This is a genomic window from Gemmata palustris, from assembly GCF_017939745.1.
Classification (GTDB): domain Bacteria; phylum Planctomycetota; class Planctomycetia; order Gemmatales; family Gemmataceae; genus Gemmata; species Gemmata palustris.
This window is the reverse complement of the sequence record NZ_JAGKQQ010000001.1, coordinates 2,412,897-2,642,931: the sequence shown is the minus strand read 5'-3', so window position 1 is coordinate 2,642,931 and position 230,035 is coordinate 2,412,897. Positions and strand designations below refer to the sequence as shown.

General features: G+C 65.5%; 209 protein-coding genes, 1 tRNA gene and 4 pseudogenes (2 of these 214 only partly in view). 119 read left to right on the top strand and 95 right to left on the bottom strand.

Annotated features, from left to right (window positions below):
- The 4 genes from J8F10_RS10815 to J8F10_RS10800 form a co-directional block, all read right to left on the bottom strand.
- Positions 1-948: the 5' portion of a glycoside hydrolase family 130 protein gene (locus J8F10_RS10815; protein ID WP_210653834.1), read on the bottom strand. It extends 504 nt beyond the left edge of the window; 948 of the gene's 1,452 nt are visible here — the first part of the coding sequence; the start codon lies at positions 946-948; its stop codon lies off the left edge, out of view.
- 139 nt (positions 949-1,087) lie between these two features.
- Positions 1,088-3,364, bottom strand: a complete 2,277-nt coding sequence (locus tag J8F10_RS10810) for a glycosyltransferase family 4 protein (protein WP_210653833.1) — start codon at positions 3,362-3,364, stop codon at positions 1,088-1,090.
- A gap of 228 nt (positions 3,365-3,592) precedes the next feature.
- Positions 3,593-3,880: a hypothetical protein gene (locus J8F10_RS10805; RefSeq protein WP_210653832.1), complete on the bottom strand. Its 288-nt coding sequence runs from the start codon at positions 3,878-3,880 to the stop codon at positions 3,593-3,595.
- Positions 3,873-4,133 (bottom strand): hypothetical protein, encoded by a 261-nt coding sequence (locus J8F10_RS10800; RefSeq protein ID WP_210653831.1) that lies wholly within the window; start codon positions 4,131-4,133, stop codon positions 3,873-3,875. Before J8F10_RS10800 ends, J8F10_RS10805 begins: the two co-directional genes overlap by 8 nt.
- 415 nt (positions 4,134-4,548) lie before the next feature.
- Between J8F10_RS10800 and J8F10_RS10795 the strand changes: the two genes are divergently transcribed.
- A complete protein-coding gene (locus J8F10_RS10795) occupies positions 4,549-4,923 on the top strand; it encodes a DUF2171 domain-containing protein (protein WP_210653830.1) in 375 nt (124 codons plus the stop codon).
- A 155-nt stretch (positions 4,924-5,078) separates the two neighbouring features.
- The gene (locus tag J8F10_RS10790) at positions 5,079-5,651 is read left to right on the top strand and encodes a histidine phosphatase family protein (protein ID WP_210653829.1); all 573 of its coding nucleotides are present in this window, start codon (positions 5,079-5,081) and stop codon (positions 5,649-5,651) included.
- A 34-nt stretch (positions 5,652-5,685) separates the two neighbouring features.
- Here J8F10_RS10790 and fhcD read toward each other — a convergent pair whose 3' ends face one another.
- On the bottom strand, positions 5,686-6,588 hold the full coding sequence (gene fhcD / locus J8F10_RS10785; protein ID WP_390891135.1) for a formylmethanofuran--tetrahydromethanopterin N-formyltransferase: 903 nt from the start codon (positions 6,586-6,588) through the stop codon (positions 5,686-5,688).
- 648 nt (positions 6,589-7,236) lie between these two features.
- Between fhcD and J8F10_RS10780 the strand changes: the two genes are divergently transcribed.
- The 3 genes from J8F10_RS10780 (at position 7,237) to J8F10_RS10770 (ending at position 9,758) form a co-directional block, all read left to right on the top strand.
- Positions 7,237-8,172, top strand: coding sequence for a DUF1559 domain-containing protein (locus J8F10_RS10780; protein WP_210653827.1), 936 nt, complete (start codon positions 7,237-7,239; stop codon positions 8,170-8,172).
- Positions 8,172-9,350, top strand: coding sequence for a cytochrome-c peroxidase (locus tag J8F10_RS10775; protein ID WP_210653826.1), 1,179 nt, complete (start codon positions 8,172-8,174; stop codon positions 9,348-9,350). The genes J8F10_RS10780 and J8F10_RS10775 overlap by 1 nt, the downstream gene beginning before the upstream one ends.
- A 162-nt stretch (positions 9,351-9,512) precedes the next feature.
- A complete protein-coding gene (locus tag J8F10_RS10770) occupies positions 9,513-9,758 on the top strand; it encodes a hypothetical protein (protein ID WP_210653825.1) in 246 nt (81 codons plus the stop codon).
- 2 nt (positions 9,759-9,760) lie between these two features.
- Here the strand turns inward: J8F10_RS10770 and J8F10_RS10765 are convergent, their stop codons facing one another.
- Complete coding sequence (locus J8F10_RS10765; RefSeq protein ID WP_210653824.1) at positions 9,761-10,093, bottom strand: HNH endonuclease; 333 nt, start codon at positions 10,091-10,093, stop codon at positions 9,761-9,763.
- A gap of 29 nt (positions 10,094-10,122) precedes the next feature.
- Positions 10,123-10,494 carry a hypothetical protein gene (locus tag J8F10_RS10760; protein WP_210653823.1) on the bottom strand — a complete coding sequence of 124 codons (372 nt, stop codon included), beginning with the start codon at positions 10,492-10,494 and terminating at the stop codon, positions 10,123-10,125.
- 255 nt (positions 10,495-10,749) lie between these two features.
- Here J8F10_RS10760 and J8F10_RS10755 point away from each other — a divergent pair, with 255 nt between their 5' ends.
- Positions 10,750-12,672: a DUF1549 domain-containing protein gene (locus J8F10_RS10755; RefSeq protein WP_210653822.1), complete on the top strand. Its 1,923-nt coding sequence runs from the start codon at positions 10,750-10,752 to the stop codon at positions 12,670-12,672.
- Between the two features lie 87 nt (positions 12,673-12,759).
- Here the strand turns inward: J8F10_RS10755 and J8F10_RS10750 are convergent, their stop codons facing one another.
- The gene (locus J8F10_RS10750) at positions 12,760-14,013 is read right to left on the bottom strand and encodes an SH3 domain-containing protein (protein WP_210653821.1); all 1,254 of its coding nucleotides are present in this window, start codon (positions 14,011-14,013) and stop codon (positions 12,760-12,762) included.
- Positions 14,014-14,644: 631 nt separating this feature from the next.
- Here J8F10_RS10750 and deoC point away from each other — a divergent pair.
- Entirely contained in the window at positions 14,645-15,298 is a 654-nt protein-coding gene (gene deoC / locus J8F10_RS10745) for a deoxyribose-phosphate aldolase (RefSeq protein WP_246524149.1), read from the top strand.
- A 51-nt stretch (positions 15,299-15,349) separates the two neighbouring features.
- On the opposite strand, the gene J8F10_RS10740 is transcribed toward deoC, so the two are convergent.
- Positions 15,350-15,553, bottom strand: a complete 204-nt coding sequence (locus J8F10_RS10740; protein ID WP_210653819.1) for a hypothetical protein — start codon at positions 15,551-15,553, stop codon at positions 15,350-15,352.
- Positions 15,554-15,731: 178 nt separating this feature from the next.
- Positions 15,732-16,286: a dual specificity protein phosphatase family protein gene (locus tag J8F10_RS10735; protein WP_210653818.1), complete on the bottom strand. Its 555-nt coding sequence runs from the start codon at positions 16,284-16,286 to the stop codon at positions 15,732-15,734.
- 312 nt (positions 16,287-16,598) lie between these two features.
- Between J8F10_RS10735 and rpmG the strand changes: the two genes are divergently transcribed.
- The 5 genes from rpmG (at position 16,599) to pdxH (ending at position 20,794) form a co-directional block, all read left to right on the top strand.
- Complete coding sequence (gene rpmG / locus J8F10_RS10730; RefSeq protein WP_052560921.1) at positions 16,599-16,769, top strand: 50S ribosomal protein L33; 171 nt, start codon at positions 16,599-16,601, stop codon at positions 16,767-16,769.
- Between the two features lie 176 nt (positions 16,770-16,945).
- Positions 16,946-18,517: a shikimate dehydrogenase gene (gene aroE / locus J8F10_RS10725; RefSeq protein ID WP_210653817.1), complete on the top strand. Its 1,572-nt coding sequence runs from the start codon at positions 16,946-16,948 to the stop codon at positions 18,515-18,517.
- A gap of 18 nt (positions 18,518-18,535) precedes the next feature.
- Positions 18,536-19,093, top strand: a complete 558-nt coding sequence (locus J8F10_RS10720) for a shikimate kinase (protein WP_210653816.1) — start codon at positions 18,536-18,538, stop codon at positions 19,091-19,093.
- Between the two features lie 204 nt (positions 19,094-19,297).
- Positions 19,298-20,005 (top strand): hypothetical protein, encoded by a 708-nt coding sequence (locus J8F10_RS38670; protein ID WP_246523162.1) that lies wholly within the window; start codon positions 19,298-19,300, stop codon positions 20,003-20,005.
- Between the two features lie 150 nt (positions 20,006-20,155).
- Positions 20,156-20,794: a pyridoxamine 5'-phosphate oxidase gene (gene pdxH / locus J8F10_RS10710; protein ID WP_315854103.1), complete on the top strand. Its 639-nt coding sequence runs from the start codon at positions 20,156-20,158 to the stop codon at positions 20,792-20,794.
- Positions 20,795-21,044: 250 nt separating this feature from the next.
- Here pdxH and J8F10_RS10705 read toward each other — a convergent pair whose 3' ends face one another.
- Positions 21,045-22,247, bottom strand: a complete 1,203-nt coding sequence (locus J8F10_RS10705; protein WP_210653815.1) for a protein kinase domain-containing protein — start codon at positions 22,245-22,247, stop codon at positions 21,045-21,047.
- 343 nt (positions 22,248-22,590) lie between these two features.
- On the opposite strand from J8F10_RS10705, the gene J8F10_RS10700 reads away from it, so the two are divergent.
- From J8F10_RS10700 to J8F10_RS10655, 10 genes are all read left to right on the top strand, one after another.
- Positions 22,591-23,892, top strand: coding sequence for a hypothetical protein (locus tag J8F10_RS10700; protein WP_210653814.1), 1,302 nt, complete (start codon positions 22,591-22,593; stop codon positions 23,890-23,892).
- Positions 23,893-24,111: 219 nt separating this feature from the next.
- Entirely contained in the window at positions 24,112-25,056 is a 945-nt protein-coding gene (locus tag J8F10_RS10695; RefSeq protein ID WP_210652302.1) for an IS110 family transposase, read from the top strand.
- Positions 25,057-25,508: 452 nt separating this feature from the next.
- Positions 25,509-26,855, top strand: coding sequence for a hypothetical protein (locus tag J8F10_RS10690; RefSeq protein ID WP_210653813.1), 1,347 nt, complete (start codon positions 25,509-25,511; stop codon positions 26,853-26,855).
- Between the two features lie 498 nt (positions 26,856-27,353).
- Positions 27,354-28,817, top strand: a complete 1,464-nt coding sequence (locus J8F10_RS10685; RefSeq protein WP_210653812.1) for a DUF1800 domain-containing protein — start codon at positions 27,354-27,356, stop codon at positions 28,815-28,817.
- A 379-nt stretch (positions 28,818-29,196) separates the two neighbouring features.
- The gene (locus J8F10_RS10680) at positions 29,197-30,426 is read left to right on the top strand and encodes a DUF1501 domain-containing protein (protein ID WP_210653811.1); all 1,230 of its coding nucleotides are present in this window, start codon (positions 29,197-29,199) and stop codon (positions 30,424-30,426) included.
- 153 nt (positions 30,427-30,579) lie between these two features.
- Positions 30,580-32,196 (top strand): sigma-70 family RNA polymerase sigma factor, encoded by a 1,617-nt coding sequence (locus J8F10_RS10675; RefSeq protein WP_210653810.1) that lies wholly within the window; start codon positions 30,580-30,582, stop codon positions 32,194-32,196.
- 421 nt (positions 32,197-32,617) lie between these two features.
- A complete protein-coding gene (locus J8F10_RS10670) occupies positions 32,618-32,770 on the top strand; it encodes a hypothetical protein (RefSeq protein WP_210653809.1) in 153 nt (50 codons plus the stop codon).
- A gap of 388 nt (positions 32,771-33,158) precedes the next feature.
- A complete protein-coding gene (locus J8F10_RS10665) occupies positions 33,159-33,746 on the top strand; it encodes an RNA polymerase sigma factor (protein WP_210653808.1) in 588 nt (195 codons plus the stop codon).
- A gap of 31 nt (positions 33,747-33,777) precedes the next feature.
- Positions 33,778-37,092 carry a protein kinase domain-containing protein gene (locus J8F10_RS10660; protein WP_210653807.1) on the top strand — a complete coding sequence of 1,105 codons (3,315 nt, stop codon included), beginning with the start codon at positions 33,778-33,780 and terminating at the stop codon, positions 37,090-37,092.
- A 196-nt stretch (positions 37,093-37,288) separates the two neighbouring features.
- Entirely contained in the window at positions 37,289-39,274 is a 1,986-nt protein-coding gene (locus J8F10_RS10655) for a matrixin family metalloprotease (protein ID WP_210653806.1), read from the top strand.
- Positions 39,275-39,445: 171 nt separating this feature from the next.
- On the opposite strand, the gene J8F10_RS10650 is transcribed toward J8F10_RS10655, so the two are convergent.
- The 4 genes from J8F10_RS10650 to J8F10_RS10635 all read right to left on the bottom strand — a co-directional run bounded on the left by J8F10_RS10650 (position 39,446) and on the right by J8F10_RS10635 (position 43,454).
- Positions 39,446-40,633 carry a nucleoside monophosphate kinase gene (locus tag J8F10_RS10650; RefSeq protein WP_315854102.1) on the bottom strand — a complete coding sequence of 396 codons (1,188 nt, stop codon included), beginning with the start codon at positions 40,631-40,633 and terminating at the stop codon, positions 39,446-39,448.
- A gap of 229 nt (positions 40,634-40,862) precedes the next feature.
- Positions 40,863-41,348, bottom strand: a complete 486-nt coding sequence (locus tag J8F10_RS10645; RefSeq protein ID WP_210653804.1) for a chemotaxis protein CheW — start codon at positions 41,346-41,348, stop codon at positions 40,863-40,865.
- Between the two features lie 565 nt (positions 41,349-41,913).
- The gene (locus tag J8F10_RS10640) at positions 41,914-43,287 is read right to left on the bottom strand and encodes an aspartate aminotransferase family protein (protein WP_210653803.1); all 1,374 of its coding nucleotides are present in this window, start codon (positions 43,285-43,287) and stop codon (positions 41,914-41,916) included.
- 29 nt (positions 43,288-43,316) lie between these two features.
- Positions 43,317-43,454: a hypothetical protein gene (locus J8F10_RS10635; RefSeq protein ID WP_210653802.1), complete on the bottom strand. Its 138-nt coding sequence runs from the start codon at positions 43,452-43,454 to the stop codon at positions 43,317-43,319.
- Positions 43,455-43,516: 62 nt separating this feature from the next.
- On the opposite strand from J8F10_RS10635, the gene J8F10_RS10630 reads away from it, so the two are divergent.
- The 4 genes from J8F10_RS10630 (at position 43,517) to lptE (ending at position 47,083) form a co-directional block, all read left to right on the top strand.
- Entirely contained in the window at positions 43,517-43,786 is a 270-nt protein-coding gene (locus tag J8F10_RS10630; RefSeq protein ID WP_210653801.1) for a hypothetical protein, read from the top strand.
- 161 nt (positions 43,787-43,947) lie between these two features.
- A complete protein-coding gene (gene recO, locus J8F10_RS10625; RefSeq protein ID WP_210653800.1) occupies positions 43,948-44,907 on the top strand; it encodes a DNA repair protein RecO in 960 nt (319 codons plus the stop codon).
- Between the two features lie 64 nt (positions 44,908-44,971).
- Positions 44,972-46,216, top strand: coding sequence for a tetratricopeptide repeat protein (locus tag J8F10_RS10620; RefSeq protein ID WP_210653799.1), 1,245 nt, complete (start codon positions 44,972-44,974; stop codon positions 46,214-46,216).
- 177 nt (positions 46,217-46,393) lie between these two features.
- Positions 46,394-47,083 carry an LPS assembly lipoprotein LptE gene (lptE, locus tag J8F10_RS10615; RefSeq protein ID WP_210653798.1) on the top strand — a complete coding sequence of 230 codons (690 nt, stop codon included), beginning with the start codon at positions 46,394-46,396 and terminating at the stop codon, positions 47,081-47,083.
- A 575-nt stretch (positions 47,084-47,658) separates the two neighbouring features.
- On the opposite strand, the gene tuf is transcribed toward lptE, so the two are convergent.
- Entirely contained in the window at positions 47,659-48,834 is a 1,176-nt protein-coding gene (tuf, locus tag J8F10_RS10610) for an elongation factor Tu (RefSeq protein ID WP_210653797.1), read from the bottom strand.
- A gap of 252 nt (positions 48,835-49,086) precedes the next feature.
- Between tuf and J8F10_RS10605 the strand changes: the two genes are divergently transcribed.
- A complete protein-coding gene (locus tag J8F10_RS10605) occupies positions 49,087-49,608 on the top strand; it encodes a hypothetical protein (RefSeq protein WP_157469816.1) in 522 nt (173 codons plus the stop codon).
- A gap of 111 nt (positions 49,609-49,719) precedes the next feature.
- Positions 49,720-50,160 carry a DUF433 domain-containing protein gene (locus tag J8F10_RS10600; RefSeq protein ID WP_210653796.1) on the top strand — a complete coding sequence of 147 codons (441 nt, stop codon included), beginning with the start codon at positions 49,720-49,722 and terminating at the stop codon, positions 50,158-50,160.
- A 12-nt stretch (positions 50,161-50,172) separates the two neighbouring features.
- Here the strand turns inward: J8F10_RS10600 and J8F10_RS10595 are convergent, their stop codons facing one another.
- Complete coding sequence (locus tag J8F10_RS10595) at positions 50,173-51,207, bottom strand: zinc-dependent alcohol dehydrogenase (protein ID WP_210653795.1); 1,035 nt, start codon at positions 51,205-51,207, stop codon at positions 50,173-50,175.
- 264 nt (positions 51,208-51,471) lie between these two features.
- Here J8F10_RS10595 and J8F10_RS10590 point away from each other — a divergent pair, with 264 nt between their 5' ends.
- Positions 51,472-53,250, top strand: a complete 1,779-nt coding sequence (locus J8F10_RS10590; protein ID WP_210653794.1) for a hypothetical protein — start codon at positions 51,472-51,474, stop codon at positions 53,248-53,250.
- A gap of 197 nt (positions 53,251-53,447) precedes the next feature.
- Positions 53,448-54,746 carry a PQQ-binding-like beta-propeller repeat protein gene (locus tag J8F10_RS10585; protein WP_210653793.1) on the top strand — a complete coding sequence of 433 codons (1,299 nt, stop codon included), beginning with the start codon at positions 53,448-53,450 and terminating at the stop codon, positions 54,744-54,746.
- A 212-nt stretch (positions 54,747-54,958) separates the two neighbouring features.
- On the opposite strand, the gene coaD is transcribed toward J8F10_RS10585, so the two are convergent.
- Positions 54,959-55,480: a pantetheine-phosphate adenylyltransferase gene (coaD, locus tag J8F10_RS10580; RefSeq protein WP_210653792.1), complete on the bottom strand. Its 522-nt coding sequence runs from the start codon at positions 55,478-55,480 to the stop codon at positions 54,959-54,961.
- A 12-nt stretch (positions 55,481-55,492) separates the two neighbouring features.
- Entirely contained in the window at positions 55,493-56,614 is a 1,122-nt protein-coding gene (locus J8F10_RS10575; RefSeq protein WP_210653791.1) for an aminotransferase class V-fold PLP-dependent enzyme, read from the bottom strand.
- A gap of 103 nt (positions 56,615-56,717) precedes the next feature.
- Between J8F10_RS10575 and J8F10_RS10570 the strand changes: the two genes are divergently transcribed.
- Positions 56,718-57,494: a site-2 protease family protein gene (locus J8F10_RS10570; RefSeq protein WP_210653790.1), complete on the top strand. Its 777-nt coding sequence runs from the start codon at positions 56,718-56,720 to the stop codon at positions 57,492-57,494.
- Positions 57,495-57,539: 45 nt separating this feature from the next.
- Here J8F10_RS10570 and J8F10_RS10565 read toward each other — a convergent pair whose 3' ends face one another.
- The 4 genes from J8F10_RS10565 to J8F10_RS10550 form a co-directional block, all read right to left on the bottom strand.
- Positions 57,540-58,742: a hypothetical protein gene (locus J8F10_RS10565; RefSeq protein WP_210653789.1), complete on the bottom strand. Its 1,203-nt coding sequence runs from the start codon at positions 58,740-58,742 to the stop codon at positions 57,540-57,542.
- Positions 58,699-59,631 (bottom strand): HesA/MoeB/ThiF family protein, encoded by a 933-nt coding sequence (locus tag J8F10_RS10560; protein WP_210653788.1) that lies wholly within the window; start codon positions 59,629-59,631, stop codon positions 58,699-58,701. Before J8F10_RS10560 ends, J8F10_RS10565 begins: the two co-directional genes overlap by 44 nt.
- A 48-nt stretch (positions 59,632-59,679) precedes the next feature.
- On the bottom strand, positions 59,680-60,066 hold the full coding sequence (locus J8F10_RS10555; protein WP_246523160.1) for a hypothetical protein: 387 nt from the start codon (positions 60,064-60,066) through the stop codon (positions 59,680-59,682).
- 147 nt (positions 60,067-60,213) lie between these two features.
- A complete protein-coding gene (locus J8F10_RS10550) occupies positions 60,214-60,396 on the bottom strand; it encodes a hypothetical protein (RefSeq protein WP_210653786.1) in 183 nt (60 codons plus the stop codon).
- Between the two features lie 320 nt (positions 60,397-60,716).
- Between J8F10_RS10550 and J8F10_RS10545 the strand changes: the two genes are divergently transcribed.
- From J8F10_RS10545 to hpnC, 3 genes are all read left to right on the top strand, one after another.
- Complete coding sequence (locus J8F10_RS10545) at positions 60,717-61,484, top strand: alpha/beta hydrolase (protein ID WP_210653785.1); 768 nt, start codon at positions 60,717-60,719, stop codon at positions 61,482-61,484.
- A 23-nt stretch (positions 61,485-61,507) separates the two neighbouring features.
- A complete protein-coding gene (locus J8F10_RS10540) occupies positions 61,508-62,836 on the top strand; it encodes a PhoPQ-activated pathogenicity-related family protein (RefSeq protein ID WP_210653784.1) in 1,329 nt (442 codons plus the stop codon).
- Between the two features lie 77 nt (positions 62,837-62,913).
- A complete protein-coding gene (gene hpnC / locus J8F10_RS10535) occupies positions 62,914-63,777 on the top strand; it encodes a squalene synthase HpnC (RefSeq protein WP_246523158.1) in 864 nt (287 codons plus the stop codon).
- Between the two features lie 421 nt (positions 63,778-64,198).
- Here hpnC and J8F10_RS40760 read toward each other — a convergent pair whose 3' ends face one another.
- Together J8F10_RS40760 and J8F10_RS10530 are read right to left on the bottom strand one after the other, a co-directional pair.
- On the bottom strand, positions 64,199-64,516 hold the full coding sequence (locus J8F10_RS40760; RefSeq protein WP_390891105.1) for a DUF6968 family protein: 318 nt from the start codon (positions 64,514-64,516) through the stop codon (positions 64,199-64,201).
- 52 nt (positions 64,517-64,568) lie between these two features.
- Positions 64,569-64,979: a putative quinol monooxygenase gene (locus tag J8F10_RS10530; protein WP_210653782.1), complete on the bottom strand. Its 411-nt coding sequence runs from the start codon at positions 64,977-64,979 to the stop codon at positions 64,569-64,571.
- A 136-nt stretch (positions 64,980-65,115) separates the two neighbouring features.
- On the opposite strand from J8F10_RS10530, the gene J8F10_RS10525 reads away from it, so the two are divergent.
- Positions 65,116-66,372, top strand: a complete 1,257-nt coding sequence (locus J8F10_RS10525) for a glycosyltransferase family 4 protein (protein ID WP_210653781.1) — start codon at positions 65,116-65,118, stop codon at positions 66,370-66,372.
- Between the two features lie 163 nt (positions 66,373-66,535).
- Complete coding sequence (locus tag J8F10_RS10520) at positions 66,536-68,722, top strand: DUF4139 domain-containing protein (protein ID WP_210653780.1); 2,187 nt, start codon at positions 66,536-66,538, stop codon at positions 68,720-68,722.
- A 67-nt stretch (positions 68,723-68,789) separates the two neighbouring features.
- Here the strand turns inward: J8F10_RS10520 and J8F10_RS10515 are convergent, their stop codons facing one another.
- Positions 68,790-69,974: an N-acetylglucosamine-6-phosphate deacetylase gene (locus tag J8F10_RS10515; protein ID WP_210653779.1), complete on the bottom strand. Its 1,185-nt coding sequence runs from the start codon at positions 69,972-69,974 to the stop codon at positions 68,790-68,792.
- Positions 69,975-70,073: 99 nt separating this feature from the next.
- Between J8F10_RS10515 and J8F10_RS10510 the strand changes: the two genes are divergently transcribed.
- Entirely contained in the window at positions 70,074-70,925 is an 852-nt protein-coding gene (locus J8F10_RS10510; RefSeq protein WP_210653778.1) for an SDR family NAD(P)-dependent oxidoreductase, read from the top strand.
- 103 nt (positions 70,926-71,028) lie between these two features.
- Here J8F10_RS10510 and J8F10_RS10505 read toward each other — a convergent pair whose 3' ends face one another.
- A complete protein-coding gene (locus tag J8F10_RS10505; RefSeq protein ID WP_210653777.1) occupies positions 71,029-72,390 on the bottom strand; it encodes a hypothetical protein in 1,362 nt (453 codons plus the stop codon).
- A 237-nt stretch (positions 72,391-72,627) separates the two neighbouring features.
- Between J8F10_RS10505 and J8F10_RS10500 the strand changes: the two genes are divergently transcribed.
- Positions 72,628-73,494: a hypothetical protein gene (locus tag J8F10_RS10500; protein WP_210653776.1), complete on the top strand. Its 867-nt coding sequence runs from the start codon at positions 72,628-72,630 to the stop codon at positions 73,492-73,494.
- Between the two features lie 15 nt (positions 73,495-73,509).
- Here the strand turns inward: J8F10_RS10500 and J8F10_RS10495 are convergent, their stop codons facing one another.
- Both J8F10_RS10495 and J8F10_RS10490 read right to left on the bottom strand, forming a co-directional pair.
- Positions 73,510-74,808, bottom strand: coding sequence for an RNA polymerase sigma factor (locus J8F10_RS10495; RefSeq protein WP_210653775.1), 1,299 nt, complete (start codon positions 74,806-74,808; stop codon positions 73,510-73,512).
- Positions 74,809-75,093: 285 nt separating this feature from the next.
- Positions 75,094-75,435, bottom strand: coding sequence for a (2Fe-2S)-binding protein (locus tag J8F10_RS10490; protein WP_210653774.1), 342 nt, complete (start codon positions 75,433-75,435; stop codon positions 75,094-75,096).
- Positions 75,436-75,526: 91 nt separating this feature from the next.
- Between J8F10_RS10490 and J8F10_RS10485 the strand changes: the two genes are divergently transcribed.
- Entirely contained in the window at positions 75,527-77,443 is a 1,917-nt protein-coding gene (locus J8F10_RS10485; protein ID WP_210653773.1) for a potassium channel family protein, read from the top strand.
- A 137-nt stretch (positions 77,444-77,580) separates the two neighbouring features.
- Here J8F10_RS10485 and recN read toward each other — a convergent pair whose 3' ends face one another.
- Positions 77,581-79,290 (bottom strand): DNA repair protein RecN, encoded by a 1,710-nt coding sequence (recN, locus tag J8F10_RS10480; RefSeq protein ID WP_210653772.1) that lies wholly within the window; start codon positions 79,288-79,290, stop codon positions 77,581-77,583.
- Between the two features lie 550 nt (positions 79,291-79,840).
- On the opposite strand from recN, the gene J8F10_RS10475 reads away from it, so the two are divergent.
- The 4 genes from J8F10_RS10475 to J8F10_RS10460 all read left to right on the top strand — a co-directional run bounded on the left by J8F10_RS10475 (position 79,841) and on the right by J8F10_RS10460 (position 88,944).
- Entirely contained in the window at positions 79,841-82,915 is a 3,075-nt protein-coding gene (locus J8F10_RS10475) for a DUF1553 domain-containing protein (RefSeq protein ID WP_210653771.1), read from the top strand.
- Positions 82,916-82,920: 5 nt separating this feature from the next.
- On the top strand, positions 82,921-84,321 hold the full coding sequence (locus J8F10_RS10470) for a DUF1501 domain-containing protein (protein ID WP_210653770.1): 1,401 nt from the start codon (positions 82,921-82,923) through the stop codon (positions 84,319-84,321).
- Positions 84,322-84,406: 85 nt separating this feature from the next.
- Entirely contained in the window at positions 84,407-87,490 is a 3,084-nt protein-coding gene (locus J8F10_RS10465) for a DUF1553 domain-containing protein (protein ID WP_210653769.1), read from the top strand.
- Positions 87,491-87,519: 29 nt separating this feature from the next.
- The gene (locus tag J8F10_RS10460) at positions 87,520-88,944 is read left to right on the top strand and encodes a DUF1501 domain-containing protein (RefSeq protein WP_210653768.1); all 1,425 of its coding nucleotides are present in this window, start codon (positions 87,520-87,522) and stop codon (positions 88,942-88,944) included.
- A 171-nt stretch (positions 88,945-89,115) separates the two neighbouring features.
- Here J8F10_RS10460 and J8F10_RS10455 read toward each other — a convergent pair whose 3' ends face one another.
- Positions 89,116-89,853, bottom strand: coding sequence for an SDR family NAD(P)-dependent oxidoreductase (locus tag J8F10_RS10455; protein WP_246524138.1), 738 nt, complete (start codon positions 89,851-89,853; stop codon positions 89,116-89,118).
- Positions 89,854-90,144: 291 nt separating this feature from the next.
- On the opposite strand from J8F10_RS10455, the gene J8F10_RS10450 reads away from it, so the two are divergent.
- Together J8F10_RS10450 and J8F10_RS10445 are read left to right on the top strand one after the other, a co-directional pair.
- Complete coding sequence (locus tag J8F10_RS10450; RefSeq protein WP_210653766.1) at positions 90,145-91,695, top strand: NYN domain-containing protein; 1,551 nt, start codon at positions 90,145-90,147, stop codon at positions 91,693-91,695.
- 143 nt (positions 91,696-91,838) lie between these two features.
- Positions 91,839-94,418 carry a c-type cytochrome gene (locus J8F10_RS10445; protein ID WP_210653765.1) on the top strand — a complete coding sequence of 860 codons (2,580 nt, stop codon included), beginning with the start codon at positions 91,839-91,841 and terminating at the stop codon, positions 94,416-94,418.
- Positions 94,419-94,503: 85 nt separating this feature from the next.
- Here J8F10_RS10445 and J8F10_RS10440 read toward each other — a convergent pair whose 3' ends face one another.
- A complete protein-coding gene (locus J8F10_RS10440; protein ID WP_210653764.1) occupies positions 94,504-94,773 on the bottom strand; it encodes a hypothetical protein in 270 nt (89 codons plus the stop codon).
- A 195-nt stretch (positions 94,774-94,968) separates the two neighbouring features.
- Between J8F10_RS10440 and J8F10_RS10435 the strand changes: the two genes are divergently transcribed.
- Positions 94,969-95,406 carry a hypothetical protein gene (locus J8F10_RS10435; protein WP_210653763.1) on the top strand — a complete coding sequence of 146 codons (438 nt, stop codon included), beginning with the start codon at positions 94,969-94,971 and terminating at the stop codon, positions 95,404-95,406.
- A 522-nt stretch (positions 95,407-95,928) separates the two neighbouring features.
- Here the strand turns inward: J8F10_RS10435 and J8F10_RS10430 are convergent.
- The 5 genes from J8F10_RS10430 to J8F10_RS10410 form a co-directional block, all read right to left on the bottom strand.
- The gene (locus J8F10_RS10430; protein WP_210653762.1) at positions 95,929-96,249 is read right to left on the bottom strand and encodes a hypothetical protein; all 321 of its coding nucleotides are present in this window, start codon (positions 96,247-96,249) and stop codon (positions 95,929-95,931) included.
- A gap of 144 nt (positions 96,250-96,393) precedes the next feature.
- Positions 96,394-97,410: a sulfate ABC transporter substrate-binding protein gene (locus J8F10_RS10425; RefSeq protein WP_210653761.1), complete on the bottom strand. Its 1,017-nt coding sequence runs from the start codon at positions 97,408-97,410 to the stop codon at positions 96,394-96,396.
- Between the two features lie 75 nt (positions 97,411-97,485).
- Entirely contained in the window at positions 97,486-98,151 is a 666-nt protein-coding gene (gene scpB / locus J8F10_RS10420) for an SMC-Scp complex subunit ScpB (RefSeq protein ID WP_210653760.1), read from the bottom strand.
- A 95-nt stretch (positions 98,152-98,246) separates the two neighbouring features.
- Positions 98,247-99,770 (bottom strand): hypothetical protein, encoded by a 1,524-nt coding sequence (locus tag J8F10_RS10415; RefSeq protein ID WP_210653759.1) that lies wholly within the window; start codon positions 99,768-99,770, stop codon positions 98,247-98,249.
- Complete coding sequence (locus tag J8F10_RS10410) at positions 99,767-101,083, bottom strand: glycosyltransferase family 87 protein (RefSeq protein ID WP_210653758.1); 1,317 nt, start codon at positions 101,081-101,083, stop codon at positions 99,767-99,769. The genes J8F10_RS10415 and J8F10_RS10410 overlap by 4 nt, the downstream gene beginning before the upstream one ends.
- Before the next feature lie 327 nt (positions 101,084-101,410).
- Here J8F10_RS10410 and J8F10_RS10405 point away from each other — a divergent pair, with 327 nt between their 5' ends.
- Positions 101,411-101,875, top strand: coding sequence for a hypothetical protein (locus tag J8F10_RS10405; RefSeq protein WP_210653757.1), 465 nt, complete (start codon positions 101,411-101,413; stop codon positions 101,873-101,875).
- 223 nt (positions 101,876-102,098) lie between these two features.
- Here J8F10_RS10405 and J8F10_RS10400 read toward each other — a convergent pair whose 3' ends face one another.
- The 5 genes from J8F10_RS10400 to J8F10_RS40755 form a co-directional block, all read right to left on the bottom strand.
- Positions 102,099-103,274 (bottom strand): Lpg1974 family pore-forming outer membrane protein, encoded by a 1,176-nt coding sequence (locus tag J8F10_RS10400; RefSeq protein ID WP_210653756.1) that lies wholly within the window; start codon positions 103,272-103,274, stop codon positions 102,099-102,101.
- 846 nt (positions 103,275-104,120) lie between these two features.
- Positions 104,121-104,447, bottom strand: coding sequence for a hypothetical protein (locus tag J8F10_RS10395; protein ID WP_210653755.1), 327 nt, complete (start codon positions 104,445-104,447; stop codon positions 104,121-104,123).
- A 55-nt stretch (positions 104,448-104,502) separates the two neighbouring features.
- Entirely contained in the window at positions 104,503-104,745 is a 243-nt protein-coding gene (locus J8F10_RS10390; protein WP_210653754.1) for a hypothetical protein, read from the bottom strand.
- A 540-nt stretch (positions 104,746-105,285) separates the two neighbouring features.
- Positions 105,286-105,414, bottom strand: a complete 129-nt coding sequence (locus J8F10_RS39810; RefSeq protein WP_261363054.1) for a hypothetical protein — start codon at positions 105,412-105,414, stop codon at positions 105,286-105,288.
- Between the two features lie 46 nt (positions 105,415-105,460).
- Positions 105,461-105,904 carry a hypothetical protein gene (locus J8F10_RS40755; protein ID WP_210653753.1) on the bottom strand — a complete coding sequence of 148 codons (444 nt, stop codon included), beginning with the start codon at positions 105,902-105,904 and terminating at the stop codon, positions 105,461-105,463.
- A gap of 281 nt (positions 105,905-106,185) precedes the next feature.
- On the opposite strand from J8F10_RS40755, the gene J8F10_RS10380 reads away from it, so the two are divergent.
- Positions 106,186-106,536: a hypothetical protein gene (locus J8F10_RS10380; RefSeq protein WP_210653752.1), complete on the top strand. Its 351-nt coding sequence runs from the start codon at positions 106,186-106,188 to the stop codon at positions 106,534-106,536.
- Positions 106,517-106,753, top strand: a complete 237-nt coding sequence (locus J8F10_RS10375) for a hypothetical protein (RefSeq protein ID WP_210653751.1) — start codon at positions 106,517-106,519, stop codon at positions 106,751-106,753. The genes J8F10_RS10380 and J8F10_RS10375 overlap by 20 nt, the downstream gene beginning before the upstream one ends.
- A 32-nt stretch (positions 106,754-106,785) precedes the next feature.
- On the opposite strand, the gene J8F10_RS10370 is transcribed toward J8F10_RS10375, so the two are convergent.
- On the bottom strand, positions 106,786-107,268 hold the full coding sequence (locus J8F10_RS10370) for a hypothetical protein (RefSeq protein WP_210653750.1): 483 nt from the start codon (positions 107,266-107,268) through the stop codon (positions 106,786-106,788).
- Between the two features lie 245 nt (positions 107,269-107,513).
- Between J8F10_RS10370 and J8F10_RS10365 the strand changes: the two genes are divergently transcribed.
- Positions 107,514-107,975, top strand: coding sequence for a hypothetical protein (locus J8F10_RS10365; RefSeq protein WP_210653749.1), 462 nt, complete (start codon positions 107,514-107,516; stop codon positions 107,973-107,975).
- Here J8F10_RS10365 and J8F10_RS40750 read toward each other — a convergent pair.
- Together J8F10_RS40750 and J8F10_RS10355 are read right to left on the bottom strand one after the other, a co-directional pair.
- On the bottom strand, positions 107,941-108,336 hold the full coding sequence (locus J8F10_RS40750) for a transposase (RefSeq protein ID WP_210653748.1): 396 nt from the start codon (positions 108,334-108,336) through the stop codon (positions 107,941-107,943). The genes J8F10_RS10365 and J8F10_RS40750 overlap by 35 nt on opposite strands.
- Before the next feature lie 214 nt (positions 108,337-108,550).
- On the bottom strand, positions 108,551-108,835 hold the full coding sequence (locus J8F10_RS10355; RefSeq protein WP_210653747.1) for a helix-turn-helix domain-containing protein: 285 nt from the start codon (positions 108,833-108,835) through the stop codon (positions 108,551-108,553).
- 645 nt (positions 108,836-109,480) lie between these two features.
- Here J8F10_RS10355 and J8F10_RS10350 point away from each other — a divergent pair.
- Positions 109,481-109,906, top strand: a complete 426-nt coding sequence (locus tag J8F10_RS10350; RefSeq protein WP_210653746.1) for a response regulator — start codon at positions 109,481-109,483, stop codon at positions 109,904-109,906.
- Positions 109,907-110,535: 629 nt separating this feature from the next.
- On the opposite strand, the gene J8F10_RS10345 is transcribed toward J8F10_RS10350, so the two are convergent.
- Both J8F10_RS10345 and J8F10_RS10340 read right to left on the bottom strand, forming a co-directional pair.
- Entirely contained in the window at positions 110,536-110,895 is a 360-nt protein-coding gene (locus tag J8F10_RS10345) for a GatB/YqeY domain-containing protein (protein ID WP_210653745.1), read from the bottom strand.
- A 534-nt stretch (positions 110,896-111,429) separates the two neighbouring features.
- On the bottom strand, positions 111,430-111,597 hold the full coding sequence (locus J8F10_RS10340; protein ID WP_210653744.1) for a hypothetical protein: 168 nt from the start codon (positions 111,595-111,597) through the stop codon (positions 111,430-111,432).
- Between the two features lie 144 nt (positions 111,598-111,741).
- Between J8F10_RS10340 and J8F10_RS10335 the strand changes: the two genes are divergently transcribed.
- Positions 111,742-112,263 carry a hypothetical protein gene (locus J8F10_RS10335; protein ID WP_210653743.1) on the top strand — a complete coding sequence of 174 codons (522 nt, stop codon included), beginning with the start codon at positions 111,742-111,744 and terminating at the stop codon, positions 112,261-112,263.
- Between the two features lie 182 nt (positions 112,264-112,445).
- Here the strand turns inward: J8F10_RS10335 and J8F10_RS10330 are convergent, their stop codons facing one another.
- Positions 112,446-113,528 (bottom strand): sulfite oxidase, encoded by a 1,083-nt coding sequence (locus J8F10_RS10330; protein ID WP_210653742.1) that lies wholly within the window; start codon positions 113,526-113,528, stop codon positions 112,446-112,448.
- Positions 113,529-114,028: 500 nt separating this feature from the next.
- Positions 114,029-115,150, bottom strand: coding sequence for an FAD-dependent oxidoreductase (locus tag J8F10_RS10325; protein WP_210653741.1), 1,122 nt, complete (start codon positions 115,148-115,150; stop codon positions 114,029-114,031).
- A 112-nt stretch (positions 115,151-115,262) separates the two neighbouring features.
- Between J8F10_RS10325 and J8F10_RS10320 the strand changes: the two genes are divergently transcribed.
- The 4 genes from J8F10_RS10320 (at position 115,263) to J8F10_RS10305 (ending at position 118,331) form a co-directional block, all read left to right on the top strand.
- Positions 115,263-116,066 carry an AraC family transcriptional regulator gene (locus tag J8F10_RS10320; protein ID WP_210653740.1) on the top strand — a complete coding sequence of 268 codons (804 nt, stop codon included), beginning with the start codon at positions 115,263-115,265 and terminating at the stop codon, positions 116,064-116,066.
- A 17-nt stretch (positions 116,067-116,083) separates the two neighbouring features.
- Positions 116,084-116,737 (top strand): hypothetical protein, encoded by a 654-nt coding sequence (locus J8F10_RS38655; protein ID WP_246523156.1) that lies wholly within the window; start codon positions 116,084-116,086, stop codon positions 116,735-116,737.
- A gap of 72 nt (positions 116,738-116,809) precedes the next feature.
- Positions 116,810-117,175, top strand: coding sequence for a hypothetical protein (locus J8F10_RS10310; protein WP_210653739.1), 366 nt, complete (start codon positions 116,810-116,812; stop codon positions 117,173-117,175).
- 727 nt (positions 117,176-117,902) lie between these two features.
- Positions 117,903-118,331 (top strand): hypothetical protein, encoded by a 429-nt coding sequence (locus J8F10_RS10305; RefSeq protein WP_210653738.1) that lies wholly within the window; start codon positions 117,903-117,905, stop codon positions 118,329-118,331.
- On the opposite strand, the gene J8F10_RS10300 is transcribed toward J8F10_RS10305, so the two are convergent.
- Positions 118,273-118,662: a hypothetical protein gene (locus J8F10_RS10300; protein WP_210653737.1), complete on the bottom strand. Its 390-nt coding sequence runs from the start codon at positions 118,660-118,662 to the stop codon at positions 118,273-118,275. The genes J8F10_RS10305 and J8F10_RS10300 overlap by 59 nt on opposite strands.
- A gap of 152 nt (positions 118,663-118,814) precedes the next feature.
- Here J8F10_RS10300 and J8F10_RS10295 point away from each other — a divergent pair, with 152 nt between their 5' ends.
- Positions 118,815-119,909: an IS630 family transposase gene (locus J8F10_RS10295; RefSeq protein WP_210653416.1), complete on the top strand. Its 1,095-nt coding sequence runs from the start codon at positions 118,815-118,817 to the stop codon at positions 119,907-119,909.
- Between the two features lie 569 nt (positions 119,910-120,478).
- Here J8F10_RS10295 and J8F10_RS10290 read toward each other — a convergent pair.
- Entirely contained in the window at positions 120,479-121,063 is a 585-nt protein-coding gene (locus tag J8F10_RS10290; protein WP_210653736.1) for a TetR/AcrR family transcriptional regulator, read from the bottom strand.
- Positions 121,064-121,404: 341 nt separating this feature from the next.
- On the opposite strand from J8F10_RS10290, the gene J8F10_RS10285 reads away from it, so the two are divergent.
- The 4 genes from J8F10_RS10285 (at position 121,405) to J8F10_RS10275 (ending at position 123,970) form a co-directional block, all read left to right on the top strand.
- Positions 121,405-122,118, top strand: coding sequence for a sigma-70 family RNA polymerase sigma factor (locus J8F10_RS10285; protein WP_210653735.1), 714 nt, complete (start codon positions 121,405-121,407; stop codon positions 122,116-122,118).
- Between the two features lie 352 nt (positions 122,119-122,470).
- Positions 122,471-122,596 carry a hypothetical protein gene (locus J8F10_RS39805; protein ID WP_261363053.1) on the top strand — a complete coding sequence of 42 codons (126 nt, stop codon included), beginning with the start codon at positions 122,471-122,473 and terminating at the stop codon, positions 122,594-122,596.
- A gap of 238 nt (positions 122,597-122,834) precedes the next feature.
- Positions 122,835-123,023, top strand: a complete 189-nt coding sequence (locus J8F10_RS10280) for a Flp family type IVb pilin (protein WP_210653734.1) — start codon at positions 122,835-122,837, stop codon at positions 123,021-123,023.
- Between the two features lie 266 nt (positions 123,024-123,289).
- The gene (locus tag J8F10_RS10275) at positions 123,290-123,970 is read left to right on the top strand and encodes a hypothetical protein (protein WP_210653733.1); all 681 of its coding nucleotides are present in this window, start codon (positions 123,290-123,292) and stop codon (positions 123,968-123,970) included.
- A 72-nt stretch (positions 123,971-124,042) separates the two neighbouring features.
- Here J8F10_RS10275 and J8F10_RS10270 read toward each other — a convergent pair whose 3' ends face one another.
- Both J8F10_RS10270 and J8F10_RS10265 read right to left on the bottom strand, forming a co-directional pair.
- Positions 124,043-124,576: a hypothetical protein gene (locus tag J8F10_RS10270; RefSeq protein ID WP_210653732.1), complete on the bottom strand. Its 534-nt coding sequence runs from the start codon at positions 124,574-124,576 to the stop codon at positions 124,043-124,045.
- 15 nt (positions 124,577-124,591) lie between these two features.
- Positions 124,592-124,738: a hypothetical protein gene (locus tag J8F10_RS10265; RefSeq protein ID WP_210653731.1), complete on the bottom strand. Its 147-nt coding sequence runs from the start codon at positions 124,736-124,738 to the stop codon at positions 124,592-124,594.
- A 425-nt stretch (positions 124,739-125,163) separates the two neighbouring features.
- On the opposite strand from J8F10_RS10265, the pseudogene J8F10_RS10260 reads away from it, so the two are divergent.
- A pseudogene (locus tag J8F10_RS10260) lies at positions 125,164-125,388 on the top strand (ISAzo13-like element transposase-related protein); the annotation flags it as partial.
- On the opposite strand, the gene J8F10_RS10255 reads toward J8F10_RS10260, so the two are convergent.
- A complete protein-coding gene (locus J8F10_RS10255) occupies positions 125,389-125,820 on the bottom strand; it encodes a response regulator (RefSeq protein WP_210653729.1) in 432 nt (143 codons plus the stop codon). It abuts the pseudogene before it with no gap.
- Positions 125,821-125,944: 124 nt separating this feature from the next.
- Positions 125,945-126,739 (bottom strand): sensor histidine kinase, encoded by a 795-nt coding sequence (locus tag J8F10_RS10250; protein WP_210653728.1) that lies wholly within the window; start codon positions 126,737-126,739, stop codon positions 125,945-125,947.
- A 666-nt stretch (positions 126,740-127,405) separates the two neighbouring features.
- Between J8F10_RS10250 and J8F10_RS10245 the strand changes: the two genes are divergently transcribed.
- Positions 127,406-128,362: an LCCL domain-containing protein gene (locus tag J8F10_RS10245; RefSeq protein ID WP_210653727.1), complete on the top strand. Its 957-nt coding sequence runs from the start codon at positions 127,406-127,408 to the stop codon at positions 128,360-128,362.
- A 75-nt stretch (positions 128,363-128,437) separates the two neighbouring features.
- Here J8F10_RS10245 and J8F10_RS10240 read toward each other — a convergent pair whose 3' ends face one another.
- From J8F10_RS10240 to J8F10_RS10200, 9 genes are all read right to left on the bottom strand, one after another.
- Positions 128,438-129,286: an IS630 family transposase gene (locus tag J8F10_RS10240; RefSeq protein WP_210653726.1), complete on the bottom strand. Its 849-nt coding sequence runs from the start codon at positions 129,284-129,286 to the stop codon at positions 128,438-128,440.
- Positions 129,258-129,572 carry a helix-turn-helix domain-containing protein gene (locus tag J8F10_RS40745; RefSeq protein WP_210653725.1) on the bottom strand — a complete coding sequence of 105 codons (315 nt, stop codon included), beginning with the start codon at positions 129,570-129,572 and terminating at the stop codon, positions 129,258-129,260. Before J8F10_RS40745 ends, J8F10_RS10240 begins: the two co-directional genes overlap by 29 nt.
- 1,507 nt (positions 129,573-131,079) lie before the next feature.
- On the bottom strand, positions 131,080-131,427 hold the full coding sequence (locus J8F10_RS10230) for a hypothetical protein (RefSeq protein ID WP_210653724.1): 348 nt from the start codon (positions 131,425-131,427) through the stop codon (positions 131,080-131,082).
- A 128-nt stretch (positions 131,428-131,555) separates the two neighbouring features.
- Positions 131,556-131,957, bottom strand: coding sequence for a hypothetical protein (locus tag J8F10_RS10225; protein WP_210653723.1), 402 nt, complete (start codon positions 131,955-131,957; stop codon positions 131,556-131,558).
- 173 nt (positions 131,958-132,130) lie between these two features.
- Positions 132,131-132,337 (bottom strand): hypothetical protein, encoded by a 207-nt coding sequence (locus tag J8F10_RS10220; protein WP_210653722.1) that lies wholly within the window; start codon positions 132,335-132,337, stop codon positions 132,131-132,133.
- A gap of 884 nt (positions 132,338-133,221) precedes the next feature.
- Positions 133,222-133,428, bottom strand: coding sequence for a hypothetical protein (locus J8F10_RS10215; protein ID WP_210653721.1), 207 nt, complete (start codon positions 133,426-133,428; stop codon positions 133,222-133,224).
- Positions 133,429-133,756: 328 nt separating this feature from the next.
- Entirely contained in the window at positions 133,757-133,981 is a 225-nt protein-coding gene (locus J8F10_RS10210) for a hypothetical protein (RefSeq protein ID WP_210653720.1), read from the bottom strand.
- Positions 133,982-134,406: 425 nt separating this feature from the next.
- Positions 134,407-134,814: an IS1 family transposase gene (locus J8F10_RS10205; protein ID WP_210652489.1), complete on the bottom strand. Its 408-nt coding sequence runs from the start codon at positions 134,812-134,814 to the stop codon at positions 134,407-134,409.
- Complete coding sequence (locus J8F10_RS10200) at positions 134,811-135,080, bottom strand: IS1 family transposase (RefSeq protein ID WP_210652490.1); 270 nt, start codon at positions 135,078-135,080, stop codon at positions 134,811-134,813. The genes J8F10_RS10205 and J8F10_RS10200 overlap by 4 nt, the downstream gene beginning before the upstream one ends.
- A gap of 282 nt (positions 135,081-135,362) precedes the next feature.
- On the opposite strand from J8F10_RS10200, the gene J8F10_RS10195 reads away from it, so the two are divergent.
- The 4 genes from J8F10_RS10195 (at position 135,363) to J8F10_RS10180 (ending at position 140,096) form a co-directional block, all read left to right on the top strand.
- Positions 135,363-137,153 carry a serine/threonine-protein kinase gene (locus J8F10_RS10195; protein WP_210653719.1) on the top strand — a complete coding sequence of 597 codons (1,791 nt, stop codon included), beginning with the start codon at positions 135,363-135,365 and terminating at the stop codon, positions 137,151-137,153.
- A 485-nt stretch (positions 137,154-137,638) separates the two neighbouring features.
- The gene (locus tag J8F10_RS10190) at positions 137,639-138,634 is read left to right on the top strand and encodes an aldo/keto reductase (RefSeq protein WP_390891134.1); all 996 of its coding nucleotides are present in this window, start codon (positions 137,639-137,641) and stop codon (positions 138,632-138,634) included.
- 176 nt (positions 138,635-138,810) lie between these two features.
- The gene (locus tag J8F10_RS10185) at positions 138,811-139,338 is read left to right on the top strand and encodes a hypothetical protein (RefSeq protein ID WP_210653718.1); all 528 of its coding nucleotides are present in this window, start codon (positions 138,811-138,813) and stop codon (positions 139,336-139,338) included.
- A gap of 152 nt (positions 139,339-139,490) precedes the next feature.
- Entirely contained in the window at positions 139,491-140,096 is a 606-nt protein-coding gene (locus tag J8F10_RS10180) for a YciE/YciF ferroxidase family protein (protein WP_210653717.1), read from the top strand.
- Between the two features lie 62 nt (positions 140,097-140,158).
- Here the strand turns inward: J8F10_RS10180 and J8F10_RS10175 are convergent, their stop codons facing one another.
- Both J8F10_RS10175 and J8F10_RS10170 read right to left on the bottom strand, forming a co-directional pair.
- A complete protein-coding gene (locus tag J8F10_RS10175) occupies positions 140,159-140,605 on the bottom strand; it encodes a hypothetical protein (protein ID WP_210653716.1) in 447 nt (148 codons plus the stop codon).
- Between the two features lie 11 nt (positions 140,606-140,616).
- Positions 140,617-141,489 carry an SDR family oxidoreductase gene (locus tag J8F10_RS10170; RefSeq protein WP_210653715.1) on the bottom strand — a complete coding sequence of 291 codons (873 nt, stop codon included), beginning with the start codon at positions 141,487-141,489 and terminating at the stop codon, positions 140,617-140,619.
- Between the two features lie 107 nt (positions 141,490-141,596).
- On the opposite strand from J8F10_RS10170, the gene J8F10_RS10165 reads away from it, so the two are divergent.
- Positions 141,597-142,133, top strand: coding sequence for a pyridoxamine 5'-phosphate oxidase family protein (locus J8F10_RS10165; RefSeq protein ID WP_210653714.1), 537 nt, complete (start codon positions 141,597-141,599; stop codon positions 142,131-142,133).
- Between the two features lie 57 nt (positions 142,134-142,190).
- Here the strand turns inward: J8F10_RS10165 and J8F10_RS10160 are convergent, their stop codons facing one another.
- The gene (locus J8F10_RS10160; RefSeq protein WP_210662339.1) at positions 142,191-142,571 is read right to left on the bottom strand and encodes a hypothetical protein; all 381 of its coding nucleotides are present in this window, start codon (positions 142,569-142,571) and stop codon (positions 142,191-142,193) included.
- A gap of 55 nt (positions 142,572-142,626) precedes the next feature.
- Here J8F10_RS10160 and J8F10_RS10155 point away from each other — a divergent pair, with 55 nt between their 5' ends.
- Positions 142,627-142,839: a hypothetical protein gene (locus tag J8F10_RS10155; protein ID WP_246523152.1), complete on the top strand. Its 213-nt coding sequence runs from the start codon at positions 142,627-142,629 to the stop codon at positions 142,837-142,839.
- A gap of 10 nt (positions 142,840-142,849) precedes the next feature.
- Entirely contained in the window at positions 142,850-143,134 is a 285-nt protein-coding gene (locus tag J8F10_RS10150; protein ID WP_210653713.1) for a hypothetical protein, read from the top strand.
- 52 nt (positions 143,135-143,186) lie between these two features.
- Here J8F10_RS10150 and J8F10_RS39800 read toward each other — a convergent pair whose 3' ends face one another.
- On the bottom strand, positions 143,187-144,086 hold the full coding sequence (locus J8F10_RS39800) for an AI-2E family transporter (RefSeq protein WP_210653712.1): 900 nt from the start codon (positions 144,084-144,086) through the stop codon (positions 143,187-143,189).
- Positions 144,087-144,088: 2 nt separating this feature from the next.
- Positions 144,089-145,000 carry an AI-2E family transporter gene (locus J8F10_RS39795; RefSeq protein WP_210653711.1) on the bottom strand — a complete coding sequence of 304 codons (912 nt, stop codon included), beginning with the start codon at positions 144,998-145,000 and terminating at the stop codon, positions 144,089-144,091.
- Positions 145,001-145,166: 166 nt separating this feature from the next.
- On the opposite strand from J8F10_RS39795, the gene J8F10_RS10135 reads away from it, so the two are divergent.
- On the top strand, positions 145,167-145,706 hold the full coding sequence (locus tag J8F10_RS10135) for a DUF1003 domain-containing protein (RefSeq protein ID WP_210653710.1): 540 nt from the start codon (positions 145,167-145,169) through the stop codon (positions 145,704-145,706).
- Positions 145,707-145,766: 60 nt separating this feature from the next.
- Here J8F10_RS10135 and J8F10_RS10130 read toward each other — a convergent pair whose 3' ends face one another.
- Entirely contained in the window at positions 145,767-146,282 is a 516-nt protein-coding gene (locus J8F10_RS10130; RefSeq protein WP_210653709.1) for a hypothetical protein, read from the bottom strand.
- Between the two features lie 428 nt (positions 146,283-146,710).
- Here J8F10_RS10130 and J8F10_RS10125 point away from each other — a divergent pair, with 428 nt between their 5' ends.
- From J8F10_RS10125 to J8F10_RS39785, 33 genes and pseudogenes are all read left to right on the top strand, one after another.
- Positions 146,711-147,169: a PRC-barrel domain-containing protein gene (locus J8F10_RS10125; RefSeq protein ID WP_210653708.1), complete on the top strand. Its 459-nt coding sequence runs from the start codon at positions 146,711-146,713 to the stop codon at positions 147,167-147,169.
- A 170-nt stretch (positions 147,170-147,339) separates the two neighbouring features.
- Entirely contained in the window at positions 147,340-147,486 is a 147-nt protein-coding gene (locus tag J8F10_RS10120) for a hypothetical protein (protein WP_210653707.1), read from the top strand.
- 241 nt (positions 147,487-147,727) lie between these two features.
- A complete protein-coding gene (katE, locus tag J8F10_RS10115) occupies positions 147,728-149,815 on the top strand; it encodes a catalase (RefSeq protein ID WP_210653706.1) in 2,088 nt (695 codons plus the stop codon).
- Positions 149,816-149,894: 79 nt separating this feature from the next.
- The gene (locus J8F10_RS10110) at positions 149,895-150,410 is read left to right on the top strand and encodes a hypothetical protein (RefSeq protein WP_210653705.1); all 516 of its coding nucleotides are present in this window, start codon (positions 149,895-149,897) and stop codon (positions 150,408-150,410) included.
- A gap of 38 nt (positions 150,411-150,448) precedes the next feature.
- Complete coding sequence (locus tag J8F10_RS10105) at positions 150,449-151,621, top strand: zinc-dependent alcohol dehydrogenase (RefSeq protein ID WP_210653704.1); 1,173 nt, start codon at positions 150,449-150,451, stop codon at positions 151,619-151,621.
- Positions 151,622-151,777: 156 nt separating this feature from the next.
- Positions 151,778-152,191, top strand: coding sequence for a response regulator (locus J8F10_RS10100; protein ID WP_210653703.1), 414 nt, complete (start codon positions 151,778-151,780; stop codon positions 152,189-152,191).
- Between the two features lie 217 nt (positions 152,192-152,408).
- Complete coding sequence (locus J8F10_RS10095; RefSeq protein ID WP_315854100.1) at positions 152,409-152,894, top strand: response regulator; 486 nt, start codon at positions 152,409-152,411, stop codon at positions 152,892-152,894.
- A gap of 162 nt (positions 152,895-153,056) precedes the next feature.
- Positions 153,057-153,230 carry a hypothetical protein gene (locus J8F10_RS10090; RefSeq protein ID WP_210653702.1) on the top strand — a complete coding sequence of 58 codons (174 nt, stop codon included), beginning with the start codon at positions 153,057-153,059 and terminating at the stop codon, positions 153,228-153,230.
- 103 nt (positions 153,231-153,333) lie between these two features.
- Complete coding sequence (gene trhA / locus J8F10_RS10085; protein ID WP_210653701.1) at positions 153,334-154,113, top strand: PAQR family membrane homeostasis protein TrhA; 780 nt, start codon at positions 153,334-153,336, stop codon at positions 154,111-154,113.
- Positions 154,113-154,271 (top strand): hypothetical protein, encoded by a 159-nt coding sequence (locus J8F10_RS10080; RefSeq protein WP_210653700.1) that lies wholly within the window; start codon positions 154,113-154,115, stop codon positions 154,269-154,271. Before trhA ends, J8F10_RS10080 begins: the two co-directional genes overlap by 1 nt.
- Before the next feature lie 104 nt (positions 154,272-154,375).
- Positions 154,376-154,666: a hypothetical protein gene (locus J8F10_RS10075; protein WP_210653699.1), complete on the top strand. Its 291-nt coding sequence runs from the start codon at positions 154,376-154,378 to the stop codon at positions 154,664-154,666.
- A 56-nt stretch (positions 154,667-154,722) separates the two neighbouring features.
- The gene (locus J8F10_RS10070) at positions 154,723-155,514 is read left to right on the top strand and encodes a class I SAM-dependent methyltransferase (protein WP_210653698.1); all 792 of its coding nucleotides are present in this window, start codon (positions 154,723-154,725) and stop codon (positions 155,512-155,514) included.
- Between the two features lie 733 nt (positions 155,515-156,247).
- Positions 156,248-157,294 carry a ligase-associated DNA damage response exonuclease gene (locus J8F10_RS10065; protein WP_390891133.1) on the top strand — a complete coding sequence of 349 codons (1,047 nt, stop codon included), beginning with the start codon at positions 156,248-156,250 and terminating at the stop codon, positions 157,292-157,294.
- Positions 157,291-158,895, top strand: a complete 1,605-nt coding sequence (locus J8F10_RS10060; protein ID WP_210653696.1) for an ATP-dependent DNA ligase — start codon at positions 157,291-157,293, stop codon at positions 158,893-158,895. The genes J8F10_RS10065 and J8F10_RS10060 overlap by 4 nt, the downstream gene beginning before the upstream one ends.
- A complete protein-coding gene (locus J8F10_RS10055; RefSeq protein ID WP_210653695.1) occupies positions 158,892-161,390 on the top strand; it encodes a ligase-associated DNA damage response DEXH box helicase in 2,499 nt (832 codons plus the stop codon). The genes J8F10_RS10060 and J8F10_RS10055 overlap by 4 nt, the downstream gene beginning before the upstream one ends.
- Complete coding sequence (gene pdeM, locus J8F10_RS10050; RefSeq protein WP_210653694.1) at positions 161,387-162,022, top strand: ligase-associated DNA damage response endonuclease PdeM; 636 nt, start codon at positions 161,387-161,389, stop codon at positions 162,020-162,022. Before J8F10_RS10055 ends, pdeM begins: the two co-directional genes overlap by 4 nt.
- Before the next feature lie 240 nt (positions 162,023-162,262).
- Positions 162,263-164,071 (top strand): malto-oligosyltrehalose trehalohydrolase, encoded by a 1,809-nt coding sequence (gene treZ, locus J8F10_RS10045; protein WP_210653693.1) that lies wholly within the window; start codon positions 162,263-162,265, stop codon positions 164,069-164,071.
- Positions 164,072-164,152: 81 nt separating this feature from the next.
- Complete coding sequence (locus tag J8F10_RS10040; protein WP_210653692.1) at positions 164,153-165,376, top strand: putative DNA modification/repair radical SAM protein; 1,224 nt, start codon at positions 164,153-164,155, stop codon at positions 165,374-165,376.
- Positions 165,373-166,755 (top strand): TIGR03915 family putative DNA repair protein, encoded by a 1,383-nt coding sequence (locus J8F10_RS10035; protein ID WP_210653691.1) that lies wholly within the window; start codon positions 165,373-165,375, stop codon positions 166,753-166,755. Before J8F10_RS10040 ends, J8F10_RS10035 begins: the two co-directional genes overlap by 4 nt.
- 417 nt (positions 166,756-167,172) lie before the next feature.
- Entirely contained in the window at positions 167,173-170,160 is a 2,988-nt protein-coding gene (locus J8F10_RS10030) for a sigma-70 family RNA polymerase sigma factor (RefSeq protein ID WP_210653690.1), read from the top strand.
- 526 nt (positions 170,161-170,686) lie between these two features.
- Entirely contained in the window at positions 170,687-172,294 is a 1,608-nt protein-coding gene (gene istA, locus J8F10_RS10025) for an IS21 family transposase (protein ID WP_210653689.1), read from the top strand.
- Entirely contained in the window at positions 172,194-172,979 is a 786-nt protein-coding gene (istB, locus tag J8F10_RS10020; protein WP_449267458.1) for an IS21-like element helper ATPase IstB, read from the top strand. The genes istA and istB overlap by 101 nt, the downstream gene beginning before the upstream one ends.
- A gap of 72 nt (positions 172,980-173,051) precedes the next feature.
- Positions 173,052-173,855: pseudogene (locus J8F10_RS10015) on the top strand (alpha/beta fold hydrolase); the annotation flags it as partial.
- 23 nt (positions 173,856-173,878) lie between these two features.
- Positions 173,879-174,976: an NADH:flavin oxidoreductase/NADH oxidase gene (locus J8F10_RS10010; protein ID WP_390891104.1), complete on the top strand. Its 1,098-nt coding sequence runs from the start codon at positions 173,879-173,881 to the stop codon at positions 174,974-174,976.
- A gap of 94 nt (positions 174,977-175,070) precedes the next feature.
- Complete coding sequence (locus tag J8F10_RS10005; protein ID WP_210653686.1) at positions 175,071-175,916, top strand: VOC family protein; 846 nt, start codon at positions 175,071-175,073, stop codon at positions 175,914-175,916.
- Positions 175,917-175,970: 54 nt separating this feature from the next.
- Positions 175,971-176,687, top strand: coding sequence for a DUF1295 domain-containing protein (locus J8F10_RS10000; protein ID WP_210653685.1), 717 nt, complete (start codon positions 175,971-175,973; stop codon positions 176,685-176,687).
- Positions 176,688-176,807: 120 nt separating this feature from the next.
- Positions 176,808-177,407, top strand: coding sequence for a sigma-70 family RNA polymerase sigma factor (locus J8F10_RS09995; protein WP_210653684.1), 600 nt, complete (start codon positions 176,808-176,810; stop codon positions 177,405-177,407).
- Positions 177,408-177,465: 58 nt separating this feature from the next.
- Positions 177,466-180,801 (top strand): serine/threonine-protein kinase, encoded by a 3,336-nt coding sequence (locus tag J8F10_RS09990; protein ID WP_210653683.1) that lies wholly within the window; start codon positions 177,466-177,468, stop codon positions 180,799-180,801.
- A gap of 9 nt (positions 180,802-180,810) precedes the next feature.
- A pseudogene (locus J8F10_RS40740) lies at positions 180,811-181,180 on the top strand (aldo/keto reductase); the annotation flags it as partial.
- A 68-nt stretch (positions 181,181-181,248) separates the two neighbouring features.
- The gene (locus J8F10_RS09985) at positions 181,249-181,908 is read left to right on the top strand and encodes a 2Fe-2S iron-sulfur cluster-binding protein (protein ID WP_210653682.1); all 660 of its coding nucleotides are present in this window, start codon (positions 181,249-181,251) and stop codon (positions 181,906-181,908) included.
- Positions 181,908-182,300: an FAD binding domain-containing protein gene (locus J8F10_RS09980; RefSeq protein ID WP_210653681.1), complete on the top strand. Its 393-nt coding sequence runs from the start codon at positions 181,908-181,910 to the stop codon at positions 182,298-182,300. Before J8F10_RS09985 ends, J8F10_RS09980 begins: the two co-directional genes overlap by 1 nt.
- Before the next feature lie 39 nt (positions 182,301-182,339).
- Positions 182,340-183,038, top strand: coding sequence for an ISAs1 family transposase (locus J8F10_RS39790; RefSeq protein WP_210653680.1), 699 nt, complete (start codon positions 182,340-182,342; stop codon positions 183,036-183,038).
- A gap of 1 nt (position 183,039) precedes the next feature.
- The gene (locus J8F10_RS39785; RefSeq protein WP_210653679.1) at positions 183,040-183,486 is read left to right on the top strand and encodes an ISAs1 family transposase; all 447 of its coding nucleotides are present in this window, start codon (positions 183,040-183,042) and stop codon (positions 183,484-183,486) included.
- Here J8F10_RS39785 and J8F10_RS09965 read toward each other — a convergent pair.
- From J8F10_RS09965 to J8F10_RS41105, 4 genes and pseudogenes are all read right to left on the bottom strand, one after another.
- The gene (locus tag J8F10_RS09965; RefSeq protein WP_210653678.1) at positions 183,458-184,378 is read right to left on the bottom strand and encodes a hypothetical protein; all 921 of its coding nucleotides are present in this window, start codon (positions 184,376-184,378) and stop codon (positions 183,458-183,460) included. The two genes, J8F10_RS39785 and J8F10_RS09965, sit on opposite strands and share 29 nt — an antisense overlap.
- A tRNA-Arg gene (locus J8F10_RS09960) sits at positions 184,370-184,443 on the bottom strand. Before J8F10_RS09960 ends, J8F10_RS09965 begins: the two co-directional genes overlap by 9 nt.
- 443 nt (positions 184,444-184,886) lie before the next feature.
- Positions 184,887-185,727 (bottom strand): IS5 family transposase gene (locus J8F10_RS09955; RefSeq protein ID WP_210653677.1). Its coding sequence is split into 2 segments (ribosomal slippage): positions 184,887-185,372 and positions 185,374-185,727, totalling 840 coding nucleotides; the frame shifts between segments, so codons are not numbered across the junction.
- 69 nt (positions 185,728-185,796) lie between these two features.
- Positions 185,797-185,940 (bottom strand): annotated as a pseudogene (locus J8F10_RS41105) (IS3 family transposase); the annotation flags it as partial.
- Positions 185,941-186,419: 479 nt separating this feature from the next.
- Here J8F10_RS41105 and J8F10_RS09950 point away from each other — a divergent pair.
- On the top strand, positions 186,420-188,333 hold the full coding sequence (locus J8F10_RS09950) for an adenylate/guanylate cyclase domain-containing protein (RefSeq protein WP_210653676.1): 1,914 nt from the start codon (positions 186,420-186,422) through the stop codon (positions 188,331-188,333).
- 460 nt (positions 188,334-188,793) lie between these two features.
- On the opposite strand, the gene J8F10_RS09945 is transcribed toward J8F10_RS09950, so the two are convergent.
- From J8F10_RS09945 to J8F10_RS09925, 5 genes are all read right to left on the bottom strand, one after another.
- A complete protein-coding gene (locus tag J8F10_RS09945; protein ID WP_210653675.1) occupies positions 188,794-189,219 on the bottom strand; it encodes a hypothetical protein in 426 nt (141 codons plus the stop codon).
- A 151-nt stretch (positions 189,220-189,370) separates the two neighbouring features.
- Positions 189,371-190,135, bottom strand: coding sequence for an SDR family NAD(P)-dependent oxidoreductase (locus J8F10_RS09940; protein WP_210653674.1), 765 nt, complete (start codon positions 190,133-190,135; stop codon positions 189,371-189,373).
- Between the two features lie 198 nt (positions 190,136-190,333).
- Positions 190,334-191,305, bottom strand: a complete 972-nt coding sequence (locus tag J8F10_RS09935) for a peptidylprolyl isomerase (RefSeq protein WP_210653673.1) — start codon at positions 191,303-191,305, stop codon at positions 190,334-190,336.
- 358 nt (positions 191,306-191,663) lie between these two features.
- The gene (locus J8F10_RS09930) at positions 191,664-195,779 is read right to left on the bottom strand and encodes an amidohydrolase family protein (protein ID WP_210653672.1); all 4,116 of its coding nucleotides are present in this window, start codon (positions 195,777-195,779) and stop codon (positions 191,664-191,666) included.
- Between the two features lie 131 nt (positions 195,780-195,910).
- Entirely contained in the window at positions 195,911-198,607 is a 2,697-nt protein-coding gene (locus J8F10_RS09925; protein ID WP_210653671.1) for a PAS domain S-box protein, read from the bottom strand.
- Between the two features lie 1,414 nt (positions 198,608-200,021).
- Between J8F10_RS09925 and J8F10_RS09920 the strand changes: the two genes are divergently transcribed.
- From J8F10_RS09920 to J8F10_RS09905, 4 genes are all read left to right on the top strand, one after another.
- The gene (locus J8F10_RS09920) at positions 200,022-200,639 is read left to right on the top strand and encodes a response regulator transcription factor (protein WP_210653670.1); all 618 of its coding nucleotides are present in this window, start codon (positions 200,022-200,024) and stop codon (positions 200,637-200,639) included.
- 322 nt (positions 200,640-200,961) lie between these two features.
- The gene (locus J8F10_RS09915) at positions 200,962-201,435 is read left to right on the top strand and encodes a hypothetical protein (protein WP_210653669.1); all 474 of its coding nucleotides are present in this window, start codon (positions 200,962-200,964) and stop codon (positions 201,433-201,435) included.
- Between the two features lie 135 nt (positions 201,436-201,570).
- The gene (locus tag J8F10_RS09910; RefSeq protein WP_210653668.1) at positions 201,571-203,901 is read left to right on the top strand and encodes a methyl-accepting chemotaxis protein; all 2,331 of its coding nucleotides are present in this window, start codon (positions 201,571-201,573) and stop codon (positions 203,899-203,901) included.
- 319 nt (positions 203,902-204,220) lie between these two features.
- Positions 204,221-205,618 carry a neutral/alkaline non-lysosomal ceramidase N-terminal domain-containing protein gene (locus J8F10_RS09905; protein WP_210653667.1) on the top strand — a complete coding sequence of 466 codons (1,398 nt, stop codon included), beginning with the start codon at positions 204,221-204,223 and terminating at the stop codon, positions 205,616-205,618.
- Between the two features lie 276 nt (positions 205,619-205,894).
- Here J8F10_RS09905 and J8F10_RS09900 read toward each other — a convergent pair whose 3' ends face one another.
- From J8F10_RS09900 to J8F10_RS09890, 3 genes are all read right to left on the bottom strand, one after another.
- Positions 205,895-206,911 carry a hypothetical protein gene (locus J8F10_RS09900; protein WP_210653666.1) on the bottom strand — a complete coding sequence of 339 codons (1,017 nt, stop codon included), beginning with the start codon at positions 206,909-206,911 and terminating at the stop codon, positions 205,895-205,897.
- Between the two features lie 82 nt (positions 206,912-206,993).
- Positions 206,994-209,459 (bottom strand): WD40 repeat domain-containing protein, encoded by a 2,466-nt coding sequence (locus J8F10_RS09895; protein ID WP_210653665.1) that lies wholly within the window; start codon positions 209,457-209,459, stop codon positions 206,994-206,996.
- 213 nt (positions 209,460-209,672) lie between these two features.
- Entirely contained in the window at positions 209,673-209,945 is a 273-nt protein-coding gene (locus J8F10_RS09890; protein WP_210653664.1) for a hypothetical protein, read from the bottom strand.
- A 245-nt stretch (positions 209,946-210,190) separates the two neighbouring features.
- Here J8F10_RS09890 and J8F10_RS09885 point away from each other — a divergent pair, with 245 nt between their 5' ends.
- From J8F10_RS09885 to J8F10_RS09875, 3 genes are all read left to right on the top strand, one after another.
- Positions 210,191-211,159: an EamA family transporter gene (locus J8F10_RS09885; protein WP_210653663.1), complete on the top strand. Its 969-nt coding sequence runs from the start codon at positions 210,191-210,193 to the stop codon at positions 211,157-211,159.
- A 274-nt stretch (positions 211,160-211,433) separates the two neighbouring features.
- Positions 211,434-211,778: an ArsR/SmtB family transcription factor gene (locus J8F10_RS09880; protein ID WP_210653662.1), complete on the top strand. Its 345-nt coding sequence runs from the start codon at positions 211,434-211,436 to the stop codon at positions 211,776-211,778.
- Between the two features lie 10 nt (positions 211,779-211,788).
- Positions 211,789-212,277, top strand: a complete 489-nt coding sequence (locus tag J8F10_RS09875) for an SRPBCC family protein (RefSeq protein ID WP_210653661.1) — start codon at positions 211,789-211,791, stop codon at positions 212,275-212,277.
- A 119-nt stretch (positions 212,278-212,396) separates the two neighbouring features.
- Here the strand turns inward: J8F10_RS09875 and J8F10_RS09870 are convergent, their stop codons facing one another.
- From J8F10_RS09870 to J8F10_RS09860, 3 genes are all read right to left on the bottom strand, one after another.
- Complete coding sequence (locus J8F10_RS09870) at positions 212,397-213,581, bottom strand: glycosyltransferase family 4 protein (RefSeq protein WP_315854231.1); 1,185 nt, start codon at positions 213,579-213,581, stop codon at positions 212,397-212,399.
- A 77-nt stretch (positions 213,582-213,658) separates the two neighbouring features.
- The gene (locus J8F10_RS09865; protein ID WP_210653659.1) at positions 213,659-214,450 is read right to left on the bottom strand and encodes an ABC transporter ATP-binding protein; all 792 of its coding nucleotides are present in this window, start codon (positions 214,448-214,450) and stop codon (positions 213,659-213,661) included.
- Between the two features lie 84 nt (positions 214,451-214,534).
- The gene (locus J8F10_RS09860) at positions 214,535-215,338 is read right to left on the bottom strand and encodes an ABC transporter permease (RefSeq protein ID WP_210653658.1); all 804 of its coding nucleotides are present in this window, start codon (positions 215,336-215,338) and stop codon (positions 214,535-214,537) included.
- A gap of 285 nt (positions 215,339-215,623) precedes the next feature.
- Between J8F10_RS09860 and J8F10_RS09855 the strand changes: the two genes are divergently transcribed.
- A complete protein-coding gene (locus J8F10_RS09855; protein ID WP_210653657.1) occupies positions 215,624-216,469 on the top strand; it encodes a DNA-methyltransferase in 846 nt (281 codons plus the stop codon).
- 103 nt (positions 216,470-216,572) lie between these two features.
- On the opposite strand, the gene J8F10_RS09850 is transcribed toward J8F10_RS09855, so the two are convergent.
- The 9 genes from J8F10_RS09850 to J8F10_RS09810 form a co-directional block, all read right to left on the bottom strand.
- Positions 216,573-217,514 (bottom strand): hypothetical protein, encoded by a 942-nt coding sequence (locus tag J8F10_RS09850; protein WP_210653656.1) that lies wholly within the window; start codon positions 217,512-217,514, stop codon positions 216,573-216,575.
- A gap of 218 nt (positions 217,515-217,732) precedes the next feature.
- The gene (locus J8F10_RS09845) at positions 217,733-218,764 is read right to left on the bottom strand and encodes a hypothetical protein (protein WP_210653655.1); all 1,032 of its coding nucleotides are present in this window, start codon (positions 218,762-218,764) and stop codon (positions 217,733-217,735) included.
- A gap of 195 nt (positions 218,765-218,959) precedes the next feature.
- Positions 218,960-219,550, bottom strand: a complete 591-nt coding sequence (locus tag J8F10_RS09840) for a hypothetical protein (protein WP_210653654.1) — start codon at positions 219,548-219,550, stop codon at positions 218,960-218,962.
- Positions 219,551-219,719: 169 nt separating this feature from the next.
- A complete protein-coding gene (locus J8F10_RS09835) occupies positions 219,720-220,379 on the bottom strand; it encodes a sulfite oxidase-like oxidoreductase (RefSeq protein ID WP_210653653.1) in 660 nt (219 codons plus the stop codon).
- A 148-nt stretch (positions 220,380-220,527) separates the two neighbouring features.
- Positions 220,528-221,028, bottom strand: a complete 501-nt coding sequence (locus tag J8F10_RS09830) for a flavin reductase family protein (RefSeq protein WP_210653652.1) — start codon at positions 221,026-221,028, stop codon at positions 220,528-220,530.
- A 125-nt stretch (positions 221,029-221,153) separates the two neighbouring features.
- Positions 221,154-222,167, bottom strand: a complete 1,014-nt coding sequence (locus J8F10_RS09825) for a class I SAM-dependent methyltransferase (protein WP_210653651.1) — start codon at positions 222,165-222,167, stop codon at positions 221,154-221,156.
- Positions 222,168-222,288: 121 nt separating this feature from the next.
- A complete protein-coding gene (locus tag J8F10_RS09820) occupies positions 222,289-223,038 on the bottom strand; it encodes an SDR family NAD(P)-dependent oxidoreductase (RefSeq protein WP_210653650.1) in 750 nt (249 codons plus the stop codon).
- Between the two features lie 661 nt (positions 223,039-223,699).
- Complete coding sequence (locus J8F10_RS09815) at positions 223,700-223,840, bottom strand: hypothetical protein (RefSeq protein ID WP_210653649.1); 141 nt, start codon at positions 223,838-223,840, stop codon at positions 223,700-223,702.
- A 346-nt stretch (positions 223,841-224,186) separates the two neighbouring features.
- Positions 224,187-224,588 (bottom strand): hypothetical protein, encoded by a 402-nt coding sequence (locus J8F10_RS09810; RefSeq protein WP_210653648.1) that lies wholly within the window; start codon positions 224,586-224,588, stop codon positions 224,187-224,189.
- Between the two features lie 486 nt (positions 224,589-225,074).
- Here J8F10_RS09810 and J8F10_RS09805 point away from each other — a divergent pair, with 486 nt between their 5' ends.
- The 6 genes from J8F10_RS09805 to J8F10_RS09780 all read left to right on the top strand — a co-directional run bounded on the left by J8F10_RS09805 (position 225,075) and on the right by J8F10_RS09780 (position 229,975).
- Complete coding sequence (locus tag J8F10_RS09805) at positions 225,075-225,623, top strand: DUF255 domain-containing protein (RefSeq protein WP_210653647.1); 549 nt, start codon at positions 225,075-225,077, stop codon at positions 225,621-225,623.
- Positions 225,624-225,776: 153 nt separating this feature from the next.
- Complete coding sequence (locus J8F10_RS09800) at positions 225,777-226,199, top strand: Rrf2 family transcriptional regulator (RefSeq protein WP_210653646.1); 423 nt, start codon at positions 225,777-225,779, stop codon at positions 226,197-226,199.
- Between the two features lie 51 nt (positions 226,200-226,250).
- The gene (locus J8F10_RS09795) at positions 226,251-226,889 is read left to right on the top strand and encodes an NAD(P)-dependent oxidoreductase (RefSeq protein ID WP_210653645.1); all 639 of its coding nucleotides are present in this window, start codon (positions 226,251-226,253) and stop codon (positions 226,887-226,889) included.
- Between the two features lie 158 nt (positions 226,890-227,047).
- Positions 227,048-227,926, top strand: coding sequence for an alpha/beta hydrolase (locus tag J8F10_RS09790; protein ID WP_210653644.1), 879 nt, complete (start codon positions 227,048-227,050; stop codon positions 227,924-227,926).
- A gap of 9 nt (positions 227,927-227,935) precedes the next feature.
- The gene (locus J8F10_RS09785) at positions 227,936-228,691 is read left to right on the top strand and encodes an SDR family oxidoreductase (protein WP_210653643.1); all 756 of its coding nucleotides are present in this window, start codon (positions 227,936-227,938) and stop codon (positions 228,689-228,691) included.
- 33 nt (positions 228,692-228,724) lie between these two features.
- Complete coding sequence (locus J8F10_RS09780; protein ID WP_210653642.1) at positions 228,725-229,975, top strand: mandelate racemase/muconate lactonizing enzyme family protein; 1,251 nt, start codon at positions 228,725-228,727, stop codon at positions 229,973-229,975.
- On the opposite strand, the gene J8F10_RS09775 is transcribed toward J8F10_RS09780, so the two are convergent.
- Positions 229,972-230,035, bottom strand: the 3' end of a protein-coding gene (locus J8F10_RS09775; protein WP_210653641.1) for an aminotransferase class V-fold PLP-dependent enzyme. The gene runs 1,070 nt beyond the window's last position; 64 of the gene's 1,134 nt are visible here — the last part of the coding sequence; its start codon lies beyond the right edge, outside the window; it ends in the stop codon at positions 229,972-229,974. The two genes, J8F10_RS09780 and J8F10_RS09775, sit on opposite strands and share 4 nt — an antisense overlap.

The following is a 230,035-nucleotide window of genomic DNA, read 5'->3' as shown; positions in this document are numbered from 1 at the left end:
TGTGCTCACTTTGAAGTGCAGGAAGTCTTCGGTTTCGAGCATCTGCGGGAGCGTCACCCGGCCGTCGTAAGCGGTGTAGGTGGCGTAGTAACAGGCGCGCCCGTCGGGGTGCGTGAACCGCACGAACCGCGCGTCCTCGATGCCGTTGGTCTCGGTCGGCGACGACGGGAAGATGATCCGCTCCGACACGTTCAACCGCGCGTCGAAGCGGACCTCGTAGTTGGCCCGCGCCAGCACCACCATCGTCTGCGCGATCGGCTCGAACTCGTGCTGCCGCGCCCGGTTGTGGCGCAACACGTTCCGCACCGCGCGGCTCAGGTCGTCGAGCGGGAACGTCTCGCCCAGCGCGGCCATGACCAGATCGGTGAACGGCCCATCGATCCCCAGTTCGGTCAATTTGCGGTAGAATAGGGGTTTTTCGTAGAGGACGTTCGGGACCAGGTCCGGGGCCACCACGAACCGCGTCGGCTCGTCGATCTTGATCTGGTTCGCGGAGTCGATCACACCGGACCGAAACGTGATCGACGAGATGTGCCCCTCACCGGTCGCCCGCAGGCTGACAATGAACCGGCGGCTCCCCACGGGCAGGCCCGACTGATCGGGGTGCCACACCATCGACGGGTTGAACAGCGCCGCCGATTCCAGCGCGTACTCCAGTGTGAAGTACGAGCCGATGAGCAGGCGCCGGTTCTCGCTGAGCGGTTGGTCGGTCAGCAGGTGTTTGCGGACCTGCTCGAACCGGTGCAGGAAGAACTCGCGGGTGCGCTGGTGGCGCAGGCGGAAGTCCTGCATCACGCCCTCCAGCAGCCGCTCGACGTCCGCCTCGGCGAGCGCCGCGACGCGGGCGATGATCTTCTCGACGCGGTTGTCGTTCGGTACCTCGAACGGCCGGATCACGACGCGGGAATTGGTGGGCCGGAGGGTGACCCCGGTGCGCTTGACGTCCATATTTCTAAAGCTGAAAGACGGAGGATGAAGGATGAAATAGAGTGCCAGACAACCGGTCCGTGATCCGCGGACCGGTCCCGTGCCCACTCGACCAGGGGCCGAAGGGCGTTTCGTCCTTCATCCTTCCCGGTGTGGCACCCTACCGCGCCTGACGGAACGCCGCCAGTGAGCTTTCCAGCAGGTTCATCTCGGCGAGGGAGAGCAGGAACGCGAGCGTCGATTCGGCCCCCTGGTTCCGGTTGATCCGGTCCTCCTGGAGCCCGTCGCCGCACCCGCCGGTCCGCGGGTCGTACAGTTCTTGGCCCAGGTCGTTGCGCCCCAGGAACCACTCGAACGCGGAGCGGGCCTCGTTCAGCCAGTTCGCGTCCGCGGTAACGCGGTACGCCTCCAGGCACGCGGAGACCGTCGCACACGCCTCGACCGGCTGCTGGTCGAAGCGTGCGGGGGCGTGCCCCTTGCGGTAGAACCCGTTGGAGCCGATCGCCCGGAAGTGCTCCTGCGGAGCGGTCTGGACCTTGACCAGCCAGGTCAGGGCTTGCAGGCCCACCTCCACCGCGCGGGCGTTCCCGCTCTCGTGACCACTGGCGATCAATGCTTGAGGCAACCGGGCGACGTCGTAACTGAGGATCTCTTCAAACCACGGCCACTCGGGGGTGGTCGTCCGGTCGTAAATGTCGAGCAGCCGCGCGACGAGGGTGTCCCGGGCCTGCGCCGCGAGCCGGTCCCCACCGAGCCGGCGGAGGTACTCGCGGATACCGAGGAGGCTGAACGCCCAGGCCCGGGGCGAGGTCGTCTCCAGGATCGCCGGTAGCGCGCGCTCGAAGTGCCCGGCCGCCCACGCGGGCAGATCGGGGCGCCGCGACCGGCCCACGCAGGTGCCCAGCGCCCAGAGCGCGCGCCCGTGCGAGTCGTCCGACCCGACCTCTTCGAGCCAGCGCCGGTCGAACCCCAGGAAGTTGCGGAACCGTTTCGTCGCCGGGTTAAACGCCGCCTGGAGGAACGCGGCGTACCGCGTCGCCAGGCGCTCGATCTCCGGCCCGCCCTGCCCGAGTTCGTCCAGGAGCACCGTCAGCAACAGGGCGCGGGCGTTGTCGTCGGTGCAGTACCCCTCGTCGAAGTTGGGAATGGTGTGCGTCGCGTGCTGGAGCATCCCGGTGGCGTCGGACATCCGCACGAGGTGATCGAGCCGCCAGTCGGGTAAGTCGGCGTGCTGCTCGGCGAGCGTTCGCACGGCGAGCGGCTTACACGGCTGGTGCTGGCGCCCGAGGCGCGTCAACTGGAACGACTCCATGTAGTGGCGCGCCGACTGCTCCCAGATCATCTCCCGGCCCAAGCGGTACGCCCGTTCGCACATTGCCGTGCGGCGCGGTTCGTCACCGAGCAGTCCGCGGATCGCGCGCGCGAGCGCTCCCGGGTCGGCGAAGGGAACGATTTCGCCGCGCCCGTCGGCCAGCAGCTCTTCCGCGTGCCAGTAGGGGGTCGAGACGACCGCCTTGCCGCACCCGAATGCGTAGGCCAGTGTGCCCGAGGTGATCTGCGCCGCGTTCAGGTACGGGGTCACGTAAACGTCGGCGGTCCGGATGAACTCGGTCAGCTCCTGCAGTTCGACGAACCGGTTGTAGAAGATCACGTGCTTGCCGATTCCCAGGTTCCGCGCGAGCCGCTCCAAGCTCAGGCGGTACCGCTCGCCCTGCTCTCGAACCAGGGCCGGGTGTGTCGCGCCCAGCACGATGTAGACGAAGTTGGGGAACGATTTAACGATCTCCGGTATCGCCCGGAGCACGTGCTCGATGCCCTTGTTCGGCGAAAGCAGCCCGAACGTGAGCGCCACCAAGCGCCCCTCGACCCCGAACTGCTCTTTGAACGGGTTCGGATCGACGAACGGCGTGTCCGGGATGCCGTGTGCGATCAGGTCGATCTTCGCTTCGGGAACGTCGTAGATCTCGCGCAGAAATGACCGCGCGCGTTCGGTCATGACCACGACGCGCGCGGACAAGGTGGCGAGTTCCGTGAGCACGCGCTTTTGATCGTCGTTCGGTTCGCGCAGCACGGTGTGAAGGGTCGTGACGACCGGCATGCGGAGGTCGCGAACGAGACCGAGGACGTGACTGCCCGAGGTGCCGCCGTAGATCCCGTACTCGTGTTGGAGGCAGACGACGTCGGTGTTCGCGAAGTTCAGGAAGTCGGCCGTTCGGAGGTAACTGTCCAGATTCTGTTCTTCGATCTCGAACCGAACCTCCGGCGGGTAGTCGTACCCCTCGGGGCGGTCGTTGACCGGAACCACGAAGCACTCGGCATCGGGGTAGCGGGCGGCGACCGAGGCGTGCATGTCGTGCGTGAACGTGGCGATCCCACACTTCCGCGGCAGGTAGTCGCCGACGAAAGCGATCTTGCGAATCTCGGAACGGCGCGTCACCGGGAACTCCGTGCGAATCAAACCGGATCTCCGTAGGAACAGGGCGTGGGGAAAATCGTGCCAGCGGCGCCGGGGCACGCGGGCGGGACCGGAAGAGCCGCGCCCGGTTCTCGACCGCGGGAAAGTCGTCTGTCGGTGTCGCACGGTTGGCGCGGCGCGAGGGGTGCTTACCCGACCCAGCGAAGCCGACCGCAACCGAACGGCCGCGCGCTTCACACGATCCCGAAGTTAGCTGTCGAAGAACGCGCGGTCGTAGCTGATTGGGGCGCCCGGGACGTCCCGCCAGATGATCGCGATGCAGCGGTGCAGAATCTGGTTCGCGCCGCCCGCTCTCTTTTCACCGAGATCGTTTTCGCGGAGCATTTGGTAGATCGCCCGCAACTGTCCTTGATACGCGCCGGGCCACCGGGGGATGTGCTCCAGTTCTGTCGCCACCTGCTCGAGCGCGCCCACCTCTTTCGTGATCTGCTCGTGGGAGCGACCACTCGAGCGCTTCCGGGGAATCTCGTTAGTCATAACTTCGTGCTCCGATCATCCCGCACGGTCCGCCCGGCCGGGGATCGAGGCGGGTCGGTCCGAGCGGGATCGTGAGGCGATCAACCGTCCCGTTCCAGAACCAGACCTCACCGTCCATCGGCCGGGTCGCATCGGCCCGGTCCACGAACACCGCGGCCCGCACCGGTGTTGACTGCGTCGCGAACACGGGAGCGGAACACGCCGTTACCAACCCGCACGCCGTCAGACTTGCCACCAGCACGTTCCGTCGCATGAATGCGCTCCGCAATGGATTCCGTTCCCTGTGCCCCTCGGGAGATCCCGACATCCGGGCACTGACATGATATACATCGGCGGAAATTTAATATTATAATTGCAAAAATATCAATTCTTCCCGGTGTCAGCCGATTGAATTCGGCTCGCCTGCAGTGAGCGACTCGGTGGTGCACGGGGAACTCAGGGGCGCTCATTGGCGTTGGAACCCGTTTCAGGGTGCATTTCGTGCTCCACGCCGTCCGTGAGATCGTTAAAGGCGATCGGCGAACTACTGGACCCCAAGAATTCACGTGGAGCTTTCTCCGCACCTCCCGGCGGCACGTCGATTGCACTTTCACGAGTCCACTCGCGGGGCACTTACAGCCGCGAACTCGGCAGTCAATGCCGTTAACATTCATGAAGGAGAACCCGTCATGGCCAATAGCACCCAAGAGAAACTGCAAGAAGTCGGGAACCGGATCGCCGAGAACGTCGGCAACGCGGCCGACTGGGTGAAGGAGAAGACGGGCGTGGGTCCGGGCCGCGCCGAAGGGTCGGACGCCGGCATCGAGGGCATCCGCCAACACATGGACGTGATCGCGTCGTGTGGCAAGAAGGTCGGTGTCGTAGACAAGGTCGAGGGCGGCGCGATCAAGTTGACGAAGGACAGTTGTTCCGACGGTCAGCACCACTTTCTACCGACCTCAATGGTCGATCACGTGGACCGACACGTTCACCTCAACAAGAACTCAGAAGAGGCGATGAAGTGGGCCACCACGGATGCCTCGACCTGTGGGCTTTGTGGTTAATGTGCGAGCCAAGTTCAAACACCGGCGGCCCGGCGCGACACCAATCGCGCCGGGCCGTTCGCGTTGGGCACGTTCCTGCGCGATCGAGGAACGTGCGATCGTCATTATTGTTCCGCCGCTTCTGTTAAACTGGCTACACGGTTGGGGGGACGGCTATGCTCATCCGATTCGTCGCCTTCGTTGCTGCATGTATTGCAGTTCCGGGTTGCGCGGGTGCGAAGCCGGTCTATCCGGCGCGGGTCATCATCATCCGACACGCGGAGAAGCCGGACGACGAGAACGCGCGCGACCTGAGCGCGACGGGGAAGAGGCGCGCTGAGGCGCTCGCCGAACTGTTTCAGAAATCGGACACCCGTCCCGACCCGCTCCCGACGCCGGACTTCATCTTCGCGACGAAAGCGTCCAAGCGCAGTGACCGCCCGGTTGAAACGGTTGCGCCGCTCGCGAAGAAATTGAAACTCGACATCGATTCCCGGTATGCCAACGACGACTACGCCAAACTTGCCACGGAAATGCTGTCGAACCCGAAATACGAAGGCAAGACGGTGCTGATCTGCTGGCACCACGGAAATATCCCGGAACTGGCGGGGAGTCTCAAAGTAGGAGACGTTCCAGACAAGTGGAAGGATTCGGTGTTCGACCGCGCGTGGGTGGTGACCTACGAGGGAGGGAAGGGGAGGCTCACCAAGCGCCCCCAAACATTGTTACCGGGAGATGCGGAGAAGTAGCCCGCGCAGAGCCGTGCGGTTCACGCGCAATAAATCACTTGTTGCCTTGAAAGAGCTTTGACAGGTAAATGTGGTGCGGCCCGAGCTTCCCCCCGTAGTTGCCCGCGGTGATCTGTTTCACCCCGGGACACCGGGTGGCGGCCAGCATCCCTTCCCACGTCGCGCGCTCGACCGTAGCGAGATCCAAACCGTCGAAGACGAGTTCGTACACCGCGTTCACGCCCTCGGGCAGCGCGGACGCGACCGCCCCGCGGAGCGTGGGACAGTAGGCGTCGTTGGTGCTCGCTTTTAATCCCTTGTACTTGCTCCCGACCTTGCTCCCTGAGCGCACGATTCCACCTGGAAAGGGCAGAATCACACCGGGCAATTGGCGGATCGCAGTAACTGCAGCTTCCGCGGCCGCGAGTGTTTGTGCCTGTGTTTCACCGAGAATGAGGAAGTTCCCGCCGCCGACGCCCTTCACCGTGCCGAACACATCTTCGCACAGGAACTCGCCGTCCATTGTCGGCATGCGCCAGTAGCGTTTCCCGTCTAGCAGTTTGCTGATTTGCCGCCCGTCGCCGAAGTAGCGCAGCGTTCCGCCCACGCGGATCGTTTTGCCCGGGTCGCCCACCAGTCCGTTAAAGCACGCGGTCGTTGCGCACGTGAGTACGCACTGTGCGACGCGGTTCACCACGGCCTTCTGCAGAGCGTCGCGGCTGAAGCCGAAGAACAGCAGCGAAACGCCGGGCCGTCCGTCCGGCGTTTCGCTCGCGGACAGCTCGCGCTCGATCCCGGCTTCGGCGTCGCAGCCGATCACGCTCGCGGCGTACCCGGTCGCGGTCTGGCCGGCGACGCGCGCCCAACCGATCGTTTCCGCCGTGACCAGCACGCGGGTGGCCGTCATGGGGAACGCTTCGGCGAACGTGTCTTCGATGGCGACGGAGTTGAGCGTCAACAAGGTGCGGGGTCTCCGGCGTGGGAATAGTGAATCGTGTATTCGCTCGGGCCAGTCGGTGCAACCGGGAACGTGCGGGGCACTCGGGTATTTTGAGCAGTAACGTTTTCCGCTTCGGGAGTGAACTGAATTGCTCGTGCGCGTGCAGTGAACCGTTGCGGTAGAAGGGGTTCAAAACGTTTGTATTCTTGTGTTCACTGCGATATCATTCAACAGCAAGTGGACTGAAGTGCAGTTTGCATGCTGCCGCAGAACTTACCGTATTCGTTTCCTCGTGGTGGCGGCTCAATTGTTGTGGTCCGGGCGGCAGGATATTGGCAATTGTTAGCCGTTTCAGAGAGGCGTGTGGAGGAGCGTAATGCCCAAGTGATTACGATATCAGGAGTTGATGTGTTCTTGCTCGTCTTGGCCACTCCCACGGCCCCAAAATGTTAGCAATTGTTAGTCAGGCCCGAGTGAGGCACACGGATTGGAGCCACCTTGTTCCCTTGACTCAACTCCGAAAGGCTCTAACGTAATCGTAATAGATGAGATTCAATCTCAATCTGCTCCCGCCCCGCCGAGATTGTACCGCCACTGTTCGGGATGCGGCTCTGCTGCTCACCTCTCGCGCGTCAAGCTTTCGGCCGCCAATACCCGGAGACGTTCATGCGCCGCACGCGCCGACGCGGTTTTACGCTCATTGAGTTACTGGTGGTAATTGCGATCATCGCGATCCTCATCGGACTGCTGCTCCCCGCGGTGCAAAAGGTCCGCGAAGCCGCGGCCCGGATGAAGTGCCAAAACAACCTCAAACAACTTGGACTCGCGTTCCACAACTTCGAGTCCGCTCAGGGCGGCTTCCCGTGCGCCAAACAGAGCATTAACGGGGTTCTCAGTTACTGGGGCGTGCAACTTCTACCGTACATCGAGCAAGACAACGTCCGCAGCCTGTACCGGTTCGACCAGAAGTACAACCACTCGACGAACAAGGGCGTGTTGGCCACGCCGATCAAGATCATGGTGTGCCCGTCGGCCCCGGCGGACCGCACCGGGCAGACGAACTCGGCCGACGAGAGCGGGGTCAAGTACCCGACCGCGGCCTCCGATTACGGCGGTCACTACGGCCCGAGCAGTCTCTTCTACGTGACCCGAGCAAACGGGAGCGCGGGGAAGGGGTTCATCCCCGGAACCGCGCCGGCGAATACCGACGGGGTAATTGGGTCCGACACCAATCAGTACGTGAGGGTAACGGCCGTCCTCGACGGCACCTCGAACTCGATCGTGCTGGTCGAAGCGGCCGGGCGCCCGCAATTTTGGAAGGCCGGGAAACTCGACGCGGCAACGACCCCGACGGCCGCGAACTGTGGCTGGGCGGTGCCGAATATGTTTGTAATCAATGGGTTCGATGCGAGTGGGGTGGGGGACGGGAGTTGTTTCGTAAACTGCAATAACAATAACGGGATCTATGCTTTCCATCCCAGTGCGGCGAATGTGCTGTTCGCCGACGGGTCGGTTCGATCCATCAACCAATCGATCCGGCCCGAGGTGATCGCCGCACTCCTCACTCGCGAAGGCGGGGAAGTGGTTTCAGGGGACTATTGATGCGCGTCGGTGTGGTTCTTGTCCTTCTGTCAGCCGGGATCGCGCTTTGCCAAGACCCCGCTCCCGCAAGGCTCCCGCCCCGGCCGGAGCCGACCGCGGAGCAAGCGAAGGCACGCGCGACCGAACTCCGCGTCGCGTACACCAAGGCGCCCGCGGAGTGGCCGAAACCGACCCTCGACCCCGGCGCCGAACACCGGGAACTCGGACTGCTCTCAGCTCCGGTCCACCCGAAGGACAACCCGCACTCCAAGGACAAGGAAGAGCTCGGTCGGGCGCTGTTCTTCGACGGCCGGTTGTCGGGCACCCGTCAGGCGGCCTGTGCCAGTTGCCACGACCCGGACCTTGCGTGGGCGGACGGACGAACGACCTCGTTCGGTCACGACCGCAAACCGCTCAAGCGGAACGCCCCGGCCATTACCAATGCCGCGTTCGGAAAGGCGTACTTCTGGGACGGGCGGTCCGATTCCCTGGAATCTCAGGTGAAGGCGGTACTCGCCAACCCGGACGAGATGCGCGCGGATGAAAAGGCCCTTGTCGGGCGCCTGGAAAAAGTGGCCGGGTACCCGGTCCTGTTCGAGAAGGTGTTCGGAGAGAAGGCGATCACCCTGGATCGGGTGGCGCAGGCGGTCGCGTGCTTCGAGCGGACCGTGGTCGGCGGGCGCAGCCGGTTCGATGCCTTCCTTAAAGGGAAGAGCGAGGTGCTGTCCGATTCCGAAGTTCGGGGGCTGCACCTGTTTCGGACGGACGCCCGGTGCCTGCATTGCCACAATGGGCCGACCCTATCGGACGGGAAGTTCCACAACGTCGGACTGAGCTACTACGGCCGGGAGTTCGAGGATCTAGGGCGGTTCCGCGTTACGAAAGAGAAAGCGGACGTCGGGGCGTTCAAAACTCCGTCACTGCGCGACATCGGTCGAACGGCGCCGTACATGCACAACGGGCTCTTCGACCTGGACGGGGTGCTGCGGATGTACAACGCCGGGATGCCCACCCTGCGCCGCACCGAGAAACACAAGGACGATCCGAACTTCCCGACCAAATCGGCACTGCTGAAGCCCCTGGGGTTAAACAAGCAGGATTTGGCCGACCTGGAGGCGTTCTTGCGGTCGCTGGATGAACCGGCCCGCCGCGTGCGCCCGCCCGCGATCAGTCTGCCGGAAACCGAACCGAAGGGCTAACCTCTACGTGATCGGGTGACGGGGAAGGCTCCCGTTCGTCGCCTTCTCGCGAAATGGGAAGAGTGAGTTAAGGCTTTGCACCGGCTCGCCCTTCCCGCTTCGCACCGCGCGCCCTATCGTAATAAATCTTGAAATACCCGCGACCGATTGTGGAGTCGAAGCATGGCCGAACGTATGTCAACCCGCATCCGGTACGACCGGATTCGCGATAAGAGCGCGATTTCTCGTACCGTCAACGGGCACCTCAAGCGGAAGGAACGCGCCAACCGCGACGCCCGCATGAAGAAGCTCATTACGGGCGGTAAGTTCCCGTACACGCCGGCCATTCAGAGCTGGCTCAGCGAGCAGCTCAACGTCCGGTTCTCGGAAGTGACCGAGACCGCGGCTAAGGAAGTCGCTGCCAAGTAAAGTCATTCGCCGAGCCGCTCGGATGCGGCCCGCGCTTCGTCCTCGCTCGAACCAATCAGTGCATACAGATCCGCCGGCGTGAACCCCGGCGGAATCGGCTCGCCGCGGTGAAAGGCTTCCGCTTTCTCGTGGCACGGCGCGCACAAACTGATGCCATTTTCAGCGACATATCCCCCATTCGGCATCTCATTTCGGTCCGTGATGTGGTGCGCGTCGAGTTCATTCTCGGCGGATTCCGGCGCGGAAAAGAACCCGCACGTGCGGCAAGTAAAGTTGTCCCGGTGGAACACCGCGTCGCGAAACTTCTGCCGGATCTGCTTTTTCCGCTGCGACATCTGGAGCACCGGGAGTGAGAGGTGTTCTCTCAAGACTCAGTGCCCGGTTCGGGGTTCGCCTTTGATGCGGGTTGGTGGAACGAGCAAAAGTAAAACGTGCGGCGGAACACCGGGAGCCAGCCGTAAGTTCTGTGCCAGCCGCGACGCTGATAGACGGCGGGGCGGTCGCACCGCTCGCACCGCTGGGCGGTCCCGTCCGGGAGCATGATCGCGGTCGCTCGCTGTTTGGCGTCGTAGTCCGCGATTTGGGCGCGGGTGACGCGGCGCCGGTCCAGTTCGCCTTCCATCAGATCGAGCGCGGCCGGTTCCATCCCTTCGCGGTAAACCGTGACGCGGTCGAGCAATTCTTCCGTCGGCGCCGAGCGAATGTACTGGGCGATTTCTCTGAGCGGGAACCGCATTTCGTGACTCCAGACGGAACTCGGGGCGGTTTCGTGGGGTTCAAACGCACGCACAAGGGGAAGTTTGGGAACTCTGTGGGCGCCCCCCGCGTCCGAATATGGTGGGGCGATAAGCCCGGTTTAAAGTGAAAAACGTTAGACCGGCCCTGCGCCACTGGTCTACACTACCAAAACGCACACCAAACACAGTTTACCAGCCCCGGACCGCGCCGGAGGCGGCTTTCACGACAGGCGAACCCTCAAAGGGGAACTCGGATGATCCGCTCTCTGCTCCTTCTCGGCGCCCTGTGCGCTGCGGCTCAAACATCGGCCGCCGCCGACGACCCGAAGCCCACTCCTCCCCCCGTCCCCACGGTTCCCCCAACGGCCGGCATCTCGCCGCAGACGCAGAAAATCAACGAACTGATCGCCAAGAACTGGGAGGCCGCCGGCATCAAGAAGCCGGCCGAGCGGGCCACCGATAACGAGTACATGCGCCGGGTGTTCATCGATCTGGTCGGTCGCATCCCGACCGTCGAAGAGATCCTGGACTTCGAGCAGGACCGGGCCGCGAACAAGCGCGTGCGCCTCGTGCAGCGGTTGCTGAACGAGAGGAAGTTCACCCCGAAGGTGAACGGCAAGGCCGTGACCGCGGTCTCGGGGCTCGCGAAGGTTCCGATCGACTACTCGGCGGCCTACGCCCGCAACTTCGCGGAAATCTGGTCCGTGTGGCTGCTCACCCGCAGCGGGGTGGACGCGATCTACCGCGAACAGCTCATGATGTGGCTGGAGGACCAACTCGACAACAACGCCCCGTACCGCGAGTTCGTAACCGGCCTCGTCACCGCGACCGGCAAGAGCAACGAGAACGGCGCGGTCCACTTCGTGTTCCGGCACCTCGGCGACGCGATCCAGGCCGACGCGAAGGGCCAGCGCGTCGACCTCGAAGAGTTCGGCAAGTACGACAACGTACCGGTCACCTCGCGCGTCACCAAGCTGTTCCTCGGGATTCAGACGCAGTGTACCCAATGCCACGACCACCCGCAGGCGAAGGAGTGGTTGCAGGCCGACTTCTGGGGCGTGAACGCCTTCTTCCGCCAGACCGAAAAGGTCGGGCTCCAGAACAACATGCAAAAGAAGGCTATGCAGGCGCAGAACTTCGTCGAACTCCGCGAGATGCCGAACTGGAACAAGAAGGGCATGGTGCTGTACGAGCGCCGTGACGGTCAGCGCCGCGCCAGTTATCCGGTGATGCTCAAGGATCTCGTACAGGCTGAGAAGGAGGAAAAGTCCTCGAAGAACCTGGTCTCGACTCCGGTGGGTACCAAAACCCGGCGCCAGATCTTGGCCGAGTGGGTGACCCAGCACGACAACTTCGAGCGGGCCTACGTGAACCGGCTGTGGGGCCACCTGTTCGGGCGCGGGCTGCAGAAGGACGCGACCGTTGACGACTTCAAGAGCGACAACGAGGTGGTTCACCCGGAACTGCTCGCGTACCTCGGCGAACAGTTCAAACAGTACAACCACGACACGAAGAAGCTGCTCGAGTGGCTCTGCACCAGCGACGTGTACCAACTGAGCCACGTCACCGGGAAGGAGAAGGTCGGAGGAAAGTCGCTGACCCATTCCGACTTCGACCCGTACTTCGCCCGGATGCCGCTGAAGGCGATGTCGCCGGAAGTCCTGTTCGACTCGCTCTCGCTCGCCACGCGCGCCGAGGGGCGGCTCAAAGAGGCCGAGTACAAGGCCCTGAAGGCCAGTTGGACCGGGAAGCTGGTTCGCAACTTCGGTGACGACGAGGGCAACGAACTGAGCTTCAACGGGACCGTGGTTCAGGCGCTGCTGCTGATGAACGGCAAGGATCTGAACGATCAGGTCGGTACCGCGCGGGATAAGGGTGTGGTCGCTGACGTCGTGAAGAAGCACCGGGGCGCCCCGAGCGCCATCTACGGCGAACTGTTCCTGATGACCGTGAGCCGCCACCCGTCGCGCGAAGAGATCGCGAAGCTCGAACAGGTCCGCAACGGTCGGGCAACGATCAACCTCAGCGCCCCGGCACCGAAGGGCACGGGCACGACGCCGAAGCCGTCCACCAGCGGCATCACGGCCGTTCCGGGCGCGTTGCCGGACGACGTCACCTTCTACCAGGACGTGTTCTGGGCGCTGCTCAACACGAACGAGTTCATGCTGAACCACTGATCGGTCGCGATCTGACGTAACGCCAAACGCCCGCGGACTCGTGTCCGCGGGCGTTTGTGTTTGAATTCACTTCCCGTTGCTGGCACATCACGGCGCCAAGTCGATGCTCGTCGCGACGAGGCACGGCCGTTTGAGGCCGTAGGCCGTGGTTGTGGAACCAGTTACTTCAACACGTCGGCCGAGGTGTTGCGCCAAATTGACACCCGGAGCCGAGGTCACGTACATCTTCGGCTCACCCGAAGGCGATTCCAGGATGTACAGTTGGCGGTTCAGACCCGGGGGGGTGAGGTTGGAACGCGCTAGTGTTCCGCTCTGTGTTTCCACGCGCTCGTCTTTCGCGCCGTTAGTATTTGCCGCTGGGGGAAGTGGTTCCGGCGTGCCCGGCCGAACGGCGCGGTCTTCCTTCGTCGGTGGTTTGAGCAAGCTCGTTGGCATTGTGGGCGCGGTGGTGCTTCCGCGGGCCGAGTCCCGTTGCTTGCCGCGGATGTCGTGAACGCGGCTGAAGCACTGGTTCGCGATCTCGTGATCGCCGCCGGTCCGGTTGATCTCACCCGCGAGTTGGAAGTACAGGTCCACCGCGTCCTTGAGTCGGTTCTCGCGTTCGGCGGCTTCAGCCTTTTCCCACAGTGGGTGGTTCACCGCGGGCTTGCTCGCCGTTGTGCCGGCCGTGGGAGTAACGCCCGGACCCGGGATCGCCGCGAGCGGCCCGCCCGCGGGTGTTGCAGGAACCACAGACGGACTCCCGCTTCCGCCCGGCGGAATCGGCGTCACGTTCTCGTTTACCCGGACGGTGATTCCTGCATTCACGGCTTTCTCGAACTGCACGGCCGTCTTCGGTATGTAGCGTACATCCCCGTGAGGGGGAGTAATCGGGTACCAGCTCTTCCCGGCGAACGATGCTTTCTGCCCAATCACCACGAGTTCCGTTCCTGGAGGGAGCTTAACGCGGCGGATGTCGAACGGTTCATCCGAACCGACTTTACCCGTCGCAATGGTGATCTCGCCATCGGTTTCCACGAACACGTTTCGCGGCGTTTTGGGCGGTAATTTGAGTTGCTCGTCCGTGAGTTGCTCGCGGCTGTAGTCGTTGATGAACTGAGCCTGCACCCAACTGATCGACCCTTGCGGTGCGGTAACGGCGAGCCAGCCGTTTTCCGCTTCTCTTTCGACAATTACCGGGGTGCCCTGGCGTAGTGTGCCGGTGTCCGGGAACTGATCGCTTGCTCCGGCTCGCAGTTTCACCTCGGGGGCGACGACGGTGGCCTTGTATACGGCCGGTTGTGCGGTCGCGTGTGCTGCGAACAGGGCGACGGTCAGCCCGGCGAGCGCGGCACGAAGCATGGGGGAATCTCCGGGACCGTGGGGGATATTTGAGAGTTCCTCCACGCATACCATGCCCCCAAATGGGGTCAAGGTCGGTCACTACCGAACGCACGCGGGGCTGGTGAGCCAATCCGCGCCAGTCGGCTTGACCCGGAGCGCAGCGAGGAACCTCCGCAGTCTTCCGTACTCGCCCCGGTGGGGGCGTTTTCTCTCAACGGGGTGTCCGTTTCCGCCCGCACGATCGGCCCGGCTAACATTTGCTAACATTTTGGGCCGGCGCGGGTGTGGGCCGGGGTGCCACCGCACAGACCCACAGCATTTCAAGGCTTTTGGCCCCTTTGCCTTCCGTGGAGACCTGGATCGGAGACTAACATTCACTGATAAATCGCTCGTATCGTGCGGGTTTTGGGCACCATTCCCACCGAATGTTGGTCGCGCTTCGTGTGTCTCGAAGGAGCACACTCTCGACTCTTCGACCGGACGCCAAACCATGTGTATATTATAGTGTACGAAATTTCAAAAAGCAACGAGTAAAGACGTCCGGAGCGCATCTGGGTTCATGGCGAATCGCCGGTATCCTAACCCCAATCGCTCGTTTCTCTCTCACCGGTGCATCGTGACCAATCCGACAATTGCCGACCTCGCCCGGATGTTCGACCACTCGCTGCTCCAGCCCAACCTCACGGACGCGGACCTCGAGCGCGGGTGCCTCCTCGCGCGCGAACTCGGCGCCGCGTCGGTGTGCATCAAGCCCTACGCGGTGCGGCTCGCGGCGAAGCTCCTGGCGGGCAGCACGGTGCAGGCCAGCACGGTCATCGGCTTCCCACACGGCGGGCACCTCACGGCCGTGAAGGTTTTTGAGGCCGAACGCGCAATGGACGACGGCGCGACCGAACTCGACATGGTGGTCAACGTCGGCAAGGTGCTGAGCGGCGAATGGAACTTCGTGGCCGACGACATTGCGGCGGTGGTGCGGGCGGCTCACGCGCGCGTCGCGAAGGTGAAGGTGATTTTCGAGAACGCATATCTCAAAGACGAGCACAAACGGGAACTGTGCCGCATTTGCGGTGACGTGCGCGCGGACTGGGTGAAAACCAGCACCGGCTACGCGGAGACGGGGGCCACGATCGAGGACCTGAAACTGATGCGCGAGCACAGCCCGGCGTGGGTGCAGGTGAAGGCCGCGGGCGGCGTCCGCACGTTCGAGAAGTTGATGGAAGTGCGCGCGATCGGCGTGACCCGCGTGGGCGCCACCGCGACCAAGGCGATTCTCGACGACGCGAAGGCGAAGCTGGGCGCGTGATGGGTGATCTGCCGTCGGGCATTCGCGCTGCTGCTCCCGTGGAGCGCCGGATTAGGCGCGCTTGTCGGTCAATGGTTCCAACCGTTCGGCCAGTGCCGTAAGCGTGGCGGCGATGGCCCGCGCATCATCGGCCGTCAGCTCCACTGGGTCACCGAACCGGGTAGTGGCTTTGAGCATGATCGACGACTCTGCCTCCAACCAGCAATACACGTCTTCGGTTGGTCGAGCAACTTCTGGTTTGTCCGTGTCGGCCACCTCGTGTCCTCCTGTGCTCGAACTGACCCTCACCGAAACGGCGAGTGATCCAGCGATTTACTGAGAGCGACGGCTCTCTACATCGTTCGCTTACGTCCAGGGAAATTGCTGGTGAATATGATCGGACAATTTTTGGACTGCGGTGCCGCGGGAAATGATCTACCATCAGCGGGTAGAATCAGGGGCCGCAGATACGATTTGAGGCTCCTTGCGCTTCCAGTGCCTCGAATTCCTTCTCCATTTCGTCGTAGTAGTCGGACAATTGGACGTGTGCGTGGCGCCTGTGCCAATCATCGAACGAATCGAGTACGTAGAGCGCGTCGAGGAGCGTGTCACCAAGGCTAATCACAAGTCGATTGGGCCGGTGCCGCGTCGGATCGAGAAGTTTGAGGGCCTCTGTAACCCCGCGCTCGCGGCAGCAGATGAGGTAGGCCAGAGCGACACTGCGCCCGCGCCCGGCCCGACAACTCACGAGCAGTTTGTCTTTTCCTTGAGCGAATTCGATCGCCTGTGCGATTTGGGCTCTCGTAGGTGTTTGCTTGTCCGCTCGCGGTTCCTCAATGTCATCAAAGCGGAGATAGAGGTGTGACGGGGTGTGTTCTTGAACGAAGTTGGTAGCTTGCTTGTTGGAATCGAGCAGCACGAGTGCGTGCCACTGTTTCAGCTCGCGCTCGAGGAGCAGACTGGCCGCTGTGTAACCAGCGATCCGTATCTCGGTGTTTTTGGGCTCCATCCAGTTACCCCAAGTTTGGTTGGTGGCGGAACGCAGCACGCGCGTGCGGCCTCGAGGCGCGTCGGGACGCGCCCACGGCTTCAACCGCACTACCGTTTAACTTCGTCCGCGTAATTTACCACACTGCGGGATGAGTCACTCGCGTCGTTGCCAACTCACCCCACAACTATTCCCAGGCGATCCGCACCCTTCACCCCGCGCACGCAGAGTTCGTCACGCACCCTCCCCGATTCCCCTCCCGGGTGCTATCATTCCTGTATATCCCGGCTGCAGCCGGATTACGTACCAAACTCCCTTACTAAAGGGCCGGACATGGCGAAGTCGAAAGAAGCGCGCAGCACCATCAAGCTGAAGAGCGAGGCCAGCGACCACTGCTACTTCACGCAGAAGAACCGGAACAACACCAAGGAGCGCATCTCGCTCCGCAAGTTCGACCCGGTCGTCCGCCGGCACGTCATGTACAAGGAAGCCAGCAAGGTGTGACCCTGTCGGGGCCAGGGAAATCCACAAGAACGCGAAAACCCAGGCCCGGTGGCCTGGGTTTCACATTTTTGCGGCCGCTTCACACTCACCCCGCTCGCGGGTTGCGTGTATTTTGGTGATTGGGGCCGTTGAATTCCGAGTTTGCTCCGTTCGCATTTCCCCGTTGAGGGAGCGCTATGTCGTCGGACCGGGTGCTGGTGGTGATCGGCCGGACGCGCCACAAAATGGTGGTGGCCGAGCTACAAGAAGCGGTGAAGCGCGGGGCCAAGTTCATCGAACTGCGGCTCGACTTCCTCGCGAAAGCCGTGGACTTCAAGCGCCTCGCGCCGCTCAAGCAGTGCCCCTGGGTCGCCACGCTCCGCCGGCCCTCGGACGGCGGCCGGTTCCCGGGTAACGAGCAAGAGCGGATGATGATCCTGCGCCAGGCGATCGTCTCCGGCGCGTTCGAGTGGGTCGATCTGGAAACGGACATCGCCGGTACGGTCCCGCGGTTCGGCCCGGTGAAGCGGATCGTGAGTTACCACAACACCACCGAGACGCCCGCGAACCTGGACGAAATCTACGCGGAGATGCTGAAGCAGGACGCGGACGTGTACAAGCTCGCGGTCGCGGCACAATCGCCCGAAGATGTGGGCCGCGTGCTCCAGCTCCAGCGCACCGCGCCGAAGCCCACAGTCGCGTTCTGCATGGGCGACATCGGCCAGCCGACGCGGTTCCTCGCGCTCAAGTTCGGCGCGCCGTGGATCTACGCGGCGTTCAACAAGGAGCGCGGGATCGCGCCCGGGCTGCCGAGCTTCGACGAGTTCCGCACCACGTACCCGGTCCAGAACGTCAACGCGGACACGCAGGTGTTCGGCGTCCTCGGCGACCCGGTCGGGCACAGCCTCAGCCCGCTGCTCCACAACCACATGTACAAGAAACTCGGGGTGAACGCGCTGTACCTGCCGTTCCGCGTCCCCCGGGGGCAACTGCCGCTGGCCCTGGAGTCCTACGACCAGATCCCGGTGCGCGGGTACAGCGTGACCATTCCGCACAAGGAGGCTGCGGCGAGCCTCGCACGCGAGAGCGAACCGAACGTACAGGTGACCGCGTCGGCCAACACGCTCGTGCGGCGCGATGATGGGAAGTTCACCGCGGCCAACACCGACTTCGCGGCGGCCGCCGATTCGCTCAAGGGGTTCCTCGCGGAACGCGCGAAAGAGGGGCCGAACACGCAACTGAGCCAGCTCTCGATCCTGATCCTCGGCGCGGGCGGCGCGGCGCGGTCCATCGCCTACGCCTTCCACCGCGAGGGCGCGCAGATCACCATCGCGGCCCGCACCTACGAGCGCGCCCAGAAGCTCGCCGAGGACGTGAAGTGCAAGGCCGTGGACTGGCACGCGCGCCACAGCGTCTCGTTCGACGTGCTCATCAATTGCACGCCCGTCGGGATGCACCCGAACGTGGACGAGTCCCCGTGCCACTTCAGCGTCCTGAAGCCGGGCACGATCGTGTTCGACACGATCTACACACCGGAGACGACGCTCCTGATCCGCGAGGCCCGCGCGCGCGGGTGCGATACGATCACCGGTGTGGACATGTTCGTCCGGCAGGCCGCGCGACAAATCGAGCTCTTCACCGGCCTCGTGCCCGACACCGAAGTGATGCGGCTCATCATGCGCAAGGCGCTCTCCCCGCTCACGAAGGCGTTCGACGAGGAGACCGAACCGAAGGACCAGCCGACCGCACCCGAAAGTACCGAGGAGTGAGGCTCCCACCGAACCGATATGGCCCAGAACATCATCCTTGTTGGTTACCGCTGCACCGGGAAAACGACCGTCGGGAAACTCCTCGCGGAACGGCTCGCCCGGCCGTTCGCCGATGTGGACGATCTCGTGGAAGCACACGCGGCGAAGTCGATCAAAGACATCTTCGCGGCCGAAAGCGAAGCCGGGTTCCGCGACCGCGAGTCAGTTGCGCTCCAGGAACTGTGCGCGCGGTCCACGAGCGTCATCTCGACGGGGGGCGGAGCGGTCCTGCGTGAAGCGAACCGTGCGCTCCTGAAGGCGAACGGCTTCGTGGTGTGGCTGACCGCGACCCCCGAGACCGTGTGGGCGCGGCTCCAAACGGACCCAACAACCGCGGCGCGCAGACCGAACCTGACTTCGACCGGTGGCGAAGAAGAGGTACGCGCGCTGATCGCGGCGCGCGAGCAACTCTACCGCGAAGTCGCGGATTGCGCGGTCGCGTGTGACACTTTACCACCCGCGGGCGTCGCGGACGTCATTCTCACCGCATGGACAGCAGCACAAACCGAGCGCTCTGCTTTACGCGACCAGCAATGAGCACTGGGGAACGTCTGGGCATTTTCGGCGCGAAGTCTCCTCTCAAAATCGCACGTCTGTGAGCCAAAGGCCGCAAAGGGTTTCGGCGTCATGAATTGAGGAATTCGCAGAAATCCTGTTTCTGCCCGGGACGAAACAGCTTCGTCAGGACTTGGCACCGGCACCCCGATCGGTCATGCTGGGAGCGGTTCCAGGGGGTGACCGATGACCGAAAAGCAATGGCTGAAGTGTGCGGAACCGGAGTTGATGTCGGAGTTGCTCAAGACGCAATTGAGTGAGCGCAAGAGCCGGCTTTTGGCGTGTGCGATTTGCAGAGACATGGGGCGAGAGATCAAAGACCAGCGATTCTCGCGAATGATCGTTACTGGTGAACGCTGGGCCGACGAGGGTATTGAACCGCCTGAAGCCGACGAGGTTAGCAATGATGGCGACACCCTACACGACGAGGCTTGGGCGGCTGGTAATCTCGGCACCTCCATTGCAGCTCTCAGCACGCAGTTTTGCATAATGCCGGTCCCTTTACACTCATTTTTCCCGCCCCCGAAGCCCAAACTGCAAGGCTGGCGGCGAGTTCTAGAAATCAGTTCCAAAGTTCTGGATCGCGTGCTCGGCAATGAAAATGAGGCGCAAGCACATTTCCGAGAGGAGAGGCGAACTCGGTGTTACTACGCGCGTGAAGTTCTTGGCAATCCCTTTCGCCCCGTAACTTTCGCCCCCGACTGGCGCACCTCTACCGCTCTCGCACTCGCGGCGCAGATGTACAGGTCGCGGGACTTCAGCGCGATGCCCATTCTCGCCGATGCACTGCAAGACGCGGGCTGCGAGAATACCGACATCCTGAATCACTGCCGCGGCCCCGGACCGCACGTTCGCGGGTGCTGGGGCGTGGACTTGGTGCTTGAAAAGGAATAAACACCGCTGGCGCTCAGAGCGCGGGTACCTTCGCGTGGTACACCGTGCGGTGCGAAGAACGTTGGACATCGTTCCATGATCGGGACGACTGGGACATGACTATTCGAGCGGCGATTGTCACGTTACACCTCGAGCGGAGCCAGAAGACACGTGCCTTCATTAGCTGATCTGCGCAAAGAGTATTCCGCCGGTGGGTTGTCGGAGGCGGACGCGGGCACCGACCCGTTCGCGCTGTTCCACCACTGGTTCGCGCAAGCGGTCGGGACCGAGATGACCGACCCCAACGCGATGATTCTGGCCACCTGTGCCGCCGACGGCCAACCGTCCGCGCGCGCGGTGCTGCTGAAGGCGCTCGACGCCCGCGGGTTCACGTTCTTCACGAACTACGACAGTCGCAAGGGCAACGAGATGGCCGCGAACCCGCGCGTCGCGCTGGTGTTCCTGTGGCACCCGCTCGAACGGCAGGTCCGCGTGGAGGGCACGGTCGAGGTCGTGACCGCGGCGGAGTCCGACGAGTATTACGTCAAGCGCCCGCTCGGGAGCCGGCTCGGGGCGTGGGCGTCGCCGCAAAGTGCCGTGATCGTCGGGCGCGAGGTGTTGGAGCAGGCGCACGCCGAACTGATGGCGAAGTTCCCGGATGGGAACCCGCCGCGCCCGCCGAATTGGGGCGGGTACCGCGTGCTGCCCGCGGTGATCGAGTTCTGGCAGGGCCGGCCGAGCCGATTGCACGACCGGATTGTGTTCCGGCGCACCGCCACTGGGTGGGCGCGCGAGCGGCTGGCACCCTGAGTGCAATGCGAACTTGAGCGCTACCGCACGAGGTGGGAATTCGTTGTTTCGGTTCTGGGGTGCGTGGAGCCGAGACCAAGTTTCGGTCGCGGCTTCCGCGTGCATTGGTTCTGGATCGTGTTGATCTTGCTAATCCTGTCAAAACTCTTCGTTCGATTTCAGATCACACCGGCCGGCTGACACCGGCCGTTCGCCTGAAACACACCCCGAACTATTAGGCACTCGACCGAGCCCCGTGTCCGACTGTGTTTCAGCCGACGTCGCTTTGTGGGCGCTTCGGGGGCGGGGTGATGATCGTCGGCGTCGCGCTGGAGGACGCGGTATCGGGGTCGGGCGAGGTGCGCGTCGTGAGCCCTTCGAGCGCGAGCTTCCACTCGGCCGCGTCCGCCGGGCGCCGGGACGGGTTGTGCGCGACGCTGTGGACCAGGAGCGACACGAGGCTCCGCGGGAGCCCGAGCGTGCGCAGGTCGTCGGCCATGTCCGGGCCGGGCCAGAGCGTGAGGTCGCCGAGCAGCATCTGGAACGCCAGGACGCCGAGCGCGTACACGTCGTCGCGCGGGTCGGGCGATTCGCCGTTGCGCTGTTGCGGGCTGGCGTACCCGAAACTCCCGGCCGCGCGGAGCAGCGTGGGCACGCGGCCGCTGTTCGTGAGCAGGCCGTGGGTCTGCCCGTCCACCAGGTGCGCGACCGCGGCGCCGCCGATGCCGAAGTCCGTCACGCGCAGCGCGCCTGTTTCGTCGCGCAACACGTTGGCGGGCTTCAGGTCGCGGTGAACGATGGGCGTCGCGAGCCGGTGGCAGTGCGCGATCGCGGCGCCGATCGAGAGGAGCGCGCGGACCGCGCGCCGGATGCGCTTCGGCTGGGACCGGGTGTTCCACTCGCGCACCGCGTCGGCGAGCGTCCCGCCCGGGACGTACTCGTACATGAGCCACGGGATCTCGCCGTCGAGGTTGCACTCCACGAGCGGGACGATGTTCGGGTGGTCGCCCGCGTGCTTCATCACGCGCACGAGCACCTTTTTCTCGTGCGTGACGAGCCGGTGGCGCGCGTCCGGGTGGGTGAAGAACTTGACCGCGCGGCGCACGGCCTTCCACTCGTGGCGCACGAGCCACACTTCCCCGAACCCGCCGACCCCGATCTGGCGCTCGAGCACCCAGCTCGACAGCCCGGGGACCGGGTCGCCGTTCTCGAACACGAGGCGGATCGGTTCCACGACCTGGACTCCGGTCCCGAGGCGCGCGCGGTCCGCGCTGTCCTGAGCGCGCGTGTCCGGCGGCCCGTCGGGGTTACTGGTCGGCGCGGGGCGGAACGGGGTCGCACCGGGGTAGGGCGAACCGGCGACGAAACGGAACCCGCACTTCGGGCACGTCACGGCTTTACCGCTCGGTACCCGCAGGGGCGTCCGGAGGGACGCCCCGCAGTTCGGGCTCGGGCAGACATACGAAACGGGCATTCGGCACTCCCGCGTCACTGCGGTGCCTGGGCGCACTTGCGAAGTTGGACGACGTGATGGAAGTATGCTACCAGAGCGACCCGGAATTGGGAATCTGGATGTGTCCGGGGGGCGAATGGTACAGATTTGTTGTCGAGAAAGCCGTCACTTTGCGCCGGGCGAAAGGTCGGTTAGCGCCTGTAGCACCCGGAGCGTAGAGCGCGTTCGCGCGTGGGGGGAACCGGGTCCCCGCAACTTCTCCATTTTTCGCGGAATTCTTCCGGGCCGCTGTCGTCTCTGGCGGTGACGAACGCGGGTTCCAGCCGGGCGCGATTCCGCGCCGGCCGTTCGGCGGAGGTTCACTGTGACCGAAACGCTCGTCTCGTGTGCGGTGCTGATCGCGTCCGCGTTCGTTTCGCAGTCCCCCCGCGCGCAGCCCGAAACACTGATCCGGCTCACGGTCGATGCGACGCCCGCTCCGCGGCCGGCACTCAAGTACATGCTCCTGCCCGAAATCAAGGAGATGACGCAGGGCAACCCGATCCCGAACTACCTGAAGTGCATACTCGACGAAGAAGCGACGGGAACGAACGAGCCCCTCAATCGGCTCGGGCTCAAACAGGTGGACCGCGCCGCGCGGATGGACAAACCCGACTGGCAGATCTTACCCAAACTGAAAACCGACGGCGTCGGGCTGTTGCTCCCGGACCTCCAGAAGATGCGGCAACTGGCGAGCGAACTGAACGACCGGTTCCGCGGCGAGGTCGCGCTCCGCCGGTTCGACGACGCCAACGTGACGGCGAAGACGATGTTCGCCCTCGCGCGGCACATGGGCGAACACCCCACGCTCATCGGCGACTTGGTCGCGATCGCGATCGCCACGGTCGCGATCGGCCCCTTCGAGGAAATGCTGGGCCAGCCCGGGTGCCCGAACTACTACTGGGCGCTCACCGCCCTGCCGCACCCGTTCGTCACGCTGGATAGGGGACTGGAGGGCGAGCGGGTGTTCGTTAGTGCGGAACTGCGTGACCTGGACGACACGAACCCGATGACCTCGGCGCAGCTCCGGAAGCTCATCGCGCACCTCGATACCATCCGCGAAATTCAGAGGAACGAGAAGAAAACCGGTGAGTGGCTCGCGGACCGGGCGAAGGATGAAAAGAACCTCACCGCGGCCCGGGCGCGGCTCCGCGAACAGGGGCTCCGCGCGGACCGGCTCGCGCTCTTCTCGCCGTACCAGGTGCTGCTCCTGGAAGCGAAGATGGACTACGAGATCCAGCGCGACGAAGAGATGAAGTTGGTGTACCTGCCCACCTGGGAGGCGGTGGCGCGCCTCAAGGATTACCCGAGGCCGAAAGAACAACCGCTCTTCAACTCTTTCCTCTCCGCGCTTTACAAGGTGCGATTGGCGCAGGGCCGTCTGGAGCAGCGCATCGCGCTCCTGCGTCACGTCGAGGCCGTGCGCCTGCACGCCGCCACGCACGGAGGAAAGGCGCCCGCAAAGTTGTCCGACGTGACGGTCCCGCTCCCGGTCGATCCGTTCAGCGGGAAGGCGTTCCGCTACGAGGTGATTGACGGCGTGGCCCACATCCGCGGTACCCCGCCGGAGGGCCAGGAGAACGTCGCCGTTTACAACCTCCATTATGAAATCATCATCCGCAAGTAAGCTGGTACACAGGGCTTCCGCCCTGTGCTACGTCAGACGGCCCCTTGTATGTTTCGTAAACCGAAGAGTGGTGGGGTAGGCCGCACGCCCCTTGGGAGTGAAATCCCGTCCCGGAGCAAGGACCACCCCACGACTCTCGCACCCTCGCAGCCCGAACAGGCGCGTGGACCCCAACCGGATTCGCAAGGCCGGGCCGAACGGGTGCATCGGGGCACCACCATGACGACCGCATGTTTCGTGGGGATCGATGTCTCCAAGGATCATCTCGACCTCCACGCGCGGCCCGACGGATCGGCCGCGCGCTACACCAACGACCCGACCGGTATTGCGGCCCTACTCGCGCGCGTGGGCGAACGGGCGCCCGAGCGCATCGTCCTCGAAGCCACCGGGGGGTTCGAGGGCGCGGTGGCCGCGGCCCTCGCCGCGGCCGGGCACCCCGTGGCCGTCGTCAACCCGCGCCAGGTACGGGACTTCGCCCGGGCCACCGGCAAGTTCGCCAAGACCGACGCCATCGACGCCGCGGTACTGGCCCATTTCGCCGAGGCCATCCGACCCGAGGTCCGGGCGCTCCCCGGTGCCGAGGCCGTGGCCCTCGCGGGTCTCGTGGACCGGCGCCGCCAGCTGTTGGAGATGCGCACCGCGGAGGCCAACCGCCTGGCCCTGGCGACCGCGCGCGTGGCGACGAGCGTGCGGGCCCACATCGCGTGGCTCTCGAAGCAACTGGACCAGGTCGACAAGGAACTGGCCGAGCTCATTGAAGCGCGTCCGGTGTGGCGCGCCAAGGACGACCTGCTCCAAGGGGTTCCGGGCATCGGACCGGTCGTGAGCCGGGTGCTGGTGAGCGAGCTCCCGGAGCTGGGAACGCTCTCGAACAAGCGGATCGCGTCGCTCGTGGGCGTGGCCCCGATGAGCCGCGACAGTGGCCGGATGTCGGGCACCCGTTCGATCGCCGGCGGGCGCGCGGGCGTTCGGAGCGGCCTGTACATGGCGATCCTCTCGGCCGTGCGGTACAACGAGCCGATCCGCGCGTTCTATCAGAAGCGGCGAAAGGCGGGTAAAGCGATCAAGGTCGCGCAGGTGGCGGCGATGCGCAAGCTCCTCGTCATCCTTAATGCCATGATCCGCGACAACAAACCGTGGACCCCGAACGTCGCCACCGCCTAATCGCGTGTTTTTCCCTTGACCTTCAACACAGGCGCTCCGGGGCGAAGAGAAGCCCAATACCCGGAATGCGTTACCGCCGCAGAGGGGCCGCAGACACAGGCACACAGGGTGGCGGAAGCACATGAGCGCACAGGGCTCCCGCCCTGTGCTACGAACGCCGGCCCCTCCGGGGCGAAGAGAAGACCAATACCCGGAATGCGTTACCGCCGCAGAGGGGCCGCAGACACAGGCGCACAGGGTGGCGGAAGCACATAAGCGCACAGGGCTTCCGCCCTGTGCTACGAACGCCGGCCCCTCCGGGGCGAAGAGAAGACCAATACCCGGAATGCGTTACCGCCCTCCGGGGCGAAGACCCGTACCCCGAATGTCTTTCCGCCCCGGAGGGGCCGGCGTTCGTAGCACAGGGCGGGAGCCCTGTGATTTGTGTGTACTCCAACAGGAACCCGTTCGCGATGACTGCCATTATTCTGGCCGCCGCAGCGCTGGCCGCTCCCGTTGCGGCGCCGACCGTGCGCGTGACCGTCCACCCGGTGGCCGTGCCGAAGCTCGCGCTCAAGTACCAGCTCCTGCCCGAAATTCGGGAACTGAGGGCCGGGAACGCGGCGCAGTGGTACCTCCGGTGCTTCATGGAGCAGCGGAACTTCTTCTTTGGCAAAGATGGGGTCGCACAGCGCGTGCGGTACCAGTCGATGACGCTGAAGGAACTCGTGAAGGAGCCGCTCAGTAACTACGGTGGGTCCGCACTGTCGCAAGCGGATTGGGCAGCGCGGCTCGATACGGTCGATTGGCAGGTGCTCGATCGCGTGCAGACCGAAGGCCCGGACCTGCGGTTGCCCGAACTCGGCCCGCTCCAGTTGCTCGGGGCCTCGCTCCAGATCCGGTTCCGCGGGGAAGTCGCACGCGGGGACTTCGACGACGCGATCCGCACCGCGAAGACGATGTTCGCGCTCGCCCGGCACCTGAGCGACTACCCCACCTCCGCTGCGAACCGCACCGGGATCGCCATCGCGGACATGGCCCTCGACACGCTCTGGGAATTGATTCAACAACCGGGGTGCCCGAACTTATACTGGGCGCTGACCGATCTGCCGTGCCCGCTCGTGGAACTGCGGAAGGGCGTTCAGGGCGACCGCGCGCTGGCGGATAACGACCTGCGCGCGTTCCGCGACGATTCCGCGCTGAGTAGCACCGAAGTCGAAGACCTCGTGAGCCGGTTGTCCGGGCGCGCGGGTTACATTCGCGAGCAGGCGGGGCTCCCGCCGCGGAACTTGCGGGCGGTACTCGCGGCACGGGCCAAAGACGCGGCCGGTGTTCGCGCGGCCCGGGGCCGGCTCATCGAAACGGGTATGAGCAAGAACGCAGTTGAGGGGTTCGATCCGGTCCACATTGTGTTGTTGGACGATAAGCGCGATTACGAAGTTCGCCGCGACGAGGAGATTCGTCTACTCGGTGTGAAGGCGTGGGAGATGGACGCGCTCCCGGGCACGAAGAGGAGGGGGGCGGACGGGTTGTTCACGGACTTGGTGCCGCGCGTCGCTGACGTGCGCCGGACGCAAACTCGGTTCGAGCAACGGGTCGCGCTGTTACGGGTCGTGGAAGCGCTCCGCACGTTCGCCGCGGCCCACGACGGGAAACTCCCCAACAAACTCGACGACGTTGGCGTTCCACTCTCGGTGGACCCGTTTTCGGGCAAGCCCTTCGAGTACGCCCTCGAAGGCGGCGTTGCCAAGCTCCGCGGATCGGCGCCGAAGGGCGAGGAACGCACCCTCGGTTACGAAGTGGCCGTTCAGAAAAAGTAGCGCGGTATTGATGTGATTATTTTTCTGTAGCCGGCCTCTGTCAACAGATTGCAAACGTGGGTTGTAGATCGGCTTGGTGTTATGCCCTCTCCCCTTGCGGGAGAGGGTGGTGAGGCTTTGCGAACCGGGTGCGGGGTGGCCGCCACACCCACGAAGCAACCCCTCACCCCGCCGCGAAGCGCGACGACCCTCTCCCGCAAGGGGAGAGGGCACAACCAAAACACTGGTTCACGGCCCGGTGCTATTCGCGTTTGCAATCCGTTGTGTGAGGCTGGGGAGCCACAAGCGGTGGGCGTCCCAGTCTCACAGAGACCGGCTACAGAAGATGGCAATCAGTAGGGCGCCCATTTGTTTCCCAGGGTGCGCGTCCGCGCCGCGACCCTGGGCTGAGGAATCTAACCCCTTCGGGGTATAAACCGGACCCCGGGATGCACACGCACCCGGGTTACGAGCGCGGCCGGAACTCTGGAACTCTGGAACTCATGCAGGAGGTCGGTCGTGGCCGCTCCGCTCCCGTTGGACAAGCTCGATCCCGTTGAGGCGTGGAAGCCGTGGGCGCCCTCCGCGTCCGATCCGTGGGACCGCAAGTGGGCCGCGCACCTCTACCGCCGGGCCGCCTTCGGCGCGAGCGCGGTGGAACTCGAACGGGCCGTGAAGGACGGTCCGGCCAAGACGCTGGAACTGCTCCTCGGGGGGCAGCCCAACGCGGCGGAAATGGTACCCACGCTCACGGACGTGGGTCGGGTCGCGGCCACGCGCGACGCCGACGGCACGCAGCTCCGCGGGTGGTGGTTGTACTGCATGTTGCAGGGCGGTCACCCGCTGCGCGAGAAGCTGGCGCTGTTCTGGCACAACCACTTTGCGACCAGCATGGTGAAGGTGCGCGACCCGAACCTCATGTTCCAACAGAACGGCCTGTTCCGCACCCACGCGCTGGGGCAGTTCGGCCCGCTATTGCACGCGGTCACGCGCGACGGGGCCATGCTCGTGTGGCTCGACTCGAACAGCAACGTGAAGGGCAAGGCGAACGAGAACTACGCCCGCGAGTTGATGGAACTGTTCAGCCTCGGTGTGGGCAATTACACCGAAAAGGACGTGCGCGAAGCGGCCCGGGCCTTCACCGGCTGGCACACCGATGGCAAGGGGTTCCAGTTCAACGACGCCCAGCACGATATGGGCGACAAGACCGTTCTGGGCAAGACCGGCCCCTGGCGCGGCGACGATATCGTGAAGATCGTGCTAGAGCAATCGGCCGCGGCGCGGTTCCTGGTGCGCAAACTGTACACGTTCTTCGTCAGCGAGATCGCACCGCCGCAAAGTCTCCTGGAGCCGCTCTGCGAGGCGTTCCGCAAGAGCGAGTACGACACCGCGGCGCTCGTGAAGACGATGCTGGCGTCGCGCCACTTCTATTCGGATCACGCTTTCCGCAAGCGCATCAAAAGCCCCATCGAGTACGCGCTCGGCGCGGTGCTGGCGACCTATCAGCGCTTCGATGAGGGCGACCCGTACTACCGGCCGCTCGCGCACCAGTCACTCGTTAAGTGGCTGAACGGGATGGGGCAGGCGCTCTTTGCACCGCCGAACGTGAAGGGCTGGCCGGGCGGTCGGACGTGGTTGAACACCGCGACCGTACTCGAGCGGAACAACTTCGCCGCGGAACTCGCGTCGGGAACGGTGTGGGCACCGCCACCGGAAACCGCGCCGTTTGTCGTAGCCAGCGATCTGCCGCCGCCGAAGGCGCTCGACCCGGCGCGGGCGATCGAGGACGCGCACGCGACGAAGCCCGGGGACGTGGTTAATGCGCTCATCGAGATGTACGCGCCCGGTGGGGTGCGCGCGGAGGCGCGCGCGAAGCTCGTCGCGTTCGTCGCCGAGGACAACCCCACGGGCCTGATCCTCGCGCGCCGGGCGCGCGAAGCCGCACACGCGATTCTGACGATGCCGGAAACTCAGTTGGCGTAACGGGAATCGCGATGCCGTGGTGGGCGTTGTTGTTGCTCCTCTTCGTTGCTTGGTGCTTTGGATTGTTGGCTGGCGCGGCGCATCTGGCAGTTGAAGACGCTCGTGCGGGTGTCCCGGAGGGGCAACGGCGCGGGACGAGTTGTATGCCCGGCATTCCGCTGGGACCGCTTGTGATGTGGGGCGCGGCGGCACTGATCGACCTTATCGCCGAGTCTTGGGGTACTGTGATCGTCGGGTCGCTTCACGCCATTTGGTTGGTCGTTTCAGTCGGGTTGGTAGTGCGTGCCATTTGGCGCCTCCGAGCGCTGGAGCGGAACAAATAACCACGCCCGCAAATGCGTGGCGTTGAAACCGGGCCGGTTCCCAAACGGAGAAACCCATGTTCAACCGTCGGCAGTTTCTGACCAGCGCGTTGCGCGGGTCGTCGCTCGTGGCCCTCGGGTCCGTGGTGCCGCAATTCGTCGCGCAGACCGCGCGCGCGGCCGCGCCGGGTAAGGACACTATTCTCGTTGTTGTCGAACTGACCGGCGGAAACGACGGCATCAACACCGTCATCCCCTACGCCGACGACCTGTACCACAAGGCGCGCCCCACGCTGCGCCAGACGAAACAGCAGGTCGTCGTGTTAGACGACCACGTCGGGCTGCACTCGGGCATGCAGGGGTTGAAGCCCCTTTGGGACGCCGGGAACCTCGCGGTGGTGCAGGGCGTCGGGTACCCGAACCCGGACCGGTCGCACTTTGAAGCGATGGACATCTGGCACACCGCCGACCCGAAGCGCGCGGCCACGACCGGCTGGCTCGGGCGCGCGTCCGGCGAAATGGAGAACCGTTCCGGCGGCGTGCCCATCCTCCACGTCGGGACCGGTAAGGCGCCACTCGCGGCCACCGGCGCCCAGGGGCGCGGGGCGGTGAGCGTGGGCGATCAGAACTCGTTCCGGCTCGAACTCGGTGGCGGCGACCGGAAGGATTCGCGCCGGAAACTGCTCGAAGAGGTGTCCGCGCCCGCGTCGAGCACGGACGACGATGACCCGCTGTCGTTCGTCCAGCGGCGCCAAGTGCAGACGCTCACCGCGGTCGAGAATTTGCGCGAGCTGATCGAAGGCCCGCGGGCGATCCGCGGGTTCGGCGGCGGGCTCCAGCAGAAGTTCCAGCTCATCGCGGGGCTGATCGCGCGCGGGTTCGGGACGCGCATTTTCTACGTGAGCCTCGACGGGTTCGACACGCACGCCGACCAAGCGCCCGCGCACCAGCAACTCCTCACGCAACTCGCAACGGGCATCGGTGAGCTCTTCCGCGAACTGAAAGAGACCGGGCACGACACGCGCACGCGGGTGCTGACGTTCTCGGAGTTCGGGCGCCGGGTGACCGAGAACGGCAGTCGCGGGACCGACCACGGCGCGGCCGCGTGCGTGCTCCTGGCCGGCGGGGGCGTGAAGGGCGGGGTGGTGGGCAAGCACCCGAGCTTGTCGGACCTCGACGCGGACGATCTGAAGTACCACACCGACTTCCGCAGCCTGTACGCCACGCTGCTCGATAATTGGCTGAACTGCGACAGCAAGTCCGTCCTCGGCGCGAAGTGGGACCACGTCAAGGGGCTGCTGTCTTAGGCGGCGGGGTAAAGCAGAGTGTGGAAGGGAAAACGACGGGCCGAACCCAACGTTGGGTTCGGCCCGTCGTTTTCCGAATTTAGGCGTATGGATCGGGGCCGTTCCGGGATCATGTTAGGAGGAAGAGTGACGGTCCCGGGGATTTGACGTCTTATGTTGCGCCGATTCACTCGTTTGTTGGCCGCGACAGTTGAGGCCGGGGACACGGTCCCGGATGCCGAACTCCTGCGCCAGTTCGCGCAAGACCGAAACGCGGCCGCGTTCGAGCTGCTCGTTCGCCGACACGCCGACACCGTCTGGACACCGTGCCGGCGCATCGTCCGCTCGGACGTCGATGCCGAGGACGCTTTTCAGGCCACGTTCCTCATCTTCGCTCGTAAAGCCGCGGCCATTCGCGGGGCGTGTGTCGGCGGGTGGTTGCACCGGGTGGCCGTCCGCGTCGCACTGAAGTCGCGCGCGCGAGCCGCTCGAGATCCCGTCGCCACCTCGGACCACCTGAGCACCGTCCCGGCCCCGGAAGGCCCCGACCCGGAACTCGCCGGGATCGTTCAGGAGGAACTGGCGCGGCTCCCGGACCGGTACCGGCTGCCGGTCGTGTTGTGCGATCTGGAAGGGCGCACCCACGTCGAAGCCGCGGTCACACTGCGGTGCCCGGTCGGGACCGTGGCCGGGCGCCTCAGCCGTGCCCGAGCCCTGCTGCGCGATCGGCTCGCCCGGCGCGGCGTGGCCCCCGTTCTGATACTGTCCGCGTCGACCACGCCGGCCGGTGTGGTTCGCGCGGCGGCGGCCCTCGCGGGCGGTGGCTCGGCCGTTCGCCCCGTCGTGTCATCCCTTACCGAAGGAGTTCTCCACGCCATGAGTACCGCCAAATGGAAGATGGTCGCGGGCGCGACCGCGGGTCTGCTCGGACTGGCCGGGGCCGCGATTACCGCGTATGGCTCGCTGCAACCGGCCCCGGCACCGCCGATGCCCGCACCCGCGGCCCCGCCCCAAAAAGTCGAGCCCGCTCCGAAGGCCAAAACGAACGCGGAGTTACTCCAGGAGGCGAAGGACCGCTTCGCCGAATTCGAGCAGCTCTGGTCGGTAATCTCCGAGGCCGAACTGCTCAAACACCGTAGGGACATCAACGCCGCCGGGCAACCGGGCAAGGAAGACGCGGTCGCGCTGACCAAGAAAGTGGCCGAACTGGAGCGGCAAATCGAAAACCTGAAGCCCCGGCTGAAATACTACTCCGACGGATTCGGGCTCTCGTCTCCCTCAAAGCTTCCGCAGGTAATCAAGCTCCTCAAGGACGTGTTGGATAGGCAGGATAAATTGGATAGTTTTGAGAGGCGGGATGGGGTGGGAGGCTCGAAGTCGCCCGACCTCAAACCCGTAGCGGCCGATGACCTTAAACGGCTCACCGGGGACTGGAAGGTTGTGTCCCTGGAAGCCAACGGGAAGAAGGCCCCGGCTGCGGAACTCGAGGGGATGCGCTGGTCGTTCTCGGGCACGGAGGTCCGGTTCACGGACCCCGGCGAGGAACCGGGCGGGAAGACGTCTGTAAAACTGGACCCGACCCAATCCCCGAAGCACATTGATCTGGTCACCCTGGAAGGGAAGAGCAAGGGCACGACGAGCCAGGGCATCTACAAGCTGGAAAAGGACCGACTCGTCATTTGCCTGCGCGACCCGAGTAGCGCCGAGAAGGGGCGCCCCACAACCTTCGTGCCCGGGGCGCTGAGCGAGTTGGGTTTAATAACCCTGGAGCGAGTCCAGGACAAGAAGTAGACTCGTACCCGCCGCGACGGTTTCCGCTACGATTCAAAGTCGCTCGGGCGGGTTGGTCCGCTGAGCTTGAGCGTTCTGCGAACGGAGGGCACGCGGGTGGAGTTCACGCCGGCCACACAAGACGACCTGGCCGGGGTAGATCAGGCGGCCGCCGAGTTCTGCGCCCTCTGGGAGTCTCTGCGGTCGATGCCGTGGCTCGGCGAGCCGTTCGGCGGCGGCCTCGGAGACATTCGTGCGCTGGACTACTTGGACTACGAAGGGATCGGCTACCCGCCCGGCGGGGTGGCTGCGGCAGCACTGGTGTGGGGTCGGGTGCTGGCCCGACAGACCGGCCTGGAATGGGCGCGTTGCAGCCTCGGCGGCCTGTGGCTGTGGTCGGACACGTCGAACGGGGGGGCTGGCCGTCTGGCCGCTGGCCCGCGTGGGAGAAGCCAAGGCCCGGTTCTTTCCGCAGTTCGGCAAGTATGCGGCACTCACCGGGCGGGTGCTGACCGAGTGCCTGGAAGTATATTCCGGCTCCGGCGAGATCGAAGGACGACTGGAGCGGCTGCGGGCGGAGCTGGTCGGCGAGTAAAGGCACGCCCATCCGACCCGTGCGGTCATGCGGGCGAGTCGCCCGCGCTCCGCAGAGCGCATCCATCACGATTCCGTCTGTACCCCGAAGGGGTTAGGTTCCTCAGCCCAGGGTCGCGGCGCAGACGCGCACCCTGGGAAGCTGTTACAGATTCGCGTCCGGCTCGCACATTCCATCTCGTCCCGCGCGATTTCATCATTTTAACAACGGCGCGGTTTGTTAATGACGCTCCTTTCAGTTGTGATCTATTGTCGCAGCAGAACCCCGGTATTCTGCAAAATCCATTTGTGTGCCTGCAACCGCGTCCTACGGTTCAACCGCGGAATAGGCGAACGGAACGCGCCATTCCGTGGTCACACTTGAAGAAGCGCGAGACAGGAGATCGCCCATGCCCGGGTTGCCCGACGGCCCGCCCGTGGCCGCAGCCGGCACCGACGCCGCACTGCTACTACGGTACCAGGGCGGCGACGACGCCGCGGCCACCGACATCTACTCGCGCTACGCCAATCGCCTCCGCGCACTCGCGCGCCAGTACTGCACCCCCAATTATGCCGGCCGGTTCGACGCGGACGACGTGCTCCAGTCCGTGTTCCGCGCGTTCTTCCACGGCGCGCGGCACCGCGCCTACGAGGTGCCCCCCGAGGGCGAACTGTGGGGGCTGCTCATGGTGCTGGCGGTGAACAAGGTTCGCGCGCTGGTCGGGCACCACGAGGCCAACAAGCGCGCGGTGCGCCAGACCGCGTCCGTGCCGGACCTCGACTCCCACCCCGCGCTGGCCGCCGACGATTCCGCCGCCGCGTTCCTGCGGATGGTGATGGACGAGCAACTGGCCGCACTTCCCGAATCGAACCGCGCCATCATACGCTTGCGCACCGAGGGCTACGAGGTCGGGGAGATCGCCCGCGAAACCGGGCGCTCGCGCCGCACCGTCGAGCGCGTCCTGCAAGACTTCCGCGCGCGCCTGTCGCGCGCCTGAGAGTGAACCCGCCCACCGCTCCGGAGTTGTTGTGAACGCGCCCACCGCCGTTGTCGCACCGTCAATGTCCGCCGAACTCGCGCACCGCGTCGAGGCGTTCGAGGCGGCCCTGGAAGTCGATCCGGGCGCGGACTTCGCGCGCCACCTCCCGGCCCCCGGGCACCCGCTCTACCCGGCCGTACTGGGCGAACTGGTTCGCATCGACCTGGAGCACGCCTGGACCCGGGGCCGGCGCAAGCGCGTGGCCGATTACACCGCGCGCTTCCCCGTCGTGCTCACGAACTCGGTCCTGCTCGCCGCGGTCGCGTTCGAGGAGTACCGCCAGCGGATCCGGGCCGGCGATTCGGTTCACCCGGACGAGTACCGGAACAAGTACGGCGTGAACACGTCCGATTGGGGCTCCTTCGGACCGGGGTCGTCTCTCGCACCCGGACCGGACGAGGACATCGCGCGCACGAACGCGCTCCCCGAGTTCACGCCCCCGCCCCCCGACGACGCTCGCACCGCGGCCATTCCGGACGCGCGACACACCCAGCACCGCAACAACTGGCAACCCCCGCGTCAGACGGCCCGGGCGCGCGTGCTGTCCGCGGCGGATGAACTTTCGGACTGGCAAGACGTCGCCGCATCACTCCCGGACGCGGGCACGGAGTTCGTCGGGTTCCACCTGACCAAAGAACTCGGGCGCGGTGCGTTCGGGCGCGTGTACCTCGCGCGCCAGGGCGATCTCGCGGGCCGGTTCGTGGCGCTCAAAGTCGCGAGCGGCTTGGCGGGCGAATCGAACACGCTCGCGCAGCTCCAGCACCCGAACATCGTACCCATTTACTCGTACCACAAGGCCGGGCCGTTCCAGGCCGTGTGCATGCCGTTCCTGGGCGGTACCACGCTCGCACAAGTGGTGCAGCACCTGAGTTCGCGCCCGAACGTTCCCACTTCCGGGCGCGAACTTCGGAGCACGCTGACCCGCGGGAACCTCGAGACCTCCGTTAAAACGAACTCGGGTCAGGCTCCGGGAGCCGGTTCCGAGGTGGCACTCGCGCCATCCGATGTCGCGTCCGCGGTGGCCCCGGGCGCGGAACCGCCGCTCCCGGCCGAGGCCCCGGAGGGCTGGGCGCGCCTGGACGGGCTGCCGTATGTCGATGCCGTACTCGCGCTCGGCGGGCAACTCGCGGACGGGCTGGCACACGCCCACAGCCGCGGGATTCTGCACCGCGACCTGAAGCCCGCGAACGTGCTGCTCACGGACGAGGGGCGCCCGATGCTCCTCGACTTCAACCTCGCCGAAGACATGAAGCTCCGCGGGTCGGCGGAGCGGGCGATGATCGGCGGCACGCTGCCGTACATGGCCCCGGAACACATGCAGGCGTTCCGCTCCGCGTCGGGCGTGCTCGACGGCCGGTGCGACCTGTACGGGCTCGGCGTCATCCTGTTCGAGTTGCTCACCGGGAAGCACCCGTTCCCGGTCCGGCGCGGATCGCCGCGCGTCACCGTTCCGCACATGGTCGAGGACCGGGCGGCCCCGCCGTCCCCGCGGGCGCTGAACCCGGCCGTCTCGCCGGGCGCGGACGCGATTATCCGCAAGTGCCTCGCGCCCGAACCTGGGGACCGGTACCAGCGCGCCGAGGACCTGCGCGAAGACATCGACCGGCACCTCGCCAACAGGCGTTTGAAATTCGCCCCGGACCGGTCCGCGCGCGAGCGCGCTCGTAAGTGGGCGCGGCGGCACCCGCGGCTCGCGTCGTCCGGTGCGGTCGCCGCGCTCGCGGTGGTGCTCCTGACCGGCACGGTCGGCGCGGCGGCGTACACCCGCGAGCGCACCCGCGACCTCGAAGCGCGCGGCCGGTTCGCCGACCACCAGACCGCGTTCCGGGACGCCCAGACGTTCCTCGACGACCGCACGCGGTCCCGTTCGCGGCTCGATGAGGGGCTGGAGAAGCTGCGCGCCGTGCTCACCGGGTACGGCATCCCCGAAGACACCAGCGGGGATTCGTGGCAGTCCGAACCGGTCCTGCAGTACCTCCCCGCGGCCGACCGGGAGCGGGTGCGCGGGGACGTTGGTGAAACGTTCTTCCTCATGGCCCAGGTCGCACTGCTCAAGGCATCGGGGGCCACGGACGAACAGGAACGCGGGGAACAGATCGGGCGCGCGACCAAGTGGAACGAACTCGCGGAGCGCTACGGGAACGATCGGTTGCCCCGCGCGGTGCGCGAGCAGCGGGCGCGCGTGGCGGACCTCAGTGGGAGCCGCGCCGAGGCCGAACGGCTCCGCGCCGAATCGGAACTCGCGCCGCTCGAATTGCCGCGCGACCTGTACCTCGCGGGGAGCCAGCAGACGCGCGACGGCCGGCACCGCGACGCGCTCCGGCACCTCCAGCGCGCGACGCTGCTCGACCCGGAGAACTTTTCCGCGTGGTTCCTCCGCGGTACCGCACACCTCGCACTCGAGCAGAACGAACTCGCCGCGATGTGCTTCAGCGCGTGCGTTTCGCTCCGCCCGGACTTCGCCCCGGCGTGGATGAACCGCGGGTTCGCGTTCTTCCGCACGCGGCTCTACTCCGACGCGCGCGACGACTACGACCGGGCGCTGAAGCTCGATGCGAAGTTGGCCGAAGCCTACGTCCAGCGCGGCCAGTTGCGCGAAGCAACGGATGATACCCCCGGCGCGATTGAGGACTACACCCGCGCCCTCGCGACCGGTATCGCGCCGGCCCGGGCGTACTTCAAGCGGGCCACTGCGAAGTTCCTCAAGAACGACCTCGAGGGCGCGAAAGCGGACCGCGAGGCGGGGTTCAAGATCACCCCGACGGACGAACTGAGTTGGGTCGCGCGGGCCGAGAACCAGATCCGGTTCGCCAACGACCCGAGGGCCGCGCTCGCGGACGCGGACGAGGCTCTCAAGATCAATCCGTGGTCGGTGTTCGCCCTGGAGCTGAAGGCGTACCTCCTGTCCGAGCACCTGAACCGCGCCGCCGACGCGATCGCGGTCCTGGACCGCGCGGTCCAGTTGCACCCGGACTACGTCGCCGCCCGCGCCGGGCGCGGGGTGCTGCTCGCCCGCGCCGGGAAGCGCGCGGAGGCCCTGAGCGACGCCCAGGACGCGGTCCGGCGCGACACCCGCGCCCCGAACTTGTACCAGGTCGGGTGCATTTACGCTCTGACCGCCAAGACCCACCCCGAGGACAAGCGCGCCGCACTGAACTTGATCTGGGACGGCCTCAAGACCGGATTCGCACTCGACATCGTGGACACCGATGCGGACCTCGACGCGCTCCGGAACGACCCGGATTTCAAGAACGCGGTGCGGGACGCAAAGGCTCTCAACGCGCCCCGGTCCGAGAAAAAGTAGCCCGGCCAGTGAACCCCGCCCGCAAGGGCGGTGGGTGTCACACAAAAGGCGCCCGTCGGGGTGCTTCGTGAAAAAAACGACAAAGCGTGGCGGGTCGGACCCGCCTATCAACTTTCTCCGAGTACGCCGAGTTCGTCCTGCCACAAGATCGCCCATTAAACTGTTCGCCCGCTGAACCGCCCATAGTGAGATCCCGATGAAGTTCGCCCGCCTCGGTTCCGCTTTTGAAGCTCTCGAAGATCGCAGCCTGCCGACCACGTTCGGTGTGCCGTGGGCCGACCCGGAACACCTGACTTTTAGCTTCGTTGCCGACGGCACGCAAACGCCGCTCGGGACCAGTAGCCTCAGCCAAGTTCTCAACTCCGCCGGCACGAGCGCGCAGTGGAAGCTCGAGATCCTCCGCGCGTTCCAGACGTGGGCGGTGAACGCGAACATCAACATCGGCCTCGTGACCGACGGCGGGCAGGTGCTCGGCGCGGTCGGCGCGGTGCAGGGCGACGCGCGCTTCGGCGACATCCGGGTCGCCGCGGTCGGGCTCTCGCCGGACGTGCTGGCGAGCACGTCCCCGTTCAGTTGGACCGGCACCACCCTGAGCGGGGACATGGTGCTGAACGCCAGCGCCCCGTTCGGGATCGGCTCCGCCTACGACCTGTACTCGGTCGCGCTCCACGAGGCCGGGCACGCATTCGGCCTGGACCACGATCACGATCACGACGAGGCTTCGGCGATCCACTCGGGGTACGAGTACCAGACGGGCCTGAGCGCGAGCGACATCGCGCACCTGCAGGCGCTCTACGGCGCGCGGCGCGCGGACGCCTACGACCTGGCCGGCGGGAATGACACCGTCGCGCGGGCCAGTGCGATGCCGCGCAACTCGGTCACGCAGCTCCTCGTGAGCGGCGACCTCACGACGATGTCCGACGTCGATTACTACAAATTCACCGCGCCCGCGATCACGGCGATGCTCAGCAACGTGACCGTGCGGCTGAAGACCGAGGGCCTGAGCCTCCTCACCGCGCGCGTGACCGTGTACGACTCCGCCGGGCGCGTGGTCGCGAGCGGCGCGAGCGCCGACCCGCTGAACAACGACCTCGTGCTCACCTTCAAGCCGGGTCTGTTCGGCGGGAACTACACGATCAAGGTCGAGGGGGCGCGCAACGACGTGTTCGACATCGGCGGGTACAAACTCGCGGTGGATTTCCTCTCGGTCACCGGGCTGCTCAGCCCGATCACGACGACGCTGACCGGCGTTCTCGACGGCCACACGGACGATATCCTCGCGACCGCGCTCGGCGTTCAGACGAACACGGGCACCGACGCCCGGTTCGACGCCGTTTACCGCGGGGTACTCGAAGACTCCTACGACGTGGACAGCTACCGCGTGCGGACGGACCGGTACGCTCCCGGCACGTCGGTCACCCTGAACGTGATGGTGTGGGGGCTGGACGCGAACCCGGTGGACGCCCGCGTGCGGGTGTTCGACGCGAATGGCACCGCGGTCGCGTTCCAGGTGCTCTCGAACGACCGCGGGCTGTTCAGCGTGCAGGTGCTGAACGCGGTTTCGGGTAAGGACTACTACGTGCAGGTTTCCGCCCGCGAGGGCGCGACGAAGGCGACCGGCGGCTACTTCTTCGCGGCCGACTTCAACCAGATCGCGCCGCTCGTGTTCGACAACGTCGCGAACGGAACCGTGGCCGCGGGTAAGACCACGACGGCCGATACGGTCTCACTCAGCGAAGCCGGCGTGTACCAGTTCGCGCTCGGCGCACAGGGGCAGAAAGCGGGCGATTCGGTCACGATGACGGTTTACGACGGGGACGGCAACGTCGTGTTCACGCTGACCTCGGTCGCGGGTCGCCCGCCGGTTACGTCTAGCCAGTATCTGAAGGCCGGTACTTACACTGTGAAGTACGCGGGTGCGAAGACGAATTCCTCCGCGACCGGGTACGGGCTGTTCATGACCCAGTTGAGCGAGGGCGTCGGGCCGTATGCGACGAGCACGGCCACCCCGCCGACGAGCGCTGCGCCGCCGGCGTCGCCCCCCCCGCCGTCGCAATCACCGCCCGCATCACCCCCGCCATCGCAATCGCCGCCGACTTCGCCTCCCGCATCGCCCCCGCCGTCGTACTCCTATAATGGCTCAACGGGCTCAAATTCGTCCGGGTATTACTACTCTTACTGAGCCGAAACGGATTTTAGACCTCTCGCCGCGCGTAACTCGCGCGGCTGAGCGGTCTTGCACTTCCTATTTCCCTTTGCGCAATGGTCTCGGGCGCTTGAGGAGCCGTTCCCGTCGCGGTGAACGCGACGGTCCGTGGCGCGCCCTCTGTCGCCGCCCGCGGAGGGGCGCGCGTTAGTGCCCGCGGCGGATGTCCGACGGCGGGTACCGGATCTCGATCCGGAACACCTTCTTCGTCCGGCACGTGATCTCCCACGTCTGCGGGTCGACGCGCGCGGGGATCTCCACCCGGTGGAGGTCCACGGTCACGTGGAACCCGCGCTCCGAGAACACGTCGATCATCATCCGCAGCGCCACCGGATCGTCGAGCAGCGCCTCTTCGCTGTTGATTTGTGTGTGCCCGGACATGGCGTGCGCCTGGACGATCGGGAGCAGCTTCGACTCGATCAGCGCCACCACGCCCCGGAACACGTCCGGGGCGTCCCGCTCGTACTGCTCCAACCGGCGCACCAGTTCCTGCCGCGCGTGCCGGGAGAGCTCGGTGGCGATCGGGATGTTCTGGATCAGCGCGAACACCTCGGGACTCAGCTCCAGCGAGCTCTGGTACGCGAACTCCCGAACGATGTTGCGCTGCACCTCGGGCAGGTCGCCCTCCGCGTCGATGAAGTGGAAGTGGAAGATCTGGCGCAGCGACTGGAGCGCGTCGAAGGTGGTGTCCTTGAACCCCTTGTACCGCTTCCGGCACAGGCCCGGGTCCAGGTCGGTGACGCGCTCCTCGAGGAGCTCCCCGATCCCGGACTCGCGCACCTGGGCGTTGTGCTCCCGGATCACCCGGCCGCGCTTCAACTGGCGCGCGACGCTCACCTCCTCGGTGACGAACAGCAGGGCGATGCGGAACATGGGCTTGTGCGCGCCCCGGGCCCCGGCGCCGAGCATCGCGTGGTAGAAGAGCTTCAGGAACTCGACCTGGACCTTGGTGCGCGGGAACCCGTCGATGACGACCCCGTCCCGGTACCGTGGGTCGAGCAGCTCCTCGAGCAGCAGGCCGATGACCTCCCGGTCCCCGACCATCTGGCCCGCGTTCTTGAGCGCGACCGCTTGCGGGGCGGTGAGCAGGTCGCTGATAACGATGGGCGGGGCGGTGATGTCGCGCGCCCGGGCGATGAACGGGGTGTTGGTGCCCTTGCCGGCCCCGGGGGCGCCGCCGAGCCAGATGAACTCGTTCGGGAACCGCACGTCCCCCGGGTGGCGCTCCAGGAGGTCGGCCCAGACCGCCGAGAAGATGAGGTGCGCGTCCTTGATTTCCAGGTCGGCGCTCGGCGCGGCCGCGCGCGGCGCGGGGGGCGGGACGGGGTCGCTCACGGGAACTCCGGGGCGGGCGGGCGGGCTCTGATACGCAACGGACATCCGGCCGTGGTCAGCGCGGCGGCACCGGGTTCAGTGTAGTGCCGCGGGGCCGCGGGAGCCAACGACGAGAGCCCCACGGGCGACTCATTTCGATAGTTCGCCCCTGCGCGGTCGCGCCCGCGGTTCGCGCGTGATCCTGCCCCTGGAGTGAGAGCGCCCGAGAGTTGAGGAAGTGGTGCCCGGGTTACGCGGTGAGTGCCGGGGTTCCGGTGTTGCCAACGAGCCGGTCCACGTTGAGGAGGGACACGAGGCGCTCGCCGGTGCGCGCGATGCCGTTGAGGAACGAGGTGTCCACGCCCGCGCCCAGGTCCGGGGTCGGGACCATTTCTTTGGCCTCGACGTTGAGCACGTCGGACACCGCGTCCACGACGAGCCCGACGATCTTGGCGCCCACGGTGACCACGATGATGACGGTGAACCGGGTGTACTCGGCCTCGCGCAACCCCAATCGGACGCGCAGGTCGATGATCGGGACCACGGTCCCGCGCAGGTTCATCACGCCCTTCACTTCCCGGGGCGAATTGGGCAGCGGGGTGATCTTCGAGTACCCCCTGATTTCCTGCACGCGCAGGATCTCCAGCCCGTACTCTTCGTCCTGTAGCAGGAACGTCAGGAACTGGTTCTCGTGGGCCGCGAGGTCGGCCGGGGGGTGCTTATCGGATGCACTCACAAACGCGCTCCAATGGTACCGACGGGGCCGAGGAGACGGGTTCCCGCGTCGGCGCTCGGTCCGACCCGGGCGCACGACTGGTAGATTCGTGGGGCCGGGTCCGAACGTGCTACGCGCGGGCGCCCGCCGACCGCCCGCGCGTGCCGCGCACGCCGGAGTCGCTCGGTCGAGGGTGCAATACCGATATTATTATCGAGCCTAATGGAAATAATTTTCGTCTAAAAATTGAATATTATATCGTTGCGCGCATGAGGGCGCCGGAACCGGGGGCAGGCGGAAGTGCAATTCCCTGGGTGCGGGCCGCCCCGCGGTCCCGCGCTACTCCTTGCCCAACATCAGGCCCACGACCCCGCACCCGCGAACGTGCGGACCCGGACCGAGCGCTTCGGGCTTCACGCTGAGACCGCGATGCGCGCTTCGTCTGTGAGACCCGGACGTTCTCCACGTGCCCCAGGAATCACCTCGGGGCCTTGTGGTACTTCATCCGACTGTACAACCACTCCCGACCGTAGGGCCACTACCCGTTTATCCGCGTGATCCGTGGCCCTTGCCCCCGGCACGGCTCCTACGCCATTCCCTCGGCGGTCAGCGCCTCCAGGCTCGCCTCGAACGCGGTCAGGGTGTGGTCGACGACCGCGTCGGTGTGGTCGCAGCACGTCATGCCCGCGAAGCCCCACCAGTCCACGCCGTTGAGCAACATGGCCTGGCGCATCGCGTGGTACAGCTTCATGTTCTTCGGGCCGTCGAGCGCGTTCACGTCACCACCGAACGGCACGAACCCGTCGTTGACACCGGCCGCCGTGCTCGGGCGCGGGCCGGTGTACCCCGGCACCACGCGGACCATGCTGAAGTCCCCATACGCGACCCACGGCCACTCGCGGGCCGCGAACAGTTCGTTGAGCTTGTTGCGGAGCCGGGTCGCGGCGCGGTTGGCCCGTTCGGTCGGCTCACCCGTCGCGACGCGCTTCAGCGCGGCAATTCCCGCGGCCGCCGAGAGCGGGTTCGCGTTGTAGGTGCCGGGGTGCTTCATCTTGGGTTTGCCCGCGCGCGGCTCGATGTACGCCAGCACGTCCGCGCGCCCGCCCACGCACCCGCCCGGCAACCCGCCCGCGAGGATCTTCGCCAGCGCCGTGAGATCGGGCGTGACGCCGTAGAACGCTTGCGCCCCGCCCGGGGATACGCGGAAGCCGGTAATCACTTCGTCGAAGATCAGGAGCCGATTGTGTCGCGTGCAGACCTCGCGCAGCCCCTTCAGGAACTCCCCGCGAATCGGCACCGCGCCCCAGTGCCCGCCGGTCGGTTCCAAAATCACCGCGCCGATTTGCGGATCGGCCTTGAGCGCGTCTTCCACCCGATTGAGATCGTTCGGCGGTACCGCGACGCAGTGCGCCGCGACGTCGTCCGGCACCCCCGGCACGCCGGGCGCGTCGTAGGGGAAATCGGCCGAAACGGTGACGTAATCGTGCCACCCGTGGAAGTGCCCGTGGAACTTGAGGAACTTACCTTTTCCCGTGTAGAGGCGCGACAGCCGCAGCGCCATCAGGGTCGCTTCGGTTCCACTTCCGGTGAACCGCACGCGCTCCGCGCTGGGGACCAACTTGCGGACGAGCTGCCCCCACTCGATTTCCGCATCGTGGCAGGCGCCGTGGTGCGTACCGAGTGCCATCTGGTCCTGCACCGCCTTCACCACATCGGCCGGGCCGTGGCCGAGCAGGTGCGAGCCGTGCCCGACGAAGTAATCGGTGAGCTGGTGGCCGTCCACGTCCCACTTGTGGGCGCCCTTCGCGTGCGTGATGTAGACCGGGAACGGGTCCATCATGCGGGCGTCGTGCGTCACGCCGGTGGGGAAAACGCCTTTCGCGGTCTCGAACCGCTGTTTCGATCCGGCGAACGCCGCGGTGTACCGGTCGGCGAGAGTTCGTGTCGCGGTCGCGGGCATGAAATGGTCCCTCAAATTCGTAAGGCCGATCAGGGCGCTGGTAAGAACGCGGCGGCCCACGCATCATCATCGGGCGCCGGGCGCGGTTCCGGCGGTCCCGAGTAAATGTAGTTACCGTACCGGCCGCCGTCGTAATACACCCGATCGATTACGGTTTTCAGGTTCAAGATCGCCTCTGATGCCGAATCCGATTGATCCGTAACCCGCTCCAATGTGGTGAGGGTTTGCCGTGACGCGACCGGCTGTTGTTCCCCTCTCAACACACGCGGAGATCGGCCGGCGCTACCGGAGTGGCTCGGGCACGGCCGAGAAGACCCTGTGCCACGTCCCGCGGCTGGTCACGCGCCCGGACCGGCCGGTCTCGGCTACGATGAGGGCACTGTTGGTCGGGTTCAACCCGCCTGGGGCCGCGCGATCCTCAAACGATTACTGCCGCGTCGTTGTCGCGCCCGCGCCCGCCGAGCGGAACGGATTTCTCGTCGGCGGGCGCGTACCATGAACCGGTGCCCGCACGGAACCACGGGCCGCTACTGCGTCTTGCCATTGCCGGATACTCCGGCGACGCTATTCACTGCACCCGGGCGTCCGGCACCGGATTCGCGGCCCGTCACTGGGTAGGAACCGCGCTCGAAAAGCCCCTTAATTCGCAGATGCCCTCACATGCCAGCCGAGAAAGCGCTCGCGATCGTGGTCCGCGGTACCGACTGGAGCGAGACCAGTCGCATCGCCACGCTGTTCACGCGCGAGTTCGGCAAGGTGCGCGCTCTGGCGAAGGGCGGGCGCCGGCTCAAGTCGAACTTCGACGTCGCGTTCGACCTGCTCACCGTGTGCGAGATCGTGTTCATTCGCAAAGCGAGCGGACTGGACCTCCTCACCGAAGCGCGGATGAACGAGCAGTTCCCGGCGCTGCGGCAAAACCTCCCGGCACTGTACGCGGGGTACTACATCGCCGAGCTCCTCGCCGACGGCACCCAGGACTACGACCCGCACGCCCCGCTCTTCGACGCCGCGATCCAAACGCTGCGCTCGTTGGGGAAAGAAAAGCAACCGCCCCCTCTGTCCCCGCTCCCTGAAGGGAAGGGGGAGCAGACTGGCGGTGGGCTCGAACACAATACGCGCGCCGACGAGTTTCTGGGTTCCCCCCCATTCCTCTCAGGGAGCGGGGGCGGTCTCCCCGCGACCGCCGATCGCTCTTCCTTGTTAGAGAAAGGCGCTGGGGGGATGGGCTCGTCCCGGGTCGGGGGCGCGGGCTCCGCGGCGCTCGCGGCGAGCGTGTCCGCGTTTGAGCTTGTTTGGCTCCACGAGCTGGGATATAGCCCGCGACTCGAAGCGTGTGCCACTTGTGGACGAGAGCGGCTGAACCCAACGGCGCGGGCGTTCTTTAGCCCCACCGCCGGAGGGGTCCTGTGCCCGGAGTGCGGGCCGCAGGTCGCGGACCGGCGCATGGTTTCGGGGGAATCGCTCGAAGCCCTTCGCGCCCTGAGCGTCACGAGTGCCGGGGGCGCGGCGCCGGAACTTCCGCCGGGGGCGCGGGCCGAAGTGAGACACGTTCTGGGGTACGCGGTGAGCTGCGTACTGGGCCGGCGCCCGCGCCTGCTCAGTTTCGTGGACGGGCGCTGACGAACGGTTGACGGTTGGTGGTAGGTGTAGGGGTTCGGGAGTGGGGACGAAGGGGAACGTTAGGATGCCGAAGCCAGCCGACAGGGGGTTCCGACCGGGTCGCACCGGTGCGCTGGTCGCGGCAGCCGTGTTGCTGTGCGCCCCGGGGTGCCACACCGCGCGCAACTTCAAGGAGCGCGTCGTCAGCGCGACCGGGCCGCTCTTCAATTCGCACTACGACGACCCGCGGGCCCAAGAGAAACTGGACGCGGCCGAACAGCTCTACCAGGCCAAAGATTACGAGAAGGCCCGCGGCGAGTTCCGCACGCTCGCGGACAACCAGAGCAACCCCGCGGTCCTCGCGGAGCGCGCCCGGTTCATGCAGGCCGAGTGCCGGTACATGCTCGGCCAGTACCCGGAGGCCGCCGACACCTACCACAAGGTGCTCCTCGACTTCCCGACGGGCACCTACCGGCGCGACTGCTGCGCCCGGATCTTCGCGATCTGCGACTACTGGCTCGACGACTTCCGCGCGGAGAAGGACCGGCGCGTCGCCGCGGGCGAAAAGGGCGTGCTCCGCTGGCACCCGAGTTGGTCCAAGCCGCTGGACCGCAGCCGCCCCGCGATCGACCAGGAGGGGCGCACGCTGGAGGCGCTCGAGCGCGTCCACACGCACGACATCACCGGCCCGACCGCGGACAAGGCGATCTTCTGGTGCGGGTACGTGAACTTCATTCGCGGGAACTTCAGCGAGGCCGACCAGTTCTTCAGCCAACTGGTCGAACTGCACTCCGACAGCCCGCTCCGCCCGCAGGCCCTCGCGTTCGCGATCCAGGCGAAGAACAACGCGACCGGCGGCGCGAGCTACGACGGCCGCAAGTGCGCCGAAGCGCTGCACCTGGTCCAGGTCGCCGAGGCCACGGTGCCGGAACTGGTGAACGACCCGGCGATGGCCGAGAAGCTGACGCGGGCCAAGTTCGCCATCCGCTCGCAGCAGGCCGAGAAGGACTTCTTGACGGCCGAATACTACGAGCGCACCGGGCACCCGGGCTCCGCGGTCTTCTACTACGAACTCGTCCGCCGGAGGTACGCGGGCACGCGGTACTCCGACCTCGCCACCGAGAAGAAAGAGCGCCTGGTCCGGCTCATGCAGGACGGGCGCCCGGAACCGGGTAACGACCCGTTCGCGATCGCCAAGGCGAAGTGGAACGAGGTGTTCGGCAAGCCCCAGTCCGTGACCGATGAAAAGGACCGCGCGCGCGTCGACCCCGGCCTGGTGCCCGCGGGCGGAACGCCCCCGACGGACGGCACGGGTAACACGCGGCCCTAGTCTCGTTTCGGGCTCGTCACAGCGGGTCGGACGAGCCGCGACCGCAAGGGAGCGGGAGCGCCTCCGCTCCCTTGCGGTCGCGGCTCGCTACAGGGAGCCTGAAACCGGCCTAGCGTCGAGCGCGGCGCGGTCCCGGACCGCTAACTCCGAACACCAAACTCAACCCCCCGGACACGAATGGCCCGTACCAGTCGCCGCCAGTTCCTCGCGTTCGGTGCAGCCGCGCTCGCCGCGCTCGCGACCGGGTGCCAGAACGGGTTCAAGATCTTCGGCTACCGCGCCGGCGCGGACGCGCTCTACGACCCGAACATCAAAACTGTGTACGTCCCGACGTTTAACAACCGGGCGTTCCAAACGACCCCGTACCGCGGGTTCGAGGTCGATGTGACGCAAGCGGTGATCCGCGAGATCGGCAAGACGACGCCGTTCCGCGTCACGTCCGACGTGAACAAGGCCGATACCGAACTGCTCGGCAACATCGTCTCGATCTCGAAAACGCTGCTCAACCGGAACCAGCAGAACCAGATCCGCGAGGGCGAGATCGCGGTGAGCGTGGACGTGGTGTGGCGCGACCTGCGCGACGGCACCATTCTCTCGAACCCGCGCCGCACCCCGCGCGCCGGCGAGCTCAACCCGCAACTCGACGGGCCGCCGATCCCGTTCGACCCGAACGTTCCGGTGCCCCCCCAAGTGAAGGAGCGCGAAGACCTGCGGCCCGCCCCCATCCTCGCGACCGGGCGCCTGCTCCCGGAACTGGGCGAAACCAACGCCTCGGCCACGAAGCGCATCCAGGAACAGATCGCGGTACAAATCGTATCTATGATGGAACGGAAGTGGGAGCGCACGGAAAACGCGGACAAGAAGTGACCCGCCGACCGCACGACGACCCACATCATTCGAGTCGGCTCGAATGGCACTGCGAATGCGTGAGCGTTTTCCGCGCCGTTAGGTTTCAAGCAGCGAGTAAGGTCCGGTCGTCATCCCACTGTGCCTTCTCGCTTCGGAACAAGGCGCAGAGCTGGCACACGGCACACGGTACCCGCGCCGGCTTCGCCCCAACACATCCCCTGCAACTGCGCGCGCACCACATCGCTGCCGTCGTGTTTCAAACGGTGGCACCACGCCTTCGCAACGTCCTGTTCCGGAGTGGTCAGAGCAGAAGGGACCGTGTCTCTGGCGTTACGACGTAATCGATGAGGTTTGGGCGCCGTTCGGGATGTTCGTTCATCGCGTTCTCGTTAGTAGCGGAGAAGTTTGGGAGATACCACTCGACGACGTGTTCGTAGCGAGGTGGCGGCACCCGAAACCATGTCCTCATCGCCAATCGGTTTCTGAGGCGCGCGAGGTGAATTGCCTAAACGCGACCGTAAAAGACCGGTCACAACACGTTCTAAAAGTGAATTGATGCGGGACCGAGAGCGCGCTCTCGGTCCCGCGAAGTGTTACTCCAGAACCTCACTCACGACCCCCGAGCCGACGGTCTTCCCGCCCTCGCGGATCGCGAACCGGCTCCCCGCCTCCAGCACGATCGGCCGGTCGAGGTTCACTTCGATGCGGGCGTTGTCGCCCGGCATCACCATTTCGACGTCCTCCGGCACAGTCACCACCCCGGTTACGTCCGTGGTGCGGACGTAGAACTGAGGTTTGTACCCGTTGAAGAACGGCGTGTGGCGCCCGCCCTCGTCCTTGCGCAGCGCGTACACCTCGGCCCGGAACCGCGCACGCGGGCGGATCGACTTCGGCGCGACGAGCACTTGCCCGCGCTGCACCTGATCGGCCTTCACGCCGCGCAGCCGCACGCCGACGTTCTGCCCCGCGACGCCCACCGCGAGCGGCTCGTGGAACGCCTCGACCCCGGTGACAACCGACTCGATGGCCTCGCCGTAGCCGAGCACTTCCACCTTATCGCCCGTGGCGACCCGACCCTGCTCGATCAGGCCCGTGACGACCGTGCCCAAACCCTCGATCGAGTACACGCCTTCGACCGCGAGGAGGAAGGGCTTGTCCACCTTCCGCACTGGGGCCGGGACGTGCGCGTCGAGCGCCGCGAGCAGGTTGTCGATGCACCCGGCGAACTCCGGGTCGCCGGGGTGATCGAGCGCGCCCTTCGCGTTGCCGCGAACGAACGGCACCGTGTCCCCGTCGAACCCGTAGCGCGTGAGCAGGTCGCGCGTTTCGAGTTCGATGAGGTCGAGCAGTTCCGGATCGGACACGAGGTCCACCTTGTTGATGAACACCACCAGGTGCGGCACGCCCACTTGCCGTGCGAGCAGCACGTGCTCGCGCGTCTGTGGCATGGGGCCGTCCACGGCGGAGATCAGCAGCACCGCGCCGTCCATCTGCGCCGCCCCCGTAATCATGTTCTTCACATAATCCGCGTGGCCGGGACAGTCGGTGTGGGCGTAGTGCCGCGCGGCCGTCTCGTAATGGACGTGCGCCGAATTAATGGTGACCGTCTTGGTCTCGTCGCGCTTGGTGCCGCCCTTGGCGATGGCGTCGTAGCGCTTCGCCTCGGCCAGACCCTTTTGGGCCTGGACCGCGAGGATGGCGGCCGTCAGGGTTGTCTTGCCGTGGTCGATGTGGCCGATGGTGCCGACGTTGACGTGAACCTTGTGCATGGGGATCGAGTCTCCCAGATCGCGCCGAGCGATCGCGGGTTTGGCCGGTCTTCCGCGCCCGACCGTGGATACGGTCTTTTTTTCGCGACGAGCGAATCCAGGGCAGGTCGGTCCGGCAAAGTGCCACTTGGCGACAGTTAGACACAGAAGATGGGTGAAGGGTTCAGGGCGCGGGACGTGAGGGCCGTTGCTGTGTGCGAAGGAAAGGGGTAGCATCGAATTCTGAAGCGGTGGTGCGGAGGAGGCTACTCGATGTGGCGGTTATTTTGCTTCGTCGGGCCGCTATTCCTCTATGGGTGCCAACCCGCCCCGCGGCTCGATCCAAGTAAACCGTGGCAGATCGAATTCGGTCGAGGAAGTGGTTTGGAAGGGTTGGATACCATCAAACTCAATCAGAATGGTAAGGCGATCCTACACCGTAGGAAATCTGAGTTGCGGGGAGATGTAACCGTTGATTCTTGGGAAACAACCACCGTCGTTCTTTCGCCGGAAAAGGTCGCCAAGATACTCGACGCGGTCGCCGAGAATCGCCTGCTGGAACTGAGCAAGGCTTACCACTCCCGCATGCACGACGGCACCCAGTGGGTGCTCTGGGTTCGTCAGGGTGAGTGGGAGAAAGCCGTGTACTTCAACAATCGTTTTCCAGACTCGATCGTTCAGTTCGCCAAGAAGTTGGACGGAGTTCTGACCGGCGAGGATTCTCAATGGCACGCTGTGCCGGACAAGGGGGCTCGTGATCACGAGCGAGACTTGTGGGATAGTATCAAGAGGTAGACAAAGCCCTGTGCGGCGCTCGTGGTCTCGACGTGAGAGGTTGTTTGCGACAGTATGTCGCGTGACGTAGCACTCGCTGACCGTTCGATATCAGACGGGTAGGCTTCGGGTATGGATTACACGCACCTCATCACGATCAAGCCGGACAAGCGGAGCGGGCAGCCGTGCATTCGCGGACTGCGGATCACCGTTCGTGACGTCCTCGGGTACCTCGCGGGGGGTATGGCAGTCGAAGAGATTCTGACTGACTTCCCGGATCTGACCGAAGAGGATATTCGGGCGTGTCTGGCGTTCGCGGCCGACTGCGGGCACCGAACCGAGGAGGGCCGCGGCATGCGTGGGCTGGCGTACCGGCGGCACCAATTGCAGCGGGCGAAGGGGCGGGCGTTCCGCTACCTTCGTTGGCTATTCGGCCCGCAGGACATCACCGACAAACAGATCGCACGGTACACCGCGGACCGCACGCCGTGCTCATGCTCGCTGTGCGGCAACCCACGGCGCTTCACCGGCGCGGTCACGGTACAAGAGATGCGGTCAGGCGGATCGCGCTGACCTCAGAACATATCACACCCATTTCATCAGGACGCCGAGGTAGTTGTCCTTGTCCTTCAACAGCCCCTCGTAGGCGTCGCCGAGTTGCTCCGGGGTGATGGTGTGCGTCACCAGCCCCGCGAGGCTCAGGCGTCCGGCGGCGAGCTGGCGAATGAGCCACTTCTGCGCCTTGTCGATGTCCCAGGCGCCCGCGAGCCGCGTGTGCGCCGGCTCGAACAGCATGTTCCCGTGCGCGCCGGTCACCTCGATGTAACGGCGGTGCAGGTCGTCGTAGAAGTTCACTTCCTTCGCTTTCCCGCGCGGGCTACCGACCACGACTACCTGGCCCGCGTCGCACGCGAGGCTCATCGCGGTCGGGATCGCATCGGGCACGCCGGTCGCGTCGCCGACGATCTCCGCGCCCTTCGTCCCCAGGAAGGCGTTCAGTTGCTGCTTGATGTCGCCCGCGGTGGGATCGATGACGTGGTCGGCGCCGGCTGCGAGTGCCGCGTCGCGCCGCATCTTCACCGCGTCGATACCGACGACCGGTCCCGCGCCCGCGGCGAGCAAGCACCGCAGCGAAAACTGCCCGATGATTCCCAGCCCCAGCACCGCGGCGCTGCGGCCCACCGTTAGCCCTGCGCGCACGGAAACGCCCATCCCGTAGCGCGAGATGCACGCGATAGAGGCCTTGTCGAACCCGAGATTATCGGGGATCTTCCACACGCGGCAGCGCTCGTGGCCCACCGTGAGGAGTTCCGCCGAAGCGTGGTTACCGGGGAAGCTCACGCGGTCGCCTTCCGCGAAGCCGCCTGGGAAGTCCTTGCCGACCTTCAGCACGCGGCCTGCGGCGGAGTAACCCGAGCGGAACGGGAACTTCCAGTCCGGCATCGCGGGGTCTTTGAGCCACTGGTGCGTGCCCGTGTACACGGCCAGTTCGGTGCCGGCGCTGATCGCCGAGTATTCGGCCCCGATGAGGATCTGGTTCGGGGCGGGATCGGGGATTTCGACCTCGCGCACGGTCGTTTTGAACGGCTCGGTAATGACGGCTTGCCTGGCACGAACCATTTGGAACCTCGGAAGTTGGTGATGTGACGAATTGTAGATGGGAGCGAGGGGATCGGTTAGCGGGCGAGGCATCGAGATTCACCCGCCCGTTGGCACGCGCGGTTCGCCTTGGCCCCTTGACGAACCGCGCGTGCCAACGAGCGGGTGAGCATTCCCGGCCCTTTTCGCGCAAGCGAGTTCCGCGGAGTAGTTCTGGTAGCGATACAATCGTCTCGGTGGGCGCGGATTGCGCCAGGGACTCGCGACACAGGTTGAAGGTGCATCATGACGCATCCTCGGTTCGGGGTGGGGCTCGGGCTCGCTCTCCTCTTCGGCACGGTCTCGACCGCATCGGCCCAACCCGGCAAGGCGCCACCGGCCGCGGTCCCGTTCAAACAGTTCGGGTCCACGCCCGAGCAGTTCTGGCAGTCGTCCGTGCTCCGGTGGACCGGGCAACTGTCGCTCGACCTGGAAACGATCAAGGGCGAAATCGCGAACGCGAAGCTCGCACCGGTCGTGCGCGCCGGGATTAACACCCAGATCGAAAACGCGATCCTGCAGACCCTCGAACTCGATCAACTCGTGCGCAAGGGCGTACCGCGTGACAAGGTGTTCGCGGCGTTCGCGGACGTGGAGAAGTCGTTGAACGCGCTGGCGGCGGCCACCAACCAGAACCCGATCGCGAAGCAAGCGACCGCGGCGTCACTCGCCCGCGCGGACAGCGCGTACCACCAGCTCGCGGCAGCGATCGGCGCCGGTGACAACAGCCCGGACCGCACCAAGCGCCGGTTGCTCCGGCTCGCGGACTCGATCGATGACAACACCGAAGAACTGCGAACCATCAGCGCGGAAGCGCTGCCGAACGAGCGGCAACTCGATCGTGCCCTCGGTCAGTACGCGCGGGACGTGCGCGTGTTGGCGCGCCGAGTGCGCGACGACGCCGACGCGAACCAGGTCAAACAAGCGTACCTCGCGATGGGCGAGCATTGGGGCGAGGTGCTCGGGTTGCTTGGTCGCGTGCGCGGATTGCCGGCTGCGGTCCAGGCGCAGTCCGGGCGCGTGGACAACCTGCACCGGCGCCTCGGCGGTGTGCTGAACCTGCCGCCCGGCCCCGGGGCACCGCTCCCGCCGCCGGGCGCGCCGGACGTCAAACGGTTCTCGTTCGCGGTGGGGGCAGATACGGGCGGGCAACCGCGCGTCACCGTGTTCGCGGATGAAAGGGGCACGGTCGCGTACAACTTCTTCGCTTACGACAAGTCTTTCGACGGCGGCGTCCGCGTGGACATGTCGGACCTCAACGGCGACCGCGTGCCGGATTTGGTTGTGGCCCCCGGCCCGGTTCGGGGACCGGGCGCGCCGTTACCCGTGCGCGTGTACGACGGGCGCGACCTGAACCTGCTCGTCGAGTTCGTACCGTTCCCCAACTGGAGGGGCGGGGTTCAGGTTTCTGGCACCGATCTAACGAAAGACGGCCGCGCGCTCATCGCCGTGACCGCCGAGGGCACGCAGCACATCAAGATCTTCGATCTCGCGCAGGGGAAGGAAATCGATAGCTTCTTCGCCCACGACCAGAAGGTGACCGGTGGCGTGCGGATCGGGTGGGGGGACGCGAACGGCGACGGAATCCCGGACCTGTTCACCGTGAACGGCCCCGGCAACGCGGTCACCACAGTGAAGGTGTTCAACGGGAAGAACCGCGACGTGCTCGGCGAGTTCCCGGTGTTGGACAACAAGTATCGCGGGGGCGCGTACATCGTCGCGGGCGACGTAACCGGTGACAACATCGCGAACGCGATCATCGGTCTCGATGCGGGCGCGGTTCCGCTGGTGCGCGTGTTCGATCTGAAGGGCAAGATGCTGGTCGAATGGCTGGCCTACGACGAGCGATTCCGCGGGGGCGTTCGGGTCGCGATGACCGCCCGCAACCGCGTGGTAACCGGCCCCGGCGCCGGACTGAAGAACAGCCCGTTGCGCATCTTCGACACCGGTCGCGTGAAGGCGCCGCTCGCCGAGATCGTGCCGTTCGTTGGCTTCGATGGCCCGCTGAGCGTGGGCGGGCGCTAATCGCGGAGACCTACCCCCCCGTCCCCCCTCCCTGAAGGGAAGGGGGAGCTGACACACGACATCGCTGAGATTAGTGCTAAGTCGACCGACCGTGAAGTGTCTGCCTTCCCTTCAGGGAGGGGGCGGTCTGCGCACGGGGTGTTGCTGTTTTGTGCGCGCCGGTGTACGCTCAAATCCTTCCCACCGGAGCCGATCCCATGTCGCGATTTCTCGCGGTCGTTGCCCTCGTTCTCAGCGTCGCGCTCCCACTGCACGCGGCCGACTGGCCCACGTTTCTCGGCCCGACGCGCGACGGCGTTTCCACAGAGAAGGGCATCATCACCCCGTGGCCCGCGAAGGGGCTGAAGAAGGTCTGGGAGTGCGAACTCGGTATCGGCTTCGCGCCGCCGGTCACCGCCGACGGGCGACTGTTCCACGCGGACCGTTTCGGCGATAACGTTCGCCTCACCGCGCGCGAAGCCGCGACGGGCAAACCTCTCTGGAAGTACGAATACCCCACCGAATACAAGGACATTTACGGCTATGACCCGGGTCCGCGCGCGTGCCCGGTGGTCGATGGGGATCGCGTGTACCTGTACGGTCCCGATGGCGTGCTCTGCTGCCTCAACGTTGCCACCGGGAAAGAGGTGTGGAAGGTCGAGACGAGGGCGAAATACTTCTTCCACCAGAACTTCTTCGGCGCCGGCAGCGTGCCCGTGATCGACGGCGATCTGCTCATTCTGCCCGTCGGCGGGAGCGTGAAAGGCCCGCGCCCGGTGGACTTCCGCATGGTGAAGCCGAACGGCACGGGGTTAGTCGCCTTCGACAAGAAGACCGGTGCCGAGAAGTACGCGACGGGCGACGAACTCGCCAGTTATTCCAGCCCGGTCATCACCACGCTCAACGGCAAGAAAACGGGGCTGTACTTCGGGCGCGGTGGGTTAATGGGCTTCGACCCGCAAACGGGCAAGAGCGAGTTCTACTACCCGTGGCGCGCGCGGCTCGAGGAGAGCGTGAACGCGAGCAACCCCGTCGTGGTCGGTGACAAGGTACTGCTCACCGAGTGCTACGGCGTGGGCAGCGCGCTCATCGACCTGAAGGGCGGCAAACCGAAAGAAGTCTGGACCGATAAGGAGAAGGACGCGGGCGATCAGTCGCTGATGTGCCACTGGAACACGCCGATTCACGTGAACGGCTTCGTATACGGCAGCAGCGGGCGCCACACGGAAGACTCCGACATCCGGTGCGTCGAACTCGCGACCGGCGACGTGAAGTGGCGGCAGCGGCGCACGAAGCGGTGCAGTCTGACGCTCGTGGACGGGCACTTGATCAGCCTGTCGGAGTACGGTGACCTCGCGCTTATCAAAGTCAACGCGACCAAGTACGAAGAAGTGTCGAAATACGAGGTGCCGGGGCTGGAGTACCCGTGTTGGGCCGCGCCCGTTGTGAGCAACGGCTTGCTGTATGTGCGCGGGAAGGAAAAGCTGATCGCGCTCGAACTGATACCGGCGAAGTGATTGAAGAGAAGGTGCGGTCGCGGTTTGTTCCCAGGGTGCGCGTCTGCGCCGCGACCCTGGGCTGAGGAATCTAACCCCTTCGGGGTACAGACCACACACGTGGAACGCGCTGGGGTGAGGGCTGCCACCAGCGCGGGTGAACCCCGCCCGCAAGGGCGGTGGGTAATGTCCAAATCACCCCTTCACCCGCTCCTACTTACACCCCTTCTCTGCTACCGCCGCGCGCGTTCGGCGAGCGCGGTCCGCACCGGTTCCGGGAGGAACTTCGACAGGTTGCCATCAAGGGCCGCGATTTGCCGCAAGAGCGACGAACTGACGTGCGAAAACTCTTCCTTCGCCATCAGGAACAGCGTTTCGATTTGCGGGTCCTGGGCGAGGTTCATGAGCGACATGGTGAACTCGTACTCCATGTCGGAGAGCGTGCGCAGACCGCGGAGCATGATGCGGGCGCCGCAATCGCGGACGAACCGCACCGCGAGGCCCTCGAACGACAGCACCTCGACGTTCGACAGCGGCTCCGCTTTGTCGCCCTTTCCGCTGGTCACGTCGCGAATGAGTTGTACCCGCTCCTCGATGTTGAACAGCGTTTTCTTGTCGGGATTGATGCCCACGCCGACGATGAGTTTGTCGAACAGCCGACTGCCGCGCCGGATGATGTCCAGGTGCCCGTAGTGGACCGGGTCGAACGTGCCGGTGTAGACCGCCACGCGCGGGCTGAGGGTACTGTCGGGCATGTTTCCTCCATTTCAGGCCACGGCCAGGAACCGGTCGATCTCGTCTTCGGTGTTGTAAGCGTGGGGGCTGACGCGGACGCGCCCGGCGCGGCTGTTTACCACAATTCCGGCGGCGCGGCACCGGTTCAACACGTCGTCCGACGGAAGCGTCGGGTGCGTAAGTGACACGATGCCGGATTTCTCGTTATCTTCGCGCGAACTGAACACGGTCCAGCCGAGGGCCGCGGCCCGCTCGCACAGGTAATCTGTTAGTTCGATCACGCGGCGCCGGACGTTCTCGGTGCCCGCGTTCAGGAGCAGTTCCAGACTCGCGCCGAACGCGGTGATCCCGGGCATGTTGTACGCGCCGCCCTCCCAGCGCCCGGCGTGCGGCTTCAGCCGGAAGTCGATCGTGGTGAACGCCCACGGGTTCACCACGCTGTTCGCACCCACACTGATAGGGTGTAGGCGCTCGACCCACTCGCGGCGCACGAACCCGATGCCCGCCCCTTCGGGGCCGAGTAGCCACTTGTGACCGTCCGCTGCGAGTGCATCAATGGGCGTGCGCTGCACATCGATCGGGAAGACGCCGAGCGCCTGGATCGCATCCACGAAGAAGAACACGTCCCGTTCGCGGCAGAGTGTGCCGAGCGCGTCGAGATCGTGCCGGAACCCGCTGGCGAACTCGACCGCGGACACCGTGAGCACCCGGGTGCGGTCGGTCATCGCGGCCCGAACGTCGTCGATTGCGATGCGGTTCCCGCGACTCGGGACCACACGCACTTCGACCCCGCGGTGCGCGAGGTTCATCCACGGGTACTGGTTCGACGGGTACTCTTCGGCCGCGAGCACCACGTTATCACCGGGCTTCCACGGGAACCCTTCGGCAACGACACCGATCCCGTGCGTCGTGTTCGGCACAAAATACACGTCGTCCGCGTGCGGCGCGTTGATGAGCTTCGCGGCGAGCGCGCGAACGTGCGTGAGCCGGTGGAACCACTCGCGGTACGCGGTGATGCCGTTGGTCGCGAGGCTCCGGGCGTAGTCGTGCAGGGCCGCGACCGCCGGCGCGGGCAGCGGCGCGACCGCGGCGTGATCGAGGAACGCCCACGTGGAAGTAACGGGGAACTGTGAGCGGAACGCGGACCAATCCATATTGAGTACCTCACACTCGCGCGGCGATTGTGGCTCACGCGCGCCGCGCATACAATCCAAAACTGTTACGTTTACGTGCCGATTTCTTTGCGGGGGACGCACCGTGCTGGTGGAACCGGAACGAACAGCATACGACCTCCGGTTCCGCGTGCTGCGGTTCCCGGTGCGTGTCCACCCGTGGTTCTGGATCGGCACCGCGCTCATGGGATCGCGGGTGCTCGACGCCGGACCCGAATTCTTCCTCGCGTGGATCGCGGTTGTGTTTGTGGCACTGTTGGTCCACGAACTTGGCCACGCGCTCGCGTTCCGGTGGTACGGCTCGGGCGCACATATTGTCCTGTTCGCCTTTTATGGATTGGCAATACCGACGCACGAAGTGTTCGGCCGCGGGCGGCGCATCACCATCTCCCTTGCAGGACCGTTCGCGGGTTTCTTGCTGTGTGGGCTCGTGTACGGCTCGAACGCGATACTGGGCTGGGCCGGTGATGACGCGCCGCCCTTAGTTTGGTACCTCTATCGCGCACTGTTCTTGGTCAACCTGCTTTGGGGCCTTATGAACCTCTTACCAGTATTCCCGCTCGACGGTGGGCACGTGAGCCGTGAGGTGTGTGGGTGGTTCTGGGGCACCCGAGGTAAGCGGGTATCGCTAAGACTATCGTTCGGCTGCGCGCTGCTGATGGTCGCGTACTCGCTGTTCTGCGCGATGGACGCGCGTGGCGCGGGGGCCGGTTTCACAACCCAGTTACCGTGGTGGTTTCCACCAGGTACTGTGTTTACCGCGATTCTGTTCGGCTACTTCGCGTATCAGAACTACCAGGAACTCGGCCGCATCACTTGGGGAGATACCCATTGGGACGATCGACTCCCGTGGGAGCGCTAGAAGGTTGAGGACACCGTGAGTGAGGTTTTGCACCTGTCCCGCTCTTCACCCCGAAAGGCGCTTCAGTCGGTCGGCGAGTTCGTGGTCCGCAGCTGCGGACCACGCGAATTCCGGCGGCGGGGCGAAACCGCCCTCGCCCGTGAGTCGCGCGGCGGGTACCGGGCGCAGCGACGCCGACCCGAGCAGTCGGCCGTTCAGGTGCAACTCGAAGCCGCTCACGCCCGTTAACTCGCCCACGTCGAACAGCGCGGGAACGAACACCGTCGGGCCGTCGGTCACAATCGCGTCCGCCTCGCGCCGGGTCGCGGGGTCGGGGAGCCCGTTCACCATTCCCGTGATCTCGAACCGGCACAGCGCGGCCGCGCCCGGCTCGCTCCCGCACAGCACGAAGCACGGCCCCACGCGCTCCGCGCCGCCCAGAACCGGCACCTTCGTTGTGCGCACCGCGCCGGTCGCGTCCAGAAGCGCGAACCGCGTTTCGAGCACCCGAACGCCCGCGTCGAACCGGCTCGCCGCGATCGCGTGGATGCGCTGCGACGTGAGCGTGCGCTCCCCCGCCACCCACGTCACCCACCACGCGCTGGCGTGGCGCGGCGCACCGGGGCACACGGCCGCGACCACCGCTTCCGTTCGCGCGAGCTGGGCCGCGCCCAGTGACACGGGTGCGACGAAATCGTGTCCGCTGAGTGCGTCATGGAACACGACGCGCAGCCCGAGTTCCGCGAGCGGCGCGAGCGCCGTGGGGCACCGTAGAACGGCCGTCGCCAGTAACCCGTCGCAGCGGTCGGGAACGAGTGCGGTCGCGGCGACCGTTCCGGCCCCGAACCGTGCGGTAACGGTCGCGCTCGTGAGGCTCAGGCTCGTGAGGAAGCGGTCCGGTGTGAGGACGTGAACGGGGACCGTCGCGAGGACGCGGCCGTTCCACAACACATCCCCGTGAACCGTGTCGGCCGGAACCGGGAACCGGAACGACACCCGGAACCGGTCGTCGGAATCGGGCTTGAGGGCGTCGGCCGAGAACGTGGCATTGGGAAGCCGGAGCGCGAAGTCCGTTTTGCGCCGGGCCGAGAGCGGGAGCCTGAGCAGGACGTCGAGCACGGCCGCGTCCGCGGTCCACGGCACGGGGGATTCCCAGCGCGTGACCCCCGCGCGCTCGAAGCCCACGGACGCGGCTACCGCCCGAGGGCGGGCGCGCCGGAACAAGTTATCGCGCGCCCAGGCGAGCCAGGGCGTCGTCCACTGCGGCATCGAGTTGGTCTCCGGTCGGTACGGGGGCGGTCGTGCCACAGACTAAACAGGTAGGGGAGCGCGGGATACGCAACCGGTGCGTGCGGAACGCGGTGTCGAACACCCCCGGCACCACTTGGAGTGAGAAAAGGAGGCTGAGGGCGGGCTCTGTCTGAAACCCCTCCCCAACCCCTCCCCCAAGGGGAGAGGGGCTTAAAACCATCTCGGGCAGTGTGATGTCGGTTGTTTTGGGTTCTGTTCCCCCTTCCTTTTTAGGGAAGGGGGTTAGGGGGTTAGGTTGCCTTTGCATCTCCAGCGTCACCAGTGCGTGCATTCCGGCGATCACCGCGATGCTCGCTTTGCTCGCGGGGACGGTCGTTTCGGGCTGCGCGGCGGTCGGGTTGCTGTAGTCCGGCGGGGGGCCGTTCGGCTGTTCGATCACTTCGCGCTTCAGGTAGCTCGCGACGCAACCGTAGCACGCAGCGCCCGGCGCGAAGCGATGCACCCACCCGCCGATGCCCCCGCTCAGCACCTCGCCGAGCGTCCACGGCTTCCCCGCGCCACGCATGAGTGCGTCGAACGCGAACTTCGCAGCTTCGTTGTCCGCGGCGCACACGCCCAGATCACACTCCGCCGCGATTCGCGCGAACTCGGCTTGGCGCGCGGGATCGGTGATGTCTTCGATGCGCGCCTCGAACGCGATGTCGGGGCGGATCGCGCACACCCACTCGCGCGCGAGTTCGGCCTTAAGGCGCCCAACGGAGGAGGGCGGGAACAGGTGCCGGTAGACGTTGTGTGGGGCGTAGATGTCGGGTTCGACGAGCGTGACGCGGCTGACTCCCGGGTCGCGGGCGAGGAGATCGAGTACGGCCATTCCGCCGCTGCCCGCGCCGATTTGGAACAGGTGCATGGGCTCACGCCGGGAACCGAGAGTTGTGGCGAAACCTTCGACGCGGAGCTACTTGGCTTCGGGCAACGGCCACTCGCCGGTTTCGTGCCAGAGCTCGTAGCACAGTAGCCAGCGCCACGCCGCGACGACGGCGAACACACAGGTGAACTGGCCCGCGTCCCAGCGGCTCGACGCGCGCGTGGACCCCTGGCGCCACAAGCAGATCGTCTGCCCTTCGAGCAGGTGCGGGCAGTGCTTCAGAGGGGTCAGCACCCGCGTTTCGGGCGCCATGATCGGGTAACTGGAGAGCAGCCGCGTTTCGAGCCGGTACACGTTGTGGCACGGCTTCAGGCAATACGAGAGCGTCAACCCCCCGCCGGCCCGCGATACCGTAATGCGGTAGTCCGGGTCGCGATCGGCGTTGTAGCGCTCAACGGCCGGCACCTCGACGGACAAGAGCCGTCGTTTGCCGGGTTCGGTGTCGAGAAGGCCCATTGCTGAGGGTGAGGCGCGCAGGGTCACAGGCGCGAGAAACAGTCGTGAGGGGCCAGCGGTTCGCTCGGCGGACCCGACCCCCCGCGCACCGCACTCAGACCCCTGCACTCAATAGTGGACCGGGACCGATTTCACAGCGGCGATCACCTGCTCGTCGGGCACTTCTTCGGCGGTACCGGCGAAGCCGGTGTCTTTGGGGTCGATGAGCAGCGCGAGGCCACGATCCGCGTGGCCGCGTAGGGCCGTGAGGAGCTGGCGGCGCTCGGTTTCGGCGAGGGGTCGAAAGTCCATAGCTCGATCCTCAAAACGGACAGAAAAAAGGGCGACGGGTTCTGGGCCGTCGGTCGGGCCGGGCGCGTGAGCGCGCCCGAAAGTGCGTCTTAGTGAAGGTGCCCCGCGGCGGTCGAGTGGTGCCGCGCAGCGCGGTTGTCAAAGCGGCCGTCGTCGGAAAGGCGGCGGTCGGATGCCGGGTGCGGCTCGGAGCCGAGCACGGCGATATTGAAGAGGCCGGTCCTGGCGTCGGGATCGGTCGTCGGTTACACCAACATCACCATAATACCCGCGCCCGCGGGCCGCACAAGAGAACTGTAAAATCACCGGCCGGAAAACCCATGCTCACTGACCCCGTGACCGTCCCTCTATCCGATAGCGGTCACCTCACCGGCACCTATCACGCCGCCACCGACCGGCCGGATTTTGCGGTGCTGTGGGTCCACGGGTTCGGGAGCCACCGGGGCGGCGAGAAGGCGGAAACCGTGCGCGCCGAGTGTACCCGGCGCGGGTGGGCGTTCGCCGCGTTCGACTTCCGCGGGCACGGCACTTCGAGCGGAACCATGCACGACTTGCGCGCGAGTCGGCTGCTCGAAGACCTCACGGCGGCGAGCGCCTGGCTGCGAGCGCGCGGGCACACGCGCCTGGGCTTGGTCGGCTCCAGTATGGGCGGGTTCGCGTCCGCGTGGTTCGCGAAACGTAACCCGGAGTGTGTTGTTGGCTCCGTGTTCCTCGCGCCCGCGTTCGGGTTCCTGGAGCGCCGGTGGAACACCCTCACTCCCGAAGAGCAGATCGCCTGGGTACGAACAGGTCGGCGCCTCGTCAAAAACGAGTGGGTGAGCGTCGAAATCGGTATCGGGCTGATCGAAGAGCGCGACCGGTTCCGGCCGGAAGACCTGGTACGCGGGTGGCGCACGCCTTCACTGCTCTTTCACGGCCTCGCCGATGACGTCGTTCCCGACAGTGATAGTCTGTTCTTCGCGCGCCGCGTCGAGTACCCTCATGTAGAACTGCGTCTATTGAAAGACGGTGACCACCGGCTGACCGCGTATAAAGGCGCGATCGCGGGTGCCACCGGTGCGTTCTTCGCGAATCTCGTTGGGACCTGATTCCCCTCCCCGGAGACCTTGTCTTGCGCTTCTTCACCCTCGCCCTCGCCGCGCTCGTGGCGCTGCCGGCCCTGGCCCGTTCCGCCCCAGAAGCTCCCCCCGCTCTACCGACCGACCTGGTGGACTACGTCACCAAGAAGGACGATTCCTTCTCGTGGAAGCTCGCGGGCAAACAGGAGACGGACAAGGGAACGATCTACGACATCGATCTCGTCTCGCAGACGTGGCACGAGATCGTGTGGGACCACAAGCTCCAGGTGATCGTGCCGAAGGGCGCGAAGCCGCGGGCGACGATGGTGCTGTGGAACCAGGGGGGCACGCCCAACCCCACGTCCGGGCTCCTGGGGCTGGCGCTCGCGGAGCGGATCAAGGCGCCGATCGCGTTCCTGTACGGGGTGCCGAAACAGCCGCTGTTCGGCGGCAAGAAGGAAGACACGCTCATCGCCGAGACGTTCGTCCGGTACCTCGAAACGAAGGACGGTTCGTGGCCGCTCCTGTTCCCGATGGTCAAGAGCGTGGTGAAGGCGATGGACGCGCTCCAGGCGTTCGCGAAAGAGGAATGGAAGTTCGAGGTGAAGTCGTTCGTGATCACCGGCGCCTCGAAGCGCGGGTGGACCTCGTGGTTGACCGCCGCGACCGGTGACAAGCGCGTGAAGGCCATCGCGCCGCTCGTGATCGACACGCTCAACATGCCGGTTCAAATGAAGAACCAGGTGGCCGCGTTCGGGAAGCCGAGCGAAATGATCCACGACTACACCGAGCGCAAACTGGTGCCGATCCCGGACACGGCCGACGGGAAGAAACTGTGGCAGATGGTCGACCCGTGGGTGTACCGCGACAAGATCACGGTACCCAAGATGATTCTCAACGGGGCGAACGACCCGTACTGGCCGCTCGACGCGCTCAACACGTACTGGGACGACCTGAAGGGCGAGAAGTGGGTGCTGTACGTGCCCAACGCCGGGCACGACCTCCGCGAGATGGACAAGGAGGGGAAGAAGGAACTGCTCCCGGCCCGCGCGGTGAACACGCTCGCGGCGTTCTGCTACTGCCAGATCTTCGATAAGCCGATGCCCGGGATGTCGTGGGCGTGCGACGAGAAGGCGGGCGTGTGCCGCCTGGAAGTCACGTCCGCGGCCAAGACGACCGGGACGCACGTGTGGACGGCGGAATCCGACACGCGCGACTTCCGCAAGGTGCGGTGGGTCGAGGACAACAGCGCGAAATTCCCCGTTACGGTCCGCGCCCCGGAGAAGGGGTTCCGGGCGTTCTACGCCGAAATCGAGTACGAACTCGACGGGCTGAAGTTCAACCTCTGCACGCAGCTCCGCATTTTGGAAGCAAAGAAGTAATGGGTTGGGACTTCGCGCGCGAGTTGGAGACATGGGGACCGTCTCGGACGAGCGGGGGGCACGAGCCCCCCGTTTCGTTGAGCGACGCACGCGCGTACTGCGCGCGCGTCGCGAAGTCGCACTACGAGAACTTCACGGTCGTCTCGCTGCTCCTCCCGCGCCGGCTGATTCGGCACTTCCACGCGGTCTACGCTTACTGCCGCTGGTCGGATGACCTCGCGGACGAAACCGGCGGCGGGCAGCGCGCGCTCGACCTCATCGGGTGGTGGCGCGAGCAACTCCGTGAGTGCTACTCATCGGTGAGCAGGGCGGGTGCGTTCGTCCCACGTCACCCGGTCATGGTCGCCCTTCGCGAAACGATTCGACGCTTCAACATTCCGCCGGAACCGTTCCTCGACCTGCTCGTCGCGTTCGAGCAGGACCAGCGGGTGAAGCGGTACGACACCTTCGACCAACTTCTCGGATACTGCCGCAACTCCGCCAACCCGGTCGGGCGGTTGGTGCTGTACCTGTTCGAGTGCTTCGACGAGGAACGCGCAGGGCTATCGGACGAGGTTTGTATCGGGCTGCAGATCGCGAACTTCTGGCAGGACGTGTCGCGCGATCTCGATATCGGTCGCGTTTACCTCCCTGCTGAAGACCGCCAGAAGTACGGCTGCACCGATGACGACTTGGACGCGCGCCGGTGTACGCCCGCGTTCCGTTCGCTCATGCGTTTTGAAGTTCAACGCGCTCGTGAATACTTCGCTCGCGGTGCGGCGCTACTCCCACTTTTGCCACGCGAGGCGCGCGTGGATGTGGAACTGTTCATCCGCGGCGGTGAAGCGATTCTCAGCGCCATCGAGCGCCGGGATTACGACGTGTGGACACAGCGCCCCGAAGTGACCAAACTGGCGAAGGTGAAACTGCTGCTCGGCGCGGTGGCCAAGAAATTTCTGTAGAGCATGTGCGGTGTTGAACGCGGCACTTCTTGGATAATTTGTCCCGATTCTTCGCACTGCTCGGTGTGGTATTGTGTATACTATGCAGATGGTGCCGCCATCTGGGGTGGTGCGCTCCAACGTTGGGTATCGACGAGTAGCGCCGCGCTGGTCCAGAAAGCGAGAAGTCCTGCCCCAATTTGCCGATCGCAACAACTGGCCGAGTAGGTGATTGTGGCAATTGGCTAACAATCGGCGGGGCCGAAAATGTTAGCCAATGTTAGCCTCGAAACGAGAGGACGAGCCGCGACCGCAAGGGGGCGGGACACGGCCCTGAACCACGCGAAAATCGCAGAAACAGGCAGTGTTCCTCGTTCGGTACTTGTTTAGCGCGCCGAACTCAGTCGCGTGTCGATTACCGGACTATTAATCTGATAACCTCCTAACTCTGACCTGTTTCCCCAAAGAGTTCTTCGGGGCTGATGACAGTGATACCGTCTGGCCCGTGGAGAAGTGCTCCTCGTTCCACCTCAGCCTCAAGCATCGCTCGGAGAAAACGTAAACTAAGCAGCAGGGCTTGCCAGGAGTCAATACCGACGATGGTGCTTGTGCCCGTCCACAGGCGCATTCCTTCGCCGGACACTTCACAGCACCAATCGCCTTTTGGATGAGGACGTGGCTGCCCGATGAGAAGTTGGACAGGTACGCTTGCCCCATCTGGATAGAGGCACACCAGCGTCCTTTCAGCAATTGGGTCCAACTCTCCCCCTTTTCGTTTACCTCATTCGTCACCGATTGTTTGCCGACTGGCGTTACTCCGGGACGGCCAGAACCTTGATCTTCGGGTCGCCCTCACACATCGGAACCACGGTCCCGAGCAGCGTCCCGGTGTGTTTTTCCTTCATGTGAGCTTCGAGCGCGGCGATGCCCTTGAAGTGCTCGTACATCACGTAAGTGGTGGGTTCGTCCGGGTCGCGGTTGAGGAAGTACGCGACGCACCCCGGTTCCTTCCGCGTGGCGACTAGCGCCGGTGCGAACGCTTCCTCGAATTTCTTCTCGTTACCCGCTTTCACCTTGAACGTGACCAGGAGCGCGAACGGCTTCTTCTCGTCCTTGACCTTCGACTTAATGAGCGCGACGACCGGGTTCTCATCGGCCGCAGGGGTTGGGGTAGCAACAACAAGCAGCGCAAGAGGAGCGGTGATTAGCAACGCACGAAACATGGGTCAGTCTCCTTGAGAATTTGGGCGGAGTTATCGAACCACACCGCGTGGCGAATTGCACGCGGAAAACTGCGGTTGCTCCCATCCAAAACTTTAGAGAGAATCCCCCGCCCTAAATGCCGGGAGGGGAATTCCCATGCGCGTACTCAACATTGCGGTTCTGGACGAAGAGTTGCCGTTTCCGCTGACGTCTGGAAAGCGAATCCGCACCTTCAATTTGCTCCGGCGCCTCGCGACGCGGCACAAAGTGACGGTGCTCTGCCACCGGAACCCGGACCGCACCGAAGCCCTGGACGCCGAGGACGCATTTCGTGTGGCCGGCATCGACACGATCGTCGTGGATCGCGCGGTGCCATCGAAATCCGGTGCCGGCTTTTACGCGCGCCTAGCGGGGAACCTGCTTTCCCCTCTGCCGTACTCGGTCAGCACGCACGCCAGCCCCGAACTCTCCGAGGCGGTCCGCACGTTCGCGAACGAGAACGCGGTCGACGTGTGGCACTGTGAGTGGACCCCCTATGCCCAGGTGCTCCTGGACGCACTGGGGGAGCAAATCCACTCCACCGCGTGGAGCGTGATGGCGCACAATGTTGAATCGCTCATCTGGCGGCGCTACGTCGAGACGGCCGACAACTCGATGAAGCGGTGGTACATCCGCAAACAGTTGCAGAAATTTGAGCGATTCGAGCGCTGGGCCTATTCCTCCGCGACCGCGTCCATCGCAGTGAGTCGCGAGGACGCCGCGCTCATGCGCACGGAATTCGGCGCGACCCGCGTCAAAGTCGTTGATAACGGGGTGGACGTCGATTACTTCCGCCCGCAACGCGACGTCGAACGCGACCCGGCCCAAATGCTCTTCATGGGCAGCCTCGACTGGCGCCCGAACCAGGACGCCGCGGAGCAACTCCTCAACGAAGTTCTGCCCCGCGTGCGTGCCCAGGTTCCGCACGCGACGGCCGTTCTGGTGGGGCGCCGACCGCCCGAGTGGTTGCGCTCACTCGCCGCGGCAACGCCCGGCGCGGAACTTCACGCCGATGTGCCAGACGTGCGGCCCTTCCTCGCGCGCTGCGGGTTCCTCACGGTACCGCTCCGCATCGGCGGCGGTTCCCGGCTGAAGATCCTCGAAGCACTCGCGGCCGAAACGCCGGTCGTCAGCACGCGGGTTGGGGCCGAGGGGTTGGAGCTGACCCCGGATCGCGATTTGCTCGTTGCGAACACGCTCGACGAAATGGTGAAACTCACGCTCGACGCGATCCGGCGCCCGGAAGAACTGCAAGACACCGCCGAACGCGGCCGGCGCCAGGTTCTGGCTCGCTATTCCTGGGAACTGCTCGCCGAACGGCTCGATAGCGTGTGGACCGCGGTCGCACGCAAACCGGCTCTGGTCGAGGCCTAACCAGTTGCACGTTTTCGCTTCAATCGCGTTCCAGAACGTCACGCGACTGTAACTTTCGCCTTTCGTCCAAGCGATCGCGCCGCGTCGCTCGTCAAGTAGGGTGACTCTCCCCGTCGCCTCGCTCCGAGGGACGGCTCGTTTCCTCAAATCGAGGTTCCTCGCCATGTTTCGCGCGAAGTGGCTGCTGTGGGGCGTTCCGGTCGCGGGCGCGGTCGGGTTGGGTGTGGGCGTCGATCAATGGCTCAGCGCGGCGGGCGAAGCGAAACAAGACCTGAAACCCGCGACCACGCTCCCGATCACCCGCGTGGTGCTGTTCAACAGTGGCGTCGGGTACTTCTCGCGCTCGGGCGAAGTCGAGGGCGAAGCGCGGGTGGACCTCACGTTCCCAGAATCGGACGTGAACGACCTGCTCAAGAGCATGGTCCTCGAGGATTTCGGAAACGGTCGCATCAGCGCCGTCTCCTACGACTCCCGCGAGCCCATCGCACGCACGCTCAGCTCGTTCGCGATCAACTTAAACAACAACCCGACGTTCGCGGGAATCATCGGCCAGTTGCGCGGCGAGCGCATCGAGGTTGCGGTCAGCGCGACCGCAGCGAACCAACCCGGTAAGCTCAACGGCACCATCGTCGGTGTCGAGAAGCAGAAAGTCCCGGCCGGGGCGCAGACCATCGACGCCGAAGTGCTCAATATGTGGTGCGCGGAGGGGATGCGCGCCATCAAGATGGCCGACATCCAGTCACTGCGGTTCTCGAACCCGGTGATCGAGAGCGAGTTCCGTCGCGCCCTAGAAGTGCTGGCGCTGAGCCACGATTCTCAGAAGAAGGCGGTACAGTTGCACTTCGCGGGTGAGGGCAAGCGCAAGGTCCAGGTCGGCTACGTGATCGATGCCCCGATCTGGAAGACCTCGTACCGCCTACTGATGAATGAGAAGGAGAAGCCGTACCTGCAGGGCTGGGCGATGGTCGAGAACCCGACCGACGAGGACTGGTCCACGGTCAAAATGGCGCTCGTGTCCGGGCGCCCGATCAGCTTCAAGATGGACCTGTACAACCCGCTCTACATCAACCGACCCACCGTCGAACCCGAACTCTTCGCCTCGCTCCGACCTGTCACCTACTCGGGCGGGTTCAAGAGTAATCACAACGGGCCAGTCGATGGGCCACCGGGAGAAAGCGCGAAGTTCGACGAAGCCAAACCCGGAGGTATGGGGGGCAAAGGCTTCGGAGCGCGCTGGGGCGCGATGCCAAAGGGCGCCGCAGCGCCCGTGCCCTTAAGCCTTGCTGAAGCGGATCATAAAAACGACGGCAGGTATGCGAAAGACACAGCCGCGGATTTGGCCCGGCGCCTGAACACCGGCACGGTCGGCAACGCGGCGACGGCTGGGGCGCTGGGGGACTTCTTCCAGTACACGATCGACCACCCGGTCACGCTGGTCCGGCAGAAGAGCGCGCTGCTTCCCATCGTCGGGAAGGAAATCGAAGGCACGCGGGTGAGTATCTACAACGCGGGCGTGCAAGCCAAGCACCCGTTGCTCGGGCTGCGTCTCAAGAACACGAGCGGCGCGCACTTGAACCAGGGACCGATCACGGTGTTCGAGGGGAGCACTTACGCCGGGGACACCCGCGTACTCGATGTTCAACCCAACGAAGAACGCTTACTCTCCTACGCGATCGACCTGGGCACCGAGGTCGATCCCAAGGCGGGCGCGGGGAAGCAGAAGATCACCAGCGTCAAGGCCGTGAAAGGCATCGTGACGACCACCACGAAGGTCACAGAAGAGACGACGTACAAGGCGATCAACCGCTCACAGACGGACCGCGCGCTGTTGATCGAGCACCCGAACCGGACGAGTCAGCAGTTCAAGTTGGTGGACACCGACAAGCCGGCCGAGGACACGCCCGAGGTGCTCCGGTTCCAGATCCAGGTCAAGGCCGGTGAAACCAAGTCGCACACAATCAAAGAAGAACGCGACGACGTGAGCACGATCGCGCTGACCAACGGCGCGGAAGACCAGATCCGGTACTTCGTGGCCCTGAACGAAATCAGTGCGAGTCTCAAACAGAAGCTCAACGAGGCGCTCAAGATCAAGGGCACCTGGGACCACACCGCGCGCGAACTGAATCAGGTGAACGCGGACCTCCAGCGGTTCACGACGGACCAGGACCGGATTCGGAAGAACCTGCGCGAGACCCCGAAGGAATCCGAGGTGTACGCGACGTACCTGAAGAAGCTCTCGGACCAAGAGAAGGAGATCGACGCGCTCACGGCCAAGCAGAAGGGGCTCGTGGCCGACGAGTTCCAGGCGCGCAAGAAGTACGAAGACTACCTCGCCAACATCTCTGACTGAGATGAAGAACCGACGAACGGCCCGCGAGCTTTCGCTTGCGGGCCGTTCGTTGCGCAATCACGGTGACCTACGCAACCCCGTTCACACGTTCGCCACCGACGAACACCTGTTGCACGTGCAGTGTGCGATCGAGCACGACCAAATCCGCGCTCTTCCCGACTTCCAGGCTGCCCACGTCTTTTTCCACGCCGAGGATGCGAGCGGGCGTGAGTGATGCCATCCGCACCGCTTCGGGCAGCGGCACACCGGCCGAGAAGTGCATCGTCCGCAAGCAGTGGTCCATTCCCATTACGCACGATGCGAGTGCGGTCCCATCGAGCGTGACGCCCACGCCGTCCTTCTTCAGCACGCGCTCCCCGCTGCCGCTCGCGCCGAACCAGTATTCGCCGTCGGGCTGGTCTACCGCGCGCATCGAATCGGTCACCAGCGCGAGCCGGTCCGGTCCCTTTACCTTGTACGCGAGCCGCAACAAGTCCGGCGACAGGTGCTTACCATCCGCAATGACTTCCGTCGTGAGTTCGTCAAAATACAGCGTCGCTTCGAGCATCCCGCCGCGCATCGGGAACGCCTGCGAGACCCGCAACCGGGCGCGGTCGGACATCGCACAGAACAGATGGTCGATGTGCCGCACGCCCCACGACACCGCGGCTTCTACCTGCGAAAACGTACCGTGGCTGTGCCCCGCGTTGAACCGTACCCCGCGCGGGGCGTAGGTGCGTACCAGCCACTCCGCGTTCTCGATTTCGGGCGCGACCGTCACCACGAGGGGCATCCGTTCGGCGAGCTTCGTGAAGCGGTCCGCGTTCTCGGGTTTGGGAACCAGGAACTCCTGGTCCGGGTGGCACCCGCGGGCCGGGCGCGCGAAGTACGGGCCGTAAAAGTGGCTCCCGATGATCCGCGCACCACCGGGGACGTCGCCGTACAGTTCCCCGCACAGTGCGAGAAACTGGTCGTACTGCGGACCGGTCGCGACGGTGCTCGTGGGCGTGAGACTCGTGGTCCCGTGACGCGCGTGACACCGGCAAACAGCGCGAAACGCCTCCGCGGTGCCGTCCATGAAGTCGGCCCCGTCGCCGCCGTGAACGTGCAGGTCCACGAACCCCGGAGTGAGGTACATCCCGCCGAGATCGATCGTGCCTTTGGTCGCGGTCCCGACTTCCAAAATGCGCCCGCGCTCGATCGCTAAACTCGCGTTCGGCACGAGCTTGTCCGGGAGCACGAGTGTCGCGTTCGTGAAAACCGTTACAGCCATTTCATTCCCTCAAATTTACCCAGCTCATGTTAGCCCGCGGGCCAACACGCGACCGGCGTGTTGTTGTAGAACAACGGTACCGATCACCGGAGGCGAGTCATGGCGCGGCGAAATCTGAGTGGGTTGCGGGTGCTGGTTACGGGTGCGTCGCAGGGCATCGGCCGGGCGCTCGTACTGGAAGCCGCGAAGCGCGGGTGTAAGGTGCTGGCCGCAGCGCGCTCGCAACCCCTGTTGGACGAACTCGCGGCCGAAGTGCGCAAGACCAACGGTGTCGTTCAGACGGTGGTCGCGGACGTGACGAAGCCCGAGGACCGGGTCGCGATGGTGGCCGCCGCGACGCAGCACTTCGGCGGCATGGACGTGCTCGTCAACAACGCCGGTATCGGTGCCACCGGGCACTTCATGGACTCTGAACCGGAAGTGCTACGTCAAATCTTCGAGACGAACTTCTTCGGACTAACAGAAACCACGCGCGCGTTCCTTCCGCTGCTGAAGCAAGGTGCGACGCCCGCGATCGTGAACATCTCGTCGGTCGTGGGCAAGCGGGCGCTGCCAGCGCGGTCGCTGTACTCGGCGAGCAAGTTCGCGGTGATGGGTTTCAGCGAGGCCATCCGCGCCGAACTCGCGAAAGACGGTATCGATGTGCTGGTCGTCTCGCCCGGCCTCACGCAGACGAACTTCTCGAAGAACATGCTGGAACAAAAAGCGAAGATGCAGCTCGACCACCTGCGCGGCATGACGAGCGAAGAGGTCGCGGGCGCAACGCTGAAGGCCATCGAGCGTGGGAGCCTGGACGTAACGCTCACTCTCAAGGGGAAAATGCTGGTTATGGTGAACCGGTTTGCGCCGTGGATCGTGGACTTCTTCTCGAAGAAGAAGGTGCGCGAACTGTTCGCCGACGAGATCGCCGAGCGCAAGAAGAAGCAGACCGAGGCGGCAGTCGCCAAATAACGGCCTTGATTGTGGGCGAACGGCCGGTGAGGACTTCTCGTGCCCACGGACTCCATGCCACTCTTACCAGCCGGCTCACACCGGCTGTTCGCCACCCAGTCGCTCAATACCGCAGGATGAAGTCCAGCGTGAAGCGGTAGCGGAAGATGTCCTTCGGCCCCGCGAGCGGCACTTCAAAACCCGCACCGAACTGCGCGCTTTCGGTGATCTTCACGCGCCCGCCGAGCGTCCCCGTGAGCAGCCCGTTCTTGGCCTGCCCGCCGAAGTTAATCAGGTCGCGCCCCTCGCTCCCGATCGGCATGGCCTTGCCGCTCGACGTGTACAGGAACCAGTTCAGTTCCGCGAGCGGGTAGAACCGGTGTAGGTTGCCCGCGTCGAAGTCTAGGTGGGCCGACAGCCAGTAGTAATCGCTCCGCTGGTTGTCCGTGCTGAACGAGTACCCCGACGCGATGATGCTGTTGAAGCTCCCGAGCCGGAAGTCGCGGAGGAAGTTCTGGCCGTAGGTCACATACGGTACGAGCGAGAGCGTTCCCGTGTCCTGGAACGTCGCCTTCGACCCGACCGGAAGTTGGAACTGCAACCCGGCCGCGACGATCGCGCCGTTATCCTCGCCGCGGTAGAACGTGTACTTCGGCCCGAGCCACAGTTCCGCGAACCCGGTGTCGTCGGCGAACGGCGACCCGCTCCCCGTGTTCACCGAAATGCCGCCGATTTTGTTGAACACCACCGACCAGCGGTCGGTAATCGCCACGCGCGCCTGTGCCCCGAAGAACGAAACGTTTCCGCCGCGGAAATCGCGCTGGTCGTTCGGCACCTTCTGGTAAATGAAGATCGGGCGCACTTCGGTGAGCGACCGGGGGTCTTCCGCGAGGAAGGGGTTGCTCACGGGAGAAATGAACCCATCAAACATGTGGTCGCTGCGGAACCACCCGCCGTTGTGGTCGCCGAAAATCTTCTCGAACGAGTCGCCGAACTTGCGGGACGCGAATTCGGGCTTCGGTTTTTTGGGCTCGCTCGGCGCCTTATCGTCCTTGAGTTCCGACCGCTTGGTGAGGAACTCGTTGACCGGGTCCACTGCGGGCGGGGTGTACGCGGTGCGCGCGAGGGCCGAATCCACGACCGCAGTGGGCACCGGCGTTGCGGGCTCGTTCGGCGCGGGTGTGCCGAACGATGCGGCCGCACTGGGCGCCCCGAACGCGGCGCCGCGCTGGGGTTTGCGCTCAGCGGGTGCGTCCACGAATCCGGCGGGTGCAACGTTCGGTTGTGAGGGGCGGTCCACAATCGCGACCGGTGCGCCGAGAATCGGCGGCGGGCGCGACGGATCTCTGGTGGACTGAACCGGGGTCGAGTCCAACGAAACGGGCGGGCCGCCCGTCGGTTCGAGCGGGCCGAGCTGTTGCGCGACGGCCGGGCTCGCGATCCCGGTCGCCAACAACGCCAGCGCTACCCACACCCCACGAGGCATGTCCGGCCTCCCTGCCAGGCAATGCAAAACGAAAAATCCTACACGCGGGCGCACATCGGTCTTCAAATCTTCACTTTGCACTGCCTTCGTTTCACCCGACATCCTGCCGGGTATCCTTTACAATCGGCTGGTACACGTAGCCCGGTTGAGCACTTCGTCGAGAAATCGCGTTTGACCGGGTAAACCCGGGGCTGTAACCGGGTTGGGGAACCTCCTTTGGTGAGCGGGGCACGCACTATGAATCGGCGCACGGTCGTTCTGTTGTCCGCGGTGGTCGTTGTGGCGGGGGTGCTGGGCAGCTTTGCCCGGGCTTGGTGGTCCGGCGGACACGAGACGGTCGCGGAAGCGGCCGCGGCGCGTTTGCCGGACGACGTGCCCGCGTTCTACCGCAACGGCGGCAAGCACCTCGCGCACTTCGCCTCGGACCCGGACCGCTGGAAGAACCGCGAGATGAGCTTCCTCCGGCGCGAAGAAGAGGGTAACCACTTCCTCGACTTGGAAGATCTCGACAACAAAAAGCTCCCCGCCACGCACCGCTACGACGCGCTGAAAATGATCTACACGGAGCTGAAAAAGGAACCCAACAAGGTCGGGATGCTGCCCTACGCGATCGTGGAGTATTACGAGAAACTGGTAGTCGGGTTTTACGACTACCGCAAGGCCCCGACGAACACCTCGATCCCGATGAAGTGTTTGGTCCACGGCGGCACACTCGCGCACTACACGGGCGACGCCGCGATGCCGTTGCACACCACCCGCGACTACGACGGCCTGAACCAGCCCGATGGCACTGTGAAACAAAAGGGCATTCACGCGAAGATCGACGGGTTCCCCGAGAAGAACAAGATCACGCCGGAAGAGGTGTGCCGCGGACTGGAGGCGAAGAAGATCGACGACGTGTGGGTACACGTCAACAAGTTCATTGAGGAATCGCACACCCACATCCCGAAGTGCTACGCCTTCGACGCCGCCGGCGAATTCGACAAGCCGACCGCTGAGAGCCGCGCGTTCATCCTGGCCCGGGTCCGGGCCGGGGCGCAACTCACGCTGGACCTGTGGTACACCGCGTGGCTGCGGAGCGAGAAGTTGCCGAACCACTGGTGAGTAAGGAGTTCCAGATTACTTGGGAAGTTCCAGTCCCTTCGGCTCGACCGCGATGCGGGCGACGAAATAGGGGCGCCACCGCCACACGGCTTGACTCAGGAGCACGTCCGTTCGCCCTTGCTCCTTCGCGGCGTCCAGGAGCCCGGACGGGGTTCCGATCATCTCCCCGGACTCGTACCCCTTCAGAACGTACCGCTGCTTGGCCGGAAGGTTGATCGATCGTGTCGTCATGGCCGGGTAGTCGAGGCCGCGAACCAAGACCGTGACCGGCTTGTCTAGTTTCTTGCCGTTCACCGTGTCCACCACCAGTGATCCGGTCTCGACTTTCCCGCCCTCTACACCAGCCCCCTCAATGGTCAGATATTCTCCCAGCCGGTCCCCGAGGACGCCACCGGGCTGACGCGGCCGGGCCGCCACCGGCGCGCCGCCCGGGACGGCGGGCACGACAGGGGGCCGAGCGGCCGGAACGCTCGGCGGTTCCGCTTTTGGCGCGGGAGTTGGGACGTCCCCAAAACCGCCGAACGCCCAGACCGCGCTGGTGAACACGCCGACCAGCGTTGCTGCTATCACTCTTTTCATGGTTCTCACTCCACTCGTCATAATTCGGCTCACGTGATTCGCCAACGCATCCACTGTGGGGCGGGGTGGGGCACCGGTTCCGGTACCGATGGCGGTTGCCACACTGGTCGCCGGAGGAGCGGCAACCAGTACAAGTCCGGCCATTGCCCCGGGGCCGAAGCCGCGGCGGGTCAGTCGGTCTCGGAGCCGGGCGCGAGCCGCGTGTAGGCGCGAATCGACCGTCCCGACCGGGCACCCGAGTTCGCGGGCCGCCTCCGCGCTGGTCATGCCCTCCAGACAGCACAAGACGAATGCCGCTCTCATCCGCTCCGGGAGTCGACCCAGCTCCTCGTCCACGATCCCGGCCAGGTTCCCGGAATCGGATTCGAGTCGCGCGGGAACGTCGGCTGTCAACTCGGCCGCCCTTCGACCCGCTTTCAGCTTCAGAGCGGCATTCGTCGCGACCCGGTGCAGCCACCCACCAACGACCGGCCGGGTGCCGATCGACTTTGCGGCCCGAGCGAGGGCGAGAAAGGTAGCCTGGAAAGCGTCCTCGACGTCGTGCTGGTGCCGGAGGACGCGGCGGCACGTGGCCCAAACCATCGGCCCGTGGCGCCACACCAGCGCCTCGAACGCGGTCGCGTTCCGGTGCTCGGCGAACCGCCCGATGAGTTCCGCATCCGTTAGTACCTCGATCTCGGGCGCGAACACCCTGCGGATGTGGGCAGCCAGAAGCGTCGGTTCCTCTCTCGGCATGATTCCGTCCCTGACCCAGTGTCCTCGCTCGTAAAGATCCGCGTTCCGGCGATTCCTTCATTCCATTTTTCTGAATTCTCGACAACCCGGGTTCGCGGGTCGGAGCGGGAAAAGCGCGCTGGAGTTATGGAACATCGGAACGCCGAGCCGTTTGGCGTTCCGAGTCACGCGATCGGAATCGAGTCTGCTGCGATGTGTTTTGGTCCGCGGCGAAAATCGGTCGGTGTCTGATCCGCCGTCAGGGGCGCCGGAATACTGAAGGGTGAGCCTTGCTGTCGCCGAGATTCACGGCCCCTCACTGTTCACTTCCGGTAACGGCTCCGCACCCGGCGGGGGCGTACCGTTGCCGGCCTTCACGTATTCCGCACGGAGCGCTGCGTACTCCTCCGGCGTGAGCGCATCGATCGCGTCATCCGGGGTCGCGACACACGATGCACAGCCGGCGCCCGGTCCGGTTCCCTGCTTGAAAATCTGCTTCAAGAACGGGATGCACCACCCGCAGCCGGTGCCCGCCCCGCCGCACATCGAGAGCTGGCTCGGTACCTTCGGCGCGTTGTGCCGCACCCAGTTCACCAGCTTCCGGCGCGACACGTGAAAGCAGTAACAAACTTTATCGTCCAGATTCATTCGCGCCGTCCGAATAGCTGGGTGTCGGGGTGCTGCGTCTGCTCTATTATCCGCTGTGTGAAGCCCGAACTGCAACGGAAAGCGTGATCTCATGGAACGGCCGGTGCTGCTGTGCGGGCTGGGGCGCGTCGGCTGGCGCGTGCTCGATTCGCTCCGGGCCGCCGGGCTGCCGGTCGTTGTGATCGACATCAAGGTCGATCCCGGTGACCCGCGCCTGGCCGGGGTCACCGCGTTCAAAGGCGACTGCCGGCGGCACGAACTGCTCGAACAGGCCGGCATCAAAGACGCGCGCGGGGTCGTGATCGTCACGTCCGATGATCTGGTCAACATCTCCACCGCTCTGCTCGCGCGCAAACTGAACCCGACCGCCCGCGTGGTGGTCCGCATGTTCAACCAGAACCTGATCGCGCGGTTCGGCGGCGCGGTGAAGAACACGGTTGCGCTCAGCGTGTCCGCACTCATCGCGCCGGTCATGGCGCTCACCGCGGTGACCGGCGATACCCTCGGGGCGTTCAAACTCGATGACGGCCCGCGGCAAATTTCCGAACTCGTCGCGGCCGCGGACTCGGAGCTGATCGGGAAGCGCGTCGCGGACCTCGCGGCCGAACACAACTTCGTTCCGCTCGCGTTCGTACCGGCTCACGGCGCCCCGCAATTTCTTCTAGCGGTCAATAGCGACGCCACCTTGTCGCCCGGCGACCGACTCATTGTCTGCGGGCCGCCGCTCGCGCTCCAAAAACTGCTGGAGCGGCTCCGCGGCGACCTGCTCGCCGGGGTACAGTGGGCGAGCGCGCTCCGCCGGTGGGTCCGTACCGCCCGGCGCACGCTCCTCGAAGTCGATCTCTCGGTGAAGATCATCACGCCGGTGCTGTTTACCACACTGTTCATGAGTACACTGATCTTCCGTTACGGCGTCGGCACCGCGTGGGGCGACGGGTTGTACCAGACGGTCAGCATCATCGCGACCGGCGGCGAACTGCACGGCGAGAACAAGCCGGAATGGGTGAAGGTGTTCATTAGCATCTTGAAACTGGCCGGCGCCGCACTCATCGCGGGGTTCACCGCCATTCTCACGAACTACCTCATTCGCGCGCGCCTGGGCGGTGCGCTCGAAGTGCGCCGGGTGCCGGACGGGGGGCACGTCGTTGTGTGCGGTCTGGGGAACGTCGGTTACCGGCTGGTACAGGAACTCACCACGATGGGCGAGCGCATCGTGGCCATCGACAAGGAGAACGATGGGCCGTTCTTCGAGACCGTTCGGCGCATGGGTGTTCCCGTGTTCGTCGGCGACGCGACCGTGCCGGAGGTGCTGCGCCAGGTCCGGGCGGACTCCGCGAAAGCCGTGATCGCGGCCACGTCGAGCGAACTCGGCAACATTGAAATCGCGCTCCTGGTGCGCGAGATGAATCCGAAGCAGCGGGTCGTGGTGCGCCTCAGCGAGCCGGAGTTCGCGGAGGCCGTGCGCGAGGCGGCCGAGATCCGAAACGCGATGTCGGTCCCCGCGCTCGCGGCCCCGGCGTTCGCGTCCGCACTCTACGGCGACAGCGTGCAAACACTCGTGTCCGCCGTCGGGCACACACTGGTCGTCATCGACCTGCTCGTGAACGACGCCGATGACCCCCTGAACGGCAAATCGCTGCGAGCGATCGTGCTCGATTACGCGCTGCTGCCCGTTGCCCTTTCGGGCCGCGACCTGAGCGACACGCGCGGCTATCGGCTGAAGGTGGGCGACAAACTCACCGTTGTGGCCGAGTTGCCCGACTACGAGCGCCTCCTGCGGCTCCAACAGCCCGTCACCGCGAGTCGCGTTGTGGTCGATGCGTTCCCCCCGACGGCCACGGGGGTGCTGGCCACGCACGTCCGGCTCCAGCGCGGCTGCACGGTCGAAGAAGCCAGCGCGACGATGGCGGCGGTGCCGTTCGTACTCCGCGACGGCTTAACGCGAGGGGAGGCACAAGAATTAACCGAACAACTGGAGCGCGAAAAAGTGGTCACGCGGATTGAGTAAAATGACCTGCCGTGCTACGCGATGTTGAACGGTACGTTTGGCCTTTGTGTTTCGCGGTACGGACCAGAGAACTGTTCGGTCCGCTTGGCCTGATCCGTGTTATCTGCGTTTATCCGCGGCGAATTTGCATTCTGGCCTCACCCCGCGCGTTGCAGTTCGGCCGCGCGCAGCATTTCGGCGGCTTCCTTGCGGGTCGTCTCGGAACGCGACTCGCCCCGCAGCATCATCGCGAGTTCCTCGACGCGGGCCTCTTCCGTCAACAGTTGGGTGATGGTCGTTGCGGTGCGTTTCGTCGTCGATTCCTTGCGGATCGTCCACTGGTACGTCGCGTAGCTCGCGACCTGCGGTAAGTGTGTGACGCACAGCACCTGGTGCGATTGGCCGAGGGTCGAGAGCTTCTGGCCGAGCACGTCGCCGAGGCGCCCGCCCACGTTCGCATCGATTTCATCGAACACAACGAGTGTGCGAACCGGGTCGTGGGCCGCGAGAACGGTCTTCAGCGCGAGCATGGTGCGCGACAATTCCCCGCCGCTCGCGACCTTGCGCAGCGGGCGGGCCGGTTCGCCGGGGTTGGCGGTGAGGATCAGTTCGAGTTGGTCGATGCCGGTCGCGGGCACGTCTTCGGCCATCGGATCTTCGGGGAGCGTAATCAGTTCGATGGCCGCATCGAGCTTTGCCTTCGGCATCCCCAGGTCGGCGAGGTGTTTTTGCGCGTCGGCGGCGAGCCTTTTCGCCACTTTCGCGCGCCCCTTGCTCAACGTGACGGCCGCGTCCTTCATTTCCGCGTAGGCGCTGCGCAACCGGGTGTCGATACCGCTGAGGTCGTCTTCCTGCTTCTGAAGTTCGGTTTCCTTCGCGTCGAGCGTGTCGCGGTAGGCGAGCAGTTCGTCCGGCGTTTTGCCGTAACGAGCTTGGAGCTTCTTCAAGAGCGCGATGCGCTTTTCGACTTCCTCGAGCCGGTCCGGGTCGGCCTCGAAGCGCTCCGCGAGGTCGCGGCACGTGTCCGCCAGGTCTTCGATTTCTGGGCGCAGCGCGTCAAGGCGCTGACTCACTTCGGCGAGCTTCGGGTCGAACGACGACCACTTGAGGGACTCCTTGAGGAGCCGGCCGAGCACTTCGGCCACCGCGCCGTCGTCGTCGGAGAGGCGCGCGGCGACGCCGCTGGTGAACTTCGCGAGGCTCTGGGCGTGAATGAGCCGCTCGCGCTCTTTGACGAGGGACGGCAGCTCGTTCGGGGTGAGTTTCGCGTTGTCCAGGTCTTCGCGTTCAAAACGGACGAGGGCGAGTTCCCGCTGGCGCGCCTGTTTCACCTCGGAAAGCCCCTTAAATTGCGCGCGCAGCTCGCGCACCCGGTCGGCCTTCTCGGTGTATTTCTTGCGGAGGTCGGTGAGCTTGCCGAAAGCGTCGAGCAGTTCGAGCTGGTACGCGGGCTGGAGGAGCGAGTAGCTTTCTCGCTGACCGTGAACGTCCACGAGCATTTCGCCAATGCGCCGGAGCGTGGACACCGCAACGGGTACGTCGTTTACGAGGGCGGAACTGCGCCCGGACCGGGACAGCCGGCGCGTCAGAATCAGGTCGTCTTCCTCGAACTCGGTTTGCAGAAGTTCGGCGGCCGCCGCGCGCTGTTCGGGGCGGGACAGCTCGAACCGGCCCGTGACCCGAAGTTCGTCCGCGCCGGCGCGGATCAGTTCGGCGCTGCCGCGCTCGCCGAGCAGCAGACCGAGGGCGCCGAGGAGCAGAGACTTCCCGGCCCCGGTTTCCCCGGTCCAGGCGCAGAACCCCGAGTGCAATTCGACTCGCACGTCTTCGATCAGCGCGAGATTTTGTACGGACAATTCGCGGAGCATACCGCAATAGTACGCCCGCCCCGCGGCCGGGTGAAGGTGAGTCACACAAGTACAGTTTTCTGCGGGAACCGCGCCCGCAGTTGGTGCCCCCGCGGATGCCTAAAGTCCGCAAATTCGGTAATTTCGGTGCGGACCGCAGGTTCGTGGCCCCGTTTTCCGTGAGATGGTTCTCGCACGCGACCCGCACCCGGAGTTTGGAGAGAACGAGTGGCTGCGCTAATGCGGTTGCGCCGATGTGATTCCTCGGGCACTTCGAGAACCGTCGGGGTTACGAACGAATCGGGCGCATTGCGGCTTCGGTGTGAGTCCGCGGCGCTTGATGTGCGCGGTCCCAGTTCCGGCCCGGATGGTGGCCGGTCGGGGCTCGAAAGGTGGTACGGTCCTGATCTCGCGGAACGAGCGCACCACCTCGGCCCCGCCCCTCGATACCACCGTAAGGGCAAACGCGAGGAACTACGGAGTAGGGGCTTTTGAACGGGCGCGCCCGCGGGTAGACTGATTCCACTGCTCGCTCGCCCACCCGCCACCCCCACCTGCTCGGAGACGGCCCTTGTCCACGCTTCGCTTTGCGTTCGTGGCTTTCGTCCTGGCCGGCTCTGGCACGACCGGGCTCGCCGCGCCGCCGGACGCGCACTTCGAGAAGAAAGTGCGGCCGGTACTGATCGAGAAGTGTGTTTCGTGCCACGGCCCGGAGAAGCAAAAGGGCGGGCTGCGGGTCGATTCGCGCGCGGCGCTCCTCGCCGGCGGCGAGCGCGGCGCGGCCCTCGTGCCCGGGAAACCCGACGAGGGGTTGCTCCTCCGCACGCTCGCGCACGACGGCGAACTGAAGATGCCGCCGAAGACGAAGCTTCCCGCGGCCGAAATCGCCGCGATCAAGGAGTGGGTCCAGGCGGGGGCGCCGTGGCCCGATTCCGGGGCTCTCACCGTGGCCCCCAAAGCTACGGAGCGGATCTTCACACCGGAGGAGAAGGCGTTCTGGGCGTTCCAGCCCGTGCGCCGGCCCGCCGCGCCGGAAATCCGAGATCCGAAATCCGAGGTCCGAAACGATATCGACCGATTCTTGCTCGCGAAGTTGAGCGGCACCGGGCTGTCGTTCGCGCCGCCCGTCGACAGGCGCGTCCTGCTCCGGCGCGTCACGTTCGACCTGACCGGGCTACCGCCGACCCCGGAAGAAGTGGACACGTTCCTGAAGGATGCCGCGCCCGATGCTTACGAGAAGGTGGTCACGCGCCTGCTCGCGTCGCCGGCTTACGGCGAGAAGTGGGGGCGCCGGTGGCTCGACGTGGCCCGGTACGCGGACAGCAACGGGATGGACGAGAACCTCGCGTATGTGAACGCCTGGCGGTACCGCGACTGGGTCATCAAGAGCTTCAACACTGACAAACCGTATGACCAGTTCGTCCGCGATCAGATTGCCGGCGACCTGATCCCCGGCGGGACCGACGCCGACCGTGCCGACCGGCTCACCGCCACCGGGTTCCTCGTCATCGGGCCGAAGATGCTCGCCGAGGACGACCCGGCCAAGATGCGGATGGACATCATCGACGAGCAACTCGACACGCTCGGCCAGGCGTTCATGGGCCTCACGCTCGGCTGTGCCCGGTGCCACGACCACAAGTTCGACCCGGTCACCGCGAGCGACTACTACGGTCTGGCGGGGTTCTTCTACTCGACGAAGACGATGCGGAACCACACGGTGGTGGCCGCGTGGAACGAGCGCCCGATCGGCACCGCCAGTTCCATTGCGGCACTGGCCGCCCACGAGAAGGCGGTGACAGAGGCCCGCGCCAAAGTGAGCGCGGCAGAGGCCCGCGCCCGGGCCACAACCGCCGCGCGACTGGCGGAGGAGAAAAAGCGCGCGGCCGAGTACGCGGCCGCAGCAGTCGAGGTCTACCGCCGGCGCGGGGCGCTGAAGCTCGTCGCGCCCGACCCCAGCAAGAACCCGCCCGCGGGCGCCCTGCTGGTCGAGTCGGAAGCGTTCACGCGCGGGAACGTCCTCAAGCTGACGGACGGGTACGGCGCGGGCATCGGCGTCATCATCAACGCCGGACCGCTCCCGAACTACGCGGAGTACGATCTCGACGTTCCGAAGGAAGGGACGTATCAGTTCGCGGTTCGCTACGCCGCCGCGGACCGCCGACCGGTGCGAATTTTAGTCAACGGCCGGCTCGCCGCGGGCGAGGCGTGTGGGGCGAAGACCGGCTCGTGGAACCCCGACGCGCAGACGTGGGCGGCCGAAGCGGTCGTCGCGCTCCCCGCCGGCAAAGCGGTCGTCCGGTTCGAGCGGAACGGCCCGGTTCCGCACCTGGACAAGTTCGCCCTGCTCCCCATGACGGCCGAACAGGTGGCGGTCGCCCCGCTGCCTGTGGAGCGCGCTGCTGCGGACCGGAAACTGTTAACGTCGCTCCTGCGCGAGTGGGTGGACGTGATCGCGAAACGCGAGGGCAAGCCGCCGACCGGGGCGGACCTCGACGCGCTCGTCACGTCTGCCGACGGACCGTTCCGGGACTCGCCCGAACTGGACGCGGACACCCAAGGCGCGCACGCGGACGAACTCAAGCGCCTCCGGGAGAAGCTCACCGCCACCGAAAAGGCGAAGCCGCCGGTGGACGAGGTCATGGCCGTCGAGGACGCGAAGGGCGAGAACCTGCGGGTCCACCTTCGAGGGAACCACACCACACTCGGTGCGGACGCCCCGCGTCGGTTCCCCCAAATCATGGCCGGGAGCGCTCCGTTGCCACTCGGGGCCGACCGGAGCGGGCGCCGGGAGTTCGCGGAGTGGCTCACGAGGCCCGACCACCCGCTCACCGCGCGGGTCATGGTGAATCGCATTTGGGCCGGGCACTTCGGGGCCGGGCTGGTGCGCTCGACGGACAACTTCGGTCGGCTCGGCGACCGCCCCACGCACCCCGAACTGCTCGACTGGCTCGCGGCGGAATTCGTCGGGGCGAAGTGGTCCGTCAAGCACATGCACCGGCTCATCGTCACCTCGGCCGCGTACCGAATGAGTTCCCAAGCGGAACCCGCAGCACTCCAGAAAGACCCCGACAACAAGTTGCTCTCGCACTTCACCCGCCGCCGGCTGGACGCGGAAGAAGTGCGCGACGGGATGCTCGCCGTCTCCGGGTTGCTCGACCGGACGGTGGGCGGTACGCTCCTGAAGGCGACCCCGCGGCAATACATCACCGGCACCGGGAACCGCAACTACGAGGGTTACGCGCACACTCGGCGCTCCGTGTACCTGCCGGTCGTCCGCAGCGCTGTCTACGATGTGTTCCAGACGCTGGACTTCCCCGATCCGTCGGTGCCTAACGGCCAGCGGACCGCGACCACGATCCCGACACAATCGCTGTTCATGCTCAACAGCGCGCTGGCGGACCAGGCCGCCGAAGCGTTCGCGAAAGCAGTTCTGGCGGTTCGGGGCACCGACGCGGACCGCGTTCACGAGGCTTACCGCCGGGTATACGGTCGCCCCCCGACCACTCGAGAAGAGGCGCGGGTGGTCGCGTACCTCCAAAAATCGGAAGAAACAGCCGGCCCAGCCACTGAAGGGAGCCAGCTCCGGGTGTGGCGCGGGCTGTGCCGCGTCCTACTGGCGTCCAACGAGTTCGTGTTCGTGGAGTGACCGTGATGTTCCGACAGAACCGCCGCGAGTTTCTGCGGACCAGCGCGCTCGGGTTCGGGTGGCTCGCGCTGACCGACCTGCTCGCGGCTTCCGAACTGGCGCCCCCGCCGCGCGCGGTGGGGCCGCGCGATCCGCTCGCGCCCCGCGCTCCGCACTTCGCGGCCCGGGCGAAGCGCGTGATCTTCCTGTTCATGCACGGCGGCCCGTCGCAGATCGACACCTTCGACTACAAACCGAAGCTGGCGGCCGACGACGGCAAGCCGCTCCCGTTCGCCAAACCGCGGGTCGTGTCGAGTGCGACCGGGAACCTGCTGAAATCGCCGTTCGCGTTCAAGCAGTACGGGCAGAGCGGGGCGTGGGCGTCGGAACTGTTCCCGCACGTCGCCGGGCGCGCGGACGACCTGTGCTTCATCAAATCGATGCACGGGTCGAACTCGCGGCACGGCGGGGCGCTGCTCGAACTGCACACCGGCTCGGACACCTTCGTGCGGCCGAGCATGGGTTCCTGGGTCACCTACGGTCTCGGCACCGAGAACCGCGACCTGCCCGGCTACGTCACGATTTGTCCCACCCTCACGCATGGCGGGGTGAACAACTACTCGTCCGCGTTCCTACCGGCCGCGTACCAGGCCACCCCGCTCGGGAACGCCAGCACCGCGGCGAGCCAGGTGACGGTGCCGTTCGTGAGGGGCACCACGGCGCCCGCGCAACAGCGGTTGGAACTCGATCTGCTCGCGGACCTCGACCGCGAGCGCGCGACCGGGGCGGACGCGGCCACGGAGGGGCGCATTCAGTCGTTCGAGATGGCGTTCCGAATGCAGAACACGGTTCCCGCGGTGCAGGATCTGTCAAAAGAGTCCGCGGAAACGCACAAACTGTACGGCATCGACGATAAGGTGACGGAGAACTTCGGCCGGCAGTGTTTGATGGCCCGCCGGTTCGCGGAGGCCGGGGTGCGGTTCGTGCAGTGTACCCACAGCTACAAGTGGGACCAGCACGAGAACCTCAAGAAGGACCACACGACCAACGCCCGCGAGGTGGACAAGCCGATCGCGGGGCTGCTCACCGACCTCAAGCGCCGCGGGCTTCTGAAGGACACGCTGGTGGTGTGGGGCGGCGAGTTCGGGCGTACCCCGGTCGCGCAAGGAAAAGACGGGCGCGACCACAACCCGCACGGGTTCACGATGTTCCTCGCGGGCGGCGGCGTGAAGGCCGGGTTCTCGCACGGCGCGACCGACGACTACGGCTACTTCGCCGCAGAGGACAAGGTCCACGTCCACGACCTGCACGCCACCATCCTTCACTTGCTGGGTCTGGACCACACGCGCCTCACCTACCGCCACGCGGGGCGCGACTTCCGCCTGACGGACGTTCACGGCGAAGTCGTCAGCCAGATCCTCGCCTGACCGGGCGCGGACCGGCTCCACCCGGCCCGCGTCCCACGCCCACATTCTAATGTCGCTCCCTCATACTGCGCCGTCGAGATGCCCCATGCTCCGAATCGCGTGTCTCGTGCTGGTGCTCGCACTCGCTCCTGGTGCCCGGGCGGCCGAGCCGACACCGGTCGATTTCAGCCGCGACGTGCTCCCGGTGCTCTCGGACTACTGCTTCCAGTGCCACGGCCCGGACGCGAACTCGCGCAAGGCGAAGCTCCGCCTCGACGACAAAACTGCGCTCGAGGGGCGCGGGGTCGTCGTTCCCGGCAAGCCGAAGGAGAGTGCTCTCGTCGAGCGCATCACGAGCACCGACCCCGACTCGGTGATGCCGCCCCCGAGCCTGAAGCGCAAGCTCTCGGCCCAGCAGATCGACGCGCTCACGCGCTGGGTGGAACAGGGCGCGAAGTGGTCCACGCACTGGGCCTTCGACCCGGTGACGAAGCCGGAAGTCCCGACGGAGCTGAAGAACCAGCAGCGGGTCGCGAATCCGATCGACGCCTTCGTGCAGTCCCGGCTCACGCGCGAGGGCCTGAGCCCCGCGCCCCCGGCGGACAGAGAGCGGTTACTGCGCCGTGTCACCTTCGATCTCACCGGATTACCCCCGACCATCGCGGAGATCGACGCCTTTCTGAAGGACGACGCGCCGAACGCTTACGAGAAGGTCGTGGACCGACTCCTGGCCTCCCCTCGGTACGGCGAGCGGATGGCCGGCGAGTGGCTCGATATCGCTCGCTTCGCCGACACGCACGGCTACCAGATGGATCGCGCGCGCCCCGTGTGGCCGTACCGTGACTGGGTCATCTCCGCGTACAACCGCAACCTGCCGTTCAACGACTTCGCCACCTGGCAACTCGCCGGCGACCTGCTCCCCCGCGCCACCAAGGACCAGCGCCTGGCGACCGCGTTCAACCGGTTGCACATGCAGAACGAGGAGGGCGGGATCGTCGAAGAAGAGTTCCGCGTGGCCTACGTGAACGACCGCACGACCACGTTCGGAACCGCGTTCCTCGGACTGACGCTCGAGTGCAGCCGGTGCCACGATCACAAGTTTGATCCCGTTTCGCAAAAGGACTATTACTCGCTGTTCGCGTTCTTCCAGAACATTGACGAGAGCGGCCAGACGAGCTACTTCACCGCGGCCACGCCGGTGCCGGCCCTCCTGCTCTCCACCGATGCCCAGGACGCGAAACTGGCCGAATTGCGTGCCGCAGTCGGGACGAAACGGGACGCGCTGGCGAAGGCCCGCGGGACCGCACGGGCCGAGTTCGCGAAGTGGAAACGTCCCACTAAGCTCGATGTGTCAGGATTGGTCGGGTCGTACTCGTTCGACGACATCAAGGCTGGTAAGGTCGCGAACGGTGCCGACGAGAAGACACCGGGCAGCGCCGTCGAAGGCCCGAAACTGGTGCCCGGAAAGCTCGGCCGGGCGGTCGAACTCACCGGCGAAAATGGGTTCACGTTTCCCGGCGTTGGTCACTTCACCCGCGACGACCCGTTCACCTTGAGCCTCTGGGTGAAGTCTCCGGCCCCGGTCCCGCGCGCGGTGCTGGTTCACCACAGTCAGGCGCCGATCGACGCCGGTAGCCGCGGGTACGAACTCTTGTTGGAAGACGGGAAGGTCGCGTTCGGGCTGCACCACATGTGGCCCGGTAACTCGCTGAAAGTACGGAGCAAGACCGCCGTCCCCGCGAGCGCGTGGGTACACCTCACCGCGACCTACGACGGGTCCAGTACCGCGGCTGGTGTGAAGCTGTACCTCGACGGCAAACCGCTCGAAGTGGACGTAATCCGCGACAAACTGACCAAGGACATCACCTACGGCGGCGAACCGAACCTCGCGGTCGGCTACCGCTTCCGCGACAACGGCTTCAAGGGCGGTCTGGTCGACGAGTTCCGCGTTTACAACCGTGCTCTGACGGTCGCCGAGATCGTCAGCGAACCGGGTGACGAGGCCCTCTTCGAGTATTTCGCTTCCGCGATTCACGAGCCGTCGAAGAAGGCCGCGGAAGACCTTCGCGCGGCGCGGAAAGCGTACACCGGGCTCGTCAACCCGATCGCCGAAATCATGGTGATGGACGAGATGCCGGTGCCGAAGCCCGCACACGTCCTCAAGCGTGGGGTTTACGACTCCCTCGGCGAAAAGGTGGCCGCGGGCACACCGAAGGCGCTACCGCCGTTTCCCAAAGGTGCGCCGCGGAACCGCCTCGGCCTCGCGCAGTGGCTCACGGACCCCGAAAACCCGCTCATGGCCCGCGTCACGGTGAACCGCGCGTGGCAACAGATGTTCGGGCGCGGGCTGGTCGAAACCGCGGACAACTTCGGCACCCAGGGTGCCCGCCCCACGCACCCCGAACTGCTCGACTGGCTGGCCCGCGAGTTCGTCCGCACCGGTTGGGACCAGAAGCGGCTCCTCAAAACGATTGCGCTGTCGGCCACGTACTGCCAGTCGTCAAAAGCCGCGCCCGACGTTCTGGCACGCGACCCGCACAACGAGTTGCTCGCCCGCGGACCGGTGAAGCGGCTCACGGCCGAAATGCTCCGCGATCAGGCGCTCGCGTCGAGCGGGCTGCTCGTGGAGAAGCTCGGCGGTCCGAGCGTGCGACCGTACCAACCCGCGGGGTTGTGGGAAGAAATTGCCATGGGTCGGCCGCGGTACGAGCAGAGTAGGGGGGACGACCTGTACCGCCGCAGCCTGTACACGTTCTGGAAGCGCACCGTTCCCCCTCCGTCCATGACGACGTTCGACGCCGCGGACCGGAGCGTCTGTTCCGTGAAGCGGCAGAGTACGAGTACGCCGCTCCAGGCGCTCGTGCTGCTCAACGACGTCCAGTTCGTGGAAGCCGCGCGGTTCGTCGGTCAGCGGGCACTGAAGGAGGGCGGGGCGGCCGCCGAGGGGCGCGCGGCGTGGACGTTCCGCCTCGTGACGGGCCGCACGCCGAGCGACAAGGAGCGCGCGGTTCTGGCGAAACTGTTCGCGGAGCAGAAGGCGCTCTTCGAGAAAGACCCGGCCGCAGCGAAGAAGCTACTCGGCGTCGGGGAAAAGCCCGTTGACATGATGCTACCCGTTGCGGACCTCGCAGCCGCCACGGTACTGGCGAACGTGCTGTTCAACCACGACGAAGCCGTGATGCGGCGGTAACAAGACACAAGCGGTACCGGGAGCCGATCATGTTTTCTCTTTCCGACCGTCGGTCCTTCCTCACGCGGTCCGCACTGGGCTTGGGCGGCGTCGCGCTCGCCGAGTTGCTCCGCGCCGCGGACGCGCAGAAGCCCGACCCCTTCGCGGGCGTCCTCGATAAGCCGCACCACGCGCCGAAGGCCAAGCGCATCATCTACCTGTTCATGAGCGGCGGGCCGAGCCAGCTCGATCTGTTTGACCACAAACCGAAACTCAACGAGCTTAACGGTCAGGACTTGCCCGATTCGGTTCGCGGCGGCCAGCGCGTTACCGGGATGACCGCGCACCAGGCCACGTTGCCGATGGCCGGCTCGGTCTTCAAGTTCGCGAAGCACGGCCAGAGCGGAGCGCCCGTGAGCGAATTGCTGCCGTGGACCGCGAAGGTCGCCGACGAGTTGTGCTTCATCAAGTCGGTTCACACGGAGCACATCAACCACGACCCCGCGATCACGTTCTTCCAGACGGGGCACCAGCTCGCGGGCCGGCCGAGCATGGGTTCGTGGCTCAGTTACGGCCTGGGCAGCGCGAACGCGAACCTGCCCGCGTTCGTGGTGCTCATCTCGAAGGACCGCATCGACCAGCCCCTGTACTCGCGCTTGTGGGGCAACGGGTTCTTGCCGAGTGCCCACGCGGGTGTGCAGTTCCGCAGCGGCGGCGCGCCGGTGCTGTACCTCGACAACCCGCCGGGCGTCACAGAGGGAGGGCGAAAGCTCGCCCTCGACCGCTTGGCCGAACTCCAGCAACTTCAAGCCGACGATCTCGGCGATCCGGAAGTATCCGGGCGCATCGCGCAGTACGAAATGGCGTTCCGGATGCAGACGAGCGTGCCCGACGTGATCGACACGCGCAAAGAACCGAAGGAGACGTTCGAGCTGTACGGCGAGGACGCGAAGACGCCCGGCACGTTCGCGGCGAACTGCCTACTGGCCCGCCGGCTCGCGGAGCGGAACGTGCGGTTCATCCAGCTCTATCACCCCGGCTGGGACCAGCACGGTAACCTGCCCGGGGCGATCCGCCGACAGTGCAAGGACGTGGATCAGGCGTGCTACGGGTTGCTCACGGACCTCAAACGCAAGGGGATGCTCGACGACACGCTGGTGGTGTGGGGCGGCGAGTTCGGGCGCACCAACTATTCGCAGGGCAAGCTGACGGCCACGGACTACGGGCGCGATCACCATCCGCGGTGTTTTACGGTCTGGATGGCCGGCGGTGGGGTGAAGCGCGGGACGACTTTCGGGGCCACCGACGAACTCGGCTACAACGTGGCGAACGACGCGGTCAGTGTCCACGACCTTCAGGCGACGCTCCTGCACCAACTCGGTATCGACCACGAGAAATTGACCTACAAACACCAGGGCCGGCACTACCGGCTCACCGACGTACACGGCACCGTGGTGAAGAGCGTGTTGGCCTGATCGCTTAATCGGGGGCGGGGCGGCCCCGCTCCTGTATCCTGCAATTGCTCAACGCGAGCGCTAATGCAATCGGTGCGCTCGGTGCCGCCTGGGTGATTTGTCGCCGAAGCTCGGCGGGTGGGTCTGCGCCGAGCCCGGACCCACCCTACAAAAAACACAGCGCCGCGGTCCTCAATACGTCGCGCGGCCGCCACTGATGTCGAAGCAGAACCCGGTGGTGAAGCTGCAATCGGAGCTGCTCAGGAAGTGGACCAGCGCCGCGACCTCGTCCGGCTTCCCGGTGCGGCCCAGCGGGATCTTGCTCAACATCATGTTGATTTGCGACTGGTCGAGTTGGTCCAGGATCGGCGTCTGGATCACGGCCGGGGCCACGCTGTTCACGCAGATGTCGCCCTTGCCGACGAGCTCCTTCGACAGCGACTTCGTGAGCGCGATGACGGCCGCCTTGCTCGCGGAGTAGGGGGCCATCTTCGGGTTGCCCTCTTTCCCCGCGATGCTCGCGATGTTCACGATGCGCCCGTACTTGCGCTCGATCATCGAGGGCAGCACGGCCTTGCAGCACAGCACGAGCCCGGTCACGTTGATCCCGAGCACGAACTCCCAGTCCTCGCGCACGCTCTCCCAGATGGGCACGTCGCGCCCCTTGCGGCTCGCGACCCCGGCGTTGTTCACGAGCACGTCGACCGGGCCGGCCTGCGCCGCGATCTCGCCGAACACGCGGTCCAGGTCCGCTTCTTTCGTCAGGTCGCCCACGAGCGGGACTCCGCCGATTTCGCGCGCGACGCGGTTCGCGCTGTCCGCGTTCATGTCGAAGACGCCGACTTTGGCGCCGGCGCCGGCGAGGCGCCGGCAGATCGCTTCGCCGATGCCCTGACCGCCGCCGGTCACCACCGCGACCTTGCCATCCATTCGGAAAAAGTTCGTGGACACGTCGCACCTTTAGGGAGAATCATTTACGGATGGGTACGTTGTAGACGCGCGACCGCGGAGGAGAACCCCCTTCCGCGCCCTCCTTCAAAAAGCAGGGGGCGCACGGGGCCGGGTTTTCTCCTTTCTCCGTTTGGGGTTGGGTTGGAGCGGGGGCCGGGGCGGGGTCTTTTCATCTCATCTCGGTCTGGCCTTCCCCCGCCCGCACAGGTTTCGCACAATAGCGGCGTCCGAAAGAAGGGGCGCACTCGCAACCGGAACGGCAGGAACGGGATGAAAGCACACCGCGCGGGCGACGGCGAACGGTCGCTGGCCGTGTTCATCGACTTCGAGAACATGGGCCTGGGCTTCAACAACCGCCGCGACCGGTTCGAGATCACCAAGGTACTCGAGCGCCTGGTCGAGAAGGGCAAGATCGTTTGTAAGAAGGCGTATGCCGACTGGAGCCGGTTCGGGATGTACACCGGCGGGCTGCACGAGGCCGCCATCGAGCTCATCGAGATCCCGCGCCGCGGGATGAGCGGCAAGAACTCCGCCGACATCCGGCTCGTCGTGGACGCGATCGACCTCGCGTACTCCAAGGACCACATCGACACGTTCGTGATCGTCTCCGGCGACAGCGACTTTTCGCCGCTCGTGTCCAAACTGAAGGAACTCGGCAAGCACGTCATCGGGCTGGGGCTCTCGGACGCGACGTCCGACCTCCTCCGGGACAACTGCGACGAGTTCATCTACTACGAGGACCTGGACCGCGCGCCGATCATCCCGATCGCGGTGAACGAGCAGATCCCGGAGAAGAAACGGAAGGTGTTCGCGATTCTCCTCGATTCGCTCCTCGCGCTGCGGCGCGAGAACAAAGAAGTCATTTATTCGTCGATGCTGAAGGACACGATCAAGCGGAAGAAGCCGTCGTTCAACGAAGATTATTACGGCTACCGCACGTTCAGCGAGCTGCTCGAAGACGCCCAGCGCGAGGGGCTGCTCGAACTGGACAAGCACCGGACCAGCGGGATGTACGTCATCACGCGGTTCGGGCTGGAACTGAAGTCCGGCGCGCTCCCGCCGCCGGTCGCGCGCGCGATTCCGCTCCCGCCCAAGAACGGCGGCGAGCCACGCAAGGTGCTCGAACTCCCCCCGCGCAACGGGAACGAACCGAAGCGCGTGGTCGACCCGCCCCCCGCGCGGGCCGGCGAGGGGCGCCGGGTCGTGGAGCCGCCGAAGCCGGTTCCGCTCGCCGAGAAGCGGGTGGTCGCGCTCCCCGTTGCCCCCCTTGTGGAAAAGCGCATCGTGACGCTCCCGGTCGCACCGGCAAAGCCGGCCGCCCCGCCGCTGAAGCCCGTCGCACCCGCGCGGCCGGCCGCCCCGCCGAAGCCCGTGGACCGGCGCGAGGAGCGGGACGACGACCGGCCGCTCGGGCGCGAACTCGTGGACGATTTCGATGCGCTCGATGACGAGCCGTTCGACGAGATCCCGAGCTACGGGCCGAAAAAAGTGGAAGCGAAACCGGCCGCACCGTTGAAGCCCGCAGTTCCCGCGAAGCCGGCCCCGGCGAAGCCCGCGGCCCGTTCCGCGGCCAAGCCCGCTGCAGCCAAGGAACCCGCGAAGCCCGCGGCAAAAGCCAAAGAACCGGCAGTGAAATCGGCGCCAAAAGAACCCGCACGGCCCGCGGCCAAGCCGCCCGTGAAGGAACCCGTTGTCGCGAAAGAACCCCCGGCTGCGAAAGAACCACCGCCCGCGAAGGCCCCGCGCCGGGCGGAGCCGAAGCCCGCTCCGAAACCGCTCCCGCCGGTCAGTGACGACGACGAGTTCGGCGCCGGGCTGTGACCACTTGATCGTGTGTTTGGTGCTCGCTTTTTGGGCGCGGGTTCACGGACCCGCGCCCAAGAAACCGAAAGAAACCGCTTAATACCATTTCCGCCTCGGTCGGGTATACTCTCCTCGAACTTTCCCGCCGGAGAACTCCTCTCATGCCTCGTTTCCGCCACTGCGCGACCGGGTTCGCGCTGTCCGCCGTACTATTCGCACTCGGTCCCGTGGGTACGGGCGCTCAGCCGGCCAAGAAACTCGTCGACCCGCCCGCGACCGACCCGGCAACCATGAAGGTCGCCAAGGGGTTCAAGGTCGAACTGATTTTCTCCGTTCCCAAATCTTCAGATCCCGAAAAATCGATGGGCTCGTGGGTGAGCATGTGCGTCGACCCGAAGGGGCGGCTCATCGTCTCGGACCAGTACGGCGCGCTGTACCGCGTCACGGTCGCCCCGCCCGGCGCGCCGGGCGCACCGGCGATCGAGAAGATCCCCGCGGCGATCGGCTCGGCGCAGGGGCTGCTGTGGGCGTTCGACGCGCTTTACGTCGTGGTGAACGCATCCAACAAGAGCGGCCTGTACCGGGTCACGTCGTCCAAGAAGGACGACACGCTCGACACGGTGGAACTGCTCCGCGCCCTTGAGGGTGGTGGAGCCGAGCACGGTCCGCACGCGGTGCTGATGAACCCGGACGGCAAGCGCCTCACGGTCGTTTGTGGGAACCAAACCAAGATCACGAAATTCAACACCACGAAGGTCGCACCGGTGTGGGGCGAGGACCACTTGCTCCCGCGCGTCCCGGACGGCAACGGCTTTATGAAGGGCGTGATGGGGCCGGGCGGCGCGATCTACAACGTGTCGCCGGACGGCAAGAACTGGGAACTGTTCAGCGTCGGGTTCCGCAACCAGTACGACGCCGCTTACAATAAGGCGGGCGACCTGTTCACCTACGACGCCGACATGGAGTGGGACTTCAACACGCCGTGGTACCGGCCCACCCGCGTGTGTTTCGTGCCCCCCGGTAGCGAGTTCGGTTGGCGCAACGGTGCGGGCAAGTACCCCGTCCACTACCCAGACACGCTCCCGCCCGTGGTGAACGTCGGCCCCGGGTCACCGACCGGCGTGTGCTTCGGGTACGGTGCGAAGTTCCCCGCCAAGTACCAGGACGCATTCTTCATCTGCGACTGGAGCTACGGGAAGCTCTACGCCACCCACCTCGTTCCGAACGGTAGCACCTACAAAGCCGAACTGGAAGAGTTCGTGACCGGCACGCCCCTCCCGCTCACGGACCTTGTCATCAATCCGGTCGACGGCGCGATGTACTTCGCCATCGGAGGTCGGAAGACCAAGAGTGGTCTCTACCGCGTGACGTATGTGGGCACCGAATCGACAGAGCCGAGCAAGGCGCAACCGCTCGGCGCCCAGGAGAGCAAGCTTCAACAACTGCGCAAGGATCTGGCCGAAGCTGGTGAGGTGAAGGCGCCGTCGTTCAAGAAGATCTTTGAAACGATGGAAGGGGCCGACCGGTTCGGTCGCATGCAGGGGCGCGCGGCGCTCGAACTGCACCCGAAGGGCGACTGGCGCGACCTCGCGCTCGGTGCGCAGAATCCCGACGTCGCGACGCAGGCACTGCTGGCACTGGTGCGCGTGTCGGCCCCGTGCCCGTTGCACGCGAAGCCGGGCGATCCGAAACCCGATCCCGCTCTGCGGGCGAAGGTTCTTGAGGCACTCGCGCGCTTCGATTTCGCGAAACTCACCGACGAACAAAAGCTCGATGTTGTTCGCGTGTACCACGTCCTCTTCAACCGCTTCGGCCCGCCGACCGCGGACGAGCGGAAGGCGTGGCTGGCGAAGTTCACCCCCGCGTTCCCGGACAAGAACCGGTTCGTGAACGGCGAACTGCTGCCGGTCTTCGTGTACCTCCAAGACGAGAGGGCCGCGCCGATCGGGGTGAAGTTACTGAAGGACGCCCCCACGCAGGAAGAACAGATCGAGTACGCGCGCGCGCTGCGGATGCTCAAGACCGGTTGGACCCCGGAACTGCGGACGGGGTACTTCGAGTGGTTCGTGAAGGCGGCCGCGTACAAGGGCGGGAGCAGCTTCGGTAAGTTCCTGAAGCTCATCCGCGACGACGCGATTGTCACGCTCGCGCCGGCGGAGAAGGTGGCGCTCAAGGATCTCATCAACGCGGACCCCGCGACAGTGAAACTGCCGCCCGAACCGGCCCGGCCGTTCGTGAAGGCGTACAAGATCGCGGACCTGACCGACGCACTCGATAAGGGCATGAAGTCGGGCCGCGACTACGACCGCGGGCGCAAGCTGTTCGCGGCCGGGAAGTGCTTCGCGTGCCACCGGTTCGACAACGAGGGCGGGAGCAACGCCCCGGACCTGACCGGCGTCGCCGGCCGGTTCAGCCCGCGCGACTTGTTGGAATCCATCCTCGATCCGAGCAAGGAAGTCAGCGACCAGTACGCCGCGGTCGAGATCCGCACTACCGACGAGCGCGTCATCTCCGGGCGCATCGTGAATCTGAACGCCGACACCGTGATGGTGAACACCAACATGCTCGATCCCGGGTCGGCGGTGAATGTGGACCGCAAGTTGATCGAGAGCATGCGCCCGTCGAAGATTTCGATGATGCCGACCGGTTTGCTGGACACGTTTAAGGAAGACGAAGTATTGGACCTGATGGCGTATGTGCTGTCGCGCGGTGATCGCAACAGCGCGATGTTCAAGAAGTGATGTGATTTGGTTCGGTTAAACGGGTCGGTCCCACGTCTCTTGTGGCGTGGAGCCGACCCGTTTCATTGATGACGTTGGTTCAGGCTCACCTTCGGCAGCGTTCCGTTGATCGCTGTGAAACTGTTAGTTGGCTCGGTGAGTCGGCCTGGACGATTCGCTCGATTTCTTCGGCCGAAAACCCCGCGCCAACCAGATCCCGCTTCAACTGGCTGAGAGCTTCGACCCGCCGGGCTGCCGTGAAGAAGGGGACGACGATTCCGGTTACGGCAATCACCGTCGCACAGACGATCCCACCGAACACGGCCACGAGTCCGATCAACTGTGGTCCGGTCATGCCGGAAATCACATCGCTCATACCGCACCCCGTTGTGTTGGTTCTTCTTCCGAGCCGCGTTGCCCCATCTCTGCAATTCGTCCGGCAACGTTCAGTATTTGGTCGAAAATTTTAAGCGGCAAGTCGATTTCGCGAAGTAGGAGAGGGTCGCTGCGGAACCGGAGCAGGTGTTGCGGGGCAGCGGGTCGTCGTTTTGCAGCGGAATGCGAGGCACAGATGGGTACCGTGTGTGCAACGCGGTGGATCGGCTGGCGGCACCTGGTGTGGGTGGGCGTCGGGCTGTTCTGGTACTTCACGACTCGTGATTTTCACCCGACGGCGGGACTGGCGACCATTGTTACCGCCTCGTTGGTCGCGGCCTTTGCAGTAGCCGTTGATGTCAATCACTTCGTCCTGATTCCCCGGTACTGGCGGACCCGTCGGTACGGCGCTTACGGCGCGACTCTGCTCGGAACAATGGCCGCGCTCACGGCTCTCGCGTTAACTGTGATTCGCCGCTCTTATTTCGAGTTGCACGGTCCGGATGCCGACCCCAACGGGGCGTACAAACACTTCGCAATTGATCTATTCGGGATGGCCGTTCACGTTGCTGGGGCAGCGGGAATTGTGTGGCTGTGGCGCCGAACTCGGCCGGACCGGCGCGGTCTCAATTGATGCGAATGATGGGAAAGTGAATGTTGGTATTGGGCGTTTATTGATATCGAATGAGTTTGAATTGTGGAGCGTAATGAGACAACGTACTCTCAAAACAAACGGCGGGACGCGCCCGCCGTGTACTGTAGCCGTGTACTTCAGTGGGTGAGGCGGGACTCGAACCCGCATGCTCCTCACGGAACGGGGGATTTTCGTACCACTTCGGCTTTCGCCGCCCCGTTCGTATTCGGGTTCGTGGTCTGGACTATACCTTGACCGTGGGCGCCCGCCGTAGGTCGCTGCCGTCTAGTCTCTACACTTTCTTGTTCTTCGCGTACCAACGGGGCGCGACACGTGTGAAGAACAAACTTAGCTCGGTGTTACCTCGCCGGAGCAGGGGCTCCACCGAATTTGACAGCATCCCACGGGCGGTTTCCCCTCCCGTGGCTCAATTTCTTTTTAAGTCCCCTGTGTCTGCCATTCCACCACTCACCCGGAACGGCCCAATCATTGCAGACGGCCGCGCCGCTGACAAGGCGAGTGTCACGCGAACATTTCGGCGACGTCCACGAGCTTCTTGACCTGGTCGGCGCCGAGGCGGTTCACGAGGCTCTGAACGGCCTGGAGGTCCGAGAACTGTGCCCCGCCGCTCTTACGGGCGCCGGTTTTGGCCCCGCCCTTGCCGGTCTCGCGCTTGATTACCGACTTGTAGTTCGAGATGATGTTGGTCGCGAGTTCGGTGTCGTACTGTTCCTTGATGAACGCCTGCAACTCTTGCGGACCGACCTTCCAGCCCTTGTCGTCGAGCGCGGCCTGGACCATCGCCTTCTGGGTGGTCTTCCCCTCTTGTTTGGCCTTCGCCACGGTGGTGCTCCGGTGAAAATGTGTGGTGGTGTTCGAGATGATTACATCTCAACGAACTTGATGTAGTATTTAGTATGCGCGATGTGAAGACGGATGTGTAGTTTTTTCACGAATCGTGATGCGGGCACACATCACGAACGGCCGTTAACGACCGGACTGATAGATTTGATCGAAGATCCCGCCCTCGGAGAAGAAGTCGGTTTGGATCTTGGTCCAGTCGCCCAGTTCCATTAACGGGTCGGTCGCGCGGAACAGCTTGATCGGCGGGAACCGGCTCTCGTTCTTCTTCGCGACTTCCGGGTGCCCGGGGCGGAAGAAGGTTTCGGCGATCAGCTCCTGCGCAGCAGGCGTGTAGAGGAACTTGAGGTACTCTTCGGCTGCGGCCCGGGTGCCCTTGCGGTCGGCGTTCGCGTCCACCAGCGCGACGTGCGGTTCGGCTCGAACGCTCACCTTCGGGTACACGATCTCCACCGCGTCCTTGAGCTCGCGCTTCTCCAACCACGCTTCGTTTTCCCAGGTCAGGTGAACGTCGCCGATGTTCTTGCGCGCGAACGTGACCGTGGCCCCGCGTGCGCCCGTATCGAGTACCGGGACGCGCCGGTACATCTCGGTGATGAAGTCCCGCGCGTCCTTCGCCGATCTCTTTGCGGCGCGCATTGCGATCCACGCGCCGAGCAGGTTCAGCTTCGCGCCGCCCCCGGTTTTCGGGTTCGCGGTGATGACCTTCAGGTTCGGTTGGAGCAGATCCTCCCAGTCCTTGATTCCGAACGGGTTCCCCTTCCGCACCACGAACACGATGGTCGAGTGGTACGGCAGTGAGCGGTCCGGCAAGCGCTCCTCCCAGCCGTTCGCGATCAGTTTCTTGGACCGGATGTTATCGATATCGGCCCACATCGCGAGCGTGACCACATCGGCCGGGATGCCGTCGATCACGGACCGCGCCTGGCTCCCGGACCCGCCGTGCGATTGCCGCACGCGGACGCGCGCGCCGGTGAGTGCGAGGTAGTGGTCCGCGAACAGGCGGTTCATCTTGCGGTACAGTTCGCGCGTCGGGTCGTAGGAGACGTTGAGGAGTTCGACGTCGTAATCCGGCCCCGAGCATCCACTGAGCGTGGATAACCCGGCGAATGACGACGCGGCGATGAATTGGCGGCGGTTCATGCCGTTAGTATATAGCCGAACGGCTGGCCGGCGCCTCGTTTGTTCACAATGGTGATTGGCGTATTGACTGATAGCTCACGTCGGTTGACCGCTGAGACGGAGCGATTCTACTTCGGGCAGGTCTTTGAGCGTGTTGAGACCGAACGCCTGGAGGAATTTTTTGGTCGTGCCGTATACCTGTGGGCGCCCCAGCGAATCGTGCCGCCCGGCGACGCGCACCAATCCTTTTTCCATCAATTGACGCACCACTTCGCCGCACGCGACGCCGCGCACCTTCTCCACTTCCGCGCGCATGATAGGCTGCCTGTAAGCGATTACGGCCAGTGTTTCGATCGTAGCGGGCGTGAGTCGTAATTCGTGCCCGGTGCGTTTTAATCGCGCCAACCACGTGTGATACTGCGTTCGCGTGAGTAGTTGATAACCGCCCGCGATCTCTTCGACCTGGAACGCGGACCCATCACTGTCGTAAAGGGCCTGTAAGCGCGCGATGAGTGTGCGGGCTTCGGCGGTGTCCGCGAGTCCGGCCACGTCCGCGAGTTTGCGCGCGGGCAGCGGTTCATCGGCGATCATGAGTACCGCTTCGAGTCGGGCGAGCTTCCCGTCGCGTGCGTGCGGATCATGCGCGGCTTGTTCCACCGGTTCCGCGCGTGAGTGCAACGCGAGCGGGAGCGCTGCGTTGCCGGGGCGCTGGGTGAACGGGCGCACGTGAGCGGTGCCGAATTTCTGGCGCAAGTGGTTCAAGTTGGTGCCCCTCGCTACGGTTCGCGCTGTGAAATTCGCCGCGAGAACCAACGTACCACTGCGCGCGGGGGCATGAAAGAGCGGTTGTGTCGCGGTCAGGGCGCGCGGCGCTTGTAGAAGGTAGCGGTTGGGGTGACTTTCACGACCTCCCACGCCGGTGATTTGGCGAACCACTCGTCGAACGGAGTGTCGGTCCGCGTGAGGGCGAAGTCGAAGCGCCCGTACTCTTCCTGCCAATCATCGATCGCGGTGCCCGGGGTTCTTGATTTCTCATCAAACTTCACGAGCCACGGGCCACCCATCAATTCACAGCGGTCGTCAACGAACACTTTGTAACCCGGCGCGTGATAAATTACGAAGCCGCCATCAATGTACCCGCCGTTGAATAAGTGGTTCGGTTCACCCGGCTTCGGCTCGTGTTCCTTGAGCACATCTAACACGTCCACCGGCCAAGCGGCCGGGTCGTGTGTGGCCCACCCGGAACCGATGAGCGGCAGTGGTGTGTGTGTGACTTGTAGGGCGAGGGCCGTGCCCACCACCGCTGCCGGTAGCCACATATGTGCCCACCACGGGCGCGATTCTGCGCTGCCGGGCTGGTACAGATCCGGGCGGTACGCCGCGAGCCACAGCGCCCAGCGCGTGTGCTTCCACATCGCAGTGATGGCGACGATCGTAACGACCGCAAAGAGCGATACGTGTCGGCACCGACTGAACGCGAGTGCCAGCCACACGAGCGGGAGCAACCACGTCACTCGAATCGCGATGCGCTTCACGCCGTACAGTACGAGCAGATACACCGCAGCGAGCGCGAGCACGGGCCACGCATAAGGGGCCTTCACATCGAGCGGCCGGTGCTCGGAGATGATGTCACGCAGTTCGGGCGCGTCCATGATGACGTGCCACGTCCTCACCATGTCCACCCCGTAAGGACTCGCGAGCACGCTGAGCCCGCACCCGCACGCGACGAGAGCGAGCAACCCGACGTCGCGCCAGGATCGTATCGGCGACGGGCGCTTCAGCTTCCAGAAGACCAACCAGCCCGCGAACGCGATGCAGAGTGTGCCGATGCCGCCTAGCACGCCGCCGTGGACGTTCGTCCAAACGACGCACACGGGAATGAGCCAGAAGAGGCGCTTGAGCCGCGGACGGGCGACGTCGGCGTCCGCGAGCGCGAGCGCGACCACCGTCATACACGCGAGCGTGAACAGGTGCGGGCGGACGTGGAAGTGCGAGCCGGCCGCGGCCAGAGCCAGTGCAATGGTGACGTACACGACGATCGGGTGTAACCCGGTGCGCAGCAGCCTTACGGTGAGCCACGCGAACACCGCGGCGATCAGCGTGACCGCGGCGAGTAACTGCGTATCGAAACCGCCCGCCCGGTGCGCCAGCGCCATGCCGACTTCGCCGAGCCACTGGTACGGCACCCACCACTGACCGCCGAACGTGAACGTGTACGGGTCCGCGCGAATGAAGCCCTCTTTGAGGACGAGTTCTCCGGTTGTGGTGTGCCAGAACGTGCCGGGGTCTCGGAAGAACGCCGAGCGCCCGGCCCCGAGCAGAATCAACCAGATGAGAAGGAACGCGACCGCACCCGGTCCGAGCCAGCGCGGGAACTTCATGCCGTCACCGCGGCGGTTCGGGGTGCGAGATTGGCTCGCGCTTCGTGGGGGCGCTGCGTGTGAACCACATACAGGAGAAGCACGGCGGGCGACACCCACAGGAACCAGAACGAGCCGAGTTGGAGCAGGTTTATCACGAGGCAACCCAAATTCACGGCGAGAAGACCAGCAAGGATTGGGGGAGAACCTACCCCCCCAGCCCCCCTCCCTGAAGTGAAGGGGGAGCCGGCGCGTGCACCTCTGTGGTTGGGGAGGTAACACTTGAGCGCGGAAGTTCGGTCCCCCTTCCCTTCAGGGAGGGGGGCTGGGGGTAGGTTCTCCCCAATCACCATCGCGAATACTGCCGGGAGCAACAATACCATGTCGAACGGCCACGCGCCATACGGCGCGGTGACGAACGACACGAGCAGCAGCAGCGGGAGCTGCTCCGTCCAGTCCCATGTGTTCCGTTTTGCCCACCGGTACCATACGAACCAAATCACTCCGATTCCGACGGAAACGAACTGAAGTCGGAAAAGCTGTTCTCCGAACGCCATTCGCAGCACCGAACCGAGCGTGGGCGAGATCCACTGAGCCGGCGGGCGGTTCCCCATCGCGTCCGCGTACTGGTGCCACACCTGCGGGTTAAATGCCAGCGGGAGCAGGGCACATGCCAGCCCCATCACCGCGCCGCCCGCGAGCACGCGCCACCGGCCGCGAACGACTGCGTCCACCACGATACCGGCCCACAACAGGTACGCGAGATGCGGTTTTATCGCCACGAGTACGGTCGCCGCGCCCGCGCAGTATTCCCACGAGCGGTTTTTGACGGCCCGGCGCTCGCATTCGAGGAACAGCACCGCACCGAGCACGAGGAACATGCTGATTTGCCCGATAGAAAGGGCGAACACGGTCGGCATGAACGTGAACGCGACCGCCCAGCCGATCCACCGCCGCTCGCGCGCCCCACCGAGCAGGAGCCACGCCCGGTCCGCACAGAAGCCGGTGACGATGAGGTGAACGAGGAGCCACAGCAGTTGAGCTTCGCGCGCGGGCAACAGACCGAGCGGCAGCACCGCGGGGAGCGACCACGGCGGGTTCCACATCATGATCGCTTCGGGCGTGTCGCGCCCGGCGGACTGTTGGAGCGGCAGCAACAGCGACTCATCGAACGGGTTCTGCCCGTTCAACGTCAGTTTCGCCGCGGCCCAGTATTCGACGAAATCGTCCGGGGGCCACACGGTCGGGTCGGCGAGTAATTGCCGTACCTGGCCGGCGAGCAAAACCCCAACGAGGGCCAGAACTGCGAGTGAGAAAACATTACGAGAAGTCATGCCACAGCTTAGAACGCATTTCGACAATCGGGTGTGCGCCCGGTACCGCACACGGCGCAGATTCACGACTGCAATCTGACTCATGTGTGAGCTGTGGAGTATGTTTTTAGTCCGTGCCCGAGCGCGATGTTAGAACGCACCCGGTCTCTCGTCTTCTCGGTACGACGATAAGGAAGTCGTCGCACGGCTCGTCACACCACAACCGCAAACACCCACGTAAGGTACGGGGCTTGCGGTACTACCCCGATCGAACCAACGACCAGGACCGAGCGCAGCGCGTTTCGGGTCATTTAAACTCGATTCGTCGCGCAAGACGGAGACGTGTCAATGTTCACTGCAAAACTCTCCCACGTTCATCCGGTTGTGCTGCTCGGTGCGGTCGTGCTCGCGTTCGTGGGGTGGGTCGCGCACGAAGCGATCAGTGGTCAGGGAGCAACGTCAGTGGCGGGATCGGAGCAGTCGGAACCGGCGGACGTGGCGCGCGCGCCTCACAACTTGCCCGTCGAAGTCGTGATTGGTGGCCTTCACGTCGGGCAGCCGCGCCTCTTCGTCGAACACCAACTCATGGCGATGTCGGTCGGCGACATCGAGCCGATCGATCTCTCGGCCGGGATGCCGGTGCTGCGCACGCGGTACCGCGTGTATATCAGCCGGCCGCTCCCGCACCTGAACCCGTCGATTCCGCCGCACATGTTTCGCCCCGGTTCTTACATGCTCACACTGCAATTCGACGGCCGGCACCCGGGCCACCCGTTGTTCCGCATTGATCTCACGCCCGACAGCCCGGGTTAAGCGAAGCGGCCGAGTTGTGTCGGAAATCGGTATCCGTCAATTGCGGCCTCCATTCATTTCGATGACTGGAGGCTTTTGTGTTTGTTGAGACAAGAGCGCACAGGGCTTCCGCCCTGTGCTACAAACGCCGGCCGCTCCGCAGCGGAAGAGGGGTTTGGTTTTCGCCCCGGAGGGGCCGTCTTTCGTAGCACAGGGCGGAAGCCCTGTGTGTTCTTTGGCTCGCTCAATACAGCACGGACGCCTGGATGAACAGCCCTTCGAGGGACAGGTTCGAGGGGCGGGTGATGACCTTGCCCTGCGACACGTCGTCCACGAACCGCGGGCGCTCGAAAATGCCCTGCCAGTGCGTCACTTCGTAACCGGCGCGGAGCGAGATGGTGCGGAACTGCCAGCCGGCACCGACCGCCAGGCTCCCGAACGGCACTTCCTTCCGCACGTCGTAGCGGCTGTTCACGTAGGTGGACGCGCCGCTGTCGTTGGTTTCAACCACCACGTTTGTGCTGCGCCCGCTCAGAAAGCCCCCGGTGGCGCGGGTGTAGAGATGGAACCCCATCGGCCCGGCCAGAGTCGCTTCCGCACCGATGAGCGGACCGAAGCCCTGGAACCGCGACCGCGTTCGCACCGCGGCCTGGTTCGCGTCGGCGCCGTCGTAGAACGCATTGAGTGTTTGCCGGATGTCAGCGAACCGGAACCCGGCGATCGCCCGCACCGCGAAGTTGTCTTGGATCACGAAGCGCCGGCCCGCGAGCAGGTCGAACAGTTGGTAGTCCAGGTCCGCGGTGCCCGACGCGGTGAGCGCGCGGTCGGTCAGACCGGGGCGCGTGAGGGTCGGGAGCAGCGACACGTTCGGCGTCGAGAAGATGGTGCTGTCGGCCCCGGCGGTGAGGTACGTGTACGCGAACGCCGTCTCCCACTTCCCGCCGTCGTACAGGTAGCCGACCTCGGCCCGCAACCCGGTGCCGAGTTGGTAGTTGAGCGAATCGATCGGGCCGACGGTGCCCAGCCCGCCGCTGCTGTTGCGGATCACGAAGTCCATGTCCGTGTTCCGCGGGCGCATCAGCAGGAACTCGGCCGACGTGTAGAACCCGCCGTGTTCCGGCACCATCGGCGTGAGGTGGCCCGGGATCTCGCCGTGCCCGCCGTGCTTGTCGGGCGGCGGAACGATGTCCCCGAAGCCGGCCGGGGTGAGGTCTTTCGGCGGGAGAATGTCGTCCGACAGTGCGGAGAGCGAGCGAACGGGTTGCCCGGTTGGTGGGGCCGTCTGAAGAGCGGGCGCCAGAGGCGCCCCTCCGCTCGGAACAATCGGCCCGGCCCCGGGAAACGCGGCCGGCTGAGCGGCGGCGCTACCGGCGAACACTAACAACGCGCCGATCCCCGCCCACGAACGAACGTATCGCATGGCCGAACTCCCCCCAGAAAACAGCCGCGCTGAACAATTTGCGCGGCCCATACCGGGGAGTCGGATCGGAATCAATAGGAAATCTTCGCAGGCCGGGCCGGGCCCCAGGGCCATTGAAAGTTTCACAGTGGTGAAGTGAGGAGGTTGATCGCTTCGTGGAATCGAGCGGCCAACCTCCGTATAGCGCGCGCATGGTTGTCGGCTTCGACGTGTGCGAGGAGATGAACGCTCACGTTGCGTAACGCGGCGAGCACCTGCGGCGCGGAACCGCGCGCACCGGGCACGCATCCTCGCCCAGCGTCACGTCCCGGACGTAGTGCAGACTGTTCTCGATCCGCCCGTGCTCGCGCACCAACTCCAGCAGCCGTTTCGCGTCGGCCTTCTCCGGGGCCGGCTGGTGATCCCGTGGACCACCTCCTCATACGCCTTGCCCTTGCGAATCCCCCAGCGGCGCACGCGGAACCCCTGCTTCAGCCCGGGCCACTTCGGATGCACCGTTAGGATCACCGTGCTCTCCAAACTCCGGTGCTCAACGCGCCCGTGCCCTTCTCGGTCGTTCGCGCGAACCGTGGACCGGGCGCCGGTTCCTTCGGCGGCACCCGCCCGTCGGGGAAAATGTCGCCGCTTGAGCGGCGAATGCGAGTCCCGCGTCGATATCCACGGCCAGGGCATGCTGGTTGTCCTGACCACCAGCACATAGTCATCGCCCCGATCGCGAACCGCTTGGCACACATCGGCTTGTGTGAACATCGCGTCGCCGGTGATGATGTACCCGCCCGGGCGGGGGGGCAGGATGTTGAGCAACTCCAGCGCGGCCTTGGGTGTCCCTGTAGATTTTGGCAACGCTCAAGCGGCGGTCCAGAAGTCGTGCCAGTCTGGGGTCTCGATGACGGCCGCCAGTTCCACCAGCGGCCCGACGTGTTCCACGCGCCACCGCGCGCCGGTTAGTTTCATCCGGCGATTCACCAACTGCTTCACCGAACCCTCGATTAACCCGCTGCCGATACTCCGACCATTTGCCAGCCGTTGCGCGTAGCCCAACCGCGTCGGGTGCGAGCCGAGGTAACGCGCCAACGCCCGCAACACGTCTCCGTTGGATTCCGACGGCAACGCGCCGAACGTATCGGCGATCCACCGCTCGATCCCGGCTTTCCCATCCGTCACCACGGCCAACAAGGCGCGCTCTGCCGACGAGCGGTCGCCTCCGCCGTCTCACCCCAGATCGCCTTCACCGCAGTCCCGATGTGCTCGATCGCGTGATACACGTCAATACACCGGCGGCCTGGGGCAACACATCGGCCGCCAGATTCCAGATCCACTCCGCGCCGTCACCCAATACCGTCACGTCGCTGGCGGTGGTCACCTTCAGGCGATCCGCCTCCGCTCGCACGCGCTCCGCGAAAATGCTCGCGCCCTCGACGTTGGCCACCACGGTCCGAATCGTTGGGGCGGCAACACGCGGTCGCTCCACTTTTCGGGCGTCGCGGACTTCCCCGCTCTCGCTTGCAAACCACGCCCAACTTGATGTCCCGCCATCCGGTCGTGGTGTTCACCTTCCGGCGTCGATTTGCACCTCGACGACTCCCCGGCCGTTGCGAATCGTTCGGCGTCGGCGCGATGCTCGCGGGGCCCCTCAGACTCTTCGCGGCGGCGTGTGTGAGTTGGCGAATCACCTCGTCGTCTAACTCCCAACCGGCCAACTCACGCAGCGTTACTTCCGCACGCGCAAAGGAATCCCTCGCACCGGCCAGAACCGCCATCCGCTGTGCGGCGGTCGTTACATACCCTCGGCTCCCAGAACGGCATCGGCCGGGAACGCTCCGCCATCGGCGCGGATGGCGTACTGACGGCGGAGGCGGATGCGCCCGAGTGCCGTCAAGAGCCAGCGGGGCGTCGTCCTTTGAGCCTGCTGCCCGACTTTTTGGAAGCATCGGTGGTGTCGGCGCGACTCTGGACGGCGGAAGCCAACGTGTCGCGGACGAGTTCGCGTCCGGAGTCGAGGGCGACTCGTTCACAAGCGGCCAGTACCGTACCATCGGGGCGGTGGCACCGACGTGTCGCATCTGAGCGAAAACGCCAGCGCCTGCTCCAAAATCAGTCGTTCCGCGTCGGTCTGGTACTCGATGGTTAGCGTCGGCATCCGTGCCTCCCAGAGTCAAAAAGTGCAAGGACCAACAGCCTAACCACTACCGCCTGCCAAAATCTACAGGGACACCCGCGGCCTTGTGCTCGTTGGTCTTGGTATCGACACGCAGTTGAGCCAGAACGGCTTGGAAGCGTGGCGCGAATGCCGCCAGGAGGTGAACGCCGGGTAGTTGCGCGGCTCGGTCGGCGCTGCCGCGAGCGAACTTGCCGTCCATGTTGACGACGAGCACGTCGTCGGGCGGCAGACGGGCCGCGATCCACTTACGCAGAACCGCCTCCAGCGCCCCCGAACGTCGACCCGCGGGAGCAGTTTGGAGAGCGTGGAAGCGGTGGGCAATCGTCGTCGTGGGAACCCTAGGAAGGGCGAAGTCGCCACCATAATCGTCGGCGAGTTGGATGATCGCACCGGGCGAACGTCGGCCCAAGAGGATGCCGACGACCAGCAGAGCGAGGATGGGAGCGAAAGGAAGGACCGTCCTTGTCATCTCGTGGATCGGGAACGGCGGCCAACGCATCCAACAGGCAAGTGGGAGGCATCGAAGCAACTCCAAGTGCCCGCCGCTCCAATTGCGACGGCGGGGCACCGGAATAGCACATCCCCATTTCACCAAGATGAAACTTTCAATAGCCCTGCAGGCGAGGGCGTGAAGGGCGGCTCCGCCATTCGTATCTTGAATGACCGTCAGCCGATTACGAAATGGAAGCGCGCAAATGCAGCTGTACTGGAAGACCGCCGCGTCGGTCTCGCGCCGAACCCGAGGATTACGTGCGCTCGCTCCGCGTGGACGTGCGGTGCTTCGACGAGAGCATCGAGCGCGAGTACCTGGTGGCCCGGGTCGCGGTGGACCACATCCTCTGGGGCGACGCCATCGCGGACGGGGAGTCACTGTTCCGCATCTGCGACAACGACTCGCAGGGGCTCCACGAGTTGCACGTCATTCTCACCGACGGCACGAACAACATCCGCGACGACTTTGGAGGTCCCGGCCCCGATTTCGTCCTTCATCTTCGTTCACAACGCGGTGTTTCACCCGGACGTTCAACGGTATCGCATCCCGGTACTCGACGCGGTCTTCAACTTGTTGGGCGAGTCCAGTTTGGCGGTGATGTGGCGTGAGGTCGGCGACCTGGCCGAGCATGAGCAGGTCGAGTTGGGATTGGCCCGGGTCGCGGGCACCAATCTCGTGTTCCGGCACAACGCCCTCACGACCCCGTACCTGGAACAACACCCGCGGGGCATGGACATCGACTTCTATGGCACGAGAGAGACCCACCAGTGGGTCGTTCGGGAGTGGAAGGAGCTGATGGGCATCGAACCCGATGACACGGTGTGAAGCGGGTCCGAGAGCCACTCCGTCGAACCGACTCATACCGTGGTGCCACGTACTTGAGCGATGAGGTTGAGGTGCAACAGGAACGCCTCAACACTTCCGCACGCCCGAACCGCTTCGGCCACTCGTCGGGCCGGTTCGGCTCCCCGCATTCCCCAACGACCGTGTTCACCAGTGCGATGTTCGCCAGCACCGAGGCCAAATCGGGGCTCGCTGACGACGAGATTGGGGCCAGAACAGGAGTGACCACCTCGGAACAACCACAGCGACCGCGGCCGGCACGGGGCTCGGTCCGGGGTCTTGGTCGTGCGGGCCGCAGCCGGGATCGGCTTGGGCGCGGAAGCCTTCGCGGCCCGCCTCTTGAGCTCGCTCTTGATGTTGTGGGCCGTGGTCCGGATGACCCGTTCTGGGGACGTGACCCCGCGCACCTTGGCCTTGCGAATCACATCGTCGGCCGACAGGTCGAGGTTCTCCGACAGAATCGCGCGAACGACGGAACTCATGACCGGTACTGGCATCGGAACGCCCTCGAACGAACAGTTGGGGGTAAATCTGCCGTCCGTAGCAACTGGGCGGTCCTAGTTGATATTCAAGGTTGGGCAACCGCTGGAAGCAAACCCAATCCGAAACAGCAGTTAGGATTAGTGTCGCGGTTGCTCAGGTTGTGCGGGCCAGGCAAGCTAAGAGGACTGAACCGTTTCGTCCTCCACGTCCTCTAACTCGCATACGGTCGTCCAGCGTTGCTCGTAAGGAGCCCCGGAACATGGAGAACCCGCTCAGTGTGCTCGTCGCCGACGACACCCCGGGTGCGGCCGATGAGATTGTGGAGCTACTCGAATCAGCTGGCTTTGCGGCTCGCGCCGTGGGTTCCTCGGGAGCGGCCCTAGACGCGGCCCACGCTCTCGAACCCGATGTGGTGGTACTCGAGCCGCTCATGGAGGGCGGGTGGGAGGTTGCCGCTTGGCTGCGGCGGCGGAACGGGCGCGGTCCTGCCTTGGTGGCACTGACGCGCGGGCCGTGGTCCGTGGCCGAGAGCCGGGCCACGGGGTTCGACTACCTCGTGATGAAGGCGGACGAGCCATACACACTGCTCGTTGCCGTTATGCTTTACGCATTCAGGAGTGACACATTGCCCCAGGTCTGGAAGTTGTGCGTCAACAGAGTGGCCAGCTTCTGGCGGTGTTTGGTCGTCAGATCAGCCAGGCACCCGTCGATGGCGTCCTGAAACTTTTGAAATCCTGATGGTGGCGGCTGTTCAGAACTTCCATCTTGACGAACTTCCACAGTCGCTCGATCAGGTTCAGGTTGGGCGAGTAACTCGGCAGGAACAGCAACTCGATACCCAACTCCTTGGCCGCGCCCTGCACCAACGCGCACCGCTGGTACCGGGCGTTGTCCATCACCAACGTGACCGGTATCGGCATCCCTCGGTTCGCGATCGTGCGGAGCAACGCACACACCGAGGTCGCCGTGATGTAGGTCGTGTTGATCTCCGTCACCAGTTCGTGCGTGACCGCGTTGAGCGCCCCAGCACGTTGTACCGCTGCCGGCCACTCGCCGCCCGCACATACAGCCGCACGAAGCACCACACCCACCCCAGGAACGACGCCAACACGAAGTGCGACGCGTCTACGAAATACACGGTCCGGTTACCGCCCCGAGCCTGCGCCAGCTTCGGTTCCAGTTCCGCCTTTTAAAAAGTCCGCCTGCGTTCGGGCGTGTTCCACGACGGTCTTCTTCGGTGGGACCGGGATTGGGGCCACCTTCAGGCACTTCATCCCCAGGTCGTCCTTCAGGAACTTACGGACCCGTGATGGCTTCCGTCGGACGCCGGTCCGCTCCTCGATCCGCCGCGCGCGCGTCGTGAGCCGTGTGCGGCGGACGCGCGCGGAACTCCTCTTCGATCGTGGCCCGGTGCGGCGTCAGGGCGCTGGGCTGGCCTTTCCAACCGAACGACCGGACGCCGTCCAGACCTTTGACCGCGAAGATCCGCAGCACCCGCTGGACCGTGGACCGCGACACATTGGCCAGCTCGGCGATGCACCCGTGGGTCTGGTTCTTGCTCTTGAGCCAAAGGATCTCCATGCGCCCTGAACGCGCGGGTCCGGGTGCCCATACCGATCACGCGCGATCGCTTCGACCACGGCCTCGGGAAACGAATATGTGGGGCGCATCATCGGCCTCCCGAATACGGATTACGGCGACAGGCCTATCCTCTGCTGACGAGCGCTGACCCGCAAGGACGACTTGTGTCACTTCAGGGGACGCCGAGAATAACCTGTGTTCGCGCCCTTTCGATTCCGGGAGTGGGGGCATCATCCCCTGTTGAAGACGGTCACGTGAGGCCACGAAAACGATGAGCAGGAAAGGCCTGATTCTCCTGCTCAAACGATTGTCTTGCCGCTGCTTCCTTTCGGCACTTCCCGCCCGCAAACTGCGAAACTCTGGTGGCGCTTCTCACCCGTCGGTCTCGGTGCCACTTGGCCGGATTGCAGGGCGCCACGGTCACGTTCCGCCATCGGCAGTTGGGGCATTCGGCCGCTTCGACTTACAAGGCGGCGAGTCCGTGTTTGTACCGAGGGGGCCATGAACAGCTGCGGTTCAGGCTCATAAAACACTCAGGCCGAGCCCCATTTTAAGGGTGGGTCGCTGGTGCAGTATAACCCAAGCAGGCAGTCCCGCCTTCCTGCTCATGGGGCGACCCAGGCAAACCTCTCCGGTTAGACACAAATGAATGAGCTACCCCGCGCCCCGCTGTCCGTTTTGGTCGTCGAGGATTTGCAGGACGTGGCCGAATCCGTTGCTGATTTACTGACCATGAGTGGGCACACGGTTCGAGTCGCATCTTGCGGTGCCGATGCGCTCCACGTGGCTCTGGCGGAACCGCCGGACGTGGTGCTGCTCGACATCGGTCTGCCGGGAATGAGCGGCTGGGAGGTGGCCCGCCGACTACGCACGCAATCAAACGGTAAGCAGCCGGTGGTCGTTGCGGTCACCGGGCACGGGACCGATGACGACCGGCTGCGCTCGGCTGATGCAGGCATCGACCTGCACTTAGTCAAGCCCGCGGACCCGGCGACCCTGACCGCGCTTTTGTCGCGAGTTCATCGCCTTATGGCTTCGAGAGACGAGACCGGCCCATCTGAGGCCGCTTGACCGCCGACCAACCGACGGGACTGAAATGCTCATCCAACCGGTAGTTGGCGAGTTTCGTGCATTAAACTATAAGCTGAAGAACGGTCGAGTAAGCAAGAGAAATCGCAACAGGGCCATTGCGGCCCTGTACGGTCCTTGTCTCATGGCACGCCCCGGTCGGCCCCTTGGGCTCGACTCGTTCACCGACAGGACAGTTCGTGGATTCGGCGCGTTTAGGGACGCCTCTCCGGGCCGGACATGTCGAGCGCCATTGAACGATAAATGCGTGGTCGGAGATAGCCAATCGCTGGTCCTTCACCCCGCCCCGCTCTAGTTCGTCAAGCAACCCCTCGGCCGCGCTCAAGTCTGTGAGGGTTACTTGTTTCCAAACCGTTTTTCGGCGCGGTGACTGGCTAACGGGCCGCAGGTACGCGTTGAGGAAAGAGCGCATCGTGTTGTAAGACATGGTCCTCTCCGTGGGCGAGGTGAGACCCCTCACTGCAAACCTCGGGCCGCGCACGCCAGCGGTTCTCCCGGTCCGGATATGGTGGGCCGCTGTGTCGACCGGGCTTAAGCTCGTGCCGCGGCGACCACTGCCTTAACGTCGTCCGGGTTCGTCACCGCCCCCTTCGCCTTAAGCACCTTCATGGCTACCCCCATTGCCTGACCATCATTTTTGGCGGCTCGGAGTTCGTCCCGGTGCGGGCAAGCGCCGCGGCAACGGCCTCCTGGTCCCACGCCTTGGGTAAGAGTGATTCCAACAGGGCCAATTCCGCTTCCTGCGGAGTCGTGTCCCGACCCGCCTGCTTGGCCAGCGGAATCGTCTCCTTCAACCCGGCGACCGTCTTCTTCACGACGGCCAGAACCACCTCGTCGGTGGCCTCGCTCTTGCGCCGAACGGCTTCGGCCTGCGCCTCCCCGAGCACGGTCCTGAGCGCGTCACGGGTTAACGTGTCCCCGCCCCGAACCGCGGCGGTCACGCGGGCTTTGAGGTCGTCGTGCAGGCTCATGACTTCTTCCGTTCGTAAGATTAAAACGCCGACTAGCGGTATGAAGCGTCCGCGGTTAGAGAGACCAAACCAACGATTTCGGTTCGGGCCTCGTTCGGGGGCTTAACGGAACTCCTGCGCGCATCTGTGACGGTAGAACTAACGTAGCGCGACCGGCAGTGTCTCGTCAATCTTCCTGAAGACCTCGTTCGTCTGCGTACTTGCCTTGGCCGCGGGTTCCGCGCGCATGTTCGGCTCGTGCGGCGCGACGCGAGTCGCTCGGGTACGTGGGCGCGGCTCCGGCTGGGACCGTCCCTTGGGCACCGGCGAGGCGGGTCACAGGCGTGGTCTCTTCGCCCGTAACAAAAACGGCTTCGACGGCAGCTGGTGACAGAATCATGTAGACACTCGACGGAATGCAGAGTAGGTGCAACGTGGGGCGGCGTTGCAGGAGTATGGGCGGCAAAGTTGCAAGTCTTGGACCGCATACAGGGCGTCACCAGAAAGCCGGTCGCCTTGGCGCCGGTTATCGAGTGATTCGCACCTGACACGGAGTTATTCGTCGCCGTCTTCCGGGTCGTCGAACACATCGTCGGGTTCAAGGTCCTCGAACGTCATGCTCGGCCTCTGGCTCTCGTATTGGCGCGGGTCCTCAAGAATCTCGCGGGCCGCTTGCAGTACCCTCTCCCGACGCACCTTCGGCACCTTCTCCCCGCCGCGCATACGCAGGAATTCGGCCCGAAGGTCCAACGGGATGACCGGTCGAACAAATCTACCAACTGAACAATCGCGTACCGGGAGGGCAATCGACCACATCTCCTGGCTCAGTTAAGATTGGGGACGTTCCAATCTTGTTGGAGTCCCCCGATGACTCGCCTGTTCATCACGCTCTTCGTGTTCGTAACGCTCGTCGCCTTGGCCCCGGCGGCTCCTGTTCCACCGGCCCAAAAGCCAGCGCTCTACTACCCCACGAGCGTCGGCGCGAAGTGGGTTTATGAGTGGGGAGGGAGCGACCGAACTGAACAGGTTACCGCCGTCGATGAAAAAGACGGAAAGACCGTCGTCACCATCGGCGTACTGGTCGGTGAGAAGACGAGGCCGTACCGCAAGATTCTTGTGTCCGAAAAGGGTGTGTTCTTTGGGACCATCGGGTTGGAAGAGACCAAGTTCCCGTACCCGATGCTGAAGCTCCCGGCCAAAGCCGGCGACCGATGGGATTGGGAAGTAACCGAGGGCGGACGGAAAGTGGTTTGTATCGTTGGGGCTGTCGAGGAGGTCGAGGTTCCGACCGGGAAGTTTCACACCGTCCGCTTCGAGTCCGAGACTCCCGTGGGGGGGCCGGGACCCAGAAAACGACACGGTGGTTCGCCCCCAACGTGGGCTGGGTGAAGATGGTCACGCGGATTGGGAATGCCGAGGAAACCAAGGTGCTCAAGTCGTTCACGCCGGGCAAGTGAGCTCCGGTGGCGCCGCGAAGTGAGCAGGAAGAGTTGGGTGCGCCCACCGTCATCTTGTTCGCTTAGGCGCGGCTACTCCGTGAACGCTTACTTCTCCGATACCGCCAAGCGGGATCACATCACCTCGACCTCGACCGTGAAGGCAAAGTTGATCATGTAGGTCCGCCGGTCCGAATCGTGTTTCTCTGGCTGCGTGTGACCTTTCGTGTCGGTCGCCCGTGCCATCACTTTGTACCGCCCGGTGGTTTTGGGCACGTCCCACGGGAACTCCCACAGCCGCCACGCAAACGGCACCGAGTCACCCAAAAGCGGGGCCTCCGACCACGTCTTCCCAGCGTCGGTGCTGACCTCCACCCCGGCCACGTCCGACTCACCGCTCCACGCTGCTCCGAACACCCGGTACGACTTTCCGGCTTGCACAGCTTCGGCCAGAGCCGGGCGGGCGATCTGAGCTTTGACCTGCACCTCGGTGACGGCGGTCAGCGTGGGCCGTTCCCGGTCCCGCTTCCAGTAGGCGTACTCCAGCGACTGCCAGAACCCCTCGAACGGTGTCGCTGTTACAGTTACGTGCGTCAGCCACTTCACCGAGGCCATCCCGTACCACCCGCCGACGATGGCCCGCACCGGGAACCCGTGGTCCGGCGTGAGGTCTTTGCCGTTCATCCTGTACGCCAGGAGCACCTCGGGCCGCATCGCCTTGGCCAGCGGCAGGCTCCGCTCGAAGTGAACCACTCCGGGAGACTTCGGGTCGTCCACCTCACCTTTGTCCGCGCCCTGGAAGATGACATCCACGGCGCCCTTCTTCACACCGGCCTTTTCCAGCACGACGGAGAGGGGCACTCCGGTCCATTCAGCGGTACCGACGGCCCCGGTGTCCCACAGCAGCCCTTTGGCCTTCGGGACGAGCTGCGCGCGACCGTTACCCGCACACTCCAGCAGAACGGGAGCCGTCGTCGCGGGCATCCGGAGCAGGTCGTCATACGTCAGGACCAACCCCCGCTCGACCTCCCCATCGACGGTGAGCGTCCAGTCCCTCGCGCGGATCGCCGGGACGGGGAAATGGGTACGGACGAAGAACTCGTTGGTCGGGGTGACCGGGCCGAGGGACGCGAACGGGAACTCCAGATTGGCCGGCTGCTTTTCGCGGATGATCAGCCCGGCCCGCGAGGCATTGAACATTGAGGCAGCTTCGCTCATGATGGGCACGCCGTTGAAACAATGAGGTTTTGCATCCCGCGTTTACAACGACAATGTACTTCCTGCCTGCCGACGGGAACAAATTGCACCCCGCCCAACCTCACGGAACGCCCCGGCCTGCCGCCGGGGTGTCCGCATTTAGGAGTAACGCGAAATAAACCGCCGATTGCGCGCCGAAACGGCCTCAAGAAATGTCGCCAAAGATCCGCACGCCCCGGTGGCACACCCGCTGCTTAGACACTCCCATCGCCTCCCCGCCAACGCCAAGAGGGCCGAAGCATGCAAGCCATCATCGCATTGGACCGCGACGAGTTAATCCGCCTGGCCGATGACGGCTGCCCTCATGGGGACGCCTGGCTCGACGAGAGCGATTCCGACTGAAAGCCTCCTGCTGCCTCCCCCAAGCCCTGCGTGATGCGGGGCTTTTTTCGTTTATGGTTTCGAGTCCGCCCCCTCCCGAAAGGCACAGGAGAGCGTAGACATTGCGCCGCTGGATACGATCACTTGACGGGCGGTGACCTGGTGAAGAATTCAACCAAGCGGTGCGGCGCGCCCTGGCCGAAGAGATCCTCGAGCCCACCTGCCGCAGCTACGGCCGTGCTTCTGGGGAAGAGTTCCTGTTCATACCCGACGAGCGCGGCATTGATGTCACCGGGGTTAGCAGCAATCACCTTCCCGAGTTCGGCCCCGTCGAACATCGCGAGGTTGGCCCCTTCGCCGTTCGGGGGCATCAGGTGCGCCGCGTCGCCGACCAGCGTCACCCCGGGTACACGATCCCACCTGTGATCGTCCGGCAGTGCATAAATGGCGCGAGGCACGGGGTGGGTATCGCTCCCGGTGATGAGCGCCATCAGTTCGGGACCCCACCCTTCGAATTCTCTGGCGACGCAGGCCAAGGCCGACGCCCTGTCTGAAAAGTCGATGCCGTCGACCCACTCCCTCGGCTTGCACAAGATCACATACGCGTGCAGCACGCCATTGGGCTCGCGGTGCGCGAAGATGCCTTTACCCTCCACCGGTGCCATCATCGAGCCACCGCCGACCGCTACCGCGCTCGCTCTGTGTCGGGCGTCGCTGTCGAGCAGGTACGTCTCGACGAACGTGGTGCCGGTGTAGGTCGGCTTCGCCTCGGAGAGGAGCGGGCGGACCTTCGACCACGCGCCGTCGGCCCCCACGAGGAGATCGGTCGTCGTCGCTGAGCCGTCAGTAAAGGTCACCGTGTGCCGCCCGGCGCCAAGTGGGGACACCGACGCGACCTTGTGCCCCCAGCGAACTGTGCCGGGAGGAAGGGATTCGAGCAGGATCCGGCGCAGCTCTCCTCGGGGAACCTCGGGCCGACCGCCGGTGCCGTCATCGGGCTGATCGAACAGGACTGTGCCGTCCTTGTCGAGAACCCGTGTCGCCTGCCCGCCGGGGTGGATGATCGCAAGGAACTCTTCAAACAGCCCTGCCGCCTTGAGCGCCTCCTGCCCATCGTTTTCGTGGATGTCGAGCATACCACCTTGCGACCTGGCGTTTGCTGTTGGCTCCGCTTCGTAGACCGTCGCGGGGATGCCGTGAACATGCAGCACGCGCGCAAGTACCAGGCCACCGAGGCCCCCGCCAATGATCGTGACGTTCATCCTGATTCCTTTCCGGTTGGCAGGTTGCAGGATACGATGTCCCCCCTGTGGCCACATCGGGACAGTCTGCCAAATTGTGTCGAAAATCGGACATCCAGTGGTGACGTCGACGATGAAGATGATGCATAAGGCCGACGAGGGCCTGATCGAGCCCGACCTGGTGCCTCGTCCGGCAATGGCGTTCGGGGTGACGACCGGCTCTCTCGGTATGGAGGTGGAGGTTCACCAGCACAAGAAGGGGCAACTGATCTACATGATGCGGGGCGTGGTGACGTGCGAGGTGGCCCGGGGCTTGTGGATCGTGCCGCCGCAATGCGCCGTCTGGGTGCCCGGGGGCACGCCGCACAGTGCCAAAAGCGCCGGCGAGGTCGAGTGCTACAGCCTGTTCGTGGACGCGCCATCCGCCCGGATGATGCCCAAAACGTGCTGCACAGTTTCCGTTTCTCCTCTTCTCCGCGAACTCCTGCTTCGTTGCGCCCGGTTCCCCACCCTGTACCCGATCAAGGGGCCGGAATCGCGTCTGGTGGCGGTGCTCCTTGAGGAACTCGCGGCCGCGCCCGTGGAGAAGCTGCACCTGCCGATGCCTTCGGACGGCGAGTTGCGGAAGATCGCCGACGGGTTAACGGCCAACCCGTCCGACCGGGCAACGGTGCAGGAGTGGGCGGATCGCATCGGGGTCAGCGAGCGGACCCTGCGCCGCCAAGTGCTTCAGGAGACGGGCGTGAGCTTCGGCCGGTGGCGGCACCAGTTCCACATCACCCTGGCGCTGCAGTGGCTGTCGCAGGGGGCGACCGTTCAGTCGGTGGCCACTGATCTGGGTTACGAGAGCGCGAGCGGCTTCGTCTTCATGTTCCGCAAGGCCCTCGGCGCATCTCCCGCCCGGTACATGGCACAGAGACTCGCGGGCCTAAAATGACAACCGGAGGGCACCCGATGACCGAAGCGGAATGGCTGGCGTGTGAAGAACTTGGACGGTTTGCTTTTAGTGGCATCAAGGCTAGCGATCGGAAATGGCGGCTGGTCGTATGTGCCTGTAGCCGCCGGATCTGGAAATGGATGGTCGACGACCGCAGCCGTCGCGCGATTGACTTGTCGGAACGCTTCGCCGACGGGCTGATTTCCGAAGTGCCCCTAGCCGAGGCGCAAACCGGCGCGCAGGCGGCGTGGACAGCGGTCAGCAACAAATACGGAGAGAGTCCCCAGCGTGCCGCCGCCGCCACATCGGCTTATTCATCACAACGACATCTTAATGACAACGATCGAAGTAATGCGATGGGTTCGGTCATTGAAGCGTTTTCGGGGACTGCGAGGCGCATTGCCGAGCGAGATGCCCTTGTTCAGATCATCCGTGACGTCTTTGGAAATCCCTTCCGGCCCATCACCTTCCTCCCCGAGTGGCGCACATCCACTCTTCTCGCCCTGGCTCAGCAAATGTACGACTCCCGCGACTTCTCCACGATGCCGATCCTGGCGGATGCCCTCGGTGACACCGGGTGTGAAGACGAAGAGATTCTGGCTCATTGCCGGGGGCCGGGGCCGCACGTGAGAGGGTGTTGGGTGGTGGACGCGATTTCTGGGAAGGCGTAAGCCTCTCCTGGCCCCTCGTGTTTTCGTCGCCGCACCATCATGATGCAATACCTGCGAACTCAGGAGGTTGCCGTGTCGAATGACCTCGCGTTCTGGCGGCCGGAGGGGCCAATCACCGGTCGCCCCGTCGACACGTACCGCCGCCTCGCGCAGATGGAACCCGTGGATGGCGTTGCCGAGCTATCCGCGGAAGCGGTTAAGGCCGCGTTCCTGGCCGAGTTCTCGGATCTGAAAGAGGAAGGTCCAGCGTTACTCGGCCCCGGCTTTTCGGTGATCATGGAGCCGCCGCTGCGCGCCGTCATCGTGACCTGCTCGTGGAAGCTCGCGGCGCGGCCGGACGTGCTCGGGAAGATCCTCCGTGCGGGTCGCGAGGGGCTCGGGTGCTGCTCGTTCGACCCACAGTCGGGGGCGTACCGAGATCCCGTCACGAGCGGGTGATCGGGTTCCCGGAGCCGAGCGCACGGACGGCAACACCCACCAAGGTGGCGGGTCCGATCTCGGCGCTGTGCCACTCGGTAACCCACTCACTCAGTCGTGTTTAGCAGTGCGACGCGCCGGCCTCTCGAAGTCGTGAAGCACGTTGGCGCGGTGCGTTTCCGCGGGTAGGTTTGGTGTGAAGGGCTGTAGACAAAACACTAGTTCGGCCACAAAGAGTGTGCCAAATGGGTATCGTCGGGGTGCTACCAGATGTGGAAGACTGGCTTGACACGGAAGCGAATTCTTGGTCGCCGATCTCTGACCGAGAATACATTGCACTGGTTCGGCGTTGGCGCACCAGTTTCTTGCCTCTCATCGCAGCAGGCGCTCCTTCGTTTCAGGGCAACCGGGCGATACAGGCCCTCGCCGAGAAGCTGCCTGTGGATGCTTGGCTGTTCAGTGGTGTGGAGATCCCGGAGCAGGCGAACACCGGCGGTCAGGGGGCCGCAGGGTATCGAGCGAACGGACTGCGGAGTCTGCGGCGCGAGTCGGCAAACCAGCTCGAGTTAGTTGTCGCGGCATGCGACTTATCGTGGTCCTGCGTCTTCTCACATGAGGCGGGCGCATTCGTTTGGGAGTGCTTCTATAAACAGTCGGAAGACGAACCGGGCACTCTGCCGACCCCCACATAACGCCACACCCTGTAACTGCTCTCGAGATTCTCGGGGAGCAACCGTGGATGTGCCCGATGCTCACCCGCAAACGTCTCCGGAATTGGCTGTCCGTGCTCAGCTTCATCGCCTTTTTCCTCGCCGTTCAGCCGTTCGCCCGCGCCTTCGCGGGCATCACCCCGACTCCCGCCCAGGCGGCTCATCTGAAGGAGCACCCGGAGGATCTGCCGCGGACCGGGGACTACGTTTTCGGCTGGTCGCACTCGCCGCTCGTGAGTTACCACGACGAGTACACCCTGAGGGATGAGGGCGGTCGCATCACGGCGGGCCACGTGACCCGCATGCACATCGGGTGGCTATCGTGGTCATCCCTGACGCTGGCGGTCGCGATCGTGTTGTTCGGTATCGCGACCTGGCTCGACAAACGGTTGCTTCCAGTACCCGAGGTCACGACGTCGTCAGCGCGAGCCGGCACAGGTCCTCGAACTCTGGGGTCAACACCGTGACTTCGTTTCGCAACTCGACCAGGAACCGTCGCTCCGTGTCATCGACTCCGCCACCACCGTAGAGCATCCGCAGCAATAAGAACTGCTCGTGGTGCGAAATCGTCCCGTCAGCGAGCAAGTACGCTTTGAACGCGGGGAAGAACAGCTCGTCGAACGCGGCGCACGAGGAGTAGGCCTCGCTTCGGATCTCGGTGAGAACCATCAGATCGTCCTGATCGATGGTACCGTTGGCGGGCAGGTGCTCGCGGATCAGGGCCACGTCGGCATCGCAAATGTGCAGGTCGTGACCTTCGGACAGGATCTGGGGTTTCAGCTCTCGCAGCGCACTCACGGTGGACTCCAAAGGGTGAACCTCGGGCAACAAAATCATATCGCGTGCGCGTGACACGTTTGTTTCTTCCAAAGAAAATGTGCTGCCGGGCGCTCCTAGTGGAGAGTCATTCGGTTTGTTGTGAGGGGTCAGTTGGTTGCGAATAATGGTTCATGAAAGCACTGTTTCTTCGTGAGTTGACGGAATCCGAGCGCGGGGCGCTCCGACAGGGCCTCCGCAGCCGGGAAGTTCTTACCCTCCGGCGCGCCCAGATCCTGCTGGCCAGCGCCGACCAACAAACCCCGTCCCAGATCTCGCGCCGGGTCGGCTGCGCCTCGCAAACCGTTCGCAACACGATCCATGCCTTCGAGAAGGAGGGGGCCGGCTGCTTGGCCGAGAAGAAGCGCGGACCCAAGGATGCCCAGCCGATCCTCGACGAGGCGAAGGCCGATCCGCTCAAGGGCATCCTCCACCAGTCCCCGCGCCGCTTCGGCAAGGCCCGGAGCACCTGGACCCTGGATCTGTTGGCCGAAGTCGCCTTCGAGCAGGAGTTGCCCCCGCGCCGGCTCTCCCACGAGGCCGTCCGGCAGGCGGTCAAGCGCCTGGGGCACGGGTGGAAGCGGGCCAAGCAGTGGATCACAAGTCCCGACCCCGCCTACGCGCGAAAAAAAAAAGCGCGCGACCGGCTGATCCGATTGGCGGCGTCGCACCCGGAGTGGGTGCTGGGGTACCAAGACGAGTGCTGGTGGAGCCGGTTGGCCCTCCCCGCGATGCACGCCTGGTCCGACGACCCGTTGCGGCTGGTCGAGCGCGAGGTGCCGAAGGGCGATACCGACCCGAAGGCGCTGTCGTGCTACGGGCTGTTGCGCGGGGACACGGGCCGGATGATGTTGCGGTTCGTGTCGGGCCGCCCGGTCTCGCAAGTGACGGAGGACTACTTGGGTTGGGTGTGCGAGCGGCTGAAGGCGGAGGGGAAGAAGGCGCTACTGTTGGTGTGGGACAACGCGGCGTGGCACGTCAGTAAGCGCGTGCGGGTGTGGATCAAGGGCCACAACCGGAAGGCTCGTGCGGAGGGCGGGGTTCGGATCGTGGCGTGCTTCCTGCCGGTGAAGAGCCCGTGGCTCAACCCCATCGAGCCCAAGTGGGCGCACGGCAAGAGGGCCATCGTCGAACCCGACCGCCTGCTGGCAGCAGTCGAGGTCCGAACCCGCGTGTGCGACTACTACGGATGCGAGCACCTGGAGCCGCTCGCACAACTATCCGCCTGAAGCTGCACTAGTTTCGTTTCCCGTGGTCAGAGGGGCTGCGCTTGCACCAGCGCGGCGTGACGGTGAACAGCTGAATCGTCATGCGTAGCTCTCCTCGCCGGTTGCACCGGACTTGGCGGTCAGGTAGAGTGCGCACGTCTCCAGCAGGGTCTTCGGTAGCGGCTCGTTCTGAGTACGATAGGATGCCCAACCACCAGAGGGCGCCATGATGAATCGCCCGCGGACCGCCGCATTCTTCGCACCGCTGATTCAGCGCCCGGCACACCTGCTCCGCCGTTACCGCCGGGTTCCACCCCCCCCCCGGAGCCGCCCCGCGTGGGTGGTAACGAACCCCGCACCAGCAGCGCTAGGATCAGGTGCCGGATCAGCCCGACGTACTGCCGCCCCTCGTAATGCACCAACCCGGCTTCCGACTTGGCCCCAGAAACTGTGCTCGATCGTCGCCCGGCGGAACGCGCCCGCGAGTATCCGCGGGCGGGGGCTTTTCTGGCGAGATACCCCCTAGCGATCGTCGCCCGGCGGAACGCGCCCGCGAGTATCCGGGTCAGCGGCGTGCCGCCTTTCTCCGCTCACTTCACGGGCCGCGATCCCGCGATCAGGATGTCCACGAGTCGCTTCGCGCTCGCCTGCCAGTCCGGAATGGCCGGCACGTGGGCCACGCCCACGATCGCACCCAGCAGGTCGATCGGGTCCAGGTCCGTTCGGACGTCCCCGCTCTCCACCGCACGCTGCACCAAGAACCGCATCGCGTCGTGAATTCGGGTGCGGGACGCCTCGACCACCCTGGGGTGGCACTGGACCAGGGTCGAGAGGGCCGGGGCGATGATCTTCTTGGCCGCGATGTAATCCACGAACAGGAGGAGCCAGGCCCGCAACGCCTCGGGCGGCGAGAGCTTAAGGGCCAGTTCCCGCCCGGCCAGGGCGAGCTTCTCCACTTCTGTCCGGTACACGGCCTCGAGGAGCGCCTCCCGCGTCGGGAAGTGGCGGTAGAGCGTTCCAGGCCCGACCCCCGCCTCCCGCGCGATCTCATCCAGACTCGCCTCGGCCCCCGATTTGGTGAAAGCTCCCTTTGCCACCTCGAGGATGCGCGCCCGGTTCCGCTCGGCGTCGGCCCGCGGTTTTCGCCCGGATGGTTTGGGCGGTCTCTCGGCCATCGAATGACCCCTTGAAAACGGAGGATCCCTCCGGTAATGTTGCAATACGGAGCCTGCCTCCGTTTTAGCAGGTGGTAGGTGTCGCTGCAACCTCGGGCACGGGAACTCGGCCCGGTCCTGGCGGAAGAAGATCGCTGAAGGCCCAATGTGCCGGTCGCATCGTTCATTCCCGGGGCCGCCGGCGATCATTTCGGATCGCCCGTTGTGTTCGCGGGCCGTGACCTTGTCGCGTCGAGCTGACGCGGAAACGGCTCGGGTGGCACCTGACCGGGCCGAGTTTTAGAGCGGATCTGGGAGCGATGCGATTCGGCCTCTGAACCTGGTCCACGGAGAAAGGTTACATGATGAACACCTTTGGACCTCGCGAAACGCTCCGGCCTCCCGCCCGAAACGAGACGGCTCGGGGCACGGGGCGGGAATTCGTGCGGCTCTTCGGCCCCGTCGTCTACGCGCTCGCCCGGAAGCGGGGGTTCGGGGACGCGGCCGCGGCCGACCTCATGCACGAGGTTCTGACGCGCGCCGCCCGGGGCGAAGGGCCGGGGGCCGGCGCCTCGGGCCGCGACGCGATCCACGCCCGGCTCGTCACCGCCACCCAGAGCGCGATGGCGGCCGTTCGCTCGGCCAACGAGGACCGGCCGCGCCGGACCGACGCCACCGGATCGATTGCCACTTTTGAACTCGGGCGCACGCCGGACCTCGATACGGACTGGGAAAGTGAGCTCCAGCGCCAGCTCGCGAGGACCGCAATGGGCCGTGTGAAGCGCGAATTCTCACCGCTCGACTGGCAGGCGTTTTGGGGGACCGCGGTGGAAGGGCGGACCGGCGCGGCGGTCGGGCCGGAGCTCGGGATGACAGCCGGAACGGTCCACGTCGTGAAGTGCCAAGTACTGGCGCGTCTTCGCGAGGAGGTGGACCGCCTCCAGCTCGATGCCGAGTCGTGGGGCACCCCGGCGCGGCGCGCGGATCGACCGGAGGGCGCTGTTGTGCAGGATCTCGGCCCCGAGGACATCGAGCGCACCTCGTTACACGTTCCATACTTCTGGAGGCAGGGATGAAGACGTTCCGAAGTTGAGCGGTCGGGTTCCCGTCCACCCCGGCGTGTGGTTCTGTCGGGGTGCGGACGTGAAATGAACCCCGGAGCCGGTCGTTCGCGACGGAACGCCGCAATAACGATGTCCACGAACCGGTGCTCGCGGTTCCGCTGGTCCCGCGGGTCGGTCAGTGACTCGGAGTATGAACCGATCGATTCCACCGCGACCCGCTTCGCGGCCATGTGTCACCGCGCATGGGGCGGTCGGCGCCGCCCGAGTTGTGCTTCGGGAGCACGGCCAGAACCGCGGCCCAAGATGTAGCACCGCGACTGGCGGTGCGCAAGTCCACGCAACTTCCCAGGTATGCGCGTTGCCCGTGGCCGGCGCGCTGCTCGTCCTGGCCGCGTTCGACGAGCAACTCCAGCGGTTCCGGCACATCGAGGAACTCGCCGCCGTGTTCGCCGCGATCGAGGCGGCGCGGGCGAAGGTGCTTACGAATTGATCGCCAGCTCCTCACTTCACCCGTGTTGCGATCGGTTTCTGCGAGTGTCGGCGTTCTGGACGGAGAATCCCGACACGGTCGAACAAATCCGCAAAACCGTTCCGCACACCAACGGCGCGCTGCTACGTCTGTGTGTCGATCGCGAGTCGTGACCTCTCCCCGCCCATCCGGGCGCGCGAGCACCGCTCTTCATCCGTCACGGGCGCCGCGAGCGCCGACCCTTTTTCGGAGCACGAGTATGCGCAACTTGACCAAGAGCGTGGTGTCGTTCCTGAAGGCCGAAGACGGCCCGACGGCCGTCGAGTACGCCGTGATGTTGGCCCTCATCGTCGTGGTGTGCATCGCCGCCATCACCACCCTCGGCTCCAACGCCAACAGCACCTTCTCATTCGTCGGTTCTTCGGTCAAGCCGCCCGCCGGGAGCTGAGTGAACTTCGCGCATTGAACACGAGCCTTACACCCTCCCACTGGGGGCAACGTTGCCCCACTGGGAGGGTGTAAGGCTCGTGGTGAGTTCGATTGCCGCGGGCCACCGCTATGCGATTCATCCTGTTCTCGTCGCTGTTCGCGCACCTCAACGGGCGCGCGTGACGCCGCGGCGGCCGTCCGATTCCCGTAAGAGATTCGCGCGCGTGTTAGGAAGCGATAAGGCGAGCGTCCTCCTGTGGATGTCATGGCATCGGGGAGGTGGGGATGCTTCGCCGTTCGTTGGTTACGCTGATCGCTTGCACGACTTCGCTCGTAGTTGCGGCGCCGGTTCCGCCCGAGGACAACGGAACCCGGTTGGCCCGTGCATATGGGGCGTGGGTTTCGCCCCAACGCGACTGCGAATTCACACTGAAAAACAGCGAATTGCGGATTCGGCTCCCCGCAGTGGATCGGGTGCTCGGCTCGGGCCGTGAGGGCGTGTCGGACGAGGCGCCGCGTGTCCTGCGCGAGGTCGAGGGCAATTTCGTGGCGGTCGTTCGCGTCTCCGTGCCCGCACCGGAACGCGAGCCGGAGGGGAGCGGTCCGTATCGGTCGGGTGGGCTGATGGCGGTGGGCACGGAAGGGCCGTTCGTGGTGGTGCGCCGGTGCGTCGGGAGCGTAAACGGGAACCGGAACGCAGTTTGGTCCCGGGTCAGTGGGTCCGAGAGCGTGGACCGCATTCAGCGCCTCCGAATGCCCGATGACGCGGGGTTCTTGCGCCTCTCTCGCGCGGGCCAGAACGTGGTGGCAGGTTGGAGCCGTGACGGCAAGGCGTGGAAGGACTTCGGCCCGGCCGAAGTGCCGTGGGGTACGAAAGTAAGAATCGGTGTGGTGGCTGAGAATTGCTTGGGAACGGCGTCCGAAATCACGTTCAGCGAGTACAGGGTGTCACTGTTGGGTAAATGAGGCCCGCCTTCCCGCCTGGCCACTTCACCGAATCCCCGAAACCTTGTCAGCATTCGTCCGCGCGAAGCAATTTCACTTTCGTTGTTTCCGGATCGGAGCGTCCAGATCCGACCAGCGCTGTGCAACCGCAACTCGGTAGTCGGACGCGATGGCCGCGGGGTAAACCAACAGGTCCGATCGCCCGGCCGCCAACCGCTCGTCGCCCTCGACGGTGAGCCGGTCGTATTCTGCGAGGCGGTGCTCCCGAAGGTGTCGGATCTCCTCGCGGGTCTTCTCGATCAGGGCCGCTCGTTGGTTCAGCAACTCTTCCACTTGTTTGCGCCGCCCCTCCGCACCGTTCCGGTCCCCGCCGTTGTCGTAGGTGGCAAGCTCGTGCGCCCGAACCGCGAGGCGGTGGCGATCCGCGGCCCGGGCCGCATCGCGCTCGAGCTCGCCCACTCGCTGGGCCAGCGCGGCACGGGCGCTCTTGAGCCAGGCGAGTTGATCCTGGAGCGCCAGGGCGGGCTCTTCGGGCTCCTGAGTTGAAGTGGGTCGGGATTCTTCCGGCGCGGGCGAGCCGCAACCCGCCCCGAGCGCGAGAAGGACCGGTACGAGCGCTGTTCGCATGTGATGGTACCGCGGTTATCGGATCGGGCCCAAGGATACCGTGCCCGGCAGTATGCCGTCTCCAGATTCCTGCGTGCCGATCGACGCGAGCCACATCGGGAGCGTGTCGGGGTCGATCATCGACATGGTGTACTGCTTGTCGTCGGGACCAGTTGCGCTCATCTCGGCGGTATCTGCCCAGTCCTTACCTGCGAGTTCGTGTCGTTACGTTTCCAGGCTTAATCCGAGGTTCTCGCAGCACAGCTCGATCGACGCCCACACATTCCCGTCACGGTACTGGATAGCGTCGAGCGTGACGGTCGAACGGACCGTTCGCGTGGGCCAGTTCGCCTGCGAACGTTGCGGTACATGTTTTACCCCGCCGATCGACTTTTTGGCGGATGGTGCCCATGCCACCGAGCGCTTACTCCGTCGCGCCACCGAATTGCCCCGGAACTCCGATGTGGCCAACGCGGCTCGGTTCTCCGCGATCCCCGAGAAGAACTTGGAGCGCAGGCGGCGACGGTTCCACAGGGCCCGATCCGCCGGATCGGGATCGACAAGTTGTCATTAAGAAGCGGCACCGACGGTTCGTCGCTGTGATCATCGATCACGAGGTGATCATCAACCTGATCGCGAATACCACGACAGAACAGGGCCTGCGAATCGAAGCCGAACTCGACACGGCAAGCTACCCGCTCGGAACGAAGCTCACGGACGAGGAACTGGACATGGTGAAGATCAAACGCCACAAGTTCCACGGCGATTGGAATTCCGCCATCCGGCCCGAGACTGGGAAAAGTTCGTCAACGTATTGTGACGAGCCTCCTTAGTCAGCCGCTCGTGCTCGCCCCGTCATCGGTACCGACTGGTGGTTCCGCTCCCGGGATCAGCCCCCGGAGGTCCTCGACCAGTCGAATCAGGCTCGGGAACGGTTTCGCGATCACCCGTAACGCGCCGCGGGCGAGCAGCTCCTCGTGCGTGTACGCGCCCGTGCTCCCGGACACGAACACGGCCCGCACGTCCGGGTCCACGGCCCGAAGCGCGGCCAGGGTCCGGGGGCCGTCCCACGGTCGGGGCATCTGGACGTCGAGTACCACCAGGTCGATCCCACCGGCCCGGTACGCGTCGAGCGCGTCCGCCCCGTTGCCGGCCGTGCGGACCACGAATCCGGCCCGACCCAGGGTCAGCGCCAACAGGTGTGTGATGAGGGGTTCGTCGTCCACGACGAGGACCGTCGGGGGACTCGGATCAGGCGAACTCATTCCCGCTCCGTCGGGAGAGGAGGAGAGCAATGCGGCGCGCGGGGCGAACCCGCCCGAATTACTCTATTACTCACCCCCAAATCGGCTCGTACCTACTCGTCCCTTAAATGCGCGGTTCGGCACGTCAGGTGAGGTCCGATGCGCTCTCGGTCTTGCGTGGCAGGTACACCTCGAACCGGGTGCCGCGCCCCGGCTGACTGGATACGTTGACCCGCCCACCGGCCCGCTGCACCACCCCGAACACCGTGGCCAACCCGAGCCCGGATCCGCGTGCCGGGGGCTTGGTCGTGTAAAACGGCTCGAACAATCGGGCCCGCACCTCGGTCGCCATCCCCTCACCGGTGTCCGTGACCGCCAGTAGCACGTACCCGATCCCGCCCGGGTCCTCGGGGGCGACGTTGGCCGTTTCGATGCACAACTGCCCGCCACCGGGCATCGCGTCCCGGGCGTTGGCGCACAGGTTCAGAATGACCTGCTCCACGCTCCCGGCGTCGGCCCCGGTCACCCACAGCTCGGGTCCCGGAGCGACCGCCAAGACGACACCGGGTCCGACGAGCCGGTCCATGATCGGGGCGAGTTCGTGGAGCACATCGTTCAGATCGACCGGCGGCTTGTTCCCGTTCGGGCGCCCGAACGTCACGAGTTGCTGGGTGAGGGCAACGGCCTTCTGGCCCGCGAGCCGGATCTGTCGGGCCGGTTCCCGGGCGGGGCTGTCCTCCGGCAGGAGGTCGGCGACCAGTTCGGCGAACCCGTTAATGGCGGTGAGCAGGTTGTTGAAGTCGTGGGCCACTTCGACCGCGACCCGGCCCAGGGCTTCCATCTTTTGGGCCTGTCGCGCGTACTCCTCGGCGCGCGCGTCGAGCGGGTCGGGGTCCGGGGCAGCGGCCTTCAGCGCGGCCGGGCTGAGGGGCGGAAGCATGGGATTCTTCGGGGGATAGATAAACTGAGCGATCTGGCAAAAATAGCATAAGCACCGAGCGGGGCGTTTGAATGTGAAAAATCGAACGATTTGTGCAGGCCTTCTTCTCGTCTGGAGGGCGGGCCGTCTGGGAGACCTCGGGCACGGTCCGGTACCGCTCGAGCAGAGGTCCGCGGACGTGCCGCGCGAGTACTACGGATCCGCATCCGTGAGGTAGTCGTAAAAGTGTTGCTCTCGGCCCGTGCCCCATTGTGCCCAATACCGCCAACGGCTCCGGAGTTACTGCGTTCAGTTCTGAAGGCACGCTCTCGTAACACAACGGTCGCCGTTTTTCTGCGTAGCGAAAGGGTTCAAGCTCCAGGTGTGCATCGGCGTTACCCGCGTCGGATAGAACTCCGATACGCGCCGCAATCGGAGAACCCACGCACCAACTGTGGAAACGCACCCGACTCGACTGGCCTAAACCGCTGCCGAGTATGGATCTGGGCACGGCCGGAACCGCCCTTTACGGCACAGATTTTTTCACGGATCATCTTCAGTTACGTTCGTCCGCGCGATCTCATGCGGAGCTCGGGTACCATCATCAACCCCACGGACGGGTTCCCGCTTGTTTGAGCACAAGGACCTCTCGTTTCGGACGGCTCACCACCCTTCGGAGGGCGACCCATGCCCACGGTTCGCAAGGTTCTCTGGATCGTTCCCGTCGCGCTGTCGTTCGGGCTCTCCGCGGCGCCCACCGTGGGCGGACCGCAACCGGCGCCAACGTCCGAGGCGAGCAAGCCGCGCACGGGTACCGACGTCGAAGTCAAGTACATCGACGACAGCGTCATGAAGCTGAAGCTCCTCGACGAGAAGCTCGAACTCGTCACCAAGCACGGCACCCTGCGGATCGCGGTGTCCGAGATCCGGCGCATCGAGTTCGCGATCCGGCTCCCGGCGGCCACCACGGATAAGGCCGCGGCCGCGATCGCCAAGCTGAACCACTCGGACTTCAAGGTGCGCGAGTCCGCCACCGAGGAACTCAAGGAGCTCCGCGACCGGGCGTACCCGTCCCTCGTGAAGGCCCTCAAGCACGAAGACCCGGAGGTCTCGCGCCGGGCCGAGGAGGTCGTGACGTTCGTCCGCAACAAGGTGCCGGCCGCGCACCTGGAGCCGCGCGAGTTTGACGTGATTCACACGGACGATTCCAAGATCGCGGGGAAACTGACGACCGAGTCGCTCCGCGTGGGCACGTTCCAGTTCGGCGAGCAGCACCTCAAGTTGACCGACGTGCGACTGGTCCGCACCGGGCCGGACCCGGTCGAGCCGGCCATGAACGCGCAACCGGCTCCGCTCACCCTTCTGAACTATGCGAACCAGTTCGGGAAAGAGTTCGTGTTCCGGGTGACCGGAGTTCAGGGGCCGGGACAGGGGAACATCTGGGGCAGCGACGTGTACACGCTCGACTCGGGCTTGGCGACGGCGGTGGTCCACGCGGGCTTCGCGCAACCGGGCGAAACCGTCGTCGTGAAGGTGCGCATCATCGTCCCGCCCCAACAATTTGTTGGCGCGGCCCGGAACGGGATCACCTCGGCCCCCTACGGTCCCTTCCCGGCCGGTGCGTTCGAGTTCATTCGGAAGTGATGCGAAACGAAGCGAGCGGATGAGTCGTGATCCCCCGCTGCCTTAGTACAGCTCCCCGTAAGTAGGGGAACAATCTTATGCGGCAATCGCCACTGGGTTTTCGCCTTTGGCGAGTTCGCACTTGGCCATGATTTTCGTCACGGACTTTCGGGTCCAGTTGAACGGATGGGCCTGCTCGTTCCACTCCGCCGCAAATGCGTGGAGGCGTTCGGCCAAGTGAGCCTTGTCCGCGAAGTCGGCGATGGCCAACCGCTTGCGTTGCAAGATGCTGAACCACTGCTCCACTTGATTCATCCACGAACAATGCACCGGCGGATGGTGGAACTTGAAGCGCGGATGCCTCTCCAACCAGGCTCGCACTTGCTTGCCCGTGTGCATCCGCAAGTTGTCCATCACCAGGTGAACCTTCGTGATCGATGCCGGGATCTCACGGTCCCGTTGGTCCAAGAATTCGATGAACTCCTTCTGGCGTTTGCGTTCCGCTGTGTGCGCGTAGACCTTGCCCGTCCGCGTGTCGAAGGCGGCGAACAGATTCAAGGCTCCTTTGCGTTGGTACTCATGTTCCACGCGAACCGGCAGTTCAGGTTGGGCCGCCAATGTCGGCGACAAGCGCGTCCGGGGCTGCAAACTCGTTTTCTCATCCACGCACAACACCGCTTCATGCGGTGCCAGTTTTCGTGTGTAGAGCGTGCAAATGTTCTTCACCCGCTTGCGAAACGCGGCGTCACGCGGCGCCTTGGGCGAGAGCCACAGGTGCTTCCGCCACGGCTTGAGTTTGTGGTTGGCTAAAATACGTTGCACGGTCTGCGGCGAAACCGAACCCACCACCTCGTCGGTGATCAGTTGCCGGGCCCGCTCCGCACAATCCCAGTGGGACAACGACCGACCCACCTCGTCAGGCCGTTCGCAGGCGATCTTGACCAAGTGGATCGCAACTTCGGGGGGAAAAGACCGGCGGTCGGCCCGTGCGCTTGCCATCGGCGAGTCCGGCCACCCCGTGTTGGCGAAAGCGTTCGATCCACTTGTACAAATGCCGGCGTTGCATCGCGACCAACCGGCCCGTCGCAGAAACCGAAACGCCACCGGCCAGAAGCAGGATGGCGCGTGCGCGTTTGGCGAGTCCCGCTGCAACGCTGGGGCGTCGCAACAAGCGGTCGAGTTCGTCCCGCTGCTTCGCGGTAACGGAAACGATTCGTTGACGCTTTGCCATTGGAGCAACCTTGCTCAAGAAGTCCTGGGCTTCGCCATCCTGCGTTGCGAATCTTAAACTGTTCCTCTACTTACGGGGAGCTGTACTTAGTATCTGGCCCTTCACTTCCTGATTGCAACGAAGGTGGGGCGACATCCTCGGGCTCAGAGCCTCGAGCCGAATCGTAGGAGCTGAACCGAATGAGCGGTTCCACGATCTACTCGACATGCAGGCGGCCCGGCGCCTATCATGTATACATAGGGTCCGTCAGTAAAGAGCCAGAAAACGTCGTCATTGTCGTCATCGTTGTCACGCGAGCGAATCGCCCGGAAATTACCGCCGGGTCGGTGACGACAGTGACAACGCGCCCCATCCCACGGCGCGTGCGTCGTCATCCTCTATCGCAATAAATCCTCGGAAACTCGTGCCGTGTGACGACGATGACGACGTTTCTGCGGACGGAACAACCATTGTGACGCTTGAGTTTGAGGAAGGGTCGATGGCATCGGATCCGTCCGATCCGTGGTCAAGGGTCGAATCGAGTTGCTTCACCCGTCTGGGGTGAAATTGGCTCTGCCCTTGGAGTGGGCCGGCGTGGCACGGAATGGTTGATGGATCGCGCTGAACGCGCACCACCTCTGTAGCTCTCCGCGTCTTCCTGTTGGTGTGCAGCCAGCGTCTTGCCGACGAGCGGCGCCAGCACCGCACCGATCGCGAGCCACGCGAGCAGGGCGCAGCCAACGGTTTCAAGCGAGATCCGCGAACCTCGAGCCCGAGACGTGAGCGAAAAAGATCGGCTGGGCGCGTGGCCCTTGTACCCGTCCGTCTGGCCGAGGTTGAGGCCGTCCGAACCAGGGCGCCCCGACTAGGGCGGTCATAGCGGAATCGCAGGGGCCGCAGGGTACTCGCGCCTTACCCCATGACAGTGGCCGGCCATGAACGGTTGAGCCCCTCACCCCCTGTCGCCGGGCGGCCTTTATGGGCAATGAATAGTAGGCGGCGTGAGTCGCGAAGCTGGAACTACTGGGCGGCAATCGAGAACGTGTCCTACCGCTATTGTGCGCCGGGGTGGTGTTGTTACTTTTAACTCTCGCCCGTGAAGGGGACGTGCGATGCAGCGCCGGTGCGTGGACCCCGCCGGCGCTGTTTTTGATTCGTCTGCGTAGAAGGCAAGATGGCCCGACAGCGTGCCAAGCGAAAGGCACAGGATTCTTCGGCGCCCGAGCATCACTTGTGGTGCCCCCGCTGCGGGCACCAGACACGGATCACGGACCAAGAGCGTAAGACTTACACGCGGTCCACGTGGCCGCAATGCTGTGGGCGGAGAAAGTGCTGCCTACCCGTTCAGGAGCCGGGGGTAAAGCCGACCGGACCCACAACCGCTTAAAATCCTAAGCGAGCCCGCTAACTCTCGCTCGACTGTAGCACCTTCCCCAACACGAGATCAATAACCCAGCACCCGCGCGTGCGGCCCCGGACCGCGGGAGTGGTCGAGCACCTCGGCGGCTGATGACGGACAAACGGATGTTCAGGGCTTCAGCTCTCCGCGGACTTCAGCGATCCTTTTGACGATATTTTCATGCAACCTAAGTGTGACGCCTAACTGCTGCTGATAGCGTGCCTGATCCAATCGGAGCTTGAGGTTCTCTTGCTGTTGCTCTTGAGTTGGCATCGCGGGTAGGGGTAGTATGGGAATCATTGAGAGGGCTCTGAACCGTTCAATTTCCTTCTCGTACTTAGCGGCTGCTTTCTCCAGTGAGTGTAGGTATTTGGTTCTCTGAATACGGTTCGGGCTGAGGAGCTTGATGGTCGGGAGTGATACCTGTGAAGTGTCCCCCGTGACGCTCATTAGAACAACGAGTGCTGCACTGAGCATGTGAGTGCTCACCTAACGTGGTGTATGAAATTCGTTTACCGCCCCCAGCATGACCGATCCGGCACCTGGTGCAAGCGCCGATGAGTCTCCAGGTGGAGCGACGCCGGTGCCGGAGTGGTAACCGCTGTTTAGAACCGGGGGATCAGCCGCGAGCGGGACTGGGTCACGAACTCGATCCAGTTGAAGATGCGCACCACCCGGTTCTCGAGTTCGTCATCGGTCAGGAACCCGGCCAGCCAATCCGTCCAAACGTCGCCGAGCATCCTCTCGATGACATAAGGGGCGAAAACGTGCTCGCGCTCCATCAAGTTAAGCAGGGGCACCCGGTGCGGCGGGTACCGCTCTTCGGCCCACCTCGGGGCCAGCGGGTCAACGCACGTTACCGAGGAGTCGCCCCGGGCGACTGAAAGCTGGCTGGTGGTGAAAACGAGTCGGTACTTCAGTTGGTGCTGAGAATTCGATCCGCCCGGATGATTCGGGTTCACCGTGACGGCGAAGGCGAGGTAACGCGCCGCGGGATCGGAACTCATGGGAGAGGCCTCCTGATTCAACCGACATCATCCTAAACGCGATCGACGACCGCGCCGATCGCGAAACTCGAATGCTTTTCGATCCGCTATGAGAGGCTACAAAAGCAAGAGCGAGCGAATGTCGTAACGGGCACTTGGAATCGCGTCCGGTGCACGCGCGCGGTTGGTCCGAATCACGGGCCGGGGTCCGGGTCGAGGATCAGATCGCTCTCGTGCTCGATCTTCAGTTCCGTCACCTCCCAGTACACCCACCAATGGTTCACGAGTCCGGTCGAGATGGGAATCGCGTCGCGCACGATTCCCCGCTCGATGATCGCCGGGCGCCCGGCCCGAATAACGTAATCGCCCGTCCGGAACTTCGGCACTTCGGCACCACTCATGTTCTTTCCGCTCACCCACCTACAGGCACAAACGGCACGCTTCAGTGCCCAGTCGTGCAAGCGAAATGCCAAATAACCTCTTCCCGGAAGATCCTGGGCAGGTCCCACTTCTCGACACCCGCTCGAGGGCGGGTGTCGAGAAGTGGGACTAACCCTGACATCCGCACCCCTTCAGGCGGCACGATCCTGAGCTAGGGTTGGTTGCCGTTTGGGAGGCGCGGCTATGGCGCCGGAGTTGGGCCCTCCGCCGCCGGTGTTTTTCTCGCGGTCCCTGGTCACTTGGGCGAACCGTCCGGGCTTACTGACCGGCTCGGGCCGGGATCTATTCCGAACACCTTTGGAGCGACGATGGACGAAATCGACGACTCGGACTGGGGACCGGGAGCGTACTCGGCCACCCTACTGATCGCACTCGTTTCCGTAGTAGTCGCGCTTTTGGCGGCCTAATTACAGAGACCCGCGCCTCACCCCCACATCGGGTCACAAAGAAGAACACCCGCCAATTGGCGGGTGTTCTTGCTTCTGAAATCAACGACGCCGGCGGGCAGGTCGCGGCGTCACAGTGGCTCTCAACTCAAAAGAAGTAGCTCCCCAAGCAATTCACGGAAGGCCACCATGTGATCATGGGTTCACAGCTTTAGGAAGCCTACTTCCTCGCTGCCCGGTCGCCCGGTTTGGTTGCGGGCTTGGCTCACCCGCGGTCTGTTGCCTGCCAGTTTTAGAACGGTTAACACGAAGCTGGTCCTCGAGAGCTACTTTTCCTGGAATCGGACGAGCTCGTTCTTTTTCCCGCCAGGCAACTGAAGTGCGAGCTCCGTACCTGTGAGCTTCAGGACCTTCACTGCCATCTCTTCGGTCGTGTCATTTACCGTCACTTTGATGATTCACTTGTTGCCGTCGGTGCTGTAGATAGCCTTGCCGAGGTCCCCGACGAGGCTCATGAATACTCGCGCGTCTTTCGTGAACTCGAAAATAAAGAAATCTGTAACTCCCACCAGTTTCGTGGCGTCGATCTTCTCGTCCGTTTTGTCGTCCGCCACAGTCGTTCCGCAGAAGGCCGCTAGCAGCATGCAATAGAGTAACGTGCGCATCGTATTCTCTCTCGTAATAGCTACTTCTTGCCGGGGGTGAAGGACTTGAGCACCCGCTCACCGCCGTTCCACTCCCGTCGGAGGAGCCCCCCCCCTTGGCGTACCAGTCGATGTGAGTGGTCGGTTTCGCGAGTGGCTGCCCGTCCACTTCTGTGACCAGAATCGCCACGCTCGTCGCTCGGAACGTCCCGGCCGGCACTTTGACATCCTCACTGTCGCCGACGGTAACCGTACCACCGTCGCACACGAGCCCCTTCTGGATCGGGATGACGAGCGGCCACACGTCTCCGGGCTTGATCGGGAACCGGAGTACCCTCGTGTCCACCGTTCAACTATCGCACGTGCGCTGGGTCGCCCCGGCCGTCCCCACGTCGTAGGTGTCATCCCACTCGCCTTTCATGCGCACCCGAACTGTAACCCGGACCCCGTCCTTGATCGGCTCGGCCCTGGTGATCTGCTCGGTGAACGTGAACTCCTTATGATCGTATCCCCACTTCGTGCCAACGGTGGTGGGCCAGTACGGCTCGTCCTTCGGCATCAGGTGCTTCGGCACCGGGGCAGCTACGGCCGTCGGGAGGGCGAATACGATCAGCGTCAGTCATCGCATGAGCGTCTCTGTGAGGGGCGGAAGCAGTTTACCCGAGGGGCACCGGCGGCGCCACCGGAAGTGAACGAAGCGAGAACGCCGGTAACCGCGAACGGGCAAGGTTTGGTCCCAGCAATTATCACTTTTCGGATGTCGCGAGCGCGTTCGACGGCAAATCGTTTACACTGACCTTCGCCGGGACAAAGAACTATCAGGTAACGGTGAAAGGGTACGGACCGAAGTTCTGGGCGATTTACGATTACTGTACGACGAACTGATGGTCGTGCTCACGTGAGTCTGCGAGAAGCATGCCGGGCATGGGTGGCAGCGATGAGACGGTGCCGACGGAGATCAAGATCGCCGACGTCACCCCACGTAAACGGGTAGTGGCCCTAATGTCGGGATTCGTTGTACAGGCGTATGAAATACCACAAGGCGCCGAGGTGGTTCCTGGGGCACTTGGAGAACGTGAGAGTCTTGCGCACGAGTCGGGCGCATCGTTGTCTCAGGGTAAGCCAGAACCGTTCGATGTGGGCGGTGAGGCCCGTGTCCTTGCCCACGGGTCGATGCCGGGCGCGTGGGATCACGCCACGGTACGAGGCGAGGAAGTCGGTGTACACGGTGACCCCGGTCCGGTACCCGCGCGGGAGCGCGTCCCAGAGCCGTTGGGCCGTGGCTGCGGACCGGTCCCCGAGAACCATTGCGAGCACCCGCCGGGTGCCCAAGTCCAGGGCTACCCAGACCCAATGGACATCACCCTTGGAACCCACGAAGCTCCACAATTCGTCGGCCTCGATCACGACCGGGCCGCACTTTTTGGGGGCGGTCCCGGCTCGTGTGGGGTCTCCTGTCGATACAGCTCGTTGACGAACCCTTGGAGCCACGACCGGGACACCCCGACGGCCCGCGCGATGGCCCGGATTCCCATGCGCTCGGCCAACAGGCGCCGCACCAGATCCTTCGTGGCCTCCGGGACCGGTCCGGTCTTCGGGTCCGCAACGAACCGCCGGTCGCACCCCCGGCACCGGAACCCCGGAGTGCCCGAGTGGGTGAGACCGTTGCGCACCACATGGGTCGCACCGCACCGGGGGCACGGCGGAATCGGGGGACGAGGGGGTGTTGCGTCCAGCATCCCAACACTTTAGAGCAATCCCAACCGGTGGGCCACTACCCGTAAACGGGGATTAGCCGGATGACTACTGGCCACTCGGTGCGAACGGGCGTGCCCCGGTTCTCTTTAGGCGAGTAAGCCGCCCGAGAACGTGGCCGCTCGAATCCTTCCGAATTCTTGACATGATTGAGTTTACGCGCGCGGATATGCCGCCCGCGCCGGGACCGGAGCCGCACGATGAAGTTCCGCAATCTGCTGGTGACCCTCGGGCTGGCGGTCGCCAACCTGGGCGCGAAGTACGATCCCTCCGGCGTCGCCCAGAAGCTCCTCGACGCCTACGCCAAACGCCGCGAGCAGGCGAAGTTGAGGGAAGAGCTCGACGCCCTGATCGCCGCCCGGTTCGAGAACTTTCGGGAACAACTCGCCGAGGCGATGGGCGACGACCGGCTGCAACTGACCGAGGCGGTCCGGGCGCAGGTCGAGGCGTACCTCTCACAGTTCCAAGCGTCCGCCAAGCAAGCGGCCCGTATCCTCGGCGACCCGTCCGCGACGACCGTGCCCGCCACCGTGAACATCAATTCCGCAGCCGAACTGGCCGCGTTCCTGCCCCAACGGCCGCCGCGTTTCACGGTCGGCGATTCGGTCCCGGGGCTGCCCTCTTGGAAGCTCACCGAACCCTTGGGCGGGGGCGGGTTCGGCGAGGTGTGGAAGGCCGAGAACCCCGATGACGAAGTTCCCGTTGCGGCGTTCAAGTTCTTTCTCGATTCGGACGCCCGCACTCGATTCACGCGGGCCGAAGCGGCCGCGTTGCGCGAGATCCACCGCCAGGCGCCACACGACGGGGTGGTGAAACTGCGCCAGGCCGAACCGCTCGCGGACCCGCCGTGGTTGCAGTTCGAGTACATCGGCGGGGGTGATTTGTCCCGCCTGCCCGGAGAGTGGAACGGGCTGCCGGGCGCGAAGCGGATCCAGCGAATTCAGGGAGCCATTCGCGCGCTGGCCGCGACCGCGGGACAGTTCCATAAATTGGGCGTCGTCCATCGTGACCTGAAGCCCTCGAACGTGCTGATACGGAACACAGGCGAGGGGCCGAAGCTGGTGATCGCTGATTTCGGTATCAGCAAGATCGTCCAACCCGTGGGGCACGTCCGAACCCCGTCGGGCTCCGCGCTCGTCACGATCCGCGCGTACACGCCGGTGTACGCCTCGCCCCAGCAGAAGCGGGGGCTCCCCGCCGATGTGCGGGATGACGTCTATTCGTTGGGGGTTCTGTGGTACCAGTTGCTCCGCGGCGACTTAACGCTCGAGCGCCCGGGCGGTGACGGATGGAAAGAAGAACTCCTTGACCTCGGCGTGTCGAGAACCGACGTCGAGCTCCTGAACCGGTGCTGGGACGACAGTGCCGAGCGCCGCCCAGCCGACGGGGCCGAACTGGCCCAACGACTGGGCGGGGCACTTCCTCGGGCCGAACCGAAGTCACGACCGGCTCCTCCGCGTGTGAAGAAAACCGGTATCGAGAGCGCGCCTGACCGTTCGCAGACGGCGCCCGTGTGGTGGATCTTAGTGGCGGTTGCAATCGCTCTGGGTGGTTCCATCCTGTTGCTCGGGGCGTTGTTCATGACATCGCTGAAGCCGACCAACGTCGAGGCGCCGCAAAAAGGTCCGACCGAACGTGCCGAACCGCAACAGAAAGGTGCGCTTCGGATGGAGCGACCGTCGTGGGCGCTCGAAAACGGAACTCTTGACCCGGTGTTTCTGGTCAACAGTCGCTGGGTAGCAGATGCGGACAAAAAGGTAGACGATATCGACTTCAAATACTTCCCGCGTGCGCTGGACTTCTTGCCGGATGAGGGCCTCCGCTGCGAGAGAATTCAGGAGCGGACGACTATCGTGCAAGAAATGAAAGACGGCAAACTGGCGAATGTTAAAAAGACAGAATATGTACCCCATGTAACCGAGGGCACGTATTCCGTTTCTTCACTCAACATCGTTATCGCGAGCAACGTGCGTGACGGCCCCCTGATTTGAATGAAAATTGTCGATCAGAATACCTTAAATGCAGCAATCAGCCTCAGCCCGAATGACGTATTGATGATGAAATACGCTCGCGAAAGGAAATAGCATTTTGAGTGCCTTGCGCCAGTGGGCAGACCAGTCCTTTGAAGGTTCTCTCGGCGAAAATCTCGGGGCGGTCGATCCCGCCGTAAGAGCGCCGGAGCGGTGATTTTCGCTCGTGGGCCGGTGAGTCTGTTGCAGCGGGGGTGTCGGGCCGGAGTGCGCGTCATAGGGCTGCGGTGCGGCGGGTGGACGGGCCTCAAGGCGGACGCGGTTTTCGACGACCCGGCCGATCTCGCAGCTCACCTCGATCAATCCCCTCTAGCGATGACGCCGGCTCAGCAGTGAAACCGGTGCGATCGGCAGCGGCACCGGCTTTGCAACCCGACGCACACGTCACCCAAACAAGGGATCCACCCACGCAGCGGCGCGAGTTCATCGGAACGATCACGGCGGCCGTGGCGGCAGGCGCCGTCACCGCGGACGAGCCCAAGATTGCCGCTCCGGCGCGGCCCAAGGAGACGCGCAAGGGCGACATGCTGTACCGGCAGCTCGGCAGCACCAAGGAGGAGGTCTCGGCCATCGGCCTGGGCGGGCACCACATCGGCCGCCAGAAGGGCGAGAAGGACAGCATCGCCATCATCCGCTCGGCGATCGACGCCGGCATCACGTTCATGGACAACTGCTGGGACTACCACGACGGCGGGTCCGAGATCCGGATGGGCAAGGCCCTGAAGGACGGGTACCGCAAGAAGGTGTTCCTGATGACCAAGATCGACGGCCGCACGAAGAAGGCCGCCGCCGAACAGATCGACGAGTGCCTGAAGCGGCTCCAGGCGGACGTGATCGACCTGGTACAGCACCACGAGATCATCCGCATGGAGGACCCCGACCGCATCTTCGTCGCGGGCGGGGCGCAGGAGGCGGTGGACGCGGCGAAGAGGGCCGGGAAGATCCGCTACGTCGGGTTCACCGGGCACAAGGACCCGGCGGTCCACCTGCGGATGCTAGAGGTGGCGAAGGAGCACGGGGTCAAGTTCGACACCGCCCAGATGCCGCTCAACGTCCTCGACGCGCACTTCCGCAGCTTCGAGAAGCAGGTCGTGCCGGTGCTTGTGAAGGAGGGCGTCGGGGTGCTCGGCATGAAGGCGCTGGGCGACGGGCTGGTGCTGAAGAGTAAGACCGCGACCCCGGTCGAGTGCCTCCAATACGCACTGAGCCTGCCGACCTCGGTCGTCATCACCGGGATCGACAGCATGGCGATCCTCAAGCAGGCCCTGGACCTGGCGAGGACGTTCAAGCCGCTGACGGAGAAGGAAACGGCGGACCTGCTCGCGAAGACGAAGAGTGCTGCGATGAAGGGCGAGTTCGAGCGGTTCAAGACGACCAACGCGTTCGACGGTACGGCGAAGAACCCGAGCTGGCTGGGCGAGCACGACAAGGGGCCGGGATAACGTATGGACGCTGAAGTCGAATCCTTCATCCGAGATCGGGTGCCGGGATTGGCGGACAAGGTTCTCGACCAAGTGCGGCCCTGCATCAACGCCGAGTCCAGCAACGTCGCCGACGCGGACATTCCCGCCGGTCATTCCAAGCTCGGCGGCCGACCGGACGTTCCGAGTGACTTCGAGTGGCCCGCCTGCCCCGCGCCGGGCTGCTGTCGTTCTTTTACCACGACGACCGCGGCCCGCTGGGCAAGGGATCGCGCGTGTTCTTCTTTCCACCCAAGCGCCTGCACCGGGCCCATGTGGTCGTCGACCCGCGGTACGGTGTGGACTTCCACGACCGACACCTGTACCCGCGGCTCCTGACGCTCTCCCAAGGGTACCGCGTGCCGGACCGCATCCAGCGGTACGGGCTGACGCGCCGGGAACGCGATGTGTGGAAAGACCGCAAGGACGCCCGCGGCGCCACGGTGATCGGTGGAGAGCGGGACGAGTTCGGTTACTTCCACGAGATGTTCCACAACCGCTTCTCCCCGGCTACTCACCGCCTGTTCGGCTTGCCGTCCTACGAGGCCAAGTATCCCGTCCCGAGGGGACACCTGTTGCTCGCCAGCTTCGGATCGATGGCGGACCGGATCAACTTCTACGTGCCGAAGAGTAGCGTCGAAGAACTGGAATTCGGGAAGGTCAAGGTGGCTTACGAATGCACCTGAATCGGCGCGTGACAAGTGCCGCAATTCCACCGGACGCGGGATCGGCTTCACGGAACTTGCACGCGAAGAAGCGTGCCGAGCGGCTCGTGAATTGCTGAACAGTTCCTGCCGATTGTTTCCGTCCCCGCACTAATTCGCTCCCGGAGCACGATATGTCCCTGGATTCCCTGCACGATTTGTACGTGGACGAGTTGAAGGACCTGTACAACGCGGAAAATCAGCTCCTCAAGGCGCTGCCGAAGATGGCCAAGAAGGCGACCGCTCCGGAACTGAAGGCCGCGTTCACCGAGCACCTGGAGGTCACCCGCACCCAGATCGGGCGCTTGGAGCAGATCTTCACCGCCCTCGAAGTGAGCCCGAAGGGAAAGAAGTGCAAAGCCATGGAGGGGCTGATCGAAGAAGGCAAAGAGGTGCTCGAAGAAGACGGCAACCCGTCCGTGATCGACGCCGCACTGATCGCGTGCGCCCAGCGGGTCGAGCACTACGAGATGGCCGGGTACGGGTGCGTGCGGACCTTCGCGGGCCTACTCGGGTACTCCGAGGCCGAGGTGCTGCTCCAGGAGACGCTGGACGAGGAAAAGGAGGCCGACGAAAAGCTGAACGAGTTGGCCGAGACCGTCATCAACGTCGAGGCCCAAGGGGCTGAAGACGACGAAGAGGGTGAGGACGACACAGAAGAGGGCGAAGAGGAGCCCGAAGACCCCAAGCCCGCCCCGAAGGGCGGGAAGTCCGCGCCCAAAGCGGGTAGCAAGAAGTAGCCGCGGAAACGGAACGAGCCCCCGGTTTAAGGGGCTTTTTTCGTTTTGACACCCGGCGGATTTCACATTCCCCCGCCTTGTGGCTTGAAGATGTGGATGAGAACGGCAAAGACGATCCAGACGGAAATGAGCAGCCACGGCATCAGGGTCGTGAACAGCAGGCTCTTGCGGTGCTTCTCTTCGGGGTACAGCACGATCAACGGGTGCTTGCCCTCGAACAGCTTCTCCTTCGCCCGCCACTGGTCCATGCGCCCGTAGGCCGCGTGGATCGAGAACAGCAAGACGGCCGAGGCGGCGATCCCGACGATCGGAACCATGACACCCGAGAACCAGTAGACCCCGTGCCACTGCACCGCCCGAGCGATGGCCGCGGTCGTGAACAGGAACGACTGGCTGGTCATGTAATACGTCATCCGCGATCCGAGCAGCGTGTGCTCGAACCGCAACTCCTGCCGCAGGTATGTGTACCCCTCCGGCAGGGCCTTTGCGTTCTCGTCATCGGTCGCCATATGATCGCCTTTCAGCTCGCCCGCGTCTCGCCGCCGAGCAGGGTCAGGATCTCGCCGTTGATGTAACTCGAATCCGCCTCCGACGCGAAGAACACGAACGCCGGGGCCACCTCCTCGGGCTGGCCGGGGCGCTTCAGCGGAGTGCCGGCGCCGTGTTCGGCCACTTTGTCCGGCGGCTTCGACACCGGTTGCAGGGGCGTCCAGATCGGCCCCGGCGACACGCAGTTCACCCGAATGCCCCGGTCGATCAGGTTCTGCGCCAGACTCTTGGTGAAGGCGTGGATCGCGCCCTTGGTGCTGGCGTAGTCGATCAGCGTCTTGTTCCCTTCGAGCCCGGTGATCGACCCGCAGTTCACGATCGCCCCGCCCTTCGGCAGGTACGCGACCGCCGCCTTGGCCATGTAGAAGTACCCGTAGATGTTCGTCCGGAACGTCGTGTCGAACTGCTCGTCGCTGATGTCCTCGAGCTTCTGCTGCGTCTCCTGGTACGCCGCATTGTTCACCAGCACGTCGAGCCGCCCGTACTCGGCAACGGTCTCCTCGACCGCGTCCCGGCAGAACTTCGGGTCCTTCACGTCACCGGGGAGGAGCAGGCACTTGCGCCCTTCTTCCTGCACCGCTTTCTTGGTTTCCTCGGCATCGGACTGCTCAGCAGCCAGATACACGATCGCCACGTCCGCCCCCTCGCGCGCGTACAGGACCGCGACCGATCGCCCGATCCCGGAGTCGCCCCCGGTGATGAGCGCGGCCTTACCCTTGAGCTTGTCGGCGCCCTTATAGAGCGGGGCTTTGTACTTCGGCGGCGGGTCCATTGCCGAGTCCAGGCCGGGCTTCGGCTGGGACTGCGGCTTCATCGGGCCTTTCGGTTCCTTCTGCTGGCTCATTGGCAACTCCAGGTGTGGTGCAGACGCCATCACGACTGCACAAGGCATACCGGCGCGTGGTTTGCGGAGGAACGCCCGGCAAAGCCTTTCCACAACGGAGCTTCACAATGAATTCGATCAACGAGAACCAGCCGGAACAGAACAAAGACGACCTGCAGGGCAAGGCCGCGGTCGCGAAGATCCGGGAGCTCGTCGGGTACGCGAAGAACTGCTTCTTCTGCACCACGGTTCCCAACGGCGAGACCGGCGGCACCCGCCCGATGAACGTCCGCAAGGTGGACGACGACGGGAACCTGTGGTTCCTGAGCGCGAGCGACAGTCACCAGAACCAGGAGCTGGCGCACGACCCGTCTGTAAAGCTCTTGTTCCAGGGGGCGCCGAACTCCGACTTCCTGAGCCTGACCGGGCGGGCCACTGTCACCACCGACCGGGCGAAGATCGAGGAATTGTGGGAGCCGATCCTCAAGACCTGGTTCACCGGCGGGAAGGACGATCCGCGAATCACCGTCATCAGGGTCACGCCGACCGACGGGTACTACTGGGACACGAAGCACGGGAGCGCGGTGGCTTACGTGAAGATGCTCATCGGGGCCGCCGTCGGGAAGACGCTGGACGATTCGATCGAGGGCAAGCTGAGGGTGTGAAACCGATGGCGGAGAAAAGACGCCCCGGCTCCCTCTCGGGAACTGGGGCGTAAGGTTTTACAGCGGACGCCAACAGAGAGTGCAGTTCACACAGTTAATGCCCTTGGCCTTCCCTTCAGCGGTTTCCTGTTCACACACCGAGACCGCCAGCGGCAGTTCCAGTTTGCGCAGTCCACGAATCTGAAACACCAGCTCACCCGACACATCCTCCGCTGCCGAAGTTTGCATGTGGGCGATGCTGACGCGGTCAACCTCGCCGTTATCAGCGCCGTAGAAGTCGCTTCCGAACCGGGAATGAACAAGGGCTTCGAGTACCACGTCAGCATCAGCAAGCAGTTCCCTGCTGGATTGTCTGGACGGTGCGATTCCAACGAAGCAAAGTGGGTTCTGGATCAGTTTGGTCTCGACGGTGCCGAGGAAGACAACCACGTTCCGCACGGCATCGTCCGCAACTTCTGGCGGCCTGTGGCAGACGGGCTTGGCCGAGATGGGTTTGGAACCCGTTCCGCAGCTCGGAACGCTCATACTGAACCATACTGTAGACGAGCTGGTCACGTTTTCGGAGGGGACGAGTGTGCTCAACCCGCAGGTCCAGCGCGAGGGGGTCGTCTTGCGCCCGCTGGTCGAGGAATACGACGAGGACATCGGGGGCCGCCCGAGCTTCAAGGCGATCAACCCGAAGTTCCTTCTGAAATACGACGAGTAAGCGCGTCGTCGTGACCCGCACGTTCCGCGTCTCTCTTGGCAATTCCTCGCTCACGGGCAAGCAAGCGGTCGATCTCGTTCGACAGTTCCGCCACCAACTCTGCTCGCTCCACAAGAAGCCCGACCTCGTGTCGCTCGTGACCGTCGAGGATGTCGAGGCGCGGTGTCGTGGCGTGGTGGCGTTCTACGACGCCGACAATCCGTGTTCAGCGGAGTGGGTGAAGCAGGCCGAGGCGCTCCGCGCGGAGTTGTGGCAGATGCTGGCCGCGCGGAGGAAGTGTGCGGTGCGGGAATGAGGAGCCCTCGTCGTCCCCTCTTCCTGTCTGCTCTGTATGCTTTCTTGGCTCCCTATTTCGCCCCGACCGGAACGGGCTTTTTCGGCGCATTCGGCTCCGGCTTACGGACCTCGGGTTTTGCCGGTAACAGCGCGCTGAGCGTCTCCGCCAACGTCCACGTGATCTGTGTCGCGCCGGCCGACTTCAGGAGTTTCTCGGCCGATACTGTGTCCGCTTCTTTCCCCCATCGGCCGACCACGATTGTCGCCTTCGCCGACCGAACTTGTTCGCTCAGCCGTGCCGCCCGGCTCAATCCGCCCGGTGCGAGTGCCACCAGGCACACCGTTATGTTCCCCTTCTTCCCGGTCCGCACTCGGACTTCTTCCACCAATTTCGCGGCCGGCACCACAACCAACTCCCCGCCCGCCTCGGCCACCAGGTCCCCGAGCATCCCAAGTGCGATCCGGTCCCCGATCCCTTGCGCCGCGCACCCGATCACAATCGGCCCGTTCCCAGCGGACACGGCCGGTCGGCGCGAGGCCAGAGCTCCCTTGAGCACCGCACGCACACCCCGGTACACGCGCCCCTCTTCTTCCCGCTCCAGGTCCCCGCGCTCGCGCTCGGCCTTCGCCTGGGCGAGCGCCGGCATCAGCACCTTGCCGTACACGTCGGCGAGCGGCGCGTCGGCGAGTTCCCCGATGAGCACCTCCGCGCCGTCGTAATCCCCGACCAGCGCCCGGTGGAAGAACAGCGCCCCCGAGTCCACATCCGGGGCGTCGCCGAGGAGCGTGCGCAGGAACCCGAGCGACGGGATGTGCTCGCCCAGCACGACCAGACACACGGTCAGCGGGACCGCCAGCAGTAGTCCGACCGGCCCCCACAGGAACGCCCAGAACACCGTTGCCATGAGCAGCGCCAGCGACGACACCCCGGTCCCGTGTCCGAACAGCAGCGGCTCTACCACGTTGCTCATCACTAGATCGAACCCGCCGTACAGTGCACGACGAGGAGCGCCGGTCCCCACCCCGGGAACACGGCCAGCGCCAGTACGAATGGGAACAGTGCCGACAGCCAGATGCCCACATACGGCAAGAACCGGAGCCCGGCCGTGAGCATCCCCCACAGCGGCGCGTAAGGAACCCCGATCAGCGCCAACCCGACCCCCATGATGAGGCCCATTGTGGCGTTCGTGGCGGCCTGCAACAGCAGGAACCGGCCGACCCGCTCCGCCGCGTCGTCCAGCGCCCGCGTGGTGGTGGTCAACTGGCGCCGGCGGGCCAGACCGAGCAGCCGGTCGCGGGTCCCCGCCCGCTGCACCAGCATGAACGTGGTGAGCACGGCGACGAGCAGGAGCGTGGCCGCCACCTCGGCCGCGGGGCGGGCGAGCGACGGGAGCCACGCGAGCACCCCGTTGCCCGACTGCTTGACGAGCACCGGGGTCGGCGGGTCGGTCGGCTTCGGCCCTTCGTCCGGCGGCTTCGGGGGTGACTCGGGGGTGACCGCGTCCTCCAGCCGGTCGAGCCGGTGGACCAGGTCGAGGAGCGGGTCGAGCTTATGGGCGATGTTCTTCTGGTACGCGTCCCCCCGCAGGTCGGTGATCAGGCGCTCGGTCTGCCGCTCGGCAACCGTAAGCACTCCGGCGAGCAAAGCGATCGCCCCACCGGTCGAGAGCAGCGCCGCCGGAACCCGGCCGAGGCGGCGGCGCTCCAACCACCCCGCAACCGGGGTGAGGGCGAACGCGAACAGGATCGCCAGTGCCAGTGGGAGCAGGACCGTCTGCGCCCAGTACAGAATCCCGACGGTCATCAGGATGACACCGAGACGGTAGAAGGCCTTCTCCCCCGCAACGGGTAAGGGGCGGACGGAGACGGGTTTGGGGCGGCTCATATGTAGTTCTCCGAGGAGGTCGCACCGGGTGCGCGGAGCAAGGGCCGTGCCGCTGTCGAACGGCGGTCCCGGTACGGCGCGCGAACCGTCGTGTCGGGGAGCCTAAGATGCATGACCGGCAAACCCCGCGTGTGAACGGCCCGCGCTCCCGAAGTGAGGAACTCGAATGTCCGAACATCTGCTCTCCGGCGCTGTGAGCCGCAACATCGCCGCCGTCCGCGACCTCGCGGCCCAGGTGCGCAGTGGGCGCAGCCGCATCGATCGGATCACCGACGCGATCAGCGGGTTCGTCGGGAGCCACCGCTTCCTGGTGGCGCAAGTCGTGGTTGTTGGTGTGTGGGTGGGCATCAACGCGGTGCCCGGGATCGGCCACATCGACCCGTTCCCGTTCGAGTTCCTGAACTTCGTCCTCGCGGTCGAGGCCATCGTCCTGTCCACCGTGGTGCTCATGGCCCAGAACCGGCAGGGGCGGGAGTCGGCCGAGCAGGCGGAGCTGCACCTGCAGATCGGGCTCCTCGCCGAGCAGGAGACGACCAAGATGCTGGAGATGCTCCGGGAGATTCACACGAAGCTCGGTCTCGGCGCGGCGGCCAAGGACCCGGAACTTCGAGAAATGATCCAAACTACTCAGGTCGAGTTGATCGCCGACGAATTGAAGCGGTCCCGGACGGAAGAAGAACCGTCGAGCGAACCCGGCCCGGCCTGACCGTACCAACGAAAACGAGCCGGGAGATCCCGGCTCGCCGTTCGTCGACCCGCAAGCGGGTTACATGGTCGGAGCGGTCGCCCGGTCGTACCCGCCGTGCTTGGTGAACACCCCACGGGTGTCGTCGGCCCGGTCACCCCGGTCCACCGTCACCAGGAACCGCCCGGCGTTGACCTCGCCCTCGTAATACTTGGCGTCCGCTTCCGGGATGCCCCAGCCGATGAGTGCCCCGGCGAGGCCCGCCACGGCCGCCCCGCCCGCCGCGCTCACGAGGGCCGCCGCAAGCGGCCCCATCGCGAGGATCGGGCCGATCACCGGGATCACCCCGAACGACACGCCCAGCGATACAAGGCCCGCGACACCCGCACCTGCCGCGACACCGATCGCCGCGCCTTCACCGGCGTTCGTTTCGCCCGCCCCGTCCGTCTTCACCGTCTTCCCGTCCGCGTTCTTACCGACCAAACCGATCTGATCGTCCCGGTAACCGGCCTTCTTCAGATCGGCGACCGCGCGGTCCGCGGCCTCACGGGTTGCGAACACGCCGACCGTCGTTGCACGCACTGTTGCCGTTGCCATTGTTGCGATCTCGTTGTGGAGAGTGATCCGCGTGGCGAATGAGCCGGGCGGAGGCACGCGGACAGTTGCATCGATCGTGCCAGGATTCAAGTCCCGCGCCGATTGACACCTCACCTCCAGGCGGAGCACTGGCACGCCGTCTGCTTTACTCTCCATCGTCGAACAGCAAATCGGGCCAGGTCCCCCGGCCCGTTTCACATGCCTCACCACCCGTCCCCCAACCTATCAACGAAAGCCGGTGCCTTCGGGTACCGGCTTCCTCTTTCCCTCGCAGCCTTTTCCACCCCGAAAGGTCTCTATCTTCGGGCGCGCCCGGCTCACGGAGCGGTAAGTGCTCACTCTTGTCGACGACGAGGCGGCTGCCGGCATGGAAGTGTCGGCGGCTGCTCCTGTTTGAATCCGTTCCGTCCATGTTGAAGGAGTCTGAGATGATGACGAGCACCCTCCTGCGCACCGGCGCGTTGACCGCCCTCCTGTTCGGTGCGTCCGTGGCGTCCGCGCAGCCGCCCGCACCGCCGGCGGCCCACAACCACAACCATTACCGGGCCAAGCAGGTGTTGGGCACCAAGATCTTGATCGCGGGCGATACCGCTGTCGGCACCGTCGATGACCTCGTGTTCGACGACGCCGGGAACCTGGAGTACCTGATCGTCGAGAACGGCGGCAAGCTGTTCACCGTGCCGTTCGAGGCCGCCAAGTTCAACGTCGAGAAGCGCATGGCCGTGCTGGCACTGACCGCCGACCAGTACAAGGTGATCCCGACCTACACGGCCACCACGTACCCGAGCTTCTACACCCCGACGTACCGCACCGAGGTGTACAAGTATTACGGCGTGACCCCGCGCGAGCTGCGGCGCCTCGGGCCGCCGGTCATCGTCCGCCCGTAACCGAACGGCTCGCCAGAGAGGAAGCGGTGGCCCGCGCCGCCGGTTCCTTCGTTTCGTCTCCGCTTGCGCGAGCGCCCCGCCTATGACACTCTCGCCGCATGCCCGGGCGCACGGAAATACACACCGATGGAACCTTCAATGATCAGACCCGGGTCGGCGGCCGGGCGGCCGTGACCACGCGCGCCGCGTCGGGTCGGCAGGACGGCACGTCGAGCTACGAGATGGAACTCCGCGCACTCGTCGAAGCCGTGAAGATAGCCGACGGTCCCTGCACGGTCGTCTCCGACTATGACGGTTTGATTCGTACCGCTCAGTAGGGGAAGACGCCGGAGACGTGCAAAGCGGTGTGGGAAGAGTTGTACGCTGCGGCCGCGGGCAAGGACGTGCAGTTTATGTGGCGGAAGAGGGACCAGTCCCTCGACTCGCGCACCAACTCGCACGGGACACAGCGAAGGGACGCGGGTAACGAGGTGAGCCCGCCGCCCTTTGGAGCGCGATTTGCAAGCGCTTCTCACCTGATCCGCAACTCGCACCAATCCTTCGAGCAGGACGACTCCTATGGCCCAGCCCAAAGACGATGCGAAGAAGAACGCGCACGGTGAGAGCAAGGGCGGTGAAACGCACCAGACGGCACAGGGCAATGTCCCGGTACTGACCACCCAACAGGGCGTCCCGGTCGCCGAGGATCAGAACTCCCTCAAGGCCGGCCCGCGCGGCCCGACGCTGCTTGAAGACTTCCAACTCCGCGAGAAGATCTTCCACTTCGATCACGAACGCATTCCCGAGCGCGTGGTCCACGCCCGCGGGTACGGGGCGCACGGGTTCTTCGAGAGCTACGGCAACGTCGCCGACGTGACCCGCGCCGACGTGCTCCAGCGCAAGGGCGAGAAGACGCCCGTGTTCGTCCGGTTCTCCACCGTCGCCGGGAACAAGGGCTCGGCCGATCTCGCGCGCGACGTCCGCGGGTTCGCGGTCAAGTTCTACACCAGGGAGGGCAACTGGGACCTGGTGGGCAACAACATCCCGGTGTTCTTCATCCAGGACGCCATGAAGTTCCCCGACATGGTCCACGCGTTCAAGGACGAACCGGACAGCGGGTTCCCGCAGGCCGCGACCGCACACGATAACGCCTGGGACTTCATCTCGCTCACCCCCGAGGCCATGCACATGGTGATGTGGGTCATGTCGAACCGGGCGATCCCGCGGTCGTTCCGGTTCATGGAGGGGTTCGGGGTCCACACGTTCCGGTTCGTCAACGCGCAAGGCAAATCCACGTTCGTGAAGTTCCACTGGAAGCCCAAACAGGGCCTGCAGTCGGTAGTGTGGAACGAGGCGGTGAAGATCAACGGGGCCGACCCCGACTTCCACCGGCGCGACCTGTGGAACGCGATCGAGGCGGGCGACCTCCCCGAATGGGAACTGGGCGTGCAGCTCTTCGACGAGGAGTTCGCCAAGAAATTCGAGTTCGACGTCCTCGATGCGACCAAGCTGATCCCCGAGGAGCAGGTGCCGGTCAAGTTGATCGGCCGCATGGTGCTCGACCGCCGGGTGGACAACTTCTTCGCCGAGACCGAGCAGGTCGCGTTCTGCACCCAGAACGTGGTGCCCGGGATCGGCTTCAGCAACGACCCGCTGCTCCAGGGCCGCAACTTCTCGTACCTCGACACCCAGTTGAAGCGCCTCGGGGGTCCGAACTTCACGCACATTCCGATCAACGCCCCGAAGTGCCCGGTGATGAACTTCCAGCAGGACGGGCACATGGCCATGCGCAACCCCAAGGGCCGCGCGAACTACGAGCCCAACTCGTGGGGCGCGGAGGGCGGCCCGCGCGAGTCGCCGGAGAAGGGGTTCAAGAGCGTTTCCGAACCGGTCGAGGGCGCCAAGGTGCGGGTGCGGTCGGAAACTTTCTCGGACCACTATAGCCAGGCCCGGCAGTTTTACATCAGTCAGACCCCGATCGAGCAGACCCACATCGCCAACGCGCTGGTGTTCGAGTTGAGCAAGGTGCAGACCGTGGCGATCCGGGCGCGGATCGTGTCCCACCTGCTCAACATCGACGCCGCCCTCGCCGATGCCGTGGCCGAGGGGCTGCGGCTCAAGGAGATGCCCAAACCGGCACCGGCGGCGAAGCCGACCCGACGGGACCTGAAGCCGTCGGACAAATTGAGCATCATCAAGAACGGCCCCAAGAGCTTCGCCGGGCGGAAGGTCGGGGCGCTCGTCACCGATGGCGTCGATGCGGACGTGCTCGCGGCCCTCAAGAAGGCCCTCAAAGCCGAAGGCGCGATGCTGGCACTGATCGCGCCGGAGGTCGGGGGCGTGAAGGACTCGGCGGGCGCGTGGCACGACGCCCACGAGAAGCTGGAGGGCGGGCCGTCGGTCGTGTTCGACGCCGTTGTGGTTCTGCCCTCCAAAGAAGGGGCGGCGGTGCTGACCAAGCTCCCGGCCGCGCGCGATTTCGTTGCCGATGCGACCGCCCACCGGAAGTTCATCGGCTACTCCGCGGCGGCCGCGGCCCTGTTCGAGAAGACGGGCGTTGCGCTCGACGAGGGGTTCGTGCCTCTGAACAAGGCGGGCGACTGCGGCACCTTCGTCGCGGCGTGCCGCAAGCTCCGGTTCTGGGACCGGGCCGGTGCCGAGCGCTAGGCGGATCGTTACGGAGCGGGTTCGGCGCGCCGATCCCGCTCTCATTCTCCACCCCAAATCACTCACAAGAGCAACGACGATGTCCCACGACCGGCGATCCGTCCTCACGGCCATCGGACTGGCGCTCCCGTTCGGCATCGACACGCGGTTAAGCGCGGCGGCCCCGGTCGGTCCCGCCCCGGTGCTGCGGCTGCGTTCCTTTGAAGAAGCGGTGCGCGCGGCTTTTGGAGCCCTCGTTCTCCCGGCCGGTACCGTGAGGTTTGCGGACGAGCCGTACCACCGCATTGAGATCGGCCACTCCGAGGAGGTGCTCGCGGGTCTTCAGGGGTGCCACAACGACCGCCCGTTCGCGGGCTACCCCGCCGGCCACCTGCGGATCGTCCGGAGCGGATCGGGACCGGGTCCGATCGTCGGCGGCGTTCGTCTGTACGTGGCCACGGTCGACGTTGCCCTGACCGGCGGCCGAACGGACTGGTTACAGGACCGCCCGCTCGACTTCGCGACGCTCCCTCCCGCGCCCGTGCTTGTCGGGGTTACGACGGACGAGCGTCCAACGGCCCGCAAGCGGTCCACGGGCAAAGGACCCCTCGGTTGATACCCATTCGCTCAGTCTCCCAACCACGAAAGCTCATTATGAAGGCCCTCTGCTGGCACGGTAGCGGTGACGTCCGCGTCGATTCCGTTCCCGACGCCAAGATCGAGCAACCGAGCGACGCCCTCATCAAGATCACCTCGACCGCCATCTGCGGGTCCGACCTACACCTCCTGGACGGCTACCAGCCGGGGATGGAGAAGGGCGACATCCTCGGGCACGAGCCGATGGGCGTCGTCATCGAGGTGGGCAGCAAGGTTACCAAACTCAAGAAGGGCGACCGCGTGGTGGTGCCGTTCACCATTTCCTGCGGGTCGTGCTTCTTTTGCCAGAAGACCCTGTTCTCGTGCTGTGACACCACGAACCCGAACGCCAAGGTCGCCGAAAAGGCGATGGGCCACTCCCCGGCCGGGCTGTTCGGGTTTTCGCACCTCGTGGGCGGGTACGCGGGCGGACAGGCCGAGTTCCTTCGAGTGCCGCACGCCGACGTCGGGCCGATTAAGATCGAGTCCGACCTGCCCGACGAGAAGGTGCTGTTCCTCTCGGACATCTTCCCTACCGGGTACATGGCCGCCGAGAACGCGTGCATCGAGAAGGGCGACACGGTCGCGGTGTGGGGGTGCGGCCCGGTCGCCCAGTTCGCGATCAAGAGCGCGTGGATGCTCGGGGCCGGGCGGGTGATCGCCATCGACCGGGTGCCCGAGCGGCTCAAGATGGCCGAGGAACACGGGAAGGCCGAAACCATCAACTTCGACAAGGTGAGCGTCTACGACCAGCTTCAGGAGATGACGAAAGGGCGCGGCCCGGACCGGTGCATCGACGCGGTCGGGTGCGAGGCCCACGCAGCCGGCACCATCGACTCGGTCCTCGACAAGGCGAAGGCCACGGTCGGGCTGACCACGGACCGCGCGCACGTCCTGCGCGAGGCGATCATGTGCTGCCGCAAGGCGGGAACCATCTCGGTGCCGGGCGTGTATGTCGGGTTCCCGGACAAAATCCCGTTCGGCGCGTTCATGAACAAGGGACTGACTATGAAGTCGGGTCAGACCCACGTCCAGCGGTACCTGCGGCCGCTACTCGACAAGATCGAGAAGGGCGAAATCGACCCGTCTTTCGTCATCACACACAAGTTGCCGCTGGCCGACGCGCCGGCCGCGTACAAGACGTTCCGGGACAAGAAGGACGGGTGCATCAAGGTCGTTCTCAAGCCGTAATCGCGGACAGGCGGCACAAGCACCGGTTCAAAGCCGGTGTATTGTTCGCGCTGGGCGGGTACGGTGGCGTACAATAGCCTCACGTTACCCGCCTCAGATGCCTCGGGCACCTCGCGCCTAACGTCCGCTCCGCCGGACCAATGACGCGAGGGGCCAATGCCACCCACCACGGGTTCTTGCCCTTTTGGCGAGTCGCCCTCTATTTCAGTCCTCATTGTCGATGACTTCCGTGACAGCGCCGACAGCCTCGCCGACCTCCTGCGCATCTGCGGGCACGGCGTACAAACGGCGTATGACGGGGGAACGGCACTAGCGGCCGAGCGCCCCGACGTCGTGATCCTGGAACTCCGGCTGCCCGGTATGGACGGATGGGAACTGGTCCGGCAGTTGCGCGACCGCTTCGCGGACCACCAACCGGTTTACGTTGCGGTCACCACCTGTGGGCTGGTCCAAGAGCGCCGACAATCGGAGGAGACGGGAATCGACTTCCACCTGCTGAAGCCGGTCGAGCCCGGCGTACTGATGGATCTGCTGAAGCGGTTAGCCGAAGCGTCCGCCGAAGTGGGTTAATACGTGCTCCGGTTCGCCACGCTGTAACGACCCGAGAGCCGGGGCCTTTGGTTGACTGCGCCTCTGACGCTCCGGTCGAGCGAATAATTAACTTTTAGTTCTGCATATCCTTCATCTCCCCTCTCCAGATGGGAAACCATCTCGAATCACGGCACACGACTTGCGATCTCTTGGATCGTCCGCGGTTCCGCGGCCCGCGTCCGGTGACCAACAATACGTGCTGCTGGAAGTGATTGACGTGTTCCGCCACAACACCCATCCGGAGGAGAACCCGCCCCTGCGGGTGCTCTATGTCGATGACAACCGGGACGTGCCCGACTCGTCAGTAGACCTGCTCCGCCTGTTCGGGTTCGAGCCACGTGCCTGCTACGACGGGCCGAGCGCCCTTGCCGAGGCCGTGACTTTCCGGCCGAGTGTGTGCCTCATCGACCTGAACATGCCGAACATGGACGGGGACGAACTCGCGATCCGGCTCCGGGAACAGACACACGATCACCCCCTCATCTTGGTGGCAGTTACCGCAATGAGCGGGGACCGGGAAGCCGAGCGGATCAGGGCCGCGGGTTTCGACATGCACTTCATCAAGCTGGTGGACCCGCAGCAACTGCTGATGCTCGTCGATACGCTGTGGCGCGCGTGGCTCCGGTGGGTCCACCGCGACGATAAGAAACGGCCTTCGGAAGAGGACCGTTCGGGCCGTTAGCGGCCCCGTTCCTGGTAGGTGAGTCGAGAAGCCGGGGACGCCGTTCGGCCTTCAACGATTCCGCAAGCACATGAACAGAGCTTTCGACCCGGACCGTCAGCAGCGGCACCTCGATTGCATTGAGGCACACGCGATCTGATCCCCATCAATTGCGAGACAGCCATGAGCAAAGAACCCGCCGAGCGCACCGACCTGTACCGCCTGGCCGATGACGGCTGTCCGAACACGACGGGAGAAACCAAACTCCACGACCTTTCGGAACTCCGAACCGCACCGGAGCCGACCGAACCCAAGCAAACCGTTCACACGCGCCCGCGCGCCCCGCAGGTCAAGTAAATCCCACTCTGATTGAGGCCGGCGGACTACACGGGCTTGTCTCTCGGGCCGCGTGCTCCTCAACAAATCAATCATCATCCCCAGATCGCGAGCAGGAACTGAGATGGAGTTACGCGACCCGGTCAGTTCCGCCTCACATTTGTTCGCCGCCGCCTGGGCCGCCTACGCCACGCTGATCATGCTCCGGTTGACCCCGGTGCGGTCGGGGCGCCGCCCCGCCGTGGCCGTGTTCGGCGCGTCGATGGTGTTCCTCTATCTGGCCAGCGGCGTGTTCCACGGGGTGCCGTACACCCGGTACGAGAACCCCGAGGCGTTCCGGTTCTTCCAGCGCGTGGACCAGTCGGCCATCTTCATTCTGATCGCCGGGACCAACACCCCGATGATCGTCGTCCTACTCCGGGGACGGTGGCGGAGGTGCTGCTTGTTGGGCATGTGGGTGCCCACGGCGGTCGGGGTGGCGGGACTGTGGCTGTTGCCAAAAGCGCCCCACGAGGCGATCGTCGTCCTCGGGCTGGCGATGGGCTGGGTCGGGCTGCTCCCGCTCGTCCACTACTACCGGGCGGTCGGGCGCGGCGCGATGAACTGGGTGTGGACCGGGGGCGTGCTGTATTCCGCCGGCGCGGTGTGCGAACTGATCGAATGGCCGATGGTGTGGGAGTGGCCGCTGCGGTTCGGCTTCCACGAGGTGTTCCACCTGTTCAGCGTTGCCGCCAACGTAACATTCTTCCTGTTCGTCGTGCGGTACGTGATCCCGTTTGATGCAACGGGGCGGGAAGAAATCACGCCGGATTCGACGCGCGAACGGGACGAATCTTTCCGGTCACTCGTTCACTCGAATGCAGCGAGCGGCTTGCCCGAACCAACACACCCCGAGAAATACTGATGCACGCAAATATCCTGCAAGCGGTTAAGACGTTCGCCCCGGCCCTCGACGGGCACCCCGTCAACGTGTGGGACGCCGCAAAGGAGGGCGCGCAGAAAGCCGGCGACGTCCTGCCCGAGAGCCTCGACCAGGTAAGGTGCTCGTCCACACCAAATTGAGAAAAGCAGCCCCTGCCAGTTATCGATCCCTCACCGCGTGCGGTCACATCAAATAGCCCACCCCGCACCTCCCGTGCGTTGACCACCACTCCAAGAGGATCATCATGGCGACCGTAACACAGCCCGGGCTGCGCCCGAGTGAGAATACCACCGAAGCCGAAAAGCACTCCGAGGGTCCGGTGGCCCGCAAGATCGAGCAGTACACCGCGCAAGTTCCCTCCGACGTGTTCCTGTGGGCCGCCGGCGGGTCCATCGTCGCCTCCCTCGCGCTCCGGGTGCTGGGGCGTAAAGAAGACGCGCAGTTCGTGGGCCAGTGGGTGGCCCCGTTCATGCTCCTGGGCGTGTACAACAAGATCGTGAAGGTGGCCGGGTCCGACCGCGTCCACGCCTCGTAACCACCAACGGCCCGGTCTCTCTCCGCCGGGCTGTCGGTCACAATCCCGCAAACCATATGGCGAAAACAGCTCCCGATTACGACGCCTATCAAACGTCCTTTCACGACGCCTTCCGGGACGAGCTCTACGGAATCATCGACGCCCTCCCCGCAGCCGGTGACGCGCTCGACGTGCCGTGCGGCAACGGGTTTTATTCGCGCCGACTGGCCGAGCGCACGAGCGGGCGGCTGACCGCCGTCGATTCCAACGACGAGTACCTCCGTAGCGCCCGCGCGGCCGTGACCGGGCGCGCCGTTCGGAAAGCCGATGCTTACCAACTACCTTTCGCGGACGCCACATTCGACCTGGTGTGGTGCGCCCAGAGCCTGATCAGCCTGGACCCGGACCGCGCCGTTCGGGAGATGTTCCGCGTCGTGAAGCCCGACGGGGTCGTGGCGGTTCTGGAAGTGGACGAGTTCCACCGGGTGCTGTTGCCGTGGCCGCCCGAATTGGAAGCGGCCATTCCCCGGGCCGTCTACAAAGCGAGCGTGCTGAAATACGGTGACGCAATCAAACTGGCCCCGTCCCGTAAGCTCCGTGCCGTCCTCAACCGGGCCGGGTTCGGGTCCGTTCGCCGCACCACGCACCCGTTCGACCGGGCCGCGCCGTTCGACCTGCCTACGGTCACGTTCGTCGAGCGGCACGTCGAGTACCTGCGTTCGCTCGTGTACGCCCGCCTGCCGGCCCCGATGCGTAAGGCGTTCGATCGCGTGACCGATGCGGGCGCGGCAGGTTCGCTGTATCGCCTGCCGGGCGCCGAGCTGATCTGTATCAACGCGGTGTACCTGGCCTCGCCCTGGGCGAAATGAAAGAAGCCGGGGCTCGGCGGAAACGTCCGGGTCCGGCTGCCCCTTTGTCGGTCCGTGCCGATCGACCGTCCGGATCGCCTCCCCCTTCGATCCAGAGGGCACCACGCGGCGCCGACAAGAATAAGGGATGCGGCGAATTTACCGTCCAACTCGATCAACGCGTAATGGAATGACAAAGTGTGCGGCCCGCGGTTTGCTTTGCATGTAAGCGATCGGCAGTAACGGAGGTCGCCCACGATCGAAGCGATTGCGAGCGGAGCGGCCGGGGCGGTGGCACTCGACTTGGCTCACGAAGTGATACGGCACACGGTGGCCGTCGCACCCCGAATGGACGTACTGGGCAAAAGGGCGCTCGCGGCCGGGTTCCATGCGGCCGGCGCTACTGTGCCGGACGAGCCGGCCCTACGAGGCGCTGCGCTTGGCGGCGATCTGGTGACGGATAGCGAGTAATACGCGCTGGTCGCTATGAGAGTGACGGACGGGGCTATTGCACGCGGGACGCTGCTGGATCTGGCGGCCGGCCTGGGTGCGGTGTTCCGGCCCGCTCTGTCTCGGCATCGCTCCGAGTCGCCGTACACCCTGAATTTATCTGGATGCAATTTGATTATTCTCTCTGGGCGGTTTGGTGGCAGGCTGTTTTCGGCGCACTGGCCGGGCGCCGCACTAACGGTTAACCCGCACTCGGTATTTTGAATAACAACTGTCGCCGTGCAAAGGATATGAACCGGTGTCTGTGGACCTGATCACGCTCAGCGAAGACGGTCTGTACTGCCCCGCAGGCGGGTTCCACATCGACCCGTGGAACGCGGTGCCCCGTGCGGTCCTCACCCACGCGCACAGCGACCACGCCCGCTGGGGCTGCGGCAAGTACCTCGTCGCGGCACCGGGGCGGCACCTGTTCCGCACGCGGCTCGGAACGGACGCCGACATCACCGCCGTACCGCACGGCGAGCCGGTCGATCACAACGGCGTGCGCGTCTCGTTTCACCCGGCCGGGCACGTCCTCGGTTCGGCACAAATACGCCTCGAACACCGCGGCGAGGTGTGGGTCGTTACCGGCGACTACAAGCTCGATCCGGACCCCACCTGCCTGCCGTTCGAGCACGTCCGCTGCCACACGTTCATCACCGAGTCGACGTTCGCGCTGCCCGTTTACCGCTGGGAGCGGGCGGACGTGCTGTTCGGCGGGGTGAACGCGTGGTGGCGCGCGAACAAGGCCGCGGGCGCGTGCAGCATCGTGTACGCCTACGCGCTCGGCAAGGCGCAGCGCGTCATGGCGGGCGTGGACGCGGGCATCGGCCCGATCTACACGCACGGCGCGGTCGAGAAGGTGACCCGCGCATACCGCGACAGCGGCGTCGCGCTCCCGCCGACGAGGTCCGTTAGCGAGGTCGTGACGGAGGAGGGTTCGAAGGGGAAAGGAAAATCGAAGGCGAAGCCGTGGGCCGGGGCGCTGGTGATCGCGCCGCCGTCGGCCGACGGGTCGCCGTGGGCGAAGAAATTCGGGCCGAAGTCGGAGGCTTTCGCGAGCGGGTGGATGTGCGTCCGCGGGGCGCGCCGGCGCCGGGCCGTGGACCGCGGGTTCGTGCTGTCCGACCACGCCGACTGGCCCGGGCTCCTGACCGCGGTGAGGGAGAGCGGCGCGGGCCGCGTGCTGGCGACGCACGGGTTCGCGTCGGTACTCGCGCGGCACTTGCGCGAGCGGGGGTTGGGCGCGGACGTGATCGCCACCCGCTACGGCGACGACGCCGCCGACGCGGGCGGGGAGGGCGAAGCATGAAAGCGTTCGCGGACCTGTACGCCGCGCTCGACGCGACCACCAGGACGACCGGCAAGGTCGAGGCGCTGGCCCGCTACTTCGCGGGCGCCGCGCCCGACGACGCCGCGTGGGCGGTGTACTTCCTGAGCGGGCGCAAGCCGCGGCAGGCGGTGCCGTCGAAGCGGCTGCGGCTGTGGGCGCGCGAACTGGCCGGCGTCCCGGAGTGGCTGTTCGACGAGGCTTACCACCACGTCGGCGACGTGGCCGAAACCGTCGCGCTCCTGCTGCCACTGGCCGACCGTGCGTCCGATGTCGCGCTCTCGGAGTGGGTCACGAAACGGCTGCTCCCGCTCCGAGACCTCGAAGAAGAGGTGCAAAAGGCGGCGGTGCTGGCGGCGTGGGCGGAACTCGACGCCGGGCAGCGGTTCGTGTGGAACAAGCTCATCACCGGCGAGTTCCGGGTCGGCGTGTCGCAGCTCCTCGTGGTGCGCGCCCTGGCGCAGGTGTCGAAGCTTCCGGCCGACGTGATCTCGCACCGGCTGATGGGGACGTGGGAGCCGACGGCCATGTTCTACACCGGCCTCGTCGCGGCCGACTCGGGCGACACGGAGCTAAGTCGCCCGTACCCGTTCTTCCTCGCGCACCCGTTGGAAGGCGACCCGGCTTCGCTCGGCCCGGTGGCCGAGTGGCAGGCCGAGTGGAAGTGGGACGGCATCCGCGCGCAGGTGGTCCGGCGCGGTGGGCAGACGTTCGTCTGGTCGCGCGGCGAGGAACTCGTCACCGACCGCTACCCGGAACTGAAGGCGATGGCCGCGGCCCTGCCCGACGGCACGGTGATCGATGGCGAGTTGCTCCCCTGGAGACAGGGACAGGTGCAACCGTTCGCCGACCTCCAAAAGCGCATCGGCCGCAAGACCGTGAGCAAGAAGCTGCTGGACGAGATCCCCGTCGTGCTCGTCGCCTACGACCTGATCGAGGCGGACGGGGCCGACCTCCGCGAGCGCCCGCTGGGCGAGCGCCGCGACCAGCTCGAAGCGATTGTCGCGGCGGCGAATCATCCCGCGCTAATCCTCTCGCCGCGGCTCGCCCTCAACTCGTGGGACGCGCTCGCCCGGGAGCGCGGGGCCAGCCGCGCGCGCGGCGTCGAGGGGATGATGTTGAAGCGGCGCGGGTCGCCGTACCGGGTCGGCCGGGTGCGGGGCGACTGGTGGAAGTGGAAGGTCGAACCGTTCACCGTGGACGCGGTGCTCATCAACGCCCAGGGCGGGCACGGCAAGCGCTCGGGGCTGTTCACCGACTACACCTTCGCTGTGTGGGACGCCGACAAGCTCGTGCCGATCGCGAAGGCGTACAGCGGGCTGACCGACGCGGAAATCAAGCAGGTGGACGCGTTCGTGCGCGCGAACACCGTGGAGAAGTTCGGCCCGGTCCGCGCGGTCAAGCCGGAACTGGTGTTCGAGCTGGGGTTCGAGGGCATCCAGCTCTCGACGCGGCACAAGAGCGGGATCGCGGTGCGGTTCCCGCGGATGCTCCGCTGGCGCACCGACAAGAAGCCGGAGGAGGCCGACACGCTGGAGCGCGTCAAGGCGCTGCTGAACGTCCCGGCGGAGGGAGGGGCGTGAGGGGCATTCCGAGACCACCGCGGCCCAAGCCGCCGAAGCGTTTACCCATTGACCCGGCGGAGGTGGTATCGCCGGCCGAATGGTTCGCGCGCCGCGGGTGGGCGCCGTTCGATTTTCAACGGGAAGCGTGGGCGGCCTATCGTGAAGGCCGGAGTGGGCTGGTTCACGCGTCCACCGGAACCGGGAAGACCTACGCCGCGTTCTTCGGTCCACTGCTCGAAGCGGTGGAAGAGTCGTTGACTCCAACTCCACCACCGATCCGCGTGCTGTGGGTGACGCCCCTCCGCGCGCTGTCGGCCGACACCGCGCTGGCGCTGGAGGCCCCGCTCCGCCCGGTGGGGCTGAACTGGGACGTCGGCACGCGCACCGCCGACACGCCGGCCGCGGCCCGCACGCGGCAGCAGACGCGCCTGCCGACGGCACTCGTCACCACGCCCGAGAGCCTGTCGCTCCTGCTCACCTACCCGGACGCGCGCGACAAATTCGCGGACCTGCGGTGCGTCGTGTGCGACGAGTGGCACGAGCTGCTCGGCTCGAAGCGCGGGGTACTGACCGAACTCGCGCTCGCACGGCTCCGCGCCTTCAACCCGCGGCTCCGCACGTGGGGGCTGTCGGCCACGCTCGGTGACCTGGACGCCGCGCTCGCGGCGCTGGTGGGCGTCGGCAACGCCGGGCGGGTGATCCGCGGGCACGTGTCGAAATCGGTCGCCATCGACGCGGTACTGCCGCCGCGCGTGGAGCGGTTCCCGTGGGCCGGGCACCTCGGCCTGTCGCTCCTGCCGCAGGTGGTCGCGGCGATCGAAGAGGGCAGGTCGGCGCTGCTGTTTACCAACACCCGCGGGCAGTGCGAGCTGTGGTACCAGGCGCTGCTCGACGCCCGCCCGGAGTGGGCCGGGCAGGTCGCGCTGCACCACGGCTCGCTCGACCGGAAGGCGCGCGACTGGGTCGAGGACGGCCTCCGCGCCGGTACGCTGCGGTGCGTCGTCTGCACCAGCACGCTCGACCTCGGGGTGGACTTCTCGCCGGTCGATCGGGTGCTTCAAGTGGGTAGCCCGAAGGGCGTCGCGCGGCTGCTGCAGCGGGCCGGGCGCAGCGGGCACCGGCCGGGCGAGACCAGCCGCGTCACCTGCGTACCGACGCACGCCTTCGAGTTGATCGAGGTGTCCGCGGCGCGAGCTGCCGCGGCCGAAGGGCGGATCGAGGGGCGGTTCCCGCTCGACAAGCCGCTCGACGTGCTGGCGCAGCACTGCGTCGGCTCGGCGCTGGCCGGCGGGTTCCGTGCCGACGAACTGTTCGCGGAGGTGCGGACGGCGCACGCGTACCGCGACCTGTCGCGAGACGAATGGGCGTGGGTGCTCGACTTCGTCACCCGCGGCGGCGAGGCGCTGAAGGCGTACCCGGACTATCGCCGCGTCGAGGTGCGCGACGGCCTGTACTGCGTGCCGGACGCGCGGATCGCCCGCCGGCACCGGCAGTCGGTCGGCGTCATCACCTCCGAAGCGGCGGTGCTGGTCCAGTTCCTTCGCGGGTCGAAGCTCGGAACGGTGGACGAGTCGTTCGCCGCCCGGCTCAAGCCCGGCGACCGGTTCACTTTCGCCGGGCGCACGCTCGAGTTCGTCAAACTGTACGAGATGACGGCGTGGGTGCGGCTGTCCAAGAAGCAAACGGACACGAAGCTGCGCTGGTCCGGCTCGCGTCTGCCGCTGTCCGGCGAACTGTCGGCGGCGGTGCGGGCCAAGCTGGGTGAGGCCGCCCGCGGGCAGTTCGCAGACGAGGAGATGAGAGCGATTCGACCGGTGTTGGATGTTCAGGCACGGTGGTCGCGGGTGCCGGCCGCCGACGAGGTTCTCGCCGAGCGCCTCCGGACCCGCGACGGGTACCACCTGTTCCTCTACCCGTTCGAGGGGCGGCTCGTTCACGAGGGCGTGGCGGCACTGCTGGCGTACCGGCTGTCGCTCCGGCGCCCGCAGACGTTCGCCCTGGCGTGCAACGACTACGGCTTCGAACTGGTGTCGCCCGACCCGCTCGACCTCGATGCGGGCGCCCTGAAGGCGCTGCTCGCGCCCGCCGGGCTCGCGGACGACGTGCTCGCGTCGCTGAACGCGGCCGAACTCGCGAAGCGGCAGTTCCGCGAAGTCGCTCGTGTCGCCGGGCTGGTGAACCCCGGGCTCCCGCACGCGGGTCGCACAACCAAGCAGCTCCAGGCGTCCAGCGGGCTGTTCTACGACGCGTTCCGCGAACACGACCCGTCGAACTTGCTGTTGTGGCAGGCCCGGCGCGAGGTGCTGGACCGCCAGTTCGAGGTGGTGCGGCTGCGCGCGGCGCTGGAACGCATCGCGGCGAGCCGGGTCGTCATCACCGCCCCGCCCAAGCCGACCCCGTTCGCGTTCCCGCTCCTGGTCGAGCGGATGCGCGAGGCGGTGTCGTCGGAAACGCTCGCCGACCGCGTGCGCAAAATGGTCGCGGCGCTGGAGCGGAAGGCGGGACCGGAATGACCGCCGAGGTCGGAATCGTTGGCGAGCGGTTGATCCCGCGCCCGGACCGGGCGCTGTTCTGGCCGCGGGGCAAGGCGCTGGTGATCGCCGACCCGCACTTCGGTAAGGCGGAGGCGTTCCGTGCCGCCGGCGTGCCGGTGCCGGGCGACCCGGCGGAACCGCTCGGGCGCCTGGGCGCGGCGCTCGACGCCACTGCGGCCGAGCACTTACTCGTCCTGGGCGATTTCTGGCACGCGCACGAGGGCCGAACGCCAGGCGTGGTGGCCGAACTGACCGCGTGGCGCGCCGCCCGGCCGGACCTCTCTATCCGACTGGTGCGCGGCAACCACGACCGCGCCGGCCCGCCGCCGGACGGGTGGGGCGACTGGGCGACCGAGTCGCGCGTCGGGCCGTTCGTGCTCGCTCACGTTCCGGAAGAGGCCGACGACGGGTACGTACTGGCCGGGCACCTGCACCCCGGCGTCGTGTTGGGGCGCGAGCGGTTGCGACTGCCGTGCTTCTGGTTCGGGCCGCGGGTCGGGGTGCTGCCGGCGTTCGGCCCGTTCACCGGGGCCGCGACCGTGCCGATCCGGCGCGGCGACCGGGTGTTCGCCGTCGCCGGCGACGCGGTGGTGGACGTGTCGCGGCTGTGACGGCAGTCGCGACACGTCCACCCGCGTCGCCCTCGTCAGTTTCATCTCCGGCACGGGCGGCCGGGACCCGCTCGAACCGCGGGGCGCCTGCGGCTCGACTGGTGCGAGCGCTTGTGCATTGCGCTGGCCCTAATGTTGCACCGCCATCGCCCCGCGACGAACGAGAATTGTGATACGGGAGACGAGATGGGAGCGGCAGAGATCCGAAGGTGTGGTACGACAATTCAACCCGATGGTGCCGTGACGTGGCGGGTGTGGGCCCCAAAGGTGAAGCGCGTCGAACTGGTTCTGATCGACGGCGACCGCCGGCGGAACGTGCCAATGCGATCCGAGGGCGACGGCTACTTCGCGCACTCCGAAGGAGGCGTGCCCGAGGGGCAGCGGTACGCGTACCGTCTCGGCGGCGGGGCGGAACGCCCGGACCCGTGCTCGCGGTGGCAACCGGACGGCGTCCACCGGCCCTCGGCGGTGGTGTTCCCGGGTAAATTCGTATGGACCGACCAGGGGTGGCGCGGGGTCCCGCGCGAGGACCTCGTCTTCTACGAACTGCACGTCGGGACGTTCACCGCCGAAGGCACCTTCGACGCGATCATACCGCGCTTGCCGGAGTTACTCGATCTCGGCGTCACCGCGATCGAGATCATGCCGGTGGCGCAGTTCCCCGGCGCGCGGAACTGGGGCTATGACGGGGTTCACCTGTTCGCCCCGCAGGACACTTATGGCGGCCCCGAAGGCTTGCGGCGGTTGGTGAATGCGTGCCACGCTTGCGGCCTCGCGGCGGTCCTCGATGTCGTGTACAACCACCTCGGGCCGGAGGGCAACTACGCCGGCGAGTTCGGCCCGTACTACTCGGACCGGTACCGCACCGCGTGGGGCGCGGCCCTCAACTACGACGGGCCGGGGTCCGACGGCGTCCGCGATTTCGTCCTCGACAACGTTCGCCACTGGGTCGAGGAATACCACCTCGACGGGCTGCGACTCGACGCCACGCAGAGCATCTTCGACGTCAGCCCCGCCCACATCACGAGAGAGATCAAAGAGGAAGCGGACCGCGCCGCGGGTCCGTTCGGCCGGCCGCTCCACGTCATCGCGGAAAGCCTGCTGAACGACGTCCGCATCGTGCTGCCGCCACAACAGGGCGGTTACGGGCTGGACGCCGAATGGAACGAGGACTTCCACCACGCGCTGATCGCGTTCCTCACCGGCGAGCGGCACGGCAAGTACGTCGACTACGGCCCGGCCGCCGACCTCCCGCGGGTACTGGAGAAGACGTTCGTTCTGGACGGGCGGTACAGCCGGCACCGCGGGCGGCGGTGGGGCGCGCCGGCCCGCGACGTGCCCGGCGACCGGTTCGTGGTCGGCGTCCAGAACCACGACCACGTCGGCAACCGGGCGCGCGGCGAGCGGTTGGCGGCGCTGGTCGGGCCGCCGGTGCAGCGCCTGGCCGCGAGCCTGATGCTGTTGTCGCCGCACCTGCCGTTCCTGTTCATGGGCGAGGAGTACGGCGAGACGAACCCGTTCTTGTTCTTCTGCTCGTTCGGGGACCGCGGGCTGGTCGAAGCGGTGCGGCGCGGCCGAAAAAACGACTACGCCCTCCAAGGCGAGGTGCCCGACCCGCAGGCGACGCTGTCGTTCACCGCGTCGCGCCTCAGTTGGACGTGGTCGGACCAGTTGCCGCGGGCCGGGCTGCGCCACCTGTACCGCGACCTGCTCGCCGCCCGCCGCCGGTGGCCGGCGCTCAAGGACTTCGTAACCCGCCGCGCGGCTCCTTCCCGATTCAGCGAACGGCCCGGTGTTGGAGTTCGTTCGCGGCACCGAACCGAGCTCCCTGTACGCGTACCTGAACTTGTCCGCGGACCCGCACCCGCTGCCGACGGATGTGCCACCGGGGGCGCGCATGCTCTTCAGTTCGGAGCAGCCCGCCTACAGCGGCGCGCGGCCGGAGGGCGACGAGTGCCGGGAGTTGTGCCCGTTCGAGTGCCTTGTGTTCGGCCGCGAACCGGCGTGATCCTACGACCCGTCACGACCCGATCGCGCGACCCGGCGTGACGGTGCGGTTCGCTTTGACACCGCGCCGGGTGTCTGGTATAGTGTTCACATCTGTACGCCCGTAATAAAAGCAGGCGCGCCGTGGACACCCGCCGCAAACTCGAAGTGCTGGCCGACGCCGCCAAGTACGACGCCTCCTGCGCCAGCAGCGGGAGCAAGAGCACCCGCCGCGGCAGCCGGCTCGGTTCGACCGAAGGGATGGGCATTTGCCACAGCTACACGCCCGACGGCCGGTGCGTATCGCTGCTCAAATTGCTACTCACCAACTACTGCGTTTACGACTGCAAGTTCTGCGTCAACCGCGTGTCGAGCGACACCCCACGAGCGCGGTTCACCGTTGCGGAAGTCATCGACCTGACGGTCGAGTTCTACCGCCGCAACTACATCGAGGGGCTGTTCCTCAGTTCCGGCATCGTCGGCAGCATCGACGGCACGATGGAGCAACTCGTCGCGGTGGCCCGTGGGCTGCGCGAAGGTCACGGGTTCGGCGGCTACATTCACCTGAAACTGATCCCCGGCGCGTCGGCCGAACTGGTCGCGGAGGCCGGGCGCTGGGCCGACCGGCTCAGCGCGAACATCGAACTGCCCACCGCACAAGACCTGCACCAGCTCGCGCCCGAGAAGACCCGCGCGGACATCACCGGCACGATGACCACCGTGGCCGACGGCATCGCCGAGCGCGCGGCCGACAGGAAGGCCGGGCTGAAGGCGCCGGTGTTCGCCCCGGCCGGGCAGAGCACGCAGATGGTGGTGGGCGCGACGCCGACCACCGACGGCGTCATTCTCGGCACGGCCGACGAACTGTACCGCACGCAGAAGTTGCGGCGCGTGTACTACTCGGCGTACAGCCCGACCCCGCACGCCGACGCCCGGCTGCCCGCTTTGCGCCCGCCGCTCTTGCGCGAGCACCGCCTGTACCAAGCCGACTGGCTGCTCCGCTTCTACGGCTTTGAAGTAAGTGAAGTGGTCGCACCCGGCGCGAACCTCGCGCTCGACGTGGACCCGAAACTGGCGTGGGCGCTGGCGAACCGTGACCGGTTCCCGGTAGACGTGAACGCCGCGCCGCGCGAGTTACTCCTGCGGATCCCCGGCGTCGGGGTGCGCAACGTCGAGCGCATCCTGGCGGTCCGCCGGCACCACGCCCTGACCGTCGCCGACCTGCGCGCGTTGCGCGTGAACTGGAAAAGCGCCGCTCCGTTCGTGCTCACCGGCGACCACAATCCGGCTCTGCGGAAACTCGACACCGTGGGGTTGAAGAAGTCGGTCCAGCCGACGCTGTTCGACGATCTGGATGGGTACGCATGATCGTTACCGCCCCCGACTTCGCCGCGTGGCGCGGTGCCGCTCGCGCACTGCTCGCGGCCGAGGTTTCGCCGGCCGACGTCCTCTTCGACGACGGCACCGCGCCGGGCCTGTTCGCCGCGGCCGAGCTACCGCCCGTGCCCGCCGGTCCGGCGCTCGAGGTGCCGCGGGCGTTCGTCGCGCTCGCGGAATCGGTCTCCTGCCACCGCGATCCGCAGCGCTGGGGCCGGCTCTACCGCGCGCTGTGGCGGCTGACCCGCGGCGAACCGCACCTGCTCGACCTCGCGACCGATGACGACGTCGCGTGGCTGTTCCGCGCCGAGAAATCGGTCCGCCGCGACGCGCACAAGATGAAAGCCTTCGTCCGCTTCCGCAAGGTGGGCGAGCACTTCGTCGCGTGGCACCGGCCGGACCACCGCATCGTGCGGCGGGTCGCGCCGTTCTTCCGCCGCCGCTTCCCCGAAATGCACTGGTCGGTCCTGACCCCAGACGACTCGGTGACGTGGGATCGCGAGGGGTTGCACTTCGGCCCCGGTGTGTCGGCGAGGGACGCGCCCCCGCCGGACGTCCTCGAAGACATGTGGAAGACCTACTACCGGGCGACGTTCAATCCGGCGCGGATCAAGTTGAAGGCGATGAAGAAGGAGTTGCCGGTGCGGCACTGGGCGACGCTGCCGGAGGCCGCGCTCATCCCCGACCTGCTGGCGGAAGCGGCCGATCGCGTGGCCGCGATGGTGCAACACAGCGAAGGAACGCCGTCGGCCGCCGACTTCTTGCCCGCGACGCGCGACCTCGACGGCCTCCGCGCGGCGGCGCGCGATTGCACCGCGTGCGGGCTGTGCGGACCGATCGTGCCGCCCGTGTTCGGTACCGGCCCGGCCGATGCGCGGATCGCTTTGGTCGGCGATCAACCCGACACGAGTGGCGCCGCGGACGAACTGCTCGATACTGCACTGGAGGAAGCGGGTATCGACCGGGCCGCCGTGTACCGGACGACGGCCGTAAAGCAGACCGCGTTCGCCGAGCGGGACGGTGCCCGCGAACCGCGCCGGGCCAACGCCCGCGAGGTCGGTGCGTGCCGGCCGTGGCTGCTCGCGGAGCTGGCCGCACTTCGGCCGGCGGTAATTGTGTGCCTCGGTCCGCTGGCCGCGAAGGCGGTACTCGGCCCGCTCTTTCGCTTCACCGAGCGCCGCGGTGAAGTGCTCCCGGCCGGCGGCACGATCGCGATTGCAACTCACTTCCCTGCGACGATCCTACGCGCCCCGGAGGAGGCGCGGGCGGAGATTTGGGCGGAACTGGTCACCCATCTCGCGCGGGCTTTAGAACTCGCCGGGGCCGGCTACCATCCGCCGTCCCACTACTCATCGCGCGTCCCGTATTGAGTCGGCCTCCCCTCGGGCGACAGCAAGGCTCCGAGTATTTCTGGCGGAGGTGGGACCACTTGGGGCGATGAATCTGCAACCTGGGGCATTTGAAGGGGGCAGGGCACGAGCGAGTGCGTGGCGATCGGACCCCGGGGAAGACACGGCGTGATCACCGGGATTTGAATAGCCGGGCGTAAGGTTCTCGCCGCTGGGAGCATGGCCGTTTCAAACGCGTGCGCGGACGGTAGATCAACTCGGCACGTCGCTATCCCGTAACGTCTTATATGTACCGTAAAATACCGAGGAGCGCAAGAGACCATACGGAACTTCCGAAAACAGCATCGGGAAGACCCAACCTGCGGCGCCGTCGTCCGGGTTGCGGCGGTTCGGATAGTTCGCGCATTTTTTGCCGCCGGCATCGGCTCTAGTAGGGTGATGATGATCTACCCCCCCGCTCCCCCGCGAGCCGCGCCCGACGCCGAACTCGTCCGCCGGTTCATCGCCGGCAACGAGGCAGCGTTTGAACTGCTGGTCTGGCGGTATCGCGGACTGGTGTTCGACGTGTGCCGCCGCACCCTCGGCCACTCTCACGACGCCGAAGACGCCGCTCAGGCCGCGTTCCTGGTGTTCGCCAAGAAGGCGGAATCGGTGCGGGCGGATCACCTCGCCGGATGGCTGGCGCGGGTGGCCCATCGGTGTGCCCTGCGGGTTCGCGGTCGCCGTCCGGCGTTCACCGAACTGCCGGACGTGCCCGCCCCACCTCGGCCCGCGGTCCCGCTCGACGGCGTCCTCGACGCCGAACTCGACCGCCTGCCGGAGAAGTACCGCACGCCCATCGTGCTGTGCTACCTGCACGGGCTGAGTTACGCCGAGGCGAGCGAACAACTGAACTGCCCGACCGGGACGCTGTGCGGCTGGCTCACCCGCGGGAAGGAGCTCCTCCGGAAGCGACTGGCCCAGCGGGGGATCGCGGTGCCGGTCGGTGTCCTTGCCGTTTACCTCAGCGAATTGGGACGCACGGCGTCCGCGTCTCATCGACTGGTCCGAACCATCACCACGGCGGCGCTGAGCTTCGTCGCCGGAGAAGCCCGGCCCGACCCGGCCGCCGCCATCGCTCACGGAGTGCTTCAGATGATGACGCTGAAACGAACGGCTGCCTCGGGACTGCTCGGGTTCCTCACGATGGTCGTGGCGCTCGCCGCGCTGTCGGCGGGCGACCCGAGGAAAGCCGACGAATCGAAGGTGTTGGCGGCCGAACCGGAGAAGCCGGTCACGATCGAACGCACCATCGGTCAGGAGCCGAAGTACCAAGGTAAGCCGACGTACTGCCTACTGGTGTTCGACGCGGGGGCCAAACACCGCGCGTGGCTCGTTCACGACGGCGACACCTTGTACGTGGACAAGAACGGCAACGGCGACCTGACCGACGGCGGGGAGAAGGTGGCCGCCAAGAAACAGAAAGGGGACGAAGAGGGGGACCAAGAGTTCGAGGTGGGCGACGTGACCGTCGGCGGGACGACGCACAAGGGGTTGACCGTCTCCACCGGACGGCTCGACCGCCTGGTGGCCAACAACTTCCTCGCCACCATCGCCCCGATCGAGCCGACGCTGAAAACGGATAAGACGGCCGTGGTGTACGCCCTCCAAGTGGAGAGCGAGCGGCCGGGGGTGAAGGGGGCCGGGGCCGGCGGGCGGGTGCAGTACCGCGTCGGCCCGTTCGACGCCAACGGGGTGCTCCGGTTCGCCCCCACCACCGCCGACGCCCCGGTCATCCACCTCGGCGGGCGGTTCGAGTTGTGGAGCCAGTTCGGCGAGCAAATCCTACGCACCGGGCAGGACTCGTGCCTCCGCATGGTCGTTGGCGCGCCCGGCTTCGGTCCCGGCACCCTCGCCTCCATCCCGTACGACAACACCATCCCGGACGACGCCCATCCGGTAGCGGAGATCACCTTCCCGGCCAGGCCGGGGGAGAAGCCCCGCACGCAGGCGGTGCCGATGAACTTCCGGACGTGCGGGTACAGCATCGACGCCCGGTTCAAGTGTGGCGAGGAGACCGGCTCGGCCACGGTGAAGTTCCACTTCGGCGCCTGGAAGGAGGGGAACGTCGCCCCCACCACCCACAGCATGGCCATCCAACCGCCGCCCAAGCTCACCGGCCCGAAAGCCGAGCCGGTGTCCGAACGGCTCGTCGCCACCCTGCCCCACCCCGTAAAGGAGGCGATCCCCCTCGTCCATTACTCGCCCGACGGCAAACGGTTGCTGGTCGCGGGTGACATGTCCTCCGGCGTGGTGCAACTTTGGGACGTGGACGGGCGGAAGGAACTGCTCCAGATCGCCGGGCCGAAGCGCGTCCGCGGCAGCAAGGATCCGTCCTTCCTCGCCGAAGAGTACGCCCTGCTCAGCCCGGACGGGAAGACGCTGTACGTTCCCACCCGCGGGGAGAACGTCGCTCGGGTGGAGCGGGGCGGCAAGAAAGCCGACCTGATCGAGAACCTCGGCCGCGTCCGCCGGTGGGATCTGACCACCAAGAAGGAACTCGATCCGTACTCGCCGCCGACCGGGTGGGGCAACCTGATGGCCGACCTGTCGCCGGGCGGCCGGTTCCTCTACTCGATCGAACACAAGGACCACTTGCGGGACGGTGAACGGGAGGCCCGGCTGGTGATCTGGGACACGACCACCGGCGAGCGCGTGGCGCTCTTGAAGGGGAACTACGGCAACTTGCCGGTGTTCCTGCCCGGTGACCGCGGCATCGCCACCACACAACTCGACAAGGAGGGCGAAGTGACCGTTCGCGTTCACTCCCTGCCAGACGGCAAAGAGGTGGTGTCGAAGACACACCCCTGCCCGGCGGGGAGGGCCGCCCGCTTTGTGGGCGCGTCATCGGACGGCAAACTGCTGGCGGTGAACCTGGGCGGGAAGAAGGGAGAGAACACAACCACCCTGTTCCTCGATACCGAATCGTTGGAGGAAACCGCCCGCTGGACCGCCCCGGCCAACCCGACCGGGTTCGGCTACACTCCCGGACGATTCACCCCGAACGGCCAGCGGTTCCTGACGATCGATGGCGAAAACACCTTACACATTTGGGACGTGGCCGCGAAGAAGGTCGCACGGACGGTGAAACTGGATCAGAGCGGGTGGCGATCGGTGGTGAGCGGGGACGGCCGCTGGTTCGCCACGACGTGGACGCCGCCCGACCCGAACAAGTTCGCCAACGAAGCCAAACTCGACCCCGAGAGCCTGCCGCAACCGCGGGGGGTGCTGGTGGACCTGAACGACCCCAACTCGAAGCCGGTCACGCTCGTCGCTCCGCGGGGGATCGCCTGGGGAATGGCGCTCCGGCCGGACGGCAAGCAGTTGGCCCTCGGCGGGTCCGGCGGGGTCCACCTGTTCGACTTGACGACGCTCGGCGGGAAGTAAAAAACCAAGCCCGCAAATAAGACGGACGAACCCCGGCTGAATGCCGAGGTTCCGTTATTTACCCGACCGCTTCGCTGGCAACACGGTGCGACGGCCGAAACGTGGCCCGACGATCTGTTGAACACATAGTTATGGCCGCCCTTTTGATGCCCGAATCCCCGAGAAACCTGGTGGCGCCCTTGTAGGCCGTGCACCGGCCCGGTTCAGGCGCCACCTCCACCGCCGTTGCCTTCGCCTCCTTGCCGTCCAACTTCTCAACGATGCCCCGCGACGCCAGCGGCTCCACCGATCCGTGAGCCGTCTCATCGTGCCGGGTCGCGGTCACTCCCACGCGCCGGTCCGATTCCGGCCACCGGCATCAGCACCCCTGCAAATCGTGTCAATCCCTCTGTATTCATGTGGCCCCGTAGTTCGGCATCAAGGACTGGTGATTAGCACTGAGAAGGGAAGCGCGATTAGCGTCGAAAAGGGAAACACCGTAGCACAGCCCCCGCGAGCGACCCGTTGGTCGGCGCGGGGGTGGAGGATGCTCACGGTGGACGACTACGCACAAATCCGAGAAGCCCGGCGCGACGGACTCACCATCCGCGAACTCGCCGTGCGGTTCGGCCGCTCGCCCAAGACCGTCCTCAAGGCGCTGGCCGACCCTCAACCCCGACCGTACACCCGGACCGCGGTGCGGTCCGCGCCGGTGTTCGACCCGTTCCGCGCGATCGTCGATGACATCCTCGTAGCCGACCGGACCGCGCCGCCCAAGCAGCGCCACACGGCCACCCAGATCTTCCGGCGCCTCGTCGCCGAGCACGGGTACACGGGCAGCTACCACCCGATCCAGCGCCACCTGAAGCAGCACCGCCTCGACCGCCGGGAGACGTTCATCCCGCTCGCGCACCCGCCGGGCCGTCGCGCCGAGGCCGACTTCGGGCACATCCACGCGGACTTCCCCGACGGGCGCCGGCTGGTACCCGTGCTGGTGGTCACCTGGAGCTACTCGAACTGCCCGTTCGCGCTGGCGCTGCCGACCGAGCGCACCGAGGCCGTACTTCAGGGGCTGGTCGAGGCATTCGCGTTCTTCGGGTGCGTGCCCCGCGAGCTGTGGTGGGACAACCCCAGAACGGTCGCGCTCCGCATCCACAAGGGCCGGGAGCGCACCCCGCACCCGCAGTACGCGGCGCTCGCGAGCCACTACACGTTCGCGCCCCGGTTCTGCATGCCCGCGACCCCGACCGAGAAGCCGCGCGTCGAGAAGCGGGTGCAAGACCTCGAGCGCCAGTGGGCCACACCGGTGCCGCGCGTCGGTGCCCTCGGTGAGCTGAACGCGCACCTGCTGCGGCAATGCCTCGCGGCGCGGGAGCGCACGTGCGGTGACAACACGTCGTCCGTGGCCACACGGTTCGAGCACGATCGCGCGGCCGCGCTCGCGGCTCCGGCCCGGGCGTTCGATCCGTGCGTGATCCAGCCCGGTCAGGCGGACAAGTACCAGACGGTGCCGTTCGACCGCAACCGCTACAGCGTGCCGCGCCGGTGGGCGTTCCGCACGGTGAGCGTGAAGGGGTACGTGGACCGCGTCGAGGTCGTCGGTGACGGCGCCACGGTCGCCGCGCACGCGCGCTGTTACCGGACCGGGCAGAAGGTCCTCGACCCGCTTCACTTCCTCGGAACCCTGGAGAAGAAGCCGGCCGCGTTGGACCACGCGCCGGTGTACCGCGACTGGCAACTGCCCGCCGCGTTCGCCGCGTTGCGCGCGGCGCTGGTCGCTCGGTTGGGGTCGTGCATCGGTAACCGGCACTACATCCGCGTGCTCCAACTGCTCGCCAACCACACGGTCGATCACATGGAGGGCGTCCTCGCCGGGTGCCTGTCGCGCGGCGAGCTCGACGCCGCAACCATCACGGGCGCGGCGCGCCGGGGGACGCTCGACGCGCCGTCCATCAGTGACCGCGCGTCGTCACTGGCTCTCGCCACTGTGACCGTGCGCCCCACCGACCTCGCCCAGTTTGATCGCCTGTTGTCCCGTTCCTCGTGTGAAGGAGATGCCGATGTCCGTCGAGACGACCCCGCTGTTGCTCAAGGCCAACTTGAGGCAACTGAAGCTGCCGACGATGCTCGGCGAGTGGGAGAAGCTGGCCCGTGAGGCCGCCACCCAGAACGAATCCTACGAGGGCTACCTGTTGCGCCTGACCGAGGCCGAGGTGACCACGCGATCCGCGAACGCGCTTGCGTCGCGGATCCGCGCGGCCGGGTTCCCGGTGGTCAAGGACCTGGACACGTTCGACTTCACCGCGGTCCCGTCGCTGTCCAAGCACAAGGTGCTGGAACTGGCGCGCGGGGCGTGGGTCGAGGAGCACGCCAACTGTTGCCTGATCGGGAACGCGGGCACGGGGAAAACGCACCTGGCGACCGCGCTGGGGCTGGCGATGTGTCGGCTCGGCCGGCGCGTGAAGTTCGTAACGGCTGCGGGCCTGGTGACCCAGTTGGAGGCGGCCCAACAGCAGCACCGGCTGGACCGGGTGCTGGGCCACCTGGACCGCGTGGACCTGCTCATCATCGACGAGTTGGGGTACCTGTCGTTCAGTCGGGGTGGTGCCGAGCTCCTGTTCCAGGTATTCGCGGACCGGTACGAGCGGCGCAGCGTGCTGGTGACGAGCAACTTGGCGTTCAGCGAGTGGGGCACCGTGTTCCAGGGCGATCGGATGACGGCGGCTCTGCTGGACCGGCTCACCCATCGGTGCGACATCTTCGAGATGAACGGCGAGAGCTACCGGTTCCGCGAGTCCATGACCGCCAAAAAGCCGAACGACCCCAAGAAGGGTAAGTGACCCGCTCGAACACGGACTTGGTGTTTCCCTTTTCAAAGCTCAACACGTTTCCCCTTTCAAAGCTAATCACCAGACGCCCCGGCGGTCCTGCTGCTGCACGGCTTCCCGACCAGTTCGCAGATGTTCCGCAACTTGATTCCCGCACTCGGCGACAAGTACCGCGTCGTCGCGCCCGACTACCCCGGCTACGGGCACAGTTCGGTGCCGCCGCGCGACAAGTTCGCGTACACGTTCGACAACCTGGCCCAGGTGATCGACGCGTTCACCGAGAAGGTGGAACTCAAGAAGTACGCCCTCTACGTGCAGGACTACGGCGCCCCGGTCGGGTACCGGTTGGCGAGCGCGCACCCGGACCGCATCACGGCGATTGTCGTGCAGAACGGCAACGCCTACGACGAGGGGCTCGACAACAACTTCTGGAAGCCGGTCAAGGCCTACTGGAAGGAACCGATCCGCAAGGAGAAGCGCGACGCGCTCCGCGGCCTGCTCACCTACGACGCGACGAAGTGGCAGTACACGCACGGGGTCAAGAACCCCGAACTCGTTAGTCCCGACGGGGCCGCCCACGACCAGTTCCTGCTCGACCGCAAGGGCAACGACGAGATCCAACTCGACCTGCTCCTGAGCTACGGGTCGAACCCGCCGCTGTACCCGAAGTGGCAAGAGTACTTCCGCACGCACCAGCCGCCGGTGCTGATCGCGTGGGGCAAGAACGACAAGATCTTCCCGGCGGAGGGCGCCGAGCCTTACAAGCGCGACCTGAAGACGCTCGAGTTCCACCTCCTCGACGCCGGCCACTTCGCCCTCGAATCGAACGGCGACGAGATCGCCTCGCTGGTGCGGGACTTCCTCGGCAAACACGCCGCGAAAAAGTAACGGCCGGTGCCCTCCGGAACCCCTTGCACCAGGAGTCAGACGTGGCCGACCTGCTCAGCCCGCTCACGATTCGCGGCGTGACACTCCGCAACCGGATCGTCATGGCCCCCATGTGCCAGTACGTCGCCGAGAGGGGGGTCGCGGGCGACTGGCATTTGGTTCACATCGGCAGCCGGGCGGCCGGGGGCGCGGCGCTGGTCGTCGTCGAGGCCACGGCCGTCACCCGGCACGGGCGGATCACCGGTGGGGATCTGGGCATCTGGAGCGACGAGCACATCGGGCCCCTGGCCCGGATCGCCCGGTTCGTCCACTCGCAGGGCGCGGTGCCCGGCATCCAGTTGGCCCACGCCGGGCGGAAGGCGAGTTGTGCCGTGCCGTGGAAGGGCGGCGCCGGGCTGATGACCCCGGAGGCGGGCGGGTGGCCGGTGGGCGGCCCGAGCGCGCTCGCTTTTGACGAGGGCAGCCCGGTTCCGACGGCGCTGGACGAGCACGGGATCGACGGGATCGTCGGCGCGTTCGAGGCGGCCACGCACCGGGCGCTGGCGGCCGGGTTCCGGGTCATTGAGGTTCACGCGGCCCACGGGTACCTGCTCCACCAGTTCCTGTCCCCGCTGAGCAACCGGCGGACCGACAGTTACGGCGGGAACCTCGAGAACCGGATGCGGCTGCCTCTGCGCGTCGCCGGCGCGGTACGAAAGCTCGTCCCGGATCAACTGCCGGTGTTCGTCCGCGTCTCGGCGACCGACTGGGTCGAGGGCGGGTGGGACATCGAGCAATCGGTGGTGCTCGCGGACCGGCTGAAGGAACTGGGCGTCGACCTGATCGACGTTTCCTCCGGCGGCCTCGTTCCGCGGGCACGTATTCCGGTCGGCACGGGGTACCAGGTGCCGCTCGCGCGTCGGATCCGCCACGGGGCGGGCGTGCCGACCGGGGCGGTCGGGTTGATCACCGAGGCGAGCCACGCGAACGAGATCGTGACCGCGGGTGACGCCGATCTGGTGCTCCTGGCGCGGGAGCTCCTCCGGGAGCCGTACTGGGCGCTCAAGGCCGAGCAAGAGCTCGGCGCGGAGCCGTCGTGGCCGATCTCGTATGGCTACGCGGTCAAGCGAAGGGCGCAATAGCAACTCGGGACCGAGCCAATCTCTTCGGTCGGTGTCAGGGCGCGCCGCTTTATCTAGATGAGTCGCATTTTTACCGTCCGCACGGGAGACGCACGTGAGCGATCATCAGGACACCGAGAAAACGGATCTGGAGCGCCGCGCGGTCCTCAAGACCGTGGGGGCTGCGGTGGTGGCCGGGTGGTCCGGTCTCGCGGCGCCGTCGGCGGTAGCGCAGGAGAAGACCCCGATCAACGCGGCAAGGAACCGTGGGCCGCTCGGGGCGCGGTTGCAGGGGGTGCAACACTTCGGGCTGACCGTCCAAAACATGGACCGCGCCTTCGCGTTCTACACGGACGTGCTCGGTGGCACCGAGATCATGCGCGACGGCGACTTCCACGGCGAACGCATCCACAACACCCTGCTCACCGATCAGGACATCGAAGCGCGGGCGCGCCGGGTCAACCCGCGGACCATCGGCGTCCCGGATCTGAAAGACGGGGCGCAGCGATTGGACGTGCGGTTCGTCCAGTTCGATAACGTGGTGATCGAGTTGCTCCAGTACCGCGACGCCGAGCAACCCGCCGGCACGGGCGCAAGTTTCGCCGAGCCGCTCCGCCACATGAGCCCGGCGTTCCCGCGGATGATGCACATCTGCTTCCACGTCCGCGATGACGTCGATTTCAACACGTTCATTGCCGACCTGGAAGCGGAATCGGCGAAACGCGGGATGACGCAGGTGAGGGCCAACCGCGTTGTCACGGTGAAGACCGAACAGGAGCGGCAGAAGGCGCCGATCGAGGCCAACAGCAACGGCATCACGGAGGGCAAATCCAACGGCTGGCGGCTCATTTACTGCAAGGGGCCGGAAGGCGAGCAGCTCGAGTTCGTCCAGGCGCTGGGGCCGGTAAAGCGGGTCTTCGACACAGCACTCGAGGCCCGCCGGAAAGCCGCGGGCCGATGATACGTAATGCCAGCGTCGAGGGTAAGTGCCCGGAACCATCTTGGAGAACGTGTCATGAGCACGACGAACGCGGAGAGCGACGCCGGCACGGCCGGTTCGCCGGCCACACGCTCAGCGAACGAGCGAACCGCCGGCAACAACGGGGTAAACGGTCTGAAGGTCTCAACGTACATCAACGCCCATAAGATTCTGGTTTTCCCCGTCGTACTGGGGCTGATGTGGTACTACGACAACGGGTCGACCGATGCCTACATCTATCTGGCCATGCACGGCACGTACTCGATCCTGTGGCTCCTGAAGCACGCGATGTACGCCGATCGGCGGTTCGAGCAGAAGCTGCCCGTGTGGGTCGGGGGGCCGTTCCTCTTCGTGCCTCTCGCCGGCTATTACGTCGCCCCGTACCTGCTCATCAGCCGTCACGTCACCGTTCCGCCCCCGGTGGTCGCGCTCGCGCTGTTCGTTTACATCCTGGGGATCTTCTACCATTACGTCAGCGACGCTCAGAAGTACTACACCTTGCAGATCCGCAAGGGTCTGATCAGGGACGGCCTGTTCGGGCGCACGCGGAACCCGAACTACCTCGGGGAGATCCTGATCTACTCCGGCTACGCCATCATGTCACTCCACTGGGTGCCGTTCCTCATCCTCGCCGGTTGGGTCTTCGGTTTCTTCGTGAGAAACATGCTGGCCAAAGACCGGTCGATGTCCCGATACCCGGACTTCGCCGAGTACAAGCGGCGTACCGGCCTGCTGTTCCCCAAACTGTGGTGAATCGCTTTGTCGACCGCACTCATGCGATCTCTCCTCGCTTCCGGCGCGAATCGGCGTGGAGGGGGGCACCCGCCGCGATAAACTGAGATCCGTCGCCTGTCGGCTTCAAGGGGGAGTGCCTTGGTCGAGGCCAACACCACGGCCGCGGTCCAGTACTATCTGGACGAGTTGGCCCACGACGTGCCGGCCGAACCGGTCGTCCGGGCGTTGCTCGGCCGGGCGGTCCGGCGGCTCCAGCAGTTGTGCGCCACGCTCCTGCACCGCAACTACCCGCGCCTGACCCGACCGCCCCTCAACTTACAGTCCAACGAACTCCTCGGTGCCGTCGTGGAGCGCCTCCTCAAGGCCCTCCGGGAAGCGCGACCGGCGACGGTACGGGAATTCTTCGCTCTCGCCGCCCAGCACATGCGGTGGGAACTCAACGACCTGGCCCGCGACCTCGACGAGCAGCCCCCCGTGGGCGCGATCGACGGGCTCCTGCCCGCGCCACCGGGCAGCGACTCCGGCCTGAGTTCGGAGTGCCGACGAATCATCGCGGCGATCGACACCCTGCCCGCGGACGAGCGCGAGGTGTTCGACCTGGTGCGGCTGCAGGGGATGACGCAGGTCGAGGCCGCGGCCGTGCTCGGCGTCGCGACCCGGACGATCAAGCGGCGGCTCGATCGCGGCTTGTTGCTGCTGACGGAGCGTCTGAATGATCTGCGCCCGGGTGCATCTTGAGGCCCTGACCCGACCGCACGCACCCGACGGGCCGGGGGCTCCGACGGAGGGAGAGACCGTGCCCGACGATCCGCGCGTTCAACAGTTGCTCCAGGAGCTGCTCGCGTCGGACTCGACGCCCGAGGCGGTCTGTCGCTCGTGCGTCGAGTTGCTGCCCGTCGTTCGCGAGCGGTGGCACCAGGTGGTCCGCACGCGGGCCGAACTCGACGCCATGTTCCCGCCCGAAACCGACTCCGCCCCGGAACCCCTCACGCCCCACGCGGGTGACGTTACGTTCCCCGATGTGCCGGGCTACGAGATCGAGGCCGTCCTCGGCGCGGGCGGCATGGGCGTCGTGTTCCGGGCCCGGCACCTCCGCCTCAACCGCGTCGTGGCTTTGAAGATGGCACTGGCCGGGGCGTATGCCGGGGCGAGCGAGCGGGAGCGGTTCCGGCGCGAGGCGGAGTCGATCGCCGCGCTCCGGCACCCGAACGTCGTTCAGATCCACGACGTCGGCGACACTTGCGGCAAGCCGTACTTCACGATGGAACACGTCGAGGGCGGCACCCTCGCGGAGAAACTGGCCGGCACCCCGCTACCGGTTCGCGAGGCGGCCGCACTGCTGGCGCACCTGGCGTCAGCGGTGCACGCGGCCCACACCGCCGGTATCGTTCACCGCGACCTGAAGCCGGGAAACGTCCTGCTGACCGCCGACGGCACCCCCAAGATCAGCGACTTCGGCCTGGCCCGGCGGCTCGGCGGTGAAGCGGGGCTCACCCGCACCGGCACGGCCCTCGGCACGGCGAGCTACATGGCGCCCGAGCAGGTCCGGGGCGCGGCCGGCCCGCCGGCGGACGTCTACGCGCTGGGGGCGATCCTGTACGAGGCGCTGACGGGCCGCCCGCCGTTTCGTGCCGAGAGCGCGGCGGAAACCGTCCACCAGCTCCTCACTCAGGAGCCGGTGCCCCCGGCGCGGCTCAACGGCAAGGTGCCGCGCGATCTGGAAACCATCTGCCTGAAGTGCCTGAGCAAGGAGCCGAAGCGGCGCTACTCCACCGCGGACGCCCTCAGCGACGACCTCAACCGCTTCCTCCGCGGGGACACGATCCTGGCACGACCGGAGGGCCGGGCCCGCCGCGCGATGCGCGCCGTCCGCCGGCGCCCCACGCTCACCGTTGGTGTAGCTGCGGGCGCGTTGTTCGGGGCGCTCGTCCTAGCCGGCGGGCTGTGGCTGCTCTTCGACCGGGCGGCCACCGACCGGGCGGTGGCGAGTGACCTGACCGAGATCGATCGCCACCTGCGAAACGCGTCGTTCGCGGACGCGAGAGCCGCGATCGAGCGGGCACAAGCCCGCCTCGGGCGCCGCGAGGCGCCGGCACTCCGCCGGCAACTGCACCTGCGGTTGCGCGATTGCGAACTGGCGGACCGGCTCGAGCGGATCAATCTCGCCGCCAGTGTCACTCTCGACGGCATGGGCACTTTTGAACAAGCCGACACGGATTACGACGAGGCACTTCGCGAGTTCGGGATCGGGCGGTACGGCGACGACCCGGAGACCGTAGCGGCCCGGGTCCGCGAATCGAAGGTCCACCTGACCGTGCTGGCCGCGCTCGACCGTTGGTCGATCGTTGTCAGGACGAAGAGGCGCTTGGATTGGGTCGTGAGGGTGGCGGACCGGTCGGAGCCGGACCCCACGCCCTGGCGCAAGGAGGCCCGCAACCCGGACCTCCGCCGGGACCGCAAGGCCCTCCTCGGTCTGCTCGACCGTGCGAACGTCGGCACGGAATCTGTGGCCCTGCTCCTGGCGATCAATTCGGGCCTCGGGCTTCAAGACCGCGAGCGCCAGATCCCGTTCCTCGTGAAAGTCCAGCGGGAGCACCCCGACGACCTGTGGGCCAACATCTATGCGGGCTACGCGCTCCTGATGGCGCAAAAGCCCGAGGAGGCGGTCCGGTACTTTCAGGCCGTCGTCTCCCTGCGCCCGCGCTTGTCGATCGGTCACTACTCCCTCGGTACGGCCCTGTACACGATGGGGGCTCACGCCCCTGCGTATTTGGACGAGGCCGTCGTGCGATTACGGACGGCCCTGGAGATCGACCCGAATTCGGGGCTGGCTAACTTCACCCTCCTCGACGCGCTCGTGGCGGCCAAAAGGCACGACGAAGTCATCTCCCAGGCCCGAATCGCCCTGCGGCACGACCACCAGGTCGCCAAGGTCCGCTCCGCGCTGGGGACCAGCCTGAAGGCCACCGGGCGGGTTGAAGAGGGCTTCGAGCAGCTCCGCCTCGCGTTCTCCCTCGAACCGGGTAACCAGTACGTGCAGAACGAATACCGCGCGGCGTTGTCGCAGGAGCGCCGGTGGGCCGAGTTGCAGCCCGTCTGGGGCAAAACGTTGGAAGGCGATCGGCCGCGCCACAACGACTGGTACGGGTACGCGGAGATGTGCCTGTACATCGGCCGGGAGGACGAGTACCGCCGCGCCCGGAAGGCGCTACTCGCGCGGTTCGGAACGAGCGACTCGCCGCAAGTCGCGGAGCGCACGGCTCGCGCGTGTTTGCTCCTCCCCTCGTCCGGTGACGAACTGAGCGAGGCCGTGGCGCTCGGCGATCTGGCCGCGCGGACCGACCGGAAAGCCGGGGTGCTGTACCCGTACTACCAGTTCGTCAAGGGGTTCGCGGAGTATCGTCAGGGGCACTTCGACCGGGCGGTCGCGATCACGCGCGGCGACGCCTCGGGCATGTCCGGCCCGTTGCCGCAACTCGTGCTCAGCATGGCGCTGCACCGGACCGGGAAGGAAGCCGAGGCTCGAAAGACGTTCGCCGCGGCGGTGCTGCATCACGAGTGGCGCGAGAATCAGGCCAACAGCCCGGACGGTTGGATCCGGCACGTGCTCCGGCGCGAAGCGGAGAAAATGATCCTCCCGAACCTGACGGCGCTGCTCGACGGCACGCAACAACCGCGGGACAACGACGAGCGCCTGGCCCTGATCGGAGTTTGCCGGTTCCAGAATCGGTTCGCCGCCCTGGCGCGCATTTATGCCGAGGCGTTCGCGGTCGATCCGAAACTGGCGGAGGTTCACCGTTTCGTGGCGGCCCGGGTCGCCGTCCAGGCCGGTTGCGGTCGCGGAGTCGGGGCCGGCGGCCTGGGCGAGGTCGAGCGGAGTAACTGGCGGGCACAGGCGAGAACGTGGTTGCGCGAAGACCTGTCGGCGCGGGCCGAGGCACGGGGCCACGATTTCAACAAAGTCCGCGACGGCGTTCGCCAAACACTCGTGATGTGGTGGAACGAACCCGAACTGGCCGGCATTCGCGATCCGGTCGAGGTCGAGAAGTGGCTTCCCGGCGAACGGGCAGATTGCCAAAACTTCTGGGCCGAGGTGAATGCGGTACTCGATTCGGCTTCCAAGCCCAAGTAACGCGACACCAACCAGATCGGGACACACCCGTTCCACCAGCAGGTCGAGACGCAGAAGTTCCTCGCGGAGAACAAGGTCCAGATCGAGTCGTGGGGTCGTTCGCGGAGGGCCGGAACGACATCTTCCACAACGAAGTGTTGCGGTCGCTCGCTGAGAAGCATGGGAAAAGCGCGGCTCAAGTGATCCTGCGCAGGCTCACGCAGCGTGTATCGATGCGATCCCCAAGTCGGTGCGCAAGGAGCAGATGGTCGAGAACTTTAACGTCTTCGACTTCGAACTCGGTGCCGAAGACATGGCGGCGATCGCCGCGCTAGACACCTTCGTCACGTCGTTTGTAGCGTGCCTTCGGTGGCCTGTCCGCACCTGTGTGGCGCGATAATTGCTATCAAATTTCCCCTCTGATGGACTCGGTTCATCACCGGATCATCGCCACCGTGAGGTCTCACCGTGACCCACCCTGTCCCTGCGGACGACCCTTCGCGTCGTCAATTCTTACAAACCGTGGCGACAGGCACCGCCCTGGCCACGGTTCCTGATTCTCATGTCGGTGGGCAACCGCCCGCCGGCCCACCGGTACGAGCCGCCGACGGGGTGACGGTGGCGCTCTCCGTCAACGGCAAACCGCAAGCTCTCTCGGTGGACCCGCGCACGACACTGCTCGATCTGCTCCGCGAGCACCTGCACTTGACCGGCACCAAGAAGGGGTGCGACCACGGCCAGTGCGGGGCGTGTACGGTACTGGTGAACGGCCGGCGGGCGAACTCGTGCCTGACGCTGGCGGTGCTGCACCCGAAGGCGGACGTCACCACTGTGGAAGGGCTGGCAAAGGGGGACGAGCTGCACCCGCTGCAGGCGGCGTTCGTCAAGAACGACGCCTTCCAGTGCGGCTACTGTACGCCGGGGCAATTGTGCTCGGCGACGGCACTGCTCTCCGAAGTGAAAGCGGGGTGCGTCAGCCACGCCACCGCCGACGTGAGCAAACCGTTCGCAATGGCCGACCTGTCCGACGACGAGATCCGCGAGCGGATGAGCGGAAACTTGTGCCGGTGCGGGGCGTACCCGAACATCGTCGCGGCGATCCGCGAAGTCGCCGGGGGGGCCAAATAATGCACCCGTTCACCTTCGCGCGTGCCGAGAAGCCGGCCGACGCTGTAGCCGCACTGGTCGCCGACCCGAGGGCCAAGTTCATCGCCGGCGGCACCAACCTGCTCGACTTGATGAAGGAAGGTGTCGAACGACCGGGCAATCTGATCGACGTGAACCCGCTACCGCTCGCCGAGATCGCCGAACTGCCCGAGGAGGCCGGGGTGCGGCTCGGGGCGATGGCCCGCAACTCGGACGTGGCCGACAGCAAGTTGATCCGCGAACGCTTCCCGTTGTTGAGCGAGGCGTTGCTCGCCGGGGCCACCCAGCAACTGCGGAACATGGCCACCGTCGGTGGCAACCTGATGCAGCGCACCCGCAGGGCTCCGCACGGATTGGCCTTGGGTAAGGTGTAGCGTTTGGGTATGCGTGCAGCTCCAAGCGAGGAACTGTATATGTCCCGTTCACTGGTCGAGCGGTTGGCCGAGTTGCCGGATCCGCGGAGCCGTCACGGGCGCCAGTACCCGCTGGTGGGGCTGTTGACCCTGTGCCTCGTGGCGGTGATGGCCGGGCATACCACGCCCGAGGCGATTGCGCAGTTCGGTCGGCTGCGGCAGAAGCGACTGGGGCACGCGCTGGGGTTCAGGAACGGGAACATGCCGTGCCCCAACACCATCGCCGGGTTGCTGCGGAACCTGGACCCGGACCACCTGGACCGGATCATCGGCGCGTGGCTGGGGGAGCGGCATCCCGAGGGGTGGGAACACATCGCGTTGGACGGCAAGCGGTTGCGGGGCTCCCGGGACGGCGAGGTACCGGGCGCGCACCTGCTGGCCGCGTATGCCCCGGGCGCCGCGGCCGTGGTCGCCCAGATGACGGTCGAGGCCACCACCAACGAGCACAAGGCGGCGCTGCGGTTGTTGGGCGTGTTGCCCCCGCTGGGCGGAGCCGTGGTCACCGGGGGCGCCATCTTTACCCAGCCGGACGTGTGCACCGCAGTCCAAGACCGGGGCGGGGACTACATCCTGTACGCCAAGAGCAACCAAGGTACGCTGCACGCGGACCTGGAAGCCACGTTCGCCACCGGCGCCGGGGGCGACTTTTCCCCCCGGGTTACAGCGCCTGTGGGACCGGGATGCCGGTACCGCGTGTGAGTTGAGCAAGGGGCACGGGCGGATCGAGCGGCGGACCATTACCACCACCACGTGGCTCAACGAGTACCTGACCCGGTGGCCCGGGGTGCAACAGGTATTCCGGCTCGAGCGCACCCGCCGGGTCGGTGGGAAAGCAACCGTGGAGATGGTGTATGGGATCTCCAGCCTGAGCCCGGTGGCTGCGCCACCGGATGCGTTGCTCGGGTACACCCGCACCCACTGGGGGATCGAGAGCTTGCACCACATCCGCGACGTGACCCTGGGCGAGGACCGGTGCCGGGTCCGCCGGGGCGCGGCACCGCGGGTACTGGCGTCACTGCGGAACGTCGCCGTGTACCTGCTACGGCGCCTCGGTGCCGGCACCATTGCAGCGGCCGTTCGGACCATCGTTGCCACACCCGAACGGGCACTGGCGGCGCTTAATCAGCCAGTTTCAATCTCTGAGTAGCCCTGGGACACCACCGGGTTTTGTGTCGCTGTGGTTTGTACGTCCACGCTTCGGAGGTGCGCTCAATTTGGTTCAGCGTCATCTTGCAGACTTCGGACGGCCGCATGCCGGTGCAGCGCATTAACTCGATAATCACTTGAACGTGATGGGGCAGAAACGGAATCGTGGCATCGACCGTAGCGTCGTCGATGGGTTCGACAGGGTCTGCTTCGCGGGCCGCGGTGCGCCCGCGCTCCAGCCCGGCCACGGTTCGCAGTCCATCAAAAATGCTCGCGGGGATGAGTTCCTCGCTGGCAGCCCATTTGAATAGCCGCTTGATCACGGAGACGCGGCGGTTGATTAAAGCCCTCGACAGTTTTGTATCGATCATGCGTTGGCGCACCGCTTTCAGCTTCAGTGGCCCGAACTCGGTCGCGGGAGAGGTGCCGTACAGTTCGCGCAGCGGACGCAGGGCGTACCGGATAACGAGCAGTTCTTTGGTCGGTTGCCCCTCGGGATCGAGGTAATGGTGGACGGCGAAGTTGTGGAAGGCCAGAATCACTTCAGCGATGGTGATGCGATCCGGAGCGGCGGGGGCGCCGGTTGGTGAAGTGGCCAACTCCAGTTCGAGACTCGCTTTTGCTGCGAGTGATTCGGGCGAGCCGAACGGACCGGGGAGCAACTTCTCGTACCGGACGCCGACAGCATCCGTCCAGATGAGGCGACCCTTACCGCTTTTGGAGTGTTTCAGATAGCGGGGAGCGAGCTTACGGGGACGTGCCATTGGCGCGGCTTCCGAACGACGGGTTTTGTGGACCAGTCCACGAAACCCGTCGTTCGGAAGCCGCGCCCAGCACTTGCTGAGGTAAGCAGAAACTGCTTCGGCGAAAGGATTTAAGTCAAGTACACCCAAGAGGAGTCGAACCTCTAACCTTCGGTTCCGTAGACCGATGCTCTATCCAGTTGAGCTATGGGTGCAAACGTTTGTAGAATTAGGGCTTAAGTATCACTTCCGACCTCGGATTCCCCGAGTTTGACACCAGATCAGACACCCATTGTCGTCGGACGGCCGAAGTCACAACGACCGTCCCGAGCAACGAGAGCCGTGTCTACAAACGATTCTACAGCGCCCACTCTTGGTGGCAAGCCGAACAAACCCTATCCCGATTTCCCACTATTTCCGCAAGGCGGTGATTCTTCTGGGCGTGGACTATGGCTTCGGAAATGCCGACTGCGGTATCCTGCCCCGTTCCGGTCTCGATCTCGAAGGCGGTTGGGTGAACTGCCATCGGCCCGAGACCGGGATCACGCGCCGGTGCCCGCCCTGGCTCGAGACCGTCGACGCGCGCCGGGCCATTCTCGCCGATCGGCGAGAACCGTAAAGATGGAGTTCCCCACGAAAAGTGGACAGCGTTTAGAGCCTATCCCAAAACCCCGGCGCCCTGGTGGGTGATCCCGGCGCAGGCGAAGTGGAGGAAGGCCTTGTAGTTCGGAACCTTCTTCTCCCAGCGGATCAACAACCGCCGGAACCGATTCATCCAGCTATGCGTCCGCTCGACCACCCACCGCCGCGCCCGGTATCCGGGAACCTTCGCCCGCACGACGGGTTCGGCTCCCTTGGCCTTCTTGACCGGGATGTGGGCCGTGTACCCCCACGCGGCGACCAACGCCCGGACCGACGGGTAGTCGTATCCCTTGTCCGCGCACAGGTGCTGCGGCTTCTTCTTCGTCGGCTCGGGGCGCTCGGCGGCGATACCCTCCAGGGTCGCCCCGACCAGTCTCATGTCGGGCCGGTTGGCCCCGGCCACCTCCAGACCCACCGGAACCCCACGGCCGTCGGTCAGGACCGACCGCTTGGTGCCGATCTTGGCCCGATCCGTGGGGTTCTTGCCCGTCTTTTTTCCCCCCGAGGGGAGCCTTCGTCATGCTCCCGTCGAGGCTCTGCCACTCCCAGTCGATGCCCATCTCATCGTCGTACTCGCGCAGGGCGTCCTGCCACAGTTTGCGGAACACGCCCCGCTTCTGCCAACGCCGGAAGTACCGGTGCAGGCTGCTCCCGGAGCCGAACTCGGGCGGGGCCGCCTTCCACTGGCACCCGGTCCGCAGGACGTAGAAAATGCCGTCGAGAACCTGTCGTTGGGGTAACGGCGGGCGCCCGCCCTTGCGAGATCGCCGGACCTTGGGAAGCAACGGCTCGACCCGCTCCCACAGGGCGTCCGGAATGCGAAACGCTTCAACGACCGTGTGCCGTGTGGCGGCCATGTCGATCCTCCCCAACGGGCGAATCGGTGGGCACTTACATTCTATCCCGCGAGGTTCTGGGATAGGCTCTTAGCGATGGGTTAGGTTACGTGTTCGCTCGTACTCCTCTGAGGCAACGTACCTCCGCGGCGCGTGTCGGCGGACCCGGTTGTAGAACGCCTCGGTGTACCCGAAGACGCTCGCCTGCGCCTCGTCGCGGGTGGCGTAGCCCTCGCCGTCCTCCGACCGTTCCGCGGGATGCAAGCGCGACCTCCATCCGCACGTCGCCGTCTTCTCGTGGGCGCACAATAAGGTCGGCCTTGCCAGTGTGGTCCGGGCTCGACTTGGGCTGCCCCGATTCACACCGACGGCCTCATGAGCCAACAGTTTTGGGAGCACCACGAACAAGAGCGCACCGGGCTTCTGCCCGGCGTCACAAACGCCGACCGCTCTGCGGCGGAATGCATTGGTTTTCACCCCAGAGAGGCCGTCTTCCATAGCACCGGGCGGAAGCCTTAAGAGTCTTTTTCTGCTCGATACTACGAAAGGCCGCGGCCCACGGGCCGCGAGTCATCAATTATTCTGGCCCGACCGCGCACGCGAGCAGAAAACTCGGAACACCCGTCTCTCACCCAACGGCTCCGTCAAGTACGATAAAGGATACGACTGGTACACGCGCGCCCCACCGGTGCGCGCGGAGGAGTTCGCAGACGATGGCAGAGCTCGAAGCGATCACCGACATTCAGGCCGATCCGAAGAAATCGGCGGTCATGGCCCGGCAGTACGGGCGCCGGTTCCCGCTCACCCCGAACAAAGCGATGAACCTCGGGCGGGACGAGGGGAAGATGGACATCGCGGTCCCCGAAGACGACCAGATCTCGCGGTTCCAGGCGATCGTCACCTGGGAGCCGGCAAAGGAGAAGGCGACCGTCCAAACTCGGCCCACCAGCCCCGGGTACCCGAACCCGCCCGCGAACCAGACGCTGGTCTTCGACGAGCGCGCGAAGAAGTTGGTGGAGGCGCCCCAGGGCAAGTGCCTCGTCGGGCGCGGCGAATCGTTCTGGATCGGGCAGACCCGGTTCACCCTCCACAACGACGAAGAGTCCCAGCACGACAGCCCCGTGGACGCGACCATCGCGCCGCGCCAGGAAGAAAAGACCCGCGCGCAGCTCGAAGAGATCCCGTTCGCGAACCCGGCCGCGGCGCTCCGCGCGATGGAGAACCTGCCCAACACCATCCGCGCGATCACCACCGAACAGGCCCTGTTCCGCCAGATGCTCCGCGTGGTCATGGACGCGATGCCCCGGTCCGACGCGGCCGGCATCGTCCGCATCCCGCCCGACTGCCCGCCCAACGAGAAGCGCCTCAACCTGTTGGAGTACAACGTCCGGCCCAACACGCCGCACGCGCAGGGCGGGTTCGCGCCCTCGAAGCGGCTCGCGCACCGCGCGATCGCCGAGCGCCGGCGCAGCTGCTTGCACTGCTGGTCGCCCGATACGGGCGCCGGCGGGGGCGCGGCCGAGCTGACGATGGCCGACACGCACGTCCACGGCGTGACCCCGTGGGCCGTGTGTACCCCGTTCCAGGACGGCTCGCGGTACGCGCTCTACGTCGCCGGGCAGACGAGCGGACAATGGGACCTGCTCGACAAGGCCGCCCAGGACAAGATCGTCAGCGACCTCACCCAGTACCAGAAGATCGCCGAGCTCCTGGTCGGCATGATCGAGACCACGCTCCGCGTGAGCCGCCTTACCGAACAAAACAAGGTGATCCGCCGGGCGTGGCCGCAGAGCCTCTGGAAGTACCTCGACGACCCGGCCGAACTGGAGCGCATGCTGGTTCCCGAAGAAAAGGAAATCACCACGCTGTTCTGCGACCTGCGCAACTACTCGCTGTTCGCCTCGCAGCACGCCAGCGAGTTGCTCGCGTCGCAGCGGGAGATCGGCAACGCGCTGAACACGATGGCCTCGACCATCACCGACCGCGACGGCGTGGTGGGCGGGTTCCGCGGCGACGCGGTGCTCGGGTTCTGGGGCTGGCCCAAGCCCCAAGCCCGGCAGGTCGAACTGGCCGCGCGCGCGGCCATTTCCATCGCCGGGCGCCTCGGCGACTGGACGCGGTCCGGGCGCTGTGGCGTGGGGATCACGCACGGGACCGCGGTGGCCGGGCGCCTCGGCGCGCACGACCTCGCTGTCGTGGACCTGTACGGGCCGGTGGTGAATCTGACGTTCCGTTTGGAAGCGATGACCAAGGCGTTCGGCGTGCCCATCATCGTCTCCGCGGAGGTCGCCAAACAGATCGCGGAAGCCGACCCGGTGGGGCGCGAAATGCGCACGCGGACGCTGGGCAAGGTGCGCGCGAAGGGGTTCCCCGAGCCTGTGTGGGCCTACGAACTCTATTCCGCCCAAACGCCCAGCGTCCCGGACTGGCTCCGGGACGAGTGGACCGCGACGGTCGATCTGTTCACCGAGGGCAAGTGGACCGAGTGTTACGAAGAGCTCACCAACCGGTTCACCGACGACACGGTGGGCAAGTGCCTGATCCGCGTCATGGACGCGACCAAGCGCAGGCCCCCGGCCAACTGGGACGGCTCCTTCGCCCCGCCCGCGCCATCGGGCTCCGAGTGACCGATCCCCGGTATTGTGCGCCGGTTCTAATGCCCAACTCGAAGAACCTGGGCGATGGCCGGTGGCGTCTCCAACGCGACCCGGCCCCCGCGCACGTCGCCCGTGGACCCAGCGAGGTTCCACATTTCGTCGGCTTCTATCACGACCGGGCTTCGAAGCGGCGACGAAGCGCCGGTCGCACCCCGGCACCGGAAGGCGGGCGCACCCGAGTGGGGACGCAACGGGCTCACCCACTCGGGTACGCCCGCATCGGGGCACGGCGGAATCGGCGCCCGAGGGGGGGGCGTTGCGTCCGGCATCCCAACACCTTATGGCGATCCGGACTCGTGGGTCATGACCCAGTTAGGCAACCGCCGACACAGCACGCATGCTGATGTGGTTGTACCAATCCGTTGCCATTGGCCCGTTTCGCGAGTGCGAACGAGGTCAATTCAGTGGGTATTTAAAAGTCGTAGTGCCGTCAGGCGGCGAACGTGCTGGAAGGTTTGGTGCCGTCGAACCGGTGGGCGAGGCGCTTGCTGTTGACGTCAAGGGCTTCGAGGATTTCGCTGACGGGGCCGGTCGGGATGTTGTTGGCGATGGCCCAATGGAGCACATCAAGATTTTCGGCGCCGGACTTGAGTTGATTCAGGATGACGTCGAGCAGTTCGGTTTGAGTTTGAAACTCGCGGAGGAGGAGGCCAAAGTCGCGGCCGGCGAGTTCGATCCAAAAACACTTGCCCTGAAGGTGCTCGACCCACCGTGCCCGCAGGTAACCCATCCAGTGATCTTTGACCCAGCGTTTAACGCACCCCTCGCCGAGGTCGTACCCGGCCTTCTCGCTCTCCAGCCAGCGGTACTTGTTCTCTTCTTCGATGCAGTCGTGGTGTACGCTTTTCATCACCATCGTAGCACTCGGGAGAGAGGGGCACGCGTTCATGGGCTGTACCTTCGGCGATTAACGGCCGGGGGTGAGGACCAGCACGAATCGCGTCACGTTCTCAAATGAAATAGTAGCTCGCGGTCGAGACAGAATCAAGTTTCTGTCTCAATGTTCTTCAACGGGCCAAATAACCGCCGTCCACGAAGAGTGTCTGGCCGGTGACGTAGCTACCGGCATCGCTGCACAGCATCAGCACCGGTCCCACGAGTTCGCTGGGTTGTGCCCAGCGACCCAGGGCCGTGCGGTCCGCAAAGGCTTGTTTCTCGGGGTCGGACAGCACCGACATCGGCATATCGGTCATAAACGGCCCCGGCGCGATGCAGTTGACCGTGATTCCGTGCGGCCCCAAATCGAGCGCGCTCGCGCGGGCCATTCCGATGAGTGCGGCTTTCGTCGCGGAGTAGACGTTCCGCTTCTCTTTGGACACTTGGCCCATGATCGACGAAATATGCACCACCCGACCCCAGCGCCGCTGTTTCATCTGCGGCACGAGGTCGCGCGTGAGTGCCATCACCGAACTCAAATTGACCTCGAGCACGCGGTCCCACGTGTCGTCGGTGATGGCGTCGATCGCTTGAGGGGCGTTCATCCCCGCGTTGTTCACGAGGACGTCGACGCGCCCCATCTTCTCTATCGCAAATGTGGCGAGTTTTTTGACCTCGTCCCTCACGGAGACGTCGGTCACGCAGTACGCCCCTCGGCGCCCGGTACCGGCCAGAATCTCATCGAGCGCGGCCTTGAGTTCGTCTTCGTTTCGGCTGGCAATAACGACATCGGCCCCGGCTTCGGCGAGGCCGCGTGCCATCGCTTTACCGAGCCCCTTGTTCCCGCCGGTCACGAGTGCGACGCGACCCGTGAGATCGAAGAGATTGGCGGGCACAACGGCTCCCGTGTGTGTAGATTGCGTGCAGTTAATTTAGCAGAGTGCCCGGATTCACTGCAAGTGAAAAGTGTCACAAACTTCACTGCCGCTTTGAGGCGGTCGAAAGTCGTAAGGTCGCAAGTCATAAAGTCGAAGACCAGTACGGCTGGCATCTTCGACTTTATGACTTGCGACCTTACAACTTTCGACCGTCCGTTAGGGCACCGTGATTTGGATCTGCCCCTGCTTGCGGAGTTTGGCAATGAGTTCGGCGCGGAAGTCGTCGCTGTACGTATCGAGCACGTCGGTCGCGGACTTTTCATAGGTGCTGGGTGTGCCCGGCTTTCGGTCCGTCACCTGGAGAATGTGCAGGCCGAAGTCCGTTTCAATCACCCCGCTGAGTTCGCCCGTCTTCATCGCGAACGCGGCCCTGCAGATCGCTTCGTCCACGAGTCCGCCCTTGCGGGCGATGTAGCCGATGTCGCCGCCGGTCGGCCCGCTGGGGCAGTGCGAATGTTTCTTTGCGGCACTCGCGAAGTCGAGTTTCCCGGCCGCGAGTTCGGCGCGGATCGCTTCGAGCTTCTCTTTGGCCGCAGCGCGCTCGACCGCAGTCGCGTTCTTGCCCACGCGCAGAACGATGTGCTGCACTTTCACTTCCACGCGGTCGAAGTGGTCCTTGTTCGCGCTGAAGTACGCTTTGAGTTGCTCCTCGGTCGTGTTGCTCTTCACGTAGCCGGTGAGCTGCATCGCGGTCGTCCACGATTCCCGCACCTGGGCTTCGGTCTGGCCCGTTTCCTTGTAGAAGTCCGCGAGTGATTTGCCGTCCTTCTTGAGCTTGTCGCCGAACGCTTTCAGTTGCGAATCGATCTCGGCCGGATCGACCTTCGGCCCGTTCTTGCGGAGGAATTGCCGCAAGAGCAGGTCGTCGATCATGTCGGAGAGCACCTCGACTCGCATCTGGCGCCTCTGTGCGGCAGTGAGAGGCGTGAGCGGGAGCGTATTCTTCAACAGGGCATCGACTTCCGTGAGCGGGATCGAATCGCCGTTCACGCTGGCGGCGACCTGATTGTCGCGCGCGGGAGAAGTTCCCGTTCCTGCGGGGGTCGCGGGCGGTGGGGTCGGCGGTTGTGCGAGCGCGAGCGGCGCGAGCGCGAGCCCGGCGAGAGAGAGCACGAATGAGCGGCGCATTCTTGCGGCTCCTTATCTTGAGCGGGAGGCACTGGCCGGCGAAACACGGGCTATAGCTCTCCCTCTCGCGGGTCGCAAGCAATTTCTCGGCGGCTAGCGTTCGCACGCCTCTACTCGGCAGATGACAATGCCTAAATCTTTGAGATGTGAGCTTTTACGCAACGAGAGCCCGAAGTCCTACTCACGAAGTTCCTCAAGGACGACGTGTCACTCCAGAGGACGCCGAGAATAGCAAAATGTTAGCCGAGGTGCTCGAAGGCGACGGAATCGAATACTGAGCAGGCTCCTTCTGACGAGCGTGTTGTGCGGGAATGTGCTCGGAACGACTCTCCCGCACAACACGCTTACGATGCCACAACTACCGCGACCCACCGGGTGTTGAAGGCGACTCACTGGATCGGCGCTCGTTCAGCCGCTTCTGGTACTTGTCGAACAGGCGCGTCTGTTTGCTGGTCGGCTCGTAGGGCCGCCCCTCGATGAACACCGACAGCACTTGCGTGGACGCCTGCAACACGTCCCCGTTGGCGATGACCAGATTGGCCCGCTTCCCGGACTCGACCGTCCCGAACCGGTCCGCGACACCCAGGATCTCGGCCGCAGAAAGGGTGACGGCCTTCAGTCCTTCTTCCGGCGGTAAGCCGTAAGCGACCGCCATCGCCGCCTCGTAAGGCAGGTTCCGCGTGTTGTTCGACCCGGCCGAGCGGATACAGAACTTCACCCCGGCTTCGTGTAACTTCGAGGCCGCGACGAACGGCGCGTCGTACTTGTCCCCGATCTCGCGCGGCAGGCTCATCACCGGCCCGAGGATCACGGGCACGTCGCGCTTCTTGAGTTCGGCCGCGACCTTCCACGCCTCGGTGCCGCCGCTGATGATCGGCTTCACCTTCAGTTCGTCGGCCAGCTTGAGGGCACCGAGAATGTCGGCCTTGCGGTCCGCGGTGAACACCACCGGTTTCTCGCCGCGTGTGTACGGCAGGAGCGATTCCAGGCGCGGGTTCGTCGGCGCGGACAAGCCGGCTTTCTGGGCCGCATCGTAGCGCCGGGCGGTCTCGAAGAGTTCCTTCAGTTTGTCCAGCTTTTCCGTGCGACGGAACCGTGCGGCCGAGTTGTCCCCGCTATCGAACGCCACGCTCGGCCCGAACCCGCGGGGCGCCGGTTCACTGGGGTACTCGATGTGCAGCGCGAGCCGGTCCACGACGACCATTTCGGCCGGCACCCAGCCCGCCAGGTTAATGAGCGCCCCCTGTCCCGAGAGGAGCGAGCCGGTCGGCCGCGTCACGACCGTGGTCACCCCGTTCGCGCGGGTCACCGGGATCAGTTCCGAGTCCGGGTTGATCCCGGCGCTCGCTCGGAGGTCCGGCTGGAAATCTCCCCCGTCGCGGGAATCGTTCGTCTCGCGCGCGGAATCGATCTCGACCAGCCCGAGAACCGTGCCCGCGTCGATCATCCCCGGGTACAGGTGCAACCCGGTGCAATCGACTACACGGGCCTCCGCGGGCGCATCGGGTTTCTCGCCGGCGCGGACCACTTGTGTGATCTTCCCGGTCGCGGCGTCCACCACCACGGTACCGGCGAACGCCGGCTTCCCGGGCGAGTGGACCGTTCCACCGCGCAGCACGTAAACACCCTTCGGCAATTCGGGGATCGCCGGGAACTTCGCAACAGGTTTCGCGGGCTCCGCCTTCGCCGCGGTGGACGGTCCGAACTTGTCCGATCGCTGGAAGAAGACCTCGCCCTCGACCAGCGTCATTTCGCACCGGGCATACGAGTTGAGCGGGTGGCCCGTGAAGATCGCGAGGTCCGCGTCCTTACCGACTTCGATGGTGCCGAGACGGGCATCGAGTCCGAGCTGCTTCGCCGGGTTCAGGGTGATCGTGTGGAGCGCTTCTTCGGGGGTGAACCCGCAGTATTTCACCAGCTTCGCGGCCTCCTGGTTCAAGTGCCGCATCAGTTCGTTGTCGTCGGACTTCAGGCACACGTTCACCCCGGCATCTTGGAGCAATTTGGCCCCATACGGGATCGCGTCGAACGCCTCGATCTTGTACGCCCACCAGTCGCTGAACAAGCTCACGCTCGCACCGTGTGCGGCGATCTCGGGAGCGACTTTGTACCCTTCGAGGACGTGCTGGAGCGACCGCACCTTCACGCCGAAGCGCTCCGCGACGCGGAGCAGCATCAGGATTTCGTCGGAGCGGTAACAGTGCGAATGGACGCGGAGATCCCCCGCGAGCACGTCCGCGAGCGCTTCGAGCCGCAGGTCGCGCCGCGGTTCCGGGAGCGGCTCGCTGCTTCCCTTACTCGCGTCATAATCGGCCCACTTCTTGCGGTAAGTCTGAGCTTCCGTGAACGCCCGGACGAGCACCGCTTCCACGCCGAGCCGACTGTTCGGGAACCGCCCGTCGGTCCGCTTGACGTTCTCGCCGAGGGCGAACTTCACGCCGCGCGGCGCATCGGCGACGAGCATCTCGCGGGCGGGCCGACCGTACTTCATCTTGATGACCGCGTCCTGCCCGCCGATCACGTTGGCGCTCCCGTGGAGCAGTCGCGCCATTGTCACGCCGCCCCCCAGTGCGCGGTAAATCTGCACGTCTTCGGAATCGATCACGTCGCGCACACGGACCTCGGGCACGACCGAGAGCGACCCCTCGTTCACCCCGCCGCTGACGGCGAAGTGCGAGTGCGTGTCGATGATCCCGGCCATCACGAACGTGCCCTCGGCGTCGAGAACCGTGACACCCTTCTCGGCGGGCAAATCGGCTCCCACCGCGCGAATCTTCCCGCCGCGAACGAGGATATCGGCACGCGGGAGCGTCTTTCCCGCGCCGGTGATGACCGTTGCCCCGCGAATGAGCACGTCGCCGTTCGTCTTGAATGTGGGTTTGCGATCGGCTTCGATTTCGGTGGTCGCACGTTCGGAACCGAGCGCCAGAACGATTGCGCGGAGCGCATCGCTGACGAACGAAGGCGAATTCCGGTCCGCGACCGACCCGACGCCTCCGGTGGGGCCTTTCGGCGTGGGAGAAGGAGCGGGAGTGGGGGTCTTGGGCGCCGGCGTGGTATCGGGGTCCGTGGTCGGGCGCGGGCGCCCACCTTTCTTCGGAACGACCGGCTCAGCGCCTCCACCCCCTCCGGCCGGAGGCGCTGCGGCCTCCAGATCAAAGCGCACGCCATCGGAGAACGCGAACTTGTACTTCGTCGCTGCCGCGTCGAAATCGCCCTCGCACACGACGAGGTGCGCGGCCCGACCCTTGGTGACGCGCCCCACTTGCGGCGCAACACCGAGAATATCCGCTGCACCGCTGGTCAGTGCGGCCAGCGCCACATCCGCCGGCACCCCGGCCGCGATCACCTTCCGCACGTTCTCCCGGAACCGGTTGACGGCCAGTCCCTGCGTGGTGAACGCGAACGGGACGCCGGCCTTGTGCAGCACGGAGGCACAAGCGACTTCCTCCTTGCGCACGCGCTCGCGATCTTCTCGCACGCGAACGGGAAGATCGTTTTCGCGCTCGGGCGCCGGAGCGAAATCGAGCCGGAGGATCACCGACACCTTGTCCTTGGCGAGACGATCCGCCACCTTCCAGGCGCTGCGCCCGCCGACGATCATCGGCTTCAGTTTGAATTCCGCCGCGAAATCGAGGGCACGGTGAATCTCGTCGGCCGTGTCCGCTTCAAACGCCACCGGGAGCTTGCCGTCGAGGGCCGGCCAGAGGGCCTCGAGGCACGGATCGGCGGCCGGGCGCTTCCCCGTCTTCCCGCGCGCCTCATACGCGGCCCATTGCCGCTTCAGCCAGCCGGCGTCGAGCATCGTTTGCCGCCCGTGCGCAATAACGCCCATGAGCGCGACCGGGTAATCCTGTCCCACAACGCGCCCGAAACGGGCGTGAAGCGCGACCGGCGCACGGAGGATGGCGTCGCGGGGCACGGACCCGCTGAGGCTCACGAGGGCACTCGTTCCCGAGAAGTACCCGCCCTCGGGAGTGACCAGGTGGGCCGTGAAACCGACCCGCCGCCACGCCGCGACCGTTTCGTCATCGAGCTTGAGGGCCGTCTGAATCGCGAACTCGGGGGTCACTCCCTTGCGGTTGTCCGGCTTCGTGGCGACGAGCGGATCGGCGGCGGTGTCCTCGGCCGCGGGCGGCCCGCCCAGGGACCGGCGCAACGCGGCGTCGTACCCGCGGGTGCTGCCCGCGTCGATGAACCCGGGATAAACGGTCAGCCCCTTGCCCTCGGTGACGAGCGCGTCCGGCGGAACCGCGACGTCCGGCCCAACGGCGGCGATGAGCCCGTCGCGAATAACGACCGTGGCCTTTGGCAGCACCGTCCCGGCTTCGGTCACGACCCGGGTGTCGCGAATTGCGTAAGCCGTCGGTTGCAGGTCGGCCGATTTCTGGGCAATAACGGGAACGAAAAGGGCGACGAGGAGCGCGCCAAGCGGCGCGCTGAGGAGCGCGAAACGGAGGCGTCTGGTGTTCATGGTTGCGCCGAGTCCGGGTGTCGAAAGTGAGAGGTGAGCGTAGTTGTACCACGGTCCCGTCCCGCACGCCGCACGAAAATCGCGCGCGTTCCGCTCCGGGATTCTGGCGCCCGAGTGGCGCGGCCGAAGTTCTAACTCGTACCTTCCGTTCCTCCAGATGGGGGCGGGTCCGAGTTGATGGGTAAGGTGAAACTGGATTCCGCCCCGCGCGGGCGCGCGGGGGCGATCGTGAGCAGGCCGCCGTGCGATTCGATGATGCTCCGACTGATCGTGAGCCCGAGCCCCATGCCTTCCTTCTTGGTGGTGTAGAACGGCTCGAACACCCGGCGGAGCCCGTCGGCGTCGAACCCGATTCCCGAGTCGATGACCCGGACACAAACACCGGCGACGGTCGCGGCCGTTTCGATGACGATCCGGCGCTCGATCACGGGCCGGGTCGTGAGGGCCTCGGCGGAGTTCCGAATCAGGTTCAACAGCACCTGTTCGATCTGGATGCGGTCCACTTGGATTGGGGGAACCTCGGGGGCCAGGCGCGGCACCACTCGGATCTCGTGGTGCCGGAGCTCCGGTCCGACCAGCGCCAGCGCCTCGTGAACGACGTCGTTAATTTGAGCCGCGGAGCGGTGCGGCTCCCGCTTGCGCATGAACTCGCGCATCCGGTGGATGATGCCCGCGGCCCGCTCCGCCTGCCCGACCGCCAGATCCAGGGCCTCGACGACACCCGCGGTGTCCCCACCGTCGCGGAGCCGGAGCACGGACCCGCGGCAATAATTGATGACGGCCGTAAGGGGCTGGTTCAGTTCGTGCGCGAGTACCGCGGCCATTTCTCCCACGATACTGCACCGGGTCACGTGCGCGAGTTCGGCCTTGTGCTGGCGCAGTTGCTCCTCCGCGTGCCACCGGGCCGTAATATCGGTAAACGAGACGACGACCGGGCGGGCACCGCCCGGGGCCGCGGGGAGCGCGTGGGCGCTAATCATGAGCCGCACGAACGGGCCGCGCGCGGGGGCCGCCAGGAGGGTCGCACCGGCGCTCAGCGCATGGGCCGTGCGCGCGACCTCCCACGGGAACAGCTCCGGCGATAGTGGGCGCCCGTCTTCTCGTAGCACGAGCCCGATGCGATCCGTAAGGGACGCCCCCATTAACCCGCCGAGGCGCTCCCCGAACAGCCGCACCGCGCTCTCGTTGCACGTCAAAACGCGCCCGTCCGGGTCCAGGGAAACGACCCCTTCGCGCAGCGCGGAGAGCACGAGGCGGTGCCGCTCCTCGCTCTCGCGCAACGCGCGCTCCTGCTGCTTGCGCTCGGTGACGATCTGGAGCGAGGACATGACCAGGTCCGGCGGAACGAACGAGTACGTCATGAGAACGTCCACGCCCGTTACGCACGGGCCGGTCCAGGTCACTCCGGGCCAGTGGAACTCGGCCTCGAACGAAACCCGGTCCCGGTAGCACCGGGCAACATTCGCGCAGTGGTCCGGACGATTCTTGTGTACCTCCGACAGCCTCCGGCCGAGCGCGGCGGTGATCTCGCCGCCCGTGAGCCGCTTGGCGGCCTCGTTGCAGTCGGCCAGAACGAAGTCGCTACCGTCCACGCGCCAGCACGCGGTCGCGAGCGGCGCGTTATGAAACAGATCCCGGAACCGCTCCTCGCTCTGCCGGAGTTGCTCCTCGGAGCGCTTGCGGTCGGTCACGTCGCGCCCGACCGACTGGAACTCGATCAGCCGGCCCCCGGTGTCGAACAGCCCGCGGTTGGTCCACTGTTGCCACCGCACCTCCCCGTTCGACGCCAGAACCCGGTGCTCGATGGTCGCTACGGGGTGGTCGGGCGCGATGGTCGCGAGGTGGCTCCGGACCGATTCCTGGTCCGTCTCAGGGACGAGGCCCCAAAACGGGCGCCCGATCAACTCGTCCGCGCTCCGGCCGAAGTACCGGCAGTACGCGCCGTTGACGAAGGTGAGAGTTCCGTCCGGTTGGACGCGGCAAACTTGCTCCGTCTGAGCTTCCACCACGGCGCGGAACCGCTGCTCGCTCTCGCGCAGGGCGCGCTCCGCGCGCCACTGGTCGGTCACGTCCCAGTGCGCGACGCTCGCCCCGAGGTCACGGTCGGCTAAGGGCGCGCCCCGGAGTTGGTACCACCGGACCTCGGCGCCGACCCGGAACGGGCACACCGCGGCGAACCGCTCCGACGTCCCGTTCAAGACGGCACAAATGCCGCGCTCGATGACAGCCGATTCTTCCGAAGAGGGGCCGGTTACTGCGTAACAGGCCTCCAGATAGTTACTCCCCACACCAGGTGCGCCGGGATCGAGCGACCGGAGCGTGTGCTCCCAGGCGCGGTTGGTAGCGGCAATAATCCCGTTTCGGTCGAGTAGAACGATCGGCACGTCTAACGCATCAATGCCGCCGTGCTCCGGTACCGCCCCAGAAGCCACAATCGGCCCGTGCGTTAAATTCGCATCGCGGACAGAGGCTAGAACGGTACCATCGGCCAGAGGAGCGAGTACAACCGTCACCGGGAACTCGACCCCATCTTTCCGCCGCCCTTTAATGTCGGCACACGGGCACATGGGGCGAATGCGGGGGCGCGCGGCATATTCCGCCCGTTGTTCGTCGTGCCGATTCCGGGCGCTTTCCGGCACCAGCGCGTCAACGTGAACCCCTACAAGTTCCCCGGGAGCGTACCCGAACATCTCCTCGGCGCGGCGGTTGGCGAAGCGGACGCGCTCTCCCGGCCCGACGGTGAGAATCCCGTCACTCAGGGCGTCAAGAACGACCTCCGCGGTCGATCGAAGCCCCGGGGGGCCTGCAGAAGCGCGTGTGTGTGGCATGGAACTCGTCAGCGGGTGCTGGCCGGGCCGCCTTTGGTGGGGTTTGGTTGTTCAGAGGGAAATAAGAGAAACGCGACCGGAATCGTGGCGCGTCGAGTGATAAAGGGTCAGTTCACGATCCTCCGGCGGTATGAAACCACGTAGGCGCTCAGTGATTCGCTCGCCATTCGGTAAACGGCGGCGAGAGGAAACGGTGACATTTCGCGGAGATCGAGCCGATTCAATAATAGTGTCAGCGATAATGTTATTGCAGCGTTTGGAGAAGACGACATTTGGTCGAGCGAATGCGGCCGGCCTCGTAATCGCAACAGATGTTAGAGGTTCTCGATCTGGCCCGTATTGCCTGTCACTAACAATTGCTAACCGTTTACCCGGAACGGCAGACGCACTGAACGGCAACGGCCTCAACTGCCGATATTTTAAGCCGCCAGAACTGTCAACCGCTCCCTCGCCGGGCGCCGATTGCTAACATCGACTAACATTTCTCCTGCCTGTGCAGCATTTCGGGCGATCGGTCATAGGGGTGCCTTTCCGCGTTCGCGACCCGCCAATTGTACCAGACAAATTATACCGTGTTCACAATGTGAACTCAATTGCATATGAAGAGCTCCATTGACGCCGCGAAGAGCTACAAATGGCCCCCATTTCGTCAAAACAAGTCAAGCACGTAAGGTGAAAAAAAGAGCCGGCGCCGGTACGAGCCGCGACCCGCGCCCGCGAGGAGATGTCCCGGTGCCGTGGGCGCCGGCCGGTTCAGTGGCTATACCGAACGGGGAGCACCGAAACAATCACGCCCAACCGCAGATACGAGCGCGGCCGAGGCGCTCGGTCCGAAGTGCGCCGCCCCACTCGTTTACCAGCCCTTTTACGAGCAACGCGAACACCTCACGGTCGCGTTCGATCCGGTCAGCGGGCCGCACGATCCGAGGAGAGCACCCGGCTTCAAACGGATTCTCCCAAGAATTGAACGCCAGCCCTCGTGGTCCGAACCACCGACGATCCAAAAAAAATGAAGTTCCCGGCACTCCCGTGTATTGACTTGCTCCAAGTAACCCGGCCCGCTCGGATCGGGCGCGCCAGCCATTACGCACTCGCGTGCCCCTGTGACGCGAGTAGACACGTACTCGGCACGGACCGAATGGTTCGACACAGGGGCACGGACCGGAACAGCAATCCGATGGAGTCACGCACGACCGAATCGTCGTCGATAATAAGCACCGTGGCCGGGGGGACCGGCATCAGGCGCGTCGGAGCAAGGATCTCCGCGCCGGCGCCTCGACGCACTCCCAGCAAGACTAAACAACGAGCTCGCGGAATGAGCCGCCCGCACTCAACGCCCCATTTTTCAACGTAAGACGTTTAGCAAGCCGCACGCCCCAAGAGCCAGGCCGCTCGCCCGAGTGAGGTCCGCGATATGAGCCCGTCCACGGTTTTTGTTGTTGACGACGACCCGAATGTCCGAAAATCGTTGTCCTGGCTGCTCGGGTCCGTGAACCTGCCCGTGCAGACGTTTGAAAGCGGCGAACAGTTTTTACGCGAAGTAGGAACGGACCGCCCGGGGTGCGCCATCCTCGATCTGCGGATGCCCGGGCTCAGCGGTCTGGCGGTACTGGAGCGGTTGGGCGCCCGCGAGCTGAGCCCGCCCGCAATTCTCGTTACGGCTTACGGCAACGTGCCCACCGCGGCCCGTGCCATGCGTGCGGGTGCCGTTCACTTCTTGGAGAAGCCCTACAACGACCAGGAATTGCTGGACACGGTCCAGGAGGCCTTGACGCGCGACGCGGACCACCGGGCCGAGTGCGCCCAACGAACCGCCGCGCGCGCGCGGTTGGCCGTCCTCACCCCGCGCGAGCGCGAGGTCCTCGATTTGGTAGCGACCGGCAAAGCCAACAAGGTCATCGCCCGCGAGCTCCAAGTGAGCGAAAAGAACATCGAGTTCCACCGGGCCAACGTGATGCGCAAGCTCCAGGCGACCAGCCTGGCCGAGCTGATCCGGCTCGTCTTAATGTTGGAAGATTCTTCGCAACAATAAGCCCCGCTCGTGCTCCCGCGAACGCACCGGTCGCGTTCGCGGGGCGGGCATTCGGTTCAAGAGACCACTTCCATCAATCAAGCTCAGACAATAATTTCTCCTCTTTTCGCGCCGCACTTTCAATCTTGTCCCGCGGGCACTGCGATCTCCCCTGACCCCGCCCCACTTTTCTGAGCGGAACCACAATGCCACTGAGGGAATCACCCAGGGCATAATTTTCAATGTCATTCGATCTTGGGGACATCCACTGACGGTGGGGCCTCGCAGCCCACCAATCGAACCGAGCGGTTCGTTCCTCCCGTTCCCAATTTGAGGACAGACCTTGCGCACCGCACACGGGCCGAAGCCCGCGAGCGCCGAGTACGCGCTCGCGGGCTTCGTGACCCTCTCAAAGTGGTCCCTCGTCGCGCCCGCTATCGAGCACCAGCTCCGGGAACATCCCGGAGAGAGCGTGGCCCTCGAGTGCGGGCGGGTCACCGGGTTCGCACCGGGGGCGTACTTCGCGCTCGCGCGCCTCCTCGAGTCGGCCCCCGGCCGGGTTCGCTTGCTGAACTGGCCGGCGCCCGTTTCACGGGCCGTAGTTCCGCTGGTCCTCGTCACCCAGGTGCTCGATGGCCTCGTCGCGGACCTGACCGAAACATCGCGCCTCGTGAGTCGATCGACCCGCGCCGAACTCGACGAATCGGTGACCCACCTCGCGGCGCGGGTCGCGGAACTGAAACAGAACTGGTTGGGCGCGAGTGCGCAGTTGGATCTCCGGGCCCCGCGCCCGCTCGGAGCACCGGGTCCGCTGTAGGACCGCGATGCTCACTCGTGCCCACCGCGCGAAAATTGAGCGCCTCCCCCGCGCCCATGAACAACGTGGGCCAACTGACCATACGGACTTATTCACCCCGCCCCGCCCCGGGGCACTCGTGAGGACGTGTTTTCCATGTTGAAGCAGATCGCAACGAATTTCGGCGACCTCGGGATCGGCACCCGGCTCATCGGGGGGTTCCTGCTACTGGCCGCGGCCAGTGTCGGCGTCGGCTACTACGGGCTCAGGTCCATGAGCGAGATGAACACGGCACTCGAGAACACGAACGCGAACCTGATTCCGTCGATCATCGCGCTGACCGATTTGCGCGGGAAGGGGATCAACACGATCCAGCGGAACGAGAGGACCATGATCCTGTCGACCCGGAACAAGAACGGGGACACGTACCGGGCCGCGACGACCGGTCTGGACGGGGCCTGGGCTCACATTCGAGAGGGGGGCACGCGGTACGAATCGTACCCCATGAGTGAGAAAGAGAAGCCGCTCTGGACCGAGTTCCGAGCGCGCCTGGAGGAGTTCCGCCGCGACCACGACGCGACGATGGCGGCGCTCAAAGCCGGTGACCTCGAAAAGGCCGAAAAGCAGTGCCTCGTGTCCGTGCCGAACGCGACCAAGATGGGCGACACGTTGAACGCCCTCATCGACCTCCAAAAAGAAACCGCAAAGCAAGACGCGGCCCAGACTCAAAGCCACTACGCCGCCGCCCGGACGACCATGTTCGTCGTGGTCGGGTGCGCGGTTCTCGCGGCCCTCGGGCTCGGGGTCTTCTTCCGGGGCCTGATCGTTCATCCCTTGGACGCCGCCGTCAAGGTGCTCCGAGCCGTCTCCGTTGGCGACCTGACTCACAAGGCCGTAGTGACCTCGGCCGACGAGTTCGGTCAAATGGGGACGGCCCTGAACACTACTGTTACAGGCCTTCACGCGGCGCTCCAACAAGACAAGGTCGACTGGGCGATGGTCGGCAAGCAGCGCGAGCAGAACGCGGACTTCGCGGGCCAGATCGCGGCCGTCAGTAAGGCCCAGGCGGTGATCGAGTTCAAGCTCGACGGGACCATCGTGAGTGCCAACGAGAACTTCCTGCGCACCCTCGGCTACAGTCTGTCGGAGATCCAGGGGCGGCACCACAGCATGTTCGCCGAACCCGCGTTCGCGGCCAGTTCGGAGTACCGCGAGTTCTGGGCCCGGCTCAACCGCGGCGAGTACGTCGCGGATGAGTTCAAGCGGATCGGCAAGGGCGGCAAGGAGGTGTGGATTCAGGCCTCGTACAACCCGATCTTCGACCTCAACGGCAAGCCCTATAAGGTGGTCAAGTACGCCACCGACATCACGGCCAACAAGAACATGGCACAGAAGGTGAAAGAGGACGCGGCCGAGCTCGAACAGAAGGTCGGCACGATCATGGTTTCGGTGGGCGCGATGGCCGCCGGGGACTTCACTCAACAGGTACCGGATCTGGGCACCGACGTGGTGGGCCAGATGGCGACCGAACTGAACAAGGCGATCCTGTCGGTGCGGACCGCGCTCGAGGGCGTGCGCGAGGTGTCCGAGCAGTTGGCCGATGCGTCGGGGCAGTTGTCGGCGGCGAGCGACGAGATCTCCACGGGCGCCCAGGAGCAGGCCTCGAGCCTCGAAGAAACCGCGAGCACCCTGGAAGAGATCACGGCGACGGTGAAGCAGAACTCGGACAGTGCGCAGCAGGCCCGGCAGCTCGCCAGCAGTTCCAAGGACGTGGCCGAGAAGGGCGGGCAAGTGGTCGGCAACGCGGTCGAGGCCATGAGCGAGATCAACCACTCGTCCAAGCGCATCGCGGACATCATCACGACGATCGACGAGATCGCGTTCCAGACGAACCTGCTGGCCCTGAACGCGGCGGTGGAAGCGGCCCGTGCCGGGGAACAGGGGCGCGGGTTCGCGGTCGTGGCTTCCGAGGTCCGCAACCTGGCCCAGCGCAGTGCGACCGCGGCGAAGGAGATCAAGTCGCTGATCGAGGACTCGGTCAAGAAGGTCGATGCGGGCACCGAACTCGTGAACCGGTCGGGCTCGACGCTCGAGGAGATCGTGACCTCGGTCAAGCGGGTAACGGACCTGATCACGGAGATCGCGGCCGCGGGCAAGGAGCAGTCGGTGGGCATCGAGCAGGTCAACAAGGCCGTGTCCCAGATGGACACCGTGACCCAGCGCAACGCCTCCCAGACCGAGGAAATGTCGGCGACGGCCCAGACCCTCACGGACCAGGCCGGGCAACTCCGCGACCTCGTCGCACGGTTCAAACTCAGTGACGACGGGCACGGGGCGCGCCGCGCCGCACCAAAAGTGTCCCGGAGCAAGGCCCCGGCTACGAAGCCCCGGCCCGCGGTGGCCCGCGCGATGAGCAACGGGCACTCCAACGGCCGCACCCACGAACTCGATCGGCTCGGCGGCGACGGCGGGTTCACCGAGTTCTAAAGTGACCGCGCCCCCGTTCTCGCCGCGCTGATAGGTATTGGTTCGTGCGTCGCGCACTCCACATCGGGGTAGTGCGCGACGCACGAACCAATACGTCGTTTGGGCCAACTGCGCATCAATCTCATTCGCCGTGGGGTACTGGAGCGGCGAGCAGCGGGGGTGCGACAACGCCAAGAACGTCGACGGGCGGAAGCGCCGCATCGTCGTGGATTCCTTGGGGGCGCTGCGGGCCGTGCGGGTGATCGGGCACTTTCCCCCGCGCGGATTTCTGGCATAATGTCGCGGACGCGCTCCCGCCTTTCACCCCCCGAGGAACCCGATGCGCCTTGCCCTCTCCTTCACACTCACGCTCGCCCTCGCCGTTCCGTCCCTCGCCGCGCCCCTGTCCGCGGGCGCGGCGGCGGTCGATATCACCCCGGCCAACGGGTGCCCGCTGGCCGGGTACTACTCGCCCCGCGGGGCCGAGGGCACCCACGACCCGCTGCTCGCCAAGGCGCTCGTCCTCGAGCAGGGCGACACCGTCGTCGCACTGGTGTCCCTCGACCTCCTCCTGACCACGCGCGACATGGTCGAGGACGCCCGCAAACTCGTCGAGAAGCGGACCGGCATCCCGGGGAAGAACGTGATGATCTCCGCGACGCACTCGCACACGGGGCCGGTGCTGTGGGACGAGGTCCCGCGCCCCGACGCGCCCCGGGACGGCAAGAAGATCGTGAAAGCGTACCTCGCCGAGTTGCCCGGCAAGATCGCGGGCGCGGTGCAGAAGGCGCACGCCGCGCGCGTGCCCGTGAAGGTGTCGTTCGGGTGCGGCACGGAGAACGGGCTGGCGTTCAACCGCCGGTTCCACATGGCCGACGGCTCCGTCGGCTGGAACCCGGGCAAGATGAACCCCAAGATCGTGCGCGCCGCCGGGCCGACCGACCCGTCCGTGCCCGTGGTACTGATCGAGACCGATACGAAGCCCCCGAAGCCGGTCGCGGTGTACGTCAACTTCGCGATGCACCTCGATACCGTCGGGGGCACGCACTACTCCGCCGACTACCCGCACGCGCTGGCGCGGGCGCTCGCCGCGGTCGCCGGCGACGACGTGGTGACGGTGTTCACGACCGGCACCTGCGGGGACGTGAACCACATCAACGTGGGCACCGACAAGGCCCAGAAGGGGCACGGCGAGGCGGCCCGTATCGGGACCCGGCTCGCGGCCGAGGTGCTGCGCACGTTCGACGCCCTGAAACCGGCCGCCGGGCCGCTGCGCGCGTCCCGTGCCACGGTCGAGCTCGAACTGCCGCCGGTGACAGCGGCGGAGGCGCTGGCCGCGAAGGGCGTCCTTGCGAACCTCGAGAAGGGGACCAAGCCGGTCCCGGGGTTTCTCGATCAGGTGCAGGCGTTCAAGGCGGTCGAGGTGTCCGCGCGGCTCGGCAAGCCGTACCCGGTGGAAGTACAGGTGATCTCGCTCGGGGACGACCTCGCGTGGGTCAGCCTGCCGGGGGAAATCTTCGTGGAGTTGGGGTTGCAGATCAAGCGCGGCTCGCCGTTCCGCCAGACGATGATCGCGGAACTGGCCAACGGGAGCGTCGGGTACGTGCCGAACCGGGCCGCGTACCCGCAGGGCGCCTACGAGGTGGTCAGCGCCCGGGTCGCCGAGGGCGGCGGCGAGAAACTTGTCGGTGCCGCGCTCGAACAACTGCGTGCGCAGTTCAAGGAGGGGAAGAAGTAGTCCGCGGTGCCGCACCCGACCGGTCGGTGCGAAGGAGCACATTTCCGTGCGGGCCAACCGCCCGCACACGTTCGAGACCGGATCAATCGATCGATTCGGGGCAATGGGTGAGCGTCTTTTGAGTCGGCAGACAGTTGTGTGTGGGCGTTCAGGAGGCGTTGGCCCAGTAGACCTCCCACCACCATTTTTTCTCTGCGGAACAAGGCGCGGATGTGGCAAATGCAATCGGCTAACCGAGGCGGGTTGGGAAGAATCACCTGCCCGCGCGACTTGATCTCACTCTGCGAGGATCTTCGCTCCACCGCGAATCGTGCCCTTCTCAACGGCAATCGGCGGGTCGCTGTCCGCGGCTTTTTTGTAGGTCACGGTCGCGCCTTCGTCGGCCGCTGTGACCTTCAGCAAACCGCCCGCGGTGAGCGTCGCAAACACTTTGGCACTACCGAGCATCTTCCCGCCAATTTCCAAACGCTTCGCGGTCACGACGGTGGTGGCACTTCCGGTCAAGCGCCCGGACGATTCCAGAACTATCACTGCGCCGCCCGGCGCGATGACCGTGAGCTTCGAGGCGCCGCTGACGTAACCGCCGATCGTCACCTTCCCGTTCGGCGCGTTGAGCCGCACGATCGCTTCGCCGTTCAGGTCGCCCGTAATCACGATCTCTTCGGCCACCAAGCCCGACGCATCGATTGTGCCTTTGCCGTTCACCGAACCGATCTTGAGCGCGCGCAACTTACCGGTGAGGACAACCCGGTCGCCGCTGTTCAGGTCGGGAAGGGCGGCCGCGTCGTCGGGGTTGTCGAAGTCGCGCTTCGGCGCGATTTGGGGGTCGACCTTCATCACGACGCCGATCGGCCGCGGACCGTCTTTCTTCGGCCCCACGACTCGAACGGGCTCTTGCGGCGGATCTTTGTCGCCGGTCGCGCCGGAAGGGTCGCCGGGCTTCGGTGTGTTCTGCCCCCCGCTCGGGGTGTCGCGCGGTCGTTGTGGTTCCGGCGAGAAGGGGAGGAGGTGCTTCGCCACCGCGCTCTTGGGCTCCGGCGGAGCGTGTGTCACGTCCGGCTCGCGGGTCCGAGGAGGAACGACGGGCTGTTTGAAGAAGGCGTAAGCCCCGATCGCAATCACTCCCCCAACGATCAAAAGCAGGAGCACGGGGAGTTCACGTCTCCCCTCGCTATTGAAGTCATTGAGAACGACCGGCCCCTCGAGCGGGAAGCCGCACGCGGGGCACTGCCCGGCGTCGAGTGCGGCCTCGGGCGCACCCTGTCGGCACTTCGGGCAGGTGAGAGTGGTCATGGCTGCTGCTCGTTCCGCGGAGTCTGGGCTGCTCCGATCATACCCGGAGGAACCCGATCGGCGAGCGCGGATCGCGTTCTTGTTACTTCTTCTTCAGGCGCGCGAGGGCCGCTTTTGCTTCGGCGCCCGGGCGCCCGCCGGTCGTCGCGATCTCGTCGAGAACGGATTGCGCGGGCGCGGTACCGATCTCTTCGAGGGCCTGGGCCGCGCGGAAGAGGCGCAGCGAATCGCCGACCAATCCGTGCGCGGGTGTGCTCAAGCCCTTCGCCTCCATTTTTCGCAAGAGGTCCAGCGCGCGGTCGCGCACTGTGGCGTTCTCGGATTGTGACGCGGCCGCGACCGTGGGCATCGCGCGAGTGCCGCGTTCGAGAAGTTCCTTCGCCGCGACCTCGCGGACGGCGAGCGTCTCGGAACCGAGTTCTTCGACCCAGTTCTTGATCTTCTGCTGCGTGGCGAGTGCCTCTTTCGCGCCCCGGGCGATGGCCGTTGTACCGGAGTCGCCCGCGCTCCCGAGGAGCTTCGTCGCCGGGTACCCCACGGCGGCGTCGGACGATTCCAGGTCGTTCCACGCGGTACGCAATTGGTCCGCTGTGGGGGCGGGTTTGGCGCTGCGAAACGTCAGATCCCAGACGGTGACGGCTTCCTCCGCGCCCGCGGACGCGGCGCGCTTGCCGTCCGGGAACACGACGAGTCGGGAGATCCCGCCGTACCCGGTGGTGAAGCTCCGCACCAGTCCGCGCGTCGCGAGTTCCCACACCTCCACGCGCCCGGCCGGCCCGCTGGAGCCGAACATCAGTAACTTGCTGTCGGGACTGAAGACCGCGTGGTGCGCGTACCCGTCTTCGCTGTAGCGGTCCGCTTTGAAGACTTCGGAGCCGTCTGCGGTGTTGAACACCGGCACCTGGGCCTGCGACGCGGCGGCGATCAGTTTCCCGTCGGGACTGAACGCGATCGCGGCGCGCTGCCCGCGCCCGATCCGAACCATCCACAGTTCTTTGGGCTTCTTGTCGCTTTCGGTCAGGCTCCAGAGCCGAACGAACCCGTCGCGCCCGATCTGTGCGAGCTTCTCGCCGGACGGATCGAACGCCAGCGCCATAACCGATGCCGTGGTTGGTGGGAGTTCCGTGCGCGCGTGTTTGCCGGTCGGGTCCGCGATCACCACTTTACCGCCGTCAACGGTCCACGCGACGCGGGTACCGTCCGGCGCCACGGCCACGATCTTCGCCCCCGCGCTCCCCTCAAATACGGTAGTCGGCTTCGCGGGCAGTGGGTTGAGTGGGTCGAAACCGGTGAAGGCGAGGACCGCGTCCGGTGTGGCGATGGCGAGCGTACCGCCGTTCGCGGCTGCCGAAACCGTGCGACCGGGTAGCGTGCCGACCGCTTTTGCGGTGTTCGCACCGACGGGCCACAGATACGCGGTGTCCGTGGTGAGCAGGAACAGTGACTTCCCGTCGCCCGACCCGAGCATCAGCGCCGGGTCCGGGAAGCTGTCATCTTCTGCGTGCATCTGTTTGCCCGTGGGTAAGTCCCACAAGCGCACGCGCAACCCGCCGTTCCCGGTCGCGACGAGCTTCGTGCCGTCCGGGGACACCGCGAACTCGCCGAACGCGCCGCTGATGCGTCCGGCCCATGCTTTCTTCTGGAAGTCGTACACGCCCGCGTCGCTGCCGTTGCCGACCGCGAGCGTGTCGCCGGTGAGCCAGGCGCGCGGGACGTTCACGCCGGGAATCTCGGCGACCGGCGTTCCGTTTTTCTCCGCGTAGATGCGCACGACGTCCGTGCCCTCGGGACTCCGCGTGCCGACCGCGAGGCGCTTCCCGTCCGGGCTGTACGCGAGGCCGGTAACGGACCCGAGGCCCTTCAGCGCGAACACCGGTTTACCACCAGTGACGAGATAAACCGTCACGGTCCCCTTCGCGCTCCCCACCGCGACCGCTTTGCCGTCCGGCCGGAAATCGAACTGGTCCACCAACGGTAGTTCCAATTTGGGGAGATTGCCCTCGACCTCCGAGACGACCGCGTTACTGGCGGTGTCCAACGTGATGACCATTGTGCCGTCGGTGCTGAACCCGAACCGGTGCGGGTTGGGGAAGGGCACGGTGTCGATTTCGCGGAGCGTTTTCGGGTCGAGGAGCCGGACAACGGTTTCCGTCCCGTGATGTACCGCGAGCCTGGTTCCGCCGTGGGTGTACCGCAACACGGACACGCTCATCGCTGGCCGTTGAGTCACGCCAATCTGATCGCCGGTCGCGACCGACCACGCCCGGACGGTGCCGTCCTCCCCGCCGGTCACGAACGTCTTTCCGTCCGGGGCGAACGCGACGCAGGTGGGGCGCTCGGCGTGCCGGAGGCGCGTTTTGCCGAGGCGCGCGACCACGCCATCGGCCAGCCCGTTCGGGTGAACCGTGACCGGACCCTTCGCGGGCTGTTTGGGTGCCGCGCCCGGTGGTTGCGCGGGAACGGGGGGCTCCTTCTGCGCGAGCGCGAGACCGGCCGGCCCGCACGACAACACCCCCGCTAAGATCCACGACCCGGGACGGGCAGCCATTGACGGAACCTCGGTGAAGGAGCCGGTACGGGGTCACTCACATTAGAAAGTAGACGCCGGACGCACTCAACCCTCACCAGAAAATCTCGGTCCCAAAATGGCCTTCTATTCACTTCTCTGAACCGCGTGAGGCCCGTGGAGCCTGATGACTCCACGGGCCTCGCGTGACGGGCGGTGTCGTCGGGTGTGACGGTACCGCTCCGGGTGCGGAACTTACCACCGGTCGCGCTTCACTTCGATCCGGGCGTCGCGCCCCTGCCGTTCCAGCAACCGCTCGACGCGCTGGGCGTCGTCGCGATCACGGTAGGTGCCGTAGGTCTCCCAGTGGCCGCGGTGCCGGACCAGCACCTCGAACCGCACCCCGCGGTGGTCGTGATCGCGGTCGAAGGTGGCCGGCGCTGCGGCTTCCGCGCTCGAGGGGCCGGCGGTCAGGCCGGCCAGTGTTCCGGTGGCGATCACAGCGGACAGGATGAGCTTGCGGATCATGGTCGTTCTCCTTTGTGGCGGGCCGGGTTCTGTTCGGCCCTCGTGTGAGTAGAACGGTTGTGTTCGGCGGCGTTGCGCGGTCCGCACGCGGCTCTCATATGGGGCTCACCCGCGGGCGCGATTCGGCACGCGCATCGAACCTCCTGTGCGGGGCGCGTGTCCGTGGACTCTCTTGAAAGGCAGGGGCTATTGTGTGGTAGTCCTTGCACTGTAACGGACCCGGAAGTCGCCGATTGGGGAGTGAAATGGGATCGGAACCGCCGTCTCGCATCAAGTTGTTTTTCGCCTTCGCCGCGATCTACATCCTGTGGGGCTCGACCTACCTCGCGATTCGGCTCGCGATCCATACGATCCCTCCTTTCTTGATGGCCGGTTCCCGACTCTTCACCGCGGGCGCGATTCTCTACGCACTTGGAGTGCGGGCGGGGCATCCGCGACCGACTCGTTTACACTGGCGCAACGCGGCGCTCGCCGCGATCCCGCTATTCGTGTTCGGGAACGGCGGGGTGACGTGGGCCGAGCAGAAGGTGTCGTCTGGGGCCGCTTCACTCGTGATCGCGACTCTCCCGGCGTGGCTCTTGCTCCTCGACTGGGGTTACGGGGGGCGTTCCCGTCCGCGCGTGTTGGAACTGCTCGGTCTCGGGATCGGACTCAGTGGGGTCGCGGTCTTGTCCGCGCCGGGGGGTATCAAGCTCGACGGTGTGGGCGTCCTACTCTTCGCGGCCATTGCCTGGGCGGTGGGATCGTTGCTCAATCGCTACTCCGAACTACCCTCATCACCTGTTCGCGTTGCAGGGATGCAGATGCTCATCGGCGGGGCGGTCATGATGGCACTCGGACTGGGGCTCGGTGAGACGACACGATTCGATTTCGCCGCGGTATCGGTTCGGTCGGGGGCGGCGTGGGTGTATCTCGCGATCGCGGCGCTGGTCGCCATTCCCGCGTACACGTGGCTCCTGACCGTCACGTCGCCCGCGCTGGTCGGAACCTATGCGTTTGTGAACCCGGTGGTGGCGGTGCTTCTCGGATGGGGCGCAGCGCTCCTCGGTTGGGTAGATGCCGATGAAGTGCTGAGCGCGCGAACCGGCGTTGCGGCCTGGCTGGTCGTGCTCGGGGTGATGCTGCTCGTCTGGCCGCGGAAGAAACCCGAACCGCCCAGCCAGGAAAGCTCGACCGAATCGACCGAGGTCGCGGCCGTTGGTGCCGGGGAGTAGCTGTGAAAGTGTGGTCCGCTCGCTCCGCGAGCGGTTCACGATGCTAGCGTCGCGCATCAACCAGTTCGGAGTTTATTGCACCGCTCGCGGAGCGAGCGGACTACACTGAAGACCTGCCTGCACGAACACGTCTTACAGAACACGCTCACGTTCAGACCGGTCCAATCCGTCACCACCCACACACGTTTTTTGAAACTCGACCTACGGTGATTGACCGGTTCCCGCGCGCTGGTTATATTTCCATTCGGCTATACAACTCGGAGGTTATGCAACAATGGCGACCGCCCGGCTCGACGCCACGTTCGCGGCGCTGGCGGACCCGACCCGGCGCGCGATCCTGGCGCGCCTTGCGAAGGGAGAGGCCACGGTCACGGAACTGGTCGCGCCCTTCAAATTGAGCCAGCCCGCGATCTCCAAGCACCTCAAGGTGCTGGAGAAAGCGGGGCTGATCTCGCGGGGGCGCGACGCCCAGAAGCGCCCGTGCCGGATCGCGGCCGAACCGCTGGCCGAGGCCAACGAGTGGCTGGAGAACTACCGCGCGCTGTGGGAGGCCAATTTCGAGCGCCTCGACGATTTGTTGGAAGAGTTGAAGTCCGCAAAGAAACCCAAGAAAGGCTGATGGAGTGACCATGACGAGCAAGTTGAACGTCTCCACGTCCGGCGAGCGCGAGATCGTGATTACCCGCGCGTTCAACGCGCCGCGCGAGCTGGTGTGGGAAACCATGTCGAAGCCCGAACTGCTCAAGCGCTGGCTGTTCGGGCCGCCCGGCTGGGAGATGACGGTGTGCGAAGAGGACCAGCGCGTCGGTGGGACGTTCCGCTGGGCGTGGAGCGGGCCGGACGGGGCCGGGATGTCGATGACCGGCGTGTACCGCGAGATCGTTCCGCCCGAGAGGTGTGTGCGCACCGAGTCGTTCGAGACCGGGTGCGTTCCCCAAATGGGCGAGCAGTTATCGACGCTCGTGCTCGCGGATAAAGGGGAGCAAACGCTTCTGACGATCACCGTGCAGTACCCGTCTAAGGAGGCCCGTGACGGCGCACTCGCGTCCGGCATGGAGCACGGAATGGCCGCGGGTTACGACCGACTGGACGAGTACCTCACGGGCGTCGCGGTCTAGGGACTTTGTCAGGCGAGTTGAGCCCGTGGTTACGCCGGGCGCTTCGTGGCGGAGATGGTTCCCGGTTTTCGTCCCGGAGGGGCCGGCGTTCGTAGCACAGGGCGGGAGCCCTGTGCGCTCTAAGCCGCCCGGCGCAGTTTCACGTCTTCTTGCTGAATCCCCAGCACATTGCAGTACACGCCGTGCGTGATTCGGGCACACGCTTCCCACGTGAAGGTGGCCGCGTGCGCGGCCCCGCGCCGGCGGTAGTACGCCAGGAACTCGCGGTCCCCCGCGATGCGGGCCAGCGCGTCGCGCCAGCCGTCGAGGTTGTTCGGGTCGATGGTGAGGGCGTTCGTGCCGACCACTTCGCGCACCGCGTCGGCAGTGGACGTCACGGCCGCGGTGCCGCACGCCATCGCTTCGACCGGCGGCATCCCGAAGCCCTCGTAGAAGCTCGGGTAGAGCAGGGCTTCCGCACCCGCGTAGAGCGCGGGCAGGTCTTCATCGGGAACGTAGCCCAGGTGGATCGCGCCGAGCGATTTGGCCTCGGAATCGAACAGGGCGCGCTCTGTTTCCGTCTTCCACCCCCATCCGCCGGCCAGCACGAGCGGGCACGCTTCGCGCGCCTTCGCCGGCAGCGCACAGAACGCGCGGAGGAGCGTCCCGATGTTCTTGCGCGGTTCGATCGTACCAACGTAAAGCGTGTACCGCGCCGGGAGGCCGTGTTTCGCGCGGAGCGCGGCAACGACGTTCGGCGCTTGCGGGCAGAATTGCGGCCCCACGCCACAAAGCATCGCGGTCACGCGGTCCGGCGCCAGCCCGAGGTGCTGTTGCGCTTCCGCGCGAACGGCTTCGGTGCCGACGATGACGTGGTCCGCGAGTTCGATTCCCCGCGCAAATGAACTTTCGTGTGCCCTCACGCGCTCGGGCGGGTGCCACTGCGGGTACAGCAGCACCGAGAGATCGAACACCGTGACGACGAGCGGCAAACCGGTGCGGAACGGGACGAAATTGGGTTCGTGGTACAGGTCGAACTTCCCCGCACGCGCGGCCGCCTGGAAGTGGGCCGCGAAGCCGAGCTTCGCCACCGCACCGACGGCCCTCTTCGCCAGATTTTTGAGCGGGTTCGGGGATTTGCTCGAGGGGCCGCCGGCCTTGTTGCTCGGCGCGAAGAACCGGCGCGCGACGTTCGCCGCCCGCGCGCCGGGGTACATCCAGAACGTGTCGCGTGGGAACGTGGAGGCCAGTGCCGCGTGCAGGTTCGCCGCGGCGTGCGCGATGCCGGTTTTCGGTTTAAGGGTCGTTACCCCGTTGAACAGCACGCGCAAAACGAACTCCTCCGCAGACGCGCTGGTTTCTGCTCTCGTGGGACCAATGGGGCGGGACGAATCGGGACGCGCTACGCGGCCTGCAATTCGGGTACCGGCACCGGCGCGGGGGTGCCGGCCTGACCCGACGTGCAGGACGCGATGTACCGGTCCACGATCTCTCGGGGATCACCTTGTGCCACGATCCGGCCGTGCTGCATCCAGACCACGCTGGTACACATGTCGGTGATGGCGTTGAGGTCGTGCGCGACCATGACCATCAGCCGCGACGTCTTCATCAGCTCCCGCATCCGGGCCTGGGCCTTGTTCAGGAACGCGAGGTCGCCGACCGCGAGCACCTCGTCGATCAGCAGCACCTCGGGGTTGATCGCGGTGGCGATCGAGAACGCGAGCCGCATCTGCATGCCGGCCGAGTAGTTCCGCACCGCGATGTTCAGGAAGTCGCCCAGTTCCGAGAACTCCGCGATCGCGTCCAATTTCCCGCGGATGCTGCTCGGGGTCTCGCCCTGCAGGTACGCGCGGTACATGATGTTGTCCCAGCCCGTCGCCTCGAACTCGAACCCGAGCGTGATATCGAACAGCGAGCAGATTTTGCCCTCGACCTCGCGCGTGCCGGTCGTCGGGGGATAAATGCCCGCGAGGGTCTTCAGGAGCGTGCTCTTGCCGGCCCCGTTGTGGCCGATCACGCCGATCCGGTCCCCGTCGCGCGCGGACAGGTTGATCCCCTGGAGCGCGTGGACCCGGAGCGTCGGGTTCAGGGAACTCCAGAACAGCCCGCTCACGAGGTACTCTTTGAAGCTGACGCGCTTCTGCTGGTGCGCGTTGAACGTGACCGACACGTCCTGAAGTTCGATCTTCGCCATGAACGCGAGTCTCGGGAAGTTGGGAATATCGGCCGGCGCGTGCCCCGCTCCCGCGGGCGCGCCGGGCGGCGCGGGGACCACGACTTACAGGTGGAAGATCACCTTCTTTTGCAGCCAGCTCACGACCCCGATCGCGAGCGCGACGGCCACCGCCGTGAGCGCGCCCGCCGAGAGGTACAGGTGGCCGCACTGCGCCACCACCGCGACCGGGTCGGGCGCGAGCAGCGGGCCGCGGATCAGCGACAGGTACAGGTTCACCGGGTTGATGTCCGCGAGCCAGCCCATGCCGCGGTCGTCCAGGATCTTCCGGTCGTACATGATCGGCGTCAGGAAGAACCCGATCTGGGCGCCCACTTCGAGCAGGTGCGCGGTGTCGTGGAAGAACGCGGTGAGGAACGCCCCGATCGTGGCCACGGCCCACGCCGCGACGAGCGCGAGCAGGAGCCCGGGCACCGCGAGCGCCAGCCCCACGAACGCGCTGGCGTTGCCGCGCCAGATCACGACGAGCGCGACCACCACGGCCAGCGCCATGCACGAGTGGATCGCCTGCCCCAGGACCGTGCGGAGCGTGTAGATCGTGTACGGCATCGGGCTCTGCCGGATGTACGACTCGTTCGTCAACAGGGCCTTGCTGCCCATCGTGGCCGCGTCGCGCAGGAAGCTCCACACGGCCAGCCCCGCGAGCGCGAACGCCGCGTACTCGACCGGGTTCCCGCTCCCGAACAGTTGGCTGAAGACCACCGTGAACACGATGGTCATGGCGATCGGGTTCAGGAGCGACCAGCCCACCCCCAGGACCGAGCGCCGGTAGCGCAGGCGCAGGTCCAGTTTGACCAGCGCGAGCAGGAAGTGGCGGGCGGTCCAGAGTGCGGACAGGTGGCGGAACATCCGTGATCCCACAAGCGAACGAAACGATCCCGGGCGCTGACGTCCGGCGGCGTGCGCCCGCAAGAGGTCCGCCGGCCGGCCCGACACGAGGGTGGAGAGCGTAGCGTTCCCGCCCCGGTCCCGCTAGCCCAACTTTCCCGCACACCTCGCGCGACCGCTACAGACTAACGCCCCTCGGCGCTTTTTCTGGCGTTGCGGTTCCGGCCGCGCTGCGCGATTGTACTGCGCGTCCTAGCTTTACCGGTAAGCTAAGGTTACGCGGTTGTACCCGGTAAAGGTGCGGCGATGCGGAAGAACGACGTCATCGAAGGCGATTGCATTCAAGTCCTGGGCGGCTTGCCGGAGGGGTGCGCGGACCTCGTGTTCGCCGACCCGCCGTTCAACATCGGGTACCAGTACGACGTGTACGACGACCGCCGCGCGAAGGCGGACTACCTCGCGTGGACCGAGAAGTGGCTCGCCGCGGCCGCCCGCGCGCTCGCGCCGCACGGCTCGCTGTTCCTCGCGATCGGCGACGAGTTCGTGGCGGAGCACAAGGTCCGGCTCGACGCACTCGGGCTCACGATGCGCAACTGGATCGTGTGGCACTACACGTTCGGCGTGAACTGCAGCAAGAAGTTCAACCGGAGCCACGCGCACATCCTGTACTACGTGCGCGACCCGAAGAACTACAAGTTCTTCCCGGACGCGGTCCGCGTGCCCAGCGCCCGCATGACGACCTACGCGGACCGGCGCGCCAACCCGGTCGGCAAGCTGCCCGATGACACGTGGGTGCTGCGCCCGCAGGAGAGCGACGTTCACTTCCAGTCGGGGGCCGATACCTGGCACGTCCCGCGCGTGTGCGGCACCTTCACCGAGCGCACCGGGCACCCGTGCCAGATGCCGGAAGCGGTGCTCGAGCGCATCGTCCGCGTCGCGTCGGAGCCGGGGGATCTGGTGCTCGACCCGTTCGCGGGCAGCGGGACCACGCTCGCGGTCGCGAAGAAGCTGGGCCGCGACTACCTCGGCGTCGAGTTGTCCGAGCAGTACGCCGACGGCGTGCGGAAGCGGTTGCAGATGATCGAGTTCGCCGAGGGCGCGACCGCGGCCCCGCCGGTGAAGCCCACCAAGCGCGTGGCCGCGAAGCGGTGAGTGGGTGAAGTGCCGTGAAACGTGTCGCGCCCCGGGGAATCGCATTTCGATTCCCCGGGGCGCGACACGTTTGGGTGCGCCGAGTGCGCAACTGGCGGAGCAGTCACTCTTTGGGCGCGGCTTTGGTCGTGCCCGGTTCGGTGATCCCGCCGGCCGGCTTGATTTCGCCCGCCTTCGAGGGCGCGGTCACGTCGATGGACGGCTTCGGCCTGCTCGGGTCGATCGGGCGCGAGAACGGGATCGGCACCTCGGGCGACGGCTTCGGTTGTGCCCCCTCCAGGCGCGCCAGTTTCTCGCGGCAGTCTTGCAGACCCTTCTGAAGTTCCTTCAGTGCGTCGTCCACCTGCTTGTGCTGCGAATCGCGGAGGCTCTTCCGCTCCAGGTCCGACGTCTTGTTGCGGTCCACTTCAGTGGCGATCTTCTGCAACTCGTCGCGCATCACCTTCAGGTCCGCTGCGGCGCCTGCAAATTTCTCTTTGAGCGTGTCCAGGCCGGCGATGTCCTTCTTCACGGTTTCCAGAAGTACGACCCGTTCCTTGAGAACCTCGAGCGCCGCGGCGTCCTTCTTCATGGCGTCGGCGGATGCGCTGGTGTCCTTCTTCACGGCCTCGATCGCGGCGCCGGTGTCGCGCTTGACGCCGTCCACCGCGGCCGTGTTCGTGTTGACCTTTTCCTTCATCCCCTCGAGTTCCACTTTCACCGTGTCGATGGCCCGCATGCGCTCGTACTGGGCGGTCACGCGGGTGTTGAACTCGTCCTTCTTCACGAGGTCGGCTCGGGCCTCGCGCTCGTGGCTCAGCGCCGCGCGGAGCTCGCTGATGCTCGACGACATGTTGTTGAAGAGCGTGATCGAGACCAGCGCGACGATGCTCAAAATGGTACCGCCGAACACGCGCCAGAAGATCGAGATCTGTTCTTCCTCTTTTTTGGGTTCGGCGCACTTCTCCCCGTCCGAATCGTTCGCGGACCGGGTGGACTCGTAGGCCATCAGTTCGGTTGTACGGCTCAGGTCGTCCGAATCCGAATCGTTGCGCCTCTGTAACACGGCTCCGTCCCCCCTCGTAAACGGCGCCTTCCAAGTTGGCGCCGGGTGATGTGGTAACCTGGGTCGGCCGGTATAACGGAGTTCCCCGTCTCTCGCAACCCGACCTGACACGGTTCGGACAGTTCCGCGGGCGGTTCCTTGCGCGCGAATTCGGGCCGGGAAACGGCGCCGCCCGGCGCGGGTGCGCCGGGCGTGCCGGTTGTACCGTGGGAGCGGGATTATTTCAGGATCACACCGGCTCTCAGGACCGGGATCGCTTGCGGGAGTTGAGGGTTCGCGGCCGGGGCCTTTTCCGCGATCGGCAGAATGTTGCGCTTCACGAAGCCCGGCTCGCTCACCTTCTTCTTGGTCTGATCGATTGGCGCGATCGGGATCACGAGTTCGGACCCGATCAGCACGAGCACGTCCTCGCGGAAGCCCTTCAGGTAGGTGTCGTCTGGCATGCGCCCGTCGCCGGCCACGACCACCATCCCGCCGGCCGCGAGCCGCTTGAACACTTCGCTCTTCGGGACCAGCTTGCCGGTGAGGTCGAAGGCGTCGAACTTGACCTCGGTGAGCGGCTTGGGAGCCACTTTGACCTCGGTCGGCTGTCCGCCCCCGTAGTAGCCGCCGTTGAACCGCCCGCCGCGGAGCCGAACCATCCGCCCGCCCCCGTTCCACATCACCTCGTCGTTGTACCCGTCGTTGTTGGTAGCGGCCGGGTTGGTGGTCGGGGCGAGCACCGTTCCTTTATCGTTGGCCGTGAGCAGCGTGAGCTGCGGGGCCGGGGTAGAGGGGTACGGGTCGCCGCCCCACTGAACGTTCGCGTGCGAGAGCCCCTCGGCGACCATTACTACCGTGTCCGCCCCCACGGACCGGAGCCACGCCTTGCTGATCGGCTTGCCGTCGGCAGAGGCCAGCACGGTCGCGCCGTTTTTCACGCGCGCGGTGGCCTCGTCGCAGGTCAGCGGGCTCCCGTCGGCCGTTGCGAACTTGCCGTTGAATTCGGCCAGTGTTTTGTGGAAATACTGCGTCGTGACGACGTCCTGTTCGATCTGCTTCTGGACTTGGTTGTTGCCTTCCATCTCGAAGTAGACGCTCGTGACGGTCTGCTTGATCGGGACCGTGTACATGACGCGGACCGTGCCGCTCTCGTCGGCCTTCAGAGCGAGGACGCGCGGCGCCGGGCCGGTCGCGTTCGGTGCGGTGTCGCGCGGGACCGGCGCGGCCGGAGCGAGCAGGGCCGTCGAGAGCACCAGCGAGGAATACATGTGGTGTAACTCCGTCGGTGAGTTAGCGGAACGGCAATCGAAATCAGGATACCCGGGCGAACGGGCCGGGTAAAGACTCTGGTTGGCTGTTACAAACGCGAAACAGTGCCACGGACCCGCGCGGGCAAAAAGCGAACGGCAGGAGGTGTTCCTCCTGCCGTTCGCTTTTTGCCCGCGTGACTTTAAATGCGCGGGTCACTTTCCCGGGGCCGGTACCGGCGCGGGGGCGGCCGGTAGTGCGGCCGGCAGCGCGGGCGCGACCTGGATCTGGATCACGCCGGGTTGGATCTGGATTCCCGGGGCGATCGGTTGGATCTGGATCGGCGGGCGCACCCCACCGGGGAGCGGCTTGCCGGGCAGTGCCGCGCCCATCAGCTCGGGCGAAGCGAGCACGAGCACGTCGTCCTTGAACATCTTCAGGAAGGTCGGGCTGACCGGTTTGCCGTCGGCGGAGACGACCACGGTTCCACCGGGGGCGAGCTTCTTGATCGCGTCGGCGGTTTCGAGCTTCTTCCCGTCAGCGGTGGTGACGACGAGGTCTTTCACGTCGCCGAGCTCGACCTGCTTCGCGCGGGCAACGACGGGCGCAGCGACGGCCGCACCGTTCGGGTTGATCGCGCCGCCCTGGATCTGAATCTTCTCCGTCCGGGTCACGACGACCATGATCTTGCCGTCGGCGCCGGCCTTCAGTTCCAGAATGCGGGGCGCGGGGCCGGCGGGTATCGGCGGGGCCGGAGCGGGCACCGGGGCCGCGAGGGTCATCGAGAGAACGAGTGAGGTCATCATCGGCAGCACTCCGGGAAGGGGCGTTGGGGTGAACCCGCGCGTCGCGGGGATTCATTTACGACGAGATACCCGGGCCTTGAGATTGTCGGAATCCCGAATTGTTTCGGTGGCAGATCGACGATTGTTGAAGTCGTGGATTGCGCGGGGGGCATTTTCGTGGCCCACGCAATCAGAGATCGCCGCGCCCGCCGGTTTCGGTGCCGGGCCGGAACCGCTGACCGTCGCCGCTGTCGCCGCCCTGCCACGGGTCGCCGCGCATGTGATACCCGCCGTTCTCCCAACTCTCCCAGTAGCCGGGGCGGTCTTCTTCCAGGAATTCGATCCCGCGCACCCATTTCGCGCTCTTCCACGCATACAGCCGCGGCACGACCAGCCGGAGCGGGTAGCCGTGCTCCGGCGTGAGCGGTTGGCCGTTGTGGTGCGTCGCGAGGAGGCAGTCTTCGGCGAAGAAGTCCTCGATCGGCAGGTTCGTGGTGAACCCGTACTCGCAGTGGACCATCACGAACTTCGCCCGCGGGGACACCGTGATGTGGTTCCGTAACTCGCGCGTGGCGACGCCCTCCCACAAATTGTCCAGCTTGCTCCAGCGCGTGACGCAGTGAATGTCCGCGAACACGTGGCAACGGAGAAGGGTACCGAACTGCGCCCAGGTGAACTGCTTGACCGCGCCGGTGAGCGGGGCCGGGAACAGGGTGAGCGTCCACTTCGCCGGATCGAACGGCGGGACGCTCCCGGCGTGCAGCACCGGCCACTTCTGCGTGAGAGCTTGTCGCGGGGGCAGGCGGTTCTCGCGCCGGGTATCGGAACTGATGATCGGTTCGTCGGCCATGAGAAGCCCCAAACATATCTCACGACAAAGGCACTTTGGGGCACGAGCCTCAAGTCTGCAAATCTCGAACCGTTGTGTCGCCTGCGACGCGCGGACTTCGTGACCTGCGACCTCCGAAGTAACTTTGATGCGAATTGTTCTCGTCGCGTTAGTATTTCAGCCCGTTTTTGCGCACGTGAACGGTGGGCTTACCGTCGTGGAGCACGGCCCCCGCGGTGACGCGGCCGACGACGAGCGTGTGGTCGCCCGCCGCGATCCGCCCCGCGACCCGGCACACGAGGTAGGCGTGGGCCGCGAGAAGCACGGGCGGGACTCCGTGCTCGCGCGCCACCTGCAACCCGTCGAAGGCCGGTTCGCCCGGTGAGAAGCCCTTCCCGAAGTGCGCGACGAGTGCCTTTCCGCCCTCCGGGATGACGTTCACAACGAACGTGGCGTCGTCCCGGAGCCAGTCGAGCACGTAGCGCTGGTTGTTCACCGCGACCGACACTTGGGGCGGGTCGAAGGAGCACTGCTGCACCCAGGACGCGAGCATTCCGGTTTCGTCGGCGCCGTTGTGGGCGGTGAGGACGTACAGTCCGCTCGGTACGCGCCCGAGCGCGGCGGCGAGTGACTCGGACGGATCGGTGGTCGCGTTTGTCATGCGATTCATGCTACCGTTTGAGGGCGGCAGCGTCACGCGGTTGGTGGCCCGCGCGAACGGATTGCCGCCCCAAATGGTGCTATTTGCGACTGGTGCGCGTGTTCTGCGCGAATGAGAGCCGGGAAGGGTACCCGTCACTTTTTGTACGACACGACGGCCTGTTGCATGGTCGGCGGGAGCGCGTGGAACTCGTTGCGCCCGAACCCCGCCTGCGCGAAGATCCGCTCGTACTCCGCGAACGTGTAAGCGTCGCCGCGGGCCGTGGTCGCGAGCATCGTCAGCGCGAACGTGGCCGTTCCGGGCGGGTTGATGCGATCGGCATCGGGGATGAACTCCAGCGTGATCGCGCGACCACCCGGCACGAGTGCCGCGTGCGCTTTCGCTGCCAGCTTCACGCACGTGTCGGCGTCGAAGTGGTGGAAGAAATTCGTCAGCAGCACGACGTCGTAAGGGCCGCCCCAATCGGTATCGAACGCGCTCCCCGGGAGCAGATCGTAACGATCGGCCGCGCCCGCCCGTTTCGCGTTCTCGTTCGCCACCGCGAGCACGTTCGGCCAGTCCAGTGCCGTAATTCGAGCGCGCGGGTAGCGCTCCGCGACCGCCAGCCCGAACAGCCCGTGCCCCGCGGCCACATCGAGGACGCGCAACGGTTGCTGGTGGTCCCCGCCAACGAGCCCGGCGAGCAGTTGAGCCGGGAGCTGCATGATCGGTCCCATCGCGCGGGCGAACGCGACCCAGATCGGGTTGTCGTGCGAAACCGTTCCTTCGGCCGAAACCGCTGTTCCGCCGCGCTTCACGGCCGCGGTCAAGTTTTGGAAGCACTCCTGCAGTTGCGGCGTGAGTAGGAACTCGGCCGCGCCCCCGAGATAGGCCGGCGACTTGCGATTGAGGAACGTGTTCGTGTCGGGCGTGAGTTCGTATCGGTCGTCGTGCTTGCGCAAGAACCCGAGGATGGTGAGGTAGTCGGCCAGAATGCGCACGCCCCGCGGGGCCGCTTGGCAGGCTTCCGCGAGTTGCGCCGCCGTGATCTGTCCGGCGGCGATGTGGGTAAACAGGTCGAGCTCGAGTGTGGCCCGGAGCGCTTCGGTCCGCTGGAAGGCGCTGATCGTATCGAAGAACAGTGCGGGGGACGGGCCTTGCGAGCTCATCGCGGTTCCTGTCGAGAGGGGCGGACGGAGCGAAACGGACTCACGGCGAGTCGTCATTGTAGTCCGTTCGCTCACCGCCCCGTTCGTCTCGGTCCCGGTTCCGGCTTCTTTGGCCCTCGAACTACGCGCCGTACCCGCCGTCCACATCAAGGACGGTGCCGGTGATGTAGGACGCCTCCGGGCTGGCGAGGAACGCGACGGCCGCCGCGAGTTCTTCCGGGCGCCCGTACCGGCCCAGCGCGGTACTCGCTTTCTGGGTCTCCGCAAAATCTCCGCTGTCCGGGTTCATATCGGTGTTGATCGGCCCGGGCTGAATCACGTTCACGGTAATTCCCTTCGCTCCCAGATCCCGTGCCCAGCCCTTCGTATAACCCACCACAGCGGCCTTCGCCGCTGCGTAACCCGCGAGCCCGGGGAACGCGACCCGGCTGGCGATCACCGAGCCGATGGTGATGATGCGCCCGCCGGTCGGGAGGTGCTTCGCGGCCGCGCGCACCGCGGTCACCACGCCGCCCACGTTGATCGCCTGTTCGCGGTCCAGCGCGGCGATGTCCGCGTTCGGGTCGCCGAGGGCGCCTTGCACGAACACGCCAGCATTGTTCACAAGTACATCGAGTCGGCCGAACTTCTTCACCACGGACTCGACCAGCGCTTCGACCGCTTTCGGGTCGGCTTGGTCGGCCGCGAACGCCGCCGCTTTCACGCCCAGAGCTTCGAGTTTTTTGACCACTGCGGCCGCTTTGTCCGGCGATGCGCTGTAGCTGATCGCGACCGTTGCGCCGTCGCGGGCCAGGGCTTCAGCGGTCGCCGCACCGATGCCGCGCGACCCGCCCGTGACCAGCGCGACTTTGCCTTCGAGTTTCTTCGACATGACGAACTCCGTTTGGTGTCGTGGGCCGGTCCCACATTCGGTTGCGATTTGCAACTTGCCTGGGGATACTCGGTGCATTGGAGCACCTTGCAACTGAATCTCAAGTTTTTGGGTTGCTCGGTGCGTTGTACGGTCGCAGTGCGTGGTGTCTGGCAATGGGAAGGATGTTCGTGCCGAATGCGACGTGTGGGTGCGTTGATTTTTGTATTTGTGTACACTATGATGTGTTTGCGGTCCGCGTTTACTGGTGCGAGCCGATTTTGGGACGTGTCGGCACGGCTAACATTCAGGTGAGGTGCTTGCCCGAAAGCACCTCTAGTAGTGACAGAAACGCTAACACTGTTAGCCGCGGGCGCGAGGTCGGCGGGGCGCAAGAACGTCCGAGAGGCTCAAATGTCAGGGATTCGTGGGAAGTGAGTTCTGGGGAACCCCAACCCGGCCAAAAATGTTAGCGAATGTTAGTCGCGCTTCGGATCGGTTCCCTGGAGCAAGGACCGCGGCGGGCAAATATGGGAGAGGATGAGGACGGGTGCCGTTCGTTTGAAGTCGGATGAGTGAATCGAGGTGAGTACGGATTCGGGAGAGGGTGGTCGCTTCGGAGCCTCCCGCCGCGAGCGTCGGCGGGACTTGACTCTATCTTTTCAATTCGAGAGGGAAGAAGTTACTCGGTCTCGTAGTCATCCTTACCGAGTACGGCCCAGAGCTCCGAGAGATCGTGGGACCGGGTGTCCCCGGTCGCGTGCGGGCACCCGTCGTCCGCGAGGCGGCACAGATCAGAGCGGTCGGTGAGGTCGTTCTGCATGACTCGGTCCTCGTTGAGGTTCCCGGGCAGCGTGTCCCTGCGTCCCCGGCACCTGATGTTCTGCAATCACCGTGCCGAAATGTCGGTTGCTCACGAACACGAAGAATTTACTCCGAGGTGCGACCTCCCAGACACGAACGCCGACGCAGTCCCTGTTACTTCTCGGACCGCGCCGCTTTCCACACCTCGCCCAGTTCGACGAGATAGGTGGTGTTGGTTCGGAGCGCGGGAGTTTGTCGCTTTGGGGAAGTGCCGAAATGAGTGAGGGCCGGCTGCTGCTCACGGTTTTCAGAACGTGCCGGCCCACACGGGCTCAAGTGACTTCGGTCGCGGGGAACGAACCGCACTACCGCGGTTTCGTGCCGGTCGCGTCGTCCTTGGGCGGTACCACCAGACCCTTTGACATCAGTTTGGCGGTCGCCTTGCTGCTCCGCGGCGGCAGCGCCGGACCCGTCGGTTGGGGGCGCTTCTCTTGCTTCTCGCGCACGAAGCGCTTCCGCGGCTGCTTCTTGACCGCTTTGACAACGGGCTGAACGACGACTTCTTTCACGACCTCGGCCACTTTCTCAGCAGCCTTCGCGACCGTGCCCTTGGCCTTCGCCATTGCGTTTTTCAGTACTTCTGCTTTCGAGATGTCTTTCTTCGGTGGCTCGGATTTCGGCGGTTCCTTCTTCAGCGCTTCCGGTTTCGGAGCTTCTTTCTTCGGTTCCTCGGGCTTTACGGCTTCCTTCTTGGCTTTCTTACCCATTGATCGCCTCCAGAGAGTGAGAGTAGATGAATCATGTGTTGTAGCGGATCGCGGTTCGAGGGACGATGCCTTTTACCACGGCGAATCCGAAACGCAACAGAGCACGGGGTGGTCGCATGAGGCGCGAAGGGGCGCAGAAAAAAGAAGAAGCCGGCGACCTCGGTCGCCGGCTTTCGTGGATAGGTTGGGGGAAGTGCGGTCAGGTGTGTGGGGCGGGCCGGGGGGAATTCGGCCCGATTCGTGTTCGACGCGACAGGTAAAGCAGTCGACGTGCCAAACCGAAGACGCGCGCGGCGAACAACCACAAAAACCCGGGATTTCAGGCCGTCCGCGCGTTTCAGTCGGCGGTCCGATTGGCCCGTGGTTGTAAGCCTTACCCACCGGAACACACAGTTGGGTACTTTCTTGCCGGGCGGTGGGTCGTTGCGTTCCGACCACGGGGCGACGATAATCTGGCCGTTGCTGTACCTTGCTCAGGAGCGTTCCATGATCCGTGCTCTGCTCGTTTCGATGCTCGTGCTGGTCCCCACAACGGTCCGGGCCGACGAGCCCAAACCGAAGGGGCCGCCCGCGACTGACGTTCTGGCCGAAGCAATGACCGCGGCGAAGAAGGACGGGAAGGCGGTGTTCCTGGCGTTCGGCTCCCCGACGTGCGGGTGGTGCAAGTACCTGGACAAGTTCACCGCCCGCCCCGCGGTGGCGAAGACCCTCACCCCGCACGTGGTGTTCGTGAAGGTGGACGTGGTCGACAACCCGGGCGGGGAGAAGTTGTACGAGAAGTACGCGCCCGAACCGGGCGGGGTGCCGGTGTGGGTCTTCCTGTCGGCCGAGGGTAAGGTGCTGGCCGACTCGTTCGCAGAAGAGAAGGGCAAGAAGCAGAACGTCGGGTTCCCCTACGAGCCGACCGAACTGGCTCACTACGAGAAGGCCCTGCGGACCGCGTTGCCGAAGTTGACCGACGCCGAAGTCACGGACGTGATGAAGGAGTTGAAGGACGCCGGGCCGAAGAGGGAGAAGAAGGACGACAAAAAGTAAGCGAATCGCCGTTCGCGCTGTGTGCCATGCGAATCGCGTGCGCTCTCACATCAGTGCGAACGCGATTCGCGGCCCCCGAATTCCTGTAAGAGTCGGGAACCGCGCGAGGTAACTGTAACTGAGGATGGCACAGTCAACGACGTGCCGGGTGTCATGACAAAAAGTAGCCGATTCGTGATCGCGACTCACGTACTCGCTTTGCTCGCGCACGGCGACGGTGAGCCGATCACGTCGGACTGGATCGCGGGGAGCGTGAACACGAACCCCGTTGTGATTCGCCGAATTCTGGCAATGCTCGCGAAAGCGGGTCTGGTAGCGACCCAAGAAGGTGCGCGGGGCGGAACGCGACTGGCCCGACCCGCGGCGGAGATCGATCTCTTGGCCGTGTACCGGGCGGTGGAGACGGGCGATCTGTTCGCATCACACCCACAGCCACCGAACCCGGATTGTCCGGTCGGGTGCAATATCCAGGGCGTGCTGGCTCCGACTCTCGATGCGGCCGAGGACGCGATGACGCGGAGCCTCGCGAAGACGAGCGTGGCGGATGTTGTTCGGCAAGTAAAAGCAGCGAAGTAGGTGTTTTTTTACCCGTTACTGTAACTGATTCGATTACAGAAGGAGAAGGTCGTGAAGGTTCTACTCATCGGTGCGAGCGGAACGATCGGTCAGCGTATTCTGGCCGAAGCACTCGGCCGCGGGCACACGGTCACCGCAGTGACGCGCGACCCCTCGAAGGTTCCCGCCCGGGCCGGGGTAACGGCCGTTAAGGGCGATGTCCTTGATGCCGGGAGTCTCGCGAGTGCGGCGCGCGGGCACGATGTGGTTATCAGCGCGTTCGGACCGAGCGGTGGTCAGGATGCGTCGAAAGTGGTGGACGCGGCTCGCGCTCAAATCGCCGGACTGAAGACTGCAGGGGTGAAGCGGCTCGTCGTGGTCGGCGGTGCGGGCAGCCTCGAAGTTGCTCCCGGTGTGCAGGTGGTGGATGCGCCCGAGTTCCCGGCCGCGTGGAAGGGGATCGCACTCGCTCACCGCGACGCACTGGGGGTGTACCGGAAGGAAGCCGGCGACCTGGAATGGACTTACATCAGCCCGCCGGCGCTGATCGAACCGGGCGAGCGAACGGGCACGTTCCGCGTGGGTGGCGACCAACTCCTCGTTGACGCGAACGGACAGAGCCGGATCTCTGCCGAAGACTACGCGATCGCGCTGGTCGACGAAGTCGAAACTCCGAAACATGCTCGCAAGCGGTTCACGGTGGCTTACTAACGGAAGCCGGGAGTCCGAGAACGCGGTGCCGCACTGAAGGCCCTTTTGTGCCCTCCGCGTCTTTGCGCAAGGTTCTTCAATTGGTTCTGTCCCTTCGTGCCGACGTGGTTACAATCTACCCGAACCCGCCTCAACCCTCCGCGCCGGAACTCTCTCCTATGGCACGACTCCTCGCTCCGCTCGCGCTCGTTCTTTTCGTCGCAGCGCCAGCACTGGCACAGAAAGACCCGCCGGTTCCCGACACGGTCGTGTTCGAGAAGAACATCGAGTACACGAACCCGGACAACCAGCACCTTCAGTTGAACATCGCGAAGCCGAAGGGCAACGGGCCGTTCCCCGCGGTCCTGCTCATTCACGGCGGCGGGTTCCGCGCGGGGACTCGCGAGGGGTACAACACGCAGATCATTCGACTCGCGGAACACGGGTACGTCGCGGCGACCGTGAGCTACCGTTTGGCGCCGAAGTACCAATTCCCGGCCGCGATTCACGACACGAAGGCCGCTGTGCGCTGGCTCCGCGCGAACGCCAAGACGCACCACATCGACCCGGACCGGATCGGCGTGACGGGCGGGTCCGCGGGCGGGCACCTCGCGCAGTTTCTGGCCGTGACCGCTGGTGTGAAAGAATTCGAGGGGGACGGTGGGAACCCGGACCAATCGAGTGCGGTAAAGTGCGTCGTGAACGTGTACGGACCGAGCGACTTCACCAAGTCCTATGGCAAGAGTGTGGACGCGGCCGACGTGCTCCCGTTGTTCCTGGGCGGGAACCTGGAGAAGGCCAAGCCCGCTCACATCCGCGCCAGCCCGCTGTATTGGGTGACCCCGAACGCGGCCCCGACGCTGTGCATTCACGGGACCGAAGACAAGTACGTCGCGTGCGAGCAGGCCGAGTGGATCGTGGACAAGTTGAAGGCCGCGAGCGTGGAAGCGGAGTTGCTGAAACTCGAAGGTGCCGGCCACGGGTTCAAGGGCAAGGACGCAGAGACCGCGGAGAAGGCGATGATCGCGTTCTTCGACAAACACCTGAAGAAGAAGTAAGGGAACGAAATGGCGGATACGGGAAAGGTCGCGCTCGTAACCGGTGCCGGGTCCGGCATCGGTCGGGCGGTTTCGCTCGCTCTCTTGCGCGAAGGCTATCGCGTCGTGCTCACGGGTCGGCGCCCGGACGCGCTGGCCGCGACCCTCGCACTGGCCCCGGCCGGTGCGAGCGCGCTCACGGTGACCGCGGACGTGACCGATCCGGCGTCCGTTCGCGCGCTCTTTGAGCAAACGAAGAGTAAATTCGGGCGACTCGACGTGCTGTTCAACAACGCGGGGCAGGGGGCGCCCGCAATTCCCCTGGAAGACCTCACATTCGAGCAGTGGAAGAAGGTCGTCGATGTGAACCTGACCGGCGCGTTCCTCTGCACGCAGGAAGCGTTCAAGCTGATGAAAGCGCAATCCCCGCGTGGGGGGCGAATCATCAACAACGGGTCCATCTCCGCGACCGCCCCGCGCCCGAACTCCGCGCCCTACACGGCGACCAAACACGCCATTACGGGGCTTACGAAGTCCACCTCCCTCGACGGCCGCAAGTACGACATCGCGTGCGGTCAGATCGACATCGGCAATGCCGCGACAGAGATGACCGCGAGGATGAAGGACGGCGTGCCGCAACCGAACGGCACGGTCGCGGTGGAGCCGACGATGGAGGTGGAGAGCGTGGCGCGAGCGGTCGTGTACATGGCGAGCCTGTCGCTCGATGCGAACGTGCTGTTCATGACCGTGATGGCTACACAGATGCCGCTCGTGGGGCGCGGGTGATTCGGGTCGCGTTCGATTACGAGAGAACCTGTCGTGAAGATCACCGGTCTCGAAACGATTTATCTGCCCGAGTACCCGTCCATTCTCTTCGTCGCGGTTCACACGGACGCGGGTTTAACGGGCGTAGCAGATACTTGCTACATGCCGGATTCGATCGCGGGGTACATCCACCAGTTCGCGGCGCCGATGTTGATCGGGCACGACCCGCTCGCGATCGAACTCCACTGGCGGCGCCTGTACGAGGTCGTCGCGCACACGGTCGGGAAGGGGGCCGAGCTGCGAGGGCTTTCGGCCATTGACGTGTGCTTGTGGGACATTTTGGGGCAGGCCGCGGGGATGCCCGTGTGGCAGGTGTTGGGCGGGGCCACGCGCGACCGCATCCGCACGTACAACACCTGCGGCGGGCCGAGTTACGGGCGGGCGGCACGCGGGAGCGTCGGCTACGGCACCGATGGCCCGCAGGGGAAGTACGAAGACCTCACGGCGTTCATGGAACGCGCGGACGAGTTGGCCCTGGCCCTGCTGTCCGAGGGGCTCACCGGGATGAAGTTGTGGCCGTTCGACTTCGTCGCGCACTACCCCGGTGGGGGGAATAACTGGCGCTCGTTTCGCGGCATGTTCGACCCCACGATTCGCTCACTTGGTGGGCACGATATTTCTGCGGCCGATCTCAATTGGGCGCTGGAGCCGTTCCGCAAGATCCGCAGTGCTGTCGGCGACAAGATGGAAATCATGGTGGAGGGGCACGGCCTCTGGTCGCTCCCCGCGGCACTCAAGATCGCCCGTGCGCTCGAGGAGTTCCGCCCCGCGTGGCTCGAAGACCTAATGCGTGCGGACGATATCGACGCGATTGCCGAACTGCGACGCGGAACAACGTGCCCGATCCTGGCCAGTGAGTACCTCGCCACGCGCTACGAGTACCGGCCGCTACTGGAGAAACAGGCCGCGGACATCGTGATGATCGACCCGACGTGGGCCGGCGGGATCACCGAGTGCAAGAAGGTGTGTGCGATGGCGGAGGCGTACAAGCGCCCGGTCGCGATGCACGACTGCACCGGCCCACTCACGCTGTTCGCGGGCATTCACCTCGCGCTGAACGCGCCGAACGCGGTCTACCAGGAATCCGTTCGAGCGTACTTGCGCGTGAACTACCCGGATCTTGTGACGGATATGCCGGTGATCGAGCGCGGTCACTTCCTCGCCCCTACGAAGCCGGGGCTGGGAACGGCGCTGGCGCCCGACATTCGCACGCGCGAAGGGGCCGTGGTGCGGGTATCTCGTTAGCCGACGACCGTGAGTGCTGTCTTCAATTCTTTCAGCAACCTCTCGACATCTTCAGCGGTG

What these genes read in the sequence shown, in the direction of transcription:
- J8F10_RS10805 (WP_210653832.1), bottom strand. Translation starts at nt 3,880, where the DNA reads ATGACTAACGAGATTCCCCGGAAGCGCTCGAGTGGTCGCTCCCACGAG.
- J8F10_RS10800 (WP_210653831.1), bottom strand. Translation starts at nt 4,133, where the DNA reads ATGCGACGGAACGTGCTGGTGGCAAGTCTGACGGCGTGCGGGTTGGTA.
- J8F10_RS10795 (WP_210653830.1), top strand. Translation starts at nt 4,549, where the DNA reads ATGGCCAATAGCACCCAAGAGAAACTGCAAGAAGTCGGGAACCGGATC.
- J8F10_RS10790 (WP_210653829.1), top strand. Translation starts at nt 5,079, where the DNA reads ATGCTCATCCGATTCGTCGCCTTCGTTGCTGCATGTATTGCAGTTCCG.
- J8F10_RS10780 (WP_210653827.1), top strand. Translation starts at nt 7,237, where the DNA reads ATGCGCCGCACGCGCCGACGCGGTTTTACGCTCATTGAGTTACTGGTG.
- J8F10_RS10775 (WP_210653826.1), top strand. Translation starts at nt 8,172, where the DNA reads ATGCGCGTCGGTGTGGTTCTTGTCCTTCTGTCAGCCGGGATCGCGCTT.
- J8F10_RS10770 (WP_210653825.1), top strand. Translation starts at nt 9,513, where the DNA reads ATGGCCGAACGTATGTCAACCCGCATCCGGTACGACCGGATTCGCGAT.
- J8F10_RS10765 (WP_210653824.1), bottom strand. Translation starts at nt 10,093, where the DNA reads ATGTCGCAGCGGAAAAAGCAGATCCGGCAGAAGTTTCGCGACGCGGTG.
- J8F10_RS10760 (WP_210653823.1), bottom strand. Translation starts at nt 10,494, where the DNA reads ATGCGGTTCCCGCTCAGAGAAATCGCCCAGTACATTCGCTCGGCGCCG.
- J8F10_RS10755 (WP_210653822.1), top strand. Translation starts at nt 10,750, where the DNA reads ATGATCCGCTCTCTGCTCCTTCTCGGCGCCCTGTGCGCTGCGGCTCAA.
- J8F10_RS10750 (WP_210653821.1), bottom strand. Translation starts at nt 14,013, where the DNA reads ATGCTTCGTGCCGCGCTCGCCGGGCTGACCGTCGCCCTGTTCGCAGCA.
- deoC (WP_246524149.1), top strand. Translation starts at nt 14,645, where the DNA reads ATGTTCGACCACTCGCTGCTCCAGCCCAACCTCACGGACGCGGACCTC.
- J8F10_RS10735 (WP_210653818.1), bottom strand. Translation starts at nt 16,286, where the DNA reads ATGGAGCCCAAAAACACCGAGATACGGATCGCTGGTTACACAGCGGCC.
- rpmG (WP_052560921.1), top strand. Translation starts at nt 16,599, where the DNA reads ATGGCGAAGTCGAAAGAAGCGCGCAGCACCATCAAGCTGAAGAGCGAG.
- aroE (WP_210653817.1), top strand. Translation starts at nt 16,946, where the DNA reads ATGTCGTCGGACCGGGTGCTGGTGGTGATCGGCCGGACGCGCCACAAA.
- J8F10_RS10720 (WP_210653816.1), top strand. Translation starts at nt 18,536, where the DNA reads ATGGCCCAGAACATCATCCTTGTTGGTTACCGCTGCACCGGGAAAACG.
- J8F10_RS38670 (WP_246523162.1), top strand. Translation starts at nt 19,298, where the DNA reads ATGACCGAAAAGCAATGGCTGAAGTGTGCGGAACCGGAGTTGATGTCG.
- J8F10_RS10705 (WP_210653815.1), bottom strand. Translation starts at nt 22,247, where the DNA reads ATGCCCGTTTCGTATGTCTGCCCGAGCCCGAACTGCGGGGCGTCCCTC.
- J8F10_RS10695 (WP_210652302.1), top strand. Translation starts at nt 24,112, where the DNA reads ATGACGACCGCATGTTTCGTGGGGATCGATGTCTCCAAGGATCATCTC.
- J8F10_RS10690 (WP_210653813.1), top strand. Translation starts at nt 25,509, where the DNA reads ATGACTGCCATTATTCTGGCCGCCGCAGCGCTGGCCGCTCCCGTTGCG.
- J8F10_RS10680 (WP_210653811.1), top strand. Translation starts at nt 29,197, where the DNA reads ATGTTCAACCGTCGGCAGTTTCTGACCAGCGCGTTGCGCGGGTCGTCG.
- J8F10_RS10675 (WP_210653810.1), top strand. Translation starts at nt 30,580, where the DNA reads ATGTTGCGCCGATTCACTCGTTTGTTGGCCGCGACAGTTGAGGCCGGG.
- J8F10_RS10665 (WP_210653808.1), top strand. Translation starts at nt 33,159, where the DNA reads ATGCCCGGGTTGCCCGACGGCCCGCCCGTGGCCGCAGCCGGCACCGAC.
- J8F10_RS10655 (WP_210653806.1), top strand. Translation starts at nt 37,289, where the DNA reads ATGAAGTTCGCCCGCCTCGGTTCCGCTTTTGAAGCTCTCGAAGATCGC.
- J8F10_RS10640 (WP_210653803.1), bottom strand. Translation starts at nt 43,287, where the DNA reads ATGCCCGCGACCGCGACACGAACTCTCGCCGACCGGTACACCGCGGCG.
- recO (WP_210653800.1), top strand. Translation starts at nt 43,948, where the DNA reads ATGCCAGCCGAGAAAGCGCTCGCGATCGTGGTCCGCGGTACCGACTGG.
- J8F10_RS10620 (WP_210653799.1), top strand. Translation starts at nt 44,972, where the DNA reads ATGCCGAAGCCAGCCGACAGGGGGTTCCGACCGGGTCGCACCGGTGCG.
- lptE (WP_210653798.1), top strand. Translation starts at nt 46,394, where the DNA reads ATGGCCCGTACCAGTCGCCGCCAGTTCCTCGCGTTCGGTGCAGCCGCG.
- tuf (WP_210653797.1), bottom strand. Translation starts at nt 48,834, where the DNA reads ATGCACAAGGTTCACGTCAACGTCGGCACCATCGGCCACATCGACCAC.
- J8F10_RS10605 (WP_157469816.1), top strand. Translation starts at nt 49,087, where the DNA reads ATGTGGCGGTTATTTTGCTTCGTCGGGCCGCTATTCCTCTATGGGTGC.
- J8F10_RS10600 (WP_210653796.1), top strand. Translation starts at nt 49,720, where the DNA reads ATGGATTACACGCACCTCATCACGATCAAGCCGGACAAGCGGAGCGGG.
- J8F10_RS10595 (WP_210653795.1), bottom strand. Translation starts at nt 51,207, where the DNA reads ATGGTTCGTGCCAGGCAAGCCGTCATTACCGAGCCGTTCAAAACGACC.
- J8F10_RS10590 (WP_210653794.1), top strand. Translation starts at nt 51,472, where the DNA reads ATGACGCATCCTCGGTTCGGGGTGGGGCTCGGGCTCGCTCTCCTCTTC.
- J8F10_RS10585 (WP_210653793.1), top strand. Translation starts at nt 53,448, where the DNA reads ATGTCGCGATTTCTCGCGGTCGTTGCCCTCGTTCTCAGCGTCGCGCTC.
- coaD (WP_210653792.1), bottom strand. Translation starts at nt 55,480, where the DNA reads ATGCCCGACAGTACCCTCAGCCCGCGCGTGGCGGTCTACACCGGCACG.
- J8F10_RS10575 (WP_210653791.1), bottom strand. Translation starts at nt 56,614, where the DNA reads ATGGATTGGTCCGCGTTCCGCTCACAGTTCCCCGTTACTTCCACGTGG.
- J8F10_RS10565 (WP_210653789.1), bottom strand. Translation starts at nt 58,742, where the DNA reads ATGCCGCAGTGGACGACGCCCTGGCTCGCCTGGGCGCGCGATAACTTG.
- J8F10_RS10560 (WP_210653788.1), bottom strand. Translation starts at nt 59,631, where the DNA reads ATGCACCTGTTCCAAATCGGCGCGGGCAGCGGCGGAATGGCCGTACTC.
- J8F10_RS10550 (WP_210653786.1), bottom strand. Translation starts at nt 60,396, where the DNA reads ATGGACTTTCGACCCCTCGCCGAAACCGAGCGCCGCCAGCTCCTCACG.
- J8F10_RS10545 (WP_210653785.1), top strand. Translation starts at nt 60,717, where the DNA reads ATGCTCACTGACCCCGTGACCGTCCCTCTATCCGATAGCGGTCACCTC.
- J8F10_RS10530 (WP_210653782.1), bottom strand. Translation starts at nt 64,979, where the DNA reads ATGTTTCGTGCGTTGCTAATCACCGCTCCTCTTGCGCTGCTTGTTGTT.
- J8F10_RS10525 (WP_210653781.1), top strand. Translation starts at nt 65,116, where the DNA reads ATGCGCGTACTCAACATTGCGGTTCTGGACGAAGAGTTGCCGTTTCCG.
- J8F10_RS10520 (WP_210653780.1), top strand. Translation starts at nt 66,536, where the DNA reads ATGTTTCGCGCGAAGTGGCTGCTGTGGGGCGTTCCGGTCGCGGGCGCG.
- J8F10_RS10515 (WP_210653779.1), bottom strand. Translation starts at nt 69,974, where the DNA reads ATGGCTGTAACGGTTTTCACGAACGCGACACTCGTGCTCCCGGACAAG.
- J8F10_RS10510 (WP_210653778.1), top strand. Translation starts at nt 70,074, where the DNA reads ATGGCGCGGCGAAATCTGAGTGGGTTGCGGGTGCTGGTTACGGGTGCG.
- J8F10_RS10505 (WP_210653777.1), bottom strand. Translation starts at nt 72,390, where the DNA reads ATGCCTCGTGGGGTGTGGGTAGCGCTGGCGTTGTTGGCGACCGGGATC.
- J8F10_RS10500 (WP_210653776.1), top strand. Translation starts at nt 72,628, where the DNA reads ATGAATCGGCGCACGGTCGTTCTGTTGTCCGCGGTGGTCGTTGTGGCG.
- J8F10_RS10495 (WP_210653775.1), bottom strand. Translation starts at nt 74,808, where the DNA reads ATGCCGAGAGAGGAACCGACGCTTCTGGCTGCCCACATCCGCAGGGTG.
- J8F10_RS10490 (WP_210653774.1), bottom strand. Translation starts at nt 75,435, where the DNA reads ATGAATCTGGACGATAAAGTTTGTTACTGCTTTCACGTGTCGCGCCGG.
- J8F10_RS10485 (WP_210653773.1), top strand. Translation starts at nt 75,527, where the DNA reads ATGGAACGGCCGGTGCTGCTGTGCGGGCTGGGGCGCGTCGGCTGGCGC.
- recN (WP_210653772.1), bottom strand. Translation starts at nt 79,290, where the DNA reads ATGCTCCGCGAATTGTCCGTACAAAATCTCGCGCTGATCGAAGACGTG.
- J8F10_RS10470 (WP_210653770.1), top strand. Translation starts at nt 82,921, where the DNA reads ATGTTCCGACAGAACCGCCGCGAGTTTCTGCGGACCAGCGCGCTCGGG.
- J8F10_RS10465 (WP_210653769.1), top strand. Translation starts at nt 84,407, where the DNA reads ATGCTCCGAATCGCGTGTCTCGTGCTGGTGCTCGCACTCGCTCCTGGT.
- J8F10_RS10460 (WP_210653768.1), top strand. Translation starts at nt 87,520, where the DNA reads ATGTTTTCTCTTTCCGACCGTCGGTCCTTCCTCACGCGGTCCGCACTG.
- J8F10_RS10455 (WP_246524138.1), bottom strand. Translation starts at nt 89,853, where the DNA reads ATGGATGGCAAGGTCGCGGTGGTGACCGGCGGCGGTCAGGGCATCGGC.
- J8F10_RS10450 (WP_210653766.1), top strand. Translation starts at nt 90,145, where the DNA reads ATGAAAGCACACCGCGCGGGCGACGGCGAACGGTCGCTGGCCGTGTTC.
- J8F10_RS10445 (WP_210653765.1), top strand. Translation starts at nt 91,839, where the DNA reads ATGCCTCGTTTCCGCCACTGCGCGACCGGGTTCGCGCTGTCCGCCGTA.
- J8F10_RS10440 (WP_210653764.1), bottom strand. Translation starts at nt 94,773, where the DNA reads ATGAGCGATGTGATTTCCGGCATGACCGGACCACAGTTGATCGGACTC.
- J8F10_RS10435 (WP_210653763.1), top strand. Translation starts at nt 94,969, where the DNA reads ATGGGTACCGTGTGTGCAACGCGGTGGATCGGCTGGCGGCACCTGGTG.
- J8F10_RS10425 (WP_210653761.1), bottom strand. Translation starts at nt 97,410, where the DNA reads ATGAACCGCCGCCAATTCATCGCCGCGTCGTCATTCGCCGGGTTATCC.
- J8F10_RS10415 (WP_210653759.1), bottom strand. Translation starts at nt 99,770, where the DNA reads ATGAAGTTCCCGCGCTGGCTCGGACCGGGTGCGGTCGCGTTCCTTCTC.
- J8F10_RS10410 (WP_210653758.1), bottom strand. Translation starts at nt 101,083, where the DNA reads ATGACTTCTCGTAATGTTTTCTCACTCGCAGTTCTGGCCCTCGTTGGG.
- J8F10_RS10405 (WP_210653757.1), top strand. Translation starts at nt 101,411, where the DNA reads ATGTTCACTGCAAAACTCTCCCACGTTCATCCGGTTGTGCTGCTCGGT.
- J8F10_RS10400 (WP_210653756.1), bottom strand. Translation starts at nt 103,274, where the DNA reads ATGCGATACGTTCGTTCGTGGGCGGGGATCGGCGCGTTGTTAGTGTTC.
- J8F10_RS39810 (WP_261363054.1), bottom strand. Translation starts at nt 105,414, where the DNA reads ATGCCGACGCTAACCATCGAGTACCAGACCGACGCGGAACGACTGATT.
- J8F10_RS40755 (WP_210653753.1), bottom strand. Translation starts at nt 105,904, where the DNA reads ATGACAAGGACGGTCCTTCCTTTCGCTCCCATCCTCGCTCTGCTGGTC.
- J8F10_RS10370 (WP_210653750.1), bottom strand. Translation starts at nt 107,268, where the DNA reads ATGCCAGTACCGGTCATGAGTTCCGTCGTTCGCGCGATTCTGTCGGAG.
- J8F10_RS10365 (WP_210653749.1), top strand. Translation starts at nt 107,514, where the DNA reads ATGGAGAACCCGCTCAGTGTGCTCGTCGCCGACGACACCCCGGGTGCG.
- J8F10_RS10355 (WP_210653747.1), bottom strand. Translation starts at nt 108,835, where the DNA reads ATGGAGATCCTTTGGCTCAAGAGCAAGAACCAGACCCACGGGTGCATC.
- J8F10_RS10350 (WP_210653746.1), top strand. Translation starts at nt 109,481, where the DNA reads ATGAATGAGCTACCCCGCGCCCCGCTGTCCGTTTTGGTCGTCGAGGAT.
- J8F10_RS10345 (WP_210653745.1), bottom strand. Translation starts at nt 110,895, where the DNA reads ATGAGCCTGCACGACGACCTCAAAGCCCGCGTGACCGCCGCGGTTCGG.
- J8F10_RS10340 (WP_210653744.1), bottom strand. Translation starts at nt 111,597, where the DNA reads ATGCGCGGCGGGGAGAAGGTGCCGAAGGTGCGTCGGGAGAGGGTACTG.
- J8F10_RS10335 (WP_210653743.1), top strand. Translation starts at nt 111,742, where the DNA reads ATGACTCGCCTGTTCATCACGCTCTTCGTGTTCGTAACGCTCGTCGCC.
- J8F10_RS10330 (WP_210653742.1), bottom strand. Translation starts at nt 113,528, where the DNA reads ATGAGCGAAGCTGCCTCAATGTTCAATGCCTCGCGGGCCGGGCTGATC.
- J8F10_RS10325 (WP_210653741.1), bottom strand. Translation starts at nt 115,150, where the DNA reads ATGAACGTCACGATCATTGGCGGGGGCCTCGGTGGCCTGGTACTTGCG.
- J8F10_RS10320 (WP_210653740.1), top strand. Translation starts at nt 115,263, where the DNA reads ATGAAGATGATGCATAAGGCCGACGAGGGCCTGATCGAGCCCGACCTG.
- J8F10_RS38655 (WP_246523156.1), top strand. Translation starts at nt 116,084, where the DNA reads ATGACCGAAGCGGAATGGCTGGCGTGTGAAGAACTTGGACGGTTTGCT.
- J8F10_RS10305 (WP_210653738.1), top strand. Translation starts at nt 117,903, where the DNA reads ATGCTCACCCGCAAACGTCTCCGGAATTGGCTGTCCGTGCTCAGCTTC.
- J8F10_RS10295 (WP_210653416.1), top strand. Translation starts at nt 118,815, where the DNA reads ATGAAAGCACTGTTTCTTCGTGAGTTGACGGAATCCGAGCGCGGGGCG.
- J8F10_RS10290 (WP_210653736.1), bottom strand. Translation starts at nt 121,063, where the DNA reads ATGGCCGAGAGACCGCCCAAACCATCCGGGCGAAAACCGCGGGCCGAC.
- J8F10_RS10285 (WP_210653735.1), top strand. Translation starts at nt 121,405, where the DNA reads ATGATGAACACCTTTGGACCTCGCGAAACGCTCCGGCCTCCCGCCCGA.
- J8F10_RS10280 (WP_210653734.1), top strand. Translation starts at nt 122,835, where the DNA reads ATGCGCAACTTGACCAAGAGCGTGGTGTCGTTCCTGAAGGCCGAAGAC.
- J8F10_RS10275 (WP_210653733.1), top strand. Translation starts at nt 123,290, where the DNA reads ATGCTTCGCCGTTCGTTGGTTACGCTGATCGCTTGCACGACTTCGCTC.
- J8F10_RS10270 (WP_210653732.1), bottom strand. Translation starts at nt 124,576, where the DNA reads ATGCGAACAGCGCTCGTACCGGTCCTTCTCGCGCTCGGGGCGGGTTGC.
- J8F10_RS10265 (WP_210653731.1), bottom strand. Translation starts at nt 124,738, where the DNA reads ATGAGCGCAACTGGTCCCGACGACAAGCAGTACACCATGTCGATGATC.
- J8F10_RS10255 (WP_210653729.1), bottom strand. Translation starts at nt 125,820, where the DNA reads ATGAGTTCGCCTGATCCGAGTCCCCCGACGGTCCTCGTCGTGGACGAC.
- J8F10_RS10250 (WP_210653728.1), bottom strand. Translation starts at nt 126,739, where the DNA reads ATGCTTCCGCCCCTCAGCCCGGCCGCGCTGAAGGCCGCTGCCCCGGAC.
- J8F10_RS10245 (WP_210653727.1), top strand. Translation starts at nt 127,406, where the DNA reads ATGCCCACGGTTCGCAAGGTTCTCTGGATCGTTCCCGTCGCGCTGTCG.
- J8F10_RS40745 (WP_210653725.1), bottom strand. Translation starts at nt 129,572, where the DNA reads ATGGCAAAGCGTCAACGAATCGTTTCCGTTACCGCGAAGCAGCGGGAC.
- J8F10_RS10230 (WP_210653724.1), bottom strand. Translation starts at nt 131,427, where the DNA reads ATGCTCAGTGCAGCACTCGTTGTTCTAATGAGCGTCACGGGGGACACT.
- J8F10_RS10225 (WP_210653723.1), bottom strand. Translation starts at nt 131,957, where the DNA reads ATGAGTTCCGATCCCGCGGCGCGTTACCTCGCCTTCGCCGTCACGGTG.
- J8F10_RS10220 (WP_210653722.1), bottom strand. Translation starts at nt 132,337, where the DNA reads ATGAGTGGTGCCGAAGTGCCGAAGTTCCGGACGGGCGATTACGTTATT.
- J8F10_RS10215 (WP_210653721.1), bottom strand. Translation starts at nt 133,428, where the DNA reads ATGCGCACGTTACTCTATTGCATGCTGCTAGCGGCCTTCTGCGGAACG.
- J8F10_RS10195 (WP_210653719.1), top strand. Translation starts at nt 135,363, where the DNA reads ATGAAGTTCCGCAATCTGCTGGTGACCCTCGGGCTGGCGGTCGCCAAC.
- J8F10_RS10180 (WP_210653717.1), top strand. Translation starts at nt 139,491, where the DNA reads ATGTCCCTGGATTCCCTGCACGATTTGTACGTGGACGAGTTGAAGGAC.
- J8F10_RS10175 (WP_210653716.1), bottom strand. Translation starts at nt 140,605, where the DNA reads ATGGCGACCGATGACGAGAACGCAAAGGCCCTGCCGGAGGGGTACACA.
- J8F10_RS10170 (WP_210653715.1), bottom strand. Translation starts at nt 141,489, where the DNA reads ATGAGCCAGCAGAAGGAACCGAAAGGCCCGATGAAGCCGCAGTCCCAG.
- J8F10_RS10165 (WP_210653714.1), top strand. Translation starts at nt 141,597, where the DNA reads ATGAATTCGATCAACGAGAACCAGCCGGAACAGAACAAAGACGACCTG.
- J8F10_RS39800 (WP_210653712.1), bottom strand. Translation starts at nt 144,086, where the DNA reads ATGAGCAACGTGGTAGAGCCGCTGCTGTTCGGACACGGGACCGGGGTG.
- J8F10_RS39795 (WP_210653711.1), bottom strand. Translation starts at nt 145,000, where the DNA reads ATGAGCCGCCCCAAACCCGTCTCCGTCCGCCCCTTACCCGTTGCGGGG.
- J8F10_RS10135 (WP_210653710.1), top strand. Translation starts at nt 145,167, where the DNA reads ATGTCCGAACATCTGCTCTCCGGCGCTGTGAGCCGCAACATCGCCGCC.
- J8F10_RS10130 (WP_210653709.1), bottom strand. Translation starts at nt 146,282, where the DNA reads ATGGCAACGGCAACAGTGCGTGCAACGACGGTCGGCGTGTTCGCAACC.
- J8F10_RS10125 (WP_210653708.1), top strand. Translation starts at nt 146,711, where the DNA reads ATGATGACGAGCACCCTCCTGCGCACCGGCGCGTTGACCGCCCTCCTG.
- katE (WP_210653706.1), top strand. Translation starts at nt 147,728, where the DNA reads ATGGCCCAGCCCAAAGACGATGCGAAGAAGAACGCGCACGGTGAGAGC.
- J8F10_RS10110 (WP_210653705.1), top strand. Translation starts at nt 149,895, where the DNA reads ATGTCCCACGACCGGCGATCCGTCCTCACGGCCATCGGACTGGCGCTC.
- J8F10_RS10105 (WP_210653704.1), top strand. Translation starts at nt 150,449, where the DNA reads ATGAAGGCCCTCTGCTGGCACGGTAGCGGTGACGTCCGCGTCGATTCC.
- J8F10_RS10100 (WP_210653703.1), top strand. Translation starts at nt 151,778, where the DNA reads ATGCCACCCACCACGGGTTCTTGCCCTTTTGGCGAGTCGCCCTCTATT.
- J8F10_RS10090 (WP_210653702.1), top strand. Translation starts at nt 153,057, where the DNA reads ATGAGCAAAGAACCCGCCGAGCGCACCGACCTGTACCGCCTGGCCGAT.
- trhA (WP_210653701.1), top strand. Translation starts at nt 153,334, where the DNA reads ATGGAGTTACGCGACCCGGTCAGTTCCGCCTCACATTTGTTCGCCGCC.
- J8F10_RS10080 (WP_210653700.1), top strand. Translation starts at nt 154,113, where the DNA reads ATGCACGCAAATATCCTGCAAGCGGTTAAGACGTTCGCCCCGGCCCTC.
- J8F10_RS10075 (WP_210653699.1), top strand. Translation starts at nt 154,376, where the DNA reads ATGGCGACCGTAACACAGCCCGGGCTGCGCCCGAGTGAGAATACCACC.
- J8F10_RS10070 (WP_210653698.1), top strand. Translation starts at nt 154,723, where the DNA reads ATGGCGAAAACAGCTCCCGATTACGACGCCTATCAAACGTCCTTTCAC.
- J8F10_RS10060 (WP_210653696.1), top strand. Translation starts at nt 157,291, where the DNA reads ATGAAAGCGTTCGCGGACCTGTACGCCGCGCTCGACGCGACCACCAGG.
- pdeM (WP_210653694.1), top strand. Translation starts at nt 161,387, where the DNA reads ATGACCGCCGAGGTCGGAATCGTTGGCGAGCGGTTGATCCCGCGCCCG.
- J8F10_RS10035 (WP_210653691.1), top strand. Translation starts at nt 165,373, where the DNA reads ATGATCGTTACCGCCCCCGACTTCGCCGCGTGGCGCGGTGCCGCTCGC.
- J8F10_RS10030 (WP_210653690.1), top strand. Translation starts at nt 167,173, where the DNA reads ATGATGATCTACCCCCCCGCTCCCCCGCGAGCCGCGCCCGACGCCGAA.
- istA (WP_210653689.1), top strand. Translation starts at nt 170,687, where the DNA reads ATGCTCACGGTGGACGACTACGCACAAATCCGAGAAGCCCGGCGCGAC.
- istB (WP_449267458.1), top strand. Translation starts at nt 172,194, where the DNA reads ATGCCGATGTCCGTCGAGACGACCCCGCTGTTGCTCAAGGCCAACTTG.
- J8F10_RS10000 (WP_210653685.1), top strand. Translation starts at nt 175,971, where the DNA reads ATGAGCACGACGAACGCGGAGAGCGACGCCGGCACGGCCGGTTCGCCG.
- J8F10_RS09980 (WP_210653681.1), top strand. Translation starts at nt 181,908, where the DNA reads ATGCACCCGTTCACCTTCGCGCGTGCCGAGAAGCCGGCCGACGCTGTA.
- J8F10_RS39790 (WP_210653680.1), top strand. Translation starts at nt 182,340, where the DNA reads ATGTCCCGTTCACTGGTCGAGCGGTTGGCCGAGTTGCCGGATCCGCGG.
- J8F10_RS09950 (WP_210653676.1), top strand. Translation starts at nt 186,420, where the DNA reads ATGGCAGAGCTCGAAGCGATCACCGACATTCAGGCCGATCCGAAGAAA.
- J8F10_RS09945 (WP_210653675.1), bottom strand. Translation starts at nt 189,219, where the DNA reads ATGGTGATGAAAAGCGTACACCACGACTGCATCGAAGAAGAGAACAAG.
- J8F10_RS09935 (WP_210653673.1), bottom strand. Translation starts at nt 191,305, where the DNA reads ATGCGCCGCTCATTCGTGCTCTCTCTCGCCGGGCTCGCGCTCGCGCCG.
- J8F10_RS09930 (WP_210653672.1), bottom strand. Translation starts at nt 195,779, where the DNA reads ATGAACACCAGACGCCTCCGTTTCGCGCTCCTCAGCGCGCCGCTTGGC.
- J8F10_RS09925 (WP_210653671.1), bottom strand. Translation starts at nt 198,607, where the DNA reads ATGCCACACACACGCGCTTCTGCAGGCCCCCCGGGGCTTCGATCGACC.
- J8F10_RS09920 (WP_210653670.1), top strand. Translation starts at nt 200,022, where the DNA reads ATGAGCCCGTCCACGGTTTTTGTTGTTGACGACGACCCGAATGTCCGA.
- J8F10_RS09910 (WP_210653668.1), top strand. Translation starts at nt 201,571, where the DNA reads ATGTTGAAGCAGATCGCAACGAATTTCGGCGACCTCGGGATCGGCACC.
- J8F10_RS09905 (WP_210653667.1), top strand. Translation starts at nt 204,221, where the DNA reads ATGCGCCTTGCCCTCTCCTTCACACTCACGCTCGCCCTCGCCGTTCCG.
- J8F10_RS09900 (WP_210653666.1), bottom strand. Translation starts at nt 206,911, where the DNA reads ATGACCACTCTCACCTGCCCGAAGTGCCGACAGGGTGCGCCCGAGGCC.
- J8F10_RS09895 (WP_210653665.1), bottom strand. Translation starts at nt 209,459, where the DNA reads ATGGCTGCCCGTCCCGGGTCGTGGATCTTAGCGGGGGTGTTGTCGTGC.
- J8F10_RS09890 (WP_210653664.1), bottom strand. Translation starts at nt 209,945, where the DNA reads ATGATCCGCAAGCTCATCCTGTCCGCTGTGATCGCCACCGGAACACTG.
- J8F10_RS09885 (WP_210653663.1), top strand. Translation starts at nt 210,191, where the DNA reads ATGGGATCGGAACCGCCGTCTCGCATCAAGTTGTTTTTCGCCTTCGCC.
- J8F10_RS09880 (WP_210653662.1), top strand. Translation starts at nt 211,434, where the DNA reads ATGGCGACCGCCCGGCTCGACGCCACGTTCGCGGCGCTGGCGGACCCG.
- J8F10_RS09875 (WP_210653661.1), top strand. Translation starts at nt 211,789, where the DNA reads ATGACGAGCAAGTTGAACGTCTCCACGTCCGGCGAGCGCGAGATCGTG.
- J8F10_RS09865 (WP_210653659.1), bottom strand. Translation starts at nt 214,450, where the DNA reads ATGGCGAAGATCGAACTTCAGGACGTGTCGGTCACGTTCAACGCGCAC.
- J8F10_RS09860 (WP_210653658.1), bottom strand. Translation starts at nt 215,338, where the DNA reads ATGTTCCGCCACCTGTCCGCACTCTGGACCGCCCGCCACTTCCTGCTC.
- J8F10_RS09855 (WP_210653657.1), top strand. Translation starts at nt 215,624, where the DNA reads ATGCGGAAGAACGACGTCATCGAAGGCGATTGCATTCAAGTCCTGGGC.
- J8F10_RS09845 (WP_210653655.1), bottom strand. Translation starts at nt 218,764, where the DNA reads ATGTATTCCTCGCTGGTGCTCTCGACGGCCCTGCTCGCTCCGGCCGCG.
- J8F10_RS09840 (WP_210653654.1), bottom strand. Translation starts at nt 219,550, where the DNA reads ATGATGACCTCACTCGTTCTCTCGATGACCCTCGCGGCCCCGGTGCCC.
- J8F10_RS09835 (WP_210653653.1), bottom strand. Translation starts at nt 220,379, where the DNA reads ATGGCCGACGAACCGATCATCAGTTCCGATACCCGGCGCGAGAACCGC.
- J8F10_RS09830 (WP_210653652.1), bottom strand. Translation starts at nt 221,028, where the DNA reads ATGAATCGCATGACAAACGCGACCACCGATCCGTCCGAGTCACTCGCC.
- J8F10_RS09825 (WP_210653651.1), bottom strand. Translation starts at nt 222,167, where the DNA reads ATGAGCTCGCAAGGCCCGTCCCCCGCACTGTTCTTCGATACGATCAGC.
- J8F10_RS09820 (WP_210653650.1), bottom strand. Translation starts at nt 223,038, where the DNA reads ATGTCGAAGAAACTCGAAGGCAAAGTCGCGCTGGTCACGGGCGGGTCG.
- J8F10_RS09815 (WP_210653649.1), bottom strand. Translation starts at nt 223,840, where the DNA reads ATGCAGAACGACCTCACCGACCGCTCTGATCTGTGCCGCCTCGCGGAC.
- J8F10_RS09810 (WP_210653648.1), bottom strand. Translation starts at nt 224,588, where the DNA reads ATGGGTAAGAAAGCCAAGAAGGAAGCCGTAAAGCCCGAGGAACCGAAG.
- J8F10_RS09805 (WP_210653647.1), top strand. Translation starts at nt 225,075, where the DNA reads ATGATCCGTGCTCTGCTCGTTTCGATGCTCGTGCTGGTCCCCACAACG.
- J8F10_RS09800 (WP_210653646.1), top strand. Translation starts at nt 225,777, where the DNA reads ATGACAAAAAGTAGCCGATTCGTGATCGCGACTCACGTACTCGCTTTG.
- J8F10_RS09790 (WP_210653644.1), top strand. Translation starts at nt 227,048, where the DNA reads ATGGCACGACTCCTCGCTCCGCTCGCGCTCGTTCTTTTCGTCGCAGCG.
- J8F10_RS09785 (WP_210653643.1), top strand. Translation starts at nt 227,936, where the DNA reads ATGGCGGATACGGGAAAGGTCGCGCTCGTAACCGGTGCCGGGTCCGGC.